Consider the following 224,986-nt stretch of genomic DNA (forward strand, 5'->3'; position numbering starts at 1 on the left):
CGTAGGTGGACGCGAGAAAACCCACTCCGCCGCTGGTGCCCTGTGGGCCATGCAGCATCTGGGCGAGCGCCATGGCGAAAACGCGCGCCTGGCCGGCCGGGTGCTGGCCTATCTGATCGCCGGCCACCATGCGGGCATGGCCGATTGGGAGGAAGGCCTGAAGCCGCGCCTGGAGGCTGACGCCAGCACCATCGAGCTGCAGGAGGCCCTGGATGCCCAGCCACCCACCGCCGTACTGGACGCCGGCGACTTCGTGCCCACGCTGCGCAACATTCCTGGCGGGCCGGAGGGCTTCGCGCTGTGGCTGCGCATGCTGTTTTCCTGCCTGGTGGACGCCGACTTCCTGGACACCGAGGCGCACTTCGATGCCGCGCGCCCGAGCCGGCGCATCGGCTTTCCCACGCTGGCGCAGCTGCACGCGGCTTTCGACGCGCACATGGCCGCGCGGCCGGTGGCGCCAACGCCTGTTAACACCCTGCGCGCCGACATCCTGCGCCAGTGCCGCGAGAAGGCAGCGCTGGCGCCCGGCTTCTTCTCGCTCACCGTGCCCACCGGCGGCGGCAAGACGCTCTCCAGTCTGGCCTTCGCGCTGGCACACGCGCAGGCACATGGCCACCGGCGCGTCATCTACGCCATCCCCTACACCAGCATCATCGAGCAGACCGCCGAGGTCTTTCGCGGCGTGTTCGCCGCGCTGGGCGACGAGGTGCTGATCGAGCACCACAGCCAGGCCGATGCCGCGCCCGAACAGGAAACCGCGCGCAGCCGCCTGGCGTGCGAGAACTGGGACGCGCCGCTGATCGTCACCACCAATGTGCAGCTGCTGGAGTCTCTTTTCGCCGCGCGCACCTCGCGCTGCCGCAAGCTGCACCGCATCGCCGGCAGCGTCATCGTGCTGGATGAGGCGCAGCAGCTGCCGCCCACTTTCTTGCAGCCCATCCTGGACGTGCTCAACTTGTTGGTGGCCCACTATGGCGTCACGGTGCTGCTGTGCACCGCCACGCAACCGGCGCTGGCCAGCAGCCAGTACTTCGACGCCAACAAGAATCTGCGCGGCCTGCACAACGTGCGCGAGATCATCGACGACCCGGATGCGCTGTATGCCGCGCTGGGCCGGGTGCGGGTGCAGTTGCCCACCGACTGGAGCCCGCCCGCCGACTGGAGCGCCATCGCCGCGCAGCTGGCGCAGGAAGACTGCGTGCTGGCCATCGTGAACACCCGCAAGGCGGCGCGCACGCTGCACGCGCTGCTGCCGCCGGGGACGCTGCACCTGTCGGCGCTGATGTGCGGCGCACACCGCCAGGCCGTGATCGCGCAGATCAAAGCACGCCTGCAGGCACGGCGCGAAGGCCGGGACCGCGCGCCCCTGCGCGTGGTGAGCACGCAGCTGGTCGAGGCCGGCGTGGACATGGACTTTCCTGTGGTCTGGCGCGCACTGGCCGGGCTGGACTCTATTGCCCAGGCCGCTGGGCGCTGCAACCGCGAGGGGCTGCTGCCGGACAAGGGCCGGGTGGTGGTGTTCGTGCCGCCCGAGCCGCCGCCGCCGGGCCACCTGCGCAAGGCCGCGCAGGCCTGCGTCAGCACGCTGCACGAACAGCAAGACGATCCGCTGGCGCGGCCGCTGTTCGAGCGCTACTTCCGATCCTTCTATTACACGCAGGAGCTGGACGCGCGCGGCATCGGGTCCATGCTGAAAGTCGATCCGCGCACGCTCGCCGTGCAGTTCGACAGCGCCGCACGTGCCTTTCGCCTGATCGACGACGAAGACAGCGCCAGCGTGGTGGTGCGCTACGCCGCCGCGCACGATGAGATCGCCCAGTGGCTGGCCACACTGCAGTCCGACGGCCCGCAGCGCTGGCTGATGCGCAAGCTGCAGCGCTACACCGTCACCATCCCGCAGCGCATGGCCGCGCGCCTGCTGCAGCAGGGCAGCCTCACGCTGCCCCTGCCTGGCCTGTATGTGCAGGTGGATGCACAGAACCTGTACGACGACGTGCTGGGCTTGGTGGACGACGAGGCCATCTACAACCCCGGTGGCTTCGTCCCCTGAACGCCCGTACCCATCCCAAGGAGTGCCATGAACCGCTTTTGCCTGGAGGTCTCCGGCCCGCTGGCCTGCTTCACCCGCCCCGAGATGAAGGTCGAGCGCGTGTCGTACGAGGTCATGACGCCCTCTGCGGCGCGCGCCGTGTTCGAGTCCATCCTGTGGAAACCCGAGATCCGCTGGCGTGTACGCTGCATTGAGGTGCTGCGCCCCATCCGCTGGATGAACCTGCGGCGCAACGAGGTCAGCGCTGTCGTGTCCACGCGCAACGTGCAGCAGGCGATGGCGGCGGGCAGCGGCAGCCTGGCGCTGTACGTCGAGGACGAGCGCCAGCAGCGCGCCAGCCTGCTGTTGCGCGATGTCGCCTACCGCATCCATGCCGAGCTGTCTTTGGCGCCGCAGGCGCGCGACCCCCTGGCCAAGTACACCGAGATGTTCGCGCGTCGCGCGCGCAAGGGCCAGTGCGTAAACCAGCCCTACCTGGGCTGCCGCGAGTTCGCCGCGCACTTCCGGCTGGTCGAGCCGCAGGAGGCACATAGCCCGCCGCTGGATGAAACCCGCGCCCTGGGCTGGATGCTGCACGACCTGGATTTCAGCCAGCCGCACGACCCACAGCCGCGTTTCTTCGACGCGCGGCTGGAGGCGGGGCGGATACAGGTGCCTGATTTCTCGGAGACCCGCGCATGATCCTGCACGCCCTCGACGAGTACTACCGTCGCAAGTGCGACGACCCCGACCCGGCGCAGCGCCTGCCGGATTTCGGCTGGGAAACCAAGGAGATTCCTTTCATCCTGGACATCGATGCAGATGGCGCGCTGGTGCAGCTGTGCGACACGCGCGAGCTGCAGGGCAAGAAGAAGGTGGCGCAGGCGTTTCGCGTGCCGATGGCGGTCAAACGGGCCTCTGGCGTCGTCGCCAATCTGCTGTGGGACACGCTGGAATACGTGCTCGGCGTCGATACCAAAGGAAAGCCCGAGCGCGTCGCCGAACAGCACGCGGCTTTTCGCGCACGCATGGCGGCGCTGCCCGCACAGGCCCAAGCCGACGTGGGCCTGCAGGCGGTACTGCGATTCTTGGAGGGCTTCGATCCGGCCGCCCTGCACCACCACCCCGCCTGGGCTGAGATGCTGGAGACCAACCCGCTGCTCAGCCTGCGCCTGCACGGTGACGAAGGGCTGGTCTGCCAGCGCCCAGCGGTGGCGCAGGCGGTGCGGACCATGGCTGCCGCAGAGGACGACGAGGGCGGCGCCAGTGCCATGTGCTTGGTCAGCGGCATGCACGGCCCGGTGCAGCGCCTGCACGCCGCCATCAAGGGCGTCTGGGGCGCGCAGACCTCGGGTGCCAATATCGTCTCGTTCAATGCGCGCGCTTTCGAGTCCTATGGCAAGACCGAGCGCCAGGGCGAGAACGCCCCGGTCGGCCGCGCCGCTGCGTTTGCCTACACCACTGCGCTGAACCACCTGCTGCGCAAAGACTCGCGCCAGCGCATGCAGGTGGGCGATGCCTCGACGGTGTTCTGGACAGAAAAGGCAGCGCCGTTCGAGACCCTGTTCGGCGACGTGTTCCAGGACGACCCGGACCAGGCCGGCGCTGTGCGCGCCCTGCTGGAGGCGCTGCACAGCGGCCGTCTGGCTGGCCCCGAGGGCGACAACCGCTTCCATGTGCTGGGCCTGGCGCCCAACGCCGCGCGCATCAGCGTGCGCTTCTATCACTGCCTGCCGCTGCGCGAGCTGGGCCGGCGCGTTGCACGGCACTTCGAGGATTTGAAGCTGGTGCATGGCCCGAACGAAGCACCCTACCCGTCGCTGTTTCGCCTGCTCACCGCCGTGGCGCTGCAGGGCAAGGCTGACAACGTGCCGCCCAGCTTGGGCGGGGGCATCGTCAATGCGGTGCTGGCCGGCGAGAACGCGCCCTACCCGCGCCTGTGGCTGAACGCTGCCGTGGGCCGCTGCCGCGCCGAGCGCCAGGTGACCTACCTGCGCGCCGCCGCCCTCAAGGCCTGCCTGAACCGCCAGATCCGTTTGCACCCCTCGTCAGAAAAGGAGTTCCTGCCCATGCTCGACCTTGCCAACCCGCACCCGGCCTACCGGCTCGGGCGGCTCTTCGCTGTGCTGGAAAAGGCCCAGGAAGAAGCCAGCCCGGGCCTGAACGCCACCATCCGCGACCGCTACTACGGCGCCGCCTCCAGCACGCCGGTGGCGGTGTTCACCACGCTGCTGCGGCTGAAGAATGCGCACCTGAAAAAGCTCAACCCGGCCCGCGCACAGTGGTTCGAAAAGCTGCTGGGGGAGGTGCTGGCGCCGGTGGCGGAATTTCCCGCGCACCTGGCGTTGCCCGACCAGGGCCGCTTCGCGCTGGGTTACTACCACCAGCGCCAGGACTTCTTCACCAAAAAGCCCGATACCGCTTCGCCCGGTACACCCGATACCCCCAACGTTCCCGAAACCGCCGATACCTCCGAAGGAGCAGCCGCATGAGCCTCACCCAACGCCACGACTTCGTCCTCGTCTTCGACGTGCGGGACGGCAACCCCAACGGCGACCCTGACGCGGGCAACATGCCGCGCCTGGACGCCGAGACCGGCCATGGCCTGGTCACCGATGTGGCCCTCAAGCGCAAGGTGCGCAACTTCGTCGCGCTGGTAAAGGACCAGAGCCAGGACGCGCCCGGGCCTGGCGAAAAGCGCTTCGAGATCTACGTGCGCGAAAAGGCCATCCTGAACCACCAGAACCAACGCGCCTATTCGGCATTAAATCTGGCCCCAGCCCTTGAGGAGCAAGCGCAAGCAGCTATCGAAAGCGAAGCGACCGACGGCAAGAAGAAAAAACCCGCCAAGGAAAAACGCAAGGGCAGCGCCGACGACGTGCAGCAGGCGCGCCAGTGGATGTGCCAGAACTTCTTCGACGTGCGTACCTTCGGCGCCGTCATGTCCATTGGCGTCAACTGCGGTCAGGTGCGCGGCCCGGTGCAGCTGACCTTCGCGCGCTCGGTCGAGCCCATCGTGGCGCTGGAGCATTCCATTACCCGCATAGCCGTGGCCACCGAGGCCGAGGCGGAAAAGCAGCAGGGTGACAACCGCACCATGGGCCGCAAGCACACTGTGCCCTATGGCCTGTATGTGGCGCATGGCTTTGTCTCCTCTTTCCTGGCCAAGCAGACCGGCTTCGGGCAGGACGACCTGGAGTTGCTGTGGCAGGCCCTGGGGCAGATGTTCGAGCACGACCGCTCTGCGGCACGCGGCGAGATGGCCACGCGCGGCCTATACGTCTTCCAGCACGACAGCGAACTGGGCAACGCTCCTGCGCATGCCTTGTTCGAACGCTTGAAAGTGACACCGCGCGAGGCAGGCCGAGTGGCGCGTAGCTTCGACGCCTATGACGTGGTCTTTGACGATCAGGACGTAGCGGTGGGCACGCAGGTGCAGGCCGCGCCGGGCGTCACGCTGCGCCGCATGTACTGATCGAGTTGCTGTGAGGGCACTGCTCACCGACTTCGAAAGCCGCTCCATCCGGCGGCTGTACCGCGACGAGAGCGCAACCTGGTGGTTCTCGGTGACCGACGTCGTGCAGGTCCTCACCTATCCACCAGATGATCTAGCGGCGCGCGAATATTGGAACCAGCTCAAGCGCCGGTTGGTGACCGAGAGCAGCCAATTGGTGTCGGCCAGTCACCGGCTGAAAATACCCGCCGCCGCCGACGAGAAGCAGCGATTTACCGACCACGCCACTGCCGAGACCTTGCTGCGTCTGATGCAAGCGGTGCTGAGCCCCAGAGCCGAGCCCAACAAGCCGTGGCTGGCCAAGGTGGGCCTCCCCAGCTCACAGGCCTGAGCCATGCCAGAGGCCCCAGACCCCATCCCCCTGTCGGCGCTGCAGCACTGGTGCTACTGCCCGCGCCAGTGCGGACTGATTCATCTGGAGCAGGCCTTCGACGACAACGTGCACACGTTGCGCGGGCAGGCTGTACATGCGCGCACCGATCAGCCGGGTGTTGAAACCGCCAGAGGCACGCGCGTGGAGCGCGCCCTGCCGCTGTGGCACGACACGCTGGGGCTGGTGGGCAAGTCCGACGTGGTGGAGTTTCTGCCTGGTGGCGCGCCTTACCCGGTGGAGTACAAGCACGGCAGCCGGCACAAGGCGGCCGACATTGCGGCCTGCGACGACCTGCAGCTGGCGGGCCAGGCTCTGTGCCTGGAGGCCATGACCGGCCTGCCCGTACATGAGGGCGCTCTCTACTACGCCAGCTCCCGCCGCCGCCGGGTCGTGGCCATCGACGAGGGTTTGCGCGCGCAAGTGGCTGAAACGGCGCGGGCTATTCGGCAGATGTTGGCAAGTGGCCGATTGCCAGCCCCTCTGGCCGGGGAGCAGGCGGCGAAGCGCTGCAGGGGCTGCTCGCTCATCGAGCGTTGCCAGCCGCAGGCCACGCATGCGGGCCTGGCGGCAGCTCGCCGCCTCTTGTTCGACCCCGATGCGTAGCGCGGCCATCAGGAAGCACTGCCATGCAACTACTCAACACCTTGTACGTCACGCAACCCGAGGCCTGGCTGAGGCTGGACAACGACACGCTGCGCGTGGAAATCGAGCGTGAAACGCGGCTGCGCGTTCCGTTGCACCACCTGTCTGCGGTCGTGTGCTTCGGACATGCAGGCCTGTCCGCGCCTTTAATGCACCGCCTGGCGGATGACGCCATCGCACTGGTGCTGCTGGACGACAACGGGCGCTTCAAGGCCCGCCTGGAGGGTGCGGTGAGCGGCAACGTGCTGCTGCGGCAGGCGCAGTTTCAGCGCCTGGCAGATGAGGGCTTCACGCTGGACATGGCGCGCGCCTGCGTGGCCGGGAAGATCAAGAACTGCCGCCAGGTGCTGCAGCGCGGAGCACGCGAGGCCAAGTCTGAGCAGGAGGCGGCCTTGCTGACGCGCTTGGCCAACGATCTGGCCGCCAGCTTGCGCGCCCTGCCCGAGGCAGGCAGCCTGGACAGTGTGCGAGGCGTCGAAGGCGAGGCGGCAAGGCAGTATTTCAGCGGTCTGAACTTGCTGGTGCGCCCTGACCAGCGTGCCGTCTTCGCGATGGATGGGCGCACGCGCCGGCCGCCGCGAGACCGCTTCAATGCACTGCTGTCTTTTCTGTATGCCATGTGGATGAACGATTGCCGCAGCGCAATCGAAGCCGCAGGGCTGGACCCACAGGCGGGCTTTCTGCATGCGCTGCGCCCCGGCCGGGCGGCGCTTGCATTGGATTTGATGGAGGAATTTCGTCCCTGGGCCGACCGCTTGGCCCTGACCCTCATCAATCGCGGGCAGTTGTCGGCCGGAGACTTCACGGTGCGGGAAGGGGGCGCTGTATCACTGGAGTCCGATGCACGCAAGGCCGTGGTCATCGCTTTTCAGGAGCGCAAAAAGGATGAGATCAACCATCCCTTGCTGGCGCAGTCGGTGCCCTTGGGCCTCGTGCCGCTGGTTCAGGCGCGGCTGATGGCTCGTGCGGTGCGTGACAGCGCAGCCCCCTATATACCTTTCGTGGCGAAGTAGGAGATCGCCATGCTGGTGCTGGTCTGTTACGACGTCAATACGGAAACCAAAGCGGGCCGGCGGCGCTTGCGCCGCGTAGCCAAGGTGTGTGAAGGCACAGGCCAGCGCGTGCAGAAATCGGTCTTCGAATGCCAGCTTGACGTGGCCCTGTTTGAAGAGCTGGAGCGCCGGCTGCTGGCGGAAATTGATCCTTTGCAGGATTGCCTGCGGCTATACCGGATTCCCGGCACCCGTGGCTTTGAAGTGCTGGAACACGGAGCCTTCAAAGCAACGGATTTCGATAGCCCGCTCGTGCTGTAAGAGAAGGCAATGCGCGGCTTTCGGCGGGAGCGTAGCTTCCCCGCTGCATGCTATGGTGACTGCCGCGAACCCTAAGTGATGCCATTTTTCATGCGAGGTTCGCGCGCTTCGCAAGCCATTGTTTTTCCGGTGTTTTATTTCTTCTCACGCTTATTTTGCTTTCGAACTTCCAGCCATCCGGACGAGGTTCGCGCGGAGCGTGGGAAAAACGCTTTGGGTGCAATGGCTTCCAGGCGAGGCGCTCGCCCGTTAGCAATGACGGGCGTGGATTGAAACTGCGGCTCCCGCTGCGTCGTGCGCGCTGCCCAGCGGCTCGCCCGTTAGCAATGACGGGCGTGGATTGAAACCACTAGTACGGGGAGCGGTGCCGGCACTACTTGTGCTCGCCCGTTAGCAATGACGGGCGTGGATTGAAACTCGACAAGAACGAGCAGGGCGCCGCGCTGTTCTACGCTCGCCCGTTAGCAATGACGGGCGTGGATTGAAACCGCTGCTCACAGACACAGCAGAGCACCACGGGTCGCTCGCCCGTTAGCAATGACGGGCGTGGATTGAAACTTTGCGTAGATCAGCGCCATGGTGGGCTCCTGAAAGCTCGCCCGTTAGCAATGACGGGCGTGGATTGAAACCACGAAACGTGGTATTCGGCGCGCTGCGCGGTGGCTCGCCCGTTAGCAATGACGGGCGTGGATTGAAACTCCTGTCTGAGTTCGCACCAACAGGCGGCGGTTTGCTCGCCCGTTAGCAATGACGGGCGTGGATTGAAACCCGCGTGATGGACCGCTGGCACTATGTCGGCGGCGGCTCGCCCGTTAGCAATGACGGGCGTGGATTGAAACAATAGCCGGTGGGATGGCATCGATCGCTATTGGGCCGCTCGCCCGTTAGCAATGACGGGCGTGGATTGAAACTTGCCCTCGCTGGTGCCGAGGAACTTGGCGATCACGCTCGCCCGTTAGCAATGACGGGCGTGGATTGAAACGTGTCGCCGTCGCGGAGGACGTAGCCCTCGTGGGTGCTCGCCCGTTAGCAATGACGGGCGTGGATTGAAACATGAGCACGGAGGCGTCGGCGATGCGGCGCGCGAGCTCGCCCGTTAGCAATGACGGGCGTGGATTGAAACCTTCGCCAAGTGCTCGATTTCCACGTCCACGGCGGCTCGCCCGTTAGCAATGACGGGCGTGGATTGAAACACGCGCCAGGTGGGCTTGTGGAGCGCCGCCCTAAGCTCGCCCGTTAGCAATGACGGGCGTGGATTGAAACAGCTTCGCCGGCCAGCAGGCCGCCACCGCCGACCGCTCGCCCGTTAGCAATGACGGGCGTGGATTGAAACTCCTGTCTGAGTTCGCACCAACAGGCGGCGGTTTGCTCGCCCGTTAGCAATGACGGGCGTGGATTGAAACCTGCAGCATGGCGGAGAAACCCCCGGAAAAAGAGGCTCGCCCGTTAGCAATGACGGGCGTGGATTGAAACAACCACAACCGAGGAGTAATCCATGAACCGTTTCGCTCGCCCGTTAGCAATGACGGGCGTGGATTGAAACCAGCGAGGCGAGCCACAAGCGCGTGTGCCATCTGGCTCGCCCGTTAGCAATGACGGGCGTGGATTGAAACGTGCAAGCGACGACGCCACGCCCATGGACGAGCTGCGCTCGCCCGTTAGCAATGACGGGCGTGGATTGAAACTCGGCAACGCGGGCCAGGTCTTCCGGCGTCCCGCGCTCGCCCGTTAGCAATGACGGGCGTGGATTGAAACCAGCTGCTGCGCGATCATGCGGCGGGCGTATTCACGCTCGCCCGTTAGCAATGACGGGCGTGGATTGAAACGCTACGGTGGCCGCCTGGGGGCCGGCGGTCACGCAGCTCGCCCGTTAGCAATGACGGGCGTGGATTGAAACCAAGAGGCCATCAACCGAGGCGACAACGTAGCCCAGCTCGCCCGTTAGCAATGACGGGCGTGGATTGAAACAACTTCGTATACATCGTATCTACTACGGCTGTACGGCTCGCCCGTTAGCAATGACGGGCGTGGATTGAAACCGATTCCAGCGCCCCCCTCGTGCGCCATGCTGATGGCTCGCCCGTTAGCAATGACGGGCGTGGATTGAAACCCCAAAGCCTGCGTGGCTTTGGCAAGGGGGAATCGCTCGCCCGTTAGCAATGACGGGCGTGGATTGAAACTCCGTTACGGAAAAGCGCATGTCCACCCTCTGGCCGCTCGCCCGTTAGCAATGACGGGCGTGGATTGAAACAAGCGTGACGGCACAGGCGCAAAGCCGTAACGGAAGCTCGCCCGTTAGCAATGACGGGCGTGGATTGAAACTCGCGCTTGGCAATGCCGCAAATTTTCAGCAACCGCTCGCCCGTTAGCAATGACGGGCGTGGATTGAAACTACCACGGCGAGATCACCGGCTTCGAGGGCTGGGGCTCGCCCGTTAGCAATGACGGGCGTGGATTGAAACTGTTGTGCGCTGCGGGGACGCGTGGATCGTCAACGCTCGCCCGTTAGCAATGACGGGCGTGGATTGAAACGAGTTCCCGGAGACAGCGTAGCCGGGCGGCCCCCCGCTCGCCCGTTAGCAATGACGGGCGTGGATTGAAACACGGCAACCAGGCAGCGTACAGGGCCCAGCTGGTGGCTCGCCCGTTAGCAATGACGGGCGTGGATTGAAACACTGAGGGTCATGGGTTGCGGGCCCCTGCCCTGCGGCTCGCCCGTTAGCAATGACGGGCGTGGATTGAAACCTGCTGGGCACGGGCCTGCTCCTGAGCCGCTTTCGCTCGCCCGTTAGCAATGACGGGCGTGGATTGAAACTTTTGCCAGGCGCCGGTGAACGGCTCGGCAATTCGCTCGCCCGTTAGCAATGACGGGCGTGGATTGAAACACGACACTCTCCGAAGAACGGGGCGGACTTTCGGGCTCGCCCGTTAGCAATGACGGGCGTGGATTGAAACCATCGACAAGGCCGCCGCCGTCTCGGGCTCGCTGGCTCGCCCGTTAGCAATGACGGGCGTGGATTGAAACTCTGCAGCGCATCTTTTTACTAGGTGCTAACCCTAGCTCGCCCGTTAGCAATGACGGGCGTGGATTGAAACCGGCAACTGGCTGACTCTACGGACGAGTTGCGAGCCGCTCGCCCGTTAGCAATGACGGGCGTGGATTGAAACCTTTCAACCGTCAGGATCGCCCCGTGAAGGCGCCGCTCGCCCGTTAGCAATGACGGGCGTGGATTGAAACCCCCGCGGTCAGGGACCGTTCATCCGCCGGGCGCGGGCTCGCCCGTTAGCAATGACGGGCGTGGATTGAAACAAAAAGACGGTCAGTGGAAACAGCGTGTTCTCTCGCTCGCCCGTTAGCAATGACGGGCGTGGATTGAAACACCGCTTTCCCGTCGCCAGCGGGGGCGCCCTGTGGCTCGCCCGTTAGCAATGACGGGCGTGGATTGAAACTGCCGGGCTGGTGAACCAGCAGGCATGGAAGAAGGCTCGCCCGTTAGCAATGACGGGCGTGGATTGAAACGACGTGGTGATCAACGTGACCACCACCCGCGCGCTGCTCGCCCGTTAGCAATGACGGGCGTGGATTGAAACCCGACCGGATCGGCCTTTCTGGCGTTCGTAGCGCGCTCGCCCGTTAGCAATGACGGGCGTGGATTGAAACCGCTCCATCGACAGCACCAATCGGCAGCGCTCTTGCTCGCCCGTTAGCAATGACGGGCGTGGATTGAAACACCAACCTGCATACGTTCGGCATCAAGATCCCTGGCTCGCCCGTTAGCAATGACGGGCGTGGATTGAAACACCCCTTGCGTGTCGCCGATAAGGCACGCGCAGGCTCGCCCGTTAGCAATGACGGGCGTGGATTGAAACACGCCGTCGGCGAGTACCACCATCCCTTCGGCGAGGCTCGCCCGTTAGCAATGACGGGCGTGGATTGAAACTGCAAAGAAAACCCCGATTTACCCATCTGCAAGCGCTCGCCCGTTAGCAATGACGGGCGTGGATTGAAACTCTATGGGTTTCACAGGTCAATTCCCCACGTGGAAGCTCGCCCGTTAGCAATGACGGGCGTGGATTGAAACTTTTGTACGGCGACATGAGCGACCGCATGCACAGCGCTCGCCCGTTAGCAATGACGGGCGTGGATTGAAACAATCCGGCGACATCGTGACCGTCGCCGCCCCCTAGCTCGCCCGTTAGCAATGACGGGCGTGGATTGAAACTACGGCGAGGCCAAGGGGCAACTGGCCCCGCCAGGCTCGCCCGTTAGCAATGACGGGCGTGGATTGAAACCGTTGCTGCGGTTGAATGACTGCTCTCGTGCGATGGCTCGCCCGTTAGCAATGACGGGCCTGGATTGAAACCAACCAGCGTTCAGCGCCATTTGCCGGAAATTTGGCTCGCCCGTTAGCAATGACGGGCGTGGATTGAAACGACGCTAGGCTCATGGAGGCGTGAAAAAGCCCGCTGCTCGCCCGTTAGCAATGACGGGCGTGGATTGAAACTGGACTGGCTCCACACCGTAGAGGGGACGATCACGGCTCGCCCGTTAGCAATGACGGGCGTGGATTGAAACGCGTGCAAGTGACTGGCCAGCAAGTGCCCACCGGGCTCGCCCGTTAGCAATGACGGGCGTGGATTGAAACTCCATGGCCGGCGGCTACGTCGATGACCCGCTGGGCTCGCCCGTTAGCAATGACGGGCGTGGATTGAAACATTGCCCCGCCGGGCAGTGGCCAACCCCCGCCGAAGCTCGCCCGTTAGCAATGACGGGCGTGGATTGAAACACGCTCACGGTGGCCGCGAATACGGCGCTGTCCTGCTCGCCCGTTAGCAATGACGGGCGTGGATTGAAACATGGAGCGCCCGCCATGGACCACCTGCACCTGCACCGCTCGCCCGTTAGCAATGACGGGCGTGGATTGAAACAAGCCGCTGGGCGCCCCCATCACGGCGGTGCAGCGCTCGCCCGTTAGCAATGACGGGCGTGGATTGAAACGACAGCTACGCCGACCATCCGCGCGTCTACGTGCGCCCGCCCGTTAGCAATGACGGGTGTGGATTGAAACAGCTTCGAGACCGCCACGCGCACCGCGCACGTGCTGCTCGCCCGTTAGCAATGACGGGCGTGGATTGAAACCAACAATGCCACTATTGCCTACGCGCCTCCTACCACTCGCCCGCTAGCAATGAAGCCCGTAGCCTGAAACTACTCGACCGCTACACCGTCCCCCAGCCTTCCAATCACTATCATGGCCGGTTCCCCTGCCGCATCCCCCGCCGCCGTGAACCTGCCCCCTCCCGATGCCTCCGAAGACGCCCGTGACGGCGCCTACCTCGCCCACGCTCTGCGCGAGCAGCGCATCAGCATCCGCGGCGCGCGCACGCACAACCTGAAGAACATCGACCTGGACATCCCGCGCAACCAGCTGGTGGTGATCACCGGGCTGTCGGGCTCGGGCAAGTCCAGCCTGGCCTTCGACACGCTGTATGCCGAAGGCCAGCGGCGCTACGTGGAGAGCCTGTCGGCCTATGCGCGGCAGTTCCTGGGGCGGCTGGACAAGCCGGACGTGGACCTGATCGAAGGCCTGTCGCCGGCCATTGCCATTGAGCAAAAGGCCACCAGCCACAACCCGCGCTCCACCGTGGGCACGGTGACCGAGGTGCACGACTACCTGCGCCTGCTGTTCGCCCGCGCCGGCACGCCGCACTGCCCCGAGCACGGCCTGCCACTCACCGCGCAGACCGTCAGCCAGATGGTCGATGCCGTGCTGGCCCTGCCCGAGGACACGCGCCTGATGCTGCTGGCGCCGGTTGCGCGGCAGAAGAAGGGCGAGTTCACCGAGCTGCTGGCGCAGATGCAGGCCATGGGCTACGTGCGCTTTCGCATCGACGGCCAGACCTACGACGCCGAGGGGCTGCCGGCGCTCAAGAAAACCGAGAAGCACGACATCGACGTGGTCATCGACCGCCTGAAGGTGCGCCCGGATGCGCGCCAGCGCCTGGCCGAGAGTATCGAGGCCGTGCTGCGCGTGGGCGGCGCCGAAGGCGCCGGCCGCGTGCTGGCGCTGGAGATGGACAGCGGCCACGAGCACCTGTGGTCCAGCCGCTTCGCCTGCCCGGTGTGCAGCTACGCGCTGGCCGAGCTGGAGCCGCGGCTGTTCTCCTTCAACTCGCCCAGCGGCGCCTGCCCGGCGTGTGACGGCATCGGCCAGCAGGAGGTGTTCGACCCCGCGCGCATCGTGGCCCACCCCGAGCTGAGCCTGGCCGGCGGCGCCGTGCGCGGCTGGGACCGGCGCAATGGCTACTACTTCGCCATGATCGAGAGCCTGGCCGCGCACTACGGCTTCGACGTGGACACGCCGTTCGAGGCGCTGCCCGAGGCCGTGCGCCAGGTCGTGCTGCACGGCTCGGGCAGCGAGGACATCGCGTTTCGCTATGTGCTGGACAGCGGTACGCGCAAGGGCCAGGAGATCGTCAAGAGCCACCCCTTCGAAGGCATCGTGCCCAACATGGAGCGGCGCTGGCGCGACACCGACTCGGCCACGGTGCGCGAGGAGCTGGCCCGCTACCGCCAGTGCCAGCCCTGCCCGGCCTGCCGCGGCGCGCGCCTGCGGCCCGAGGCGCGGCACGTCAAGCTGGGCGAGCCCGAAGGCCAGGGCCTGGCCATCCACGAGGTCAGCGAGATGACGCTGGCCGGCGCCCAGGCCTGGTTTGCGCAGCTGCAACTGTCCGGCGCCAAGGCCGAGATCGCCGCGCGCATCGTGCGCGAGATCGGCGCACGCCTGTCCTTCCTGAACGACGTGGGCCTGTCCTACCTGAGCCTGGCGCGCAGCGCCGACACGCTGTCGGGCGGCGAGGCCCAGCGCATCCGCCTGGCCAGCCAGATCGGCAGCGGCCTCACCGGCGTGATGTACGTGCTGGACGAGCCCAGCATCGGCCTGCACCAGCGCGACAACGACCGGCTGATCGCCACCCTCAAGCACCTGCAGGGCCTGGGCAACAGCGTCATCGTGGTCGAGCACGACGAGGACATGATCCGCGCCGCCGACCACGTGGTGGACATGGGCCCGGGCGCCGGCGTGCACGGCGGGCGCGTCATGGCCCAGGGCACGGCGGCGCATCTGGCGGCCAGCGCCGAGTCACTGACCGGCCAGTACCTGTCGGGCGCGAAAAAGATCGCCGTGCCCGCGCGCCGCACGCCCTGGCTGCCGGTGCTGGCCGAGCAGCAGGACGCCGCGCCGCCCAAGAAAAAATCCGCCTCGCGCTTTCCCGAGACGGCCGCCAGCATGCGCCGCAAGGAGCGCCTGGCCGAGCACCGCGCCACGCAGGGCAGCCTGCAGGCACTGCGCGTGCTGGGCGCGCGCGGCAACAACCTGGCTGACGTGAGCGTGTCCTTCCCCGTGGGCCTGCTGACCTGCGTGACGGGCGTGTCCGGCTCGGGCAAGAGCACGCTGGTCAACGACACGCTGCTCAAGGCCGTGGCGCGCCAGCTGTACCGCGCGCACGACGAGCCGGCCGAGCACGATGCCATCGAGGGCATCGAGTACTTCGACAAGGTCATCAACGTGGACCAGTCGCCCATCGGCCGCACGCCGCGCAGCAACCCGGCCACCTACACGGGGCTGTTCACACCCATCCGCGAGCTGATGGCCGAGACCACCACCGCGCGCGAGCGCGGCTACGGGCCGGGGCGGTTTTCCTTCAACGTGTCGCAGGCGGCCGGCGGCGGGCGCTGCGAAGCCTGCCAGGGCGACGGCGTGGTGAAAGTGGAGATGCACTTTCTGCCCGACGTCTACGTGCCCTGCGACGTGTGCCACGGCCAGCGCTACAACCGCGAGACGCTGCAGGTGCAGTGGAAGGGCAAGAGCATCGCCGAGATCCTGCAGCTGACGGTGGAAGACGCCTGGCTGCTGTTCAAGGACGTGCCAACCATCGCCCGCAAGCTGCAGACGCTGCTGGAGGTCGGCCTGTCGTACATCCGCCTGGGCCAGAGCGCCACCACGCTCTCGGGCGGCGAGGCGCAGCGCGTCAAGCTCGCGCAGGAGCTCTCGCGCCGCGACACCGGCCGCACGCTGTACATCCTGGACGAGCCCACCACCGGGCTGCACTTTGCCGACGTGGACCTGCTGCTGCAGGTGCTAACGCGGCTGCGCGACGCGGGCAACACGCTGGTGGTCATCGAGCACAACCTGGACGTCATCAAGACCGCCGACTGGATCATCGACATGGGCCCCGAGGGCGGCGCCGGCGGCGGGCGCGTGGTGGCCGAGGGCACGCCGGAGGACGTGGCGGCGAACCCCGCCAGCCACACGGGGCAGTACCTGCGCAGGTATTTGGGTTAAAACCGCCTTCAGCGCTGGTGAATCCAGCGCCGGATGCTATCAATTTGGGAGTTTCCGGGGCGGCTGGCCGCCACCCGGTTGGCGCGCGGACGCGTCGCGGTCCCGCCGCACGGCATGCGTCAGCGGGCATATGGCGTTAACCGTGTTCCACGGCGAGCGGAATGTGGACGATGACTTCCAGGCCCCCTTCAGAAGGGCTGGAGAGTGCGACCTTGCCGCCATGCCGTTCAGCCGCGGCACGTGCGATGGTGAGGCCCAGGCCACTGCCACTTTGCGTGGTGGTAGGCAAGCGGTAGAACCTGTCGAACACCCGTTCGTGCAGCGCCTGCGGTATTCCGGGACCAGAGTCGATGACGTGCATTTGCACCTGTGGGCCCGCCCGCGCCAGGCGGACACAGACGGTACTTCCGGTGGGGCTGTACTTGATGGCGTTCTCCACCAGGTTGTCTATCAACGAGGTGAAGGCCTCCTCGCTGCCCCGCACCTGGAATGGCGGCTCACCTTCGCAGAGCAGCTCGAGTTCAATCCGGCGTGTCCGGGCAAAAGCATCCAGTACCGTCAGCCTGTCCTGGGCCAAAGCGTACAGGCATAGGAGAGAGCACATCTCATGCCGGGGTTCGGCCTCGCTGCGCATCAGTTGCAGCAGCTGCGACACCACGCGCGTGGCCCGCTCGTTGCATCGCAGAAGGTTGCCCAGCAGCTCGCGCTCGGCCCCGGCGAAAGCCTGGGTGCTCAGTGCCTCGACGTTGACGCGCAAGGCGGCCAACGGCGTGCGCAGCTCATGGGCGGCATCGGCGACGAGGTTGCGTTCCCGCTGCAGGCTGACGCGCGCTTGCGCCAGCAGTGCATTGACGCTGTCCACCAGAGGGCGGAGTTCACGGTGTGGAGGTGCTGATTGAAGCGCGTCCAGATCTCCCGGCCTGCGCGCCGTGATCTCATCGGCCACTGCCTGCCACGGGCGAAGCGCCACACGCAGGGAGAAGAAAGCCGGCAGTGCCAGAAGGGGCAGGCTGATAGCCAGCGGCATCAAATAGAAACCACGGGAATGAAAGCCCAGGGCTGCCGCAGGTAGCCCTGGCATCACCAGAGTGACCTGGATGTTGCCAGGCAGTGGTGCGACGGTGCGCGCACGCAGGGTTCCCCCACCAGCCTGGAGGTGCCCAATATGGTCGGTCTGCACGGGGCGCAGCCCGGGAAGGAGCGCTGCGCTGTGGTAGATCGACCGCCCCTCCTGCCAGACGAACAGCTGGGGCACGAGGACGCCGTCACCATAGGAAGCGTGCAGCGCCGTGGTGAATGCGTCGAGCGTCTGCTGCCGGCGAACGGGGTCGTCGGCGAGGTTGCTGGCGATGGTGGCGACCACCGTATAGACCGCATCCATGCGCAGCAAATCTTCGTTGTCCTGGGCGTCATGCAGCATCGCGGTCGTGACGAGCCCCCACAGCACCGCCAGGCCGAGCATCTGGGAGAGCAGCAGTCGCCGGATCAGCGATGGCTGGCGCACCAGGCGCAGCCAGTGCGCAAGTTTCTGCCGGATCATGGACGAGCGGACGGCGCGGGCACGGTCTCAATGGCGTAGCCCACCCCCCGGACGGTACGGATGTAGTGGCTGCCGATCTTCTTGCGCAAGTTGGACATGTGCACGTCCAGGCTGTTGCTGCTTTGCAGGCCGCCGGGGAGAACCTGCTCCTCCAGCAGCCTGCGCGACACCACATGGTCGCGGCGCTTGATCAGGAGACTCACCAGGTCGAACTCGCATCGCGAAAGCTCGACCGTCGCTCCGTCGACCTGCACGCGCCTGGCGGCTTCATCCACAGACAGACCGCCGACGACCAGTGCGCTTCCTGCCGTTCGGTAGGTGCGGCGCACGAGGGCCTGCAGCCTGGCCACCAGCTCTGCCAGAGCAAAGGGCTTGACCAAATAATCGTCCGCGCCATTGTCCAGGCCCCTGAGCCGGTCATTCAGGCCATCGCGTGCGCTCAGGATCAGGACGGGAAGCCTGGGCTGCCCTTGGCGCAAGTCGGACAGCAAGGCAAGGCCGTCACCGTCCGGAAGGCCCAGGTCCAAAACCACGACATCGTGCAGTGCATCCTCAAGGCGGGTGCGGGCATCCTGGAGCCGGCGTACCCAGCACACCCTGAATCCCTGGCCGGACAGGGCCAGGCGGATACCGTCACCAAGCTCCAGATCGTCTTCGACGAGCAACAAATTCATGCGGTCAGTCTCCAGTGGTTGGGCCCGTGAGGGGCGGAGTATCGGCGGCAACGGCGCCCCTCCTCTTCATCCAATCTTCATGATGGATTAGGAAATCCGTCAGTTTGGCTCGCCACATTGCAGGGCACCAGCCTGAGCAATCGCAGCGCGCAGCGCTTCGCACGGATGAGGCTGGTCTTGCTGCCTGGTGCGCGACCCGCCATCGGGCGCATCCGGTCCTGATTCCCTTTCTCTTTGGCAGATTGCATATGAAACAACACGTCCTTCTGGCGGCGCTGGCCGCCGGCATGTCCCTGCTTTTGGCTGCGTGCGGTGGCGGCTCGCAGGAGCCCCTGAGCCGTGAGCAGCAGTACGCCGAACGCTGTGCCCTTGCGGATGCGCAGAAGGACGCCCGGCGTTTGCCAGTGCCGACGGGGGAACACTGTCTTGGCAGGGCGCACTACGCGCTGCGCGACATGCAGCGGCTGCAGCCCACCGGCGGCGACGGCCCGCGCCATCGCGAAGTCGGTGTCACCGTCTGGTATCCAGCGACGCAGTGGGTGGGCGGTGCGGCCGCGGAGTATCTGGCGCCTGAAATAGCCCAGATCCTTGCGGCCAACCTGGAAGGGCTGGAGGCGGCCGTGTTTGATGTCCGCACCTACTCCCGCCAGGAGGTCCCCATGGCCAGCGGGCGCCATCCAGTCATGCTGTTCTCGCCAGGGGTCGGCTCCCTGTCCGCCCTGTACACCAGCCTGGCTGAAGACATGGCGAGCCATGGGTATGTGGTGGTCGCGGTGGACCATCCCTATGTCTCGGGCCCGGTGCGCCTGCTGGATGGGTCTCTGGCGGTCAACGACGAAGTGGACCCCGAACTCTTGTTCACTTCCTCGCACGTCGTGGTGGATGACCTGCGCTTCGTCCTGGACTGGCTGGCCGTGCGGAATGCGGACACTGCCCATTTGCTGGGGGGAAAGCTCGACCTTGCGCACGTAGGCGCATATGGGCATTCGTACGGCGGCTCCGCAGCGCTTCAATGGGCGCGCTCAGACGCCCGCGTGCTCGCAGGGGTCAACCTGGACGGTTCGGTGTTCGGAGACTTGTCGGGGAGCTGGGACTTCCCCTTCCTCCTGTTGCAGGCGGAACACCCGCCGAGCGAGGGCCCCGATCCGACCATCGAAGCCGTGTGGAGCGCGCGTGGATCCGCAGCCGAGCGCATGGAGTTGGCGGGCATGGCGCACAACAGCTTCACGGACACCAAGTATTTGTTGAGCCAGCACAAAGGCATGCTGACCCAGGAACTCGCTGCAGCCCTGGATCTTGGCCAAGGCGATGCGGCAGCGGAGCTATCCCGTGTGCGTCAGCTCACGCGGGAATTTCTGGGACGCTATTTGCGCTGAGCGCGCAGCACTCTGAAACCGAGTACCGCACGGTCACACACAGTGCCGCCGGCGTCGTGGAATAAATACGCATCAAAACTGGCTTCGGCGCCCGTCCATCAAGCGCTGCAAGCTATCAAACCAGGAGCAATTCGCGGGCCCGGCGACCAAGCCGGCAGCCACGCCCCGGAACAGTTCGACTGCCACCGGAGGCCTGTGCGGGAAGGTGTGAGCCTGGACCGGGTCCCCGCGCTTATGCCACCCAGCGCCGCCTGCACGGCTGCGCCAGACAGCGCGAAACCAAGCGGGGGTGACTTGGTAGCTCACCCACGGGCCGTGTACGGCAGCTCTGCTGGCGCCGCAGTCCGCTGCCCCGCAGGGCCAGGGGCGGCACACTGGCTGCTCCTCCTTGCCCTTCAACGACCGCGCCACGCCTGGCGCGGGCTGGGGCCGGTGTGTTCCTTGGAGTTGAACAGCTGGGCCGGCAGGGCGTGGCGCGTCCCTCCAGCAGCCGCTCGCGCGGCCCGGCACCGGCCCGTGCCAAGCCCTTGCCTTGCCGCGCCTGCAGGGCCTTGGCTACAGCGGCCGGCGCGTGGCGAAGCGCACCACCGTCACGCCCGCGCGCGCCTGGCGCGTGCTGGGCATGACCAGCACGCAGTCGTCATAAGGCGTAGTCACGGGCGTGCCGTCGTTGTCGCCGATCACGGTGCCGGCGCGCGCGATCACCTCCAGCCCGGTGAAGGGCTGGGTGAAGGCAAAGCGCTCGCTCGTCGCCACCACGCCGCCCGTCACCTGCAGCGCCCACTGGCGCGGCGCGTCGGCGGCTCGCCAGCCGGGCAGGCGCTGCGCCAGCTCCTGCGCATCCACGCAGCCCGACGCCTGCAGAAAGCGCAGGCACTGGTCCTGCGCCACGGCGCGGCTGGCCGGGTCGCCGTGCCAGCCGCATTCGACCAGCAGCGAGCGGCTGTCGCCGGCTTCGTCGTCCGGCAGGCCGAAGCGGCCGTAGTCGCGCAGCCGCGTGCCGTCCTGGTGGCCCGCGTCGATCACGACATGCTCGGGCGCTGCCAGCGCGCGGGCCAGTGCCAGGTTACGCGGCTGCACGCCGGTCAGCAGCAGCGGCGCCGAGGGCTCGTGCATGGAATGCAAGTCCAGCAGCCAGTCGGCCTGCGCCACGAAGGGCTGCAGCGCGGCGGCGCGGCGGCGCTCCAGCGAGTCGCCGGCCTGCATGCGCGCGTCGATCCACTGGCGGTTCAGGTCCTGCTCGGCAAAGCGGGCCGCGTCGGGCTGCGCGATGTCGAACCGGTCGAACGCCGCCAGATTGCAGAACGCCAAGGTCAACGTGCCCTGCTGCGGGCGCACGCCGGCCTGCAGCAGGCCCAAGAGCGCCCAGGCGCCGCACAGCTCGTTGCCGTGGATCAGCGCCGTGATCAGCACGTGGCGCCCGGGCACGCCGGAGTCGAAGCGCCACACGCCCTCGGTGCCGGTGTTGCCCGCGCGCCAGGCGCCCAGGTCGGGCGCGGGCAGGGTCCAGTGCAGGGCGTCAGCGCAGTGGGTAGCGGTCATTCTTCGATCTTTGCGAACTGCACGATGCGGGTGTATTTGGCGATCTCGCCATCCCAGAACTTCTGCACATCCACGCCCGGCGCGGCCACGCCGGAGCCGGCGGCGGCCATCTTCTGGCGGAAGTCGGGCGACTGCAGCGTCTCGGCCAGCGCTTTTTTGAGCTTGGCCACCACCGGCTGCGGCAGCTTGGCCGGGCCCATCAGCGCGAACCAGCTCTCGATGTCCACATTCTTGAACTGCGGCAGCTCGGCCAGCGCGGGAATGTCAGGCGTTGCCTGCGAGCGCTTGGCCGCCGTGGTGCCCAGCGCCACCACCTTGCCCGACTTGATGTGCGGCAGGCCGCTGGAGAGCACGAACACGCCGAACTCCAGGTTGCCGCCCATCAGGTCGCTGGTCAGCGGCGCCACGCCGCGGAAGGGGATGTGCGTCATGAACAGCCCGCCCTGCTCCTTGACCATCTCGCCGGCCAGGTGCAGCGCCGTGCCCACGCCGGAGCTGCCGTAGCTGAACTTGCCGGGGTTCTTCTTCACCAGCTGCGTGAAGTCGCCGGCGTTCTTCACCCCTGCGGCCGTGGAGGCCACCAGCACCAGCGGCTGCGAGCCGATCAGCCCGATGGGTGTGAAGTTCGCCGGCCCGTACTTGACGGTGCGCGGCGTGACCAGCTTGGCGATCGCCAGCTCGTTGCTGGAGCCCACCAGCAGCGTGTAGCCGTCCGGCGCGGCGTTGGCCACCTTCTGCGCGCCGATGGTGCCCCCGGCGCCGCCCACGTTCTCGATGACCACCGGCTGGCCCAGGCGGTTGGACAGCTCGGTGCCGACCAGCCGACCCATCAGGTCGGTGCTGCCGCCGGGCGGGTAGCCGACAACGAGGGTGATGGGCTTGGTGGGGTAGTCCTGCGCGGCGGCGGGCAGGGCGGCCAGCAGGGCGCCGGTGACGGCCAGCAGCGTGGCAACCAGGACGCGGCGGCGCGTGGGCGGGGTGCGGTGATTGAAGGTGGTCATGGCTGTCTCCTCGGCAATGTCGTTGTGGTGAACGGCATTGTGGAAAGCCAGGCGGGGCAGCATGGTGCTGAAACGGCACGGGGGCGTGCTATTCGTGGTAACTGGTGTTTGACGTGCTCCTGTAGTTCAGCAATATGAACCACCGATTTCGGCGTTTTATTCGCTCAGAACCGCTTTTCGGCCCGTGCCATGCGTGCGTCTTCGGGCCATGAGCAGCCCGTCGATGACGCCAGCTGTGTGGCCCCTTCGGCTGGGTCTTGACGCTCGGCCTTGGACCGTACGTGAACGACGCCTGTCTCGATAACCGACGGCGATCAATTCGTTGACCGATGTCTGCTGTCTCCAAAAGCTACTGTTCGCCGAGCCGCGGGGCGCAACGTATTCCAACTACGGTCCGTATACGCCGCGTACTGGGGTTCTAAGTCGTTGAGCTGTTACAACAAACGTAGCAGATTGTGAGATTTGCCGTAAGATTGGTCTTCATCTATTAACGCTTTGCGGTGCATCAATGCGTCTATCGCCTATTTTGGGTGTCGTTCTTGCCGGTACAACCCTTCTGGGCCAAGCAGCACAGTTTCAAGTAGGCTCTGGCTCCCGAGTTGATTTTGGAGATGCCCGGGTAAATTTTGGGTGCACGGACTTCAGCGTTGCTGGTGCAGCTACTGCCAATGCAGCTCAGTTGAGTGGCATTGATAATTTGGCGATCGGGGGTAGCCTGGATGGGGGGGCAGGGCACCTATCTCTGGCCGGCAACTTCACTAGCTCAGGGACGTTTGCCGCAGGAACTTCTACCGTTTCCGTATCCGATGGATGCGCTCGCACGATATCCCAAGTGGGCGGGGGCCTTACGTTTCTCAGATTTAGCGCTAGTACCAGCACGGGGAAAACACTGCAGTTTGTGGGGGGGGGCACCACTACGGTGACTGGACAGCTCACACTACAAGGAGCGTCCGGCAACTTGCTCAAAATCCGAAGCACCACTCCAGGCACGACCTCGTTGCTGTCCGCCACCTCCCTCCAGTCGATCCAGTTCGTTGATGTTGCCGACAATCGAGCAGTCGGCGAAGTCATCGCCTTCGGCATTCCAGAAAACTACCAATCCAAAACCAGTGGAAATGTTTACCGCTGGTTCCAATACAACCAAGCCGGCGGCATTGATCCGACAGCCCTGCCAGGCTGGTCGTCTAGCATGAGAGGCATACCGTCACTGTCGGTGGTGGGAACTGGCGTACTGGTTGCGTTGCTAGCGCTGGTTGGCAGTTTTTATATCCGCCGCCGCGGCGTTCTGAGCGGTAATTAATCAGCATTCCGGGGATTGCACATGTTCCGCTGTTCACAGAGATCGTGCGTTTTAATTGCATTGATCCTTTCTCCAGCTATGGCCGCCTCAAACGTAGCGCCTCGTCTCGTTTCAGATCAGCCTCCCGCCGCACTTATTTCGGTCAAGAGCGCTGCGACAGGTGTAAATGAGCGTTCTGTCCTCGCCTCTGAAGAAAATGCACCAGTGCGTCAAAAAGCAACGATTCCAAGCGAGCCGAGCGTGATCAAAGCTCCCGAAGGCAGCGATCGCCCTCCATTGGCCTCCGATTTTCCAGCGAAGTAAGACGGTTTTTGCGCTGCCACATCGCTCCCATCTTTAAATATTTTGAGAGAAAGACTCCAAATGTCCAAAAAGTACTCGAAGCTGCTTATAACGGCAGTTGCTTTGGCTACGTTTTTTGCGATGTCCTATGCCGCAGATGTTGTAGTTCAACCTTCTGCAGGCAGTGCCCTTGTGGTTACGGATAATGCTGGGGGCTCACCTCGCTTCAGGGTTCAGGAGGATGGAAAAATTTCCATTCCAGGGTGGCAATCTTTGCCACCGCAGTCGGGGCAAATGTGCATCGACTTGACACTCGGTTTTATAGGCCCTTGCTCCTCCACAGTGGGGTTTTCATTGCCTTTTGCTGCTACTGTCGCGAGTAATGGAGCCCTCCTTGATCTCACCCAGGGCGGAGGAGGTAATGTCATAGATGTGACGTTGCCAAACAGCAGTGGCGCTCGCGGTGTTAGCGTGCAGCACAATGGTGTAGGTCCAGGTATTTACGCTAACACAGTGGGCGGAAACTCCATTTGGGGAGTTACTGGAAGCGTGTCTGCCGCCGCAGTCATAGGCGACAGTTCATCAGGCGAAGCGATTGTTGGGCGCCAGAACGGTGCCATCTGCAACAAAAATATCGGCAAATGTCATGGCATCGGCGCTGTGGTTGGGCGCCATGATGGCGAGGGGGGCTATGGCGTTCGCGGCTTCGTGACCAGCCCTAATGGCTCCATTGGTGTACTTGGCCAAGCGGGAATTAGCGGCGGTTCTGGCGTTGCTGGACGCTTTGAAAATGTTAATTCTGCAAGCACCAGAAATGCGCTCCAAGTGGCAACTAATGGGAGCGGCGCGGCAGCCTCTATCACAGGTGGGACAAACACGCAAGATCTTGTGGTTTTGGTTTCTGAATCGACCAACGTCGCAAGGATAGACAAATACGGGAAAGGGTTTTTCAATGGAGGTACTCAAACGGGAGGCGCCGATATTGCGGAAGTCATCGATACAACCGGACGGCTCCCTGAGCCAGGGGATGTGGTTGAAATCGATCCACATCATCCTCTGCGTTACCGCCTGACAAGCGCATCAGAAAGCATTCTGGTCGCCGGAGTAGTAACTACGAAGCCCGGGGTTCTCATGAATGCCGGCGTTGAGGACGCGGCCGGGCGACCAGCTGTCGCTCTCGCAGGTAGAGTTCCAGTCAGGGTCACAACGGAAGGCGGAACAATTCGGGCCGGAGATCTTCTTGTTTCAGCAGACACAATCGGTCACGCGATGAAGGCGCCAGTACAACTTATTCCTGGCACGGTCATTGGCAAGGCTCTCCAAAATTTTTTGGAAAATGAACCGGGCGTTATTGAAATGTTGGTCATGCTTCGGTGAAATCCATGCCGCCCATACTGCTTCCGAGGGACCTTATTTGAAGTTTCTCGCCAAACTATGTCAAGTTGCGAATTTTCGATGGACCATGCGGCAAGTGGCGGTAATTGCAAACAACGATTGACAAGATTCAATCCTAGCGAGATTTATTACCTCATGTCAGTTCTGGCGGAGATACAGCTTGGGAACCGATGCAGGGCGCACGCGTGAAGGACAACTTCGGATCCCCTAAGTAGCCGAGAGAACGCACGACCGCCCACTCTTGGCCTCGGTGGCCCACGTCGCCTTCTAGTCGAGAGCACCAGTTCGGGATCGGAGCCAGCGAACGTTCAAAATGAAATCCCGCGACGACACGTTCGCACGCGTCGGCTGTACAACAGAAACTTGCGACCAAGCCCGCGATAGGGTTGGCCCCTGATGACCTACACGGTGCAGAGACCGTGAGGTCGCTATGCAGTGTTGGCGAGTCGCAATCGCTGCCAAGCCATCCATGGCGCCGATAGGCTGAAGGACTGCAACGGGTCGCAAGCTGCCCTTTCAAAATGTCTATTAGCGAACATGCAGAAATTCACTGAGGTAGGCCTCAAGCCTGTGGGGCTGTAACGAAACCGTAGGTTTAACAAGACGGTCAGCACAAATCCCTTCCGTCCTGCACTATCGCCGCCCATAGCACCTCCGCCAGCGGCCCCAGCCGCCTTTTCGGTCGAAACAGGCGCACATCGAACGCCACATCCAGCGCCGCATCTCCAGCGCGTGCCAGCCGCCCAGCCTGGCAATCCCGCTGCACCAGCGACCACGGCAGCCACGACACCCCCAGCCCGCGCAGCACGTACTCGTGCGTCGCATCCGGCGAATCGCACTCCAGCAGCCGGCGCAGCGGCGGCGCGGCGGGGTGGCGCGTCAGGTGATCTTCCAGCAGCCGGCCGAGGGCCAGCGAGCGCGCGTAGGCGACGTGGGGCACCGGCGGCCCGCCCGCGCGCAGGTCATGCACCGGCGCGCCGCCGGCATCCGCACGGGAGATGGGCACCAGCCGGTCCTGCGCCAGCGTGCGGTGGCTGAACTGGCGCGCGTCCAGCGGTACGGTCAGCGCGGGGTGGTGGTACAGCAGGGCGAAGTCCGCCGCCCCGCCCTGCAAGCTCTGCACCGTCTCGGCCAGCGATCCCGTATGGATGCGCAGCGCCCCCGCCTCGCCCAGCAGCGGCGCCAGGCGCGGCAGCCAGTCGGCCACCAGGGTGCGTGCCAGCGTGCGGCCGGTGGCCAGCGTGACGGTGCGGGCGTGGCGGCCGGCCAGGGCGCGCAGCTCCTGGTGCGATTCGGCCAACTCGCGTGCGGTCTGCTCGGCGGTTTCCAGGAAGGCCTGGCCCGCCGCCGTCAGCCGCAGCGGGGCGCTGCCGGGCTCGATTAGCGGCGTGCCGGCCCAGGCCTCCAGCGCGCGGATGCGCCGGCCGAAGGCCGGGTGGGTCACATGGCGCCGCTCGGCGGCGCGGGTGAAGCTGCGCTCATGCGCCAGGGCGATGAAGTCTTCCAGCCATTTGAGCTGCATGGCTGGGCGTGCTCTGCGGCGGCGTCAGCGGCGCGCGGCGTTCAGCGCGCCCTGCGTGGCCTGGGCGGCGCGGCGGGCGGCGGCGGCGTAGTCGTCGCCGTCCGATGCATAGAGCACGGCGCGCGAGGAGTTGACGATGATGGCGCCGCGCTCGGTCAGCCCCGCGCGCACGGTGGCGGCGGCGTCGCCGCCCTGCGCGCCCACGCCGGGGATCAGCAGGGGCAGCGTGGGCGCCAGCGCGCGCACGCGGGCGATTTCCTCGGGGTAGGTGGCGCCCACCACCAGGCCCAGCTGGCCGTTCTTGTTCCACGGCCCCTGCGCCTGGGCGGCGATGTGCTCGTACAGCAGCGGCTGCCCGGGCACGCTGGCCAGGCGCTGGGCCTGCAGGTCGGCGCCGCCGGGGTTGGAGGTGCGGCACAGCAAAAAGGCGCCCTTGCCGTGGTACTGCAGGTAGGGCTCGATGGAGTCGAAGCCCATGAAGGGCGACAGCGTCACCGCGTCGGCGCCGTAGCGCTCGAAGGCCTCGCGCGCGTACTGCTCGGCGGTGGAGCCGATGTCGCCGCGCTTGGCGTCCAGGATGACGGGCACGTGCGGCGCGTTGCAGCGCATGTGCTGCATCAGCCGCTCCAGCTGGTCCTCGGCGCCGTGCGCGGCGAAATAGGCGATCTGCGGCTTGAAGGCGCAGACCAGGTCGGCCGTGGCGTCGACGATGGCGGCGCAAAAATCGTAGATGCGGTGTGCCTCGCCCCGCAGCGCGCCGGGGAAGCGCTGGGGCTCGGGGTCCAGCCCCACGCACAGCAGGGAGTCGTTGCGCGCGCCGGCATCGCGCAGCATGTCGAGGAAAGTCATGGCCGGGGATTTTAGGTGGCGCCCGCACGCGCGGCCGGGCGCGCCGGCACAATCGCGCGCCATGCCTGTCCTGTCCCGCCGCCAGCTCGTCCTGCTTGTTCTATTGACTCTGGTGTGGGGGCTGAACTGGCCCGTCATGAAGCTGGGCGTGGCCGACGTGCCGCCGCTCACCTTCCGCATGGCCTCGCTGTGGCTGGGCCTGCCGGTGCTGGCGCTGGTGCTGCTGCAGCAGGGGCTGCCCTTCACCATCGCCCGCGTGCACTGGCCGCGCCTGCTGCTGCTGGCCGGCACCAACATGGTGGCCTGGCACGTGCTGATGATCCTGGCCATTCCGCGCCTGTCCAGCGGGCGGGCGGCCATCCTGGGCTACACCATGCCGATCTTCTCGGCCGTCATGGGCAGCCTGTTCTTCGGCGACCGGCTGGCCGGCCGGGCCTGGGGCGGCGTGGCCGCCGCGGCCCTGGGCGTGGTGCTGCTGCTGTGGCACGAGGTGGGCATGCTGGGCGCCAGCGCGATGGGCGTGGGGCTGATGCTGACGTCGGCCGCCTTCTGGGCGCTGGGCACGCAGCTGCTGCGCCGCGTGCACGTGCCGGTGCCGCTGCTCACGCTGTCGTTCTGGATGGTGGCCATCACCTGCGCCGTGCTCACCGTGCTGGCCATCGTGTTCGAGCGCGGTCGCTGGCACGTGCCCGGCCCGGTGGCCGTGGGCTCGCTGCTCTACAACGGCGTGCTGGCGCTGGGCTTTGCGCAGACGGTGTGGTTCTTCCTGGCGCGCACGCTGCCGCCGGTGGCCTCCACGCTCAGCGTGATGCTGATCCCGGTGATCGGCGTGTTCAGCGGCGCCCTGGGGCTGGGCGAGGTGCTGCGCTGGCAGGACTGGGCGGCGGTGGCGCTGATGGCGGTGGCGATCGGCTCGGTGCTGTGGCCGACTCCGGCGAAAAATTAATTAGCCAAATCGGCCTCCAGCGCTTGCAGGGCAAGCGCTGGCAGCTCATTTTTCAATAGCAAAAGAAAAGGCCGCCTGGGCGGCGGCCTTGCGATTGCGTGCGGACTGCGGCGCTCAGCGCGGCAGGGCCAGCAGGCGGTTGACGTCGCGGTCGTTGGGCAGCGCGTAGTCGTGGCCGCGGATGATGCGGCTGTCCTCGGTGCGCACCAGCTTCAGGCTGACGTAGGTGTAGTTGGCGGCGGGCGAGAAGGTGCCCACCAGCACCATGGAGGCGTTGTGAAAGCGTGCGATGTCCTTGATCTCGCGTGACAGCAGCAGCTCGCCGGCGCCTTCCTTGACGAAGACGTCGCCGCGCAGCTTGATCTCCTTGACGTCGAAGCCTGTCATGGCCATGGCGTTGGCGTATTGCTCGGACAGCGTGCGGCCCAGTGGGGCGGACACGCTCAGGTCGTTCACGTTGACCACCGTGGCCACCAGCACCGGGCCGGCGCCGGTGACGCCGGTGTCCAGGCCGACCAGCAGGCTCTTGACCGCGTCGCGGCTGCTTTGCAGCAGCGGGGCGCGCGAGGCGTCCTGGTAGGTGGGCTCGGCGCGCATCTGGGTGGGCTGCTGCTGGGCGCAGCCGGCCAGCACCAGGGCCGACAGGGAGCAAGCAAGGGCGAATGCAGTGCGGCGCTGGATCATTGCGAGACCACCTTCATGTTGACGGCGCGGTAGTGCGAGGGGCGCAGGAACAGCGGCGTGTCCGCGTTCTCCAGGTAGTACACGTCGGTCTTGCGCGACACGTACTGGCCGCCGCGCGAGACGGTGGTGGTGAGGATCATCTCGGTGTTGGTCGGGCCGCCGGAGTTGATGCTGTTGGCGTAGTCGGCGGCGACCGTCAGGCCCAGGGCGGCCAGCAGCTGCGCGTCGATGTGCTGGTGGCGCAGGCCGTAGGCGGCCATCAGGCCGCCGGCGATCATGGTGAACTGGCCGGGGATGAAGTGCGGGCGGTCGCTGTTGTGGCGCACCAGCTGCGCGTGGTAGGTCACGTCCAGCGCGGCGCCGCCCTGGTGGTGCACGGTGGCGCCGCTTTGCACCAGCTCGGTGATCAGGAAGTCGCGGAAGGCCACGTCGAAGGCGCTGGGGTTGGGCGGGGGCAGCACGTGCAGCGGCGTGGCGGCGTCGTAGCCGGCGGCCTGCAGCGTGGCGCGGGTCTGCGCCACCACGTCGCGCGACAGCAGCTCCCAGTGGCCGGCCGAGCGCACCTTGTGCTGGCTGGTCAGTTCGAAGTTCTTGGCCAGCGGAATGGGCGCGCTGCCGCAGCCGGACAGCGCCAGCGTGGCGCCGGCCGCCGCAGCCAGGCCGAGTGCCTTGATCAATGACATGGGTTTCCCTCCGGTTTTCGATGATGGGGCGCGTCACCATTAGTCATGACGCACACGTTTGCGAACGATTCTCTGTGCTGATCAGGTCAAAAACAAGCGCGGAGCGTTGTTTTGGCCCCGCCCGCACGGGGCGGTGTTGTTTTGCCGGCAAGTGCGCCGGCGCCCCGCCGTCAGCCCGCGGCGCGCTTTTGCAGGATCTGGAAGGCCGGCAGCTCCTTGCCCTCCAGCACCTCCAGGAAGGCGCCGCCGCCGGTGGAGATGTAGCCCACGCGGTCCTCGATGCCGAACTTGGCGATCGCCGCCAGCGTGTCGCCGCCGCCGGCGATGCTGAAGGCTGGCGACTCGGCGATGGCCTGGGCGATGGCGCGCGTGCCGCCGGCGAACTGCTCGAACTCGAACACGCCCACCGGCCCGTTCCAGACGATGGTGCCGGCGGCCTTCAGCCGCGCGGCCAGGGCCTGGGCCGTCTCGGGGCCGATGTCCAGGATCAGGTCGTCATCGGCCACGTCGGCGGCCTGCTTCACCGTGGCGGGCGCGTCGGCGGCGAAGGCCTTGGCCACCACCACGTCGGTGGGGATGGGCACGGCCGCGCCGCGCGCGGCCATGGCGTCGATCACGGCGCGCGCCTGGCTCACCAGGTCGGGCTCGGCCAGGCTCTTGCCGATGGGCAGGCCGGCGGCCAGCATGAAGGTGTTGGCGATGCCGCCGCCCACGACCAGGCCGTCCACCTTCTCGGCCAGGCTTTGCAGGATGGTCAGCTTGGTGCTGACCTTGGAGCCGGCGACGATGGCCACCAGCGGGCGCTTCGGGCTGGCCAGCGCCCGCGTCAGGGCGTCGATCTCGGCGGCCAGCAGCGGGCCGGCGCAGGCGACCTGGGCGTATTCGGCGATGCCGTAGGTCGTGCCTTCGGCGCGGTGGGCGGTGCCGAAGGCGTCGTTGACGTAGATGTCGCACAGCTGCGCCATCTTCTGCGCCAGCGCCGGGTCGTTCTTCTTCTCGCCCTTGTTCACGCGGCAGTTCTCCAGCAGCACGACCTGGCCGGGCTGCACGCTCACGCCGTCCACCCAGTCGGCCAGCAGCGGCACCTCGCGGCCCAGCAGCTCGGACAAGCGCCGGGCGACGGGCGCCAGCGAGTCCTCGGGCTTGAATTCGCCCTCGGTCGGGCGGCCCAGGTGGCTCGTGACCATCACCGCCGCGCCCGCGTCCAGCGCCATGCGGATGCAGGGCACGGAGGCGCGGATGCGCGTGTCCTCGGTGATGCGGCCGGCGTCGTCCTGCGGCACGTTCAGGTCGGCGCGGATGAACACGCGCTTGCCCTGGGCCTGGCCCTGGTCGCAAAGGTCGGAGAAACGGAGGATGTGCATGGCTGGCGGCAAGGAAGAGGAAGGGAGGAAAGGAGGAGGAGACAACCTGGCGGGCGATTGTAGGAAACGCCGCCGCCCGCCCCGCCCAGGCTTCGCCGCGTGGCCTACCAGCCCAGGCCGATGTGCAGCGGCAGGTACACCACCATGCCCACCACGATGGTGCCCAGGATGCGGCGCCGCCAGAAGTAGTAGCCGCCGGCGCACAGCGCGGCGGGCAGGCGCGCGTCGGCCAGGGTGTCGATGAGCGAGCCGCCGGACATGAAGATCTCGGGCGCGATCACGCCCGACAGCGCGGCCAGCGGCGCGTACTTCAGGCCGCGGCGCAGCCAGTCGGGCAGGGGCAGCTCGCGCTCGGGGATCATGAAGAAGGCGCGCGTGATCAGCGTGATCACCGCCAGCCCCAGGATGGCCACGATGGGCACCAGCCACGAGCCGTTCATGCCGCGCTGCCTCCGGCCGGCGGGCCGCCGCGCTGCTGAGCCCGGCGCAGGGCGCGCTCGGCCGCCTCGGCGGCCAGGCCCACGGTCACGGCGGCGGCGATCGCCACCAGGATGTTGAGCTTGAGCGGCAGCGCGAAGGTGGCGATGGCCGCCGTGCAGGCCACCAGCGTGGCCAGCCAGCTGGCGCGGTCGCCCAGCATGGACAGCAGGATGCCCAAGAGCGCCAGCACGCCGGCAAAGCCCAGGCCCCAGGACAGCGGAATGCTGTTGGCCAGCACGATGCCGGCAATCGAAGGGATCTGCCAGGCCAGCCAGTTGGCCGTGGCCGCGCCCCAGAAGTAGGGCACCTGCTCGGGCGCCGGCTCGGCCCGCGTGAAGCGCTGCATGAAGCTGACGAAGATCACGTCGCCGCTGAAGTAGGCCAGCCACAGGCGATGGCGCCGCGGCAGGTGGGCGAAGTAGCTGCGCCACATGCTGCTGAAGATGACGAAGCGCAGGTTCACGCAGGCCGCCGTCAGCCACACCACCCACAGCGGCGCGCCGGCCGCCATCAGCGGCAGCACGGCCAGCTGGGCGCTGCCGGCATAGACGACCAGGGACATGAAGATGGCCAGCAGCGGCGGCATGCCGATCTTGACCATGGCCACGCCGGTCACCAGGCCCCAGGCGGCGATCCCTAAGCAGGTGCCCAGCATGTCGCGCGCGCCCAGGCGGGTCCAGGGGTCCCGCAGCCAGCGGCGCAGCGCCTCGCGCTTCATGGCATCACGCCGGCGTGCCCAGCACCATGCCCGGCGCCAGGGTGAAGCCGCGCACGAAGTCGCGCGCCGCCAGGCGCCGGCCGCCGGCGCGCTGCAGCTCGGTCAGCCGCAGTGCCGTGCCGTCGCCGCAGGCCACGCCGACGCCCTGGTCGTTCACATACAAAATCTGCCCCAAAGTCGCACTGGGAAAGCGCGGGCCGCTATCAATTTCGCAGCACCAGACCTTGATGGCCTCGCCCGCCAGCGTGGTGGCGGCGCCGGGGAACGGGTCGAAGGTGCGCACGCGCCGCTCGATGGCGACGGCCGGCTGGCGCCAGTCGATGGCGGCCTCGGTCTTGTCGATCTTGTGGGCATAGGTCACGCCCTCGGCGGGCTGGGCTTCGCTGTGCAGCGGGCCCTGCTGTGCCTGCTGCAGCGCCTGCACGATGAGCTGCCCGCCCAGCGCTGCCAGGCGGTCGTGCAGCGTGGCGGTGGTGTCGTGCGCCGCGATGGGCAGGGCGCTGCGCAGCAGCATGTCGCCGGTGTCCAGGCCGGCGTCCATCTGCATGATGGTCACGCCGGTCTCGGCGTCGCCGGCCTCGATGGCGCGGTGGATGGGCGCGGCGCCGCGCCAGCGCGGCAGCAGGCTGGCATGGATGTTCAAGCAGCCTAGCCGCGGCGCGTCCAATACCCACTGCGGCAGGATCAGCCCGTAGGCGGCCACCACCATGGCATCCGCCCCGGCGTCGGCGATGGCGGCCTGCGCGGCGGCGGCGTCCCCGGGGTACTTGCCGTCCAGGCGCAGGCTGCGGGGCTGCGCCACGGCGATGCCGCGCTCCTGCGCCAGCTGTTTCACGGGCGAGGCCTGCAGCTTCATGCCGCGCCCGGCCGGGCGGTCGGGCTGCGTCAGCACCAGCGGCACGTCAAAGCCGGCGTCCAGCAGCTGCTGCAGCGCCACGCGGGCGAATTCCGGCGTGCCGGCGAAGATCACTTTCATCGAAGAGGGCTCGGGGGAGAGGGTCAATCGGCGCGGCTGTCGGGCTCGCCCAGGCGTTCGTCGGTGAACAGCACCTGGCGCACCACGCCGCCCCGGTCGATGTGCACATGGGCCTGCCGGGGCTCGCCCAGGTCGAGGATGCGGTAGGTCCAGACGTCGCCGTCAAAGCGCGCCACGCGTTCGACCAGCGCCGGCGGGCCGAAGCGCAGGCGCACGTCCTCGCGCGTGTCCTGGCCCAGGCGCAGCGCCTGGAACTGCTCCAGCGTCAGCACCTGCTCCACGCGCACCACGCGCTGCTGCGCGTCCAGGTCCACGTGGTAGACCTGCTGGCCGGCGGGCTGGCGGCTGTACAGCAGGCGCTCGCCGGCGCCCGGCAGTGCTGCGGTCAATGTCGGGGTGCCCAGGTCGGCCAGCACCTGGGCGCGCGGCGTGCCGGGGGCGAGGCGCTCGGGCGCGGCGCAGCCGGCGGCCAGCGCTGCCAGCGCCAGCAGGGCGGGCAGCGCCAGGCGCCTCATGCGTGCGCCGCCTTTTGCTGCTTGAGCAGCTTGGTCTTGATGCGCCCGCGCTTGAGCGGCGACAGGTATTCGACGAACACCTTGCCCATGAGGTGGTCCATCTCGTGCTGCATGCACACGGCCAGCAGGTCCTCGGCCTCGATCACGCGGCTGTTGCCGTCGGCGTCCTGGGCGCGCACGTGCACGGCCAGCGAACGCTCCACGCCGTCGTAGATGCCGGGCACGGACAGGCAGCCTTCCTCGCCCACGCGCGTCTCGGGGCTGGCCCAGACGATCTCGGGGTTGATCAGCACCAGGGGCTGGTTGCGCTCCTCGGACACGTCGATCACCACGATGCGCTCGTGCACGTCCACCTGCGTGGCCGCCAGGCCGATGCCCTTGGCGTCGTACATGGTCTCGAACATGTCGGCCACCAGCGCGCGCACGCGGTCGTCCACCGCGGCGACGGGCTTGGCGACCTTGTGCAGGCGCGGATCGGGGAAACAGAGAATGGGAAGGAGGGCCATGGCAACAGGGGGAAGATGTCGCTATTTTCGCCACTTTCCCGCGGCTTTGCCGGGCGCCGCCGCAATAATCGTTGCCCTATCAAGGCCTTGAGCCCAGAATCGGCCGGGGTTTGCAACGCATCGGCCGAGGCTGTTTTTTTGCGTAGCGTAGAACAATCAATCACTGCACACGGCCGCGAGGGGGAGTCTTTTCAATGCACCACAAGCACAACCATTTGAAGGCGGCGCTCGCCCTGGCGCTGGCCGCTGCGGTCCTGGCACCGGCGGCGCAGGCACAGAACTACCCCATCACCGGCCAGCAGCGCGCCACGGCCCAACAGGTGGCCCAGCGCGGCGTGCCGCTGCACGAGCTGGCGCCCAATGCGCCCGATGAATACGTCGTCAAGCGCGGCGACACGCTGTGGGCCATCTCCGGCATGTACCTGCAGCGCCCGTGGCGCTGGCCCGAGCTGTGGGGCATGAACCTGCAGACCATCGCCAACCCGCACCTGATCTTCCCCGGCCAGACGCTGTACCTGGAGAAGGTGGATGGCTACGCCCGCCTGCGCACCAGCCGCGGCGGCGGCACCGAGACCGTGCGCGTGTCCCCGCGCACCCGCTCCGAGAGCCTGTCCGGCACGGCCCTGCCGACGCTCAAGGCACACCTGATCGAGCCCTTCCTGGCCGAGCCCCTGGTGGTGGACGAGCTGACCCTGTCGCAGGCCCCGCGCATCGTGGCCGGGCGCGACGAGCGCGTCATCCTGTCGGCCGGCGACCGCGCCTACGTGCGCGGCCCGCAGGGCAGCCCGCTGGAGCTGGAGCCCGGCGCGCCGCGCCAGTTCCGCGTGTTCCGCAACGCCGTCCCGCTCAAGGATCCGGTCACGCAGGAGGTGCTGGGCTACGAGGCCCAGTACGTCGGCCAGGCCAGCCTGGTGCGCGGCGAGACGGTGCAGGAGTCGCCCGACGGCAAGGGCGGCGTGGTGGCCGACATCGTGCCCGCCACCGTGGACCTGAGCCGCACCAAGGAAGAAGTGCGCATGGGCGACCGCCTGCTGCCCTCGCCGGCGCGCGGCTTCGCCAACTACGTGCCGCGCGCGCCGCAGTTCGCCGTGGACGCGGCCGTGGTCTCCATCTACGGCGGCACCGCCGTGCGCTACGCCGGCCAGAACAACGTGGTCGCCATCAACCGCGGCAGCAGCGACGGCATGGAGGCCGGCCACGTGCTGCAGGTGCTGACCCAGGGCCGCCGCATGGTCGACAAGACCGATGGCGAGCGCACCCAGGTGCGCCTGCCCAGCGAGGCCAACGGCTTGGCCATGGTGTTTCGCACCTTCGACCGCGTCTCCTACGCCCTGCTGCTGACCGCGCAGCAGCCGGTGCTGGTGGGCGATCGCCTGGTCAACCCCGAATAAGCGCCGCGCGGGCCATGGACCGCGATGAGCTGGCCGCCTGGCTGCGCCTGACGGCCACGCCCGGCGTGGGCGGCACCAGCGTGCGCCGCCTGCTGGCCGCCTTCGGCCTGCCGCAGCAGGTGCTGGCCCGGGGCGAGGCCGCCTGGCGCGAATGCACCGGCCCGGCCGCGGCGCGCGCCCTGGCCGCCGAGCCCGAAGGCCTGGCCGGCCTGGTGCAGCGCACCTGGGGCTGGCTGCAGGCCGATGGGGACGGCAGTGTCCGCGCCATCCTGACCCTGGCCGACGCCCATTACCCGCCCGCCCTGCTGGCCACCGAAGACCCGCCGCCCCTGCTGTACCTGATGGGCGGGGCGCGCTTCGTGCGCGGCGCAGAGCCGTTCGCGCCGGCGCGTAGCCTGGCCGTGGTGGGCAGCCGCAATCCCACGGCCCAGGGGGCCGAGCACGCGCGCCAGTTCGCGCGGGCGCTGCATGGGGCGGGGCTGTGCATCGTCTCCGGCCTGGCGCGGGGAGTGGACGCGGCGGCGCACGAGGGCGCGCTGGCCGATGTGGACGAGGACGCTGCCTGGCCCGCCACCATCGCCGTGGTTGGCACCGGGCTGGACCGGGTCTACCCGGCCGCCCACCGCGCGCTGGCGCACCGCATCGCGCAGCACGGCGTGCTGGTCAGCGAATACCCGCTAGGCACGCCGCCGCTGCCGGCCAATTTTCCCAAGCGCAACCGCATCATCTCGGGCCTGTCGCAGGGCACGCTGGTGGTGGAGGCGGCGCTGGCCTCCGGCTCGCTGATCACGGCCCGGCTGGCCGCCGAGCAGGGGCGCGAGGTGTTCGCCATCCCCGGCTCCATCCATGCGCCGCAGTCGCGCGGCTGCCACGCGCTGATTCGCCAGGGCGCCAAGCTGGTGGAGTCGGCGCAGGACGTGCTGGAGGAGCTGCAGCTGCCGGTCCCGTCGGCGCCGCAAGCGCAGGAGCCGGCCGAGGGCGGCGGTGAAGGCGACGACAACGACGACGAGGTGCTGCAGGCCCTGGGCTACGACCCCCTGGGCCTGGACGCGCTGGTGGCCCGCACCGGCCTGGACGCCGCCACGCTGCAGGCGCGGCTGCTGGAGCTGGAGCTCCAGGGTGATGTGGCACGCCTGCCCGGCGGCCTGTTCCAGCGCCTGGGCCGCGCCTGACGGCGGCGCCCGTTGCTACGCTATTGAGAGCTGCCCACGCTTGACTGGCGGGCGGTGGCGCCGTATTTCATCCTCAATAGCCGTGCTGCTGCCGGAAGGCCCGTGCCTGGCTGAAGTGCCCGCAGCCGATGAAAGGTAGGGGCGGGCGCTCGGCCGACAGGGGCGAGGGGTGGTTGGCCAACAGCACCAGGTGGCCGCGGTCCTGCGGGATGAGCGCCCGCTTGGCCTGGGCGTGGCTGCCCCAGAGCATGAACACCACCGGCCGCTCGCCTTCGGCCACGTGGCGGATGATGGCGTCGGTCAGCACCTCCCAGCTCTTGCCGGCGTGGCTGGCGGCCTGGCCTTCCTCCACGGTCAGGGTGGTGTTGAGCAGCAGCACGCCGTTCTCGGCCCACTTGACCAGGCTGCCACCGGGATTGGGGAAGGCCGGCGGGGGCTGCCCCAAGTCGCGCTGCAGCTCCTTGAAGATGTTGCGCAGCGAGGGCGGGATGCGCACGCCCGGCTGCACCGAGAACGCCAGTCCCTCGGCCTGGCCGCGGCCGTGGTAGGGGTCCTGGCCCAGGATGACCACGCGCACCTGCCCGGGCGCCGTCAGCTCCAGCGCGCGCAGCGGCTGGGGCGGGAAGATGGCAGCGCCGGCCTCCAGCCGCTGGCGCAAAAAGGCCAGCAGTGCCTGGCCGCGCGTGCTGGCGAAGAAGCCGTCGACCAGCGGCTGCCAGCCGGGCGCCACGGGCCAGGCAGCGGGGTCGGCGGCCTGCAGCTGGGTGGGAGGATGGTTGGGCATGAAATCGGCCTCCAGCGCTTTTGCAACAAGCGCAAACAGCTATGGTTGTGATAGCGACACCGTGCCGTCGTCCACGCGGTTGCGCCCGGCGGCCTTGGCACGGTACAGGTGGGCGTCGGCGCGCGCCAGCAGGGCCTCGGGCGTGCCGTCCTCGCCCGGCACCTCGCTGGCCACGCCGGCGCTGACGGTGACCACCCCGGCGACGCTGGAGCCGCCGTGGGTGATGCCCAGTGCCTGCACGGCCTCGCACAGCGCCTGCGCCTTGGCGCGGGCGCCGGCCAGGTCGCACTCGGGCAGCAGGCAGACGAATTCCTCGCCGCCGTAGCGCGCCGCCAGGTCGTGCGAGCGCGCCAGCGCCGCGCGCAGCGCCCCGGCCACGGCGCGCATGCAGGCGTCGCCCGCCTGGTGGCCGTACAGGTCGTTGAACTGCTTGAAGTGGTCGATGTCGACCATGATCAGCGCCAGCGGCTGGCGGCTGCGCCGGCAGCGGCGCCACTCGGCCTGCAGCGTTTGGTCGAAGTGGCGGCGGTTGGCCACGCCGGTCAGGCTGTCCATGTAGGCCAGCTTGTGCAGCAGCTCGCTTTGCGCCTGCTGCTCGGTGCGGTCCATGAAGGTGGCCAGGAAGTGGGCGCCGAAGACCAGGCCGCCGATGGCCATGGTGCGCTGCACGCCGCTGGCGGCGGTGGTGCGGTACTCGTGCACGGGGATGTCGCCGCCGCTGGCGTGCGCCTGCTGCAGCGCCTGGCGCCACTGCTGGCCGATCTGCGCGCGGTACTGCGGGTCGGGGTAGGCGTGCAGCGCCCATTCATGCAGCGTGGGCGCCTGCGCCTCGGTGTAGCCGAAGTATTCGAGGAAGCGCCGGTTGCGAAAGTAGATGCGGCCGTCCTCGTCCACCATGCACAGGCCGATGGGCATCTCGTTCATCAGGTGCTTGAGCAGGCGCTCCGTCTCCTGCAGCTGCAGGGCCTGCTGCTTGGCCTCGGTCACGTCGTGCAGGTAGCCGTGCCAGAGCACGGCGCCGCCGTCCAGCAGCTGCGGCTGGGCCTGGCCGCTGAGCCAGCGCTCGCCGCGCTCCGGCAGCCGCACGCGGTATTCGTCGTGCCAGGGCTGCAGCGTGCGCAGGGCCGCCTCGATGCTGCGGTTCACGCGCAGCAGGTCGTCCGGGTGAATGCGCTGGAACACGGGAGAGGCATCGGCGCGCAGCTCCTCGGGCGAGAAGCCGTAGACGCCCTGCACGCCGGCGCTGGCGTAGGGGAAGCGGCTGCTGCCGTCCGGCTCGACCTGGTACTGGTAGAGCATGCCCGGCACCTGTTCGGCCAGGCGGTCCAGGCGGATGCGGTCCTCGCCGTGCTCGGCCAGGTCGCCGAAGCTGCCCACGAAGTGCAGCGGCCGGCCCTCGGCGTCGCGCTGCAGCACGCGCCCGCGCGCCTGCACCCAGCGGTAGCTGCCGTCCTTGCAGCGTATGCGGTGCGTGGTCTCGTAGAGCGGGGTCTCTCCGCGCAGGTGGCGCGCCAGCAGGGCCAGCACCTGCTCGCGCTCGTCGGGGTGCAGGCGCTGCTGCCAGCCGTGGTCCTGGTCGTCGATCTCCTCGTCGGCATAGCCGAGCATGGCTTTCCAGGAGGGCGAGAAGTGCGTCGGCGAGCCTTCGCCGTGCCACTCCCAGATGCCCAGGCTGGTGGCCTGCAGCGCGGCGCGCCAGCGCGCCTCCAGCTGCTGCTCGCGGTGGGCCAGGGCGCGCTGGTGCTGGCGCAGCTCGCGCTGGCGCCGCTGCAGCAGGTACAGCGCGCCGCAGGCCGCCGCGCCCAGCAGCAGCTGCGCGGCCACGGCCAGCCAGACCTTGGTGCGCCAGGGCGAGAGCACGGCGCTCCATTCGCGCGCGGCGCTGGCCACCAGGGGCTTGTCCATGTGCAGCTCGGGCGGCTGGACGGTGCGCAGCGCCGCCAGGTAGGCCGGGCCGTCATCGCCATCCACCAGCGCGCCGCGCAGCAGGCTCTGGCGCGCGCCGCTGGCCAGGTGGCGCGAGAACAGCGTCTGCGGGTCCGACAGGTCGATCCCCGGCGGCATCGGGTGCTCCGAGGCCATCAGGAAGCGCACGCCGTCGCCGTGCGTCAGGCCGATGCGCATGTCCGGCGCGTAGCGCACCGACTCCAGCAGGGTGAGGAATTGCGCCGGATCCAGCGTGGCCAGCACCACGCCGCCGAAGCCGCCGCCCGGCCCCGGCCGGATGCGCCCGGCCATCAGGTACCAGCCGCCGTCGAGCACCGCGCGAAAGGGCTTGCCCAGCACCAGCGTGTCGGCGCTGGGCGCGGCGCGCGCGGCGCGGTAGTAGTCGCGGTTGGCGGCGTTGTGGCCGATCAGCTCGGCGCGGTTGGAGGCGATGATGGTGCCGTCCGCATCCAGCACGCTGAGCGTGCGCACGCCCTGCAACGCTTCGCTGAAGACGTGCAGCCTGGCATTGATGCGCTGGCGTGCCCGGGCGTCGAAGGGCTGGGCCAGGGGTTCGCCCGCCAGGCGCTCGAGCACCGCGTCGATGGAGGTGATGTGGCGCACCAGGTTGTCATGCACGATGCCCACCTGCTGCGCCAGGTGCTGGCGCTCGCGCGCCAGGGTCTCGTTGCGGTCCAGCAGCAGCAGCGCGGCCAGCAGCGCCCCCAGGGCCAGCCATACCACGGCGAGCCAGCGCCACTGAAGGGCGGGCCGGGTCATGGACTGGCGCAGGGTATGGGGCAAAACGGTCGAGGGCGGGCGGGGGCCGGCAGTGCGGCGCCGCAGGGTCCGCGGCAGTGGCGTTCAGGCCATTGTAGGAAGGCCCTGCCGAGCCGTCAGGCGAACAGCCGCGCCAGGGCCAGACCGGGGTCGCTCTCGCGCATGAAGGCCTCGCCCACCAGGAAGGCGTGCACGCCGGCCTCGCGCAGGCGCTGCACGTCGGCCGGCGTGGCGATGCCCGATTCGGCCACCAGCAGGCGGTCGCCCGGCACTTCGCGGCGCAGCTCCAGGGTGGTCTCCAGCCGCACCTCGAAGGTGCGCAAGTCGCGGTTGTTGATGCCGATGAGCGGGGTCTTCAGTTTGAGCGCACGCTCCAGCTCGGCGCCGTCGTGCACCTCCACCAGCACCGCCATGTCCAGGCTGCGGGCGATGGCCTCCATCTCGGCCATCAGGGCGTCCTCCAGGCAGGCGGCGATCAGCAGCACGCAGTCCGCCCCGACGGCGCGCGACTCGTAGATCTGGTACGGGTCGACCATGAAATCCTTGCGCAGCGCCGGCAGCAGGCAGCTGGCGCGGGCCTGCTTGAGGTGGTCCACCTGGCCCTGGAAGTACTGCCGGTCGGTCAGCACCGACAGGCAGGCGGCGCTGACGCGGCCGTCGCCCTCGGCGTAGCTCTGCGCGATGTCGGCGGGGATGAAGTCCTCGCGGATCACGCCCTTGCTGGGGCTGGCGCGCTTGACCTCGGCGATCACCGCGGCCTGGCCGGCGGCGATCTTTGCGCGTAGGGCGCCTTCGAAGTCGCGCGTGAGCACGCGGCTTTCGGCGTCGCGGCGCATGTCGGCGAAGGGCATGCGCTTTTTCGCAGCGGCCACTTCCTCGCGCTTGGTGGCGCAGATTTTTTGCAGGATGTCGGACATGGCGGCTTCCTTGTCAGTCGTTCTTGTCGGGTTCGTCGGGGGGCGGCGCGCGCAGCACGCGGCGGATGACCTGGTGCATCACCACAGCCACCACGATGGTGAGCAGCGACACGCCCAGCACGATCCACGTGCCGCTGTCGCGCCAGATGGGGGCTTCCAGCAGGCTCATGGCCCGGGCCCTCAGGCGGCGGCCGGCTGGGGCAGGGCCTGGGTGTAGGCCACCAGCTCGCGCAGCTTGGCCAGGGCGGCGCCGCTGTCCACGGCGGCCTGGGCGCGGGCCAGGCCTTCGGCGATGCCGGGCACCACGCCCGCGGCGTAGAGCGCGGCGCCGGCGTTCAGGCAGACGATGTCGCGCGCCGGTCCTTCAGCGCCTTCCAGCACCTGCAGCAGCAGCTGGCGCGACTCCTCAGGGTTGTCCACGCGCAGGGCACGCGTGCCGGCCATGCGCAGGCCGAAGTCCTCGGGGTGGATCTCGTACTCGCGCACCACGCCGTCCTTCAGCTCGCCCACCAGGGTGCCGGCGCCCAGGCTGATCTCGTCCAGCCCGTCGCGGCCGTAGACCACCAGGGCGTGCTCGGCGCCCAGGCGCTGCAGCGCCCGCACCTGGATGCCGACCAGGTCTTCGTGGAACACGCCCATCAGGATGTTGGGCGCCCCGGCCGGGTTGGTGAGCGGGCCCAGGATGTTGAAGAGGGTGCGCACGCCCAGCTCCTTGCGCACCGGGGCCACGTTCTTCATCGCCGGGTGGTGGTTGGGCGCGAACATGAAGCCGATGCCCACATCACGGATGCTGGCGGCCACCTGCTCGGGGGCCAGCATGATGTTCACGCCCAGCGCCTCCATGGCATCGGCGCTGCCCGACTTGGAGGACACGCTGCGCCCGCCGTGCTTGCTGACGCGCGCGCCCGCGGCGGCAATGACGAAGGTGGCGCAGGTGGAGATGTTGAAGGTGCCGGCGCCGTCGCCGCCGGTGCCCACGATGTCCACCAGGTGCGTGACATCCTGCACGTGGACCTTGCGCGCGAACTCGCGCATGACCTGGGCGGCGGCGGTGATCTCGCCGATGGTTTCCTTCTTCACGCGCAGGCCTGTGAGGATGGCCGCGGCCATCACGGGCGACAGCTCGCCGCCCATGATCATGCGCATCAGGTGCAGCATCTCGTCGTGGAAGATTTCGCGGTGCTCGATGGTGCGCTGCAGGGCTTCCTGCGGGGTGATGGGGGACATGCGGAATGCTCCTTGTTTGATAGCTGCTGGCGCTTTTGGTTCGCGGGTTTCATGTGCTTTTCATGCTGAAGCCCGCATGAATCAAGCGGCAGCAGCTATGGTTTTTTGCTCCAGGAAGTTCTTCAGCATGGCGTGGCCGTGCTCGGTCAGGATGCTCTCGGGGTGGAATTGCACGCCCTCGATGGCCAGCTCCTTGTGGCGTACGCCCATGATCTCGCCGTCCTCCGTCCAGGCCGTCACCTCCAGCACCTCGGGGCAGCTGGCGCGCTCGATCGCCAGCGAGTGGTAGCGGTTCACCGTGAACTGCCGAGGCAGCCCGGCGAACACGCCCTGCTGCGTGGTGGTGATGGTGCTGGTCTTGCCGTGCATCAGCTCCTGGGCCCGCACGACGGTGCCGCCGAAGGCCGCGCCGATCGCCTGGTGGCCCAGGCACACGCCCAGGATGGGCAGGCGCCCGGCGAAGTGGCGGATGGCCGGCACCGAGATGCCGGCCTCGGCCGGCGAGCACGGCCCGGGCGAGATGACCAGGCGATCAGGCGCCTGGGCCTCGATGCCGGCCAGGTCGATCTCGTCGTTGCGAAACACCTGCACCTGGGCGCCCAGCTCGGCGAAGTACTGCACGATGTTCCAGGTGAAGCTGTCGTAGTTGTCGACCATCAGCAAGCGGGTCATGGCGCGGTCTCCTCGTGCGATTGCTCGTGCAGCTGCTGCGGCTTGCGGCCCTCGGCGGCCAGGCGGGCGAACTCGCGGTGCTCGTAGGCGATGAACGCCTCCATCATGGAGCGGTAGATGGCCTCGATCACCTCGGGCTCGCCGCCCTCCGTGCGGGCGCGCTCGCGCACGCGGCGCACGATCTGCTCGATGCGGCCTTCGTCGCGCACCTGGGTGGCGCGCGCCTTCAGCGTGGCGGCCTGCGTCATGTAGCCGCCGCGCTCCACCAGCAGCGGCACCAGGATGTCGTCCAGCGCGTCGATGCGCGCGCGCACCTCGGCCATGCTGGCGCAGGTTTGGGTCTTGTCGATTGCGCGGGTCGTCATCATTCCAGTCCTTCTTCCACCAGCTCCGCCGCGCGCAGGAGCGCCCGCGCCTTGTGCTCGGTTTCCTTCCACTCCAGTTCGGGGACGGAATCGGCCACCACGCCGGCCGCGGCCTGCACGTACAAGGTGCCGTCCTTGACGATGGCCGTGCGGATGGCAATCGCCACATCCATGTCGCCGGCAAAGCTCAAGTAACCGCAGGCGCCGCCATAGATGCCGCGCTTGACGGGCTCCAGCTGGTCGATCAGCTCCATGGCGTGTACCTTGGGCGCGCCCGTCAGCGTGCCGGCGGGAAAGGTGGCGCGCAGCACGTCCATGCTGCTCATGCCATCCTTGAGGAGGCCTTCCACGTTGCTCACGATGTGCATCACGTGGCTGTAGCGCTCCACGGCGAAGGCTTCGGTCACCTTTACCGTGCCGGTCTTGGCGATGCGGCCGATGTCGTTGCGCGCCAGGTCGATCAGCATCACGTGCTCGGCGCGCTCCTTCGGGTCGGCCACCAATTCCTGCTCGATGGCCTTGTCGGCCTGCGGGCTGGCGCCGCGCGCGCGCGTGCCGGCCAGCGGACGGATGGTGACCTTCTGCCCGTCCTCGGTCGCCTCCTGGCGCACCAGGATTTCGGGGCTGGCGCCCACCACCTGGAAGTCGCCGAAGTGGTAGTAGTACATATAGGGCGAGGGGTTGAGCGAGCGCAGCGCGCGGTACAGCGACAGCGGGCTCTCGGTGTAGCGCTTGTGCATGCGCTGGCCCACCTGCACCTGCATGAAGTCGCCGGCGGCGATCAGCTCCTTGGCACGCAGCACGGCCGCCAGGTAGTCCTCCTTGGCGAAGCTTCGCTGCACCGGGTGCGATTCGCCGGGCCGCACCACGGGCGCGCTGACCGAGTACTTGAGCTGGTCCTTCAGCTCGCGCAGGCGCTTCTTGCCCTTCGCGTAGGCCTCGGCCTCGCCCGGGTTGGCGTAGACGATGAGGTACAGCTTGCCCGACAGGTTGTCGATGACGGCCAGCTCCTCGCACTGCAGCAGCAGGATGTCCGGGCAGCCCAGGGTGTCGGGCGGGCAGCCGTCCTCGAGCTTCTTCTCGATGTAGCGCACCGCGTCATAGCCGAAGTAGCCGGCCAGGCCGCCGCAAAAGCGCGGCAGTCCCGGGCGCAGCGCCACCTTGAAGCGCTTTTGGTACTCGCCGATGAAGTCCAGCGGGTTGCCGGCGTGCGTCTCGGTGACCTGGCCGTCGGTCACGACCTCGGTCCTGGCGGCGGCGCCGAAGCCGCTGGCGCGCAAGAGCGTGCGTGCCGGCAGGCCGATGAAGCTGTAGCGCCCGAAGCGCTCGCCGCCGACCACCGATTCGAGCAGGAAGCTGTTGCTGCCGTCGCCCTTGGCGTGGGCGAGCTTGAGGTACAGCGACAGCGGGGTTTCCAGGTCCGCGAACGCCTCGGCGATCAGCGGGATGCGGTTGTAGCCCTGATGGGCCAGGCTTTTGAATTCCAGTTCAGTGATCACAGGAATGGTTCCCAGCGGGTGCGGCGCGCGCCATGCGGTGCATGGCAAGGGCGGGGAATGCGGAGCGCCGCGGATTCATTCGGTCTGGCAGCCGGTCTGCCGGCGAAGGGCAGTGGTGCCTCGGGCGCACGCTGGGACGCGCCCAGGTGCATGGCTCACAGGTTCATGAATGCAGGCTTGCGCCAGGGCCAGGCTCCCCGGTCGCTGCGACCCGCAATGAACGTGCGATGAATGAACATGGCGGCAAAGTGTAGCAAAGCGGTCCATGGGGGATGGCCCGAGCCGTGTGATCCGGGCGAAAACCCTATTGTCTCGGAGGAGACTGGCTGAAACAATTAGTAATTAGAACGGTCGTTCTTTTTTGGGAGTTGTTCATGCGCACCTTGACCCGACGTCGCGCCCTTGCCGGGGGCGCGCTGGCCTTTTCCCTCCTGGCAGCCGCTCCGCTGCAGGCCGCTCAGCCGGTGGTGGTGGGCGACGTCACCTTCCCGCCCACGGTGCGGGTGCAGGATCGCACGTTGACGCTCAACGGCGCCGGCCTGCGCTACAAGACCGTGTTCAAGGTCTATGCCGCCGGCCTGTACCTGGAGAAGAAGGCCGCCACGCCCGCCGAGGTGCAGGCGCAAAAGGGCCCCAAGCATCTGACGGTGACCATGCTGCGCGACATCGACTCCTCCGAGCTGGGCAAGCTGTTCGCCCGCGGCATGGAGGACAACATGGACCGCACCGCCTTCTCCAAGCTGGTGCCCGGCGTGCTGCGCATGAGCCAGATCTTCTCCGAGCACAAGATGCTCAAGGCCGGTGACACCTTCGCCGTGGACTGGCTGCCGGGCACCGGCACCGTGGTCATCGTCAAGGGCCAGCCCCAGGGCGAGCCGTTCAAGGAGCCTGAGTTCTTCGACGCCCTGCTGGGCATCTGGCTGGGCAACCAGCCGGCGGACTGGAAGCTCAAGGACGCGCTGCTGGGCAAGGGCTGACGCGGCAACGGCGCTGCCCGCATGGTGACGCCCACTGGCAGGGGCGGTAAAGTCGCCGGCACCTGAACAGCGATGGAGGAGACGGCATGTTTTTGTCCAACATCAAGGTAGGTGCCCGCCTGGGCCTGGCCTTCGGTCTGGTGTTGCTGGTGACGCTGCTCGTGGGTGGCATTGGCGTGTGGCGTCTGCAAGGCCTGTCGGCCGTGACCGAGCAGCTGACCAACACCGACAACACGCGCCTGCGCATGACCAGCCTGTGGCGCGGCACCATTGAGCAGAACTGGCTGCGCACCCGCGCCGCCCTGGGGGCCGCCGACAACCAGGACGTGGATACCTGGCAGGCGGAGATCGCCAAGACCTCCGAGACCACGGAGTCGGCGCGCAAGACCGTCAACGAGTTGTTGCGTGGCGACGAGGGCCGGCGCATGTTGGCCGAGGTGGATGCGGCCCGTGCCGCCTACCGCGGCCCGCGCGAGGAGCTGCTGCAGCGCAAGAAGCGCGGCGAGGACGTGACCGCCGAGCTGGACAGCAAGCTCGCTCCCCTGGCCGACGCGTATATCAAGACCATCGACAACTTCGAGCAGCGCCAGCGCATGCTGTTCGAGCAAACACGCGTCCAGGCCGGCAAGACGGCGGCGCAAAGCCGCATCATCCTGATCGCCGGTACGGCACTTGCGCTGCTGATCGGCATCGCCGCGGCGGTCCTGCTCACACGCTCCATCACCCAGCCGCTGGCGCTGGCCGTGCGTCGCGCCGACCAGATGGCCCAGGGCGACCTGACCCAGACCATCGAGGTGCAGGGCCGCGACGAGGCGGCGCAGCTGCTGGCCGCCCTGCAGGGCATGCAGGCCAGCCTGGCGCGCGTGGTGGGCGGGGTGCGCAGCAACGCCGAGGGCGTAGCCACGGCCAGCGCCGAGATCGCCCAGGGCAACCAGGATCTGTCCGCGCGCACGGAAAGCCAGGCCAGTGCGCTGCAGCAGACGGCAGCGTCGATGGAAGAGCTGGGCGCCACCGTGCGCCAGAACGCCGACAACGCGCGCCAGGCCAACCAGCTGGCCGTGAACGCCAGCACCGTCGCCACCCAGGGCGGCGAGGTGGTCGGCCAGGTGGTGGACACCATGCGCGGCATCAATGAATCGAGCCGCAAGATCGCCGACATCATCCAGGTCATCGACGGCATTGCCTTTCAGACCAACATCCTGGCGCTGAACGCGGCGGTGGAGGCGGCCCGCGCCGGCGAGCAGGGCCGGGGCTTCGCCGTGGTGGCCGGCGAGGTGCGCAGCCTGGCGCAGCGCAGCGCAGAAGCTGCGCGCGAGATCAAGCAGCTCATCACCGACAGCGTGGACCGGGTGGAACAGGGCACGCAGCTGGTGGACCGCGCCGGCAGCACCATGACGGAGATAGTCGCCTCCATCCGCCGGGTGAACGACATCGTGGGCGAGATCAGCGCCGCCAGCCGCGAGCAAAGCGCCGGCGTGTCGCAGGTGGGCGAGGCCATCATGCAGATGGACCAGGCCACGCAGCAGAACGCCGCGCTGGTGGAGCAAAGCGCCGCGGCCGCCGGCAGCCTGAAGACGCAGGCGGGCCAGCTGGTGCAGGCCGTGGCGGTGTTCCGCATTCCCGGCGCCATCGCCGCCGAGCCGGCCGCGCCCCTGCCCCGCGCGACCGCCGCGCCGCGCCCTGCCGTGGCCGCGCGCCCGCCGGCCGCGGCGGTGCGCAAGAAGCCGGCGCCCAAGGCGGCGGCTCTGGCCGCTCCTCCCGTTCCCCCAGCGGCGCCGCGGGTCGCGGGCGGCGACGAGGATTGGGAGAGCTTCTGAGCCTCAGGCCGCGGGCGCCAGCTCGCTCAGCGCGTCCACATAGCCGTCGGCATCCACCTCGCGCACCGGCCGGCCGTGGTTGTAGCCATAGCTGACCAGCACCACCGGGCAGCCGGCCGCGCGCGCGGCCTGGGCGTCGTTGCTGGAGTCGCCCACCATCAGCGTGCGCGCCGGCGCGCTGCCCAGGGCCTCGCAGGCCCTGATCAGCGGCAGCGGGTCAGGCTTCTTGCGCTCGAAGGCGTCGCCCCCGAAGACCTGGTCGAAGTAGCCGGCCAGGCCCTTGGCGCGCAGCAGCGGCCGGGCGAAGGCCGTGGGCTTGTTGGTCAGGCAGGCCAGGCGCAGGCCGGCCGCGCGCAGGGCCGCCAAGCCCTCGATCGCGCCGGGATAGACGCGCGCGTACTGCCCGTTGATGGCCAGGTAGTGGTGCTGGTAGCGCTCCCAGGCGTGCGGGTAGAGTGCTTCAATATCGATAGCTGCTGGCGCTTGTCCAGCAAGGCCTAGAACGTGATTGAGCACTGAACGCAGCAGGTGCTCCGAGCCCTTGCCCACCATGCGCTCTATGGCCTGCGGATCAATGGCGGGCAGGCCCAGGTCGGCCAGCATGCGGCCCAGCGCCTCGGCGAAGTCGCCCAGGGTGTCCACCAGCGTGCCGTCCAGGTCCACCAGGGCGGCGTCCATGCCGGCCAGCAGGGCGGTGGGTGGTGTGCTTGTCATGGTCTGCATGGAAAGTTTCCTTTTCTTGTCTGTGGGGCAGGGGCTGCGTGGTGGGCGGTGTCCGACAGGCCGCGGCGCCGGGTGCGGACAGCGCCGGCGCCTGCCCGGCGCTTACGCTTGGGCGCCGCCCGTAGCGGCCGCCCGCGGGCCACGGTGCCTGCCGTGGCGGCCGTTCCATCCCTTTGTCGTTGATTCACTCCCAGGAGGAAGCACCATGGCCCTGTCCCGTCTCACCACTGTCGCCTGTTCTGCCGCGCTGCTCATGTTTGGCGCCGCTGCCCAGGCCGCCGGCAACACCGGCGAGGTGCGCAGCAACTTCCAGCAGGAGCGCGCCAGCTGCGCCCATGTGCCGGAGGCCAGCCGCGCGCCCTGCCTGCGCGAGGCCGGCGCCGCTGCCCAGGCGGCCCGCAACGGCCAGCTGACCAGCCCTGGCGACAGCACCTACCAGCAAAACGCCATGGCCCGCTGCGAGGTGTTCAAGACGCAGCAAGACAAGGCCGACTGCCAGGCGCGCATGCGCAACAGCGCGGCATCCGGCTCCGTCGAGGGCGGCGGCGTGCTGCGCGAGGCCACCACCCTGGTACCCGCCAGCCGCTGAGGCAATCAGGCCAGTTCGGCGCGCATGGCCTCGATGACGGCCTGGTAGTCGGGCTGGCCGAAGATGGCGCTGCCAGCCACGAAGGTATCGGCCCCGGCATCGGCCACGCGGCGGATGTTGGCGGCCTTGATGCCGCCATCCACCTCCAGGCGGATGTCCTTGCCGCTGGCTTCGATGCGCCGGCGTGCTTCCTCGGTCTTGCGCAGCGTGCTGTCGATGAAGCTCTGCCCGCCGAAGCCGGGGTTGACGCTCATCAGCAAAATCAGGTCGATGTCCTCGATCACCCAGTCCAGCACGTCCAGCGGCATGGCCGGGTTGAACGTCAGCCCGGCCTTGCAGCCGTGCGCGCGGATGTTCTGGATGCTGCGGTGCACGTGCGCCGACGCGTCGGGGTGGAAGCTGATGTAGTCGGCGCCCGCCTTGGCGAAGGCGCTGGCCAGTTCGTCCACCGGCTGCACCATCAGGTGCACGTCGATGGGCACGGCCACCCCGTCCGGCGTCACGGCGTGCGGCTTCAGGGCCTGGCAGACCATGGGGCCGAAGGTCAGGTTGGGCACGTAATGGTTGTCCATCACGTCGAAGTGGATCCAGTCGGCCCCGGCGGCGATCACGCCACGTACCTCCTCGCCCAGGCGGGCGAAGTCGGCCGAGAGGATGGAGGGGGCAATGCGGTAGGTGCGGCTCATGCCCGAAATTGTCGCAGCATGGCCGTGGCGCCTTCTGGGCGTGGGGCAATGGCCCCCGTTGCCTGCCGTTACCATCGCGCGATGTCCACCTACCAGTTCAAGGCCGAGGTGCAGCCCGAGTACCTGCCCGGGCAGTCGGCGCCCGAGCGCGGCGTCTACAGCTTCGCCTACACCATCACCGTGACCAACACGGGCAGTGTCGCCGCGCAGCTGATCGCGCGGCACTGGGTCATCACCGACGCCGGGGGCCACGTGGAGGAGGTTAAGGGCCTGGGAGTGGTCGGCCAGCAGCCGCTGCTGCGCCCGGGCGAATCCTTCCGCTACACCAGCGGCTGCCGCCTGCGCACGGCCAGCGGCACCATGCACGGCAGCTACCTCGTGGTGGCCGAGGACGGCGAGCGTTTCGAGTGCGCCGTGCCGCTGTTCGTGCTGGAGGCCCTGGCCCAGGGCGGCGCCGGTAGCGGCGACATTCCACCCCAGGGCCGGGTGCTGCATTGAGGCAGGCTGCGCCCACGCTGGCCGAACTGCTGGCGGCGCTGGACGCCCGCGCCGGCGTGGCCCAGCGCCATCTGCAGCTGATCGCCCTGCTGGACTGGATCCGCGGCGACGCCAAGTCCGTGCCGGCGGCCACCGGCCGCCTGGCGCTGCTGGTGGAGGCGGCCGAGCGCTCGCCCGAGGTGGCCGCCCGCCTGTCGGCCTGGTGGAGCGCCCTGGTGCAGGCGCTGGACATCACCACGCTGCTGGCCGACTTCGGTTTTGCCCAGCGCACCTCCATGGGCAGCGAGCTGATGGAGCGCCTGCGCTACAAGCTGCTGCCCGCCAGCCCCGACACGCTGGACGCCTCCGAGCTGTTCATGCTCGCCCTGCCCGGCGAGTTCGACGCGCGCTGGCTGGCGGCCATCGACGATGACCTGCTGGCGCGCCTGCGCGCCGTGATCGCCCCCGACAGCATGGACGGCAGCGGCGCCAACGCCTGGCAGCTGGCGCTGCTGGATGCCATGACCTACTGCGCCGGCCAGATCCTGTCCACCGGCTTCGCGCCCGAGCTGCGCCTGCGCATGACCGAGGAAACGCGCGAGGCCCAGCCCTTTCATGCCCTGATCCGCGACGTGGAGAGCCTGCGCGTGGAGGTGCTGCACCCGCTGCGCACCCCCGAGCGCCGCGACGCGGCCGTGCAGCGCCTGCGCGAACGGCTGGATGCCTGCCGCGCCGCCGCTTCGTCCGTCTACGCGCACTTCGAGGACAACGGCATCTCGGTGGGCCTGGTGTTTCGCCTGCGCCAGCTGCGCGAGCGCATCCTGCGCGTGCGCGACCTGCTGGAGTGCCTGCTCACGCCGCGCCCCGCGGCCTCGGCCGTACGGTTGCTGGCGCGGCTGGTGACCGTCGGGCGCGAGCGGCGCAGCGTGCGCGCGCTGCTGGCCTCCAGCTCCTCGCTGCTGGCGGCCAAGGTGGCCGAGCGCAGCGCCGAGACGGGCGAGCACTACATCACCCGCACCGCCGGCGAATACCTGGCCATGGTGCGCAAGGCGGCCGGCGGCGGCGCCGTCATGGCCTTCACCACCCTCATCAAGCTGGGCCTGTACGCGCTGGCGCTGCCGGTGTTCTGGGGCGGCTTCCTGGCCGGCATCAATTACGCGGCCAGCTTCGTGCTGATCCAGCTGCTGCACTTCACGGTGGCCACCAAGCAGCCGGCCATGACGGCGCCGGCCATGGCCGCCAAGCTCAACGACCTGGATGATGATGCCAGCGTTGAAGAGTTCGTGGACAAGGTCACGCACCTGGTGCGCTCGCAGGTGGCGGCCGTGCTGGGCAACGTGCTGTTGGTCTTTCCCGTGGCGCTGGCACTGGCGCTGGGCATCGGCTGGCTCAAGGACGAACCGGCGCTGGACGAGACCCATGCCCGGCAGGTGCTGGAGTCGCTGCACCTGCTGGGCCCGTCGCTGCTGTTCGCCGCCTTCACCGGCGTGCTGCTGTTCGCCTCCAGCATCTTCGCCGGCTGGGTGGAGAACTGGTTCGTGCTGCGCCGGCTGGACTCGGCCATCCAGTTCAACCCGCGCATCACCCGCACGCTGGGCCAGGCGCGCGCCGTGCGCTGGGCGCACTATTTGCGCGAAAACATCTCCGGCTTCGCGGCCAACGTGTCGCTGGGCTTCATGCTGGGCCTGACGCCCGCGTTCGCCGGTTTCTTCGGCCTGGGCCTGGAGGTGCGCCACGTCACGCTGTCGGCCGGCCAAGCCGGCGCGGCCGCCGCGTCGCTGGGCTGGCAGGCGGTGCACGAGCCGCTGTTCTGGTGGGCCGTGGCCATGATTCCTTTCAACGGTGCGCTGAACGTGCTGGTGAGCTTTTACCTGGCGTTCCGCGTGGCGCTGCGTGCCCACAACGTCAGCGGTGTGGACCGCTCGCGCATCTACCGCGCGCTGCGCTCGCGCCTGGTACGGGCGCCGCTCAGTTTCTTTCTGCCCTCGCGCAGCGCCGTCTGATAAGGTGCCCTGCACGCCGTCCTACACGGCAGTGGCGGGGCGCGCAGATACATTCGGTAAGCAAAAGCACCCTTTGGCCCGGCGTTCAGCAGCGCGGGCAGAGGGTGCTGCGCGTGCGGCCTTCTCTCTTGCCGTGCCCATGGGCGGGCGCGGACCGAACCAACGAATGACACATGAATGAACTGATGAGCTTCTGGGCCCAGTGGCTGCGCCCCTCGGCCGGCCTGCCGACGGTGCAGTGGTCGCTGCTGCTGGCAGCCGCCGCCGTCACGGGCTACCTGGTGCAGCGCTATAGCGGCCTGCCCAAGGTAGTGGGTTACACCCTGGTGGGCACCGTGGCCGGCTTGGCTGGTTTTTCCGGCCTGGTCTGGCCGCTGCAGGGCATCGGCCTGTTCCTGGTGGAGCTGGCTGTGGCCGTGGTGCTGTTCGAGGCGGGCGGACGCATTCCGCTGCGCTGGTTCCGCCACAACCCCATGGTGCTGGTGCAAAGCATCGCCGAATCGGCCCTCACCTACGCTGCCGTGTACTGGGTGCTGCTGTGGATGTCGGTACCTGAGCGCGCCGCCGGGCCGCTGGCGCTGGTGGCCATCGCCGCATCGCCCACGGTGCTCACGCGCGTGGTGGCCGACACCCGCGCCGCCGGCCCGGTGACCGATCGGGCCATCGTGCTGGCCACGCTGTCCTCGCTGTACGCCCTGGTGCTTGGCAGCGCCCAGGCCGAGCTGCTGCCCCGCCCGGCCACCGACTGGCAGGGCGCCATCTATCCGGTGCTGGTGGTGCTGGGCGTGTCCATCGTCATGGGGGCGCTGCTGTCACTTCTAGTGCGCCTGGCGCTGCGGGTGATGAGCCCGGGCAGCGAGAACACCTCCATCCTGCTGCTGGCCCTGATCGCCGCGGCCGCGGCCATTGCCGCCCACATGGGCGGCTCGGCGCCGCTGGCGGCCCTCTTGGGCGGCATGTTGCTCAAGCAGCTGCACCCGCGCCCCTGGGCCTGGCCGCGCCAGATGGGCACGGCCGCGTCGCTCTTGACCATGCTGATGTTCGTGCTGGTCTCCACCGTGGCCGCACAGGCCGGCTGGAGCGTGCAGGTGGCCGGCATGGTGCTGGCGCTGATCGCCGTGCGTCTGCTGGCCAAGGCCGTGGGCGTCGGCGTGGGCAACGTGGGCAGTGGCGCCAGCTGGCGCCAGGCGCTGTGGGTGAGCTGCGCGATGACGCCCATGTCGGCCATTGCGCTGCTGGTGGCCTCGCAGTTCGCGCAGGCCTCGGCCGCCACCGGCGAGCTGATCGCCGGCATCGCCCTGCCCGCCATTTTGCTGATGGAGGTATTGGGCGCCGTGATCGCCACGCTGGCCATCTACCGCGCCGGCGAGACCTCCAAGCCCTGGCTGGCCGCCAGCGCCAGCCGCAAGCTGCCGACCACCGAAAAGGACGCCTCGTGAGCCTGGAAGCCTTCCACCATTCCGAACCGCTGACCCTGGGCGTGGAGCTGGAGCTGCAGCTCGTCAACACCCACGACTACGACCTGGCGCCCTACGCCGACGACATGCTGCGCCTGATGGCCAGGACCCCGCTGCCCGGCAGCGTGGTGCCGGAGATGACCAGCAGCATGATCGAGGTCTCCACCGGCATCTGTCACAGCAGCAGCGAGGTGCTGGGGCAGCTCTCGCAGATCCGCGACGCGCTGGTGAAGAGCGCCGACAAGCTCAACATCGCCGTGGTCGGCGGCGGCACGCACCCCTTCCAGCAGTGGCATGAGCGGCGCATCTACGACAAGCCGCGCTTTCAGGAGCTGTCGCAGCTGTACGGCTACCTGTCCAAGCAGTTCACCATCTTCGGCCAGCACGTGCACGTGGGCTGCCCGAGCGCCGACGAGGCCCTGGTCATGCTGCACCGCATGAGCCGCTACATCCCGCACTTCATCGCGCTGTCGGCCTCCAGCCCCTACGTGCAGGGGCAGGACACGGCGTTCGACTCGGCGCGGCTGAACTCGGTGTTCGCCTTCCCGCTGTCGGGCCGCGCGCCCTGCGTGCTGACCTGGAGCGAGTTCGAGCAGTACTTCGACAAGATGACGCGCACCGGCGTGGTCAAGAGCATGAAGGACTTCTACTGGGACATCCGCCCCAAGCCCGAGTTCGGCACCATCGAGATCCGCGTCTTCGACACGCCGCTGACCATCGAGCGTGCCGCCGCGCTGGCCGGCTTCGTGCAGTCGCTGGCCGCATGGTTCCTGGCCGAGCAGCCCTTCACCCCGGCCGAGGACGACTACCTCGTCTACACCTACAACCGCTTCCAGGCCTGCCGCTTCGGCATGGACGCGGTCTACGTGGACCCGGCCACGGGCGGGCACATGCCGCTGCGCGAGCACATCGTGCAGACCATCGACCACATCGCGCGCCACGCCGGCAGCCACGGCGCCTCCGGCGCGCTGCACATGCTGCGCGGCGAGGCCGCGGCCGGGCAGAACGACGCGCGCTGGCTGCGCGGGCGCATGCAGGACGAGCAGCTGCTGGCAGAGGTCATCCGCCAGGCGGCACAAAGGTTCAGGGGGACTCCCCCCTGAGTCGCCTTCGGCGCCTTCCCCCCTCTTTGTCCTCTGCGCGCGGGAGGAGGACGCCGCTGGTGGACCGGCAAAGCCGGATCCACGGTGGCTGCTGGGATGGCGGGCGCCAGTGCACGGGCCTCTGCCCCGGACGCACAATCGCTTCCCATGGGTGAATTCGATCTGATCGCGCGCTACTTCACGCGGCCCGGGCCGCAGGGGCGCGGCGTGGCGCTGGGTGTGGGCGACGACTGCGCGCTGCTGCAGCCGGCGCCAGGCATGCAGCTGGCCGTCTCCAGCGACATGCTGGTGGAAGGGCGGCACTTCTTTCCCGACGTCTACCCGCCGCACCTGGGCCACAAGGCGCTGGCCGTCAACCTGTCCGACCTGGCCGCCTGCGGCGCGCGGCCGCTGGCCTTCACCCTGGCGCTGTCCCTGCCGCGCGTGGACGAGTCCTGGCTGCAGGGATTTGCCGAAGGCCTGTTCGCGCTGGCCGACGCGCACGGCTGCGCCCTGGTGGGCGGCGATACCACACAGGGGCCGCTGAACCTCTGCATCACCATCTTCGGCGAGGTGCCCGCCGGCCAGGCCCTGCTGCGCAGCGGCGCGCGGGCCGGGGACGACATCTGGGTCAGCGGCACGCCGGGCGAGGCGCGCCTGGCGCTGGATGCGCTGCGCGGTCAGCTGCAGGCCAGCCCCGAGGTGCTGACCGCCCTGCGCCAGCGCCTGGAGCGCCCCATGCCGCGCGTGCCGCTGGGCCGGCAGCTGGCGGGCCTGGCCAGCAGCGCCATCGACGTCAGCGACGGGCTGCTGGGCGACCTGTCCCACATCCTGTCCGCCTCGCGCGTTGGCGCCACCATCGAGGTCGATGAAGCTATCAATTTACTAGCTGCCAGCGCTTGCCTGACGGGCGCTGGACGCTGTTTTGACCATAACCTGCTGATGCGCTGCGCCCTGGCCGGCGGCGACGACTACGAGCTGGCCTTCACCGCCCCGCCCGACCAGCGCCCGGCCGTGCTGGAAGCAGGCCGGCGCAGTGACACGCAGGTCACGCGCATCGGCCGCATCGAGGCTGCGCCCGGCCTGCGCCTGGTGGACGGCGCGGGCCGGCCGGTGCAGGGGCGCTTTCCCTCGTTCGACCATTTCGCCGCCTAGCGGGCGGCGCCCTGGGCACCCGCCGGAAAATCATCGCCATGACGACCTTCTTGCCGTCCCGCCGCCTTCGCGGCCTCTTCGCCTTGCTGGGCGCCCTGGGCGCCGGCGCCGCCCTGGCGCAGGATGCGCCGCCCGCCGCCTCGCGCATCACCGCCGTCACCCTCTACCCCGGCAGCGCCACCGTCGAGCGCACCGCGCGCGTGGCCGCCGGCAGCCGCAGTGCCGTGTTCGACTGCCTGCCCCAGGGCCTGGACGCGCGCAGCGTGCAGGTGCATTCCGCCAGCGGCGCCGTGCGTGTGGGCGACATCGCCGTGCAGGTGCGCGAGCGCGCCCTGGCCGGCGCCTGCGTCACGCCGCAGGACGAGCGCCTGCGCGCCCTGGAGCAGCGCCTGGCCGAGGCCCGCGCCGAAACCGGCGCGCTGGAGCTGGCGCACAGCTACCTGAAGAGCATCGCCGGCAGCGCCCCCGGCACCCAGCCGGCCAGCGGCCCGGGCACGCCCGGCGCCGGCCAGATCGGCGCCACCACCGAGGCGCTGCGACGCTCGGGCCACGACACCCTGGTGCGGCTGCACCAGGCGCGCACCCGCCAGGAGGCACTGGAGCAGCAACTCAAGGCCCTGGCCGCCGAGCGCTCCGCCTCCGCCCAGGCCCGCGTGGCCAGCGTCACCGTGGCCCTGGCGGCCGGGCAGGGCACCGATCTGCGCCTGACCTACCAGGTGCGCGGCCCCAGCTGGTCGCCCAGCTACCGCGCCACGCTGGACACGGCGGCCGCCACCCCCGCCGTGCGGCTGGAGCGCCTGGCCCTGGTCGCCCAGGACACGGGCGAGGACTGGACGGACGTGGCCCTCACTCTGTCCACCGGCCAGCCGCTGCGCAGTGCCGGCGCCCCGGTGCCCCGCCCCTGGACGGTGGACGTGCGCCCGCCCGAGCCACCGCGCCCGCCGGCGGCGCCGGCGCCGGCCATGGCGGCCCGGGCCGGTGCGCCCCAGGCCGAATCCGCCGCCGTGGCCGCAGAGCCCCAGGCGCCGGACTTCACGGTAGCCGTGGCCGAGGGCGCCTACGCCACCGAATTCGCCGTGCCCCAGCGCGTCAGCGTACCCTCGGGCGGGCCGAAGGTGGCGCTGGCGCTGCAGGTGCAGCAGCTGGACGCCAGCCTCGTCACCCGCACCACGCCGGCGCTGGACGCGGCCGCCTACCTGGTGGCGCAGCTGCCGGCGCTGCCCGGCGTCTGGCCCACGGGGCCGGTGGCGCTGTACCGCGACGCGGCCTACGTCGGCCAGGGCACGCTGGACGCCAGCCGCTCCGAGCTGGAGCTGGCCTTCGGCCGCGACGAGCGCGTGGCCGTCACGGCGGAGCCCGAGCGCCGCGCCAGCGCCGCTGCCGGCCTGACCGGCGCGCGCACCGAGCGCACCACCGAGCGCGCCTACGTCGTCACCAACCGCCACGCGCGCCCCGTGCAGCTGCAGGTGCTGGACGCGGCCCCCGTGTCGCTGGACGCGCAGGTCCAGGTCGAATCCCGCTACGAGCCCGCTCCCACCGAAACCGCCTGGCGCGCCCAACCCGGTACCGTCGCCTGGAGCCAGCCGCTGGCCGCCGGTGCCAGCGCCCGCTTCGCCGCGCGCCACACGCTGCGCTACGACAAGGAGCTGCGCCTGCGCGAGCAGCGCTGAAGGGGCGCTGCCGCCGCCCGGCCGGCCCGCGGGATACTCCGGTGCCGCGCGCCGCTCCCTTCCTGAAAAAACACCGCATGCCCAGCCCCCGCCCGCCCCGCCGCTTCCTGTTCAGCCACCCGGCCCACTTCATCGCCTTAGGGGGCGGCAGCGGGCTGTCGCCCGTGGCGCCCGGCACCGTGGGCACGCTCTGGGGCTGGCTGGCCTTTCTGGTGCTGCAGCTGTGGCTGGCACCCGCCGCGCTGGGCTGGGTGGTGGCCGCCGCGCTGCCCCTGGGCTGGTGGGCCTGCACCGTGGCCGCGCGCCACATGGGCGTCGCGGATCCGGGCTCCATCGTTTGGGACGAGATCGCCGCCATCTGGCTCATTCTGTGGCTGGCCATGCCCATGGGCTTTTGGGGCCAGCTCGCCGCCTTTGCGCTGTTTCGCTACTTCGACGCCGCCAAGCCCGGCCCCGTGGCCTGGGCCGACCGGCTGTTCAAGGGCTTTGGCTGGAAGGGCGGGTTGGGCATCATGCTGGACGATCTGGTGGCCGCCTTCTGCACGCTGCTGGTCATCGCACTGTGGCGGCACTTCACAGGATAATGCCCATGTCACTATCAAAAAATGAGCTGCCAGCGCTTGATGGGAGAGGGCTGGTGGCCGATTTGTCCTATATTTCCACCACGCTGCTGGCGCGCGGCTGGATGCTGGCCACGGCCGAGAGCTGCACCGGCGGCCTGATCGCCGCCGCCTGCACCGACCTGGCCGGCTCCAGCCAGTGGTTCGAGCGCGGCTTCGTCAGCTACTCCAACGAGGCCAAGGCCGAGCTGCTGGGCGTGCCCGCGTCGCTCATCGAACAGCACGGCGCCGTCAGCGAACCCGTGGCCCGTGCCATGGCCGAAGGGGCGCTGGCGCATTCGCGCGCCCATGCCAGCGTGGCCGTCACCGGCATCGCCGGCCCCACGGGCGGCAGCGCCGACAAGCCGGTGGGCACGGTGTGGTTCGGCTGGTGCGTGGCCGGTCGCACCCACAGCGAGCGGCAGCGCTTTGCCGGCGACCGCGCCGCCGTACGCGCGGCGACGCTGGCGCATGCGCTGGGGCGGCTGGGGCAGCTGCTGCGCCAGGCCGGCTGAAAGCGCTTTTTTCAGCGCCTCACGCGCCGCAGCACTTCTTGAACTTCTTGCCGCTGCCGCACGGGCAGGGGTCGTTGCGCCCCGGCTGGGCGCCGTGGACGATGGTTTCCACGCGCGGGCCCAGGCTGTGCCAGATGCGGTACAGGTCGTAGATGGCCCAGATGGCTTCGCCGAAGACCTCCAGCCGCTCCTGGCTGGTGCTGGGCGGGCCGTTCTCGTCGTACATGCACAGCACGGGCTCGCCCTTGTCGTCCTCGGCCAGGGCCTCGACGGCCTCCAGCGAGTCGGCGATCCAGCCGGCCGTTTCCTTGTCGCGCGGAGGCTCCCAGTCGTGCGACCAGGTCTCCACGGCGAACAGAAAGCCCGCCGCCCAGATCTGGCCGAAGGCCGGCACCTCCTCGTCCTGCATCTCGGCGCGGTCGGCTTCGGGCAGGCTGGCGATCGCACCGCGCATGTCGATGACTTCGGGCTGGAAGGCCTCGTCGGCGTCCAGCGACTCGGGCTCCTCGGCCAGTTGGGCGCGCACCTGGGCCTCGCGCTGCTCCCACAGCTGCAGGAAGCGCTGCTGCTGCTCCAGATCCTTGAAGGGCGGCAGCAGGGGCAGCGGCTCGTGTGGCGGCAGATCCTGGTCGGTGTCGGACAGCACCAGCGGCAGCCACTCGTGCACCGGCACCGGGCGGCGGGTGCAGACCAGCGCCGTCAGCACGCCGTCGCAGAACTCCCAGTGGGGCGCGAGCTCGTCGCGCGTGCGCATGTCGTCCAGCAGGGCGTCGAGCTCGTCCAGTTCGTCGGGGCCCAGAGGGGAGGCGGGAGAGGGGGCGGCGGATTCGGTCATGGCGCGGGGCGCGCGGGGCGCATCGGGAAAAGGGGTCGGAGCAGTGTAGCGGCTGGCCCATACTCGGGGCGATGCCCCGCACCCCCAGCGCTACCGACTTCGCCGACGACCCCGCCGCCTTTCTGGCGCGCCAGCTGCCGCTGCAGCAGGCCGCCATCGCCCGCTATGCGCTGGGCGGGCGGCAGGTATGGCTCAAGCGCGCCGGGTCGCCCCACGGGATGGCGCGCTACCGCCTGCTGGGCGCCGCGGCGCGGCTGCTGCGCCTGGAGGTGCTGACCCCCGTGCCCCACCGCGGCGGGCGCGAGGCGATCGCCACCGAGGTGCGCCGCCTGGGCCAGCTGGGCGCCGCCGGGGTGCGCGTGCCGCAGGTGCTGGCGGCGGCGCCGGACGGCTTTCTGATGGCCGACCTGGGCGCGCCCGGGGCTGACACGCGCTCGCTCGCCTGGGAGCTGGACGCCGCGCTGCCCGCCGGTCGCGAGGCCGTGCTGGAGCGCTGGACGGACGGGCTGGACACGCTGGTCGACGTGCACGCGCGCGGCCAGTGCCTGAGCCAGGCCTTCGCCCGCAACCTGGTGCGCTGCCCGGACGGGCGCATCGCCTGCATCGACTTCGAGGACGACCCGGCCGCCGCCCTGCCGCTGGACGTGTGCCAGCTGCGCGACATGCTGTGCTATGCCCACTCCACGGCGCTGCACCTGGTGCAGGCCGGGTGTCTGGAGGAAGGGCGCGACGCCTGGCGCCAGCGACTGGCGCAGCCGCAGTACGGCCCGGCCCTGCAGGCGCTGCTGCGCCGCACCGCGGCGCGCCTGGCCTGGCTGCGCCACCTGCCGCAGGGCCGCCGCCTGGGCCGCGACGGCCAGCGCCTGCGGGCGGCCTGGCAGCTGTTGTCGCAGCTATGAAAAAAAGAGCTGCCAGCGCTTGTCTGGCGGGTGTCTGAGGCGGTTTTCGCTTAAAAGAACCGCCGGGGTGGCGGGTCAGTCCTCGCTGGCCCACTCCACCTGCGCGCCCAGGCTGCGCAGGTTCTCCACGAAGTGCGGGTGGGCGCGGCGGATCGGCAGGGCGTTGCGGATCTCCGAGCGCCCGGGGATGCTGGCCGCCACCATGAACAGGGCGATGGCCACGCGGATGATGTAGGGGCTCTCGACCACCGCCGGCGTCAGCTCGCCGCCGCCGAAGGTGACGATGCGGTGCGGGTCCGACGAGAACACGTGGCCGCCGAACTTGGACAGCTCGCCCGTCCAGCCCAGGGCGCCGTCATAGACCTTGTTCCAGAACATGGCGTTGCCCTGCGCGCGCACACCCAGGGCGATGAAGATGGGCAGCAGGTCGACGGGGAAGTAGGGCCACGGGGCGGCCTCCACCTTGGTCAGCACGTTGGCGGTGAACGGCGTCTGCACCGCCAGCGGGCCGTCCACGCGGGCGCAGGACCAGCCGTTGTCGTGCTCCACGCGCACGCCGAACTTGGCGAAGGTGCGGTCGATCAGCGGGAAGTTCTCCGGGGCGCTGTTCTTCACGCGCACGTCGCCGCCGGTGATGGCGCCCAGCGCCAGGAAGGTGGTGATCTCGTGGAAGTCCTCGTCGAAGCGGAACTCGCCCCCGCCCAGCTCGCCGCCGCCGTGCACCGTCAGGCGCGAGGTGCCCACGCCCTCGATCTTCACGCCCAGCATCTGCATGAAGCGGCAGAACTCCTGCACGTGCGGCTCGGAGGCGGCGTTGGTCAGCGTGGAGGTGCCCGGCGCGCTGGCCGCGCACAGCACGAAGTTCTCGGTGGTGGTGACGGAGGCGTAGTCCAGCCAGTGCTGCACGGGCGTCAGGGGGCCGGCGCGGCGCACCAGCAGCGAGCCCTCGGTGCGCTCGACCTCGGCGCCGAAGTGGCGCAGCACCTCCACGTGCGGGTCGATCTCGCGCACGCCCAGGGTGCAGCCCTTGACGTTGTCCTCCAGCCGCGCCACGGCAAAACGCGCCAAGAGCGGCGGAACCAGCATGATGGACGAGCGCATCTCCTCGGGCAGGCGGTGGCGGGCGGCGTCGAACGCCGTGTGCTCGTGGTGCAGGGTCAGCACGCCGCCCTCGTGGTCCATGTGCACCTGGCTGCCCAGGGTGCGGAAGATGTCCACGATCTTGCGCACGTCGGTGATGTCGGGCACGCCGATCAGGCGCAGCGGCGCGCGCGTCAGCAGCGTGGCGCACAGCACGGGCAGCACCGCGTTCTTGTTGGCCGAGGGCGTGATGCGCCCGCGAAGCGGCGTGCCGCCGTGCACGATGAGGTTGGACATGAGAAGCAGGGAGGGGGAAAACCGGAAGGACAGACAGGAGAGCGCGCGCGGGGAAAACGCAGCCCGGCACTGTAGCGCCAACCGCGCGGCCGCCCGTCACAATGGGTTTTTCCGCCATCCGCACATTGCGCAGCAGAGCTAGAGGAGACGATCCGCCATGAAAAAGATGACCGCCGCCGTGGTGCAGACCGCGCCCGTCCTGTTCGACACGTCTGCCACCCTGGCCCATGCAGAGGCGCGCATGGCCGAGGCCGCCGCGCAGGGCGCGCAGCTGGTGGTTTTTCCCGAGGCCTTCGTCGGCGGCTACCCCAAGGGGGCGGACTTCCACATCTTCGTGGGGGCGCGTACGCCCGAGGGGCGGCGCGAGTTCCAGAAATACCACGAGGCCGCCGTGGAGCTCCAGGGCTCCGAGATCGCCCAGCTGGCCAAGGCCGCCGCGCGCCACAAGCTGTACGTGTGCATGGGCATCATCGAGCGCGACGGCGGCACGCTGTACTGCACCGCCGTCTACCTGGGGCCCCAGGGTACGCTGCTGGGCCACCACCGCAAGCTCATGCCCACGGCACTGGAGCGCATCCTATGGGGCTACGGCGACGGCTCCACGCTGCAGGCGGTGGACACGCCCTGGGGCAAGCTGGGCGCCGTGATCTGCTGGGAGAACTACATGCCCGCCATGCGCATGGCCATGTACCAGCAGCGCGTGGCGCTGTACTGCGCGCCCACGGCCGACGACCGCCCCACCTGGGTGTCCAGCATGCAGCACGTGGCCATGGAGGGGCGCTGCTTCGTGCTGTCGGCCTGCCAGCACCTGCGCCGCAGCCAGCTGCCCATGGACGCGCTGCACAGCCGCCTGCCCGAGGACGAGGACACGGTGCTGATGCGCGGGGGCAGCTGCATCGTCAGCCCGCTGGGCAAGGTGCTGGCCGCGCCGGTGTACGACCAGGACGCGCTGCTCACCGCCGAGCTGGACCTGTCGGACATCCCCCAGGGCCAGTTCGACTTCGACCCCGTGGGCCACTACGCCCGGCCGGACGTGTTTCAGCTGGCCGTCAACACCGCGCCGCAGCGCGCCGTGCACGCGGCCCAGGGCGCCAGCACCGTGTTCGCCCCGCCGCCGCAGGACTGAGCTGGCGCAGTTTTATGCAAAAACCATAGCTACCAGCGCTTGACTGGCAAGGGTTTCTGGCTGTTTTATCTAAATTTTCCGGAATCAACCCACCGCCAGCACCGGGGCCGATGTCAGCGCGCTGGCCACCTGCGCGCCGTGCTGTGCCAGCAGGCGCCGGCGCAGCGCCAGCACCGCCTTGTCCTTGGACAGCAGCACGGCGGCGTGCGCGGCGGCCAGGTCGATGAACTTCTGGTCGTCCGCGTCCTTGCACACGCAGGCCGCGCGCGGGGCCACGGCCTGCTGCTCGGCCTGGGCGTCGAAGGCGGCCAGCACCTGGGCCGGCTGCAGGCCGCAGTGCGCCACCCGGGCGGCCAGGTGGGGGTAGGCCAGCACGTGCTCCAGTTCGTCGCGCATGGGGGCAGTGGCGATCCAGTGCAGCCGCCCGTCCTGCAGCGCCTGGCGCAGCGGCGCCACGCGGGCGTCGGCGAAGACCAGCAGGTCCAGCGCCACGTTGGTGTCCACCACCACGGCCCGCGCCGGCGCGCCGGCGGGCGGCAGCGGCCACTCAAACGCCATCGCCGTCCCGCGTGATGGACGGCTGCGCCGGGGCGCGGGCGCTGCCGGCCACCAGATCGAAGCGGAACAGCCGGCACTCGATGGGCCCGTTCCACAGCGGCACGCGGCGCGACTCCTTCAGGCGCATCTTGCCGGGCAGCTTCAGGTCGGGCGTGAGCATCCAGGCCTGCCAGCCGGGGTAGTGGCGCTTCCAGTGCGTGGCCAGCTGGGCGAAGAAGTCGCCGCCGTCCTCCACCTGCGCACTCTCGCGGCCGCCCATGGCCCCGGTCATGCGGGTGCGGGCGCGCTCCTCGGCATTGCGTCCGGCGCTGCCGGCGGCGGCGATGCGCTCGCCGTACGGGGGGTTGAGCAGCATCACGCCCGGCTGGTCCGTGGGCGGCATGCGCTGCAGCGCGTCGCCGCCGCGCAGCTGCACGGCACGGGCCACGCCGGCGCGCTCGGCGTTGCGCTGGGCGAAGTCCACCATGCGGTGCGAGATGTCACTGCCGAAAATGGGCGTAACGCTTGCCACGACTGCGCTGGCAGCTTCTTCTCTGATAGCAGACCAGACATGGGCCTGGAAGGGCAGGAGCTTTTCGAAGGCAAAACGCCGGCGGCTGCCCGGTGCGATGCGGCAGGCGATCTGCGCCGCCTCGATGGCCACCGTGCCGCTGCCGCAGCAGGGGTCGTACAGCGGCAGCGGCTCGCCGCCGTGCGGGTCCCAGCCAGTGGCGGCGATCATGGCGGCGGCCAGGGTTTCCTTGAGCGGCGCGTCGCCCTTGTCCTCGCGCCAGCCGCGTTTGAACAGGGGTTCGCCGCTGGTGTCGATGTAGACCGTGGCGCGGTCGCTGGTCAGGTGCAGGTGGATGCGCACGTCGGGCCACTGCGTCTGCACGTCCGGGCGCACGCCGGCCTTGGCGCGAAAGCGGTCGACCACGGCGTCCTTCACGCGCAGGGCGGCAAAGTTCAGGCTCTTCAGGGGGCTGTGCTGGGCCGTCACCTCGACCTTGAAGCTCTGGCGCGGGGTGAACCAGATCTCCCAGGCGACGCCCTCGGCCAGGGCGTAGATGTCGTCCTCGCTGCGATAGGGCCGCTCGGCCAGCTGCACCAGCACGCGCTGGGCCAGGCGGCTGTGCAGGTTGAGCTCCAGCGCCTGGCGCCAGGACGCGCGCGCCAGCACCCCGCCGCGGCCGGTGAGCAGGTCATGGCCGGCCAGGCCGGTGAGGGCGTGCACCTCGTCGGCAAGAAAGCCCTCGACGCCGGCGGCGCAGGGCAGAAAGAGTTGCAGGGAATTCATAAGGCAGGCCAAGGATACGCGCTCCAGCCTGCTTGTGCCGCTATCAAGAAAGTGAGCTGTCAGCGCAGGCCCCGCCTGCGCTGACAGCCGTTTGGCCCAGATCAGCGGCCGCGGCGGCGCCAGCCCAGCAGCCCCAGAGCGGCAGCCAGCAGCGCGAGCGCGAAGGGCGACAGCGTCGGGATGGCAGCCACGCTGCCCGGTCCCGGTGATGGCGCGGCCAGCACGGCCAGCCCGCCGGGGTCGGTGATGGTGCCGTCGGCCTGCCCATCGGCGTCACCCTGCCCGCCATCGGTGAGGGTGATCTCGATGGTGTCGGGGCTCATCTGCACCATGGGGATGCGGTGCCAGCCCAGCGTGCCCATGGTGTCGTACTTCCAGTACTCGGCCCCTGCGGGCACCGGTGCGGGGTACCGGATGCGCAGGGTCACGGTGCCGTGCGGACCCACGTTCTCGAGCACGAAGCCCACCAAGCCAAAGGGGAAGCTGCGACCCGCCAGGGGCGGCGCGCCTGCGCCGGCTTCGTTGTTGAAGACCGCGTGCGAGAAATAGGCGTTCGCGGGAGGGCTCTGCACCGTGGCGGTGACGGTGCCCTGGCCGCGGGGCGAAGGACCGCTGATGACCAGCGGACCGCCGCCTCCGCCCACCGTGCCCACGGGCGCGGCAGTGTTGCGCAGCGCGAAGCTGGCCGTGATCCCGGCGTGGCTGGCGGTGACGGCGTAGCTGCCCACCGTGCCGTTGCCCGTCACGGTGATGGCGGCCTCGCCGCTGGCATCCGTCAACACCAACGACGACGACAGCGTGCCCGAGGCGCCTGACGACGGCGCCGCAAAGCTGACGGCCGCACCCGCCAGAGGGGCGCCGTGCGTGTCCAGCACGCGCACGCGCAGCGGCTGCGCGAAGGCCATGCCTACCGGCGCGGACTGGGGTGTGCCGCCGGCGGCGGCCAGGGTCCCCGCCACGAGCGGCGCGGGGGTGTTGGTCAGCAGGAAGCTGGTGGTGTGCGCGCCTGCCGTGGCCGTCACGGTGTAGCTGCCCGGGGTGCCATTGGCGGCCGCGGAGACGAGGGCCTGGCCATTGGCATCGGTCACCACCGTGCTGCTGCTCAGCAGGGCCGATGCGCCGGACGCTGGCACGGTGAAGGACACGGTCTGCCCCGCCAGCGGCGCGCCTCCCGGGCCACGCAGCCGCACCGCGAGCGGCCAGCCGAAGGCTGTGCCCGCCATGGCGCCCTGGGGCGTGCCGTCGGTGGCGACCAGACCCGGCGCGCAGGTCTGCCTGTCTGCCACCACCTGGGGGAAAGGTGTGTTGACGATGCCAGTGAAGACGATGTCGTCCACTTCCCAGCCTTCCGTCGACACTGCAGGGTCCGTCTGCATCACCCACGCCAGGCGCACGGTCTGGCCGGCGTAGGCGGTGCCAAGGTCGACTATGGCGGTAGTCGGCGCAGGCCAGCCTGGGCTCTGGCCTACGTAGGCGCCTTGGCCCTCGGCCGGGTTGCCGCTGCCCCCGTTGATGGTGCCGTTGTAGCCTGCTGCCGCGCTGTTCACGCTGGTCCAGGTGGCTCCGCCGTTGGTCGAGATCATCAGCTGCCCGCCGTCCCAGTTCGTGCCGTCCGACTGCTCAAAGCGGTAGCGGTGCTTGAAAGTCACGATGAAGTGGCCCGTGGCGGCCACCTGTAGCGCAGGCGTGCGCATCCAGTGCGAGCCGGTAACTTCCGGCGGCGTCCCGGCGTACCGGTGGTCCATCGGCGCGTAACTCCGCACCACCCAGGCGGCGCCATGGCCCGCTTCGCTGCTGCCGAACTCCATCACGCCGGGCAGTGCCTCGGCATCGTCCGAAACCAGCCGCGCCGGCAGCACGTCGCGGTGCAGCGGCAGATCCAGCGTCTGCTGCGCCAGGAAGCCCGCAGGCTGCCCCGGCTGGGCTTGCAGCGTGCCGGTGATACGCGTGCCTCCAGGAGCCGTCATACCGATGAGTTGCACACGCGCGGTGACGGTGACAGTCGCACCTGCCGCAATCTCCGGCACGGGTACCACGGCGCCATCCGGGAACGAGATGCCCGCCACATCGGACGACAGTTCCAGCTGCGCGCTGTCCGTGCGTTCGAAACCCTGGTTGCGCACCGTGAAGGAGAGCACGCCAGTCTCGCCGCTGTCGAGCACGTCATCGGCATCGCAGGGCTGGGCCTGCGGCGCGGTCATCGACAACTGCGCGCCCTCCAGCACCAGCGCCGCGCCGGTGGAGTAGCTCTCGACCACGCCCGCATTGGTCTCGGAGTAGCGGTCGGGCACCAGCGCGAAGGCGCCCGCACCGCGCCGGGCGAATGCGGCTCCGAAGCGCGCATGGTCAGCCGGCTCTTTGGCGCCTGCGACGGCGGCCAGCAGTGCGTCGCGCGCCTCGGTCAGCGTGGGGTTGACGGGGGTGAGCTTGTAGGCCGTCACCAGGTACCGCTTCATGCGGTCCTGCGCTTCCTGGAAAGGGTATGCCCGCAGCAGGCTGACGTAGCACTCCCACAGCATGCTGGCCCAGACTTCGCCCATGTTGTGCACCTGGGCATTGAGCCCGCCCGCGTCGGGGTTGCGCGGCGCGCTGTTGGGCAATGGCTCTGTATCGACGATGTGGCGCAGACTGAGCGGGTTCTTGGCCAGGTTCACCGAATACGGATAGCGGCGCATGCCGTAATAGGCCACGTCGCGGTCATCCGGGTCGGCAAAGGTGGACAGCGAGTGCACCGCCATGGCATAGGTGCCTGCCCAGTTGCTGTTGCTGGGAACGTTGATGTCCTGCGGTGCCACCATCAGCAGCAGCGCGTGGAAGTCACCCCAGCCTTCGCCCAGGCCTCGGGCATGGTTGGTGGTCAGGCCGCTGGCGTCGCCGATCAGGCGGTTGCTGATGAAGTGGCCCCATTCGTGGGCAATGACGCTGTTGTCCAGCGCGCTGCTGCGCTCGCTGCCACTGCCCTGCATGCGCAGCGTGACGCCACCGGCAGCGAGCGCGGCGCGGTCAGCCTGCGCCACCTGAATGGCCGGGATGGTGACCGAGTCGCCGGCGGTGCCAGCACCCATCGTGGACGGTGCGGCCGGCGTGTTGTTGACCACGACCACGCCCAGCGCGCCCGCATTCTGCGCGTTCCGCGCCTTGACGGAAAATTCGCAGCTGCCGCGGTCCACCAGGGCGATCTTGCCCGACACGCTGCCCGCCATGGCCGCGCAGCCGTCGCTGGGCGCAGCCACCACCACCTCGGCCGTGAGGTCGAAGGCCAGCGGGCCGAACGCCGCACCTGCCGGCCTGACCGAGAACGTCACCCCACCCGCGCTGACCTGCACGCCGCTGCGGTTGACGAAGCGGTACATCTGCATGCGGGGCGGCGCGCCGTCCGCCGGGGTGGACATGTTGGCGTTGTTGATGCCGCTGTAGTCCAGCGCTTCGGCGCGCAGGGCGTCGCCGGCCAGCCCCGCTCCTGTGTAGTTGACGGCCTGGGCATTGCCGGCGGCTTCGTCGAAGCCGGCGTCGTAGAACCAGTCGTGCAGCCAGTTGGTGGTGTAGAACAGGTTGACCACCGAGGCGTTGATCTGGCTGTGAGAGGCCAGCGGCGACAGACCAGGGGCGTATGGGTAGTCGAAGACTCCCGGAGCCGTCACGCTGGCGATGGTGTCGCCCACATTGGGGCCATCCGGCGCCGCCAAGTCGGCATAGGCATGCACGTTGTTGCCGTGGGTCTGTGCGGCGCCATCGGGCAGCCAGGGGTCTTCCCGCGAGAACGGGGCGTTTGGCAGCGTCACCAGCTTGGCCGTCTGTGGCGGGGCCGCATAGCCAGAGGGTGTGCCGGTGGGATGGGGCGCGCCATGGCGGCCCTGCGCGCCGGGCCAGGGTGTGTAGGGAGGCGCTGTGTCGGCGGGCACGCGGTAGCTGAAGTCGGCATGCGCCGTCTGGTTGTGGCGCAGCAGCAGGCGGCCATCGGCGTTGGCCACCACGTAGGCATAAGCGTGTTCCTGCCCGTCCTGGCGCACGCGCACCTCGACGTAAGTGGCGGCCACCAGGCCCTCGGGCAGGCGGAACCACACCGGCTTGGTGCGTGCGGATGCGAGCGTGGCCCCGTCCTCTCCTTCCACACCCGCGGGAAGGCTCCACCACTGGTAGGCGCCCTTGGCGTCGGTGGGCTGAAGCTGCTGCCCCACCTCTGGCGGAAAACCGTAATCCTGCAAGGCCCGGGTCAAGGCCCCGGAGGCTTCCAGCGAGCGGACCGGAATGGCTTTGTGAAGACTGGGCGCCAGCGCGGTGCTGCCCAGGTAGCCGCCGATGGCCGTGGCCCGCGCCTGCGCGTCCAGCAGCACCGTGGCCTGCTCGCGGAAGATTTCGATGCCATCACGCTGGCCGGTCAGGCGCACCAGGTGCTCGCCGCCGGGCAGGCTCTGCACGTGGTGCACCACGGCGGCATCGGCCTCCTGCGTGGTGATGCCGTACAGGCTGGCCAGCGCCTTGAGCTCGTCCCGTGCGACGCCAGCGGGGTCCACGTTCGCGGCGCGGGACTTGGCCAATGCGGGCCGCAGCTGCACAAAAGTGGGCAAGCCCAGCCGCTCCTCGCGCGACAGGCTCCACACCTGGGCGGGCATGGCCTGCGCGGCCTTGCGCTGCACGGCGGGGGGCGACTCGCCCAGTGCGTCGATGGGCGCCAGCTCGCGTGCGTGGGCGATCGGAAGTGTCAGGGCGCCGGCGCACAGCAGGGCGACGGCCCAGTGGCCTCGGATGGGTGGGTGCATGGGTTGGTTACTATGGTTTGTGTAGCTGCCAACGCATGCCAGGAAAGGGCTAGAGCCCAAAAACCACTAAAACCAAGCCCACGCGGCCGGACTATCTTAACGGAATGTGACTTTTCGCAACATTCCTTCAATTAGGTAATTTGCGGCCCGGCCGCCTACGCCTTCAGGGTGCCGGCGCGCTGCGCTGCTGCAGCAGCAGGCGGATGGATTCCGGTATGGGCGCCGGCCTGCGCGCGGCGCGGTCAATGAAGACGATACCAATCTTGCCCCGGGCAATCTCGCGACCCTGGGTGGTTTCGGTCATTCGGAACACCAGGTCGAAGCCATAGCGGTTGAAGTCCTGCGGCACCATCTCCACGCGCAGCGTCTCGCCGTGGAAGGCCTCGGACTTGTACTGCGCCACGATGTCGCCGACCACGGTGGACAGGCCGGCCACGTCGGCCTCCGGGTAGCCCAGCGACTGGAAGAAGCGCACGCGCGCCTCCGACACCAGGCTGAGCAGCTGGGCGTTGTCCAGGTGCCCGCCCTGATTGACGTGGCTGATGTAGACCTGCAGCTCGGTGGCGAAGCCGAAGTGCGCGGGAAGCTCGAAGACGATGCGGGCCATGGGGAGGTGGTTGCTAGAGTGCCTTGCGCAGGTTGGTGGGGGCGATCTTCATCGCCTCGCGGTACTTGGCCACGGTGCGGCGTGCGCATTCGATGCCCTGCTCCTTGAGCATCTCGGCGATCTTGCTGTCCGACAGGGGCTTGGCCGGGTTCTCGGCGGCGATGAACTGCTTGATCAGCGCCCGCACGGCGGTGCTGGAGGCGTTGCCGCCGGTCTCCGTGCCCAGGCCGGAACCGAAGAAGTACTTCAGCTCGTAGGTGCCCTGGGGCGTGGCCATGTACTTGGCGGTGGTCACGCGCGAAATGGTGGATTCGTGCAGGCCCAGCTCTTCGGCGATGTCGCGCAGCACCAGCGGGCGCATGGCCAGCTCGCCGTGCACGAAGAAGCTCTTTTGCCGCTGCACGATGGCCTCGGACACGCGCAGGATGGTGTCGAAGCGCTGCTGCACGTTCTTGATGAACCAGCGCGCCTCCTGCAGCCGCGCCTGCAGCTGCGGGTGGCCCTGGCTGCCGCGGTGGGCGCGCAGCGCGCCGGCGTATTGCTCGTGCACCTGCAGGCGCGGCATGACCGCCGGGTTGAGCTGCACGCTAAAGCGCTGCTGCGTGCCGCTGCCGATGCGCCGCACGATCACGTCGGGCACCATGGCGAACTGCTGCACGTCGGCAAAGCGCCGGCCCGGGCGCGGCTCCAGCCGGCCGATGAGGGCGATGGCGGCGCGCGTCAGCGCCTCGCTGGCGCCACAGGCCTGCGACAGGCGGCGCACGTCGCGCCGGGCCAGCCAGTCCAGCGGCTGTCGGCAAATGGCCAGCGCAGCCTGCACGGTGGGTGCATCGGCCGGGCCGGCCTGCTGCAGCTGGGCCTGCAGCTGCAGCGTCAGGCATTCGGCCAGGTCGCGCGCGCCCACGCCGGTGGGCTCCAGGCTTTGCAGCAGGCCCAGGGCCAGAGTCAGCTGGTGCAGCAGCTCCTCGTACCGTTCGTGCTCCCAGTGCTCGCCCAGCAGGCTGTCGGCCAGGGCGGGCAGGGGTTCTTCCAGGTAGCCGTCGTCGTTCAGCGAGCCGATGAGCAGCGCCAGCGCCGCCGCTTCCTCCGGCGACAGGCGCAGCAGCAGCGCCTGGCGGCTCAGGTGCTCGACCAGGGTCTCGTGGCTGCGCGCCAGGTCGATGGCGTCGCCCTCGGTGTCGCTGCCGCTGCTGCCGGCGCGTGCGGGGCTGTCGCCGCTGCTGCCCCAGTCGCTGTCGGGGCCGTTGGCTTCGCCCTCCCAGTCCAGGCGCTCTGGAGCGTCGGGCAGGCCGGCGGGCTCGGGGGCGTCCAGGCCGGGGTCGGCGGCGCCTTCCGGCGCTTCGGCATCATGTTGGCCTGTAGTGCGCGCCAGTTCTGCGCTGGCAGCTACTGAATCGATAGTGTCCGGCGCGCCATCCTCGGCCTCTTCCAGGAAGGGGTTGTCGGCCAGCATCTGGCCCACCTCCTGGGCCAGCTCCAGAGTGGACAGCTGCAGCAGGCGGATGGATTGCTGCAGCTGCGGGGTGAGCGCCAGCTGCTGCGAGACGCGCAGGGCCAGCGTGGGGCGGTTCATCGGGCGGCGCCGCCGTGCGCCGCCGCCGTCATGGGCGGCGCCGGCATCGGCGGTGCGCGGCGGCAGGCCATGGCAGCTTGCGCCCTCACATGCGGAAGTGCTCGCCCAGGTACACCCGGCGCACTTCGGCGTTGTCCACGATCTCGGAGGGCGTGCCCTGGGCCAGCACGCTGCCATCGCTGATGATGAAGGCGTGGTCGCAGATGCCCAGCGTCTCGCGCACGTTGTGATCGGTGATGAGCACTCCGATGCCGCGCGCCTTCAGAAAACCGATGATGCGCTGGATCTCGATCACGGCGATGGGGTCGATGCCGGCGAACGGCTCGTCCAGCAGGATGAAGCGCGGCTGCGTGGCCAGGGCCCGGGCGATCTCCACGCGCCGGCGCTCGCCGCCGGACAGCGCCAGCGCTGGCGACTCGCGCAGATGCTCCACGCGCAGCTCCTGCAGCAGGCCCGTCAGGCGCTGCTCGATCTCGGCGCGCGGCAGCGCGCGGCCGTCCTCGCCGCGCTGCAGCTCCAGCACGGCGCGCACGTTGTCCTGCACGCTGAGCTTGCGGAAGATGGATGCCTCCTGCGGCAGGTAGGACAGACCCAGCCGCGAGCGGCGGTGAATGGGCATGCTGGTCACGTCGTGCTCGTCGATGCCGATGGCGCCGCCGTCGCAACGCACCAGGCCCACGATCATGTAGAACGAAGTGGTCTTGCCCGCGCCGTTGGGCCCAAGCAGGCCCACGACCTCGCCCTTTTGCACCGACAGCGACACGTCCTTGACGACCTGGCGCCCGCCGTAGGACTTTTGCAGGTGGCGCGCCTGCAGCCGGCTGGGGGCGGTCTCGGCCGGCGCGGCGCCCGTCGTGCCTGGCGCCATCACTGCTTGCCGCCGCCCAGCTCGCTGCTGGGGCGCAGTGCCGGGGCGGGAGCGGGGGCCGGCGTGGCGGCGGAGGGTGCCGTCTCGCGCGGCGCGATCACGGCGCGCACGCGGCCGCCGGCGCTGGTGTTCGCCGTGGGGGCGCCGCCCTCGACGGTGAACACGTCCGTGACGTTGCTGTAGACGATGCGTGCGCCGGTCAGCTCATCGCTGAGCGTGGCGCCCCGGTAGCGGCGCAGCTCGCCGCGGCGGATGAGACGCACCACGTCGGCGCGGCCGTCGTACTCGATGCGCTCGGCCTCGCCCTCGACGAACTCGTCGGGGGCGCCGGGCGCGGTATCGCGCTTTTGCCGGAAGAAAGCGCGCTTGCCAGCCTCGGCGGTGACGATGCCGCTTTGGTAGCCGTCCGGGTCCTGGTGCACCTCCAGGCGTGCGCCGCGCAGCACGATGGAGCCCTTGGTCATGACGACGTGGCCGGTGAACACCGTGGTCTGCTGCAGCTCGTCATGGCGCAGCGCATCGGCCTCGATGTTCATGGGCTTGTTGCGGTCGGCCTTTTCCGCCCGCGCGGCCGGCGCCAGCGCCAGCGCGGCGCACAGGGATAGGGAGAGCAGTCGATGGTTCATGGGGGGCACGAATCTTGCGTTCATTGTAGCCACCGTGATTTGCCTGGGCGGCCAAGAAAAAAGGCGCGCCCGTGGCGCGCCTTCGATGGCCGGGGGAAGCGGCCGGCGGATCAGCTCTTGGGCGCCTGGGCGGCCAAGTGCTCCACCACGCGCAGCACGCTTTCCATGTTGCCGGCCATGGTGCCGTCGGTGTAGTAGCGGCCGGCCACGCCCATGGAGGGCACGCCCTCCACTTGGTAGTCGTTTTGCAGCTGCGTGGCCTTGCGCACCTGGTTGGACACGGTGAAGGAGTTGTACACCTCCTTGAATTTGGCCACGTCCACGCCCTGCTTGCCGATCCAGTCGAAGATCAGCTCGTCCTTGTTCAGCGGCAGCTTTTCCACGTGCACGGCCCGGAAAACCTTGGCGTGCAGCTCGGGCAGCTTGCCCATGCCTTCCAGGGTGTAGTAGAGCTTTTGCTGCGGCGCGAAGCTGGCGTTGAAAGCGACGGGAATGCGACGGATGACCAGGTTCTTGGGCGCGGCCTTGGCCCATGCGTCGAACGTCGGCTCGAAGGCGTTGCAGTGCGAGCAGCTGTACCAGAAGAACTCGATCACCTCGACCTTGCCGGCGCCCGGGTCGCTGGGCACGGGCTTGGACAGGCGCACGTAATCCTTGCCCTCCTTGAACTGGCGCGGCGCCTGCGCCAGGGCGGGCGTGGCCAGTGGCAGGCCCAGCGCAGAGATGGCGAGCACCGAGGCGGTGGACAGGGAAAACTCACGACGGTTCATAAGACGGTTGACTCCGTTGGCTGCTTCAATGGGTGGAATGGACTGTGCCAGGCCCGCAAAGGTTCCGCAGGCGGGACTCCGGCGGGCGCGGCAGGCCTTAGAACGTGTTCACGATTTCCGCGCGAGTGTGCGGTCGCGACCTCGGGCGCCCTGCGTCGTTGCAAAGCCTCGCGATAGCGCGCGCTATCGCTGCGGTCTGCGCCTCGCAGTGCATCCCGATTCGCATCCCGCACCCCTCCGCGCAGAGATCGTGAACACATTCTTAGCGCTGCACGCGCACCAGCGCGGATTCGACGCCCGCGCCGTCGAGCTTTTGCTTCAGCGACTCGGCATCGTCGCGCTTGCTGAACGGGCCCACCCGTACGCGGAACACGGTGCGGCCGTTTTGTTCGCGCTCACTCACGCGGGCCTCCCAGCCCAGCATGGCGAGCTTGGCTCGCTGGGCGTCGGCGTCCTGCTGGGTGCGGAAGGCCCCGGCCTGCACGAAGTAGTCGAAGGGGTCGGCACCGGCGGCTGCGGCCGGCTTGGGCTCGGGGGCGCCGGCGCGCGCGCGCGCCAGGTCGCCCAGCGGGTCACCCGATGCGCCGGCCTGGGCGCGGCTGGCGGCCGGGAGCGGCGCGGAGGCGGCATTGGCCGCCGGCGTCCCGCCGACCACGGCGGGTGCCACGATGGTGGAGCCCGGGGCGCTGTCGGGCGCAGGTGTGGGGGGCTGCTGCGGGCGCGCCGGGTTCTTGCCGTACAGCGGGGCGTTGGGGTCCCAGTTCTTGTTGCGCTGGGCCTCGTCCTGGTCGGAGGCGCGCGGGCTGGCCTTGGTCAGGAAGGGCACGGGCACCTTGGTCACGTAGACGGCCACGGCCAGCGCCGCGCCCAGGCCCACGATCACCCCGAGGATGAAGCCCACGATGGTGCCGCCGCGTTGCTGTTTTTTCATATCAGTGGTCACTTACATTCTGGCTGGCGCAGACACACCCAGCACCGCCAGGCCATTGTGCAGCACCTGGGCGGTGGCCGCGACCAGGGCCAGGCGGGCCAGCTTGACGGCCTCGTCATCGACCAGGATGCGCTCGGCGTCGTAGTAGCTGTGGTAGCTGGCGGCCAGCTCGCGCAGGTAGAAGGTCACGTCGTGCGGCGCGTTGCTGGCCGCGGCGGCGGTGAGCATCTCGGGGTAGCGCGACAGCAGCAGCATCAGCGCCTGGGCTTGCGGGCCCTGCAGGGGGGACAGGTCCACGTCCCGCAGCTGGCCCACGTCGTAGTCCTCGCGCCAGCCGCGCAGCACCGAGCTGATGCGCGCATGGGCGTACTGCACGTAGTACACCGGGTTGTCGTTGTTCTGCGCCACGGCCAGGTCCACGTCGAAGGTGTACTCGGTGTCGGGCTTGCGCGACAGCAGGAAGAAGCGCACCGCGTCGCGGCTGGTCCATTCGATCAGGTCGCGCAGCGTGACGTAGCTGCCGGCGCGCTTGCTGATCTTCACCTCCTCGCCGCCCTTGACCACGCGCACCATGGTGTGCAGCACGTAGTCCGGGTAGCCCTGGGGGATACCCACGCCCACCGCCTGCAGGCCGGCGCGAACGCGGGCGATGGTGCCGTGGTGGTCCGTGCCCTGGATGTTCACGGCGCGCGTGTAGCCGCGCTGGAATTTCTGGATGTGGTAGGCGACGTCGGGCAGGAAGTAGGTGTAGGTGCCATCGGACTTGCGCATCACCCGGTCCTTGTCGTCGCCGAAGTCCGTGGTGCGCAGCCACAGCGCGCCGTCCTGCTCATAGGTGTGGCCGCTGGCGACCAGGCGGCGCACGGTGTCCTCCACGTAGCCGCGCTCGTAGAGGCTGGACTCCAGGTAGTACTCGTCGAACTTCAGGTTGAAGGCCTGCAGGTCCTTGTCCTGCTCGGCGCGCAGATAGGCCACGGCGAACTGGCGGATGCCCTCGTAATCCTGCGCGTCGCCGCTGGCAGTGAACGCGCGGTCGTCGGCGTGCACCGTGGCGCCGGCCAGGTAGGCGTCTGCGATGTCCTGGATGTAGTCGCCGTTGTATGCCGCCTCGGGCCAGCCGGCGTCGCCCGGCTTCAGCCCTTGAGCGCGCAGCTGCGTGCTCTTGGTGAGCGTGTCGATCTGCACGCCCGCGTCGTTGTAATAGAACTCGCGGTGCACCTGCCAGCCCTGGGTGGCGTACAGGTGGCTGATGGCGTCGCCGATCGCCGCCTGGCGGCCGTGGCCCACGTGCAGCGGGCCGGTGGGGTTGGCGGAGACGAACTCGACGATCACCTTCTCGCTGCGCGCCGGCTGCCAGCCGTAGCGCTCGCCCTGCTCGAGCACCTCGCGCACCACCTGCTGCTTGGCTTCGGGCTTCAGGCGGATGTTCAGAAAGCCGGGGCCGGCGATCTCGATGGCATCCGTCCAGCGCGCGAAGGCGGGCGTGGCGGCCAGCGCGTCCTTGAGCTGCTCGCCCAGCTGGCGCGGGTTGGCCTTGAGGGGCTTGGCCAGCTGCATGGCCGCGGTGCAGGCGAAGTCGCCATGGGCCGCGACCTTGGGGTTTTCAAAGGCAGCGCGCGCGCCCGCGCCGGGCTGCAGCCGCTCCAGCTCGCCGGCCAGCGCCGTGAGCAATTCCTGTTTGACACTCAGCATGATGGGGCGGGATTTTACGGGGAGCCCCCGGTGCCGCCGGGGCTATGCTGCCTGGCCGCGGCGCGCCGCCGCGGTCGACTGATCCCAACCTTCGCTGGAGCCCATTCCATCATGCTGAAGAACCTGCTTACCTGCCTGGCCCTTGCCGGCCTCGCCCTGCCCGCGTTGGCAGCCCCTGCCGCGGCCGACGCCGCAAGCGCCCCTGCCGCCAAGAAGGCCCCCACCGCCCAGCAGGCGAAGATGACGGCCTGCAACGCCGACGCCAAGGCCAAGGACCTGAAGGGCGACGAGCGCAAGGCCTTCATGAAGACTTGCCTGAGCGCCAACAAGCAGGAAAAGCAGCAGGACAAGATGACCAGCTGCAACGCCGAAGCCAAGACGAAGGATTTGAAGGGCGACGAGCGCAAGGCCTTCATGAAGGAGTGCCTGTCGAACAAGCCCGCCTGAGGGCGGTCTTCGGCACCACCCACCAGAAGCCCCGCGTCGCGGGGTTTTTCTTTTTGATGGGTGCGCTCAGCGCGTGCCCACACCGCGCGCCAGGAAGACGGCCAGCAGCGGGATCACCGCCACCAGGTGCGCCTCGATCATGACGATGCGGCGCGTGGCGCGCACCTGCTCGGGCGTGGGCAGGCTGCCATCAGCCCGCAGCGCGCGGCGCCAGGCCAGAAAGCGCAGGGTCGGCACGAGGGACATCGCGCCGATCACCACGAACAGCGTGACCTTGGCGTGCAGCAGCGGCTGCGACCAGTACCAACCCGCGCCCTTGATGCCCCACCAGGTGCGCGCCAGGCCCGAGGCCAGCACGCACAGCGCGGAGATGCCGTACAGCAGGTCCACCCGCGCCAGGCGCTCCACCACCTTGGCGTTCATCCATTCGCTGCGGCACAGCGCGGTCTCGCTGGCCAGGAAGGTCGCCATCATCAGGATGGACAGGATGTGGGCATAGGCCAGCAGGGCTTCGGTGGTCATGGCAGGTGCTCGGGGCGAGTGGAGGAAGGAGAAGGGCTCACGGCGCCGGGCCGCGCGCCCAGAAGTCGCTCTGGGCGTAATGTTGCCTCAGGTAGTCGATCCACAGGCGCACGCGCAGCGGCAGGTGCTTGCGTTGCGGAAAGACCATGTAGATGCCGTTGGGCGGCGCGGCGAAGTCTTCCAGCACGGCGCACAGGCGCCCGGCGGCGATCTCCGACTCCACCTCCCAGGTGCTGCGCCAGGCGATGCCCCAGCCGCCCAGGCACCAGTCGTGCAGCACCTGCCCGTCCGAGCAGTCCAGCGGACCGCCCGGCTTGAAGTGCACCACCTCGTCGCCGCCCCCGTCGCCCCGCGGCACGCCCGCGCCCGCAAGGGCGCCTTCCCGTTCTTGCCCGCTGGCGGTTCGCGGAACGCGAAACGCCCAGCCACGCGTTTGCGAGGCGTCGCTGGACAGCGTCAGGCAGTCGTGCTGGGCCAGTTCACCCGGATGCTGCGGCGTGCCGCGACGGCGCAGGTATTCGGGCGTGGCCACGCACAGGCGCCGGTTGTCGGCCATGCGCACGCTGACCAGCGACGAGTCCGGCAGGTCGCCCACGCGCACGGCGCAGTCATAGCCCTCGCCGGCCAGGTCCACCACGCGGTCGGACAGGTTCAGCGAGATGGTCACGTCCGGGTGCAGGTCGCGAAACAGCGGCACCAGCGGCGCCACGTGCCGGCGCCCGAAGCCGGCGGGCGCGGTGATGCGCAGGTGGCCCGTGGCCTTGAGGCCGCCGGCCGAGACGCTGGCCTCGGCATTGGCCACGTCGGCCAGCAGGCGCTGGCAGTCCTCAAGAAAGGCGCTGCCCTCGTGCGTGAGGGTGATGCGCCGCGTGGTGCGCATCAGCAGCTTGACGCCCAAGTGCTCCTCCAACGCGTCCAGGCGCCGGCCCATGATGGCCGGGGCCACGCCCTCGGCACGTGCCGCCGCCGTCAGGCTGCCGCGCGTGGCCACGGAGACGAAGGACTCGAAGGCTTTGAGTTTGTCCATGGTGTGGCGGCAGTGGGCGAAAGAGAAGGGCGGAGGTTTATGTATGAAAACAGGCTCTAGCGCACGTGGAATAAGCGCGGATAGCTATATTTTTTGAATTCTCTGCCCGTCCGCAGGCGGCTGCGGCCAGGCTGTGTTCACAGTGTGGTTGATTTTTGCAAAAAAGTCATTAGTTAAGAGATATTGCGCTTCTTTATGGATAGAAATATTTCCAATAGAGTGTGCAACAAGGCTTTTTTTGCGGGCAGGGCTTGCCTTTTGCAGGCCCTGCCCTTCTCATCGTCCAACTGTTTTGCAAGGGGGTTGATCCACATGACCGCACGTACCCAAGTCCACGGCCTGCAGGTAGCAGGTGAACTGCACGACTTCATCAACCAGGAGGTCCTGCCGGGCACCGGCGTGTCGCCCGAGGCCTTCTGGAAGGGCTTCGACGCCATCGTGGCCGACCTGGCGCCCAAGAACGCTGCCCTGCTCGCCGAGCGCGACCGCCTGCAAAAAGAGCTGGACACCTGGCACAAGGCCAACCCCGGCCCCATCAAGGACATGGCCGCCTACCGCCAGTTCCTGACGCAGATCGGCTATCTGGTCGAGGCCCCGAAGGACGCGCAGGCCACCACCACGAACGTGGACGCCGAGCTGGCGCAACAGGCCGGCCCGCAGCTGGTGGTGCCCATCCTGAACGCCCGCTACGCCCTGAATGCCGCCAACGCGCGCTGGGGTTCGCTGTACGACGCGCTGTACGGCACCGACGTGATCGACGAGGCCGATGGCGCCGAGAAGGGCCGCGGCTACAACCCCCAGCGCGGCGAGAAGGTGATTGCCTTTGCCCGCAACTTCCTGGACCAGGCCGCGCCGCTGGCGCAGGGTTCGCACAAGGATGCGGCCGGCTACCGTATAGAGGGCGGCCGGCTGGTGGTCAGCCTGAAGGACGGCGCCACTACCGGCCTGAAGGACGCGGCGCAGTTCGTCGGCTACCAGGGCGAGGCGGGCGACCCGAAGTCCGTGCTGCTGGTCAACAATGGCCTGCACATCGACATCCGCATCGATCGCGCCACGCCCATTGGCAAGGGCGACGCGGCCGGCGTGTCCGACGTGGTGGTGGAGGCCGCGCTGTCCACCATCCTCGACCTGGAGGACTCGGTGGCCGCCGTGGACGCGGAGGACAAGACCCTGGGCTACCGCAACTGGCTGGGCATCCTGAAGGGTACGCTGACCGAGACGTTCCAGAAGGACGGCAAGGCCCTGACGCGCGGCCTGAACCCGGACCGCGAGTACACCGGTGCCGACGGCCAGCCGGTCAAGCTGCATGGCCGCTCGCTCATGTTCCTGCGCAACGTCGGCCACCTGATGACCAACCCGGCCATCCTCTGGGGCGCCGAGGGCAAGGAAATCCCCGAGGGCATCCTGGACGCCATGGTCACCACGGCGATCGCCATCCACGACCTGAAGGGCCACGGCGCGAACGGCCTGCGCAACTCGCGCACCGGCAGCGTCTACATCGTCAAGCCCAAGATGCACGGCCCGGCCGAGGCGGCCTTCGCCAACGAGCTGTTCGGCCGCGTGGAGCAGGTGCTGGGCCTGCCCGAGAACACCGTCAAGCTGGGCATCATGGACGAGGAGCGCCGCACCTCGGTCAACCTGAAGGCCTGTATCGCCGCCGCACCGGCGCGCGTGGCCTTCATCAACACCGGTTTCCTGGACCGCACCGGCGACGAGATGCACACCGCCATGCAGGCCGGCCCGATGATCCGCAAGGGCGACATGAAGACCAGCGCCTGGATCCAGGCCTACGAGCGCAACAACGTGCTGGTGGGCCTGTCCATGGGCCTGTCCGGCCGTGCGCAGATCGGCAAGGGCATGTGGGCCGCGCCCGACCTCATGAAGGCCATGCTGGAGCAAAAAATCGGCCACCCCAAGGCCGGCGCCAACACCGCCTGGGTGCCCAACCCTACGGGCGCCACGCTGCACGCGCTGCACTACCACCAGGTCAACGTGAAGGACGTGCAGGCCGAACTGCTGAAGGTGGACGCCGAGGCCGAACGCGACAACCTGCTGACCGGCCTGCTCACGGTGCCCGTCAGCGCCAACCCGAACTGGTCCGACGAGGAAAAGCAGCAGGAGCTGGACAACAACATCCAGGGCATCCTGGGCTACGTGGTGCGCTGGATCGACCAGGGCGTGGGCTGCTCCAAGGTGCCCGACATCAACGACATCGGCTTGATGGAAGACCGCGCCACGCTGCGCATCTCCAGCCAGCACGTGGCCAACTGGCTGCTGCACGGCGTGGTGACCGAGGCCCAGGTGCGCGCCACGTTCGAGCGCATGGCCGCCAAGGTGGACGCGCAGAACGCCGGCGACCCGCTGTACCAGAAGATGGCCGGCCGCTTTGCCGTCTCCGCCGCCTACCAGGCCGCCTGCGATCTGGTCTTCAAGGGCGTGGAGCAGCCCAGCGGCTACACCGAGCCGCTGCTGCACGCCTGGCGCCTGAAGGTGAAGGCCGGCACGGCGCAGCGCTGATGCGCTATTGAAAAAGTAGCTGGCGGCGCTTGTCGGACGGGCGCTGCAACCACTTTTCTTCTACAACGGCACCTGCGGGTGCCGTTGTCTTTGGCGCCCTACACTTGTGGCCATGCCTGCCATCGACACCACGCTCTGCCCGCTGTGCGGCCAGGCCAATGCCTGCGCCATGGCCGCCGGCCTGCCCGCGGCAGACTGCTGGTGCATGGCTGCCCCCGTCTCGCGCGCGGCGCTGGCCCGGGTGCCCGAGCCGCAGCGCGGCAAGCGCTGCATCTGCCCGCACTGTGCACGCGAAGTGCCGGCCGCGGCCGCCGATAAGATTCCGCCTTCGTCACCACCCTTTTGAGGAGCCCACCCCATGCCCACCTACCACATCGAAATGATGGAAGGCCGCACCGTCGAGCAAAAGCGCAAGCTGGCCGAGGAGATCACCCGCGTCTCCGTCGAGGTGCTGGGCGGCTCGCCCGAGTCGGTGGACATCTTGATCACCGACGTCAAGCGTGAAAACTGGGCCACGGGCGGCAAGCTCTGGCTGGACCGTCAATAAGCAGCCTTTAGAGCAACGCCCCATGTGCCAGCTCCTGGGCATGAACGCCAACACGCCCACGGACGTGACGTTCAGCTTCACCGGCTTCGCCCAGCGCGCCGGGCGCACGGCCGACCATACAGATGGCTGGGGCATCGCCTTCTTCGAGGGCCAGGGTGTGCGCCATTTCGTGGACCACGCCCGGGCGCTAGATTCGCCCGTGGCCGAGCTGATCCGCCGCTATCCCATCAAGAGCTGCAACGTCATCTCCCACATCCGCAAGGCGACGCAAGGCGCCGTGCAGCTGGCCAACTGCCACCCCTTCGTGCGCGAGCTGTGGGGCCATTACTGGGTGTTCGCGCACAACGGCGATCTGAAGGACTTCCGCCCGCGGCTGCACGGGCACTTCCACCCGGTGGGCACCACCGACAGCGAGCACGCCTTCTGCTGGCTGATGCAGGAGCTGTCCAAGTCGCACGCCGGCATGCCGCCGGTGCAAGAGCTGACGCTGACCCTGCAGGAACTGGCCGCGCACATCGCGCCGCACGGCACCTTCAACTTCCTGCTGTCCAACGGCCAGGCGCTGTGGGCGCACGCCAGCACCCATCTGCATTACATCGAGCGCCACCACCCCTTCGCCGTGGCCCGGCTGGCCGACGAGGATCTGCAGGTGGATTTCGAGCCGCTGACCACGCCCAGCGACCGCGTGGCCGTCATCGCCACCGCGCCGCTGACCAACAACGAGCAGTGGACCGCCTTCGCACCGGGCGAACTGGGCGTGTTCGTGCAGGGCCAGCGGCTGCGCGCCGGCTGACCGCTGCGGCCCTCGGCTTGCTGGCGCCTTACTTCTTCGGCGTGCCGTCCTTGTTGTAGCGCGGCGCGTCGTGCGTGGCGTTCTTCTGGTCCTTGCCGTTCATGCTCTGGTCCAGCTGCTCGGCCAGCGTCAGGTGCTCACGCAGCGTGGGCAGGGTCTTGTCGGCGAAGGCCTTCACATCCGCGTCATGCCCCTTGCTGGCGGCCTTCTCGAACAGCTTGATGGTGTCGCGGTGGGCCTTGGGGCCCAGGCTATCGATGTAGCTCTTGTCGAACTTGGCGCCCTCGTGCGTGGAGAGCAGCTTGAGCTTGCCCTTTTGCACCATCGACGGGCCGTCGGGCAGCTTGTGGTTCTTGGCCGAAGCCAGGGCCTGCAGCTGCTGCGCGGCGGCCGTGTGGTCATCGATCATGCGCTGGGCAAAGCTCTTGACGGCGTCGCTCTGGCCCTTTTGCAGCGCCAGCTTGGCGGCCTCGACTTCGTAGTGGCCGGCGTGGGCCGCGTCATCCATGAAGGACGCATCGGCGTGCGCCGGCTTGGACGCGCTGGCCGCCGGGGCGGCCGGTGCCGCGCCTGTGGCGCCAGAGGGTGCGGGCGCGGTGCGGTTGGTGGCCGGCGTGCCGCCGCTCTGGCTGCCGCTGCTGCCGGTGGCCGGCGGCGTGTTGGGCGAGGTGACGGCCGAGGTGGGCGGCGCCACATCGGGCGGCGAGCCCTGGGCCCAGACGGCCCCGCTCAGGGCCAGACCGGCGGCGGCCAGCGTGGCCGCGGTGCGCTGAAGACGGAAAAAAGCCATGGTGCGGTCCTCCAATGTTCTGTGAAACAACGACCCTCCATGCTCGCAGGACCTATGCGCCTGGCTGTAGGCGCGCCGCGCGTCGCCACTTTGATACCGCTGTCACATCCGGTGGCCGTCCCGGCCGTGTCTCATCTGTCGCCCTCCGCCGACGCGGAGCACGCCTGCGCCCGGTACATACTTTGCCGGGCCCGAGGGGCCCGTCCACAACGAACAACCACCTACACGCCCGCTGCACCATGAAACGACTCATCGCCACCCTTGCCGCCGCTGCTGCCCTCACGGGCTGCGGCTACAACGACTTCCAGCGCCTGGACGAGCAGACCAAGTCCGCTTGGAGCGAGGTGCTCAACCAGTACCAGCGCCGCGCCGACCTGGTGCCCAACATCGTCGCCACCGTCAAGGGCGAGGCGCAGTTCGAGCAGGACACGCTCACCCGCGTGATCGAGGCGCGCGCCAAGGCCACCTCCATCCAGGTCACGCCCGAGACGCTGAACAACCCCGAGGCGTTCAACAAATTCCAGCAGGCGCAGGGCGAGCTGTCCGGCGCCCTGAGCCGCCTGATGGTGGTGGCCGAGCGCTACCCGCAGCTGCAGGCCAACCAGGGCTTTCGCGACCTGCGCGTGACGCTGGAGGGCACGGAAAACCGCATCACCGTGGCGCGCAACCGCTACATCGAGACGGTGCAGCAGTACAACGTGCTGGCGCGCAGCTTCCCCACCAACCTGACGGCCAAGGTCTTCAGCTACGAACCCAAGCCCAACTTCACGGTGCAGAACGAGGCGCAGATCAGCACGCCGCCGCAGGTCGACTTCTCGCGGCCCGCGCCCGCATCCAAGCCCTGAAAATACAAGCAAAATATGCCTCTAGCCCTTGTCCTGCAAGCGCTGGCAGCTCTCGTTTTGATAGTTGCCGGGCTGGGCGGCGCGCAGGCCCAGCAGGCGCCGCGTGCCGTGCCGGCGCTGTCCTCGCGCGTGATCGACGAGACCGCCACCCTGGGCGAGGGCCAGCGCACCAGCCTGCAGGCCCAGCTGGCCGAGATCGAACGCACGCACGGCTCCCAGGTGGTGGTGCTGATGGTGCCCAGCACCGCGCCGGAGGACATCGCTGCGTTTGCCCACCGCGTGGCCGACAATTGGAAGATCGGCCGCAAGGACGTGGGCGACGGCGTGCTGATCGTGGTCGCCAAGGACGACCGGCGCATGCGCATCGAGGTGGCGCGGGCGCTGGAGGGCGCCATCCCCGACATCGCCGCCGCGCGCATCATCGACGGCGCCATGGCCCCGCGCTTTCGCGAGGGCGACTATGCCGGCGGCCTGCAGGCGGCGGTGCAGCAGATCGGCGCGCGCATTGCCGGCGAGGCACTGCCGCTGCCCGATGCCGGCGAGCAGCGGCGCGCCGCGGGCGGCGCAGGCGCGCACGACCTGGCCATCTTTTTGTTCTTCGCCGTGATGGTGGCCGGGCCGGTGCTGCGCGCCCTGGCCGGCCCGCGCCTGGGCGGCCTGGTCATGGGCGCCGGGGCCGGGGCGCTGGCCTTCTGGTTCACGACCAGCGTGCTGCTGGCGCTGGGCGCCGGCGTGGCGGCGCTGCTGTACGTGGCGCTGTTTGCCGGCCGCGGCGTGCCCATCATCTGGAATGGCGGCGGTGGCGGCGGCCGGGGCGGTTTTGGTGGTGGTGGCTTCGGCGGGGGCGGCGGCTTTGGCGGCGGGGGCGGTTTCAGCTCGGGGGGCGGCGGCAGCTTCGGCGGCGGCGGCGCCTCGGGTGGCTGGTAAAGGGGCGGCGATGACAGACAACAGCAACACACCACCCGCGCCACCGGGCCTGTGGCGGCGGCTGGCCCGCCTGCTGCGCCACCGCTGGGCCGACGGCGGCCTGCAGCGCGCCCTGCCGGCCGACATGCTGGAACGCCTGGGCGCGCGCGTGGCCGCCAGCGAGCGGCGCCACACGGGGCAGGTCCGCATCTGCATCGAGGGCGGCCTGCCGCTGTCCTACCTGTGGCGCGCGGCCAGCGTGCGCGAGCGCGCCGTGACCCAGTTCGGCAAGCTGCGCGTGTGGGACACCGAGCACAACAACGGCGTGCTGATCTACCTGCTGCTGGCCGAGCGCGCCATCGAAATCGTGGCCGACCGCGCCCTGGCGCGGGCCGTGCCGCGCGAGGCCTGGCGCGCCATGGCCGAGCACATGGCCGAGGCCTTCCGCGCCGGCCGCTACGAGGACGGGCTGACGCAGGCCCTCGCCGAAGTGTCCGCCCTGCTGGTGGAGCACTTTCCTGCGTCCGCGGATGGCGGCGCCCCGGGCAACGAGCTGCCGGATACGCCCGTGCTGGCACGCGGCTGGCAGCGCTGAAGGCCGCAGCGCCACAGCCGGCGCCTCAGGTGTAGGCCGGCAGCTTCCACACCTTGTCTCCGCCTACGGCATAGAGCTGGCGCGACACGCCGCCGCCCAGCGTGTGCGCGCCCGTGAAATCGCCGAAGGCGGGCAGCAGCACCAGGCCCGGGTCGTGGCAGAAGGCGGGCAGGCGCAGCGCGTCGCGCCCGCGCCCCTGCAGCAGCACGGCCGGGTGCACGTGCCCGGCCAGCACCGTGTGGCCGGCCAGCTGCTGCGGATGGTGGCAGCAGGCCAGCGCGATGCCGGGGTAGGGCACATGGGGCTCGTCGACCACCGCGATGCGCAGGTGCGGCGGCGGCTCGCCGGCGTGCCGGTCGTGGTTGCCGCGCACCAGCGTCATGCCCACGGCGGCATGGTGGCCGCGCCACTGGGCCAGCTGCGCCAGCAGCGCTGGCGTCTGCGCCTCGGCGGCGTGCAGAAAGTCGCCCAGCACGATCAGCCGCTCGGCGCCCAGGCCCGTGAGCAGCGCCGACAGCCGCGCCAGGTTGGCCGCCGTGGTGCCTGCCGGCACCGGCAGGCCGCGCGCGCGGAAGGTGGCCGCCTTGCCCAGGTGCACGTCGGCCACGAACAGCGTGCGCGCCAGCGGCCACCACAGGGCGTGCTCGGGCAGCGGCACGAGGTCTGCGCCGGGGGCAGCCCGGATGTAGAGGCGGGGGTCTTGCACGAAAGAGGGTTCTTCTGCCGGTATTGCTATGGCGTTGATAGCTGTCCGCGCTTGACTGGCAAGCGCTGGAGGGCGATTTGATTGACTTTTTCGGGCGCGGGGAGGCATGGAAACAGGCGCTGCCAACAGCTGCAGATGATGGCGGGCGCCGCTGTTTCCAGAGCGGGCGGGGGCAGCATTCGGCGTGTTTTTCGGGTCAACGCGTTCAAAGCCTTGGCAGGGGCCGCGAGGGGCGCCGGCGGCGCGGGGTGCGCGCGGGCCGGGCGGTGTCGGACTCGCCCGCCGCGGACAGGCTGAAGTCCAGCGCGGCGGCGATCGAGGGCGCGGCCCCGGCCTCGTCAGCCGGCGCAGCGGTGGCAGGGGCTGCGCGCCGGGAGCGGCGCTGGGGCGGGTCGGGCGGCACCACGTCCTGCACGCGCACCGGCGGCGCCGGGCCGCGCGTGTCGGCGGCGGCCTCCAGGTCGCCCAGCATGCGGGCGATGCGGTCGGCCAGGGCCTCGTTGCTGAGCTTTTCGCGAAAGCGTTCGACCATCAGCGGAAAGGCCAGCGGCCCGGGCCGCGCCAGGGCGCAGACGGTGAGCCGCTGCGCCTGCATGCGGCGCAGGGCGGCCAGCAGCTCGGCCACGTCCAGCTCCTGGCTCAGCACCTCGTCACTGGCCTGGCGCAGCAGCAGGTTGCCGCTGTCGTACTTGCGAAAGACCTCGAAGAACAGCTGCGCCGAGGCCTGCAGCTGGCGCGCGCTGCGCTGCTCGCCCGGGTGGCTCTGGAAGATCAGCCCGGCCACGCGGGCGATCTCGCGAAAGCGCCGGCGTGCCATCTCGGTGGCGTTCAGACTGGCCAGCACCTCGTGCAGCAGGGCGCGCCGCGCCGGGTCGGCAGTGCCCTCCTCCGGCGCGTTCTGCGCGTTGGCGGTGTTGCGCACGGCGATCTCGCCCGCGTCCTGCGGTGGCGCGGCAGCCGCTTCGGCGGCCGGGTCGGGTTCGGCGCGCAGCAGGTCGGGCAGCAGCGCCGCCCAGTCGCGCGGCGTGGCGCTGAGCAGCTCCAGGCCGTAGTCGTTCACGGCGATGGAGAACGTGCCCGCCTCGTGCTGCGCCGCGCGCCAGGCCAGCAGGCTGGCCAGGCCCATGTGCGCGTGCCGGCCGGCGAAGGGGTACAAAAACAGGTGCCAGCCCTCGCGCGTGCGCAGCGTCTCGGCCAGCAGCGTGGCGGGCGTGGGCAGCTGCGACCAGCGCTGCTGCAGCTGCAGCAGGCCGCGCACGGCGCGCAGCTCGGGACTGGTGTAGCGGCCATCGGCGGCCTGCGCCAGCTGCTGCACCACGAAGTCCGCCAGCACGGTGGACAGCGGCATGCGCGAGCCGGCCCAGCGCGGCACGGTGGCGCGCGTGCGCGGCGCGCGGCGCACGTAGGCCGTCATCTGCTCGATGCGCACCAGCTCCAGCACCTGGCCGGCGAAGACGAAGCAGTCGCCCGGCGACAGGCGCGACAAGAAACTTTCCTCCATCGAGCCCAGCCGCGCGCCGTGCAGGATTTGCACGGACATGCTGGCGTCGCTGACGATGGTGCCGATGTTGGCGCGGTGGCGCCGCGCCAGGCGCGCCTCGGGCACGCGCCAGATGCCGTCGTCGTCCGGCACCACGCGGCGGTAGTCGGGGTAGGCGGCCAGCGCCCGCCCGCCGCCGCTGGCGAAGGCCAGGCACCAGTCCCACACCGCGCGCGGCAGCTGGCGGTAGGCCCAGGTGCGGCGCACCTCGGCGTACAGCGCCTCGGGCGTGAAGCCGCCGCCCAGGGCCACGGTGACCAGGTGCTGCACCAGCACGTCCACGGGCTGCACGGGCGAGGAGCGCGACTCCACCTGGGCCGCGCGCACGGCGGCGCGGGCGGCGGCGGCTTCGACGATCTCCAGGCTGTGCGTGGGCACCAGCGTGATGCGCGAGGGCCGCCCGGGCGAATGGCCCGAGCGCCCGGCGCGCTGCAGCAGGCGCGCCACGCCCTTGGCCGAGCCGATCTGCAGCACGCGCTCCACGGGCGCGAAGTCCACCCCCAGGTCCAGGCTGGAGGTGGCGACCACGGCGCGCAGGCTGCCGTTCTTGAGGCCCGCCTCGACCCACTCGCGCACGGCGCGGTCCAGCGAGCCGTGGTGGATGGCGATCTGTCCGGCCCAGTCGGGCCGCGCGTCCAGCAGCGCCTGGTACCACTGCTCGGCCTGCGAGCGCACGTTGACGAAGACCAGCGTGGTGCTGCTGGCCGCCAGTTCCGCCACCACGGCCGGCAGCATGCGCAGGCCCAGGTGGCCGGCCCAGGAAAAGCGCTCGGGCGCCTCCGGCAGCAGTGTGTCCACCACCAGCGTCTTGTCCACCCGGCCCTGCACCAGGACGCCGCCCTGCGCGAGGGCCAGCGGCGCGAGCAGCGTGTCCATGGCCTCGGGCAGGTTGCCCAGCGTGGCGGACATGCCCCAGGCCATCAGCGATGGATTCCACGTTGCCAGCCGCGCCAGTGCCAGCTGCAATTGCACGCCGCGCTTGGTGCCCAGCAGCTCGTGCCATTCGTCGGCCACCACCAGGCGCACGCGCGACAGCTGCTCGTGCGCGTCGGCACGCGCCAGCAGCAGCGACAGGCTCTCGGGCGTGGTCACCAGCACCGTGGGCAGGCGGCGTGCCTGGGCGCTGCGCTCCCCGCTGGCGGTGTCGCCGGTGCGGGCGGCCAGCGTCCAGCGCGCCAGCGGCGGGTGCTCGCGCGCCAGCTCGCCCAGCGGCTCGGCCAGGGCCTTCAGCGTGTCGGCGGCCAGGGCCCGCATGGGGGTGATCCACAGCACGGTCAGCGGCTCGGCGGCGGGTTGTTTTGCTTCTTTTTCAATAGCTGCTGGCGCTTGACTGGCGGGCGCTGCGGGCCTTTTTGGCTTGTATTGAGCGGCCAGCGCCCGGAGCGCACCCAGCCAGACGGCATAGGTCTTGCCGGCGCCCGTGGTGGCGTGCAGCAGGCCCGAGCGGCCGTCCGCCATGGCGCGCCACACCTGGCGCTGGAAGGCGAAGGGCCGCCAGCCGTGCGCGGCGAACCAGCCGGCCACGTCCGGGCGCGAGGCCTGGGGGCGGCGGGCTTCAGGCACGGGAGCCTCCCGCTGCCGCTGCCGCTGGCGGGAGAGGAGCCAGGACGCCGGCGCTGCGCGCGGTCATGGCGCTTCCTGGGGCAGCAGTGCCGCCAGCGTCTGCAGCGTGTCGGCCTCTTCGACCGGCTTGTCCTGGCGCCAGCGCAGCATGCGCGGAAAGCGCACGGCGATGCCGCTCTTGTGCCGGCCGCTGCGGGCAATGCCCTCGAAGCCCAGCTCGAACACCAGCACCGGCCGCACGCTGCGCACCGGGCCGAAGCTCTCCACCGTGTTCCTGCGGATCAGCGCGTCCACCTGGGCGATCTCGGCGTCCGTCAGGCCGGAGTAGGCCTTGGCGAAGGGCACCAGGGCGCGGCCTTCCTCGCCCTCGGGGCGGTCCCAGACGGCGAAGGTGTAGTCGGTGTAGAGGCTGGCGCGCCGGCCGTGGCCGCGCTGGGCGTAGATCAGCACGGCGTCCACGCTCAAGGGGTCGATCTTCCACTTCCACCACACGCCCACGTCCTTGGTACGGCCCACGCCGTAGTGCGCGTGGCGGCCCTTGAGCATCATGCCCTCCACCCCCAGGGCGCGGGCCTGCTCGCGCCGCTCGGCCAGGTCCTGCCAGCCGGCGCCCTGCAGCAGCGGGCTGGCCAGCAGGGCGGGGTGGGCCGCAGCGTCCACCAGCGCCTGCAGCCGAGCGCGGCGCTCGTGCTGGGGCAGGGCGCGCAGGTCCTGGCCGGCCTCTTCCAGCAGGTCGTAGGCGATCAGCACCACGGGCAGCTCGCGCAGCAGTTTGGCGCCCAGGGTGCGGCGGCCGATGCGCTTTTGCAGCTCGGCAAACGGGCGTACCCGGCCAGCGCCGGGGATGGCGCCGCCGTGGCTGTCGCTGCCCTGCGCCGTCTGCGGGTGCTGCCAGGCGACGATCTCGCCGTCGATCACCGTGCCGTCGGGCAAGGCGTCGCCCAGCTGCTGCAGCTCGGGGAAGCGCTCACTCACCAGCTCCTCGCCGCGCGACCACAGCCAGGTGGCGCCGGCGCGGCGCACCAGCTGGGCGCGGATGCCGTCCCACTTCCACTCCACCAGCCAGTCATCCGGGCTGCCCAGCACCTCGTGCATCTGCGCCGGCGGCAGCTGCAGCGGGTGCGCCAGGAAGAAGGGGTAGGGGTGGCCGCTGGCCTCCTGCAGCGCGGCGCTGCTCGGCTGCCCGGCCTCGTCGTCCGGCCGCACCAAGCGCTGGTAGTCCTGCGCCGCGGGCCGGGCGCCGATGTGGGTGTAGCCCATCAGCCGCTGGGCGATGCGCTTGGCGTCCACGCCGCTGACGGCGGCCAGCGCCTGCGTGATCTGCAGCTTGGACACGCCCACGCGGAAGGCGCCGGTGATGAGCTTGAAGTACACCAGCCGCTCCTCGGGCGCCAGCAGCGCCCACTGGGCGCGCAGGCGCTGCGCCGCCTCGTGCGGCGGCAGACCGCGCAGGGGCAGCAGCTGCGTGTCCATCCACTCGGCCAGCGTCAGCGCGTGGGCCTGGGTGGGGGCGGGCAGCAGCAGGGCGATGGTCTCGGCCAGGTCGCCCACGGCCTGGTGGCATTCGTCGAACAGCCACTCGGGCAGACCGGCGGCCTCGCGCGCCAGCTCGCGCAGCAGGCGCACGGGCACCAGCTGGCGCGGCTTGCCGCCGGCCAGGAAGTACACGGCCCAGGCGGCGTCCGGCGGCGGCGCGCTTTGCAGGTACTCGCGCAGCGCGGCCTGCTTGGCCAGCGTCGAGGTGCTGGCGTCGAGCTGCTGGTACAGGGCGGCGAAGCGCTTCATGGCGTCTCCGGGGCCGCATCTGCGGCGGCGGGCGCTGGGCCGGGCGCCTCGTCATCGTCGTCGTGGCCGTACTCGGTCTGGAAGGCCTGGGCGTCCAGACCGCGCTCCTCGCGCAGCCAGCGCACCAGCGTGGCCACGCTGCCGTGGGTGACGAAGACGCGGTCGGCGCCGGTGCCGGCGATGGCCTGCTGCAGCCCGGGCCAGTCGGCGTGGTCGGACATGACGAAGCCCCGGTCCACCCCGCGGCGCCGGCGCGCGCCGCGCAGCTGCATCCAGCCGCTGGCAAAGGCGTCGGAGGGGCGGGGGAAGCGGCGCATCCATGCCGTGCCCTGGGCCGAGGGCGGCGCCAGCACCAGCGCGCCGCGCAGCAGCTGCGCGTCCACGCCGGGGTCGGTCACGCGCAGGGTGGGTGCGAGGGACACGCCGGCCGCACGGTATACGGCGTTGAGCGGCTCCACCGCGCCGTGCACGATGATGGGGCCGATGCTGGCGTCCACCCCGTGCAGGATGCGCTGGGCCTTGCCGAAGGCATAGCACAGCAGCACCGAGGGCCGGCCCTGCGCGGCGTTGGCGCGCCACCAGGCGTTGATGTCGGCCAGCAGCTGGGCCTGCGCCGGCCAGCGGTAGATGGGCAGGCCGAAGGTGGATTCGGTGATGAAGGTGTCGCAGCGCACCGGCTCGAAGGGCGCGCAGGTGCCGTCCGGTTCGGTCTTGTAGTCGCCCGAGGCCACCCAGACCCGCCCGCCATGCTCGATGCGCACCTGGGCCGAGCCCAGCACGTGCCCGGCCGGGTGCAGCGACAGGCGCACGCCGCGGTGCTCGATGGCCTGGCCGTAAGCCAGCGTCTGCAGGGCGATGTCGGCGCCCAGACGTACGCGCAGGGCCCCGGCGCTGTCGGTGTGGGCCAGGTAGTGGCCGTGGCCGATGCGCGCGTGGTCGGAATGGGCGTGGGTGATGATGGCGCGTTCCACCGGCCGCCAGGGGTCGATGAAGAAGTCGCCCGGCGGGCAGTACAGGCCCTCAGGCCGGGCAACGATGAGATCGGAAGAGGCGGCCATGGCCGGGCCCATGCTAGACCGGGGCCCGTGCCACGCCGGGCCGGCGAGGGCGCGTCGGGCTGTCGGTTTTCAGCCTACGCGGTGGGGTGCCGCCTGCCGCGCGGGCATGAAAAAACCGCCCGAAGGCGGTTGTTTTCTTGGTGCGGGCGCCTGGGCGCTGTTCAGCGCCCTGGCTGAAAGCGGGCTCAGCGCTTCTCGCGGAACTTGCGCAGTGCGGCCAGCTGGGCGGCCATGATGGCCAGCTCGGATTGGGCGCGGGCCAGGTCCAGCTCGCTCTTGGCGTTCTGCAGGGCGTGCTCGGCGGCGCGCTTGGCTTCCTCGGCCTTCTGGTCGTCCAGGTCCTTGCCGCGGATGGCGGTGTCGGACAGCACCGTGACGCAGTCGGGCTGCACTTCCAGGATGCCGCCGGCCACGAAGACGAACTCTTCGTTGCCGTCCGGCAGCTCGATGCGCACCGAGCCCGGCTTGATGCGGGTGATCAGCGGCGTGTGGCGCGGATAGATGCCGAGCTCGCCCGCCTCGCCCGGCAGGGCGACGAAGCGCGCCTCGCCGGAGAAGATGGACTCCTCGGCACTGACCACGTCAACGTGGATGGTGTTCATCTTGGCTTATCCTCAAAAAGGGTTGAAAGCTGGGCGGAGAAAACGGGCGCCGGGCGGGGAGGCCGTCCGGCGCGGCTTTCATCAGGACGCCAGCTTCTTGGCCTTCTCGAAGGCTTCGTCGATGGTGCCGACCATGTAGAAGGCCTGCTCGGGCAGGTGGTCGCACTCGCCAGCCACGATCATCTTGAAGCCGCGAATGGTCTCGGCCAGGGTGACGTACTTGCCGGGCGAGCCGGTGAACACCTCGGCCACGTGGAAGGGCTGCGACAGGAAACGCTGGATCTTGCGGGCGCGGGCCACGGTCAGCTTGTCCTCGGGGGCCAGCTCGTCCATGCCCAGGATGGCGATGATGTCGCGCAGTTCCTTGTAGCGCTGCAGCGTGCCCTGCACGTCACGGGCCACCTTGTAGTGCTCCTCGCCCACGACCTGCGGGTCGAGCTGGCGGCTGGTGGAGTCCAGCGGGTCCACGGCGGGGTAGATGCCCAGGGCGGCGATGTCACGCGACAGCACCACGGTGGAGTCCAAGTGGGCGAAGGTCGTGGCGGGCGAGGGGTCGGTCAAGTCGTCGGCAGGCACGTACACGGCCTGGATCGAGGTGATCGAGCCGACCTTGGTCGACGTGATGCGCTCCTGCAGGCGGCCCATTTCCTCGGCCAGCGTCGGCTGGTAGCCCACGGCGGAGGGCATGCGGCCCAGCAGCGCGGACACTTCGGTACCGGCCAGGGTGTAGCGGTAGATGTTGTCCACGAAGAACAGCACGTCGCGGCCTTCGTCGCGGAACGACTCGGCAATCGTCAGGCCCGTCAGGGCCACGCGCAGACGGTTGCCCGGGGGCTCGTTCATCTGGCCGTAAACCATGGACACCTTGGACTCGCCCAGGTTCTCCAGGTTCACGACGCCGGAGTCGGCCATCTCGTGATAGAAGTCGTTGCCCTCACGGGTACGCTCACCCACACCGGCGAACACGGACAGACCGCTGTGCGCCTTGGCGATGTTGTTGATGAGCTCCATCATGTTCACGGTCTTGCCCACGCCGGCGCCGCCGAACAGACCCACCTTGCCGCCCTTGGCGAACGGGCAGACCAGGTCGATCACCTTGATGCCGGTTTCCAGCAGCTCCTGCGAGGGAGACAGCTCGTCGTAGGCGGGAGCCTTGCGGTGGATGGAGGCCGTGAGGGCCTGGTCCACGGGGCCGCGCTCGTCGATGGGGTTGCCCAGCACGTCCATGATGCGGCCCAGCGTCGCCTTGCCCACGGGCACGGTGATGGGGTTGCCGGTGTTGGTCACCATGATGCCGCGCTTGAGGCCGTCGGACGACCCCAGGGCGATGGTACGCACCACGCCATCACCCAGCTGCTGCTGCACTTCCAGCGTCAGGGCCGAGCCTTCCAGCTTGAGGGCGTCGTACACCTTGGGCATCTGGTCGCGGGGGAACTCCACGTCCACCACGGCGCCGATACATTGAACAATCTTGCCCTGGGCGCCTGCAGCGCTCATCTGGGTGTTCTCTTGAGCCATTTTTTGCTCCAAAAATTGTGTGAAACCGGAATCAGACGGCCGCCGCACCGGCGACGATCTCGGAGAGTTCCTTCGTGATCGCTGCCTGGCGAGTCTTGTTGTAGACCAGCTTGAGTTCGTTGATCACGTTGCCGGCGTTGTCGGTGGCAGCCTTCATGGCCACCATGCGCGCGGACTGCTCGCTGGCCATGTTCTCGGCAACGGCCTGGTAGATCAGCGACTCGACGTAACGCACCAGCAACTCGTCGATCACGCTCTGGGCATCAGGCTCGTAGATGTAATCCCAGCTCGCCTGGTGGTTGCCCTTGCCGGCCTGGATGTCCTCGGAGGACAGCGGCAGCAGCCGCTCGACCACCGATTCCTGCTTCATCGTGTTGATGAACTTGGTATAGGACAGGTACACCGCGTTGATCTTGCCCTCGGCATAGGCGTCCAGCAGCACCTTGACCGGCCCGATGAGCTTGTCCAGGTGCGGCGTGTCGCCCAGGCCCGTGGCGTGTGCCACGACCTGTGCGCCGATGCGGTTGAGAAAGCCCAAGCCCTTGTTGCCGATGGCCACCGCCTGCGTCTGCACGCCGGCGGCCTGCAGTTCGCGCAGGCGGGTGGTCACGGCACGCAGCACGTTGGTGTTCATGCCGCCGCACAGGCCCTTGTCGGTCGTCACCACGATGACGCCGGCCACCTTGGCGTCGTTCACCCGCATGAACGGGTGCACGTACTCCGGGTTGGCCTGGCCGAGGTGGGCGGCAATCTGACGCACCTTCTCGGCATAGGGTCGGGCGGCGCGCATGCGGTCCTGCGCCTTGCGCATCTTGGACGCGGCCACCATTTCCATGGCCTTGGTGATCTTCTTGGTGTTCTCCACCGATTTGATCTTGCCGCGTATTTCCTTGCCTGCTGCCATTGGAACTCCTCGTCCGGGTTAGACGAACGACTTCTTGAAGGCCGTGATGGCTTGCGTCAGTTCGGCCTCATCCTTGCCTTCCTTGTCGAAGGCGCGGTTTTGTTCCAGGCGCTCCAGCAGAGCGGCATGGCTGGTCTTGAGGAACTGGTGCAGGCCGGATTCGAAGGCCAGCACACGCTTCACGTCGATGTCGTCCAGGAAGCCCTTGTTCACTGCGAACAGCGTCGCACCCATCAGGCTGATGGGCAGGGGGCTGTATTGGGGCTGCTTGAGCAGCTCGGTCACGCGGGCGCCGCGGTCCAGCTGCTTGCGGGTGGCTTCGTCCAGGTCGGAGGCGAACTGCGCGAAGGCGGCCAGCTCACGGTACTGCGCCAAGTCGGTACGGATACCGCCGGACAGGCCCTTGATCAGCTTGGTCTGGGCGGCACCACCCACGCGCGACACCGAGATACCGGCGTTGATGGCGGGGCGGATGCCGGCGTTGAACAGCGCGGTTTCCAGGAAGATCTGGCCGTCGGTGATCGAGATCACGTTGGTCGGAACGAAGGCGGACACGTCGCCGGCCTGGGTTTCGATCACGGGCAAGGCCGTCAGCGAACCCGTCTTGCCCTTGACCTCACCCTTGGTGAAGGCTTCGACGTAGTCGGCGTTCACGCGGGCGGCGCGCTCCAGCAGGCGGCTGTGGAGATAGAACACGTCGCCGGGGAAGGCTTCGCGGCCCGGCGGGCGACGCAGCAGCAGCGACACCTGGCGGTAGGCCACGGCCTGCTTGGACAGATCGTCATAGACGATCAGCGCGTCCTGGCCGCGGTCACGGAAGTACTCGCCCATGGTGCAGCCGGAGTAGGCCGACACGTATTGCATGGCTGCGGACTCGGAAGCCGAGGCAGCCACGACGATGGTGTACTCCATGGCGCCGGCAGCTTCGAGGGCGCGCACCACGTTCTTGATCGACGACGCCTTCTGGCCGATGGCGACGTAGATGCAGGTCACGCCCTGGCCCTTCTGGGCGATGATGGTGTCGACGGCCACGGCGGACTTGCCGGTCTGGCGGTCGCCGATGATCAGCTCGCGCTGGCCACGGCCGATCGGCACCATCGAGTCGATGGACTTGATGCCGGTCTGCAGCGGCTGGTCCACGGACTGGCGCGCGATCACGCCGGGGGCGACCTTCTCGATCACGTCCGTCATCTTGGCGTTGACCGGGCCCTTGCCGTCGATGGGCTGGCCCAGGGCGTTGACCACGCGGCCGATCAGCTCGGGGCCGACGGGCACTTCCAGAATGCGGCCCGTGCACTTGACGGTGTCGCCCTCGGAGATGTGCTCGTACTCGCCCAGAATCACGGCGCCGACGGAGTCGCGCTCCAGGTTCAGCGCCAGGCCGAACGAGGGCTGGCCGTCGCTGCCGGCGGGGAACTCGAGCATTTCGCCCTGCATCACGTCCGACAGGCCATGCACGCGCACGATACCGTCCGTCACCGACACCACGGTGCCCTGGTTGCGGATGTCGCTGCTGGCTGCCAGCCCTTCGATGCGGCTCTTGATCAGTTCAGAAATTTCTGCGGGATTGAGTTGCATGACTCTTTCCTTCTCTTTCTTAAATAGCCGAAACCTCCGGCCGTTCAGGCCGTGAGGGCCGCTTTCATTTGTTCCAGGCGCGCACGCACGGAGGTGTCCAGCACCTCGTCGCCCACCACCACTCGCACGCCGCCGATCAGCGATTCGTCCTGCTGCACCGACAGGTTGAGCTTGCGGCCGAAGCGCTGCTCCAGCGTCGTGCCCAGCTGCGCCAGGGCAGCGGAGTCGAGCGGGAAAGCGCTGTGGACCACGGCATCCGAGGAGCCGTTTTGCTGGTTGACCAAGGCGCGAAACTGCGTTGCGATCTCGGGCAGCGCCTGCACGCGGCCGTTGTCGATGACGGTATGCAGGAAGTTCTTCGCCTGCTCGGACAGAGGCGAACGCGCCACGCCGGCAATGACATCGAAGACCTGCGCAGCCGTCACCTTGGGGTTGTCGGCCAGCTGGCGCAGGTCGGGGTTGGCGGCAATCGCCGCCAGCTCGTCCACCCATGCGGCAGCGCCGTGCAGATCCGCACCGCTCTGGGCGGTGCAGGCCTGGTACAGCGCCTCGGCGTAAGGGCGGGCAATGGTGGCGAGTTCAGCCATTGATTTGCTCCTACCTTACAGCTCGGTCTTGAGGCGGTTCAAGAGATCGGCATGCACGCTGGCGTTGACTTCCTTGCGCAGGATCTGCTCGGCACCCTTGACGGCCAGGGCCGCCACCTGCTCGCGCAGGGCCTCGCGGGCCTGAATGGCCTGCTGCTCGGCCTCGGCGCGGGCGGCGGCGACAATCTTGTTGCCTTCGTCGGTGGCGCGCGCCTTGGCCTCTTCGATGATGGCCTGGGCGCGCCGCTCGGCGTCGGCCAGGCGGGTCGCGGTTTCGTTGCTGGCGGCGGCCAATTCCTGCTTGACGCGCTGGTCGGCGGCGGCAAGCTCGGTCTTGGCACGGTCGGCAGCAGCGAGACCATCGGCGATTTTCATGGCTCGGTCATCCAGCGCCTTGGCGATCGGGGGCCACACGAACTTCATCGTGAACCACACCAGGATCAAAAAGACGATGGCCTGAACGAACAGGGTCGCGTTGATACTCACGGCAACACCTTTCTATTCTTCGGCGTTGATTGGAGTGATCAGGCCAGGACGAAGGGGTTGGCGAAGGCGAACAGCAGGGCGATGGCCACGCCGATCAGGAAGGCCGCGTCGATCAGACCGGCCAGAATGAACATCTTGGTTTGCAGCTCGTTGATCAGCTCGGGCTGACGGGCAGACGATTCCAGGAACTTGCCACCCATCAGGGCGATACCGATCGAAGCGCCGATAGCGCCCAGACCAACGATCAGACCGCAAGCCAGAGCGACGAGGCCGAGAATGTTTTCCATGATGACTCCTAGGATGAAAAGAAAGAAAGGTTGAAGGGAGAAGGGAAACGAAAAAGCTCAGTGAGCGTCATGCGCCTGGCCGAGGTAGATCAGCGCCAGCATCATGAAAATGAAGGCCTGCAGGGTGATGATCAGAATGTGAAAGATCGCCCAGATAGAGCCCGCGATGATGTGCCCCACGGGGAGCAACACACCAGAGAGCGACATGGCCGCCGCACCGCCCATCAGGGCGATCAGGCAGAACACCAACTCACCAGCGTACATGTTGCCGAACAGTCGCATGCCATGCGACACCGTCTTGGCAACGTATTCAATGATCTGCATGGCGAAGTTCACCACGCCCAGGATGGCGGCGAACAGCGGATTCTTGCTGGTGCCGAAGGGGGCCGTGAACAGCTCATGGATCCAGCCGCCCAGGCCCTTGACCTTGATGCTGTAGTAGAAGCACAGCAGCAGCACGGCGGACGACAGGCCCAGCGTGGTGGACAGGTCGGCCGTGGGCACGACGCGCAGGTAGGCGTGGGGGTCGTTGGTGGCGCCCTGCCACAGCACGGGCAGCAGGTCCACGGGCAGCAGGTCCATGGCGTTCATCAGGAAGATCCAGACGAACACGGTGAGCGCCAGCGGAGCGATGAACTTGCGGCTTTCGGCGTTGTGGATGTTGGCCTTGGCCTGGTTGTCCACCATCTCCACCATGATCTCCACGGCGGCCTGGAAGCGTCCGGGCACGCCCGAGGTCGCCTTGCGCGCGGCCGACCAGAAGACCAGCAGCATCAGCGCACCCAGCAGGATGCCGACCACGATGGAGTCGATGTTGATCACCGAAAAATCGACGATGAAACCCTGCTTGACGTTTTGCAGGTGCTGCAGGTGGTGAACGATGTATTCACTTGCAGTAGGGGCGTGCGCGTCTGCGGCCATCGGGCAACTCTTCTCTCAAAGTCAATCGGTTCGTCGGACACCGGAGCGCGCTAGCAGCGCGATCCAGTACGCTTTCATCGTCATCACCATGCCGGCCAGCAGGGCCAGCCAACTCAGGCCCGGCACCAGCCGGGGCGCCGCCGCCAGCATGGCGACGGTCAAAGCAATCTTTACCAGCTCCCACCCCATGAGCGCTGCCATCGCAGCACCCGCCGATGAACGCCGCCGCTGCATGCCTCGAGCAAACAGCGCGGCGGGCAGCACCACAGCCAGCCCGCCGTAGCCGGCGGACCAGCCTGCAGCGCTGCCGGCCCACCAGCGGGCCGCCAGGGCCACCAGCGCCGCCACCAGCACCTGCACCGCGACGATGCGCCAAGGCGAAAGGGTCGGGTGGCGCTGGCGCCATTCCGCGGCCTGCTGCGCGCTCAAAGGCTTGAAGTCGGAATCTTCGTCCTCAGTTTCGGCCTGAGAGGCTGCTGTCTTCATCATGGGCCTACCTGCAAGCCGACACAAAACTTTCGCAAAGCCTCCCATTATAAGTACAAACCCCCTGCGGTCCACAATGACCGCTCAGGGCATCGGCACGCGCCCGTGGCACGGGTGGCAAGCCCTGCAGTTTTCCTTCCTTTCCTCAGGCACGCTTCCAATGAACAACTCCACTCCCGCCTCCGGTGGCGCAACAACCCCCGACCCGCGCAAGGACTCTCTCATCGAGTACCCCTCGCGCTTTCCCATCAAGGTCATGGGCGCCAAGGAGCCAGGATTCGTGGAGGCCGTCATTGCCCTGGCGTACCGCCATGACCCGCAGTTCGACGAGGCAACGGTGGAGCTGCGCGACAGCCGCGCCGGCAACTACCAGGGCGTAACCATCACCATCACGGCCACCAGCCGCGAGCAGCTCGACGATCTGTACCGCGCGCTCACCGGCCACCCCATGGTCAAGGTCGTGCTGTAGGCCGGTCGCCATGCAGCTGCGCCACCTGGGCCAGGTGCCCTACGCGCCCACGTACGAGGCCATGCAGCGCTTCACGGCCGAGCGCTCGGGCGATACGCCCGACGAGCTGTGGATCTGCGAGCACCCGGCGGTGTTCACCCAGGGCCTGGCGGGCCGCAGCGACCACCTGCTGGCGCCGGGCGACATCCCCGTCGTCGCCACCAACCGGGGCGGGCAGGTCACGCACCACGGGCCGGGGCAGGTGGTGGCCTATCCGCTCATCGATCTGCAGCGTACGGGCTACTACGTCAAGGAATACGTCTTTCGCATCGAGGAGGCGGTGATCCGCACGCTGGCCCATTTCGGCGTGACGGGGCACCGCGTGGCCGGCGCGCCGGGCATCTACGTGCGGCTGGACGACCCTTTCAGCCACGCCATGCTGGCGCAGCGCCCACAGCGGCGCGGACCGGGCGATGGCCCGCCGCAGCCCGATTTCGCCGGCCTGGGCAAGATCGCAGCCTTGGGCATCAAGGTCTCGCGCCACTGCACCTACCACGGCGTGGCGCTGAACGTGGATATGGACCTGGAGCCCTTTGCACGCATCAACCCTTGTGGTTATGCAGGGCTGCGCACCATCGACCTTTCTACAATCGGCATCCACGCCCCCTGGGACGAGGCCGCCGCGGTGCTGGGACAGCAGCTGGCGATGCGACTGACGCCCTGACCCTTCTTCCTGCGTCCCCGCCAGATCGCCATGAGCACCACCAGCACCTTGAGCATCACCCGCACCGCCAGCACCTCCGAGGTCGTGCGCGAAGCGCAACCCCACGATGCCTACAACCCTTCGGCCAAGCAAAAGGCCGGCGCCAAGCTGGCGCGCATTCCCGTCAAGGTCGAGCCCGGCGAGGTGCTGAAAAAACCTGAATGGATCCGCGTCCGGGCCGGCAGCCCGACCACGCGCTTCTACGAGATCAAGAGCATCCTGCGCGAGCACAAGCTGCACACCGTCTGCGAAGAAGCCTCCTGCCCCAACATCGGCGAATGCTTCGGCCGCGGCACGGCCACCTTCATGATCATGGGCGACAAGTGCACGCGCCGTTGCCCGTTCTGCGACGTGGGCCACGGCCGCCCGGACCCGCTGGACCAGGACGAGCCGCTGAACCTGGCGCGCACCATCGCCGCGCTCAAGCTCAACTACGTGGTCATCACCAGCGTGGACCGCGACGACCTGCGCGACGGCGGCGCCGGCCACTTCGTGGAATGCATCCGCCAGGTGCGCGCGCTCTCGCCGGCCACCCGCATCGAGATCCTGACGCCGGACTTCCGCGGCCGCGACGACCGCGCGCTGGAGATCCTCAAGGCCGCGCCGCCGGACGTGATGAACCACAACCTGGAGACCGCGCCGCGCCTGTACAAGCAGGCCCGCCCCGGCTCGGACTACCAGTTCAGCCTGAACCTGCTGAAAAAATTCAAGGAGCTGCACCCCGGCGTGCCGACCAAGAGCGGCCTGATGGTCGGCCTGGGCGAGACGGACGAGGAGATCCTGGAAGTGATGCGCGATATGCGCGCGCACGGCATCGACATGCTGACCATCGGCCAGTACCTGGCGCCCAGCAACAGCCACCTGCCGGTGCGCCGCTACGTGCACCCGGACACCTTCAAGATGTTCGAGCGCGAGGCCTACGCCATGGGCTTCTCGCACGCCGCCGTGGGGGCCATGGTGCGCTCCAGCTACCACGCCGACCAGCAGGCCCACGCGGCCGGGCTGTAAGGCACCGGCGGCGCTTTTACTCCCAGCCGCCGGCTTCCATCCCCTCGTCATCCTCTCCGGCGCCGCGCACCACGCGGCGCACCACGTCGGCGGCGAAGCCGCGCGCGGCCAGAAAGCGCATCTGCCGCGCCCGCTCGGCCGGCGTTTCGGCCGCGGCGCCGAACCGCTGGCGCCACACGGCGCTCGCGCGTTCCAGCTCGCTGCCGGCCAGCTGCCGGCCGGCGGCGCGTACCAGTTCCTCGTCCAGCCCCTTGCGGCGCAGTTCCTGCAGCACGCGCTGCGTGCCCAGGCGGGCAGCGCGGCGGTTCATCACCGACTCGGCCACACGGCCCTCGTTGATGAAGTCCTTGGCCTGGAGCTCGTCCAGGATGGCGGCCAGATCCTCGCCCTCCTGCACGTAGCGCGCCAGCTTGGCCTGCAGTTCGCTGCGCGAGTGCTCGCGCTGGGCCAGCAGGCGCAGCGCCCGGCCCTTGAGCGACGGCTTCTGAAATCCCATGGAACTATCAAAAAAAGAGCTGCCAGCACTTGACTGGCAAGGGCTGACAGCAGTTTTGGCTATGAATGCCGATTACAGCGGAAGCTCTTCGGTCTTGTCGGCCTTGTCGATCTTCCGGCCGCGCGGCGCGGGCTTGTCCTCTTCGACGCCGGGCACCGGCTCGTCCGCGACCGGGTCCTGGCCGGCCACTGCCGCCGGCAGCAGGGCGATGCCCAGGCTGTCGCGCACCTTGTTCTCGATCTCGCGCGCCAGCTCGGGGTTCTCGCGCAGGAACTCGCGGGCGTTGTCGCGGCCCTGGCCGATCTTCTCGCCGTTGTAGGCATACCAGGCGCCGCTCTTGTCCAGGATGCGCGCGTTCACGCCCATGTCGATGATCTCGCCCTCGCGCGAGATGCCCTCGCCGAACAGGATGTCGAACTCGGCCGTCTTGAAGGGCGGGCTGACCTTGTTCTTCACCACCTTGACGCGGGTTTCATTGCCGATCGGCGTGTCGCCCTTCTTGATGGTGCCGATGCGGCGGATGTCCAGGCGTACCGAGGCGTAGAACTTCAGCGCGTTGCCGCCGGTGGTGGTCTCCGGGCTGCCGAACATCACGCCGATCTTCATGCGGATCTGGTTGATGAAGATGACGGTGCAGTTGGTCTTCTTGATGGTGGCCGTCAGCTTGCGCAGGGCCTGGCTCATCAGGCGCGCCTGCAGGCCGGGCAGCTGGTCGCCCATGTCGCCCTCGATTTCGGCCTTCGGCGTCAGCGCCGCCACCGAGTCAACGACGATCAGGTCCACCGCGCCCGAGCGCACCAGGCTGTCCACGATCTCCAGCGCCTGCTCCCCGGTGTCAGGCTGGCTGATGAGCAGGTCCTGCAGGTTCACGCCGAGCTTTTGCGCGTACTGCACGTCCAGCGCGTGCTCGGCGTCAACGAAGGCGCACTGGCCGGCCAGCTTTTGCATCTGGGCAATGACTTGCAGGGTCAGCGTGGTCTTGCCCGAGGACTCGGGGCCGTAGATCTCGATCACCCGGCCGCGCGGCAGGCCGCCCACGCCCAGGGCGATGTCCAGGCCCAGAGAGCCGGTGGAGACGACCTGGATGTCCTCGATGGCCTCGCCTTCGCCCAGGCGCATGATGGTGCCCTTGCCGAACTGCTTTTCGATCTGCGCGAGCGCGGCCTGCAGGGCCTTGGCCTTTTCGCTGGCGGCGGCGGTGTTGACGGTTGCGTTCATGGAAACGGCTCCTTGAGAGAAAAGGGGGCGATGGATGCCAGTCACTGGTTGGAATGCCAAGCTGGATACTTGAACAGTAGTGTAGGGAGCGACTGCGGTCGTTTCAATGTTTTTATGGTCAGTTTGCCTGACAATGTGCGCATGTCCGAAAGCGCCCTTGATCCAGCCGGCGACGACTGGCGCCAGACCCACCTGGGCCGCCTGCTGGGCCACGCCCTGCGACGCTTTGATGCACGCGTGCTGCAGCTGATGGCGCGCAGCGTGGAAGCACCTCTGGCCCTGTCCAACTTGGCGGCGCGCGAGCAGGTCAGTGCCGCCCACGTGCACCTGACGCGCCATCTGTCGCCCGCGGGCGACCGCATCACCGACCTGGCGGCGCGCGCCGGCATGGCCAAGCAGTCCATGGCGGCGCTGATCGACCAGTGCGAGGCCTGGGGCCTGGTCACCCGCGAGGCGGACCCGCACGACGCGCGCGCGCGCCGCGTGTGCTACACGCCGCTGGGCCTGGCCTGGCGCGAGGCCTTCCGCCAGGCCGTGGCGCAGGCGCAGGCGGAGTTTCGCGCCGAGGTGGGCGAGGAGGTGGCCACCGTCGTTGCCCTGGGCCTGGAGGCCTATGCCGGCGGTGACGGGGCCCCGGCCTAGAATTTGTCCGCGCGGCGCGCGCCGCCCACGCAGCAACAGCACCAGGAGACTCCACCCATGCGCATCCTCATTGCCGAAGACGACCAGGTGCTGGCCGATGGCCTGCTGCGCAGCCTGCGCGGCTCGGGCGCGGTGGTGGACCACGTGGCCAGCGGCACCGAGGTCGATGCCGCCTTGATGACCAACAACGAGTTCGACCTGCTGATCCTGGACTTAGGGTTGCCCAAGATGCACGGGCTGGAGGTATTGAAGCGCCTGCGCGGGCGCGGCTCGGCGCTGCCGGTGCTGATCCTCACGGCCGCCGACGGCATCGACGAGCGCGTCAAGGGCCTGGACCTGGGCGCCGACGACTACATGGCCAAGCCCTTCTCGCTGCAGGAGCTGGAGGCGCGCGTGCGTGCCCTCACGCGCCGCGGCATGGGCGCCACCAGCAGCGCCATCCGCCACGGCCCGCTGGTGTACGACCAGGCCGGGCGCGTGGCCACCATCGATGGCAAGCTGGTGGAGCTGTCGGCGCGCGAACTCGGCCTGCTGGAGGTGCTGCTGCAGCGCGCCGGCCGGCTGGTGTCCAAGGAGCAGCTGGTCGAGCGCCTGTGCGAGTGGGGCGAGGAGGTGAGCAACAACGCCATCGAGGTCTACATCCACCGCCTGCGCAAGAAGATCGAGCGCGGCCCGATCCGCATCGCCACGGTGCGCGGGCTGGGCTACTGCCTGGAAAAGATCGCCGGCTGATGCTCACGCTTTGATAGCTGCTGGCGCTTGATGGACGGGCGCTGGAGGCGGAAAAGACCTAAAACCCGCAGGGCCTGCCTTGAACATCTTCCAACGCGAGCAGCGCTCCCTGTTCGGCGAGATCCTGGACTGGATGCTCACGCCGCTGCTGCTGCTGTGGCCCGTCAGCCTGGCGTTGACCTGGCTGGTGGCCCAGGGCCTGGCCAACAAGCCGTTCGACCGCGCGCTGGAATACAACGCCCACGCCCTGGCCCAGTTCGTCACCACGCACCAGGGCAAGGTGCTGTTCAGCCTGCCCCAGCCGGCCAGCGAGCTGCTGCGCGCCGACGAGTCCGACGCCGTGTACTACCAGGTGCTGTCGCCCACGGGCGAATACCTGGCCGGCGAGCGCGACCTGCCCGCGCCGCCGCACGACGAGCGCCCCTCGTCCGCCGAGGTGCGCCTGCGGGACGCCGAGCTGCGCGGCGTGGACATCCGCGTGGCCTACATCTGGGTGCGCGTGCCGCTGCCGGACGCGCCTGCCGCGCTGGTGCAGGTGGCCGAGACGCGCTCCAAGCGCAGCGTGCTGGCCACCGAGATCATCAAGGGCGTGATGCTGCCGCAGTTCGTCATCCTGCCGCTGGCCGTGCTGCTGGTGTGGCTGGCCCTGGCCCGGGGCATCAAGCCGCTGCACCAGCTCGAAGAACGCATCCGCGCGCGCAAACCCGACGACCTGTCGCCGCTGAATGACAAGTCCGTGCCCATGGAAGTGGCGCCGCTGGTGGACTCGGTCAACGACCTGCTGCGCCGGCTGCACGAATCTATGGCCACGCAAAAACGCTTCCTGGCCGACGCCGCGCACCAGCTCAAGACGCCCCTGGCCGGCCTGCGCATGCAGGCCGACCTGGCCCAGCGCGAGGGCACCAGCACCGAGGAGCTGAAGCAGTCGCTCAAGCAGATCGGCCGCTCGTCCATCCGCGCCACGCACACCGTCAACCAGCTGCTGGCGCTGGCGCGCGCCGAGGGCAGCGCGGCCGCGCTACAGCACCAGCCGGTGGACATGGCGCAGCTCATCATCGAAGTGGTGCAGGACGCCGTGCCGCGCGCTCTGGCACGGCGTATCGACTTAGGGTACGACGGCCCCGAGCCCGGCAGCCCCGGCGTGTGGGCCGACGGCAATCCGCTGCTGCTCAAGGAGCTGGCGCGCAACCTGCTGGACAACGCCATCAACTACACGCCCTCCAGCGCCAGCCAGGCCGGCGTGGTCACGGCGCGCGTGCTGCCCGACACCTTCGGCCGCGTGGTGCTGGTGCAGATCGAAGACAGCGGCCCGGGCGTGCCCGAGAGCGAGCGCGAACTGGTCTTCCAGCCCTTCTACCGCGCCCTGGGCACGGACGCCGACGGCTCCGGCCTGGGCCTGCCCATCGTGCGCGAGATCGCGCGCCAGCACGGCGTGGAGGTGGTGCTGGAAGACGTGCGCCCCGGCGCGGTCATGCCCGGGGCGCGATTCACGCTGCGCTTTGCCGCCAGCCGCGCCGGCCCCAATCGGCCGGCGCCGGCCGGTCAGTAAGCCTGGCGCTGGCTGCCGTAGGCGGCCACGTCGCTGGCGTCGCCGCCCAGGCGCTGCACTTCGGCCAGGTAGGCCGGCCCGCTGCGCAGGCGCTGGTACTCGGCCATGCGCTGCTGCTCCTGCGGGTTGCCCAAGGGCCCAGCCTCGCCGGTACTCAGCGCTTCCAGACCGGCGCGGCGCCACAGCGACAGGTCGGCCAGCACCTCGGCGCGCGAGACGGCCGAGCCGGACTGCATCTGCATCTGCACGGCCTCGTTGCCCCAGGCCTCCTGCGACTCTGTGGCCATGGCCGGCAGGGCCAGTGCGGTGCCTGCGAGGGCGATGGCGCAAAGGGTGTTGCGAACAGTGATCTTCATGGCTGTGATTCCTTGTATTTGGGTGGGTGGGAGAAAAACGGCAGGCCCATCTGAACCCCGGGGGGCGGGGCCGCCTGTCGGAAAACCGCGCACGCCCATGCCCACTGGCGGGCTACGGGCGGCCGGCCGCTACTGCACGCGCTGGGTGCCGGCCTCGCCGGCCACGGTGCTGGCCGCCCCGCCGAAGCGGCGCACCTCGGCCAGGTACTCGGGGCCGCTGCGCAGGCGCTGGTACTCGGCCAGGCGGCGTTCATGGTCGGCGTTGCCCACGGGCAGGATCTCGCTGGAGCCCTGGGCGTCCAGGCCGGCGCGGCGGTGCAGGGCCAGGTCGGCCAGCACCTCGGCGCGCGACAGGCCCGGGGCCTGCTGTGCGGCCTCCTGGGCGAAGGCAGGGGCCGACAGGGCGGCGGCGGACACGGCGGCGACGGCCAGGGCGCTGCGCAGGGCGATGTTCTTCATGGTGTGCGTTTCTTCAGGGGTGACGGTTGAAGAGAAAGAGAGACGGCGCCCTGCGCGGCGGCGGAGGCCTTTGCGCTGGGCATGGGATGCAGTTTCTTTTCCGCCGGCGCTTTTGTCGGTGCGTTTACGCACACGTTTGGCCATGTCGCGGTGGCCGGGGGCGTTCCTGGCGCACACTGCGGCGTCCGCCATTTCCTCCGTTCCCCGCCATGCCCGACACCTCCCCGCCCCAGCGCTCCAGCCTGGCGCTGCGCCGCGTGCGCCTGCTGCAGGGGCTGGACCCGGACTGCCTGGCGGAGCTGGCCCAGCAGTGCCGCTGGCACCGCCTGGAGGCGCGCCAGACCCTGGTCACCGAAGCGGCGCGCGCCAACGACGTGTTCTTCGTCCTCAGCGGGCGCGTGCGCATCGCCAGCTACGACGCCGTGCGCGGGCGCGAGGTGACGCTGCAGGACTGCGGCATGGGAGCGCACTTCGGCACCCTGGCGGCGCTGGACGGCGCGCCGCGCGCGGCCGACGTGGTGGCGCTGGAGCCCACGCTGCTGGCCAGCCTGGAGGCGGCGCAGTTCGTGGCGCTGCTGCACCGGGAGCCGTTGGTGGCGCAGCGCATCGTGCGTTTTCTGACCGCCGCCGTGCGCCAGCTGGCCGGCCGCGTGGTGGAGCTGAGCACGCTGGCCGTGCAGTCGCGCCTGCACAGCGAACTGCTGCGCCTGGCGCAGGAGGCGGGCGTGCGGGACAACGCGGCGCACATCGCCCCCGCGCCGCTGCACGCCGAGCTGGCCAGCCGCATCGGCACCAGCCGCGAGCAGGTTACGCGCGAGCTGTCGGCCCTGGTCCGGCGCGGCCTGCTGCGCCGCGAGGGCCGGCGCGCGCTGGTGGTGGCCGACGTGGCGGGACTGCAGGCGCTGCTGCTGTAGCTGTGCTCACATAGTGATAGCTGCCGGCGCTTGACTGGCAAGCGCTGGAGGCCGATTTGGCTTGCAATGTGGGCGCGCCGGTACGGAAACCTGCGCGGGGCCGTCGGTGCGCCTCGGGTATCTTCGCCGCTCAACCTACAACACAACAAGGAGTCAACCCATGCTGCGGCGCAACCTGCTGGCGACCTTCGCCATCACCTGTGCAATCTCTGGAACGGGCTGGGCCCAGGACAACACCAAGCCCCTGCGCATCGTCGTGCCCTTCCCGCCGGGCGGCGCCACCGACATCGCCGGGCGCTCGCTGCAGGAACCCCTGCAGCGCCTGCTGGGCCAGCCGGTGGTCATCGAGAACAAGGCCGGCGCGGGCGGCTCCATTGGCATGGCCGACGTGGCGCGCGCCAGCGACGGGCTGACCTTCGGCGTGGCCACGCTGTCCACCCACGGCGTGAACCCGGCGGTGCTGACGCGCCTGCCCTACGACCCGATCAAGGACTTCTCGGGCGTGACCGAGATCGTCAAGGCCCCGGGCATCATCGTCGTCAACCCCAAGGTGCTGCCCGTCAAGGACTTCGCCGACCTGGTGCGCTACCTGAAGATGAACCCGGGCAAGGTGGAATACGCCACGCCCGGCACCGGCACCATCGGCCACATGTGGGGCGAGCTGTTCAAGACGTCCACGGGCACCAGCATGGTGCACATCCCCTACCGCGGCGCGGGCCCGGCCATCAACGACGTGCTGGGCGGGCAGGTGGCGGTGTACTTCGACCAGGTGGCCTCGTCGCTGCCGCACGTGAAGGCCGGCAAGCTCAAGGCGCTGGCCGTGTCCTGGCCGCAGCGCCTGGACGTGCTGCCCGACGTGCCCACCTACGCCGAGCTGGGCTACGCGCAGGCCAACGACGCTTCCTGGTTCGGCCTGGTGGCGCCCAAGTCCACCCCGGCCGCGCAGGTGCAGCGCGTGCAGCAGGCCGTGGCCCAGGCGGTGCAGGAGCCGGCCGTGCGCGAACGCCTGGCGGGCCAGGGGCTGTATGCCTCGGGCACCACGCCGGCCGAGTTCTCGGCGCAGATCGAGCGCGAGATCGCCAAGATGAAGGACGTGGCGGCCCATGCCAAGATCAAGCTGGACTGACCCGCAGGGAGTGCCGTGCCCATGCCTGCCGCACCGAGACTGAACCCGCGCCGGTACCTGCATCCCGAACCTGGCGCGGCCGGTGCGGCGCAGCCCGCGCCGTCCATGGTCTCCAGCGTCCCGGGGCGCACGCCGCTGGTGCTGGATTCGCCGCACAGCGGCACCGTCTACCCCGAGGACTTCCGCGCCGCGCTGCCGCTGCCCGAGCTGCGCCGCGCCGAGGACACCCACGTGGAAAAGCTCTACGCCTTCGCCCCGGCGCTGGGCGTGGGCTGGGTGGAGGCGCACTTCCCGCGCATCTACCTGGACGCTAACCGCGACGTGACCGAGCTGGACGCCTCGCTGCTGGACGGCCCCTGGCCCGACGCCCTGGCCACCGACCCGGCGGTGCTGCAGAAGGTGCGGCTGGGCAAGGGCCTGGTCTGGAAGCTGACGGACGACGGCCGGCCCATCTACGACCGGCCGCTGAGCGTGGCCGAGGTGCGCGCGCGCATCGAGCGCTGCTGGCGCCCCTACCACGCGGCGGTGGCCGCCGAGATCGACGCCGCGCACGCGCGCCACGGCTACAGCCTGCACCTGAACTGCCACTCCATGCCCGCCGTGTCCGCCAGCCACGCCACGCTGCACCCGGGCCTGGTGCACGCCGACTTCGTGGTGGGCGACCGCGACGGCAGCACCGCCAGCCCGGCGCTGTCGCAGCGCATCGTGGCGTTTTTGCGTGAGCGCGGCTACACCGTGGACTACAACCACCCGTACAAGGGGGTGGAGCTGGTGCGCCGTTACGGCCGCCCGGCCGAGCAGCGCCACAGCATCCAGCTGGAGATCAACCGCCGGCTTTACATGGACGAGCAGACCCTGGCCATCGAGCCGGCCGGCTTCGAGCGGCTGCAGGGCGATCTGCGCGCACTGGTGCAGCTGCTGCTGGTCACCGACCCGCGCGGCGCCTGAGGGGGGCGGGCGCGGCCCGCGCAGCCCCGGGCGTGGATCAGCAGCGGGTCAGGCGCAGGGCCGCAGCGCCTTGCCCGACAGCGCCGGCTGCAGCGCCTCCAGGCGCGGGCGCAGCGCGTCGTCCACCGCCGGCAGGCGCAGGGTGTAGGCGGTCGCGTCGGGCCGTTCCTGCACCACGCGGGCGGTGCGCACGCCCTGGCTGGCCAGCTGCGCCAGGCCGCGCTGGGCCGCCTCCTCACTGGAAAAGCGCCCCAGCGACAGGCCGGGCTCCAGCGCCGGACCGGGCCGGTCGTAGTCGATCTTCAGCGCGCGCAGCTCGGCGCGCTTGCGCGCGACGATCTCCTCGTCCGGGAAGCGCCCCATGTAGACCATCCAGCGGCCGGCGATGGCCGTCTCCTCCAGTTGCCAGCTGCCCGGGGCCCAGGCGGCCAGCGAGGCGCGCAGCGCATCGGCTTGGCGCGCGTCGAACGTGCCCGCCTGCAGGCAGACGGCGGGCTGGGGCGCGGCGGCAGCGGTGCTGGCGCCGATGGCAGGCGTGCCATGTGCCGGCGCCGCGGAAGCCGTGGAGGCCGGACGCGCAGGGGCGGATGCAGGGGCGGCAACGGGCGCGCTGGACGCACCGGTCTGGGGTGCCAGCAGGCGCAGCTTCTGCGGCTCGACCTGCTGCTGCAGGCGCTGCGGCTCGGCGTCGCTCACCGGGCCCAGGCCCCAGCCCTGCAGCAGGCCGGCGGACCAGGCGTAGTAGCCGGCATTGGCCAGCAGCAAGAGGATGACGGCAAGGCGCAGCATGGGTGCTGGTGTCGTTCAGGCGCCCGCGGCGGGGCGCACGCTGATCTCGGCGCTGGTGATGGCCTGCATGCCGGCGGCGGTGTGCACCAGCAGCGCGCCCTCGTCGCTGACGCCGTGGGCCGTGCCCTGCTGGCCGTTGGACAGGGTCACGCCGCGCCCGGCCAGCACGTCGCGTCGGGCAAAGCGCGGCTGAAAAGGGGCGAAGCCGTGCTCGGCAAAGCCCAGCAGCGCCTGCACTAGCGGCAGGGCCAGGCGCTTTAGCGCGCGCGCGGCGGTCAGGTTGCCGTCCACCTCGCGCAGGCAGCCGGGCGGCGTGGCCAGGCCGTCGGCCAGCACCGGCAGCACGTTCAGGCCGATGCCCACGACCACGTAGCGGCCCTGCTGCGCATCGGCAGCGGCCGGGCCGCCGGCGTAGGTGGCGGTCTCCACCAGGATGCCGCCGAGCTTGCGATCGCCGGCCAGCCACAGGTCGTTGGGCCACTTCAGGCGGATGCGCGGTTCGGCGCTGGCACCGTCCAGGCATTCGGCCACCGTCACGCCCACGGCCAGCGACAGGCCGGACCAGTCCTGCGGCGCCAGCATCAGCCCGAGCGAGAAGGTCAGCGCCGGCACCACGCCCGTGCCCTCATAGGCGCCGGCGCTCCGCCACTGGCGGCCCAGACGGCCGCGGCCGGCGGTCTGCGTCTCGGCCACGAGTAGCGTGGGTTCGGTGCGGCCGGCGCGGGCGCGGCGCATCAGTTCGCTGCTGGTCGAGTCGACGCTGGCCAGCACCTCCACGGAAAAGCCGGGCAGCAGCGGCTCGACCTGCTGCCAGATGTCCTCCGCCGGCCAGGACGGGATGAGGGCGGCGGCGCTCACGCTCGTGGCCCCGGCGGCGACCAGCCGCGCTTGGGGGCCAGCAGCGTGCCGCGGCAGTGGGCGGCGCCGCACCAGCAGGGGTACTCGGCCTTGAGCTTTTTCGTGTAGCGTTCTTCGATGATCAGGCCGTAGTCGTAGTTCAGCTCCTCGCCGGCGGCGATGTTGCGCAGCGCGGTGATGAAGATGCGGCCGTCCCGCTCGTCGGCCCAGCAGTTGGGGTCGCAGCTGTGGTTGATCCAGCGCGAGGAGTTGCCGCCGAACTTTGCGTCGATCACGCGGTCTTCATCGACGTGGAAGTAAAACGTGTGGTTGGGCTGCTTCGGGTCATGCGGATGGCGCGCCTGCGCCTCGTCCCAGCTGATCACCTCGCCCGTGTACTCGATGATGACCTCGCCCTCGGCAATGGGCTGCACGGCGAACACGCCCTTGCCGTGCACGCCCGAGCGCCGCGTCTGGATGCGCCGCCCTGCGGCAGGCTTGGGAGTGGCATGGGGCTTGGCGGGCATGGGGCGAAAAAAACTCTGTTAGCGTGGATATGCACACAGGTGTGCGCGTGCGTGCGCACGCGAAGGCGGCCATTGTAGGCATGGGCCGTGGTGCATTCGGTCGTTGGAAAAAGATATGAGCAAGACTCTGGTAATCGCAGAAAAGCCCTCGGTGGCACAAGACATCGTGCGGGCCCTCACGCCCGTGGCGGGCAAGTTCGACAAGCACGAAGACCATTTCGAGAACGAGCGCTACGTGGTCACGAGCGCCGTGGGCCACCTGGTGGAAATCCAGGCGCCCGAACAGTTCGACGTGAAGCGCGGCAAGTGGAGCTTTGCCCACCTGCCCGTCATCCCCCCGTACTTCGACCTGAAGCCGGTGGACAAGACCAAGAGCCGCCTGAACGCGGTGGTCAAGCAGGCCAAGCGCAAGGACGTGACCGAGTTGGTGAACGCCTGCGACGCGGGGCGCGAAGGCGAGCTGATCTTCCGCCTGATCGAGCAGTACGCCGGCGGCGCCAAGGGCGGTCTGGGCAAACCCGTGCGCCGCTTGTGGCTGCAGAGCATGACGCCGCAGGCCATCCGCGACGGCTTCGCCAACCTGCGCAGCGACGCGCAGATGCGCGGCCTAGCCGACGCCGCGCGCAGCCGCAGCGAGGCCGACTGGCTGGTGGGCATCAACGGCACGCGCGCCATGACGGCGTTCAACTCGCAGGGCGGCGGTTTCTTCCTGACCACCGTCGGCCGGGTGCAGACGCCCACGCTGTCGCTGGTGGTGGAGCGCGAGGAAAAGATCCGCAAGTTCGTCGTGCGCGACTACTGGGAGGTGCATGCCGGCTTTGCCGCCGAGGCCGGCCTGTACCTGGGCAAGTGGTTCGACCCGCAGTGGAGGAAGAGCGAAGACCCCGAGGCCCGCGCCGACCGCCTCTGGTCGCACGCCGACGCGCTGGCGATCGCGGACGCCGTGCGCGGCAAGCCCGCCACCGTCACCGAGGAAGCCAAGCCCACCACGCAAGCCTCGCCCCTGCTGTTCGACCTGACCAGCCTGCAGCGCGAGGCCAACGGGCGCTTCGGCTTCTCGGCCAAGACCACGCTGGCGCTGGCGCAAAGCCTGTACGAACGGCACAAGGCGCTGACCTACCCACGTACCGACTCGCGCGCCCTGCCCGAGGACTACCTGCCGGTGGCCAAAAACACGTTCGGCATGCTGGCGACCAGCGGCATGCGCCACTTGGCGCCCTTCGCCCAGCAGGCGCTGGACGAGGGCTATGTGCGGCCGTCCAAGCGCATCTTCGACAACAGCAAGGTCAGCGACCACTTCGCCATCATCCCCACCACGCAGGCGCCCAGCGGCCTGTCCGAGGCCGAGCAAAAGCTCTACGACCTGGTGGTGCGGCGCTTCCTGGCGGTGTTCTTCCCCAGCGCCGAATACCTGGTCACGACGCGCATCAGCCGCGTGGCCGAGCACGCCTTCCGCACCGACGGCAAGGTGCTGGTCCGCCCCGGCTGGCTGGCCATCTACGGCAAGGAGGCTGCCAGCGAAACCGAGGGCGGCAAGGACGGCGAGAAGGGCCAGCCCCTGGTGGCTGTGCGCCCGGGCGAGCGCCCACTGACCGAATCCGCCGAGGCCAAGGGCCTGAAGACCAAGCCGCCCGCACGCTACAGCGAAGCCACGCTGCTGGGCGCCATGGAGAGCGCCGGCAAGCAGGTCGAGGACGAGGAGCTGCGCAGCGCCATGCAGGAAAAGGGCCTGGGCACGCCCGCCACGCGCGCCGCCATCATCGAAGGCCTCTTGAGCGAGAAGTACATGCTGCGCGAGGGCCGCGAGCTGATCCCCACGGCCAAGGCCTTCCAGCTGATGACGCTGCTGCGCGGCCTGGGCGTGCATGAGCTGTCGCGCGCCGAGCTGACGGGCGAGTGGGAATACAAGCTGGCGCAGATGGAGCGCGGCGAGCTGCCCCGCGACACCTTCATGCAGCAGATCCAGGCCATGACGGAGAAGATCGTCCGCAAGGCCAAGGAGTACGACCGCGACAGCATCCCCGGCGACTACGCCACGCTCGCCTCGCCCTGCCCGAACTGCGGCGGCGTGGTCAAGGAAAACTACCGCCGCTATGCCTGCACGGGCCCGGGCGGCAACGGCGAGGGCTGCGGCTTCTCGTTCACCAAGTCGCCCGCCGGCCGCACCTTCGAGACGGCCGAGGCCGAAGAGCTGCTGCGCGAGCGCCGCATCGGCCCGCTGGAGGGCTTCCGCTCCAAGGCCGGCTGGCCCTTCACGGCCGAAGTCGCCATCGTGCGCGACGAGGAGGCAGGCAACTACAAGCTGGAGTTCGACTTCGGTGACGACGCGGCCGCCGGCGAGGGCGGCGGCGAGGCGGTGGACTTCTCCGGCCAGGAGAGCCTGGGCAACTGCCCCGTCTGCGGCGCCCCGGTGTACGAGCACGGCAGCAACTACGTCTGCAGCCGCGCCGTGCCCACGGCCCAGCAGCCCACGCCCAGCTGCACCTTCAAGAGCGGCAAGATCATCCTGCAGCAGCCTGTGGAGCGCGCGCAGATGCACAAGCTGCTGGCCACCGGCAAGACCGACCTGCTGGACAAGTTCGTCAGTCTGCGCACGCGCCGCCCGTTCAAGGCCTTCCTGGCCTGGGACGCCGCCGCCGGCAAGGTCAACTTCGAATTCGAGCAGCGCGACAGCAAGTACCCGCCGCGCAAGACAGCCGGCGGGGCTGCGGCTGCTAGCAAAACAGGAGCTGCCAGCGCAGCGAAGACGGGCGCTGCAGCCAAAAAGGCCGCAAAACCCGCCGCCAAGAAAACCGCCGCCGCCAAGGCCCCGCGCAAGCCCAGCACCGCCGCCGGCAAGACCCCCAGCGCCGCGCTGGCCGCCGTGATCGGCGCGGAGCCGATCGCCCGCACCGAGGCCATGAAGAAGACCTGGGACTACATCAAGGCCCACAACCTGCAGGACCCGCAGGACAAGCGCAGCATCAATGCCGACGACAAGCTGCGCGCCGTCTTCGGCAAGGACCGCGTGGGCATGTTCGAGCTGGCTGGCATCCTGGGCAAGCACCTAGGGGGCGAGGCATGAAGCCGGCGCTGGCGCGGCCCACCACCGCCGTGCTGGCCGCCCTGGCCATCGCCGCCGCCCTGGCCGGCTGTACGGCCACGGGCAGCGGCGCGCGCCAGTCCGGCGCGCCGGACAGCCAGCAGGGCGACGGCAGCGGCGTCACCGTGTTCGGCACGGTGGACGTGAACGTCAGCACGCAGCGCTCGCGCTGAACGCCCGCCGCCCGCCTCCATCCGCCCCATGCGCAGCCCCCGCGAACGCGCCGCCTGGTCCGCCCTGGCCGTGCTGGCCCTGGCCGGTGCCACGGCGGCCTGGCGGACGTCCGAACAGTGGCTGCCCCACGCCGGCCCCTGGGCCGAGCAGGCCTGGCGCCGCGTGACGCGGCCCGGCACCGAGACCCTGCCCGCGCACAAGCGGGGCGCGGGAGCTCCTGCCAGCGCCGCCTCGGCCCCGCAGCCGCGCAAGTGCGTGCAGGCGGATGGCCGCGTCGTCTATACCGACCAAGCCTGCCCGGCGGGCAGCCGGGAGATGGTGGTGGAAGGGGCGGTGACCTCGCTGCCCGGGCGCTGACTGCGCGTTACTCCCAGCGCTTGTGGGGAAAGCGCCAGCAGCTATGCAATGGATGGTTGCAGGCCGCGCGGGGATTCATGCCAGCTCCCATTCCGGGTGTTCCGTCCGCAGCCAGCGCAGCGTGTGCCCCAGCAGTTTTTCCGCCGCCTGCAGGCAGGCGTGCAGGGTGGCGTCGGCGATGGGATCGCCTTCGTAGTCGTTCACGTTGCGCTGGCGGCGCAGGGCGTCCAGCACGATCAGGTCTTGTTTGGACACGCCCAGGGTCTGGTCCAGCGTCTGGATGGCCGTCTGGTGGTGGCCGGGCTGGCTGGTGGAGGTGCGCCAGCCGTGGGCCCACAGGCCCAGCATGGCGCACTGCATGATGCATTTGTAGGCCGCGTCGAAGCGGTTGCCGCTGCTGACCTGCGCCAGCCGCGCATCGGCCAGGTTCTGCCGCGCCGCCTGCAGCAGCCTGGCCATTGCCGCCGGGTCAGGCGGCTGCGCCTGCAGTCGGCCGATGGCCTGCAAGTTGCTCAAGCTCATCGTCGCCTCCCTTGATCCACAGTTTGGGTTTGCGCAGCACGTCGCGCACGAAGGCGTCGCCCGCCCGCGCCTTGTCGGCCAGTTCCTGCGGCGCCCAGAGCACCGGGTTCACCTCGCGCCCCAGGGCCTCGTGCAGCGGGTACATCGCCTGCACCACGGCCACGAAGTCGGCGCTGCCCACCAGCAGCACGTCCACGTCGCTGTGCTGCGTGGCGGTGCCGCTGGCCAGGGAGCCGTAGACGAACGCCAGCGCGATCTGCCCCGCCAGCGGCTCCAGCGCCGTGCGCAGCGCGGGCACCACGCCGTGGGTCTTGCGGAACATGGCCGACAGCTCAGGAAACAGCGGATGCTGCACGTTGGCGCTGTAACGTGCCTGGTTGCCCTGATCGCTGCGCAGCAGCAGCCCGGCCTGCGCCAGCTTGCCCAGCTCGCGTCCCAGCGTGCCGGCATGGCTGCCGGTCAGCCGCGCCAGCTCGCGCAGGTGCAGGCTGTGGCCCGGCTGTAGCACAAGCGCCGCCAGCACCTGCTGGCGCTGGGCCGGGAACAGCAGGTTCATTGCATCCTGGGTGTTGCTCATAAGGCGACGATTGTTGCCTTTAAGGCTTCAGGCGGCAAGGGTGCGCAGTAGGTTTGAAATGAAATCGGCCTCAAACGCTTGTTGGACAAGCGCTGGCAGCTATCGAATAAATAGCTACGCGCTGCCCGCTCGCGCCTCAACATCGCTCACCCGCGCCGCCTCTTCAAACCGGTCCACCCGCAGCAGCGGCCCGAACACCTTCATCCAAACGCCCACCACCCCCAGCGTGCACACCCCTCCCAGCACCGCCGCCGGCACCGTGCCCAGCCAGGCCGCGCTGGTGCCGGCGCGGAACTCGCCCAGTTCGTTGGACGAGCCGATGAACAGCATGTTCACCGCGTTCACCCGACCGCGCATGGCGTCCGGCGTGGAGAACTGCACCAGCGTGCCGCGGATGTTCACGCTCACCATGTCGGCCGCGCCGGCCAGGGCCAGCATCAGGCACGACAGCCAGAACCAGTGCGACAGCGCGAACACCAGGTTGGCCGCGCCGAACACCGCCACCGCCGCGAACATGGTGCGCCCCACGTGGCGCTGGATGGGCCGCACGCTTAAAAGCAGCCCCATGCCCACCTCGCCCACGGCCATGGCGCTGCGCAGCGCGCCCAGGCCGGCGGGGCCCACGTGCAGCACCTCCTGCGCGTAGATGGGCAAGAGGGCCACCACGCCGCCCAGCAGCACGGCGAACAGGTCCAGCGAGATGGTGCCCAGGATGATGGGCCGGGTGCGGATGAAGGTGATGCCGGCGCCGAAGCGCTGCACCATGCTGCCCTGGAGTGGCCCGCGCGGCGCGGCGTGGGCCACCGTCACGCGGCGCAGCAGCAGCGCGCCCAGCACGAAGCAGCCGCAGCACACCGCATAGGTCAGCCGCCCGCCGCCCAGCGCGTACAGCAGGCCGCCCAGCAGCGGCCCGCCCACGGCCGCGCCGCGCATCAGCATGCTGTTGGCCGCCATGGCCTGCGCCAGCTGGCCGCGCGGCACGATCTGCGGCAGCAGGCTTTGCATGGTGGGCGCGGAAAACGCGCGCGAGCAGCCGTACAGCACCAGCACCGCATAGATGCCCGCCACGCCGCTGGCACCGTGGCTGGACAGCCACCACAGCAGGGCGCTGCACAGCGCACCCACCGACCAGCTCAGCGCCAGCACGCGGCGGCGGTCGAAGCGGTCGATCACGTCGCCGGCCGGCAGCAGCAGGCACAGCATGGGCAGAAACTGCGCCAGCCCTACATAGGCCAGCGCCAGCGGCTCGCGCGTCAGGTCATAGACCTGCCAGGCCACCACCACCGCCTGCACCTGGGTGGCGACCACGGCCACCACGCGGGCGGCCAGGAAGGCGGCGAAGCCGGTGTTGCGAAAGACGCTGTCGGAGGGCGGGGACGAGGGGGCAGGAGAGTGCGAAGGGGCGCGAGCGCCGGTGTCGCTGGGACGGGCCATGGACGGGGAAGAGGCTGGGCAAGCCGGAAGCGGGGCAGCCAGAAATTATCGCCAGCCCGGCATTCAGTTGCCTGCGCGACTGCCATTGCCCCCCGGGCGCACTACGATCCGCCACGGCCGGCCCGCCACGCGGGCCGATCGCACACCCGGCTTACCCATTCATTCATTCCACAGGAGAGACAACCCGCCATGTTCAGCCACGTCATGCTCGGTGCCAGCAACCTCGACAAGTCCAAGCAGTTCTACGACGCGCTGCTGGGCGCCCTGGGCGCCAAGCCCGGCTTCACCGACCCGAAGAACCGCACCTTCTGGCGCCACGCGGGCAACACCTTCGGCATCACCGCGCCCATCAACGGCGAGCCGGCCTGTTTTGCCAACGGCGGCACCATTGGCTTTGCCGCCGTCTCGCCCGAGCAGGCCGACGCCGCGCACGCCGCCGGTGTTGCCGCGGGCGGCACCACCTGCGAAGACCCCCCGGGCTGGCGCGGCGACCAAGCCGCCGGCGGCATGTACCTGGCCTACCTGCGCGACCCGGACGGCAACAAGCTGTGCCTGCTGCACCGCCCGCCCAAGGCCGCCTGACCTCGGAGCGTTCACGCATGCAACTGTCCGAACAATGGGTGCTGGTCACCGGCGGCGCCCGGGGCCTGGGCCAAGCCATCGTGCGCGCCCTGGCGCGCGAGGGCGCTGGGGTGGTCATCAACTACCACCGCAGCGAAGCAGCCGCGCAGGCGCTGGCCGAAGAACTCGGCCCACGCGCCATCGCCCTGCAGGCCAACGTAACCGACGCCGCCGCCGTGCAGCGCCTTTTCGCCACCGCGCGCGAGCGCACCGGCGCCCCCATCAGCGCCGTGGTCAACAACGCCCTGGCCCAGTTCTCCTTCGACGGCGACGCGCGCCCCAAGCTGGGCGACATCGCCTGGGAGCGCTTCAGCCAGCAGATCGACGGCGCCGTGAAGGGCGCGCTGAACACCATGCAGGCCGCGCTGCCCGGCATGCGCGCGCAGGGCTTCGGGCGCGTCGTGAACGTGGGCACCAACCTGTTCCAGAACCCGGTGGTGCCGTACCACGACTACACGGCGGCCAAGGCGGCGCTGCTGTCGCTGACCCGCACGGCCGCGCATGACCTGGGGCCCGACGGCATCACGGTGAACATGGTCTCGGGCGGGCTCTTGCGCACCACCGACGCCAGCAGCGCCACGCCCGAGGCGGTGTTCGACCTGATCGCCAGCATGACGCCGCTGCGCCGCGTGACCACGCCGGCCGAGTTTGCCGACGCGGTGCTGTTCTTCCTCTCGCCCTGGGCGCGGGCGGTGACGGGGCAGAACCTGGTGGTGGACAGCGGGCTGGTGAAGGACTGACCGCCCGGGCGGGGTGCAGCGTCAGCGCGCCTGCGCCCCCTTCGCGTGGCCGTGCGCATGCCCGTCGTGGCCGTGCGCGTGGTCGTGGCCGGCGGCGCCCTGGCCCTCGCCGCCAAAGCTGTGCCCCTCGCCCGCCAGCTCGCAGGCCTGCGCCTCCACCTGCAGCGTGGTGTGGTGCAGGCCAAAGCGCTGCGCCAGCAGGGCGCGCAGCTCCAGCAGCAATACCTGCGGGTGCGCCTGCGGCTCGTTCACGATGTGCACCGTCAGGCTGACCTGCCCGCTGGACAGGCTCCACACGTGCAGCTCGTGCACGCCGGCCACGCCCGGGTGCGTGGCCAGGGCCGCGCGCACCTTGGGCAGCGACACGCCGCGCGGCACGCCCTCCAGCAGCACGTGCACGCTCTCGCCCAGCAGCACCCAGGTGCGCGGCAGCACCCACAGGCCGATGGCCACGGCCACCAGCGTGTCCACCCACACCCAGCCTGTCAGCCAGATGACCAGGGCGCCGGCGATCACGCCGACCGAGCCCAGCAGGTCGGCCCACACCTCCAGGTAGGCGCCCTTGAGGTTCAGACTCTCGTCCTTGCCGCCCGCCAGCAGGCGCATGCTGATCAGGTTGGTCACCAGCCCGGCCGCGGCCACCGCCAGCATGGCCACGGACTGCACCTCGGGCGGCTCGGCCAGGCGCCGCCAGGCCTCGTACAGCACGTAGCCGGCCACGCCGAACAGCAGCAGCGCGTTGAAGGCGGCGGCCAGGATCTCGAGGCGCGCATAGCCGAAGGTGCGCCGGTCGTCGGCCGGCCGTCGACCTATGCGCACGGCCAGCAGGGCGATGACCAACGCCACCACGTCGGTCAGCATGTGCGCCGCGTCAGACAGCAGCGCCAGGCTGCCGCTCCACAGGCCGCCCGCCACCTCCACCACCAGGAAGGTGGCCGTCAGCGCCAACGCCTTCCTCAGTTGCGATTCGCTGGCGCCTGCGCCGTGGTTGTGGGTGTCGGACATGGGTTTTTCTGGTCGTTGCCGAGGGGGATGGGGCCGGTTCGCGCCGCTATTGCAGTGCTTGCGCACGCCAACGCTGCATGTTGCCCGCCGACTGCGCCCCTGCTTGTCGGACGCTGCCGGCGCGCCGTGCCGCCCGGCGCCGCGAAAGGGCGGCCGGCGCGTGCAGGCCGGGCCTGGCGTGTCTACAGTGAAGGGCTGGCCTTGCGGCCTTTTCGCCCCAACCCGTCTGGCAATGCACAAGGAGCCACGCCATGCCCCTGGATCACCCCATCACCGCCAAGTGGCCCGCCCGCCACCCCGACCGCCTGCAGCTGTACTCGCTCAACACGCCCAACGGCGTGAAGGTGTCGATCATGCTGGAGGAGACCGGGCTGCCCTACGAGGCTCACCTGGTGGACTTCGGCAAGGACGACCAGCATTCGCCGGCCTTCCTGTCGCTCAACCCGAACAACAAGATCCCCGCCATCATCGATCCCAATGGCCCGGGCGGGCGGCAGATCGCGCTGTTCGAGTCCGGCGCCATCCTGGTCTATCTTGCGGCCAAGACGGGCGAACTGCTGCCAAAGGACGACATCGAGCGCTACGAAACGCTGCAATGGCTGTTCTGGCAGGTCGGCGGCGTAGGGCCAATGTTTGGCCAGGTCGGCTTCTTCCACAAGTTCGCCGGCAAGGACTGGGAGGACAAGCGCCCGCGCGACCGCTATGTGCAAGAAACCCGCCGCCTGCTGGGCGTGCTGGACCAGCGCCTGCAGGACCGGACCTGGATCATGGGCGAGGACTACACCGTGGCCGACATCGCCGTGCTGCCCATGGTGCGCAACCTGATCGAGTTCTATGGCGCGGGCGAGCTGGTGGGCATCGACGACTTCGTGCAGGTGCGCCGCGTGCTGGCCAACTTCCTGGACCGGCCGGCGGTGCAGCGCGGGCTGAAAATCCCCTCGCGCGACGAATGACGAATGAAGTGAGCGAAAGCCAGGGCACGGGTCATTCGGCGCTACCTAAACAATAGCTGCCAGCGCTTGCTGCATAAGGCCTAGAGGCCAAAATGACCCTTATTTCTCCCGCCGCCCCGCACGCCGTCGCCGCCCTGCGCGACACGCGGCTGGCGCGCTCGGCCAAGCCGTTTCTCGCCCGCGGCGGCTCGCGCCGCGTGCACTGCGCCGGCTGCCGCCTGGTGATCAGCCACTGCACCTGCGCCCTGCGCCGGCGCCAAGCCACCCACGCCGGCGTGTGCCTGCTGATGCATGACATCGAGCCGCTCAAGCCCAGCAACACCGGCTGGCTGGTGGCCGACGTGGTGGCCGATACCTGGGCCTTCGGCTGGGCCCGCACCGAGGCCGACCCGGCCCTCATCGCCCTGCTGCAGGACCCGCGCTGGCAGCCCTGCGTGGTCTTCCCCGCCCAGGGGCTGGCGCCCGGCCGCCCGGTGCTGGATGGCGACGCGCCGTTCGACGCGGCGGGCGCCATGCCGCCGGGGCGCCGCCCGCTCTTCGTGCTGCTGGACGCCACCTGGGCCGAGGCGGCCAAGATGTTCCGCAAGAGCCCGTACCTCGACCGTTTCCCCGTGCTCAGCCTGCAGAGCGACGAGCCCTCGCGCTACGGCCTGCGCCATGCCGCCCAGGACGGCCACTGGTGCACCAGCGAGGTCGCCGCCCGCTGCCTGCAGCTGGCCGGCGACACGCACGCCGCCGCCGTGCTGCAGGCCTGGCTGGACGTGTTCAGCGAGCGCTACCAGCTGGCCCGCCAGCAGCGCCCCGCCCAGCCCGACAGCCCCGCGCACCAGCGGCTGGCCGCCCTGGCCCATGCGGCCCCTGCCTCCCATCTGCCTTCCACGCCATGACCACACCCATCCATTCCACGCGCCGCGCTGCCCTGGCCTGGGCCGGCAGCACCGCCGCCGCCCTGGCCGCCCTGTGCGTGCTGCCCGGCTGCGCCAGCGCCGCCACGCCGCGCTACACCATCAGCGCGCGCGAGCTGCAGCAGGCGCTGGCCACGCGCTTTCCGCGCCGCTACCCGCTGGGTGGCGTGTTCGAGGTCGAGCTGCAGGCCCCCGCCCTCAAGCTGCTGCCCGAGCGCAACCTGCTGAACGCCGTGATAGACCTGCAGGCCGTGGGCCTGCTGCTGCAGGGGAAAGCGCCCAGCGGCGTGCTGGACGTGGACTTCGGCCTGCGCTACGAGGCATCGGACCGCACCATCCGTGCCGACCGGCTGCAGATCAACGCCCTGCGTCTGCAGGGCCTGCCGCCGGCGCTGGGGCAGAACCTGACGCGCTACGGCGTGCCCCTGGCCGAGCAGGCGCTGCAGGACGTGGTGCTGCACCAGCTGCGCCCCAAGGACCTGGCCCTGGCCGACACCCTGGGCGTGCAGCCGGGCGCCATCCGCGTCACGCCCGCGGGCCTGGTGGTGGACCTGGCCAACCGCCCCAGCGGGCGCTGACGGTTTTGCTGCGCTTTTCATAGCTGCTTGCGCAGCAGGGACGGGCGTTACAGGCATTTTTGCTTGTAACTTGTGCGCGCTTGGCAGCCGTCCTACGTCAGGACAAAGCCGCTGCTGTTACAAATCCGGCATTCCCCTGTTCCGCTGCGCCGCGCAGCGCTGCACCATGAATCCCATGCCGACACCGGACACGCAACGCTCCCCCGCCTTCCCCGCCATGCTGCCGCCCGACGCCGTGGTCGTCGTCACCGGCGCCTCCAGCGGCATCGGCCACGCCACGGCCCTGGCCTTTGCCAAGCGCGGCGCGCGGCTGGTGCTGGCCTCGCGCAACCCGGACACCCTGGCCCCCGTGGCCCTGGCCTGCTGCAGCGTCGGCGGGCAGGCCATCGGCATCCCCACGGACGTGACCAACCCCGCCGCCGTGCAGGCGCTGGCGGACAAGGCCGTGCGCCACTTCGGTCGCATCGACGTGTGGGTGAACGCCGTCGGCGTGGGGGCCATCGGCCGCTTCGATGACGTACCGCTTGCGGCCCACCGCCGCGTGATCGAGGCCAACCTGCTGGGCCACCTGCACGGCGCGCACGCCGCGCTGGCGCGCTTTCGCCAGCAGCGCCACGGGCGGCTGATCAACATGGTGTCGGTCGGCGGCTGGCTGCCCACGCCGTATGCCGCGGCCTATGCGGCCAGCAAGTCCGGCGTGCGCGCGCTGTCCGAATCGCTGCGCGCCGAGGTGGCCGACCTGCCGCTGGTGCATGTGTGCGACGTGGCGCCCACCTTCGTCGACTCGCCCGGCCTGTCGCACGGCGCCAACTACACCGGCCGGCGCATCGACCCGCCCCTGCCCATGGTCGATCCGCACGCCGTGGCCCAGGCCATCGTGCAGCTGGCCGATGCCCCGCGCCCGCGCGCCGTCACCTTCATGGGCACCGGCACCCTGGCCGGGCGCATGGCGCACGCCGTGGCACCCGGCGCCGTGGGGCGGCTGATGCGCTGGGCCAGCGACTTCGGGCTGCGCCGCGCCCGGCCGGCGCCGCTGTCCGAGGGCAACCTGTTCCGCCCCTCGCTGCAGACCTCGGTGGAGGGCGGGCGCCGCCACCGCCATGCCGATGCCCTGGGCACGGCCGCCACCGTCACCGCGCTGGGCGCTCTGGGCCTGGCCGCGGGCTGGTGGCTGGGCCGGCGCCGGCGCTGATCCGGCGCTGTTCCGGCGGCCGGAGCGGGTGCTGCACTGCAGGGGCGGAGGACTTTCTCCTACAGGGCGGGGCGGGGCGGTTTCCTAGCATGGGGTGATTCCGCCCCGTGTTTTTCCTCCCCCTCTGCCTGAACGCCATGCTCACTGCACAACCTTCTGCCGCCCGCGCCGCCCGCATGCCCGAGGGCACAGACGCCGCCATTCCCACCCCCGCGAACGCCCCCAGCGCACATGCCACCCGCACGTTCACGCTGTATGCCTACCGCGGCCGGCTGTGCGCCAGCAACGTGCGCGGCAAGCTCATCGACCTGGGTTCGCTGGCCGAGCGCAGCGGCAGCGGCTGGGCCTTCGAGCTGGACGGCGAGGGCAGCCTGGGCGCCTGCGGCTACGCCAGCGCCGAGCAGGCCCTGACCGCCGCGGCCGAGAGCATGACCTTTCTGTTCCTGGACGGGCAGTTCACCGCCCAGCGCGATTTGTCGGACGTGCCCCGGCCCGATCTGCCGCACGCGCCCCAGGTGGTGGTGGCGCTGGACCCGCGCGGCATCGCCAGCCCGGTGCTGGCCCCGGCCGCCTGATGCGCCGGGGGCGCTGGGCCACAATGCCGCCTTTGCCGCCCACCCACGCATACCCGCCATGAACATCGACAAAGACACCGCCGTCACCCTGAACTACACGCTGACCGACGCCGCCACCGGCAAGACGCTGGACAGCGGCCACGTCGCCTATCTGCACGGCGGCTACGACAACATCTTCGCCAAGGTGGAGGCGGCCCTGCAGGGCCAGGCCGTGGGCCACGCGGCCACGGTCGACCTGGCCGTGGAGGACGCCTTCGGCACGCGCGACGAGTCGCTGGTGCGCACCATCCCCAAGAGCGAATTTCCGCCCGGCGTGAAGGTCGGCGGCCAGCTGCAGGGCCCCGGCCCGGACGGCCAGCCCATGGTTTTTCACGTCGCCAAGATCAAGGGCCCCGAAGTGCACCTGGACGGCAACCATCCCCTGGCCGGCAAGGCCCTGCGCTTTGCCTGCAAGGTGACCGAGGTGCGCGCCTCCACTCCCGAGGAAATCGCCCACCGCCACGTGCACGGCGGCCACGGCCACCACCACTGAGCCGCGCCGCGCGGCTCGCAGGACGAAAACGCAATGCGCACGCTACTAAAAAAGTAGCTGCTGGCGCTTGCTGGGTAAGCGTTTAAGCCATATTCGGCTCTAAGTCCTCGGCCGGGCGCGGCACGCCGCATGCCGCCCGGCTAGGGCGCGAACTGCTCCGCCAGGAAGTCCACCACCGCCCGCACGCGCGGCGCCAGCGAGCGCCCGCGCGGGTAGAGCAGATAAAAGCGGTCGTCCTCGGTGCGCTCCTGGTACTGGGTGAGCAGCGGCACCAGCGTCCCCGCTTCCAGGTCCCCCGCGATGTGAAAGCGCGCCAACCGCACCACGCCCAGGCCCTGCAGCGCGAAGCTGCGCAGCAGCTCGCCCTGGTCCGCACCGATGTAGTTGGGGATGTCGATGGTCTTGAGCCCGCCGTCCTCGTGGAAGGTCCAGCGGTTCCACTGCGTGCGGATGGTGAAGTTCAGGCAGCGGTGGCGCAGCAGATCCTCGGGCTGCTGCGGCGTGCCGGCGCGCTGCAGGTAAGCGGGCGCGGCGGCGATGACCCAGGGCCGCAGCATCAGCGGGCGGCCGATCAGCGTCTGCTCCGTGGGCCGGCCGCTATGGATGGCCACGTCCAGCCCCTGGCGGATGAAGTCGCCGCGCTGGGTGCCCAGCACGAAGTCCAGGTGCAGGCGCGGGTGCTTGTCCAGCAGCAGCGGCAGGCGCGGCGCCACCAGGTACTTGGCCGTGGTCAGCGCGGTGTGGATGCGCACCGTGCCGGAGATCTCGGCATCGGCCACGCGCACGCCGGCCTCGGCCTCCTCCATGGCCTGCACCACCTGCTCGCCCGCCGCGCGAAAGCGCTCGCCCTCCTGCGTCAGGCGGATGGCCCCGGCCACGCGCTCGAACAGCCGCACGCCCAGGCGCGCCTCCATGCGGGCGATGAGCTTGCTGACCGTGGAGGGCGACAGGTGCAGCCTGCGGCCCGCGCCGGAAAAGCTGCCTTCCTCCACCACGCGCAGGAACACCTGCAGCTCGCCAAACTTGTCCATGGCACCCCTGTGAATCTGTTTCACATGCGCTTTGCCGGCACATGCGTTGTCTGCCCGAGCGCCACTCTACAGAATGCCCCGCAGCACTATGAATGGAGACAACGCCAATGGCTGACAACAAGCTGCTGCGCATCGGCTCGGGCGCCGCCTGGTGGGGCGACCGCGTGGAGCCGGCGCAGCTCAACGCCGAGCGCGGCGACCTGGACTACCTGTGCTTCGAGACCATGGCCGAGGCCACCGTGTCGGCGGCGCAGGTGCGGGCGCGGCGCGACCCGTCTTTCCCCGGCTACGACACCTACCTGGACGACCGCATGCGCGCCGTGCTGCCCGCCTGCATGCGCCGGGGCACGCGCATCGTCTCCAACCAGGGCTGGATCAACCCGCAGGGCGCCGCCCGGCGCATCGTGGAGTTGCTGCGCGAGCTGGGCATCACCGGCGTGAAGGTGGCGGCCGTGGGCGGCAGCCTGATCACCGACCGCGTGCTGCAGCTGGCCCCCACCATCCTGGAGACCGGCGCTCCCACCGCCACCCTGCAGGACACGCTGATCTCCGCCGAGGCCTACCTGGGCGCCGAGCCCATCGTGCAAGCGCTGCGCGAGGGCGCGCAGATCGTGGTGACGGGCCGCGTGGCCGACCCGTCGCTGTTCCTCGCGCCCATGATGTACGAGTTCGGCTGGGACGCGCTGGACCACGAGAAGATCGGCGCCGGCAGCGGCATCGGCCACCTGATGGAGTGCGGTGCGCAGGTCACGGGCGGCTATTTTTCCGACCCCGGCCTGAAGGACGTGCCCGAGCCGTGGAACTTCGCCTTCCCCATCGCCGAGGTGGACGCGCAGGGCACTGTGACGCTGTCCAAGGTGGCGGGCACGGGCGGCGCCATCACCGCGCAGACCGTCAAGGAGCAGATGCTCTACGAGGTGCACGACCCGGCCAACTACCTTACGCCCGACGTGGTGGTGGACTTCACCCGCGCGCGCATCGAGCTGCTGGGCCCCGACCGCGTGCGCGTCACCGGCCTCACCGGCAAGCCGCGCACGCCGACGCTGAAGGTATCCATGGGCTGCACCGAGGGCTTCATCGGCGAGGACATGTTCTTCTACGCCGGCCCCGGGGCGCTGCGCCGCGCGCAGCTGGCCAAAAAGATACTGGAAGAGCGCTTCAAGATCGTGAAGCTCGACGCCGAGGAGGTGCGCATCGACTTCTTGGGTCTCAACGCCATCCACGGCGCGGCCACGCCGCCCGACGCACCCGAGCCCTACGAGGTGGCCGTGCGTGTGGCTGCCCGCACCCGCACCCGCGAGGAGGCCGCCAAGGTCGGCCGCGAGGTGGACGGCATGGCCGTCTCCGGCATCGGCCACACCGGCAAGCGCGTGCCGCACCAGGAGCGCACGCGCGAGGTCATCGGCGTGTGGTCCTCGCTGGTACCGCGCGAGCACGTCGCGCCGCACATCGACTACTTCACCAGCTGACCCAGGAGCAACCCATGAAGGCACGACTGGAACAGGTGGCCCACACGCGCTCGGGCGACAAGGGCAACACCTCCAACATCGCCGTGTTCGCCTACGAACCGGCGCTGTACCCGCTGCTCAGGGAGCAGCTCACCGCCGAGCGCTTCAAGGCCTTCCACCGCGAGGCCATCACCGGCGAGGTGCTGCGCTACGAGGCCGAGAACCTGCACGCGCTGAACTTCGTCGCCCACGGCGCCCTGGGCGGCGGCGTCTCGCGCAGCCTGTCGCTGGACAACTACGGCAAGGCGCTGTCGGCGGCCATCCTCGGCTTCGAGCTGGACGTGCCGCCAGAGCTGGCGCCGCTGCTGCGCGAGCGCACCCCGGCCTGACACCCATTACGACAACTAAAGGAGACAAACCCCATGACGCGACGCACCACCCTGCGCACCCTGGCCGCCCTGGCCCTGGCGGCCTGCGCCCCGCTGGCCCAGGCCCAGAACTACCCCACCAAACCGGTACGCATCGTCGTGCCCTACCCGGCGGGCGGCACCACGGACATCATCGCGCGCATCGCCGCGGCGCAGCTGGCCGACCGGCTCAAGCAGCCCTTCGTGGTGGAAAACCGCGCCGGCGCCAGCGGCGCCATCGGTTCGGTGGCGGTGTCGCAGGCCGCGCCCGACGGCTACACGCTGGTCATGGGCACGGCCAGCTCGCACGGCATCAACTCGGCGCTGCAAAAGAATCTGCCCTACGATGCGGTGAAGGACTTCGCCCCCGTCACCGTGGTCGCCAGCACGCCCAACATCGTCGTGGTGCACCCCAGCGTGCCCGCCAAGACGCTAGGCGAGCTGCTGGCGCTGGCCAAGGCCAAGCCGGGGACGATCAACTTCGGCTCCACCAGCCCAGGCGGCTCGCCGCACATGAGTGCCGAGCTGCTCAAGATGATGGCCGGCGTGGACATGACGCACGTGCCCTACAAGGGCGCCGCGCCCATGCTCACGGACCTGATCGGCGGGCAGATCCAGGTCGGCTTCGACAACCTGCCGTCGACCATCGGCTTCGTGCGCAGTGGCAAGGTGCGGGCGCTGGCCGTGACCACGCCGCAGCGCTGGCCGGGTGCGAGCGACATTCCCACGGTGGCCGAAAGCGGTGTGCCCGGCTACGAGGTCTCCGGCTGGTTCGGCCTGCTGGCACCCGCCGGCACACCCAAGGCGGTGCTGGACACGCTGCAGTCCGCCGTGGCGCAGGCCGTGCAGCAGCCCGAGGTGGCCAAGCAGCTGCGCGACCTGGGCGCCGAGCCGGTGGCCAACAAGCCCGAGGCCTTCGCCCGCGACATCGCGGCCGACGTGGACAAGTGGCGCAAGGTGGTCCAGGCCACCGGCGTGAAGCTGGAGTGAGACCGCGGGGCCCGGCGCTGGCCGGGCCCAGGGCGTGGCGCTGTGCAAACGCCCGCCCGCTGGTGCGGCCGCCGCCTGCCGCCGCCATGCATGCAGGCAGTTCACTGCAAAAAAAGTGAGCTGCTGGCGCTTGCTGGACAAGCGTTTGAGCCTGATTTGATGCATAAACGATGCCGGGCCCGCAAAGACGTGATAATTGCGAATCTTTCTCAATCGTCTTTGCATCATGAGATTCCGCACCTCTTGCCCCCCGCTGCAGCCCCTCGCGGCCGCCATGGGCCTGGCCCTTGCTGCCGCCGGCGCCCAGGCCCAGGCCCCGGAGGGCGCGCCCGCCTTGGCCGCCGTGACCGTGGAGGCCAGCGCCGACGCCTCGGCCCAGGGCCTGTCCAAGCCCTACGCCGGCGGGCAGGTGGCGCGCGGCGCGCGCGTGGGCGTACTGGGCACGCAGGACATGATGGACACGCCGTTCTCCGCCACCAGCTACACCAGCGGGCTGATCCAGGACCAGCAGGCCAGGAGCGTGGGCGACGTGCTGCTCAACGACGCCGGCGTGCGCCAGGCGCGGGGTTTTGGCAACTTCCAGCAGACGTATTTCGTGCGCGGCTTCACGCTGTATTCGGACGACGTGGCCTACAACGGCCTGTACGGCCTGGTGCCGCGCCAGTACATGGCCACCGAGTTCGTCGAGCGCGTGGAGGTGTTTCGCGGCGCGAATGCGTTCCTGAGCGGCTCGGGTGCGGGCAGCGTCAGCGGCGGCGGCCTGGGCGGCCTTATCAACGTGGTGCCCAAGCGCGCCAGCAACGAGCCGCTCAGCCGCGTGGCCGTGGGCGCGGCCAGCGGCGGTCAGCTGTATGCGGCCACCGACCTGTCGCGCCGCTTCGGGCCGGACAACGCCACGGGCGTGCGCCTGAACCTGGCGCGGCGCAGCGGCGACACGGGCGTGGACGGCGAAGACACGCGCACCACCGTGGGCGCGCTGGGCCTGGACTGGCGCAGCAGCCGCACGCGCCTGTCGGCGGATCTGGGCTGGCAGGAGCATCGGCTGAGCGCGCCCCGGCCCGCCGTCACGCCCACGGCCGGGCTGCCGATGCCGGCCGCGCCCGATGCCCGGGCCAACTACGCCCAGCCCTGGACGCACTCCGACAGCCGCGACCTGTTCGGCACCGTGCGCGGCGAGTTCGATTTCAATGACCAGTGGACGGGCTGGGCGGCCCTGGGCATGCGCCGCGGCAAGGAAGACAACGTCCTGTCGGGCCTGACGATCGCCAGCGGCACGGGCGACGCCACACTCAACCGCTTTGACAACACGCGCGAGAACCACATCAAGACCGGCGAGCTGGGCGTGCGTGGCACGTTCCAGACCGGCGCCATCCAGCACACGGCCGTGGCCTCGCTCACGGCTTTTGACTCCAGCGAGCGCAATGCCTGGGGCTACAACTACGCCACCGGCCAGACCAACAACCTCTACCACCCCGTGGCGCTGACCCCGCCGCCGCTGACCGGCTTTGGCGGTACGCTGGGCAGCCCGCGCGAGACCGAGCGCATCCAGACCCGCAGCCTGGCCCTGGCCGACACCATGGCCTTCCTGGACGAGCGCCTGCTGCTCACGCTCGGCCTGCGCCACCAGACCATCCAGGTGGACGGCTTCGATGCCACCAGCGGCGCCAGTTCCGGCAGCTACGACAAGAGCCGCGTGACGCCGGTGGCGGGCGTGGTGTTCAAGCTGCGTCCCGAGGTGTCGGTGTACGCCAACTACATCGAGGGGCTGTCCAAGGGCGGTTCCGCCCCGGCGGCCAGCGGCGGGCAGCCCGTCGCCAACGCCGGCGAGGTGTTCGCGCCCTACGTCACGCGCCAGAAGGAGGTGGGCCTGAAGTACGACGGCAGCAGCATCGGCGCCAGCGCCGCCTTCTTCACCACCGACATGCCCAGCGCCTATGTGGTGAACAACGTCTACGGCGTGTTCGGCAAGCAGCGCAACCGCGGGCTGGAGTTCAACGTCTTCGGCGAGCCCGCCAGGGGCCTGCGCGTGCTCGGCGGTCTGACGCTGCTGGACGCTGAATACCTGACCTCGGCGGGCGGCGCCTTCGACGGCCATCGCGTGGTGGGTGTGCCGCGCAGCCAGGCCAACCTGGGCGCCGAATGGGATGTGCCGGGCGTGAGCGGCCTGGCGCTGAACGCCCGCGTGCTCTACACCGGGGCCCAGTACGCCAACGCGGCCAACACCCTGCGCGCGCCCAGCTGGACGCGGCTGGACCTGGGCGCGCGCTATCTGCTGGACGTGGGCGGAAAACTGGTCACGCTGAACGCGCGCGTGGACAACGTGGCCAACCGCGGCTACTGGGCCTCGGTGGGCGGCTACAGCACCTATGGCTACCTGGTGCAGGGCGGCCCGCGCACGTTCTCGCTCACGGCCAGCGTCGACTTCTGATGCGTGCCTTCTGGACGGTCGTGCACCGCTGGGCAGGGCTCACCGTGGCCCTGTTCCTCATCGTCGCCGGGCTCACCGGCGCGGTGATCTCGTGGGACCACGAGATCGACGAGTGGCTGAACGCGGACATCATGCACACCCCGGGCCGCGGCCCGCTGCAGGACCCGCTCGTGCTCGCCGCCGCCGTGGAGGCGGACGACCCGCGCGCCGAGGTGAGCTACATGACACTGGGGCTGGAGGAGGGCCACGCCGCCTCCTTCCTGGTGCGCCCGCGCACCGACCCGGCCACCGGCGCCAAGTTCGCGCTGGGCTACAACACCGTCTACGTCGATCCCGTCACGGCCCGCATCACCGGCCACCGCGACTCGCGCAGCATCGCGCTCAGCAAGCGCAACCTCATGCCCTGGCTGCGCCACCTGCACGAAAGCCTGCACATGCCGGCCTTCTGGGGAAGCGACCGCTGGGGCTTCCGGCTCATGGGCGTCGTGGCATTGGTGTGGCTGCTGGACAGTTTCGTGGCGCTGTACCTCACCTTTCCGCCGCGCCAGGCCGTGCGTTCGGTCCGCACCTGGGCCAGCCGCTGGCGCCCGTCGTGGCTGCTGCGCTGGCGCGCGGGCGGCTACAAGCTCAATTTCGACCTGCACCGCGCGGGCGGGCTGTGGGTCTGGGGCGTGATCATCGTGGTGTCGTTCACCTCGTTCTCGCTCAACCTCTACCGCGAGGTGTTCTACCCGGTGATGAGCACGATCTCGACGACCACGCCCGGCCCCTACGAAACCCTCAAGCCGGCGCCGCTGGGCACCTTCATCCAGCCGCGCATCGGCTTTGCCGACGCCATCGCCATCGCCCGGCACGAGGGCGAGCGCCTGGGCTTCGCGCACCCGCCCGGCGGCATCTGGTACGGCGGCGACTTCCCGTTCTACAACGTCTCGTTCTTCGACCCCGGCAACGAGATGGGCGCCCTGGGCATGGGCCTGTCCAACATCTACGTCAGCTCCGACACGGGCGAGGTGCTGGGCACGCACCGGCCCTGGCACGGCACCGCCGCCGACGTGTTCGTACAGCTGCAGCTGCCGCTGCACTCCGGCCGCATACTGGGCCTGCCGGGTCGCATCCTCATGTCGCTCATGGGCCTGGCGGTGGTCATGCTCACCATCACCGGCATCGTGATCTGGGAGCGCAAGCGCCGGGCGCGCCGGCTGGAGCGGCCCGCCGCCCGCGGCCTGGCGCGCCTGCAGGCGCGGCGCTAGTGCCGGCGCAGCAGCGCCTGGCGCAGCAGGCGCGAGGCGCGGTCGCGGATGTGCAGCGGGCTGTGCCCCGGGTGGCGCGGGCGTGAGCGGTACTGCTCGCAGGCGGCCAGGAAGTCCTGCAGGATGGGCGTGTCGTCCATCACGGCACCGCTCTTGGCGCGGAATTCCGGGTGCCACTGGGTGGCAGCGATGTAGCCGCGCCCCTGGTGCGGGCTGCGCCGGATGGCCTCGGGCACGCAGTCGGGCCAGCTCCAGGCCTCGATCTCGAAACCCGGGGCCAGCTGCTTGATGCCCTGGTGGTGGATGCTGTTGACGCGCACCCGCTCCTGGCCCGGGTACAAGCGGGCCAGGCGGCTGCCGGGGACCAGGTCCACGTCGTGGAAGTGCTGGTCGTAGGTGCCGGGGTCGCGGTGGCGCATGGCGCCGGGGTGCTGGGTCTCGATGTCCTGGTACAGCGTGCCGCCGAAGGCCACGTTGATCAGCTGCAGGCCGCGGCAGACGCCGAAGATGGGCTTGCCCTGCTGCTCGAAGGCCTCGACCACGGCCAGGTCGTACAGGTCGCGGATGCGGTCGCCGGTCCAGGCCTCGCGCAGCGGCACCTCGCCGTAGCTGCCCGGCCAGACGTCGGCGCCGCCGTGCATAACCATGCCGTCCAGCCACTCGGCGTAGTGCTTGAGGGTGACGTCGCCGCGTGCCGTCTCGCCGGTGGGGCAGGGCACCATGACCACCAGCGCGCCGGCTGACATGAGCCAATGGGCGATGGACTGCTCGACGTACTGCAGCGTCTTGTTGGTAAACAGCGTCCGCTTGGGGTCCGCGTGCGAAAAGCAGGCCGAAAGGCCGATCTTCAGGCGCTGCTGAGGCGGGTTCATCATCGGAAAAAATCGTTCCTTCACCACGACGCATTGTGTCCGTTGGGGTGGGCAGGGGCTGTAGGAGCCCGCCAGCAGCCCTTGGGAGGCTTGAGCGCAATCAAGCCCGAGCGCCGCGCGGCTGGGGCATGATGGTTGCAAGCCCGGCGCCAGGAGCGCCGACATCCTCACACCCTGTTTACGAGCAAAGGAGAAACACCATGCAGGTGCAGGTTCGCACGGACGACAACATTCAGGGCGGCGAGTCGCTGATCGATTGGGCGCAGCAGGAAGCCCTGTCCAAGCTGGCCCGTTTTCGGGAATACCTCACGCGGGTCGAGGTCTACTTGTCCGACACCAATGCCGGCAAGGGCGGCAGCGCCGACAAGCGCTGCATCATCGAAGCGCGCCCGGCCAACCACCAGCCGCTGAGTGCGCAGGCCGATGCCGCCACGGTGAGCGAAGCCTTCCACGCCGCGATGGACAAGCTCGTCCGCGTGGTGGGCGACGATCAGGACCGCCACCGCGCCAAGCAGGGCCACGAGACCATCCGCACGCCGGACGGTCGACCCGCAGGCACCTGAGCCACGGCGGCGCCCGCGCCTATCCAAAAGGCCGCCCATGCTGGCGGCCTTTTTCATGGCGGGGTGGGTGCTAGAAGCTGCTGCCCGGCTGCTGCAAAAAGGCCAGCTCCTCGGCCGTGCTGTCGCGGCCCAGGGTGGCGTTGCGGTGCGGGTAGCGGCCGAAGCGCTCGATGATCTCGGCGTGCCGCCGGGCGAAGTCCAGATTCTCCGCCCGCCCCAGGGCGCCGAACAGGCGCAGCGACTCGCGCTGCACGGCCCGCGACTCGCTGTGCATGTAGGGCATGTACAGAAACGAGCGCTGCTCCGGCGTCAGCGGCCGGTCCAGCCCGGCGGCCACGGCCTCCTGCGCCAGGACCAGCGCCATGCCGTCGTGCGCGAAGGCGTTGGGGCTGCCCCGCCACAGGTTGCGCGAGAACTGGTCCAGCACGATGACCTCGGCCAGCCGGCCCTCGGGCGTGGCGCGCCACGCCCACAGCTCGCCCTGCGCGGCGCTGGCCTGCAGGGCGCCGAAGCGCTCGCGGATCTCGGCGTCGAAGGCGTCGTCGCGGGCGAAGCGGCGCGTGGGCGGGGTCTCGTCGAACCAGAAATGCAGCACGTTCTCAGGGGACATGGCGGTGGCGCGCCGGTGCGGCGCGTGAAAGAAAGAAGGTGGACAAGAAAAGGCCGGCCGCACAGGGCGGCCGGCCGTGGGGCAGGTCGGGCCGTTAGCGCCCGCGCAGCCGGCCCTGCTCGTCGGCGATCACGATCTCCACGCGGCGGTTCATGGCCCGGCCCTCGGCCGAGCCATTGTCGGCCACCGGGTAGGACTTGCCGTAGCCGCGCGCCGTGATGCGGCTGGGCTCCACGCCGCGCTGCACCAGGGCGGCCTGCACCGACTGGGCGCGGCGCTGCGACAGCTCCATGTTGTAGGCGTCGCCGCCCACGCTGTCGGTATAGCCCTCGATCAGCAGCCGCCGGTCGGGGAACTGGCGCAGAAAGCCTGCCAGCTTGTCCAGGCGCGGCCCGGCCTGGGGCGTCAGCTCGGCCTTGTTGAAGGCGAACAGCACGTCGCCCAGCGTGACCAGCAGGCCGCGCTCGGTCTGCTGACCCTCGATGTCGCGCAGCTGCGCTTCCAGCTGCTGCACGCGCTCCTGGGCACTGCGGGCGGCGGCCTGCTGCTGGGCGGCGCGCTGCTCGGCGCTCATGGCCTGCTGCTGGGCGACCTGGGCGTTGCGCGCCTGGGCGGCGGCCTGCTGGCGCGCGGCCTCGGCCTCGCGGGTGCGGGCCTGCAGGCGCAGGCGGTCGGCCTCGCTGCCCACGTCCTTGATGTTGGCTTCGGCCTTGCGGGCGCGTGCCGTGTTCACAGCCGTATCGGCCTGCTGCGTGGCCAGGTAGGCCAGGTGGTTGGCCTCGGCAGCGTCGTGGTCGTCGCGCCAGACCTTGTCGGCGCGTGCCAGCGTGTCGGCTGCGGTGCGGGCCTCCAGCTGGGCGTACTGGCCCACATCAGGGTCGGCGACGGTGCGGTTGACGGTGGTGCGGGCCTGCTCGACCGATTCGAGCGGCGCGCGCGAGGCGCAGGCGGCCAGGGTGCCGGCGGCGATCAGGGCAGCGGCCAGGCTGCCGAGGCGATGGAGCGTAGAGGGCATGGGGGCGTTCCTTCAACAAACAGGACGGTAAGACGGATCGGGGCGAGCGCTTTGCCGGTGCGGCTTAGCGTGCGGGCGCGGGCGTCGTCGTGATGGTGGTGGTCGTCGTGGTGCCAGCCGGGGCGGGCGTCGGTACAGGAACCGGCACCGGCACGGCCACCGGCGTGGCCGAGGTGCGCGCGCGGTAGTCGATCTCGCGCTGCAGCGAGCGGATGCTGCCCTGCACCTCCTGCAGCGTGCGGGCGTTGTCCACCGCCTCGGCCTTGGACTCGGCCAGGCGCGCCTCGGCCTCGGCCTCGGTGGCCAGGCGGCGGGCTTCCTTGTAGTCCTTGTTGGACATGGCGCGCTCGGCCTGCAGCCACTTGTCACGGGCGCGCTGCATCTCCACGGGGGCGTTGGCCGCCACCTCGGGCATGGCCGTCACGCGCTCGACGGCGGCGCGGCCGACGGCCATCTCCTCGGTGGGCTTGGGGGTGGACGAGCACGCGGCCAAGGCACCCAGTGCCAGTGCGGCCGAAGCCGTTCGCAAAAGGGAGGAAGTAGTGGGCATGGGGAAGACTCCAACGGGGTTGAATCACAAGCCGCACGCCACGGGGGCGGGGCACGGATGTGCCGGTGGGCGCAGAGCGTGGATGCTGCCGCGCCATGGCACCGTTGAAGAAAATTATGGAAACCCGCCCGCCGGATGCCCCGTAGGCACAGCGCAGCAGCGGGCGTGGGCCAAGTCCGACTGGGAATGCAGGCCAAAACAGCCTCCAGCGCTTTCTGGACAAGCGCCAGCAGCTATTGATTGAATAGCGAAAAGTGAAGGGGAATGCAGCCGGCAGAGGCCCGGGCCTAGGGGCCGCGCAGCACCGGGTGCGGGTTGATCGCGTCGCCCTTCCACCACGCCTTGTCAGCCGGCAGGCGGGCGATGGCGAAGTGCAGGTGCGGCGCCTGCGCGCTGGCGTTGCCGCTGCTGCCCACATAGCCGATAACCTGGCCGCGGCGCACCTGCTGGCCCTCGCGCAGGCCGTCGGCGTAGCGCTCCAGGTGCGCGTAGTAGTAGCTGTATTGCTCGCAGGGGTCGAACTGGTAGATGGTGATGCCGCCGGGCTTGCTCAGGAACAGCTTGGCGATGCGCCCGTCCTCCACGGCCAGCACCGGCGTGCCGGCGGGCGCCAGGATGTCGATGGCGTCGTGCCGACGGCCCTGGCTGCGCGCCTGGCTGAAGGTGTCGGCCAGGTCCTGGGGCTGCACGCCCTGCACCGGCAGCGTGAGCCGGCGCAGCGCCAGGGCGGCGGTGTCTTGCGGCAGGGGATGGTCTGCCGGCGTGGCCAGGGCCGGCGCCGCCGGGGCGCTGCCGGCCGGCGCGCACTGGCCCGCATGGGCGGGCAGCAGCGGCGCGGCGGCTGCCAGCAGGGTGAGGGCGAGGGCGGTGCGCCGACGGTCCCGCACCACGGTTTTCAGGCCTTCACCTCGACCTGGGCGCCCACCTTGATGACCCGGGCCAGGCGCTCGGCGTCCCAGTTGGTCAGGTGGATGCAGCCGTTGCTCTCCGAATGCCCGACCTTGGCCGGGTCCGGCGTGCCGTGGATGCCCCAGTGCGGCTTGGTCAGGCCCAGCCAGATGGTGCCCACGGGGTTGTTGGGCCCGGGCGGCAGCTCGGCCTTTTGCGCATCCTTGGGGGCCGTCTTGAGCAGTTGGGGGTCGAAGGTGAAGCTGGGGTTCTCGGCCGCGTTCTTGATGGCCATGCGGCCCAGCGGCAGCGGGTCGTTGGCCTCGTTGCCGATGCTGATGGGAAAGCCGGCCGCGGGCTGGCCGTCCTGGTCCAGCACGAACAGCACGCGCTCGCCCTTGTCGATCTCGATGCGCTGCGCCAGGCGCGTGGGCGCCTTGGCTTCGCGCACATTGGGCACCACGATCTCGCTGCCGGCGGCGATCTTCGCGTCCGGGTTCAGGCGCTTCAGGTACTGCGGGCTGACGTGGAAGCGCTCGCCCAGCATCTCCTCAACCGACTCGTAGGGCAGGGCCTTGAGCCGGGCACGCTCGGCCACGTCGGCGGGCGTGGCCTCGAAGGGGCCGGCGGCGTCCTGCTCGGTGACGGTGTAGCGCGTGAGCAGCGGCGCGTCGCTGGCCTGGCGCAGGGCCTGCCAGGTGGCCTCGTCGATGCGGCCGCTGCTCTTCAGGCCGTGGGCGCGCTGGAAGGCGGCCACCATGCGCTGCATGTTCTTGCCAAACTGGCCGTCGATCTCGCCGGGCGAGAACCACGCGCGGTCCAGCAGGATCTGCGCGCGTGCCACGGCGGCCGAGCGCGCGCCCTGCGCCAGCGCCGGCGTGTCGCTGGCGGCATTGAAGGTGTCGAAGTCCAGTGCGGCGGCGCCGTCGCGCGCCGCACGGGCCCAGGCCGGGGGCGCCACCCCGATGGCGATGGCGGAGGCAAGCAGGAAGCGGCGGGAAAGCGTCATGGCGGGGCAGGGATGGAAGGCAAAAAAGATGCCCCGCAGTGTCGCCACTCGGCCGCGCCCGGGCTGTAGGAAACGCCTGCGCCGCGCCGTCCGCTGCGGCGCCAACGAAAACGCGCCCCGAAGGGCGCGTTGCGGGCAGCGGGCTGCCGGGGTGCCGGTGGGCGCGGCTTACTTGGAAGCCATCACGCGCACCATCTCCAGGCACTTGTTGGAGTAGCCCCACTCGTTGTCGTACCAGGACACGATCTTCACGAAGGTCTTGTCCAGGGCGATGCCGGCGTCGGCGTCGAACACCGAGGTGCAGGTCTCGCCACGGAAGTCGGTGGCCACCACCTTGTCCTCGGTGTAGCCCAGGATGCCCTTCAGGGCGCCCTGCGACTGGGCCTTCATCTCGGCCTTGATCTCGTCGTACGACGCGTCCTTTTCCAGCTCCACCGTCAGGTCGACCACCGACACGTCGGAGGTCGGCACGCGGAAGGACATGCCCGTGAGCTTGCCCTTGAGCGCGGGCAGCACCACGCCCACGGCCTTGGCCGCGCCGGTGCTGCTGGGGATGATGTTCTCCAGGATGCCGCGGCCGCCGCGCCAGTCCTTGTTGCTCGGGCCGTCCACGGTCTTTTGCGTGGCGGTAGCGGCATGCACGGTGGTCATCAGGCCGCGCTTGATGCCCCACTTGTCATGCAGCACCTTGGCCACGGGGGCCAGGCAGTTGGTGGTGCAGGAGGCGTTGGAGATGACGGTCTGGCCGGCGTATTCCTTGTCGTTCACGCCGAAGACGAACATCGGCGTGTCGTCCTTGGAGGGGGCCGACAGCAGCACCTTCTTGGCGCCGGCGGCCAGGTGCTTGTCGGCGCTGGCCTTGTCCAGGAACAGGCCGGTGGACTCGATGACGATGTCGGCGCCGACCTCGTTCCACTTCAGGTTGGCCGGGTCGCGCTCCTGCGTCAGGCGGATCTTCTTGCCGTTGACGACGAGCGTGTTGCCCTCGACCGAGACCTCGCCCTTGAAGCGGCCGTGCACGCTGTCGTACTGGAGCATGTAGGCCAGGTAGTCCGGCTCCAGCAGATCGTTGATGGCAACGACCTCGATGTCGGAGAAGTTCTGCACGGCAGAGCGCAGCACGTTGCGCCCGATGCGGCCGAAGCCGTTGATACCGATCTTGATCGTCATGGCAATGAAGCTCCTGGAGTTGCGAAATGCGAAAAGTGAAAGGACTTACTTGCGGCGGCGCAGCGCGGCTTGCACCGTGTCGGCCACGTTCTCGGGCGTGAAGCCGAAGTGCTTGAACAGCACCGGCGCCGGGGCCGATTCGCCGAAGGTGTCGATGCCCACGACGGCGGCGCAGCCGTACTTCCACCAGAAGTCGGTCACGCCCATCTCCACGGCGACGCGCGGCAGGCCCTCGGGCAGCACCAGGCGCTTGTAGCGCACGTCTTCGCGGTCGAAGGTGGTGGTGCTGGGCATGGAGACCACGCGCACGGCGATCTTGCGCTCGGCCAGCAGCTTCTGCGCGGCCAGGGCCAGCTGCACCTCGGAGCCGGTGGCGATGATCACGGCCTGGGCCTTCTTGCGCAGGCCCGCGTCCTGCGGTTCGGCAAGGATGTAGGCGCCGCGCGAGATGTCGCCCAGGTCGCGCTTGGGCGCGTAGGCCAGGTTCTGGCGCGACAGGGCCAGCACGGTGGGCTTGTCGCGGTTGGACAGGGCCACGCTCCAGGCCACGGCGGTCTCGGCCGTGTCCGCTGGGCGCCAGACGTCCAGGTTCGGAATCAGGCGCAGGCTGGCGACGTGCTCGATCGACTGGTGCGTGGGGCCGTCCTCGCCCAGGCCGATGGAGTCGTGCGTGAACACGTGCACCACGCGCAGCTTCATCAGCGCGGCCATGCGGATGGCGTTGCGGCTGTAGTCGCTGAAGGTGAGGAAGGTGCCGCCGTAAGGGATGAAGCCGCCATGCAGGGCGATGCCGTTCATGATGGCGGCCATGCCGAACTCGCGCACGCCGTAGTTGATGTGGCGCCCGCCGACGTGCACGGTCTGCTCGCCCACGGCCACTTCCACCTGCATCACCTCGCCGGCATCGTCGAAGCGCAGCGCCGGCGTGCTCTTGGTGTTGGTCAGGTTGGAGCCGGTGAGGTCGGCGCTGCCGCCCAGCAGTTCGGGCAGGCTGGCGGTGAAGGCCTCCAGCGCCAGCTGGCTGGCCTTGCGGCTGGCGACGGTCTGCGCGGCGGTGTGCGCACCCACCACCAGGTCCACGGCGGCCTGGGCGAAGTGCTTGGGCAGGTCGCCGGCCATGCGGCGCGTGAACTCGGCGGCCAGCTCGGGGTGCGCGGCGGCGTAGGCGTCAAAGCGCTGCTGCCAGTCGGCCTGCGCCTGCGCGCCCGCGTCCCGGGCGCTCCAGTCGGCGTACACCTCGGCGGGGATGTCAAAGGGCTGGTGGCTCCAGCCGATGGCGTTGCGCGTGAGAGTGATCTCGTCGGCGCCCAGCGGCTCGCCGTGCGCCTTGGCGGTGTTCGCGCGGTTGGGCGAGCCGCGGCCGATGGCCGTCTTGCAGACGATGAAGCTGGGCTTGTCGGTGCTGTTCTTGGCCAGGGCGATGGCCTCCTGCACGGCCTCGGCGTCGTGCCCGTCCACCGGGCCGATCACGTTCCAGCCGCAGGCGCGCAGCCGCGCGGGCGTGTCGTCCACGAACCAGGGCGCCACCTGGCCGTCGATGCTGATGCCGTTGTCGTCGTACAGGGCGATCAGCTTGTTCAGCTTCCACGCGCCGGCCAGCGACAGCGCCTCCTGGCTGATGCCCTCCATCAGGCAGCCGTCGCCCAGGAAGACGTAGGTGTGGTGGTCCACCACCGTGTGGCCGTCGCGGTTGAATTCCTTGGCCAGCAGCTTTTCGGCCAGGGCAAAGCCCACGGCGTTGGTGATGCCCTGGCCCAGCGGGCCGGTGGTGGTCTCCACGCCGGGGGTGATGCCGTGCTCGGGGTGGCCGGCGGTCCGGCTGTGCAGCTGGCGGAAGTTCTTCAGCTCTTCGATGGGCAGGTCGTAGCCCGTCAGGTGCAGCACCGCGTACAGCAGCATCGAGGCATGGCCATTGGACAGCACGAAGCGGTCGCGGTCGGCCCACAGCGGGTTGGCCGGGTTGTGCTTGAGGTGCCGGCCCCACAGCGCGACGGCCATGTCGGCCATGCCCATGGGGGCGCCGGGGTGGCCGGAGTTGGCCTGTTGAACGGCATCCATTGCGAGTGCGCGGATCGCATTCGCCATCTGTTGAGAGTTGGCCATGTCGGCGGGCCCCTGGCGGGCGCTTGAGTTGGTGCAAACCCGTGATTTTACGGGGCAGGTGCGCACAGGCCGCTGCTGAGGTTTAGCGCGCTTGGCTCACGACGCGGACCGCCGGCACAAGATCGGCTGCGGTGCGGTCCCTTTCGCCACCGACAGCAGCGCTACCCGCGCAGCGAGCAGGAGCCTGAGCCGGGCCAGCTCTCGGACTATGTTCCCGGCGGCGCCGGGAAGACCACCACCGGGCCCTGTGGCGCCTGGCCCGGCGGCAGATAGGGCGGCGCGGCGTCCCCCTGCGGGCCCAGCCAGCGGATGAGCTGGTAGACAGCCCGCAGGTCTTGCGCGCTCATCGCCCGCAGCGCCGGCCAGGGCATGGGCGGACGCATGGGCTGGTGCTGCGCCATGGCCAGCCATTGCGGCTCGTTCATGCCCGCCACCAGCCGGCGCAGGTTGGTGGCGTAGGTCGTGCCCCAGGGGCCGCGGTAGCCGAGCGTGTCGCCGGTGAGCCATTCCTTCTCGGGCACCTTGCCGCCGGAGGCGCCGTAGCCCGGCGTATGGCAGTCGTTGCAGCCGCCGATGGTGACGAGGTAGCGGCCGCGCTCGATCTGCGCAGTTGTCGACGGTGGCGCGCACAGGCCGGCCAGCGGCGCGGCCAGGGCGCAGGCGCCCAGCAGGGTGTGCAGGAAAGAGGTGGATGGTTTCATGGTGTTTTCGGCCTCCGGTGCTTGCCAGTCAAGCGCCGGCAGCTCTCATTTCGATAGTTCAAGCGAAGCGGCGCGCGCGCAGTCCTGCCAGCAGCATCAAAGCGGCGAGCGCCAGCACGCCCCAATCCGACAGCGTGGGAATGCCCTGTACACCGCCGGGCCCGCCCCCGCCGCCGGGCGCAGGCGCGGGCGTCACGCCGCCCGTGGGCGGTGCCGAGGCGCTGCCGCCAGCGTTGTTGGCGGTGACGGTGAATGTGTAGGCGGTGCCATTGGTCAGCCCCGTCACGGTGCAACTGGTGGCCGGCGCCTGCACGGTGCAGCTGGCACCGCCGGGCTGGGCCGTGACGGTGTAGCTGGTGGGCGGCGTGCCGCCGGCAGGCGCCTGCCACGACACGGTGATCTGCGCGTTGCCGGGCGTGGCCGTCACGCCCGTGGGGGCGTTCGGTGCGCCCGCCGCCAGCACGCGGACCGGCACCGCGTCGGACGCCATGCCGCTCACGTACACCGTGGCGCGGTACGGGCCGGGGGCCGTGCCCGGCGGCAGCGGGTGGGTGGTCACCAGGGTTTGCCCGCCGCTTGGCACGGCGCGGGCGATCGGCAGCCACACCACGGCGCCATCGCCCTCGCCTTGCAGGCGCACCAGCGGCAGGCGCGTGGCCGACTGCTGGGTGGCGCCGCCGCTGGCTTCGCTGGCGCCGACGAGGCGCAGGCCCGACAGCTCCAGTGCCTCTGAGGGAGCCACCGGGGTGGACGACGACGTGATGCGGGGGCCGTGGGCATTGCCTGCGGCGCTCGCTCGGCCATACAGCAGCGCGGGGGCTGAGTGGCTGTTCAGCCCGCCCGCCACCAGCACGCGCCCGTTGGCCAGCAGCGTGGCGGTGTGGTTGCCGCGCCCTTGCGGCATGGTGCCTGCCGGCTGCCAGGTACCTGACTCGGGGTCGTACACCTCGGCGCTGCTCAGGTTGGCGCCGTTGTAGCCGCCCCCGGTGACCAGCACCCGCCCGTCAGGCAGCAAGGTGGCGGTGTGCAAGTTGCGCGCCTGTTGCAGGCTGGCGGCGCTGTGCCAGGCGTTCGTGGCCGGGTCGTAGATCTCGGCGCTGGCGAGGTAGCCCGCGCCACCGGCATGCCCGCCGGCGACCAGCACGCGCCCGTCGGCCAGCAGCGTGGCGCTGTGCTGGTTGCGCGCCTCTTGCATGGCGGGGCCGGCTGTCCAGGTGGCGGTGGCGGGGTTGTAGAACTCCACCGAGGCGGTGCCCTGGCTGGTCAGGGCGTTGCCCCCGGCCACCATCACCCGCCCGTCGGCCAGCAGCGTGGCCGTATGGCCGTAGCGCGGCATGAGCAGGGCGCCGGCCGCGCGCCAGGCGTTCGCGGCGGGGTCGTAGAGTTCGGCTTGCGCCACGTTGCCGCTGTTGGTGCCACCGGCCACGAGCACGCTGCCGCTGGGCAGCAAGGTCGCAGTGTGCGCCCAGCGCCCGTGCGCCAGGTCGGGCGCGGCGCTCCACTGCAGGGTGGCGCTGTCGTACAGCTCGGCACTGGCAGGCACCGAGGAGCCTCCGGCGACCAGCACGCGGCCATCGGCCAGCAGGGTCTGGCTGTGATAACTGCGCGCCCGCGCCATCGGCGCCGCGCCTTGCCACTGGCCCGTCCCGGCGTCGTAGCGCAGGGTGGAATTTCCAGGCGCGGCAGAGCCGCCGCTGGCGACCAGGCCGCCGGTCACGAGCACCGAGCCGTCGCGCAACAGCGTGGCGCGGTGGTCCTGGCGCAGCGCGGGCAGCGCGCCCGTGACCTCGGGCACTAGCGCATCGGCCGAGAACCGCTCGGCGCTGGCCAGTGGCCCGGGGGTGCCGTCGCCGCCCGCCACCAGCACCTCGCCCGTGTGCAGCAGCAGCGCGCCGGAGCGGGTGCGCGCCTGCGCCATGGGCGGCAGGCTGCTGGCGTTGCAGGTGCCAGGGTCGACGACTTCGCTGGCGGCCAGCGGCGTATTGCCCGCTTCGCCGCCCATGAGCAGCACTCGGCCGCCCGGCAGCAGCGCCGCCGCGTGCCGCTCGCGGGCGGCTTGCAGCACGGCGCAGGCGCTCCAGGTGTTGCTGGCGGGGTCGTACAACTGCGTCGTGCCCACCGCGACGTTGCCGCTGCCCCGGCCGCCTGCGACCAGCACGCGGCCGTCGGGCAGCAGCGTGGCGGTGTGGTCCAGGCGCGGGCCGTCGGGCAGCGGAGCGGCGACGGTCCAGGTGGCGTCTGTGGGGTTCCAGACCAGGACGGCAGCGTCGGCGCTGATGCCGTTGTCCAGCCCTCCCACGAGCAGGACGCGGCCTGTGGCCAGCAGCGTGGCGGTGTGCTGGCGCTTGCCCATGCCGGGCATGGAGCCGGCGCTTGCCCAGGTGCGCGTGGCGGGGTCGTAGATTTCCGCGGACCGCAGCGCTTCCTGTCCGGCAGTGCCCTGCCCGCCTGCCACCAGCACGCGCCCGTCGTGCAGCAGCGTGGCGGTGTGCCGGCTGCGGCGCAGGTTCATCGCTTCGGCGGGGGTGACGGTGCCGGTGCGCGGGTCGAACGTGGCGGCGGCGCTGGTCGATGCGCTGCCGGTATGGCCGCCCGCGAGCAGCACGGTGCCGTTGGCCAGCGGCGTGGCGGTGTGGTCGGCGCGCGGGCCGGGCAGGGCCGGCCCGCCGCTCCAGCGGCCCGTGGCCGGGTCGTAGAGCTGCGTGGTGGCCAGCGGGGTGCCCCCGCTTCGCCCGCCTGCGACGAGCACGCGGCCGTCGCCCAGTTGCGTGGTGGTATGGCTGGCGCGTTCGCCGCCAAAACTGCCAGCGGCGCGCCAGCCGTCAGCCTGCGCGGTGGTGGCCACGCCCAGACACAGCACGGCGGCGTGCAGTGCGTGCCGGGCCATGGCATTCCAGAGGGAGGAGGACATGAAGGATTTCCGTTTGCTATATTTTTGATAGCTGCGGGCGCTTTGCTTGAAAGCGCCGCAGCCCTTTTTCACCAAACTTTCGTCCGTGCGTCAGGGCCGGCGCAGGTGGCGTGCCGCCATCAGCCCGGTGAGCGCGGCCAGCAGGGCCAGGCTCCACTCGGCCAGCGTGGGCACCGGCTGCACGCCGCCGGCCGCGGCGGCGACACTCAGCGTGTGCGTGGCGCTGGAGGGCAGGTAACGCCGCGCCACGTCGCCGGCGTAGAGGGCGGTGAGCGTGTGCTGGCCGGCGGCGGGAAAGCGCAGGGTGCACTGGCCCGTGCCGGCGGCGTCGAGCTGCGCCGTGCACGAGGCGCCGCCGCCGCTGATGGCCACGCTGGCGCTGGCCAGCGGCGTGTCGCCGACTTCCACGGCCACGCGCGCGACCACGTCTTCGCCCACCCGCGGCGCAGCCGGCAGCACGCTCAGAAAGCGCGTGGCGGTGTCCTCGGCCAGGGCGAAGCTCAGCTCCACGGTGCAGGCAGCGGTGACGGCCGCCGTGGTCACGGCGTTGCCCGAGAACGTGGCGCCGCAGCCATTGGCGTCAATCAGCATGTAGCTGCGCTGCGGCGCGGCGGTGATGCTGGCGCGCGCGCCAGTGGCGACGGTCTGCGTGGCCGGCGCGGCGGTGCCGCCCGTGCCGTTGACCACGGCCGTCACCAGCCAGCCCTGGCCGCCCGCCTTTTGCGCCGAGCACTGCGCCGTGGCGCCCCCGCCGGTGCCGGCGCACGACCAGCTCCACGGCCCCGAGCCCGACAGCACGCCGGGCGTGCCGGCGCGGCACAGGTTGCTGGGCGGCGTGCTCAGGACCTGTCCGTCGTCGCTGCCGCACAGGCCGTCCTGCGGCCCCGCAGCGTCCTTGACGAACACGGGGTCGATCGCGCAGTTGGCCGTCAACGGGCCGGCGGTGAAGACGTTGCCGCTGAGCGTGCCCGGGCAGGTGCGGCTGAAGGTGGTGAACAGGTGGTAGCCGGGCGCGGGCGTCAGCGTGAACTGCACCGTGGCCCCGGCGGGCAGGATCTGCACGGTGCCGGGCGAAACGGTGCCGGTGCTGCCGTCGGTGATGGGGTCGCCCGTGCGCGCATCGCGCACCGTGGGCGTCACGTCCCAGCTGCCGGTGCAGCCATCGGCCCAGGGGCCGTTGCCGGTGACGGCGTTGTCCCAGGCCTGGTTGATGGCGGGGTCGGGGCTGTTGCGCAGGGGGTTCTTGCACATCACCGCCGACAGGGTGCTGTTCGGCGGCATGGGCGGCGAGCCGACCAGCTGGTTGTTCTGGATGTGCAAAAAGCGCAGCTTGGCCAGGCCGTCCAGCGACGGGATCTGTCCGGTCAGCTGGTTGTCGTGCACATAGAAATTCTCGAGATTGGCCAGGCCGGTCAGCGCCGGAAGGGGCCCCCTCAACTGGTTGTATTCGACGTGAAAGCTGCGCAGCCGGGCCAGGCCGGTGAGCGGCGGGATCGCGCCGCCCAGCTGGTTGCTGGAGACGATGAAGCTGTCCAGATTCGCCAGGCCGGCGAGTGCCGTGATCGAGGTGAGCCGGTTGTTGGTGGCGGTGAAGAGCCTGAGTGCGGCCAGAGCGCTCAGGTCGGGAATGGCGCCAGTCAGCTGGTTGGTGTTGGCATTGAACTCCTCCAGCGCCGCAGCGCCCGCCATGGGGCCGATCTGCCCGTCGAGCCGGTTGCCGCTGACGTTGAACACGCGCAGCTTGGCCAAGCCGGTCAGCGCGGGCGTTCCGCCCGTCAGCTCCCCGCCCTGGACCTCGAAGGTCTCGAGCTTGCCCAAGCCCGCCAGCGAAGGAATGGGGCCGCTGAACGTGTTGCTGCCCAGGTCGAGGCTCACGAGTTCCGTCATCGCGGCCAGCGGGGGAATGGGGCCGCTCAGCTCGTTTTGCCGCAGGTTGAGCGCCGTGAGCGCGGTCAGGTTGCCCAGCGAGGCCGGCACGCTGCCCTTGAGGCTGTTGAAGTTCAGCTTCAGCGCGGTCACGTGCGATTGCGCCGCGTCGCAGGTCACGCCCGCCCAGGTGCACTCGGTGCCGACAGCGCCCATCCAGTTGGCGTTGTTGCGCCAGTGGGCGCCGTCGGCGCTGCTGTAGAGGTCTGTCAGCGCGGCCCTCTCGGTGGGGGGAATAGCGGCCCACGCGGCGCTGCTGCCCAGCGCGGCGGCAAGCGCCAGGGCCAGCGCGCCGGCGTGCCAGCGCCGCGGGTGGGGCACCGGCGCGGCGGTTGCGGGAAAGGTCATGGATGTGTCCTCGTGGCTCTCGGTTTGCGGGTTACGGGTGCGCGCGGTGCGGCCCTGTGCTGCCTGCCAGTTGCAGGTAGGCGGCGGACGTCTCCAGGACGCGCCGGGCCGCTTCGGCCCATGCGATCGGGTTCATGCGAGCGTTTCCTTCAGCGAAAAAAACGGCCCTTGCTGGGCCTGGGCCGATTCTTGAAAAGGGCGCCGTGCCTGCCTATCGGCCACCTGACCGATGGCCGCGCGTTTTGCCGCGCGCTGCGCCCTGGTGGTATCCCGAAGGGGAATGGCAGCCGGGCGCCGCACCACCAAGAATTCGCGCCTCGCAACAGGAGGACAGGCTTGCACCAGGCATTGACGGATTTGTTGGGCGCGGTCGCCGACGAGGCGCGCTGGGCCGGGGCGCTGCACCGCTACGCCACCAGCCTGGGGGCCGACCAGGTGGGCTGGTTCGTGCTGGCCAGCGGCCCGCAGCAACTCGCGCAGCAGGGCGTGGAATTCGCCGCGCACCCGGACCCCGGCTACTGGCTGCACCTGCCGTCCGCTGCCGGCACCCCAGCGCTGGTGGGCCGCGGCGTGACGGCCGAGGCCACGCTGAGCTACGCCGCCCACTACCGCGAGCAGGACCCCCTGTGGGACGCTGCCATGGAGCGCTACGCGCAGGCGCAGCACGGCGGCGTGTGGACTGTCACGGACGGCGCCATCGCACCTGCGCGGCGGCAGCGCCACGCGGCCTTCTACAGCGACTTCCTGCGCCCGCACGGCATCGGCGCGCGCATGTTCGGCGGCAGCCGCGGCGCCGCACGCCACCCCGTGGGCAACCTGTTCGCTTCCGTGTACCGCCTGCGCGGAGGCGAAGACTTTTCAGCCGGGCAGGTGCAGCGCTTCCAGGCCGAATTCGGCGCGCTGCAGCACGCCGCCTTCCTGCACCGCGAGGCGCTGGCACTGCGCACGCGCACGCAGGGGCTGGAGGCGCTGATGGAGCGCCTGTCCATGGGCATGCTGTTCTTCGATACCGCCGGGCGGCTGCTGCACGCCAACGCACGCGCGCGGACACTGGCCGCGCAACGCGAGCACGCCGGCCTGCGCAAGCTGCTGGCGGGCCCGCGCCAGGCCGATGCGCCCCTGCGCGCGCTGTTCACGCAGTCGCTGCGCGGCAGCAGCGGCTGCGCCGAACTGCCCGGTGGCCTGGTGCTGGTCAGCCTGGCAGCGGGCGACATGGCCTCGCTGGGCCTGCACCACGGCGCACCGGGCGTCGCCTGGATGCTGCTGGAGCGCTCGCTCGATGCGGCGGCCGCCGTCGCGCTGGCGCGCCAGGCCTACCACCTGAGCCCGGCCGAGGCGGCGCTGCTCTTGGCGCTGCTGCGCGGCCAGACGCCGCAGGACTTCGCGGACGCGCGCGGCGTGCGCATCCGCACCGTGCGCACGCAGATGAGCACGCTGCTGCTCAAGACGCGCACGCAGCGCCAGCAGGAGCTGGTGGCGCTCGTGGCGCGGCTGATGCTGCTGGCGCCCGGCGAGGCGCATGAGCGCGTGGCCTGATCGTGCTCAGCGGCGCAGCCGCTGCGCCAGGTCTTCCCAGTCAGCCGCACCGGTGGCTGCGAAGACGACGCGCAGGTGCTTTTTCAGCGCCGCCTCGCTCACGCCGGCCAGCCGGTGGCAGTCGGCGCGCGCATGGCCCAGGCCGGCCAGCACGGCAATGTCGCCCTGCAGCGGTGACAGCGGCAGCGCCAGCACCCGGCGTACGACCTCCACGCCCAGCGGGCGCTGCAATTGCAGCGTGAGCAAATGCTGCGCCGGCCCGCCGGCCAGGGCGTGCAGCGCCAGCCGGCTGACCGCCAGCCAGCCGCCCGGCACCGCGCTGCGCGCCGCATCGCCGGCATGGGCCACGCCCAGGCGCTGCGGCAGGTCGGGCGGCAGCGCCAGCGCGGCTGCGGCACGCAGGCCCAGGCCCGCCAGGTTGGACTGGCGCAGCAGCTGCGTGGCCGTCTCGTCGGCGTAGAGGGGGCGCTGGCCCGCGGCGTCCAGCACCACGTGGCCCAGCGGGCCGCCGTGCCCGCCGGCCTGGCTGCAGTCGTGTCCGATGGGTTGCGCAAACGCGCGCGCCAGCCAGCCGGCCGCGCGCTCGAGCAGCGCCGCGTCGTCCGCCGTGAAGCCCGCGCCCGAGGCGCGAAACAGCATCGCGATGGCACGCGCGCGCCCGCCCGCCTCCACGCGCAGGTCCAGCGTGTGCTGGTGGCCGCTGGCGCGCACCAGCAGGTTGTAGGAGTTGGAGCGGAAGTACTGCGCGCCCGGCGCCATCAGCCGGCCGATGCGCGGGCCGTCGATGCGTGCCAGGGTGTGTACGTTGATCTCGTCCGGGCCGGCGAACAGGCGCTCGAATTCGTTCAGGAACAGGTCCTGCACCTCGGCCGGCGAATCCTCGTGGAAGAAGCCCTCGGGTCGGCCCTGCGCATCGAGCCAGAACAGCGCCGCCGCGTCGGCGCCCACCAGAGCGCGCAGGGCGGCGCAGACCTCGGGTGCGATGGGCGCCAGGCCCAGCCCCAGGCCGCACAGCAGCCCCAGGGCGCGCCACTGCCGCTGGTGCGCGGCGGCGGCGATGGAGGCGGCGGACGTGGGCATGGGCGGCGCGGCAAATGCGCGGCCATTATGAAACCGCCGCCCTACACTGCGCGCCCATGACGACGATGCCCCCGATCCCCGCCATGCTGCTGGCCGCCGGCCGCGGCGAGCGCATGCGCCCGCTGACCGACACCACGCCCAAGCCGCTGCTGGCCGTGCGCGGCCGGCCGCTGCTGGAGTGGCACCTGCGCGCCCTGGCCGCGGCCGGCGTGCGGCACGCGGCCATCAACACGGCCTGGCTGGGCGAGCAGGTCAGCCAGCGGTTCTCAAGCGTTTTCGGCCTCCAGGCCGCACCGGACAAGCGCGGGCAGCTATCCATTTCATACTCGCACGAGGGCCGCGACTTCGGCCACGCGCTGGAGACGGCCGGCGGCATCGCCCGCGCGCTGCCGCTGCTGGGCGCGCCGGTGTTCTGGCTGGCCGCGGGCGACGTGTATGCGCCGGACTTCGCCTTCGACGCCGCCAGTGCCCGGCGCTTTGCCGCCAGCGGCGCGCTGGCCCACCTGTGGCTGGTGCCCAACCCGGCGCACCACCCGCGCGGCGATTTCGGCCTGTCGCCCGAGGGCCTGGCTTTGAGCCTGCCCGAGGCCAGCGCCGCGCCGCGCCACACCTACAGCACCCTGGCCCTGCTGCGCGCCGAGCTGTTCGCGCCGCCGTGGTGCGACATCCCGCCCGGCAACCCGCAGGGCGTGGCCGCACCGCTGGCGCCGCTGCTGCGCCGCGCCATGGACGCCGGCCGCGTGACGGCCGAGCTGTACCAGGGGTTGTGGGTGGACGTCGGCACCCCCGAGCGGCTGGCGCAGCTCAACACCTGAGAGGCCGACTGCCAGCGCCGGTGGCCGAAAGCGGGCAGACTGCTGCCCTTTTTTGGCACCAGCGGCGCGGGCCGGGGCCTTCGGGGAGTGCGATCAATTGGGAGCGGTGGACTACGCGCAGATGGCGCTGCTGGCGGCGGTGGCGTCGTTCTGCCAGAACCTGACGGGCTTTGCCTTTGCCCTGATCTTCGTGGGCGCGGCCGGCGCGCTGTCGCTGATGCCCATCGCGGACGCGGCCAACATCGCCAGCATCCTGTCGGCCGTCAACGGCCTGGCCTACCTGCGTAGCCATCGCCTGGCGCCGCGCTGGGACCTGCTCAAGCCCACGCTGATCAGCGGCGTGGCGGGCGTGGGCATCGGCCTGGCGTTGCTGGCCTGGCTGAGCGGCAACACGCTGCACGGCCTGCGCGTGGTGCTGGGCGTGTCCATCATCGCCTGCGCGGTGCTGCTGCTGGCGCGCTCGCAGCCGCGCCGGACGCCGTCGGGCACGGGCGTGCTGTGGGGCGTGGGGCTGGTCTCGGGCGTGCTGGGCGGGCTGTTCTCCACCGCCGGCCCGCCCATCGTCTACCACCTGTACCGCCAGCCGCTGCCGCCCATGGTGGTGCGCCAGTGCCTGGTGATTTTGTTCACGGTGCTGGCGCTGGTACGGCTGGCCTCCGTGGGCTTGGCGGGCGCGCTGCAGTGGAGCGTCGTGGGCGCCAGCGCGCTGGCGCTGCCGGTGGTCGTCGGCGTGACCTGGCTGCAGGCGCGCCACCCGCCGCGCCTGCCGGTACCGCTGGTGCGCTGGATCGTCTGCACGCTGCTGCTGATGGCCGGCGCCAGCCTGCTGGCCGCGGCCCTTTGAGCGGCCCGCCAGGCGCTACGATGGCTGCCATGACCACCATCTACGCAAAGCGGCGTGCGCGCCTGGCGGCCCAACTGGGCGCGGGCGGCATCGCCATCGTGCCCACGGCACCCGAACGGCAGCGCAACCGGGACAGCGACTATCTGTACCGGCACGACAGCTACTTCTACTACCTCACCGGCTTCACCGAGCCCGGCGCCTGCCTGGTGCTGACGGCCGAGGGGCACAGCACGCTCTTTTGCCAGCCCAAGGACCTGGAGCGCGAGATCTGGGACGGCTACCGCCTGGGGCCCGAGGCGGCCGTCGCCACGCTGGGCGTGCAGGCGGCGCTGCCGGCCGGCCAGCTGGCCACCGAGCTGCCGCGACTGCTGGAAAACCGCCAGCGCGTGTGGTACCCCTTTGCCACGCACGAGGGCCTGGCCGCGCGCGTCGATGGCTGGCTGAGCGCGGTGCGCGCCCGCGTGCGCTACGGCGTGCTGTGCCCGGCCGAGCAGGCCGACGTGTGCCTGCTGCTGGACGAGATGCGCCTGATCAAGGACGCGCACGAGCAGGACGTGATGCGCCGCGCCGCCGCCATCAGCGCCCGCGCCCACGTGCGCGCCATGCAGCGCAGCAGCCGCATGCTGCGCGCCGGCCAGGACGTGCGCGAATACCACCTGGACGCCGAGCTGCTGGCCGCCTTCCGCGAGGAGGGTTCGCAGTACCCGGCCTACGGCTCCATCGTCGCCGCCGGGCCCAACGCCTGCGTGCTGCACTACCGCGCCGACGCCGCGCCCGTGCGGGACGGCGAGCTGGTGCTGATCGACGCCGGCTGCGAACTCGATGGCTACGCCAGCGACATCACCCGCACCTTTCCGGCCAATGGCACGTTCACTGGGCCGCAGCGCGCGCTGTACGACCTGGTGCTGGCCAGCCAGGACGCCGCCGTGGCGGCCACCCGGGCCGGCGCCCGCTTCACCGATCCGCACGACGCCACCGTGGCCGTGCTGGCGCAGGGCATGCTGGACTTGGGCCTGCTGGACAAGAACCAGGTCGGCAGCGCACAGGACGCGATCGACAGCCGCGCCTACTTCCAGTTCTACATGCACCGCACCGGCCACTGGCTGGGCATGGATGTGCACGACTGCGGCAGCTACGTGGAGCCGGGCGAGGTGGGCCAGGCCAGCCAGCGGCGAGACCCGCTGTCGGGCGAGCTGATCACCGACCGCCCCAGCCGCATCCTGCGCCCGGGCATGGTGCTGACCATCGAACCGGGCATCTACGTGCGCCCGGCGCCCGGCGTGCCCGAGCAGTTCCACCACATCGGCATCCGCATCGAGGACGACGCCATCGTCACCGAGGGCGGCTGCGAGCTGATCACGCGCGGTGTGCCGGTGCAGGCGGATGAGATCGAGGCGCTGATGCGCGCGTGAGGCGCGAATGCGCGGCGTACCCGCCATGTAACCGGGTCTGTGCAAGAATCGAAACTCGATTACATCGTCAGGAGTTCCATTCCATGCGAGTGCGCCGCGCCACCAAGATCGTCGCCACCCTCGGGCCCGCGTCCAGCGACCCGCAACTGCTCGAACGCATGATCGCCGAGGGCGTGAACGTGGTGCGCCTGAATTTCAGCCACGGCAAGGCGCAGGACCACGTGGAGCGCGCCGCCATGGTGCGCGAGGCGGCGCAGCGCGCCGGGCGCGAGGTGGCCATCATGGCCGACCTGCAGGGGCCGAAGATCCGCGTGGGCAAGTTCGCCGAGGGCCGGGTCATGCTGGAGCCGGACCAGCCCTTCGTGCTGGATGCTTCGCGCACCGAGCCCGGGGACGCCGCCGGCGTGGGCCTGGACTACAAGGAGCTGCCGCGCGACGTGCGCGCCGGCGACGTGCTGCTGCTCAACGACGGCCTGATCGTGCTCACGGTGAACGCCGTGCGCGGCGAGGCGGTGCACACCACGGTGACGGTGGGCGGCGAGCTGTCCAGCAACAAGGGCATCAACAAGCAGGGCGGGGGCCTGACGGCGCCGGCGCTGACGGCCAAGGACATGGAGGACATCAAGACCGCCATGAGCTTCCAGGCCGATTACGTGGCCGTGAGCTTCCCCAAGAACGCCACCGACATGGAGATGGCGCGCCAGCTGTGCAACGTGGCGGCCGCCGAGTACCGCCACAGGCCGGGCCTGATCGCCAAGATGGAGCGCGCCGAGGCTGTCCCGCTGCTCGAAGAAATCCTGCGCGTGTCCGACGGCATCATGGTGGCGCGCGGCGACCTGGCCGTGGAGGTGGGCAACGCTGCCGTGCCGGCGCTGCAAAAGAAGATGATCCGCATGGCGCGCGACATGGACAAGATCGTCATCACCGCCACGCAGATGATGGAGAGCATGATCACCAACCCCGTGCCCACCCGCGCGGAGGTCAGCGACGTGGCCAACGCCGTGCTGGACGGCACGGACGCGGTGATGCTCAGCGCCGAGACGGCGGCCGGCCGCTATCCGCTGGAGACGGTGCAGGAGATGGCCAAGATCTGCGCCGCCGCCGAGGCCGCTGAGGACCCGGAGCGCGACGCGGACTTCACCGGCCAGACGCTGGGTCGCATCGACCAGTCCATCGCCATGGGCGCGCTGTTCACGGCCCACCACCTGGGCGCCAAGGCCATCGTGGCCATGACCGAGAGCGGCTCCACGGCACTGTGGATGAGCCGCCACCGCATCCACATTCCCATCTACGCGCTGACGCCCAAGGTGGCTACGCAGCGCAAGATGGCGCTGTACCGCAACGTGCGCCCGCTGCTGATGGACACCAGCGCCGACCGCGACACGGCCCTGGAGCAGGCCGAGGGCCACCTGAAGACGCGCGGCATCGTGCAGCAGGGCGACCTGTACGCCATCACCTGCGGCGAGCCCATGGGTGCGCCGGGTGGCACCAACATGCTCAAGATCTGCCGGGCGCAGTGAGCGCCGCGGCCGCCGGCCAGGGGCTGCCGCGCCGGCACGGGGCAATACCAGCAGGGAGCGCCGGCACAAGGGGGCTTGGGTAGAATTCCGGGGTTACGAAGCGGTTACAACCGCGTCTCATCCATAACCTTCGAACGGATCCGACCCATGCCTCTCGTCTCGATGCGCGAACTGCTCGACCATGCCGCCGACAACGGCTACGGCATCCCCGCCTTCAACGTCAACAACCTGGAGCAGGTGCAGGCCGTGATGGCTGCCGCCGACGAGGTGGGGGCGCCCGTGATCCTGCAGGCCAGCGCCGGTGCGCGCAAGTACGCGGGCGAGAGCTTCATCAAGCACCTGATCCAGGCAGCCGTTGAGGCCTATCCGCACATTCCGCTGGTCATGCACCAGGACCACGGCACCTCGCCCGCCGTCTGCCAGGGCGCCATCGCGCTGGGCTTCGGCTCGGTGATGATGGACGGCTCCCTGCTGGAGGACGGCAAGACCCCCTCGTCCTTCGACTACAACGTCGAGGTCACGCGCAAGGTGGTGGAGATGGCGCACAAGGTGGGCGTCACGGTCGAGGGCGAGCTGGGCTGCCTGGGCAGCCTGGAGACCGGCGAGGCCGGCGAGGAAGACGGCATCGGCGCCGTGGGCAAGCTCAGCCACGACCAGCTGCTGACCGACCCCGAGGAAGCCGCGCAGTTCGTCAAGGCCACCCAGCTGGACGCCCTGGCGATCGCCATCGGCACCAGCCACGGCGCCTACAAGTTCTCGCGCCCGCCCACGGGCGACGTGCTGTCCATCCAGCGTGTCAAGGAGATCCACGCTCGCATCCCCAACACGCACCTGGTCATGCACGGCTCGTCCAGCGTGCCGCAGGAGCTGCTGGCGCTGATCAACCAGTACGGCGGCAAGATGAAGGAAACCTACGGCGTGCCCGTCAAGGAAATCCAGGAAGCCATCAAGCACGGCGTGCGCAAGATCAACATCGACACCGACATCCGCCTGGCCATGACCGGCGCGGTGCGCAAGTTCCAGGCCGAGAACCCGGACAAGTTCGACATGCGCGAGTGGATGAAGCCCGCCCGCGAGGCCGCCAAGGCAGTGTGCAAGGCGCGCTACCTGGAGTTTGGCTGCGAAGGTCAGGGCGGCAAGATCAAGGGCCACACGCTGGCGCAGATGGCCACGCGCTATGCGGGTGGCGAGCTCAAGCAGGTCGTCAACTGACGCCGGCCGTCCTGTACGGAACGATGCAACCTGCTGCCCTCGGGGAGCAGGTTTTTTTTCGCCCTCCATCTCTGCCCTGGCGCAAGTCGGGGCTGCCCGCGGCTGCTGTTTTTTGGCACGACCGTGCTAAAACCGCCAATTTCTTCATGTAAGCTTGCGGTAAGTAGAAATACGCAACAGGACGTTTCCTGTGCACTAAAGGAAGACAACCATGCTGATTGGCGTGCCTGCGGAGACTCTTACTGGCGAAACGCGCGTGGCCGCGACGCCGGAGACCGTCAAGAAACTCAAGGCCCAGGGGCACACCATCCGCGTCCAGGCCGGCGCGGGCACCGCCGCCAGCATCACCGACGAAGGCTTTGCCGCGGCGGGCGCCGAGATCGTCGACACCGCCGCGGCCTGGGGCTGCGACCTGCTGCTGAAGGTGCGTGCGCCCTCGGAGGCAGAAAGCCCGCTGCTGCGTCCCGGCAGCACCGTGGTGGGCATGCTCAACCCCTTCGATGCCGAGGGCCTGCAGCGCCTGGCGGCGGCCGGCGTCACGGCCTATGCGCTGGAGGCTGCGCCGCGCACCACCCGGGCGCAGAGCATGGACGTGCTGTCGTCCCAGGCCAACGTGGCCGGCTACAAGGCGGTGATGATTGCCGCCGACCGCTACCAGCGCTTTTTCCCCATGCTGATGACGGCCGCTGGCACGGTGAAGGCGGCGCGGGTGGTCATCCTGGGCGTGGGCGTGGCCGGTCTGCAGGCGATCGCCACGGCCAAGCGCCTGGGTGCGGTGATCGAAGCATCTGACGTGCGCCCCAGCGTCAAGGAACAGGTGGAGTCGCTGGGCGCCAAGTTCATCGACGTGCCCTACGAGACGGCCGAGGAAAAAGAGGCCGCCGAGGGCGTGGGCGGCTACGCCCGGCCCATGCCGCAAAGCTGGCTGGACCGGCAAAAGCTCGAGGTGGCCAAGCGCGTGGCGCAGGCGGACGTGGTCATCACCACGGCGCTGATCCCCGGCCGCGCCGCGCCGGTGCTGGTCACGCCCGAGATGGTCGAGGCCATGAAGCCCGGCTCGGTCATCGTCGACCTGGCCGCCGCCCAGGGCGGCAACTGCCCGCTGACCCAGGCCGGGCGCACCGTGGTGCACCACGGCGTGACGCTGGTGGGCGAGACCAACCTGCCGGCGCTGGTGGCGGCCGACGCCTCGGCCCTGTACGCACGCAACGTGCTGGACTTCCTGAAACTGGTCATCGACAAGGACGGCGCACTGCACATCGACCGCGAGGACGACATCGTCGTTGCCTGCCTGGTCGCGCATGAAGGCAAGATCGCGCGTACCTGAACATTTCACGGGAATGCCGTCTTGAACTTCTTGCCTTTCTTCTCCCGCCGCTTCTGTCGCCCCGCCCTGGCGGCGGCCGCCCTGTCGGCGCTGCTGGCCGGCTGCGCCCCGATGCAGCCCGACCTGGTGCGCGTCGGCCGCGCCCAGCTGGAGCTGCCGCCCGGTCAGTGGACGGCGCTGGCCGGCGACAGCACGGTCTTCGACGTGCTGCCCGACGACGTCTCGCACGACCTGCCCATGGATTCGCGCCTGCTGGTCCTGCGCAGCAGCAGCGGCGAGCTGCTCGCCAGCGTGCTGGTGCAGACCAACGCCACCAACCACCCGCGCGACACCACGCTGTGGACCTGGAGCTGCCCTGCGCAAAAGGGTGTGCAGGTGGAAGACGCCACCCAAGGCAGCAGCGTGCGCATCGACTGCCTGCGCTACCGTCGCCGCGCCGACCTGGACGGCTACCTGGAGGCCAGCCGCCCGCAGCTGGCCCGCACCCTGGCGGCGCATCAGGCACTGCCGGCGCAGCCGCATTCGCACATCGCCTACCGCTATTCCACGCCCGAGGGCGGCTTCATCGCGGTGGACGTGCTGGCCGACCAGCGCCTGCTGCGTCCGCCCACGCACAACAACATGGAGTTTTTGCGCGCCGGACGGCCGGTGCAGGAATGGATGCAGCAACTGCGCGAGGCCGCGCGCGTGAGCCCGGCCATGATGGACGGACGCTTCGTGCTGCCGCCCTTCCCGCAGCCGCTGCCGCAGTAGATGCAGGCGCAGGGCGTGGCCCGGCCAACCGAGTTTTTCTTTCCCAGGAGCCTCCCATGGAGTCGGTCTCGCCCACCCTGATCAACCTGATCATCTTCGTGCTCGCCATCTACGTGGGCTACCACGTGGTCTGGAACGTCACGCCCGCGCTGCACACACCGCTGATGGCCGTGACCAACGCCATCTCGGCCATCGTCATCGTCGGCGCCATGCTGGCCGCCGCGCTGACCGAGGGCGGCTTGGCCAAGACCATGGGCGTGCTGGCCGTGGCGCTGGCCGCGGTGAACGTCTTCGGCGGCTTCCTGGTGACGCGCCGCATGCTCGAGATGTTCAAGAAAAAAGAGCGTAAAACGCCCGCCAGTACTGCGCAGGCAGCTAGCAAATAAGGAGCAGACGGCATGAGCATGAACCTCGTCACGCTGCTGTACCTGGTGGCCAGCGTCTGCTTCATCCAGGCGCTCAAGGGACTGTCGCATCCCACCACGTCGATCCGCGGCAACGTCTTCGGCATGGCCGGCATGGCCATCGCCGTGCTGACCACGGCGGCGCTGGTCGTGGGCCTGGCCGGCTCGGCCCTGGGCCTGTCCTGGGTGCTGCTGGGCCTGGTGGTAGGCGGCGGCGCCGGCGCCGTCATGGCCCAGCGGGTGGAGATGACGAAGATGCCCGAGCTGGTGGCCTTCATGCACAGCATGATCGGCCTGGCCGCCGTCTTCATCGCCGTGGCAGCCGTGGCCGAGCCCTGGGCCTTCGGCATCACCGCCGCGCCGGTGGCGGCCGCTGCCGCCGTGCCCACGCCCGCGGGCACGCTGCTGGTGGGCGGCGCGCTGCGCGCGCCCATCCCTTACGGCAACCGGCTGGAGCTGTTCCTGGGTGCGGCCATCGGCGCCATCACCTTCAGCGGCTCGGTGATCGCCTTCGGCAAACTCTCGGGCAAGTACAAGTTCCGCCTGTTCCAGGGCGCGCCGGTGGTCTTCCGTGGCCAGCACCTGCTGAACCTGGTGCTGGGCCTGGCCACCGTAGGCCTGGGGCTGGCCTTCATGGCCACCGAGCGCTGGGACGCCTTCTTCGCCATGCTGGTGCTGTCCTTCGTGCTGGGTGTGCTGATCATCATCCCCATCGGTGGGGCCGACATGCCGGTGGTGGTGTCCATGCTCAACAGCTATTCGGGCTGGGCGGCGGCGGGCATCGGCTTCAGCCTGAACAACAGCATGCTGATCATCGCCGGCTCGCTGGTGGGCAGCTCGGGCGCCATCCTGTCCTACATCATGTGCAAGGCCATGAACCGCTCGTTCTTCAACGTGATTCTGGGCGGCTTTGGCGGCGACGCGGCCGCAGCCACGGCCGGCGGCGGCGTGCAGCGCACGGCCAAGAGCGGCAGCGCCGACGACGCCGCCTTCCTGCTCAGCCAGGCCGAGACCGTGATCATCGTGCCCGGCTACGGCCTGGCCGTGGCGCGCGCTCAGCACGCCGTGAAGGAGCTGGCGCAAAAACTCACCGAGCACGGCGTCACCGTCAAGTACGCCATCCACCCCGTGGCCGGACGCATGCCGGGCCACATGAACGTGCTGCTGGCCGAGGCCGAGGTGCCGTATGACCAGGTCTTCGAGATGGAAGACATCAACGGCGAGTTCGGGCAGGCCGACGTTGCCATCGTCCTGGGCGCCAACGACGTGGTGAACCCGGCGGCGCTGCAAAAGGGCTCGCCCATCTATGGCATGCCGATTCTGGAGGCCTACAAGGCCAAGACCGTGATCGTCAACAAGCGCTCCATGGCGGCCGGCTATGCCGGGCTGGACAACGAGCTGTTCTACATGGACAAGACCATGATGGTCTTCGGCGACGCGAAGAAGGTGGTCGAGGACATCGGCAAGGCCATCGAGTAGTTTCGGCAGGTACCGCCCGCTGTTTTTTTACGTATAACCCGTTTCATTTGAAAACAGAAGATTCCAGGAGAGACACATGACAGACCGCCCATGGCTGGCTGCCTATCCCGAGGGGGTGCCCGCAGACATCGACCCGACCCAGTACAAGTCGCTGGTGCAATTGATGGAGCAGGCCTTCAAGGACTATGCCGACCGCACCGCCTACAGCTTCATGGGCAAGGACACCACCTATGCCGAAACGGACCAGCTGAGCCGCCAGTTCGCCGCCTACCTGCAGAGCCTGGGGCTGGCGCGCGGCGACCGCGTGGCGCTGATGATGCCCAACGTGCCGCAGTACCCCATCGCCGTGGCGGCGGTGCTGCGCGCCGGCTTTGTGGTGGTGAACGTCAATCCGCTGTACACGCCGCGCGAGCTGGAGCACCAGCTCAAGGACTCAGGCGCGCGGGCCATCGTCATCATCGAGAATTTCGCCGCAACGCTGCAGGCCTGCATCGCCCAGACGCAGGTCAAGCACGTAGTGCTGTGCGCCATGGGTGACCGCCTGGGCCTGCTCAAGGGCGCGCTGGTCAACTACGTGGTGCGCAACGTCAAGAAGCTGGTGCCTCCGTACGAGCTGCCCGGCGCCATGCGCTTCAACGACGCGCTGGCCAAGGGCAGCGGCGCCGCCTTCAACAAGCCCGACCTGACGCCCGACGACATCGCGCTGCTGCAGTACACGGGCGGCACCACCGGCGTGTCCAAGGGCGCCGTGCTGCTGCACCGCAATGTGATCGCCAACGTGCTGCAGTCCGAAGCCTGGAACTCCCCCGCCATGGGCCGCGTGCCCGCCGGCGAGCAGCCTACGGCGGTATGCGCGCTGCCGCTGTACCACATCTTCGCCTTCACGGTGAACATGATGCTGTCCATGCGCACAGGCGGCAAAACCATCCTCATCCCCAACCCGCGCGACCTGGCCGGCACGCTCAAGGAGCTGTCCAAGCACACCTTCCATAGCTTCCCGGCGGTGAACACGCTGTTCAACGGCCTGGCCAACCACCCCGACTTCAACACCGTCAACTGGAAGAACCTGAAGGTGTCGGTGGGCGGGGGCATGGCCGTGCAGGCCGCCGTGGCAAAGCTGTGGCTGGAGAAAACCGGCTGCCCCATCTGCGAGGGCTACGGCCTGTCCGAGACCAGCCCCTCGGCCAGCTGCAACCCGGTCACGGCGCGCGAGTTCTCCGGCACCATCGGCGTGCCCATTCCCAGCACCTACATGCGCATCCTGGACGACGCGGGCCGCGACATCTCCGCCAGCGGCCAGGCCGGCGAGATCGCCATCAAGGGCCCGCAGGTCATGGCCGGCTACTGGCAGCGTCCGGACGAGACGGCCAAGGTCATGACCGAGGACGGCTACTTCCGCACCGGCGACATCGGCACCATGGACGAGCGCGGCTTCTTCAAGGTGGTCGACCGCAAGAAGGACATGGTTCTGGTCAGCGGCTTCAACGTCTATCCCAACGAGGTGGAAGACGTGGTGGCCATGATGCCCGGCGTGCTGGAGTGCGCCGTGGTCGGCGTGCCCGATGAGAAGACCGGCGAGGCCGTGAAGCTGGTCATCGTCAAGAAGAACCCGCAGCTGACCGTGGAGCAGGTCAAGGAGTTCTGCCGCGCCAACCTGACGGGCTACAAGCAGCCGCGCGTGATCGAGTTCCGCGACGAGCTGCCCAAGACGCCCGTGGGCAAGATCCTGCGGCGCGAGCTGCGCGACGCGAAGAAGGCCTGAGCCGTCGCCTGACGCATCGGGGCCGGGAGCAAACACTCCCGGCTTTTTTTCGGCTGGCTCGCCCGGCCTGCGGCCCATCGGTTTGCTGGCAGCATCGGGGGTTCGGCTTTTCACTTCCCCACGCCATGACCATCGCCATCCTGAGCGCCCTGCCCGAAGAGCAGGGCGACCTTGTCCAGGCCCTCGAGGCCCCCGAGCGCGTCGAGCACGCCAGCCGCACCTTCTGGCGTGGGCGCCTGTCCGGCCACGATGTGGTGCTGGCCCTGTGCGGCATCGGCAAGGTGGCGGCCGCCACCACGGCGACCAGTCTGGCCGAGCGCTTCGGCGCGCGGCGCATGGTCTTTACCGGCGTGGCCGGCGGCGTAGGCGAGGGCGTTCAGGTGGGCGACGTGGTGGTCGCTGCGGAGTATGTGCAGCACGACATGGACGCCTCCCCCATCTTCCCGCGCTGGGAGGTGCCGGGCTACGGCGGCCCGCGCATGGACTGCGATGCGCACCTGACTGCTATTCTTATGAGAGCTGCCAGCGCTTACCTGGAGAGGGTTGGGGGCCAATTTGACCAATATCTTCCTGCGCCCCATGCGCCACGCCTGCACCAGGGCCTGATCGCCAGCGGCGACCAGTTTGTCAGCACCGCCGGCGCCTCGCAGCGCCTGCGCGGCGACCTGCTGGCCGCCGGCCACAACGTTCTGGCCGTGGAGATGGAGGGCGCCGCCGTGCTGCAGGTCTGCCGTGACTATGGCCTGCCGTTTGCCGCCGTGCGCACCATCTCCGACCGCGCGGACGACAGCGCCCACGTGGATTTCCCGCGCTTCGTCGAGCAGGTGGCGCGGCGCTATGCGGACGGGGTGGTGCGGGAGCTGCTGGCGCTGCTGTGACAGGCCGGCTGCCGGGCCGCACCCGGCGGGCCGAAAGAAGCTTTTCTCCATCGGCCGGCCGGACGAAATAGGGATAATCTGCCGACGCCGCAATGCAAGCCCCGGCCCTGCCGCGCTTATCCCTCCTGACGCAAATTTCTCCGCCATGTCCCTGATCCGCCTGTCCCGCTCCCTGTCCTTTCTGGCCCTGACCTGCGCGGCGCTGCTGTCGGCCTGCGGCGGGGGAGGCGGAGGCGGGGACGACGAGGGCGCCCCGGTCGGCACCCAGCAATACCCGGCCGGCATCTGGGAGGGCACGGTCGGCACGGGCACGGCGCAGCGCACCATGGTGGGCTTCATCGATGGCGGCGCCGACGGCAAGGGCGGTGAGTTCTACCTGGCGCGCGGCGCGGCCGGCGCGGCCGGCTACGACGGCCTGTACGGCTTGCTGCGCGCCAACCTGACGGCCGTGCAGGCCACGGGGGTCACCTATTTCTCGGTGCAGGACGGCAAGTTCGCCAGCGGCCTCACGCTGCGCGGCACGGCCAGCGCCGACCCGGCCACGGGCAAGACCGTGGCCATCAGCGGCAACTATTCCAGCCCCGCCAACACGGCGGCGGCCACGGGCACGCCGACCCCGTTCAAGCTGAGCTACAGCAAGCTCAACAACTACCCCGCGCGCCCCGGCCTGCTCGCCGGCACGTACCGCGGCTCCGGTGTGTTCGGCGGCCAGTGGGTGCTGACGGTGACCGAGCGCGGCACGCTGTCGGGCCGGGTGGGCGGCTGCAACGTGCAGGGCACGGCCGCGCCGCGCTCGCAGGACTCGGCGGCGTACTCGGTGACCATGAATCTGAGCGGCGACGAGACCTCGTGCGGCTACCGCAGCTCGCAGCAGACCGGTGTAGCGGTGCTGCGCTTCGACGCCAACGACGTGCCCAACGGCATCTGGGTCTTCACGCGCAACTCCATCGGCTCGGACAACACCTTCGTGCTCAACGGCTTGAAGGACCCGGACCAGGGGCCGAAGCTGCCGTTCGGCGGGGCGGTCGTCGGCAACTGGGCCGGCACCCTGACGCTGCCGGCCGGTGTCACGGGCGACCGGTCGGTCTGGGGCGCGGTGCTGCCCGACGGCGGGCTGTTCCTGTACACCAACAGCAGCTTCAACCACAACGCGCTCTACGGCCAGCTGATCGCCTATGACAGCAGCCCGCAGCCCAGCCGTTTCGTCTCGGACCGCGACAGCGTCACCTTCTTCGACCGGCAGCTCAACGGCAGCGGCAGCTATGTCGGCGGGGTGCAGGTCGAGCTGGTGGCCGAGGGCGTGGCCGGCCCCGGCGGCGGGGCCAGCCGGCTCACCGGCAGCTACAGCTACCCCACGCAGCCGGGCGGCTATCCCACGCAGCTTGTCCTGGAGCCGGACGCGCTCTACACGCTGCCCGCCGGCAGCACGGCGAGCATCGGCACGATCGTGGGCAGCTACCGCATGCCCGGCGTGGGCTTTGGCGGCCACACCGTGGACATGGAGGTCGCCGCCGATGGCTCCATCACCGGGGAAACCAGCAACGGCTGCCTGATCGTGGGCAAGCTGGTGGACCTGGGGGACCGGAGCAGGAACCTGTACCGGGTGGAGGCGTTCGGCTACCTGGATGGGCCCATGGTGCCTTCCAACTCCATCGATTGCGAACTGTCGACCGGTCCCTCGCAGTCGGGCGCCGCCTCGGCCCTGTTCAGCGCCAATGGCGCCGTGGCCGGCCTGCGCATCCTCGCGGCGGGCGAAAGCAGCTCGGGCCAGCGGGCCCACACGGTGTTCGTGGGCAACAAGCGCTGAGAAGGCCCGGCGGCGTGCGCGACGCCGCGCACCACCGTTGGGCATGAAAACTGCCTTTGGCGCTTGCTGGGCAAGCGCTGGCAGCTCACTTTTTAGTAGTGCTTACAGGCCTGGCTGACCACAAAAATCCCCCGCATGCGGGGGATTTTTTGCTGGGCGGGCCTGCCGTCAGAACGCGTACGGCGACTTCAGCGGGCTCACCGGCAATGCCTGGCGCCCGGTGTAGGGCTGCAGCGCATAGCGCAGGTACAGCCCGCCCGTGAACTGGCGGTAGTTGCGCGCGTTGTCCAGCGACAGGTGGCTGCCGATGAACAGCTGCGGGTGCAGCTGGTACTCCAGGGCCAGCCCCAGGTTGTAGCCCAGGCCGGTCTTGCTCTGGCCGGGGTAGATGGCGGTGGTGTTGGCGCCGACCTCGCCGAAGGCCTCGGCGTCGCTGGCGGCCTGGGCGGCGGCGCTCTGGCGCGAGCGGCTGGTGGGAAAGTACGGCGCCGCGTCTTCCTTGAAGTACTGCACGCCCAGCGCCCCCTTGATCTGGTAGCTCAGGCGCCCACTGCGCTGCGCCCAGTCAAAGGGCACGCTCATGGCCAGGAACTGCTGCGGGCTGAAGTAGCCGCCATGGCCATAGGTGAAGTAGCGCAGGTTCTTGTCGTAGCTCAGGCCCGTGAAGTTCAGCCCGGCGGTGAACGCCGCGTCGCTGGAGCGGTGCACGCGCCAGTACATGCCACCGCCCAGCTCGGCGCGGTAGTTGGACTGCACGTTGTGGCCCTGCAGGCTGTGCAGCGCGCCGACGGCATAGGCGCCGAAGCTGCCGTCGTCCCAGGTTAGGTCCAGCCGGCCGCCGTTGGCCGACACCGTGCCCCAGCGCTCGCCCGTGCGCGCGTCGCGCGCGCCGGCAAAGGACAGGGCGCTGTCGGTCACCGGGCGGCGCGAGAGCTCGCCCGTCAGGCTGGCTTGCTCGCCCAGCCCCATGCGGTAGCGCACGCCGCCCATGATGTCGTTCTGGCCAAAGCCCAGCGGCAGCGTGCCGACGTCCACCGCAAGGTTGGCCGTTTCGTAGCCGATGCCCAGGCCCAGGCCGTTGCCGTTTTGCGAGCCCGGCGAGCGCAGCGGCATGTCCAGTGCCGTGGCCGGGCCGGCGCCGAAGCGGCTCAGCGTGCCGTAGCTGGTGTCGGGGGTGCCGGAGCTCACGCCCGTGGGCGTGGCGCGCAGGGTCATCGTGCCGTCGCCGGCGCCGAATTTCAGCTCCACCGGCGCCTGCAGATCGGTCAGGCGGCTCATGCCGGCCTCGCCCTGGCGCGCGCGGCCCACCACGCCGACCGACAGCATGGGCGTACGACCTTCCTGCAGCTCGGACAGCTCGTCGAGCGCGGTGCGTGGGCGGGCAGCCTGGGGCACCGTGCCCGGCGCCTGGGGCGCGGCGGCCCACAGCGAGGGCGCGGGCGCCGCTGGCGCGGAGGCGGCATAGGCAGCCTGGGGCGTCACATAGCCGGTAGCGGGCTGGGGCACATACAGGGCACCCGGCGCGGCCGACGGGGCCACGTAGCCGGCGGGCGCGGCAGGCATCTGCACAGCGCTGGCAGGGGCGGCCGGCAATGCGGTGTGTGTCTGCGATGAGGCCGACTTGGCCGCCGTGCGGCCGCCGCTGGGCCGGGGCGGCGTGGCGGCCGCCGGTGCTGCAGGGGCCGCCGCAGCGGCGTAATAGCTGGTAGGCGTAGCCAGAGGCACGGCGGCGGGCGCGGCCATGGGGAAGCGCGCCGCCCCGGCGGGCTGGGGAATATAGGGCTGCGGCCCGGCGGCCAGGGGCTGCGCCGCGGCGTAGCTCAGGGGCGCGCCGGCAGGGGGCACGGCAGTGGGGAAGGGCGTGCGTGCGCCCCAGTTGGCCAGCCCAGCTGTGCGGCGGAAGGGGTTGCCGCCCGGCGCTGCCGCGTTCCAGCCCGAAGTGCCTTGCTGACCCGCGGCCCCCAGCAGCACCGCACGCTGGCGGTTCTCGGCCTCGACGGCGGCCGCGAAGTACTGGCCGGCCTTGGTGGCCTGGCCCCTGGCGCGGTACAGGCGCCCGGCAGCAGTCAGCACTTCGGGGTCCTGCGGGGCCAGTTGCAGCGCGACCTGGATGGCTGATTCCGCATAGGCGTAATCCTTGGTGGCCGTCGCCGCGGCGGCCACCGGCAGCAGCAGCTGGAGGTTGCGCGGGTCCTTTTCCAGCAGGCGGTGGTAGAGCTGCATGGCCTGCGCATGGTCGCCGTGGTCACCGTACATGCGGGCCAGCGCCCCGACCACCTCGGGGTCGTTCGGGCGCTCGGCCAGCAGCGGCGCCAGAGTGTCATAGGCGCTGGCCAGGTCGCCGCTGGCGCGCAGCGCATCGGCCTGGCGCAGGATGTAGCCCACGCGGATGTCCTCGTAGCCGCGCCGCTCCTGCGCGGACATGGGCGTGTCCTGCAGCTGGCGCAAGATGCCGGCCAGCTCCACGTCCTGGTGCGTCTTGAGCAGCGCCGCGGCGTACTGCAGGCGCAGCCCGGTGTCGGGGCGCGGCGTGCGCGCCAGCATCTCGCGCACCATGGCCAGCGCGCGGTTGGGGTCGCCCGCATCGGCATAGGCCAGGGCCACGGTGCCCAGCAGCTCCGGGTCCTGCCCCACGAAGGGCTCGGCCTGGGTCAGCACGGACTGGGCCTGCTGCACGCGGCCCTCGCGGCCCAGCGCGGCGGCGGCATCGGCCTGCACGTGCACCCAGACCCGCTTTTGCAGCGCCGCAATGTCGCGCGTGCGGTTCTTCTCGGGGATGCGCTCCAGCGTGGCCAGCGCACCCTTCCAGTCACGCGCTTCGGATGCGAGTAGCGCGCTGGCGTACAGCGCTTCGGGCATGTGCGGGTTGGACACCAGCAGCCCGTCCATCACGCCGCGCGCCTCGCTGGTGGCGCCCATCTTCAGGTACAGACGCGCCAGGTCCAGCCGCACCCAGGGGTTGCCGGGGTCGTTGAGCAACGCGTCTTCCAGTGCGGTGCGCGCGGCATGGTCGTCGCCGCGTTCGGCGGCGGCTCGGGCCAGGCCCAGGGCCTGCGTAGCGCGCAGGCGGCCCAGGGCGCCCACCTTTTCCTGCTGGCTGGGCGTGAGCTGCTCGACCAGTTTCAGTGCCTCGGCCGCCTTGCCGGTCTGCGACAGCACGCCCACCAGGCCACGGATCGCGTCCGGGTTGTCGGCCTGGCGCGCCAGCACGCGGCGGTAGGCGGCCTCGGCGGCTTCGAGCTGGCCCAGCTCGGCCAGCACGTCGGCCAGGTCGTTCTCGGCGGTGACTTCGCGGGCGTCCAGGCGCACGGCTTGGTCCAGCAGCTGGCGCGCGTTGCCCAAGTCACCGGCGTCGCGCGCGGCGCGGGCCTGCTCGATCAGCGTCCAGTAGGTGGCGCTGTCCAGCGCCTGCTTCCAGCGCGCGGGTGAGCCCTGGCGCGTGGCGCGCTCCAGATAGCTGCGCGCCTGGGCGAACTCTTCCTGGCGCAGGCGCAGTACTCCCATGCCGCCGAGCGCGTCGCCGTCGTTGGGCCGGGTTTCGAGCACGCTGCGAAATTCGGCCTCGGCGGCTTCCAGGTCACCGTCTTCCAGCGCCTTGAAGCCGTCGGTGCTGCGCTGGCGCAGCGGGTCGCGTGCGGCGGCGGCACCGGCACGGGCGGTGCGCTGGCGCGCCTCAATCTCGCGCAACCGGGCCTGCATGGCTTCGTCGCCCGGATACGCGCGCAGGAAGGCCTGGTAGAGCGGAATGTCGGCCGCGCGGCTGCCCGTCCAGGCCAGGGCCTTGCGCCAGCTGTCGGTGGCGGCCTTGCCAACTTCCGGGTGGCCCGCCAGGCGGGCGAGCTGGGAGATGCCCTCGCGCCGCGTGGCTTCGCGGTAGGTGAGGTGCTGGGCCAGGGCCAGGGAGATCTTGGCATCGTCGGGCGATTGGCGTGCCAGCCGCTCCAGGCCGCGGCGGGCCTCATCCCAGCCGCCAGAGGTGCCGCCCAGCGTTTGGTAGTACTCCAGCGCCAGCGGGCCGGTGGGCGCCTGGTTGCCCAGGGCCGCCTGGTAGCTGCCTATCGCTTGCTCGGCCTGGCCGGCGCGGGCCAGGTCGCGCGCCTGCTGCACCTGGGCGCTGTTGCGCTGCACGCCGATATCCTGCTGCAGCCTTTCCACCAGGCGGTGGCCGGGGTGGGCGCGGCGCAGCTGATCCAGCGAGCGCTGGGCCTCGTCCAGGCGCTGCTCCTGCAGCTGTGCGCGGCCCATGCCGTAGAGGGCGTCAGGCTGATTGGGGTCCACGCGCAGGAGTTTTTGCCAGCTGTCGACGGCGCGCTGGGTGTCGCCGCGCGACTGCCAGTACTGGCCCTGCTCGATGAGGGTCTTGGTGGCGGCGTCTTGGGCGTAGGCCGGTGTGGCCAGGCTGCCGAGCGAGGCGATTAGCCCCAGGATCAGGGTGTGGTGGTGGGGGCGCTTTGGTGCGGACATGCCTTTTCCCAGCGTAATTGCAGCCTGCCCGAGGGCAGGAATTGGTAGCGTTGTTCCATCCAGCCCGTGCCGAAGAGGCCGAGGACTTGGTCGTAATACGGTGGCTGCCCGCCGGGCGGCGCCTCCAGCAGCAGCGTGCGCACACGCTCCTGCTGGGCCTTGAGCGCGGCCCCGGCGTCCAGCGTGCGCAGGTAGGGCAGCAGCGCGGCGGAAAAGCCCACGGGCCCCTGGCCCTCGGCTTGGCCGGTGGCGGTCTGCACCTTCTCGGGGGGCACGGCGGCGCTGCGCAGCGCACCGGCCATGCCGTCCAGGCGACGGCGCAGCAGGGGCGCGAGCGGGTCCGAGCGCGGCGTCATGCCGGCCCAGAGGTAGGTGCGGATGGCGTCGTAGCTGCCTACATCGCCCTTCTCGGCGTCGCGCACAAAGGCGCCGCGGGCCGCGCCCTCGGGCACCTCGTAGGCCACCCAGTCGGCGGCGAAGCCCTTGGGTGTGGTGCCCTCCAGGACGCGCTGGAAGCTGGCCCCGACGGCCTTCCAGGGGCCCGGGGTGTCCAGCCGCTCGAAAGCACGCAGCAGAGGTACGGGCAGGTAGCTGGGGTTGAGCCGCCAGGTGCGGCTGCCCGAGCCGCTCAGCGCAAAGCCCTTGGAGGCCGGCAGCAACGTAGGGCCCAGACCGGGCACGTCGGCCACTTCCAGGGCGGCGACCTGCGCCAGCAGCGTGCGCGCCTGGGCGGTGTAGCGCGGCTCGCGCCACACGCGGCCGGCCTCGGCCAGCGCGTAGGTAAACCAGAGGTTGGCGTCGGAGGCGGGGTTGGGGTCCAGCACGCCCCAGCTGCCGTCCGGCTGGCGACCCCATTGCCAGGCGGGCAGGCGCGCGCCGATGTCGCCGCCGGCCAGATTGGCGACGCTCCAGGCCCAGAGCTTGTCGAAGCGCGCACGGTCGCGCGCCACGAGGGCGAAAAACATGGCGTAGGACTGGCCCTCGGACGTGGAGTGCTGCTGGGCCGTGGCGTAGTCGATGACCCGCCCGTCGGCCTGCACGAAGCGCTGCACGAACTGGTCCCACAGCGGCCAGGCGGCGGCGGGGCAGGCGCTCTGCGCCAGCGCGGGCGGTAGCAGCGCGCCCCACAGACACAGCGCGAACAGCACTGCACGCGGGCTGCGGGGGCGGTCAATGGGGCGAAGGGCGGTTGGCATGCGTATTTGCTTCCAAAATAGGAGCTTTCAGCGCTTGCTGCACAAGGGTTTCAGTGGAAAAACTATCTGAAAACCTTTAACAGCAAGCGCAAGCTGCTACTTTTTTTGCATGTCCTCAGCTCTTTTGCAGGCGGGCGCGCGCGCGGGCGCGCAGCATGATGTAGAGCATGAAGGCGATGAGGGCTGCCGCCGCCACGCCTAGCACGACCAGGGCCAGCGGGTGGCGCGAGAGCCACCACTGTACGCGGGTGACGGGGTTCAGCTGGCCGACGTAGTAGGTCTGCTCGGCCACCAGGCTGTCCACCTGCTCGCCGTGCACCACCGCCGCGCTGCCCTGGATGTGCTTGAGCAGGTCGGGTGTGAGCAGCGCCGTGATGGCTTGCTGCAGGCCCTGCGCCTGGTTGCTGGCCAGCATGACCACGCTGCGCCCGCTGCGCAGGGGGGATTCGAAGCCCGCGATGACCGCGTCGGTGCTGGCGCTGGTGAAGGTGATGGCGTTGCGTCCGGGCCGGGCGCGGTCGCGCTGGTCCGGGTCCCACCAGGTGAGCAGGCGCGAGGCGTAGTCAGACAGGCGAAAGCCCTTGGCATCGGCCGTCAGGCTGAACGGCAGGTGCTCGGCCCACTGCTGCAGCAGGGGCGAATTGGCGCCGCTGGCGATGACCAGCAGGTCCTTGTCCGCCAGCGCGTCCAGCGGGCCGCTGCCCAGTGCCACGGTGACCGCGTGCGCGGGGTAGCCGGTGACGTTGCCCAGCAGGCCCATCAGCGACAGATAGGCGCTCAGGTCGCCCGGCTCGGGCTTGGGCGGCAGCACCACGGCCGATTCCGACAGATCCGCCAGGCGGCTGAACGGAAAGCCGCTGTTGCCGAAGGCCGCCAGGTCGGGCATGGCCAGGAAGTGCGAGAAGCCCGTGATGTCGATGGTGGAGTCGGGCTCCACGGTGCCGCGCACGTTGTCCAGCAGCACGTCCTTGCAGGCGCCTTCCTTCTTGATCTCGTGGTAGTAGTGGAACTGCAGCTGGCTGCGCGCGGGCAGCTTGAACAGCGGCACGCGGAAGAAGTCCTGCGCCGGCAGCAGGTCGCCCGAGGCGAGCTGGGCTGCGGGCAGCATTCGTTCGAGCCAGCTCTGCGTCCGGCTCGGCGGGGTGTAATCGGCCGCGCGCAGCGGCAGCGCGCGCAGGAACTGCTCGTTGACGTTGATGTTCAGCGTGGACTTCTCGGCCCCGTTTTGCGGCGTGTAGCGGTACTTCAGGTGCACCGGGATGTCTTGCTTGCGCCAGGCAAACAGGTCGGGCGGCACCTGGAAGTTCACGCGGATGAGGTCGGGCGAATAGCCCGACACGCCGAGCATGTCGGCCTGCGCCAGCTCGCCGAACTTGACCGGACGGTCCTTGGACAGCCAGTTCGGCGCGTCGTAGGGCTTGCGCTCCGCGATCTGCTTGAACTCGGCAATCGTGGCCGTGGGGCCCGAGAGCGCCGGCGCGCCGACGGACAGTGCCGTGGCGGCGCGCTTGAGCTCGGCCGCGTCGCGGCCGCTGATGATGAGCAGCTTGGCGGCCGGATCGCTTGGGTGGCTGGCCATGGTGACGGAGGGGCCGCTCGTGCGCGGCAGGCTCACGCCCGGCACGGCCTCGTCACCCAGCGCCAGCACCACGGCATGGCCCTTGGGCGGCAGCTGCCCTACAGACGCGGGAAAGGTCGCGCCGCGAAAGCCCGCCAGCGCACCGAACCACGAAGAGAGGGTGCCCGCGGCCTCCAGCTGCGCGGCATCGGGCGCGCGCGTGAACACGATGGGCAGGTGCAGCGGGCGCGAGTCGCGGCGGTCGAAGAAGGGCTCGGGCAGGAAGGCGAGATCGTTGGACAGCGCCAGCGGCTCCACCGACAGCTCCAGCCGGCTGTCGTTGCCCACGTTGGCCCACAGGCTGGTGTGCGCCGGGTCTTCGCAGTCCATGGTGTAGTGGCCGATCAGCTCGACGTTCAGGCGATTGAACTCGCCGATCAGCCGCGTCGGGATGTCGATCACCTTCTGCAGCGCCTGTCCGCCCTGCTCGTTGGGCACGGGCAGGGTGGCGACGACCTGCTCGTTGACCAGCACGCGCAGGTGCGAGATGTCGGGCAGCAGCGCGGGCGAATAGGCGTAATTGAGGTACAGGCGCGCACGGGTGACCACTTCGTCGCCGCGCACGCCGAATTGCACCCCGCCCGTTCCCTGCACCCCGCGCAGCTGCAGCGGAAACAGCGCGCCCAGCTGGCGGAACGTCACCTGGTAGCTGCGCCCTGCGGCGGCCGGTGCCTCGGCCGGGGCTATGGCCGCGGACGGCTGAGCCATGGCGCCGCCAGCGCCGCCCAGCGGCGCCGACAGCAGCGCCATGGCGGCAAGGACAGGCGCCATGCGCCCGGGGTTGCGGATTGTCTCGGTCATGCTGGTCTTCGATTGCGTTACTTGGACACCACTTCGCGCCGTCCGCGCAGGATGTTCAGCGTATTGGCGGCCACCTGGCCCAGGCCGCGCAGGCCGATCACCATGACGCTCTTGAGCGAGGTTAGGGGTTTGTCGTGCTGGCGGTTGCCCCAGAAGTCGATCCAGGCGTCGGCGCGCGCGAAGGTCAGGCGCGCCAGGTCGGCCTGCTGGTGCAGGGTCAAGTCTTCGAACTGCAGGCCCACGCGGCCGTCGCCGCTGAAGGTGACCTGCGCGGGGAAGGTGCCTTCCTCGTCGGAGCGGAATAGCGAAACCTCCACGCTGCTGCCCGGCTCCAGCCGCAGGCCCGGCGGCACGCGCAGGCCCACGCCGCTCTGGGAAAAGTCATCGGTCTCGCACACCAGGGTCTTGCCGTCGGCAAAGCGCAGCGCCGCCGGCAGCGCCGCGGTCACGCGCGGGGTGCTGCGCACCTGGCGGGTCTCGCTGGCCACGGCCAGACTGGCACTGGTCAGGATGATGTTGTAAGCGGTCCAGACCATGTTGATGACCAGCGTGGTGAACACCTCGGACGAGGGGCCCACCGCCACCAGGCGCCAGAGGCCCACGGCAAAGCCCAGCAGGTTGAGGATCAGCAGGATGAGGTAGGGCCGCGCGATGGACCAGTCGAAGTAGGACTGCTCGATCACCCCGCCCTTGGCCGTCACGTTGAACTTGCCCAGCTTGGGATTGACGAAGGCCACGAGCACGGGACGCATGATGTACCAGGCCAGCACCGACTCGTAGACCTCGTTCCAAAACGAGTAGCGAAAGCGCCCCTGAATACGCGAGTTGGTGATGCTGGCGTGCATCAGATGGGGCAGGGCGTAGGCCGTGATCAGGGCCGCCGTGGCCTGGAACACGTGGGCACTGAAGAACAGGTAGGCCAGCGGCGCCGTGAGGAACACCAGCCGCGGCAGTCCGTAGAAGAAGTGCAGCATGGCGTTGAAGTAGCACAGGCGCTGGCCCAGCTTGAGGCCGGGCCCGAACAGCGGGTTGTCCACGCGGCAGATCTGCGCCATGCCGCGCGCCCAGCGGATGCGCTGGCCCACGTGGGCGGAGAGGCTCTCCGTGGCCAGGCCGGCGGCCTGGGGCAACTCCAGATAGGCCGTGTTGTAGCCGCGCCGGCTCAGCTTCAACGCGGTGTGTGCGTCCTCGGTCACGGTCTCCACGGCCACGCCGCCGATCTCCAGCAGCGGCGCGCGCTTGATCACGGCGCACGAGCCGCAGAAAAAGGCGGCGTTCCACAGGTCGTTGCCGTCCTGCACGATGCCGTAGAACAGCTCGCCCTCGTTGGGCATGGCGTGGAAGGTGTCCAGGTTCTTCTCGAACGGGTCGGGTGAGAAGAAGTGGTGCGGCGTCTGCAGCATCGCCAGCTTGCTGTCGCGTACGAACCAGCCCATGCAGATCTGCAGGAAGGAGCGCGTGGGTATGTGGTCGCAGTCGAAGATGGCGACGTATTCCGAATCCGTCACGCCCAGCGCGGCGTTGATGTTGCCGGCCTTGGCGTGGGCGTTGTCGCTACGCGTGAGGTAACCCACGCCAAGCTCCTGGCAGAAGTCGCGGAATTCATCGCGGCGGCCGTCGTCGAGCACGTACACGTGCAGCCGGTCGGCGGGCCAGTCCATCTGCATGGCCGAGAACACGGTCTGCTTGACCACCTCCAGCGGCTCGTTGTAGGTGGGGATGAACACGTCCACGCTGGGCCAGGAGTCCACCTCCGGCGGCATGGGCACCGGGCGGCGTTGCAGCGGCCAGGCGGTCTGGAAGTAGCCGATCAGCAGCACCAGGAAGGCATAGAGCTCGGCCAGCAGCAGGCCAAAGCCGAAGCAGGCGTCGAGCCAGTGGGTGAAGCCCACTGTGTCGGTCACGCGCCAGTACATGTAGCGCGTGGACGCCGTGATCGACAGCACGATCATGGCCAGCGTGCTCAGGCGCCCCGGCGTGCGCGACAGCAGCAGCGCCGCGGCGAAGCTGCCGGCGGAGAAGACCAGCTGCCCCGTGAGGTCCAGCGGCACGCTCACCACAATGGCGAACAGCAGCGCCGAGCTCAGCACCACGGCCAGCCGCACCAGGCGGTGGTGCCACAGGGGCTGGTCGGCGATGCGCCGCACGCGCATGCGCCAGCGCGCCTGGAAGCTGTGCGGATTGCGGTCCGCAATGACGTCGGCAACGGTCTTGTGGTCGGTCGCCATGTCTATGCCTCCAGGCCGAGCGGCAGGGCGCCCATGCGCGCGGCCAGCGCGGCAGCGCATGCCAGGATGTCGTGGCTGGCCTGGCTGTGCGGCGCGTGGTCGAGCACGCTCAGGCCCATCGCCAGCGCTTCGGGCACGCCCTCGTCGGCATGGATGGCGCCTGCAAAGCGGGGGGCCACGGCGTCGCGCAGAACGCGCAGGATGTCCTGCGAGAGCTGGCGCGCGGAATTCACCTGGTTGAGCAGATAAAGCGTGTCCGCGAAGTCGGCGCGCGGCGCGCAGTGCGTCTGCACCAGCCGTTGCATGAGCGGCAGGGTGGCGTAGGAGGCCGCGTCCGCGAGCATCACCACCAGCACCCAGTGGGCGATGCTCAATGCCTGGCGGCCATACATCGACGGCCCAGGGGGGGTGTCCAGAAGCACCAGGGCGTTGTCCGGCAGCTGTAGCGCCTGCAGGTGCTCGATGAGCCAGCGCGGGCGGGCTGCGATCTGCGCCTCGAGCGCCGCCAGGTCGTGCTCGGTGAGGGCGCCGAAGGGCAGCACGTACACGCCTGGCTCGCGCTCAAAGCAGGCGCCGCGCCAGTCCTGGCCTGCAAGGCTTGCGCGTGACAGCCCGCGCAGCTCCTGCGGGCCCAGGCCCAGGTGCAGGGCCAGGGCGTTCTGCGGGTCCAGGTCCACGGCGAGCACGGTGCGGCCGGTCTTGCGCGCCAGGGCCACCGCCAGGTTCTCGGTCACGGTGGTCTTGCCGACGCCGCCCTTGGCCGATGCGATGGTCAAAATCTTCATGGACGGTTTCTCATGCGCAGCAGTCGGGCGAAGGTTTGCTGCAGGCCTACCGGCTCGGGCTCGGGCTCGGGCTCGGCGGGCGGGCGCGCGAGGCGCGACAGCGGCGAGGGGCTATGGAGGGTGCCGCTGGCCGGGGAGGGCGCGGCGACGGCGGCAGGCTGTGCAGGTGCCGATGAAAGCACCGGCGCCAGGGCTGCGGGCGCGGCGGACGGCATGGGAGCGGCCACAGGCACCGCGGGTGCCGCACCCCAGGCCGCTGCCGGCATGGATACAGGGCTGGCCGCGACAGGCGGCGTCGCAGGCACCACACCAGGCAAGGGGTCGGTAGGCTCCACGGGCCCGCCTTGCGGCGGGACCACGGGCTCCGGCGCTGGCATCAGGCCGGCGCGCCAAGCATGGCCCGGCTGGGTGGCGGACTCCTGCGGGTGCACCGGAGGCACGCCGGCCGACAGATCGCCCAGGGCCGCGATCAAAGGCCAGCGCTCGCGTGCCTGGTGGGCATCGCGCGCACGGGTGATTTCGCGGTAGGTCTCCGGCTGGCCGCCAAACTCCTGATATAGGTGCGCAATGTCGTCGGGCTGCTGCATGCGATGTTCTTTCCTTGCGGTCACGCAGCGGCAGCCAGGTGCAGGCGAGCCGATCCCAGCGCATCCGCCGCTGTGGTGACTTCCACCCGCAGACCGGATCCGCCCGCTGCATCGAACCATTGCTGGTACACCCCTTTCAGGAACCCCGTGGCCCAGGCCGCATGCGTGTCGCCAAACGCGGCCACCAGCGGGGAAAAATGGTGGACCACTTCCATGCCCGCGGGGTTCTGTCCCAGTTCGGCTCTGCCCCAGTCGAGCGGATCCCAGATGCCGTTCATTGCGTCCTGAAGTCCCCGCACGGTGTCGCTGTTGGGCAGCGGGTGCGCCACGGCGAAACGGGTGCCGATGCGTGCCATGAGGGTGGCCAATTCCTCGGGGGGCAGGGCCGAGACAAACTCTTGCGCCAGCGCTGCGAGGAAGCCACGCCACTGGCGGGAGCATTGAAGGCGGTGGATATGGGCAGGTTCCATGAGGCTGGCCTGCTCACCCGCGAAGGGAGACGGAGGATTCATGACGGGCGCGTGCGGCTAAAGAGATGCGTCCTATGGATGGAGCACCTGTGTTTCTAATTACTTTAAGTTAAACAACTAAGTAACAAAATAGTTTTTTTCTATTCAGACCCAAACTGTCTTGGTTTTTTGCCGCACAGACCCAAAAACACAACAGGCGCCCGAAGGCGCCTGTTGTCTGCTCAGCTTGTGGTGAAAGCCGCGTTCAGTGGACCACCATCAGCGAGAACGGCCAGACATACGCCTGCAGCGTGACGTACAGACCCACCAGGCAGGCCAGTGCGATGGAGTGGAAGAACACGTAGCGCAGGATGTCGCCCTCGTGGTTGAACCAACGCGTGGCGGTGGAGGCCACCACGATGGACTGCGCATCGATCATCTTGCCCATCACGCCGCCCGAGCTGTTGGCCGCGCCCATCAGGTTGGGCGACAGATGCAGTTGCTCGGCCGCCACCTTCTGCATGCCACCGAACAGCACGTTCGAAGCCGTGTCCGAGCCCGTCAGTGCCACGCCCAGCCAGCCCATCAGGGTACCGAAAAATGGGTAGAGCACGCCGGTATTGGCGAAGGCCAGGCCCAGTGTGGTGTCGGTGCCGGAATAGCGCGTCAGCGTGCCCAGTGCCAGCATCAGCACGATGGTCAGCAGCGAATACTTCACCAGCCACACCGTGCGGAAGAAGGTGCGCACGATGGCAACGGGGTTGTACTTCATGACCAGCGCGCTGACGATGGCCGACAGCAGGATGCCCGTGCCGGTGGCCGACAGCAGGTTCAGCGTGTAGACCGCGCCTTCCTTGGTGGGCTGGGTGACCACGGGCGGCACCTTCTCGATCATGTTGTGCAGGCCTTCCATGGGGAAGGCGGGTGCGAAGATGCCGTTCAGCCAGGCCTTGACCGAGGGCAGGCCCCAGATGAAGACGAACACCGACAGGATGACCCAGGGCGTCCAGGCGGCCACCAGGGCCTGCGTGCTGTGGTGCGTGACGGGCTTGGCCGGCTTGGCCTCGGCGGCGCTCACGTCGTGGCCGCGCAGCGAGGCCGAGGTCCAGACGGTCTTGGGCTTCCAGACGCGCAGGAAGGCCACCAGGCAGGCCATGGAGATGATGGCGGCGATGATGTCCACCAGCTCCGGGCCGATGAAGTTGGACACCAAGTACTGCGGGATGGCGAACGACACGCCCGTCACCAGGATGGCGGGCCAGATTTCCATCATGCCCTTGCGGCCGGCGAAGGCCCAGATCAGCCAGAAGGGCACCAGCAGCGAGAAAAACGGCAGCTGGCGGCCGATCATGGCCGTCACTTCCATCAGGTCGTAGCCGTGCACCTTGGCCAGCGTGATCACCGGGGTGCCCAGGGCGCCGAAGGCCACGGGCGCCGTGTTGGCGATCAGCGACAGGCCCGAGGCGGCCAGCGGCGAAAAGCCCAGGCCGATCAGGATGGCGGCCGTCACGGCTACCGGCGTGCCAAAGCCGGCCGCGCCTTCAAAGAACGCGCCGAAGCAAAACGCGATCAAGAGCAGCTGGATGCGCCGGTCCTCGGTGATGCCCGACAGCGAATCCTGCAGCACGGCGAAGCTGCCGTTTTGCTCGGTGAGCTGGTGCAAAAAGATGATGTTCAGCACGATCCAGCCGATGGGCAGCAGGCCGGTGAAGCCGCCGAACAACGCCGCTCGGCCGGCCATGTCGGCCGGCATGCCGTAGGCAAAGATGGCCACCAGGAGGGCTGCGATGAGGCCCATGCCGGCGGCGATGTGCGCCTTGATGTGGAAGAAGCCCAGCGCTGCGAGCATGACCACCACTGGCACGGCAGCCAGAGCGGTGGAGATGACCATATTGCCGAACGGGTCGTAGATTTGCTGCCAGGCCATAGACCTTGTCCCCTGTCGTTGTGCGGATGAAGCGGAACCAAAAAAAGCGCGCAACGCACCGCCGGCATGGCCGGCCGCCCGTCTGCGCGCGGGTTGAGACTCTAGGGAGCTGGCGGTGGCGCAGCGTGAAAATTGCTGCGTCCACCGCTGAAGCATTTTCATGCCCGCCGGGGCGCAGCGCACGTTGCGGTTTTTACTACCCCAGGCGCCTCTGGCCCGAGGGTGGCGGGGTTCAGCCCGGCGGATCGGTCGCGGCGATCACGCCGCCGCCCAGGCACACCGGGCCGTCATACAGCACGGCCGACTGGCCCGGCGTGACGGCCCACTGCGCCTGCGCAAAGTGCAGCGCAAAGCCCTGCGCGTCCGCCTGCTGCACGCTGCAGGCGGCGTCGGCCTGGCGGTAGCGCGTCTTGGCCGCGCAGGCGCCGGCCGGGGGCGGGTGGCCGGCAATCCAGCTGGCGTCCTGGGCCAGCAGGCGGTGCGACAGCAGCCACGGGTGGTCGTGGCCCTGCACCACGCGCAGAGTGTTGGTGTCCAGCTCCTTGCGGGCGACGAACCAGGGTGCGTGCTCGCCGCCGCCGCGCTGCGCGCCTTTTTCCTTCACCCCGCCGATCCCCAGGCCCTGGCGCTGGCCCAGGGTGTAGAAGGACAGGCCCACGTGGCGGCCCAGCTTGCGGCCCCGGTCGTCCAGGATGGGACCGGGCGCATGGCTGATGTAGCGGTTCAGGAATTCGCGGAACGGCCGCTCGCCGATGAAGCAGATGCCGGTGGAGTCCTTCTTTTTCGCGTTGGGCAGGCCGATTTCCTCGGCGATGCGGCGCACCTCGCTCTTGTGCAGCTCGCCCACGGGGAACAGCGTGCGTGCCAGCTGGGCCTGGTTCAGCCGGTGCAAAAAATAGCTCTGGTCTTTGGACGGGTCCAGCCCCTTGAGCAGCTCGTGCAGGCCGGTGGAGGGATTCAGGCGCACGCGGGCGTAGTGGCCGGTGGCGATCTTCTCGGCCCCTAGACGCATTGCGTGGTCCAGGAAGGCCTTGAACTTGATCTCGGCGTTGCACAGCACGTCCGGGTTGGGCGTGCGCCCGGCCTGGTATTCGCGCAGGAACTCCGCAAACACCCGGTCCTTGTACTCGGCGGCGAAGTTCACGTGCTCGATCTCGATGCCCAGCACGTCGGCCACGCTGGCGGCGTCCAGGAAGTCCTGACGCGACGAGCAGTATTCGCTGTCGTCGTCATCCTCCCAGTTCTTCATGAAGATGGCGACCACCTCGTGGCCCTGGGCTTTCAGCAGATGGGCCGTGACGGCCGAATCCACCCCGCCCGACAGGCCCACCACCACACGCTGCTTGCTGCTCGACATAGGGGCGGGATTATCCCGCCGCCCCTAAACCCGCGTGCGCGCCCGGTCAGGAGGCGTGCGCGGCCACGTCGCCCACCTGCAGCACGGAGGGGTCGGTGTGCACCAGCGACAGCGGGTGGCGCTGGCCGTCCAGGTAGTCCTGCAGCGTGCGCAGCACCAGCGGGCTCCTGTGGCGCTCGGGGCAGGCGCGGATCTCGTCGGCCGTCATCCACACCGTGCGCACGATGCCCTCGTCCAGCGCGCGCCAGGCATGGTGTGCACCCAGGCGGCCGGCGAAGGCGAAGCGCATGTAGGTCAGGTCGTCGCCGGTGCGCGTCTTGACGAAGCGGTTGAGGTACACGCCGATCAGCGCCTCGGGCACGAAGTCGTGCGCCGTCTCCTCCAGCACCTCGCGCGCGCAGGCCTCCTGGGGCGACTCGCCCGGGTCCAGGTGGCCGGCCGGGTTGTTCAGCTTCAGTCCGTCGGTCGTGTTCTCCTCGACCAGCAGGAAGCGGCCGCCCTGCTCGATGACGGCGGCCACGGTGACGTTGGGTTTCCAGCGGTGGGGCATGATGGGCCGATTATCGCCAGCCGGTGTGCTGCCTGCGCTGCGTCAAGCCCGGACGGGGGGACCTCTGGATAATGTCGCTCCCATGCTGGAGCGCATCCGCCACCACCGACGCCTGGGCACCGTGGTGCTCATGCTGGTGGCGCTCGCCTGGCTGGTGGCGCTGCTGGCCGGCGCGCAGGTGCGTCAGGCGCTTTCTGCGTCGCACATCGACCCCCTGCACGAGGTGTGCTCGGCCGCGCCGCAGCACGGCGGCCTGGCGGGCGCACCGCAGCCCGCCCCCGGCGCACACGACAACCACCACGCCGATCCGCAATGCCTGCTGTGCCTGGCCCTGGGCACGCCGCCGGCCCTGGTGCTGGCGGCCTTGCGCCCGCCGGCGCCGCAGACCCTCCGGGTGCCCACCGGCCGCATGGCGAAGACGCCGGCCTGGCGCGCCCAGGCGCCCCTGCCCGCGCGCGGGCCCCCGCCTGCCTTCCACGCCTGACCGACGCGGCCGCGCCGGGCCTGCCCCGGCCGCGCCGCCTGCCTTCTTTTGTGCCCGTGTCCCGCCAGCCCGCGCTTTTGGCCTGGCGGCGCGGGCGTGGTTGCCGCATCCCTTTTCCTGCCATGACTGCACACCTTATCCCCGCGCCTGCTCTGCACGGCGCTGTCCTGCCGACCCGCCCGGTCAGCGCCCCTCTTCTTTACGCCCCCACCGCCTGCGCTCTGGCCTGCGCGCTGCTGGCGGCCGGCCCCGCGCGGGCGGACGATGTCGACCCGGCCGACGCCGCGGGTGCGCTGCGCCCCGTGGTCGTTACCGCCGTGCACGAGCATTCGCCCGCGCAGATCGTGGCCGACCCCAAGCAGCCGCGCCAACCCATGCCGGCCAGCGACGCGGCCGACTACCTCAAGACCATCCCGGGCTTCAGCGCCATCCGCAGCGGCGGCTCCAACAGCGACCCGGTGCTGCGCGGCCAGTTCGGCTCGCGCCTGCCGCTGCTGACCGACGGCGCGCAGCTGTTGGGCGCGTGCCCGGCGCGCATGGACTCGCCCAGCTCCTACATCTCGCCGGAAACCTTCGATGCGCTGATCGTGACCAAGGGCCCGCAGACCGTGCTGTGGGGCCCGGGCGCGTCGGCCGGCGTAGTGCGCTTCGAGCGCGAGCGCCCCGACTTCACCGAGCCGGGCGTGCGCTTTGCCGCCAGCGCCCTGGCCGCCAGCGCCGGGCGCAACGACCAGACGGCCGACTTCACCGCCGGCAACGCCCAGGTCTACGTGCGCGCGACGGCCAACCGCTCGCACGGGCACGACTACCGGGACGGCGATGGCCGGCAGGTGCCCTCGGCCTGGGACAAGTGGAACACCGACGTGGCCCTGGGCTGGACGCCCGGTGCCGATACGCTGCTGGAGCTGAGCGCCGGCGCCGGCGACGGCGAGGCGCGCTACGGCGGGCGCGGCATGGACGGCACCCAGTTCCGCCGCGACACCTGGGGCCTGCGCCTGGAGCAGCGCAACCTGGCGCCCTGGCTGTCCAAGCTGGAGGCGCAGGTGCAGCGCAACCGGGCCGACCACGTCATGGACAACTTCACGCTGCGCCGCTTTAGCCCCGGCGGCGGCATGTACATGCCCATGGCCAGCAACGTGCTGCGCGAGACCACCAGCGCCCGCGTGGCCGCCACGCTGCAGTGGCAGCCCGACTGGCAGGTCGTCCTCGGCCTGGATGCGTTGCACAGCCCGCACGCCCAGCGCAGCGGCACGCCCACCCGGCCTTACCGCGACCAGCCTTGGCGGCGCGACGCGCGCTTCGAGAACCTGGGCGTGTTCGCCGAAGGCACCTGGCAGGCGCGCCCGGACACGCGCTGGGTCGGCGGCCTGCGCCTGGACCGCGCCCAGGCCTGGCGCTATCCCGCCCCGGAAGGCGGCATGGGCGGTGGAATGGGTGGCATGGGCGGCATGGGCAGCGCCGCCATGTCCGCGCCCGCCGATGACCACCGCCTGCACCGCGCCCTGCCCAGCGGTTTCGTGCGCTGGGAGCGCACGCTGGACGCGGGCGCCTCGGTGCACGCTGGCCTGGGCCACGTGCAGCGCTTTCCCGACTACTGGGAGCTCATTTCCCCGGGCAACAGCGCCGCCGGTAGCGGCAACGCCTTTGCCACGCTGCGCCCGGAAAAGACCACGCAGCTGGACGTGGGCGCGCGCTGGCAGGACGCGCAGTGGCAGCTCTGGAGCTCGGCCTACGCCGGCGTGGTGCGCGACTACATCCTGTTCGACTACGACGCCATGCGCTCGGCGGTGCGCAACGTCCGCGCACGCGTGGCCGGCGTGGAGCTGGGCGCCAGCCGCCGCCTGGGGCCCCAGTGGACGGCGCAGGGCACGCTGGCCTACGCCTGGGGCCGCAACGCCAGCGACGGCCGCCCGCTGCCGCAGATGCCGCCGCTGGAGGCGCGCCTGGGCCTGGAGTGGGCGCAGGGCGCCTGGAGCGCCGGCGGCCTGTGGCGCCTGGTGGCCGCGCAGCGGCGCATCGCGCCGGGCCAGGGCAACGTGGTCGGCCGCGACCTGGGCGCCAGCGGCGGCTTTGGCGTGCTGTCGCTGCACGCCGGCTGGCGGGCCAACGGCCAGCTGCAGCTGGCGGCCGGCGTGGACAACCTGCTGGACAAGACCTATGCCGAGCACCTGAACCTGGCGGGCAACGCCGGCTTCGGCTACCCCGGCGGCACGCGCCTGAACGAGCCCGGCCGCACCCTGTGGCTGCGGGCGGACGTGCGGTTCTGACACCGCCAGTGCGCCAGCGCTATCACAATGATAGCTGCTGGCGCATGTCACGCCTGGGTTGCAGGCAAAAAATAACCTGAAATCGGCTGCTGATCAGCGCTGCCAGCTATGAAATGCAGAGCGTTCGGGCCAGGTAGGACGCTCCGGCGCCATAGCTGGCCAGGTGCGCGCGCTGGGCCGCGGCGGGCACGGGGTGGGCGGCATAGCCGTGGCGCGCCCAGTAGCCCTGCGAGCCCTGCACCGACACCAGCGCCGTGTGCCGCAGCCCTTCGGCGCGCGCTTGTGCCAGCGCCTGCGCCAGCAGCCCGCCCGACAGCCCCTGCCCGGCGCACTGGGGCAGCACGGCCATGTCGTGCAGGTACAGCGTGTCCGGCGCGGCGTGCGGCTGGAAGTCGCCGTGCAGCGGCGTGACGTGCCCCAGTCGCGAGGCATAGGCCACCAGATAGGCGGCCACGCGGCCGCCGCGCTCCAGCACCAGCGAGCGGTGGGCCGGGCTGGCCAGTCGGCGCGCAAACACCTCGGCACCCTCGACGAAGGCAGCGCCGTAGCAGGCCTGCTGCACCGCCAGCAGCCCGGGCAGGTCGCGCGCCTGCAGTGGGCGCGGGGCGCCGGCCGTCACCGCGGCAGTCCGGGCCGCGGCAGGTAATCGTCCAGCGACTGGCCGCGCTCGGCCAGCAGCGCCTGCAGCACCGGCGCCAGCTGGCCGAGGCTCTCGTGCACGGCCTCGCGCACGGTGTCCACGACCACCTGGGTGCTGCGCTCGATCTCGATGTTCAGGCTGTCGCCCGCGCGCTTGCCCTCGAACACCGTGGCGCGGCGCGTCTCGGGGATCAGCCAGACCTCGAACCAGCCGGCGGCGCGGTCCACCTCGGCCACCGTCAGGCTGGCGCCGTGGATGGCGATGTAGCCCTTGGCGAAGATGTAGCGGCGGTGCGACTCGGGCACGGCCACGCGCCAGACCAGGTTGTTGTCGAACTCGCGCACGCTGTCCAGCCGCGCGGTGAAGTCGATGTGGCCCGACAGCGGATGCCCGCCGATCTCCGCGCCCTCCTTGGCCGCGCGCTCGACGTTCACCCGGTCGCCCTGAGCGTACTGGCCCAGCGTGGTGATGTTCAGGCTTTGCTGCATTACGTCGAAGCGCGCCTGCGTGGGCGAGACCAGCTCGGTCACCGTCAGGCACACGCCATCGACCGACACGCTGGCGCCTATGGCCAAATCCTGGCAGAAGCCTTCGGGGAATTCGAGGGTGAAGGTGCGCAGGCCGGCGCGGTCGTGGATGGCGGCGATGCCCGCCGTGGCCTGGACGATGCCTGTGAACATGCTGGATGCAGGGCCGTGGATGCAGGGCCGGCGATTGTGCCACCCGGGTGCCGGCGCAGGGGCCACGGGGGACAATGCCGCGCTCCGCCTGCCCCGCGCCCGCTCCGATGACCGCCCCCGATCCGTCCGAACCCTCTGCCGCCGGCGCCCTGGCGCGCCTGCAGGCCGCCCACCCCGACGCGCAGCGTTTGAACGCCGCGCAGCAAAAGTTCAACCGCCTGCTGGAGCGGGTGAACGGCCTGGAGCGTCTGTTGGAAGGCCTGCAGCAGCAGGCCGACCAGCTGCGCGCCCCGCACCTGCAGCGCATGGACGCGCTGCAGCGGCGCGTGGCACAGGCGCAGCAGGCGATGGCGTTCCTCCTGCACGAGCGCCTGCAGCAGGACCAGGACGGCCTAGCGCCGGCCCTGCAGCGCACGGCGCGCGAGTGCCTGCGCGGCCTGCTGCGCGCGGCCCCGGCGCCGGCGGACCCGGCCCGGGCCGCGCATTGGCAGCAGCTGCAGCGCCAGCACCTGCCGCCGCAGCCCGAGCCGGGGCTGGAGCGTGGCGAGATCGAGGCACTGCTGCAGCACGTCGAAGAGCTGACCGGCCAGCGGCCCGAGCTGCCCGACCTGGCCGGCATCCGCACGGCCGAGCAGCTGCTGGCCGCCCTGTTGCGCCAGGACCAGCAGCGGCGCCAGGCCGCCGCCGAGCGCCGGGCCGAGCGCCGCGCGCGGCGCAAGCTCACGCCGCGCCAGGCGCAGGAGCAGGCCCAGGCGCAGGACGCGCGCGCCGCGCAGCGCACCATCTACCGGCAGCTTGCCAGCGCCCTGCACCCCGACCGCGAGGGCGACCCGGCCCAGCGCGAGCGCAAGCAGGCGCTGATGAGCCAGGCCAACACTGCCCACGAGCGCGGCGACCTGCTGGCCCTGCTGCGCCTGCAGCTGGCCGCCGAGCAGGTGGATGGCGCCGCCATCGCCCGCCTGGGCGACGAGCGCCTGGCCTCCTTGTCGCTGCTGCTGCAGCGCCAGGTGGGCATGCTGGACAAGGCGCTGGCCCAGGCCGAGGCGCGCCTGGCGCACGAGCTGGGCGTGCAAGTGTCCGCGCGCCAGGCGCCCGAGGTGTTGGCCGCGCAGCTGCAGACGCGCCAGCAGCAGCTGCAGGATGCGGCCGAGACGCTGGAGCGCGACCTGCAGCGCGTGCAGGACGAGGCCGGGCTCAGGCGTTGGCTGCGCGGGCAGGCGCAGGCGCACAAGGGGCCGCCGGGCGTCGTGGGAAGGCCCGCCGGGCTGTTCGAATGATTGTGGGTCAAACCGGGCGTCGGACCTTGCTGGACAAGCGCGGACCGCTATCAAATTAGATGAATCGGGTGGCTTGCTGCGCGGCTCAGGCTGACGGCAGGCACAGCCGCAGCCGCGCCCCGCCCAGCGGCGAGGCCTGCGCCTGCACGCTGCCGCCATAGGTCTGCGCCAGCGCGCGCACGATGTCCAGCCCCAGGCCCGAGCCGGGGCGCTGCTCGTCCAGCTGCACGCCGCGCTCGAACATGCGGTCGCGCAGCGCTTCGGGAATACCGGGGCCGTCGTCGTCCACGGTGAAGCACAGCAGATCGCCCTCGCGCCGCACATCCACCACCACGCGCGTGCGCGCCCACTTGCCGGCGTTGTCGATCAGGTTGCCCAGCAGTTCGTACAGATCCTGCTCCTCGCCGCGAAAGGCGCCGTCCTGCGCCTGCGGTGCCAGCTCGAAGGCGAGCTGCCGGTCGGCATGCAGGCGCTGCATGGTGCGCAGCAGGGCCTGCAGCGGCGCCAGCACCGGCGTGCGCAGCCCGGTGGCGCGCACGGCGGCGGCGGCACGGGCGCGGGCGAGGTGGTAGTCCACCTGGCGGCGCGCGCTGGCCACCTGCTCGGTCACCAGCTGCGCCAGCGGCGTGCTCTCTTGTGCCGCGGCATTCGCCAGGATGGACAGCGGCGTGTGCACCGCATGCGCCAGGTTGCCCGCCTGGGTGCGCGCGCGCTGCACCATGTCGGCGTTCTCGGCCAGCACATGGTTGAACTCATTGACCAGCGGCTGCAGCTCCTGCGGGAAGCACCCCTCCAGCCGCGCGGCGCGCCCGCCGCGCACGGTGGCCAGCTGCTCGCGCAGCAGTTGCAGCGGGCGCAGTGCCAGCTGCAACTGCACCGCCACGGCGATGGCCAGGCCCAGCGCCAGCAGGCCCAGTGCGATCAGCAGCAGGTGGGTGAAACGCTGCAGCGGCTCGGCCAGCAGGGCCGTGTCGCCCGCCACGACCAGGCGCAGCGGCGGGGCGTCGTCCTCGGGCAGTTGCAGAGTGCGCGCCACGGACAGCAGCGCATGGCCCTGCGCATCGTGCAGCTGCAGCACGCGGTAGCCGCGCGCGGGGTAGTCGCCCGGCACGGGCGGCAGCGCCAGCACCTGGTCCCACAGCGAGCGCGAGCGCGCCACCGCGGCCTGCGGCGCCGCGCCCACCTGGTCCACCTGCCAATACAGGCCCGACAGCGGCTGCGCCAGGCGTGGGTCGGTGGCCATGGGCGCCACGCTGGCGCCGCCCTGGGGCGACCAGTCCACGGCGGCGCTGAGCTGGTCCAGCTGCACCACCAGCTGCGCCTGCAGCTGCTGGGTGATGTGGTCCTGGAACAGCGCCCGCAGCGCCCAGCCGGCCAGCGCGATGCTGAGCAGCATCCAGGCCAGCGTGCCGGCCAGCAGGCGCAGGCGCAGCGAGGGCGCGCGCGCCGCGCTCATGGGGCGGCCTCCGTGCTGCGCACTGCGGCGCGAGCTGGCTGGAGGCGGCCCGGCGCGGCGCTCATGCCGGTGGGGTGCCGGGCTCGGCCAGCCGGTAGCCCAGGCCGCGCACGGTTTCGATGCAGCCGCCCGGCAGCTTCTTGCGCAGGCGGCCCACGAAGACCTCGATGGTGTTGGAGTCGCGCTCGCTGTCGTGCGGGTACAGACGCTCGGCCAGCTCGGTGCGCGACAGCACTTCGCCCTTGCGCTGCATCAGCAGCGACAGCAGCTTGAACTCGTGGCTGGTCAGCGCCAGCGCCTGGCCGTCGACCAGCACCCGCGCCTGGCGCGAGTCCAGCCAGATCGGGCCGCACTGCCACTGCGCGCTGGCGTGCCCGCCCACGCGGCGCAGCAGGGCGCGCAGGCGCGCCAGCAGTTCCTCCATGTGAAACGGCTTGGCCAGGTAGTCGTCGGCGCCCGCATCCATGCCGGCCACCTTGTCCTGCCAACCGCCGCGCGCCGTGAGGATGAGCACCGGCATGTCGCGTCCAGCGGCGCGCCAGCGGCGTAGCACCGACAGGCCGTCCAGCTGGGGCAGGCCCAGGTCCAGCACCACGGCGTCGAAGCTCTCCACGTCGCCCAGATAGTGGCCCTGCACTCCGTCGCCGGCGGATTCCACCGTATGGCCGGCGCCGGCGATGGCCTGCACCAGCTGGGCGCACAGGGTGGGCTCGTCCTCCACGACCAGGATGCGCATCAATGCTCTCCCTTGCGCTTGATCTTGAGCACGCGGCCGTCGACCGCGTCCACCTTCAGCTTGGCCATGCGTCCGTCGTTCTGCAGCAGGCGGATTTCGTAGAGGTAGCGGCCGTCCTCGCGCTCGAACTCGATCTTGAGCACCTGGCCCTGGTATTCGCGCTCCACCTTGTCCAGCACCTGGCGCAGCGGCAGCACCTGGCCCTGCTGCAGGGCCTGGCGGGCCAGCTCGTGGTCGCTCTCGCTGGCCGGCGCAGGGCCCGTGCCCAGCACGCCCAGGGCCAGGGCGAGTGGAGCGAGAAGAAGGCGGCGGACGGTCATAGGTCGGGTTTTATACGCGCTGCCCTATGAACCGGCGATGAACGCCGCCTTCAGCAAGGGTTCACGGCGGGTTTTTGAGAATTTCCCGCAGGCAGGGCGCCGTGCCAGGCCATTCAACCAGGAGTCACCACCATGCAATCCACCCTTCACCGCTTTCTCGTCGCCACTGTCGCCAGCACCGTCCTGGCTGGGGGCGCCGTCCAGGCCCAGGTCCCCGCCACCGCTCCCGCCGCGGTGCAGGCGCCGGCCGCCGCTCCCCTGACCGTGCGCGACATCTACGACCGCATGGAGGCCGCCGGCTACCGCGACATCCGCGAGATCGAGTGGGACCACGGCCGCTACGAGGTCAAGGCCGGCAACGCCCAGGGCGAGCGCGTGAAGCTGTACGTGAACGCCACCACCGGCGCCGTGGAAAGCAGCCGCGTGCGCGGCCGCCGCAACTGACCGCCTGATCACCCACAAAAAAGAAGGAGGACACCATGCGCATCAAGGCCGTTCTCGGCATCTGGCTGCTGGCCATCACCCTGGCCTGGCTGGCCGTGGCAGCGGTCGGTCCAGGCCTGCAGCCGCTGGTCGACGCCGAGGGTGCAGCCCCGGGCTGGTGGCAGCTGCGCCGCCACGCCCTGTACCTCAGCGGGCTGTGGAGCATCGGCCTGATGTCGCTGGCCCTGCTGCTGGCGCTGCGCCTGCCCTGGCTGGAACGCCCGCTGGGCGGCATGGACCAGGTCTACCGTCTGCACAAGTGGGCGGGCGTGGGCGCCGCCCTCACGGCCGTGGCGCACTGGGGCGCCAAGGAGTCCAGCGGCTGGATCAGCGCCCTGTGGGGCCGCGCCGGCCGCCCGGCGCGCGACGCCGTACTGCCCTGGTTCGCCGAGCTGCGCGGTCCTGCCAAGGACGTGGGCGAATGGGCGTTCTACCTGCTGCTGGCCCTGGTGGCCCTCACGCTGCTGACCCGGCTGCTGGCCTACCAGCCCTGGCGCCTGCTGCACCGGGTCATGCCGCTGCTGTTCCTGGCGCTGGCGCTGCACACGGTGGCGCTGATGCCGCTGGCGTTCTGGGCGCTGCCGCTGGGCCTTCTCACGGGCGCGCTGTTGGCGTTGGGCAGCCTGGCGGCGCTGTGGTCGCTGGCGGGCCGGGTCGGCCGGGCGCGCAGCCACGCGGGGCGCATCCATGCGGTGCGCGTGCTGGGCGACGGTGGCCCGCTGGCCCCCGTCGAGGTGGTTTGTGCGCTACCGGCCAGCTGGCCCGGACACCGCGCGGGGCAGTTCGCCTTCGTGCGCTTTGACCGCGCCGAGGGGCAACACCCCTTCACCATCGCCAGCGCCCCCGGCAGCCTGGGCATGAGCGATGCCGGCGAGCCGCTGCTGCGCCTGATCATCAAACCGCTGGGCGACTACACCCGCACCCTGGGCCGTCGGCTGCGCCCAGGCCAGCCCGTGGACATCGAAGGCCCCTACGGCCGCTTCGATGGCCGTGGCCGCCAGCGGCGCCAGCAGGTGTGGGTGGCCGGCGGCGTGGGCATCACGCCCTTCCTGGCGCTGCTGGAGGCGCGCCAGGGCGGCTCCGCGCCCACCCGGGCTGCTTTGCAGCCGGTGCACATGCACTACTGCACCCGCGACGCGGCGGCCGACCCGCTGCTGCCGCGCCTGCGCGAGCTGTGCGCCGAGGCCCGGCCGACTGTCACCCTCACAGTGCACGGCGAGGCCCAGGGCCAGCGCCTGCGACCGCAGGACCTGGAGGCCATCCCCGGCCCGCTGGACATCTGGTTCTGCGGCCCCCAAGGCCTGGGCGACGCGCTGCGCGCCCATGCCGACGGCCCACACCCCTGGCGCCTGCACCGCGAGTCCTTCGCCATGCGCTGACGCCAGGCCCGCCCCCGGCCCGGCTCACGGCGCCGGGGCCACCAGTCAATCCGCGAGTTCCATAGCATGGCCGCGCCTCAACCGTGGTCGATCCAAAGTAATGTCGGCGCCATCTGAGTCTTCGAGCGCAGAAAGGAAAATTCCTGAGCAACCCATAGCTGTGTAGGGCGTAAGACTGATGTAATATTTTGTTTCTAAATTGATATTTTTGAAAATTAAGGAAACAAAATGCGCTTGGTCATCGGCTTGATTGCTTCCGCCGCCCTGCTTGCTGCTTGCGGAGGCGGCAGCGGTTCTGACAACAATACCGATGGGAACGGCTCCGGCCCCGGTACGGGCACGGAACAAACCCCGAATCCGAATCCGAATCCGAATCCGAACCCGGGCCAGGGTACACAGGCCAGCTTGACCCAGGCCAACTATGTGGCGGTCGCGCAGGAAGCCTTGAGCGCCAATGCGTATCTGCTGAACTCGGTCGATTTCGTTATGGGTGCCCAGGTCAGCGACTCCCAGGCGTTGCTGCGCGTGGGCGAAGACCAACTGGCCAAAGCGCGCGGCTGGTTTGCCAGGGCGCCTGTGGCGACTGCAGCCGTGCATACCGAGTCCGAGCGTTGCGAGAATGGCGGCACGCTCACCCTGTCCATCAACGATCGCAACAATAATCTGGAACTCGACGGCGGTGATTCGGTGTCGATCATGGCCAACAACTGCCGTGAAGGCGGCGATCTGCTCAACGGCAGGCTCAGCATCACCTTCCATCAAGTCACGGGCGATCCTGACGGTTTCCCGTTCACGTTGTCGGCCACGCTCGAGTACGGCAACCTGTCGGTGCAGTCCGCAGCGTCGCAGATCACCGGCAATGGCTCCGTCAGCCTGACATATGACGCGAAGTCGCGCAGCCAGCAGGCGCGTTCGCTGACTACGCCGCAGTTCTCTGCTTCCGCGACCCACGGTGGGCAGTCGACCTCGCAGACGTTGAAAAACTACGAAGCTGCCCTGAAGGTTACCCCCAATGGCACGCTGAGTGACTGGGCTTCGTCCGCCAACGGCGTACTGTTCAGCTCCTCGCTGCAGTCGAAATCGATTGCCATCGAGACGCGCCAGCCATTCGTCACCCTCAGCTCGCAGCGCTACCCAGGCAAGGGCGAGGCCACCATAACCGGTGCGGCTGGCGCCAAGGTGCGCGTCACGGCAGTGGATGCGGCCTCTGTGCGCATTGAACTGGATGCCGACGGTAATGGCATCTATGAGACGAGCGTTACCAAGCCCTGGGGCGAGCTGCTTTGATAGCCGGGCGGCTATGCCTTGCCGCACTTGCGGCAATGGCCTGTGCCGCCGCGTTTGCCACCCCCTGTGACACGCCGACGCTCGGTGCTGTCGCAGGTGTGCAGCGCAGCCACTGGCAGGAGTTCGCCGATGGCCGCTCGCTGCTGCGTGAGCGCGGCACGTTGCGCACGGTCGGGCTGACCCTCACCGCGCGCTGTGCGGGCATTGACTGGCGGGCCGAGTGGAGTGCAGGCCAGGGCAGTCGGGCCTACGACGGCATCACTAACACCCAGGCGCCTCTGCAGACCACCAGCCACCTGCACACGCAGCAAGCTACCTTGCAAGGGTGGCTACCGGTGCACGAGGGCTGGGCGCTGGGGGCGCAGTTGGCGCATCGCACCATTGCCCGAGACATTGACAGTGTCGGCGTGGTGCGCGGCTACTCTGAACGTTACCGTTACGCGCAAATGGCGGCAGGGGTGCGCTACAGCGTCGCACTGGCCGCGCGTTGGCAACTATCGGCCACGGCCTGGCTGGGAGGCGGCCCGCAGGGCCGGGTGCGGGTGCAACTGCCGGGGTTCGACACGGCCCGGCTGCCGCTCGGCAATCACCGCATGGCGGCGTTGTCACTGGAACTGGTCGGCGGGGCAGCGCCCGACGAGCGCGGCTGGTCTGCGAAGGCTGCGTTGTCGGTGCAGCACGAGCGCACCGCAGCAGGATCGGTTCGAACGCTCACACGCAGCGGTGTGCCTGCCGGCGCCGCGATGCAGCCGCGTTTTGAACAGAATCACTGGGGCGCTCAGCTGCAGGCTGTCAAGCGGTTTTAGAAGAATAAGGAGCGGCCCCCATGCCGACGTGTCGGGGCTGCGGCGGCGCGGCGCGCTCCGTCAGGCCACCTTTGAGCCGCCCAACGCCGGCGAAGGCGCTATAAAACGCCGTGACACTGTGCAGCCGGACCGGTTGGTATGGACGAACAACAGGCGCCGCAGGCCCCTGGGCGGAGCAGCGCTATTAAGCGCTGCACCAAGTGCGCGGTCGCGGTCCCCCGGCCCGGCTCACGGCGCCGGGGGCCGCTGGCGGGCCGACGCGTGAGCCACCAGGCAGTCCACGAAGTCCATCAGCGTGGCCGAGGCGTGTTCGCGTTTCCATACCACCGTGATCGGCCCGAAGCGGATGCCGGCGTCGATGCTGATCTTTTGCAGCAGGCCCAGCGATGCCATGTAGTCGGCCATGGACTCGGAGCACACGCCCACGTAGTCGCCCTTGTGCAGCAGCGCCTGCATCATGGCCAGCGACGCCGTCTCGGCCTTCGGCACCAGCCACGACGCCTCCTGCGCGATCAGGAAGGCGTCCATCTGGATGCGCGTGAGCGTGCCGCCGGGCGGCATGACCCAGTTCTCGTGCAGCAGGTCGGCAAAGCCCAAGCCGGCGCTGCGGCCCCAGTGGCGGCTGCCCTGGCCGATGACGATGGCCACGCGGTCCTCGAACAGCACGCGGTGCTCCAGCCCGGGGCGGTGGGCGCGTGCGTCCAGTACGCCGATGACGGCGTCCAGCGCGCGTGTCTCCAGGCCGCCCAGCAGGTTGTCGAAGGGCCCGTCGTGGATGGACACGAGCACATCCGCGTGGTCCTGCTGGAAGGCGCTCACCGCCTCGGGCAGGCCGCCGGCGATGCCGGCCCAGACGCTGCCCACGTTCAGCCGCGGCACGCGGCCCTCGGCCACGGCGTGCATCTCGCGGCCGGTGCGGGCGATGTCGCCCAGCACGCCGACGGCCAGGCGCTTGAGCAGGTGCCCGGCCGGCGTCAGCTGCACCCGGCGCCCGCGCACCACCAGCGGCGTGCCCACCACGGCCTCCATCTCGGCCAGCCAGTGCGACATGGCCGACTGCGTCATGTGCAGCCGCGCCGCGGCCTCCGTCAGCGTGCCGGCTTCCTCCAGCACCAGGAAGGATTCCAGGTGCCGCACCTTCAAGCGGCGCGCCCAGGAGGTGGCCTGCGAGCGGTCGATCATGAGTAAACCTTCATGCATCCATTGTGCCTTTTCACTAGGCGGACGGCGCGGGTCGTCATGACAATGTGCTCATCCTTTAATTTCCACCATCCGTAGAGGGAACGCCCGTGACCCAAGCCCCGAACCTCGTCTCCAAGCTCCTGCTGGGCGCCGCCGCCGCGGCCACCCTGGCGAGCGCCGCGCACGCGCAGGGCGCCTACCCCAGCCGGCCCGTCAAGCTCGTCGTCTCGCAGGCGCCGGGCGGCAGCTCCGACACCATCGCCCGCCTGTGGGCCGAGCATGCCGGCAAGGCCATCGGCGGCACCATCGTGGTGGAAAACAAGCCCGGCGGCGGCGGCATCATCGCCGCGCAGAACGCGCTGAACCAGCCGGCCGACGGCTACACCCTGCTGTACGGCAGCGTGTCGTTGATGGTGCTCAACCAGTTCACCTACAAGCCCCTGCCCTACAACCCGGAGAAGGACTTCACCGGCGTGGCCATGCTGACCACCGTGCCCTTCGTGCTGACGGCCAACCCGGCCACGGGCATCACGTCGCTCAAAGAGCTGATGGCCAAGGCCAAGGCCGAACCGGGCAAGCTGAACTTCGCCTCCGCCGGCCTGGGCAACTCCACCCACCTGGCGGTGGAGCTGGTGTCCGAGGCCCTGGGCGTCCGCATGACGCACATCCCCTACAAGGGCGAGGCCGACGGCATCCTGGCCACCATCGGCGGGCAGACCGAGGTCATGGCCCCGGTGTACGGCACGGCCCTGCCGCACATCAAGAACGGCAAGCTCAACCCGCTGGCCGTGCTCTCGCCCCAGCGCGTGCCCGAGCTGCCCGAGGTGCCCACCGCCAGCGAGCTGGGCGTGAAAGACTTCGACAACATGGGCTGGAGCGGCATCGTGGCGCGCGCCGGCACGCCCGCCGACATCATCGAAAAGCTCAACAAGGCCACAGAGGCCTTCCACAGCAGCCCCGACGTGCAGGCCAAGCTCAAGACCATGGGCGTGATGCCCGTCTCCGGCCCGGCCTCGCTGGTCATGGAGACCGCCGCGCGCGACACCAAGGCCTGGGGCCCGGCGCTGCAAAAGCTGGACCTGAGCAGCAAGTAAGGACCCGCCCATGACGCAACAAGCCATGGTGGTCTGCCCGCAGCCGGAAGCGGCCGAGTCGGGCATCGACATCCTGCGCGCGGGCGGCAACGCGGTGGACGCCGCCGTGGCCACGGCGCTGGCCCAGACGGTGGTCGATCCGCTGATGTGCGGGATCGCCGGCTTCGGCACGGCCGCGGTGTACAAGCCGGGCGAGCGGGTGCACGAGTACTTCGACTTCCACTCGCCCGCGCCGCTGGCCGCGCGCGAGGACATGTGGCAGGACCTGCTGGAGGGCGAGACCCCCGACGGCTTCGGCTTCATCCTCAAGGGCCGGGTCAACGACATCGGCCCGCAGTCCATCGGCACGCCCGCCACGCTCAAGGGCCTGGAGGCCCTGCACCGCGCGCACGGCCGCCTGCCGTGGAAGCAGGTGGTCGAGCCCGCCATCCGCTGGGCCGAGGACGGCTTCTTCGTGCGCCCCGGCATGCACGCCTTCTGGATCGACGAGCCCACCATGGGCCGCGTGGGCAACCTGGAGCGCCTGCAGTACTGCGAGGACAGCCGCCAGCTGTACTGCCGCCCCGACGGTCGGCCCAAGCCCATCGGCGCGCCGCTGCGCAACGACGGCATGGCCCGCGTGCTGCGCCAGATCGCCGAGGAAGGCTCCGAGCCCTTCTACCGGGGCGACCTGGCACGGCAAATGGTGGCGCACCTGCAGTCGCTGGGCGCCCTGATCACGCTGGAGGACCTGGCGCAGTACGAAGTCACGCGCAACGCGCCGCTGGTGGGCAGCTACCGGGGCCGCACCGTGGCCACCAACCAGCCCCCCGGCGGTGGCGCCATGCTGCTGCAGATGCTGAACATCCTGGAGCCGTTCGACCTGGGTGCCCTGGAGCACAACGGCCCCGAGTACATCCGCCTGGTCTGCGAGGCCATGAAGAAGGCCACCGCGGACAAGGACCGCTTCATTGGCGACCCCAAGTTCTTCGACGTGCCGCTGCAGCAGCTGCTGAGCAAGGACCTGGCGCGCGAGGCGGCGGCGCAGATCCGCGCCGGCCAGCGTTTCAGCGTGGAGCGGGTGAACCCGGGCGCCCCCGTGCCGCGCGACACCACCCACCTGAGCGTGGTGGATGGCGACGGCAACGCCGTCTCCATGACCCACTCGCTGGCCATGCCGTCGGGCATCGTCACGCCGGGCATGGGCTTCTTCTACAACGGCTGCATGGGCGTGTTCGACCCGCGTCCGGGCCGCGCCGGCAGCATCCGGCCGGGCAAGAGCCGCTTCACCTCGTCCTGCCCGACCATGACGTTCACACAAGACGGCCAGCTGGACGTGGTGCTGGGCGCGCCCGGCGGCACGCAGATCGCCATGGGCGTGCTACAGGTGCTGCTGAACGTGATCGACCACGGCATGGAGATGCAGGCCGCCGTCAGCGCGCCGCGCTTTTCCTCCACCAGCAACGCCATCGACGTGTGCAATCGCATCCCGCGCCACACCACGCGGCAGCTGGAGGCGGATGGCTATACGGTGCGCCGCAACCCCTACAACTACACCATCGGCTGGGTGCACGCCGTGCAGGTGTGCGCGGACGGGCTGCACGGCGGCGCCGACCCGGGGCGCGACGGCGTGGCCTACCAGTTGCGCCTGCCGTAACAGGGAAGGGGGCGGTGCGCCGCGTCAGGCCGCCGCCGCCAGGCCTGCGTGGTGCCCGCGCGTGAAGGCCTCCTCGAACACCGAGTAGCCCGACCAGTCGGCATGGGCGAACAGCAGGCGCTGCGTGCCGGGCGTGGGCAGCACGCCGATGCGCTCTCCATTTGATAGCTGCCGGCGCTTGGTGGACGGGCGCTGCAGGCCGATTTGGCTTAAAAACGCCTGCGTGCCCGGCAGGGGGACAGCCATGGCATGGCCGTAGCGCGTCAGCTCCATGCGCGTGGCGCGCTCGGCCAGGTCGGGGTGGGCCGCGCCCAGCGACGCGGCGATGGCGCCGGCCCAGTGCGTCCAGGGCGCGCTCTCCAACTGCCGGCGCGCATCCGGCACGTCGCCCAGGGCCTGGTAGTAGGTCAGCACCGTGGGGCGGGCCAGCAGCGCGGCGCCGGCCAGGCGCTGGTGGCCGGCGTCCACGTAGCCCAGGCCGCCGGGCACGGGGTCGGCGTACAGCACGTTGTCCCAGGCCGGGGCGGCGCCGGGCGCGTCGGCCAGGGGACGGTCCAGGTGCACGTTGGCCACCAGCCAGGGCGCCCAGCGCAGGCGCCGCGCGGCCTCGGGCAGGAAGGCGGGCGCGCCCTCGGCCACCACGCGCGCGGCCATGAAGGCGGGCAGGGCGACGATGCAGCGCCCGGCCTGCCAGCGCTCGACGCGGCCGCTGGCGTGGTCCAGCGCGTCCACCTCCACGCCGTGGCGGCGCTCGGCAATGCGCAGCACGCCCCGGCCGGTGAAGAGCTGGCCGCCTTCGATCAGCGGCGCGGCCAGGCGGGCGGTGAGCCAGCCGTTGCCCTCGGGCCAGGTCAGCACGCCGGCGTCGTCTTCGCTGTGCGCGGCCTCTCCCGGCGCGGCAAAGCCGTGCCGGCTGGCGAAATAGTGGATGCCGGCCCAGGCCGACACGCGGGCCGTGCCGGCGCCGTAGTCGTCGCGGCAGCAGTAGTCCAGGTACCAGCGCAGGTAGGCGTCATGGAGGCCCTCGCGCGCCAGCCATTCATCAAAAACCATAGCGTCCAGCGCTTGGTGGACGGGCGCTAGGGGCTGATTTGGCTTCCAGTTTTTCAGCGCCGGCATGGCGAAGGGCGCGGTGCGCGACAGCTCGGCCACGCGCTGGCCGAAGCGCCGGTACTGCGCCAGCGTGGCGCCCCCCACGCCCTGCACGGGCAGCAGCCCTTCCTGCCAGTGGCCGTGCAGGTACAGCCGTTCCTGCGGGCTGTGCACCAGGTGGCGGCCCTGCTCGCCGCCGTAGTGCCAGCGCCCGGCGATGCGCTGGCGCAGGCCCAGCTCCTGCAGCAGGTCCTGCACCTCGGCGGCCGCGTCGCCGGGCACGGGCAGGTAGTGCGCGCCCAGGGGGCAGGGCAGGCCCTGCAGGCTGCCGGCGCGGCTGTTGCCGCCGGGCGTGTCCTGCAGCTCCAGCACTGCCACGTCGTGCCTGCCGGCCAGCCGCAGGGCGCGCGCCGCCGCCAGCCCGGCCACGCCGGCACCGGCAATCAGCACACCGGTGCGCCGCTGCACATCGGGTGTCAGGGCCAGGCCCTGGGCCAGGCGCTCGCGCAGCGCGTGGCCGCGCGCCAGGTCCGCGCCCTGCCAGCCGCCGGCCAAGGACGGGCGCGCGTCCTGGCAGCCGGCCAGGGCCAGCAGCGGGGCGGCGGCCAGGAGGTCGCGCCGGCGCATGCCGATGGCTTTTTCAGTCGGCCCAGCGCTGGCGGATCTCCAGCAGCTGGGGCAGCAGGGCCTGGAAGCGCTCGGCCAGCGCCGGGTCGAAGTGCCGGCCGGCCTGCTCCTGGATGTGGGCCATGGCGGCCTCGGGCGTCCAGGCGCGCTTGTAGGGCCGCTCGGAGGTCAGCGCGTCGAACACGTCGGCCAGGGCGACGATGCGTGCCTCCAGCGCGATGGCCTCGCCGGCCAGCCCCTGCGGGTAGCCGCTGCCGTCCCACTTCTCGTGGTGCTGCAAGGCGATGGTGCGGGCCATGGCCAGCAGGCCGCCCGGGTGCTCGCCGATGATCTGCGCACCGATTTCGGGATGGGTGCGCATCACGTCCCACTCCTGCGCGTCCAGCGGCCCGGGCTTGCGCAGCACGGCGTCGGGGATGCCGATCTTGCCCACGTCGTGCATGGGCGCGGCGTTCAGCAGGTCCTCCGCCCAGGCCGCGCTGCAGCCCAGCGCCAGCGCCAGCAGGCGGGCAAAGTGGCTCATGCGGATGACGTGCATGCCGGTCTCGTTGTCCTTGTACTCGGCGGCGCGGCCCAGCCGCTGCACCAGCTGCAGGCGCGTGTCGCGCAGCTCCTGCAGGCGCACGAGAGACAGGTGGTTGCGCACCCGCGCGCGTACCGTGGCGGCGCTGATGGGCTTGGTGATGTAGTCCACGCCGCCGGTGTCAAAGCCCCGCGCCTCGTCCTGCGGGTCGGCCAGTGCGGTCACGAAGATGACGGGGATGGCGGCGGTGGCCGGGTCGGCCTTGAGCGCGGCGCACACGGCGTAGCCATCCATGCCCGGCATCATCACGTCCAGCACGACGAGCTGGGGCTGCTGGCTGCGTGCGATCTCCAGGGCGCGGGCGCCGTCGGTGGCGAACAGCAGGCGGTAGTCGGCCTCCAGTACATGGCGCAGCACGTGCAGGTTGGTGGGCTCGTCGTCGACGAGCAGCAGCCGCGGGCGGAGGTCTTCGGCGGGCGTCATGGGCTTTCTGGGGCAGTCCGGTACGGTTCAGGAGCATTGCGGCCAGATGTGGCCGCGCAGGGTGTCCAGGTGCTGGCGCGCCTGGTCGAAGTCGAAGCGCTCCAGCGCATCGCGCAGCGCCCCCATTTGTGTGGCGCTCAGGTGCTGCTCCAGCAGGGCCACGGGGCCGGCGGGCAGTTCCCCCATGGCCAGGGCGGGGGCCAGGGCGTCGATGGCGGCGCGCACCTCGGCGCAGGCCTGGGCGCCGAGCCGGCCCGCCGGCGCGGGTGTGGGCGCGGGTGCTGCGTCGGGCGCGGCCACGCTGGCCAGGGCCGCGCGCACACCGCCCAGGGCGCCCTCCAGCGCGTCCAGCAGGGCGGGCCAGGCGGTGTGCCCGCCGTCTGCGGCGGTCGCGGCAGCCTCCAGCTGCTCGGCGCTGCGGTGCACGGCGGCCAGGGCCAGGTTGGCCGCGGCGCCGCGCAGGCGGTGCGCGCCGGCGGCCAGGGCCGGCGCGTCGCCCGCACCGGCGGCGGCGCGCAGCGCGGCCAGCTGCGCCGGACCGTCCTCCAGGAAGCGCTCGATGGCGGTGCGCAGAAAGCCCGCCTGCGTCCACAGGCGCACCCCGCGGTCCCAGTCGATGGCGGGCAGGGCGTGCTCGTCAGCCGCATCCGCATCCGGCGTGTGCGCCGGCTCGGCCGTGCCAGGCAGCGGCGCCACGCCCAGCACGCGCACGATCTCGGCCATCAGCTGCTGGGGCTGCAGCGGCTTGCCGGCGAAGCCGTCCATGCCGGCGGCACGGGCGTTGCGCCGGTCCTGCTCCAGCACGCTGGCCGACAGGGCGACGATGGGCGTGGGCCGCTGGCCCTGGGCGCGCTCGTGCTCGCGCATCAGGCGCGTGGCCTGCAGGCCGTCCATGTCGGGCATCTGCAGATCCATCAGCACCAGGTCGAAGCGCTCCTGCGCGAAGCGCTGCACGGCCTGGGCGCCGCTGTCCGCCTGCGCCACGTGGTGGCCGCCGCGCGACAGCAGAAGCTCCAGCAGCTCCAGGTTGGCCGGAACGTCGTCCACCGCCAGCACGCGCAGCGGGGTCAGCGCCGGGGCGGGCGCAGCGGCGTCGGCCGGGTGCGCGGCGGCGGCAGGCGGCGGCGCCTCGGGCAGCGGCAGGTGCACGCTGAAGGTGCTGCCCTGGCCGGGGCTGCTCTGCACTTCGATGCGCCCGTGCATCAGCTCGGCCAGCTGGCGCGCGATGGTGGTGCCCAGGCCGGTGCCGCCGTAGCGGCGCGTGGTGGAGGCGTCGGCCTGCGAGAAGGGCTCGAAGATGCGCTTGAGGCCCTGCTCGTCCATGCCGATGCCCGTGTCCTGCACGGCCAGCGCCAGCGCGCCGCCCGTGCCGCGCACGCGCAGCGTCACACCACCCTGGTGGGTGAACTTGAGCGCGTTGCCCATCAGGTTGAGCATGATCTGCTGCAGCCGGAAGGCGTCGCCCAGCCAGAATTCGGGTACTTGTGCTGGGTAGTCCAGCTCCAGCGCCAGGCCCTTTCTGGCCGCGGTGATGCGCAGCGAGGCCAGCATCTGCTCGCACAGCTCGCGCAGGCTGAAGGGGGCGGTCTCCAGCTCCACGGCGCCCTTTTCCAGCTTGGCCGTGTCCAGGATGTCGTTGAGCAGGCGCAGCATGGAGCGCGCCGAGTGCTGCACTATCCCCAGGTGGCGGCGCTGGCCGGCTTCCAGGGGCGAGTCCAGCAGCGCCTCGGTAAAGCCGATGATGGCGTTCATGGGCGTGCGGATCTCGTGGCTCATGTTGGCCAGGAAGGTGCTGCGCGCGGCGGCGGCCGCCTCGGCGCGCTCCTTGGCGGCGCGCAGGTCCTGCACCATGGCGCGGCGCTGCGACAGGTCGGTGGCGAACTTGATGACCTTGGCGACCTTGCCCTCGGCGTCGAAGACCGGGTTGTAGTTGGCGTGCAGCCAGACCTCGCGCCCGCCCTTGGCGAAGCGCTGGAACTCCCCGCTCCTGAACTCGCCGCGCGCCAGGGCCTGCCAGAACGCCTGGTAGTCTGGGCTGTGGCCGTACTGCGGCGCGCAGAACAGGGCGTGCGGCTGGCCCCGCACTTCGTCCAGCGTGTAGCCCATCAGGGCCAGGTAGTGGGTGTTGGCGCCGGTCAGGCGGCCTTCCAGGTCGAACTCCGCCGCCGCCTGCGAGCGGCCGATGGCCGCCACGATGCCGGCGAACTCGGCGTTGCGCGCCTTGTTCTCGGTGATGTCCAGGATCACGCCGTCCAGCAGGCGCGCGGTGCCGTCCTCGTCCGGCACGCCGCGCCCGTGCTCGGCCACCCAGCGCGTTTGCCCGTCGCGCGTGGTGATGCGGTATTCCAGCCGGTAGGGCCGGCCGGCCTGCAGCGCCTGCTGCAGCGGCCCGGCGGTGGCCTGCGCATCGGCCGGGTGGATGAGCTGGCCGAAATGCACGCGCCCGTCCAGGAAGTCCTGGGCGCTCCAGCCCGTCAGCGCCTGCACGGCCTCGCTGATCACCAGCATGGGCCACTGGCCTTCGATGCGGCAGCGAAAGGCCACGCCCGGCAGGTTGGCCATGAGTGAGCGCAGCTGCTCCTGGCCGTGCTCGCGCTCGCGCTGCAGCGCCTTGTACGCGCTCAGGTCGGTCAGGAAGCCGACGAACAGCGGCTCGCCGCCGTGCTCCACCCGCCCCACGGCCAGGCGCATGGGCATGCGCGTGCCGTTCTTGCGCAGCGCCTCGACCTCGCGGCCGGAGCCGATGATGCGCCGCACCCCGGTGCTCAGGTGGGCATGCAGGTAGCCGTCGTGCGCCGAGCGGTAGGGCTCGGGCATGAGCATGTTGACGTTGCGCCCCACCACCTCGTCGGCGCGCCAGCCGAACAGCCGCTCGGCCGCCGGGTTGAACGACTGCACGATGCCGTGGCCGTCGATCATGACGATGCCGTCCACGGCGGTTTCCAGCACGGCGCGCTGGCGTGATTCGCTGGCCTGCGTCTGGCGCAGCATCTGGCGGTAGCGCAGGTTCACGTTGATGGCTAGCGCCAGCAGGAACAGCGCCAGCGTGACCACCACGATGGCCACCGGCAGCCCGAACTGCACGGCCGCGGCGTCATCGGGCGGGCGCAGGCTGTCCACCGGCTGCACGAAGCGGATCGCGGCCATGCCGGTGTAATGCATGCCGCTGATGGCCACGCCCATCACCGTCCCGGCCAGCACGGTGGCCAGCGCGCGGTGTTTCAGCCAGCGGCCGCGCAGGCCGAAGCGCACCCACAGCGCCACCACCGCCAGCAGCACTGCCACGCCGATGGACATGGCAAACCCCAGCGGGTCGTAGCGCAGGATGGGCGCGATGTCGGAGGCCTGCATGCCGATGTAGTGCATGGCTCCGATGCCTGCGCCCACCAGCACCCCGCTGCCGATGAGTACCCGCAGACGGATGCGCGGCTGTGCCAGCATGCGCAGCGCCACCCAGGACGCGCCCAGGCTGGGCAGGATGGACCAGGCGGTGGTCCAGCGGTCAAAGCGCCCTTGGGCGCACACCTGAAAGGCCAGCATGGCCACGAAGTGCATGGCCCAAATGCCCGCGCCCAGCGCCAGCGTGCCCGAGGCCAGCGCCGTGTGCCGCGTGCCGGCGCCGGCCGCGCGCCGTGCCAGCGCTGCCATGTGCAGCGCCACCACGGACGCCGAGATGGACAGCAGCACCGACAGCAGCACCAGCAGCGGGCTGTGCTGGCGCCACAGCAGCGGATAAGGCTCCAGGCCGCTGGCGAAAAAGGAGTCAAGCATGAAAAGTTACCAAGGCAGCCCGGTATATCGGTTGCATTGTGAAGGGCCTGAAACGAAATTACATATTCGTGCTCAATGCCCCAGCACGCGGCCCCACTCCTGCTCGTAGGTGTGCACCAGCACCTGGTTGGACAGGCGGTTGACCTCGGCGGGCACGCGCGCCATGTCGCGCGGAAAATCGAGCAGCGGCGCCAGCGACGGCAGGTCCAGAAAGCGCAGCCCCGCGGGCAGCGCCGGCGGCTGGCGCCAGGGCCGGTGGCCGGCGATGACGAAGCCCCATTCGCCGAAGCTGGGCACGTGCGCGTGGTAGGGCGTTGCGCCCAGGCCCACCGACTCGATGGTGGCCACCACCGTCCAGAAGCTCTTGCGCGCGATCAGCGGCGAAGTGGTCTGCACCACGGCATAGCCGCTGGCGGCCAGGCGCTGGTCCAGCAGGGCATAGAAGCTGTTGGTGTAGAGCTTGCCGATGGCGAAGTTGGTCGGGTCGGGAAAGTCCACCACGATCACGTCGAACGGCTCCAGCCCCGGCTGCTGCAGCCACTGGAAGGCGTCCTGGTTGACCACCCGCACGCGCGCGTCGTGCAGCGCGTCGCCGTTCAGGCGGCGCAGCAGCGGATGCTCGGCGAACAGCCGCGTCATGGCCGGGTCCAGCTCGACCAGCGTGACCGACTCGACGCCGGGGTACTTGAGGATCTCGCGCACCGCCATGCCGTCGCCCCCGCCCAGTACCGCCACGCGCCGGGGTGCGCCGTGCGCGGCCATGGCCGGGTGCACCAGCGCCTCGTGGTAGCGATACTCGTCGCTCTCGGCGAACTGCAGGTTGCCGTTCAGGTACAGGCGCAGGCCCTGGCGCCCCTGCGTCAGCACGATGCGCTGGTAGGGCGAGCTGTGGCTGGCCACGATGTGGTCCTGGTAGAAGCGGTCTTCGGCGAAGCGCGTGATGTGCTCGGCGCCCGCGAGGCCCGCCCCCAGCGCGGCCAGCACTGCCGCGCAGGCCAGCGCGTGCGCGCGCAGGCGCCGCAGCTCATGGCGGAACAGCCACAGCGCCCACACCGCCACCGCCGCGTTCATGAAGCCGAACAGCAGCCCTGTGCGCACCAGCCCCAGTTGCGGCACCAAGAGCAGCGGAAACGCCAGCGACACCGCCAGCGCGCCGAGGTAGTCGAAGGTCAGCACCTGGCTGACCAGGTCTTTCAGCTGCACGTTGCGCTTCAGGATGCGCATGACCAGCGGGATCTCCAGGCCGACGAGCGTGCCCACCAGCAGCACCATGCCGTACAGCAGCACCCGAAAGGCCCCGGGCACGTAGGCGTGCGCGATGAAAAGCGTCGCAGGCAGCGCCCCGCCCACCAACGCCACGAGCAATTCGATGCGCAGGAAGTGCGCCGGCAGCTGCCGCTCGAAATAGCGCGACAGCCACGAGCCCACACCCATGGCGAACAGATAGGTGCCGATGATGGTGGAGAACTGCAGCACCGAGTCGCCCAGCAGGTACGACGCCAGGGCGCCGGCCGCCAGCTCGTACAGCAGCCCGCAGGCGGCGATGACGAAGACGCTGGCGAGCAGGGCGACGTCCAGCGGCCGGGGGGTGGCAGGCAGGGCCGGAACGTTCATGCCAGGGCAGCATCCAGTTGCTGCGCCAGGCCGTCCCTCGTCAGCCAGCCGAACACCGCGCGGCCACCGCTGGCGCGCGCCCACAGTTCACCAACCTGGCGCTTTTCCAGCTCGTAGGGCTCATGCTGCAGCAGGCCCTTGTACTCCAGCAGTGCCACGCGGCCATCCTGCAATTCAGCGACGAAATCGGCGAAAAAGCGTCCACGCGAGGTCGGCAGCGCAAAGCCGCACGGAGCAGTGTCCAGGTTGCGTACCCAGTGGCGCACGCGCGGGTGCCGGTCGATGAGCTGGGCGCAAGCAAACTCCTCGCCGCTTGCCTTGAGGTCGGCGAGCACCGGAAAGTAATGCCTGGCGAAACGGTAGCGCCCCGCATAGCGCGTGGCCGCGGGCGCCGGATAGCGGCCGGGCTTGAACACGTGCGGCTGCGTCCAGTCGGTCTCCACCAGCCACGCTCCGTTCGCATCGCCCTCGCCCAGCACCTTCTGCCGGAACGCACGCTGCGCCGCGTTCTGGCGCAGCTCGGCGGCGTGCTGCTCGATGGCCCGCGCCAGGCGGAAGCGCCCCTGCGCCAGCGCCACCAGCGGTACGTTGCAGGCGTGTAGCTGGTGGTGGACCACAGCCGTGAGATAGGCCCGCCGCTGGACCTGCGTCAGGTCGGCAAGGGGTTTGAACAGCGACTGGTCCAGCCAGCCGACCAGGGTCTGGGCATCGATACTGCTGCCGTGCCAATCCATGGGCATCTGCGTGCCATCGGCCAGGCGCAGGGTCACGCGCTGGCGCTCCAGGCCGATCTCGAACAGGTCGGGCTCCTGTACCTCCTGAAACCCGCTCAGCTGCACGGCGTGGGGTGAGAGCCAATCGACCTCGACCGCCTCCAGCACCGCTTCGCGCTCCAGCGGCCACAGCGGGGCCTGCGCATCGGCCCGATAGGCCAGGCGCGGCAGGGGCGCGAAAGCCGCGCCGCGCGTGGCGGGCGCGGCCTGCGCGGCTGCCAGGGCGTTGTGCTGCGCCACCTGCTGGCGCAGCTGTTCCTGCTTCTTCGCGCCGCGCACCTGGGCCAGCAGCAGGGTTTCGGTGTCCTGGCCGATATGCGCCAGCACACGCAAGCCCGTGCCTTGCGGCAACGCCTGTACGCCGGGCTGAGCCAGCAGCTCCGGCGTCGGTGTGATCGTTTCAAAAATGGTACCTATCGGCGCTTGCTGTACGGGCACTGCAGGGTAATTTGGCTCCAGTCCCTCCCACAGCGGCAGGCTGGCGGGCGCGGCCAGCATGCTGGCCACATCCAGCGCCTCGAAGCCCATGTGCCCGATGAGCCGGTCCGCCAGCGCGTGCGCCGCCTGCGAGAACGAGGCCGCGCAGACATGGGCGTAGGCGCGGTTGAGCGCCTCGCGGCCGCGCCGCTGCGCATACGGCATGCGCAGCACGCGCCCCAGAAGCTGCTCGACCGCCGTAGCGCTGCTGAGCTTTTGCAGGCTGCACAGCACATAGGCGAAGGGGCAGTCCCAGCCCTCGCGCAGGGCCTGCACGGTGATCACGTAGCGCACCGGGCAGTCGCGCGCGGCCAGGCGGATGTCGTCCAGGCCGCGCTCCTTGCCCGTCGCCACTACGATGTGCTGCGCGGGCAGGTTCAATTCCTGCACTAGGTAGTCGCGCAGCTTGTCGGGCGGCATCTCCTCGCCTGCATTGTGCGCCTGGAACAGCACGATGGGACGCACATAGCCCGCGCCGGCAGCTTCGTCCTTCAGCGCCTCGGCCTCCAGCTGGCGCTGTGTCTGCACGGCGGCGAATACAGCGGCGGGCCAGCCCTCGGCATGCTCGGCCAGCACGATGGGCAGCTTGATCATGTCCTCGGCCGCGAGTTCTTGTGCGCTGACGTGGTAGAGCACATTGGTCTGCGCGGGCAGGGGCGTGGCCGTCAGCTCCAGGATGAAGCTCGGGTTCAGGCGCTGCAGGGCGGTGAAGCTCTTGTCGGTTTTGGCGTTGTGCGCCTCGTCCACGATCACCAGCGGCTGCTGCAACGCCAGCCAGTTCGCCAGGCTCCAGCGCGGCTGGTCGACAAAGCCTGCCAGCACGCCGGTCGCGTCGCGCGCCGCGTCCTCAGGCGTGACCAAGGCGTCGGGCAGGGCGCGCAGCGGCGCCAGCGCGCGCTCCGGCACGCCCTTGAAGTGGCGCTCGAAGCTTTCGGAGAAGCTGTAGACATTGCGCTGCCCCGCGTCCTCGACGCGAAAACTCTGGATGGTGGCCACTACGACCACGGCGGTGTGCCCCCAGTCCGGCGGGGCGATGTGCGCCACATCCTCCAGCGCACACACCCGCAGCCCCTCGCCATAGGCCGCCACCAGCGCCGCCCGATACGGATGGCCGGGCGTCTGCAGGCTATGCATCGTCTGCGTGCGGATCGCGTCGCTGGGTACCAGCCACAGTGCCACGGGAGCGTCCTGCCCTATCCAGTCGCGCGCCAGCAGCGGCACGGCGTGCGCCGCCAGCACCGTCTTGCCGCCGCCGGTGGGGATGCGCAGGCACACGCAGGGCACCGGGCCGAAGGCGCCGGCCTGGTAGGTACGCCCGGCCTGAGCGGCAAACGCCTGCGCCGCGCCCTGCACCCGGGCGGCCAGGGCGTAGTCGGACAGCGCCTTGAGCGCTTGCTCCTGGTAGGACTTGAGTGTGAGAAGGGTCATGACGGGTTGTCCTGACTGCTGCGGTACGCCTGCTGCGGCGAGCTGGGCGTGTCCGGCAAGGTCATGGCGATGCGTCGTTGCGCCAACAGCGGGCGCAAATAGTCTTGCCGGATAGTTTCAGGCTTACGGCTGAGCAACAAAGCCAGTTCTTCGGCCCGCCAATCCCGCACGCTACAAAGTGCCACTACCAGTTCGCGCACCAGCTCCGGAGGATGGCGGCGGCCAATTGCCCCAATGCGAGCCGCCAATGGACCTGGAATGTCATCCAGCAATGCATTGCGCTCCTCTTCAAACTTGCTGGATAAGCACTCAGGCTTACTGGATAAGCCGTCCGGCATACTGGATAAGCACCCCGGCTTACTGGATAGTGCGTCCAACTTGTCAATCGAAGCACCTGGCGCACTGCCTAACAGCTTCTCCGTGGGCTGGTACCAGGTCGCCGAGCCCCGGCCCTGCTGGCTGAGCAGGCCGGCATCGCGCAACCGGCCCAACGCGCTGCTGGCAGTCAGGGTGTCCACCTTGTTCAGGGCGCGGTAGGTGGCGTTGTCGATGGCCCCTGCCTCGCGGGCCACGACCAGGGCACGGGCTTCTTCGTCGCTCAGCTGCAGCTCCTTGAACTGCGCCAGCCAGCGAATGTCGCCCTCACCCAGAAAGTGGTGAAAGAAAAACAGCGTGCTGAACTGGTCCTGCCCCCTATCGGACTCGAACAGGGGCGGCACCAGCCCGGCCTTTTCCATGGCCTCGCGCATGGCCCGAATGCCGCTGCCCTTGGTTTCGGCAAAGCGGGTTTCGTGCAATACGGCGGCGATGTGGGGATTGCGCGGCATGGAGCCAGGCTCGCCCAGATGGTCGGGCGACTTCAGCGAGAAGCCCGGGTTGCGGATTTCCAGCCGGTTGGCGTAGCGAATCACCTGCACCGGCGCCTGCGCGCGGTAGCTGCGGTGTATCAGGGCGTTGACCAACGCTTCGCGCAGCGCGCGCAACGGAATCACGGGCGTGTCGCTGCGTTGCAGTTGGCCTTCCGCCAGACCGAAGCCCTTGGGCAGATCATCCAGCACGGCCGCCTGGGTGCGGCGCAGCAGCGTGAACAGCGGCGCGCGCAGCTCCACCGTGTCAAATCGGCGGTCAGGGTGCGGCACCCATTCACGCCCCGGCACGCGGATGTAGTCCACCCGCGTCATGGGAAAGCAGCGACGCAGGGCAGCCGCCTTGCCAAACAGCAGCAACCCGGCCACCGTGGGCTGCCATGCGCCGGTCGCGTCGCGCCGCACCGCATGCAAGGCCTGCAACAGCTCCGTATCGCTCCAGCGCAGCTCCTCGGCATCGGGGTTGGCCTCAGCCCGCGCCTGGCGGTAGTCGGCCATGGCGCTTTCGTCAAAATCCTCCAGTGCGGCGCCGGGCACCAGCCCCGCGTCGAAGCTCTCGCGCTGGCGCGACTGGTACAGCAGTTCCAGGTCGTCCTCGGTGCAGCGCTGATCGGTGCTGCCAATGCGCCGATACGCCCCCTTGGGCAGCCCGGTGGCCTTGAAATAGAGGGGCTTGTCCTGCGGCGCGGCCTCGGGCACGAAGACCACCACGACAGGCTCGCCCGCCAGCACCTCGGTGCGAATCTCCACGCGCAGCGGCAGGTTGAACACCGTGGCGCACTGGCTGGCCAGGTCGGCACTCAGCTTGTCGGGGTGTGGCGCACCTTCCACCGCATAGCCGGGAAACAGCGCCTGCTCGTCGGGCGCCACTCCCAGCAGCAGCCAGCCACCGCCCAAATGGGGTTCATTGGCAAAGGCGCAAACGGTCTCCAGCAGCGAACGCCCAGCCTCCTGCGCGCGCTTGGCCTCGATGCGCTCGTTTTCATCGAGCAGATTCAGGCTCTCCAGCAGCTCCTGTGCGGTCATCGCCTCACCTCGCCTTCACGTCATACGGAATGTGCTTGAACGTGACCCGTGCGCGCGCCAGCGTCTCGGGGCCCAGGCGGTTGGCCTCGCCATAGACCACCAGCGGAGCGTCGGGGTGCGACGTGCCGGCGTGCAGCGCCAGCAATGCTTCGAGCACGGCGCGGGTCAGCACGTTGCCGCCGGCGGGGCGCTTGTCGCCCAGGATGCCGTTGAACAGCAGGTAGTACGCGGTGCGGCTGCGCAAGACGGGCTCCGACATCGGCTCGGACGCGGTTTCAAGCGAAATCGGCCCCTCGCCCTCAGCGGTCAAGCGTGAGCAGCTATCAAAAACAGAGTGTGTGCCCAGCCAGGGCGTGCCGGCGCGACCCTGGGCGGGGTCGAAGGCGGTGCCCGTCTCCTGCTGCCAGACGAAGGCCGCCAGCGTGGCGAAGCGCACGTCCGGGTGGATGCAGCCGTCGGCGTCGAAGATGGGCGCACCCAGCCGCGCGAAGCGAAAGCCCCCGCCGCCCTGCCAGCCCATCGCCTGGCTGATGCCGCCCTGCTCGCCGGCGATCACTTTCTCCAGGCGCGGCAGGCAGTGCGTGGCGGCGTGCTCGCCCATCTCGATGCCGATCCAGCGCCGGCCCATCTTGTGCGCGACGGCGGCCGTGGTGCCGGAGCCGAGGAAGCTGTCGAGGACGAGGTCGCCGGGATTGGTAGCGATGTGGAGGATGTTCTGTAAAAGCTTTTCTGGCTTGGGGGTTCCGAAAGGCGTTTCGCCAGGGAAAAGCGCCATCACTTCACGCTTTGCGTCCTGCGTGTGCCCTGCTTCCGAGTGCGGCCAAATACTGCGAGGAACAACGCCAGCCTGAACCTCGTTAAGGAAAAGTTTCACGGCAGGATTGTTGGTGCCGTTTGCACCAAAACTGATGCGCCCTTCTTCAACCATCCGCCAAAAATCAGATTCAACCATTCGCCAGTGGCTACCCTTTGGTGGCGACACCTGTCGTCCAGAAGGCGTCGTAATGGTGTACATCAATCCTTCGTGGCGTTCTTCCGGGGCAAAAATCGGCCCGAGACGCCAAGGCCCGCGCGGATCGTTGTCAGGGTTCTTGTATTTGCCAGCGCTTTCTTCTGATCGAGGCAACAGCCCTCGTATGTGCTTCCAGGCGTCCCCTGACGGCGAGTAGCAATGGATGTAGTTGTGGGCAGGAGAAATAGCAGCCGTTCCGCTGCGGCCATAGAAGTTCTCCCAAATCACAGTGGAAATGAAATTTCCCCGCCCAAACACCTCATCCATCAGCACCTTGAGGTAATGCCCCTCGTGGTCGTCGATGGTCACCCAGATCGATCCGTCCTCACTCAGCAACTCGCGCAGCAATTGCAGGCGCGGCAGCATCATCGACAGCCACTGGCTGTGCTCCAGATGGTCGTCGTAATGCTCGAAGGCGCTTTTCGTGTTGTAGGGCGGGTCGATGAAAATGCACTTCACTTGGCCGCGGTAGAAGGGCAGCAGGGCTTTCAGGGCTTCGAGGTTGTCGCCCTGGATCAGCAGGTTGTCCGGCGCGGTGGCTGCGTCGCCGTGGGTGGAGACGGTGTCCAGCAGGCGGTAGGGCACCTGGGCGACAGTGGTGAAGGCGGTGGCGCGGTTGAGCCAGTCGAGCGTGGGCATGAAGCGGGAGAAAGATAGTCGGAACAGTCGGGTGCGGCCAAGGGGCGGCACAGGCGCCGTAGTCAGTCAGGGGATTGTTCCCGTATTCGCATGCGCCTTCTGCCATCCGGCCCCTGGGGCCTAGGCATCAGGCCGCGCCCGGCTGCGCCGCAGGTCCCGCTGCATGAACAGGTACAGCCCCTCCACCTTCTCGCGCGCCCAGGGCGTCTTGCGCAGGAACTTCAGGCTGGACGACACGCTGGGCTCGCTGGTGAAGCAGCGCAGCGGAATGCGCTGGCCCAGCTCCTGCCAGCCGTAGTGCGCCACCAGTGCGGTGATGATGGCCTCCAAGGTCAGGCCATGCAGGGGGTTGCGCGGCTGGGCGGGCGGGGCGGGTGGGGTGGTAGGAGTCATGGCAACGGAAAGACAGGCGGGCCGCACGGTGCAACCGGGCAGCCCGTTGCGGGTTGGATCAAAAGCCCGGCCTAGTGGATCGCCGCCGCCACGATGATGCTGATCCCCAGGCACATCGCCGCCACGACCAGCGCCAGGGCGCGGTTTTGCTTCTCGACGATCTCGGCCCACAGGTCGGTGGGGGTGATCTTGTCGATCAGCCAGAAGCACAGCCAGAAGATGAGCACGCCGATCAGCGCGTACAGGATGGACCCGAGGAAGGCCGCGGGCCGGAGCCATTCGATTCCCATCATGGCGATTTCTCCTTGAAAAATTGCGTGTGCGTCATTTGTGCCCGCCGCCCGAGGTATAGCCGCCCCACGAGCCGCCAGAGCTGCGGTAGCCGGTGCCGGACGAGCCCGAGCAGTTGCTCATCAGCACCAGCAGGACGACCAGCACGATGAGGATCAGCACCACGGTGCCGCAGCCGATGCCGGCGCCAGCGCCCACGGGGCCGGCATCCTGGCGGCGGAACAGCCCGGCCTTCTCGCCCAGCTGGAAGGCCCGGGCCACCACGGCGCTGTCCATGCGCTGGCCATGCGACCAGGTGACTTCGCCCGGCGCCTGTTCGCGCGACAGGATGCCCTTGCCGTCCACGGCTGCGAAGTCGCTGTTGCTGGTTTGTTGTCCGCGCTGCACGGGCCAGTAGAACTCGCCGGCGACGTAGTGGGTCTCGGCGCGGTAGGTGGAGGTCAGGCGGTACTGGCGGCCCAGGTAGCTCGCGCTGTGTGCGCCGGGCTTGTAGGCGGGGGCACCGGTGGTCGGGCGCACCAGGCTCCAGCCGTCGCTAGCGTCCACCAGGAAGATGAAGCCGCGCTGGCGGTTGTAGAGCAGGTATTCCTCCCAGCCGAAGGATTCCTCGTCGTCGTCCCCCGCCTCCACGCCGGTGCGGTGCTGAAAGCCTACGACCTGCCAGGCCGCGCCCTCGAACTGCCCGGTGCTGCCCAGCGGGATCAGCGGCTCGACGGGCTCGTACTGCGCGGCGTGGCGCAGCTCGCCGCCGATGCCGGCGCTCAGGTCGATCAGGCTGTGGCAGGACGGGCAGGTGCAGCTCTTGCTGGCGGACAGCTGCACGCGCACCGGCGCGCCGCAGCTGGGGCAGGCGAACTGGCGCGCTGCCTCCTCGCGCACCGATGCGTCATCGCGCAGCCCCTGCAGCTGCAAATCCTCCAGCCGCACGGCGCGGCCGCGCTGCACCTGGGGCGGCTGGGTGCCGTAGTCGATGGACAGCACCTCGCCGCCGCTGCTGCGCAGCTCCACCACCTGGAAGGGCGTGCCCAGCGGCGGCAGGGTGGGCAGCTCGCCCTCGGCCGCGACCAACTGCGCCTGCAGGTTGGCGGCCACGCTGAAGGGCTCGCCGTCCACCGCGGTGGTCATGCCCACGCGCAGGTGGGCAGCGTCCGGCAGGGCGCGGCCCGGCGCCGCCGGGCGGGTGAAGACGTAGGCGCCGTTGTCCTCGCCCAGCGTGGCGCTGCTGCCGTCCTGCAGCAGGGCGATCCACTCCGCCCAGCGGCCCTGCGGGCCCTGGTACTGCAGCCGGCCGATGAGGGTGAAGGCCTGGCCCTGGAAGCGGCCGCTGGCCATCAGCTGCAGCGGGCTGTGGTCGTCGAAGACCTCGGCCATGGTGCCCAGGCGCTGCAGCACGTCGCCGCTGCGCACCACCGTGCTCTGGCAGTAGGGGCAGACGGCGTGGGTGGACTGGGCGCTCTTGAATTCCACCGGCGCCCCGCAGCCGGGGCAGGGCGCGCGGTAGTGGCGCTGGGGGGCGCTGCTCGCCATGGGCAGGAAAGTTGTGGGTGCTTTTGGCCTCCAGCGCTTATGGGTCAAGCGCTGGTAGCTCTTGTTTTTATAGCGTCAGACGAGCTTTTTCAGCAGCTCGGCCTTCTTCGCGTCGAACTCGTCCTGCGTCAGGATGCCCTTGGCCTTGAGCTCGCCCAGCTTCTCCAGCGTGGCCATGACCTCCTCGGGCCGCACGCCCACGGGCGCGGGCTGCGGTGCTGCCGGTGCGCCGCCCTGGGGCTGCGGCTGCTGCAGGCCCTGCTGCAGGTTCTGCGCCAGCACCTGCCCCAAGGCCACGCCGGCGCCCAGGCCCATGGCGTCGCCCGCCACGCCGCCGCCCTGGCCGCCGCCTTCGGCGAACTTCGGGATGGCCTGGGCCGTCTGGTACTGCATGAAGCGGCCCATGTCGTTGCCGACCATGCCCATGCCGATCTTCTGGTCCATGACCTTTTGCAGCTCCTCGGGCAGGGACAGGCTTTGCACCGTCATGCCCTCGAGCTTCAGGCCGATGCGCTCGAACGCCGGCTGCAGGGTCTGCGCCAGGGCGTCGGCAAACATCACCTGGTTGGCCGCCAGGTCCAGGAAGGGCACGCCGCTGGCGGCGATGGCGCTGCTGATGTTCTGCAGCACCAGGCCGCGCAGCTGGCCGTCCAGGTCGGCCACGGTGTATTCGCCGCGCGTGCCCGAGATCTCGGTGTGGAACAGCTTCGGGTCGGCCACGCGGTAGGCGTAGTTGCCGAAGGCCCGCAGCCGCACGGCGCCGAAGTCCTTGTCGCGGATGGTGATGGGTTGGGGCGTACCCCACTTCTGGTCCACCTGCTGGCGCGTGCTGAAAAAATACACGTCGCTCTTGAAGGGCGACTGGAACAGCTTGTCCCAGTTGCGCAGGTAGGTCAGCACCGGCAGCGTCTGCGTGGTCAGCTTGTAGGTGCCGGGGCCGAAGACGTCGGCCACCTGGCCCTCGTTGACGAAGACGGCCATCTGCGACGCGCGCACCACCAGCGTGGCGCCGTTCTGGATCTCCATGCCCTCCATGGGGAAGCGCCAGGCCAGCGTGCCGTCACTGTCCTCGGTCCATTGCAGGATGTCGATGAACTGCTTCTTGATGAAGTCCATGAGGGCCATGTGCGCTCCCGAGCGGGTGGAGGAAGAGGAAAAAAGGCAGTCAAAACGAGCCGGCCATGATAGCCACGGCGCGCACTGCCCAGGCTGGGGCTATGCCCGGAGTAGGCAAAACTGATTGGCGCACACAAATGAGAATAAATATCATTTGACCAATCGTTTCCAGGAGCCCGCCATGAGCCGCATTCGCACCACCTTGCACCACAACCGCCTGACCCTGATGAAGACGGCCAGCTATTACGTGATCCACATCTGTGTGGCGGCCGGCGTGGCCTACCTGGTCACCGGCAACGTGATCGCCTCGCTGACCCTGAGCCTGCTGGAGCCCACGGTGCAGGCTTTTGCCTTCTTCTTCCACGAAAAGACCTGGGAGCGGGCCCTGCGCCGGCGGCGGGCGCAGCCGCAGCCTTTCATGGAGGCCGCCCATGCGCACGCCGCCTGACACCCGCCCCGCTGCGTTCACCGAATGGCTGGCGCGGAACCTGGCCTGCCTGGCCCGCACGTGGTGATTGGATGCGCTCCTGTTTAAATAGCTATCCGCGCTTGCTGGGTAAGCGCTAAAGCCCTATTTCAATGAAAAAGCCGCAGGCTGTGCGAGCCTGCGGCTTTTGTTGCGCGGGTGCATCGAGAACCGCGCGGTGCGCATGAAGCAGTGGGTTTGAACCGGCCCGGAGGGCCGATTCAGCCGCCATTGCTCAGAAGGGCAGCCGCACAGAGCTATCGGCAGCTGAAGCTGTCCGCATCGTCAGTGCTGCCCGTGCCCGAATACACGGCTTGCTTCGGATACGGGCACAGAGGCCGCGTGCGTACGGCTCGACCGGATTCCATGCGCGTCGCAACGAGACGGTCAGGAGCCGTGCCTTCTTCCACCCAGCGATCCAGGGCAGTCAGGAGGTCGCGCTCGGCATTCACGACAGGCGAGGGGCCTCCTTGGTTGCCGAAATTCGCCGTGCCGGTGCCGCCCGAGCAGTGGCCCATGCCAGGCACCAGGAAAAGACGGAAAAACGCATCCGTGGCGGCTTGCGACCCTTGGTGGCTGCGCACCTGCTCGTAATAGGCGATGGTGTCTACGGCATTGACCACGGGATCGGCCCAGCCCTGATAAACGATGGCCTTGCCGCCGCGCGCCTTGAAGGCGGCAATGTCCGGGTTGACCTGATCGACGAGCGGACTGATGACGGTATCTGCGAATTGGACATCCCGGTCGTAGTCGAAGGTCCACCAATCCCACTGCGGATCATTAAATGTCCACAGACGCCAGTAGTCGGCGCGCACCGGCTCCGTGCTGCCCCAGTAGGCGGACCAGCCTGACTCGGTACCCACCGGAAGGCCGGGATAGAGCTGAGCTTGGGTGCGTGGATTGCGCGGACCGGCATAGATTTTCTGGGCCACGGCAATTTCGGCGGGGGTCAGGCAGTCCGCCGCGTCGCCGCCCTGGCATTGCAGGGACTGGACATTGAAGACGTCCGCCGTACAGGCGCGCGGGTCTTCCATGACGCCATCGGTCACGCCGTCCAGCGCATCGCAAGCCTTCACGGCGGCGGTGGTGATCAGACCCGCCTTGGCCGCGGAAAGAATCACCGGCGAGTTCGTGCCAGGGGCTCTGTTGGACAGGAAGCGATGGAGGAATTCAACGTTCAGCCGGGTCCGGTTGTTGCCCGGCGCCCCGGCGATGACGCCGTCGAAATCCTCCGGATAGCGCTGGATTTCGGCGTAGCCCTGGTGTCCGCCCGTGGAGCAGCCGTAGTAGTAGGCGCGCTTGGCCTCGCTGCCCTGCAATTGGGCGATCAGCTGCTTGGATGGCTGGGTGATGGCATGGATAGAGCGCGTACCCCAATCCTTGATTTTTTCGGGATGGCCAACGCCCCAGAGCATGTCTTCGGTGGTATGCCCGGAATCTCCGCCAATCGCTGCATAGCCTTGGCGCATGGCGTAGGCCATGTCGCCATAGTTCAGCCGTGGGCTGTAGCCGCCATTGCCGGTGGCGACCAGCTTGCCGTTCCATGCGGCCGCCTGCGGCACCCAGACTTCGAAGTGGATGGAGGAGTCGCTGGTCGGCGTGGCATGGGCTTCGATGCGGCAAAACGCCGGCAAATCCGTCAAGGCCGAGGCGCTGCCGTTGGGTTGGTAGCTGCCGGCAGGGACAGCCTCTACCAGCTTGATGGAGGCGCCGCGCAGATCCAGACTGCCAAAGCTGGCGATGTCGCACGCTTTTGGCAACGCGGCCTCAGGAGCGTTCGTGCTACCGGTGCCGCCGCCACAGGCAGCAAGAACGGCTGCGGCGACTATCGAGACCGCAGGAAGGGTTTTCTTGAGCATGGCTTTGTCTCCTATTGACTCGTTGGTTTGTTCAACCAGGTAAGGCTCCCCCCCAGCCACGCTTGCCCATGAGCGGCAGGCCGGGGGAAGAAAAGAAGCGATGGGGCGGCCCGGCGCGCCGGGGCCGCGGCTTGTTCGGCCCCGATGCCCGGTCTTGCCCCCGTTGGCCCTGGTCGCTCAATCAGGGCAGCACGGCCGTGGCCTTGGCCCGCGCGATCTGCAGCTCTGCGTCACGCGGCAGCAGGAAGCGCTGTTGCACCAGCGCATTGGCCGCTTGCGTCACCGCTGCCACGTAGCCCGCCTGGTCACCGTACAGCTCTTCCAGCGAAGGTCGCGTGTCACCGGCCGCCAGCCGTGCGTTGCGCGTCTTGTGGAACGGGATGTAGCTGCCCGCGAGGTTGGCCAGGTCGGTGATGCCGGGCGTCGCAACGTAGTTGAACTCGATGCTGGTACCCAGCGGCGCACGGGCCTCCACGCTGCGGATGCCGGCGCGGGTCAGGCCGGTGGAGCCATCCACTTGCGGCACCATGATGGCGTAGTCACGCCCCAGGTCGCGCGGAGGCAGGATGGTGGCGATACCCGATTCGTCCTGCGGGATGTACTGCGGCCCGAAATCGAAGAGCGGGAAGTTGTTGTACAGGCCCCGGTAATTGAATTCGGGAATGGGGGTCTGCACACCGTTGACTGCCCAGGTCAGGCCCTTCATGGCAGGGAACGTCAGCGCTTCGGGGCGCACCAGCGTGCCATCGTCAATCCTGGGGACCTGGCTGGCAGGAGGGAGCGTGCCGCGCACCACCCAGTCCTCCAGATTCAGAAACAGCGCCCGGAAGGTGTCGTTGAAGTGCACCACCGTGCCCGACGGGTAGGTGGCTCGCGCGGGTGCATAGCTGATGCTGGCCGTGCCGCCGGCGCCGCCGTGCTGGGTGCTGGCGTAGTAGTAGATGCGGGAGTTTTCCGGCTGCTCCAGATCCTTCGTGCCATGCGCATCGGTGAGCACAGGGGAGCCCTGCAGCTGCCAGAACTCCGTGCCCGACAGGCCCAGGAAGAACTTGGGGCAGGTGTCGGTGGCGGCGCAGCGCTTCATCACGCCCCCTTGCCGGCCGCTGACGTCGTCCCTGTAGTCCTTGTCCAGTCCGCGCGGCGCGGTCTGGCCGAAGGCAGTGTGGTCGGTGCGCAGGCCGCCGCCCCCGCCGGGCACGGCAAAGCGCGTATTGATGTGCGTCTGGCGCGCGGCCACGTGGGCAAAGAGGCCATCGAACACCTTGCCGCCATCGAGCGCCTGGTTGAAGCCCAGGTGCAGGAAGGTCTTCATCGCATTACCCGACTGCGATGTGCCCTGCCCCAGCGTGTGCGTGATGTGGCCCGCCAGCGGGTTGGGCGTGCCGCCGGAATCCGCCGCCTTGCTGCGAAAGAAGCTCACCGTGTCGCGCAGTGCCGCCAAGCCCACGCCCATGACCTTCGGGTCCTTGGCCATATAGACCAGCTCATACAGATAGGCCGGATCGAAGCCGCCCTTCAGGCACACGCTGGTGGGGCTGGGCTTGCCGGGAAAGGAGTTGTCGCCGGTGTCGCAGGTGGCGAACTTCCAGTCCGAGGCAGGCACGGGAATGCGCGCATCGGTTTCGTTGGCCCGACGGGTGAGCGAGTAGCCGGGCTGCGTGTTGTCCAGGCTGGCGGGCTCGTAGGGAATCATGGATCCGTTGAACACCCCGCCGGGCAGCGCCATCGAGGGGCTCGCAACGGTCGGCACCAGCTCCGCGCGGTAAGGGCCGGTGATGCTGCTGCCGTCCGGATTGCGCGCCACGGGCACTGTCACCGTGAGGCGCGCAGGGTTGCTCTTGGGCACGTCGCCCTGCCAGGCAGAGTACAGCATCACGTAGCCGCGCTCCAGGTACACCGCATCGCTGGGTGTGGCCGTGGGGTTGAGCATGGTCAGAATATTGCCGCGGTTGGGCGCGTCATAGCGCAGCACACCGCTGGCCTTGGCCATGTTGCGTGGCTTCAACATGACGAACTCGGCTTTGTAGTCGACCATGCCATTGGCATTGGTGGGCGCCAACGCCAAGTCCTGGATAGTGGCGTTGCGGGGATCCTTGGGATCCACCTCTCCGCTGAGCGTGCCGGTCAGCCGCTCGTATTCGCCCACCTCCCCATAGCTGCCGGGAAACGCCTCGGTGGAGGTGATTTCCAGCTTGAAAGTGGGGCCTTGCGGGGCGTCATCGTTGCTGCTGCCTCCACAGGCGGCGAGGGCTGCCGCGGCCGTGGCAGCCAGCGCGAGCTTTCCGAGTTGCATGTCGTCTCCTTGGATGGAAGAGGGTGGCCGCTGACTGCGGCTCTGAGAAAGGCGCGGCGCCAGCTCTTCGCCGCGCCGGCAAGGCTCCGCCCACGCCTGCCCATGAGTGGCAGGCCGGGGGAAGAAAAGAAGCGATGGAGGCGGCCCGGCGCGCCGGGACCGCGGCTTACTCGGGCTCGATGCCCGCAGCCTTGATCACCTGGCCCCACTTCTGGGTCTCGGCGGTCTGGAACTGGGCCAGCTCGGCGGGCGTGCTGGTCCAGGCCTCCGAGCCCGCGTTGTCGAAGAAGCTCTTGGCGGCGGCGCTCTTGGTGGCGGCGCCCAGCAGCTCATTGAGGCGGGCCACCACCGGCGCCGGCGTGCCGGCGGGCACGTAGGCGGCGAACCAGTAGCCCATGTCGTAGCCCTTCACGCCGGCCTCGTCCAGCGTGGGCACGTCGGGCAGCTGGGCGCTGCGCTTTTGCGTGGAGTAACCCAGGGCGCGCAGCTTGCCCGCCTTGACCTGGGGCACGCCGGTGGAGGTGTCGGTGATCATCAGGTCGATCTGCCCGCCCAGCAGGTCGGTGATGGCCTGCGGGTTGCTCTTGTAGGGCACGTGCAGGATGTCCACGTCCGCCAGCTGCTTGAGCATCTCGCCGGCCATGCGGCTGGACGAGCTGCCGCTGCCGAAGCTGAGCTTGCCGGGGTTCTTCTTGGCGAAGGCCAGCAGCTCGCCCACGCTCTTGTACGGCGCGCCGGCGTTCACCACCAGCACCTGCCCGCCCTTGCCCAGGCCGGTGACGGGGGCGAAGTCCTTCACCGGGTCGTAGGACAGTTTCTTGTACAGGTGCTCGTTGGCCGCGTGCGTGGTGTTGGTGGTGATGAGCACGGTGTAGCCGTCGGCCGGCGCCTTGGCCACCGCGGCGGCGGCCAGCATGCCGCTGGCGCCGGCCTTGTTGTCGATGACCACGGGCCGCTGCGTGTCGGTGGTGACGGACTGGCCCAGGGCGCGCGCCAGCTGGTCGGTGGCGCTGCCCGCGGCGAACGGCACGACGAAGGTGATGGGCTTGGCGGGATAGGTCTGTGCCAGCGCGGCCGGGGCGTGCAGGGCGCCCAGGGCCAGCACGGCGCAGGCGGCGGCCAGCGCCTGGCGGCGCTTGGAGGAAGGGGAATGGGTCATGTCGTCTCCTGGTGTAGGTATGGATGGGGTGAGGAAAGCCGGAGCGGTCACTCCGCGGGCCCGCCGGAGTGCGGCGCGAGGTACGGAGCGAAGTGGGCGGGAACGGTGATGGGCAGGTCCAGCAGCAGGTAGCTGAGCGCCTTGCCATGGCTGTCGAGGTTGAGGGCGTCGTTCACGCCGCCGTCCAGCACGTCGTCCAGCACGAGGTTCATGGCGTGCAGCTGCGGCAGCAGGTAGCGCGTGACCTGGCGCGGGTGGCGCTGCGCGAAGTGGCGTGCGACGGCGGCCTCGGTGACCTGCTCGACCAGCACCGGCCACAGCGCGGGGTGCCAGGCGATGACGCTGATGTTGGAGCGGTTGCCCTTGTCGCCCGTGCGGCTGTGGGCCAGGCGGTACAGCGAGACAGTGAGCCCCCCCCTGAGGCGCTGCGCGCCTTCCCCCCTGGGGGGGACGCCGCCGGTGCTGCGGGGCGGCCCTTGCACGGCGGCCGCTGGCGCCGGTTGCGCCATGTTTTGGAGTTGCTGGCTGGGCGAAGCGTTGGGGGTGCTGGTCATTGCGGTGCCTCGCAGGGTTGCGTGCCGGGCTCGACCATCTCGTAGCGCACGGGCACGGCCTCGCGCGGCACCAGGCAGGAGACGGTGCCCAGGCGTGGGCGCAGCGCGGTGCGCACGCCGCCGCCGCCGGCCGGGCCGCAGGTGTAGAGCGCGGTCACCTCGCGCAGCAGGCGCTGGGCGCTGGCCTGGTCGCGGTGCTGCAGGGCCACGCGCAGGCGCACGTCGCGGGCGTCGCCGGCGGGTTGTTCGTCCAGCCAGCGGCTGGCGTCGTCGCCCAGGATGCTGGTCACGCCGATCAGGTCGATGCGCAGCGGGCCCAGGCCCTGCAGGCGCTCGCGCAGCACCTCGCCGGCCAGGCGGGCGCGGGCTTCGGCCCTGGCGCCGGCGTAGGAGATCTCGCCCTCGGCCAGCCAGCCCGACTCGAAGCACACGTTGACCTTGAGCGTGGCCGGCCGCGCATGGCCGCGCACGCCCTCCAGCCGCACGGCGTCGGCGCCCACGGCGGTCACTTGAGCCTGGGTGATGTCGGCCACCACGTCGGGCGTGAGGTAGGCGGCGGGGTCGTGCAGCTCGTACAGCAGCTGCTCCTTGACGGTGCGCTCGTCGATGCGCCCGCCCGTGGCCGGCGGCTTGGTGATCGTGCAGTGGCCGTCGGCGTCGATCTCGGCGATGGGGTAGCCCAGGCGGGCCATGCCGGGCACGTCCTTGTAGCCCGGGTCGGCAAAGTAGCCGCCCGTGACCTGGGCGCCGCATTCCAGCAGGTGCCCGGCCATGGTGGCGCGCGCCAGCCGGTCCCAATCATGAAGCGCCCAGCCGTAGTGCGCCAGTGCCGGGCCCAGGGCCAGGGAAGGGTCGGCCACGCGGCCGCAGACCACGATGTCGGCGCCGGCGCGCAGCGCCTCGGCAATGGCCTGCGCGCCGATGTAGGCGTTGGCGCTGACGAGGGGCTCGGTGGGCATGGCCTCGCCCAGCGCCTCCTGCAGCAGCGCCCGGTGCGCGGGCCCGCTCAGGTCGTCGCCTTGCAGCACGGCGATGCGCGGCGGGCGCATGCCCAGTTCGGCCGCCAGGGCCTGGATGCGGCGCGCCGCGCCCGGCGGGTTGGCCGCGCCGAAGTTGCTGACGATGCGCACCCCGTGCGCCAGGCACAGCGCCAGCACGGGGCGCAGCAGGTCGGCCAGCAGCGGCTCGTAGCCGGCGTCAGGGTCGGTGCGACGGGCCAGCTGGGCCAGGGCCAGGGTGCGCTCGGCCAGCGTCTCGAAGATGAGCACCGACGGCTGGCCGCTGGCGATGAGCGCCTGCACCACCGGCAGCGCGGCATCGGTGCGGTCGCCCGAGAAGCCGGCGGCGCAGCCAACCAGCAGGTTTGTGTTGTCGTTCGCCATGGCGTTCGCTGTCTCCTGGGCCCACTGTAGGAAGGCTGCGGTATTCTGTGAAATCGATTGTTCCGATCAATCCTTCCAAATAACAGATCAATCGGCCCGCAGCTGGCGGGCATATCGCACGACCCATGAACGCCGCCCACCTCTCCAGCCGCCAGCTCGACGCCTTCATCGCCCTGGCCGAGCAGCGCAGCTTCACGCGCGCGGCGGCGCTGAGCCACCTGTCGCAGCCGGCCTTCAGCGCGCTGATCCGCGCGCTGGAGGACGACCTGGGCCTGCGCCTGTTCGACCGCAGCACGCGCCACGTGCACCTCACGCCCGAGGGGCAGAACTTCCTGGAGTCCGCCCGGCGCATCCGCGCGGAGATCTCGGGCGCGCTGGCGGCCCTGCGTGACGCCGCCACGCTGCAGCGCGGGCGCGTGGCGCTGGCGCTGCTGCCGTCGCTGGCCGCCGGGTGGCTGCCGGGCGTGCTGGCGCAGTACCGGGCGGCGCACCCGGGCATCGAGATCGACATCGCCGACGTGCTGTCCGAGCCCTGCATCGACCGCGTGGCCAGCAGCCACGCCGACTTCGCCCTGGCCGCCATCCGCGCCGACACCCCGTCCCTGCAGGCCGAGCCGTTTTGCAGCGACGACTTCTACCTGGTCTGCCCGCAGGGCCACCCGCTGGCGCGCCGCCGCAAGCCCATCACGGCGCAGGACCTGGCGGCCTGGCCCTTCATCCACCTGGCCCGCACCAGCAGCGTGCGGCAGTACCTGGAGGTCGCCCTGCATCCGCAGGCCATGCACACGCTGATGGAGGTGGAGCAGCTGGCCACCGTGATGGGCATGGTGCGTGCGGGGCTGGGCATCAGCGTGGTGCCGGCACTGTCGCTGTTCCACTTCGAGCAGCCGGGGCTGGTGACGCGCCGGCTGCAGCTGCCCGGGTTGACGCGGCAGATCTACCTGGTGCGCCGGCGCGACGAGAGCCTGTCGGTGGCGGCGCAGGCGCTGTATGCGCTGGTGCTGGCGCAGCGCCCGCAGTGACGGGCGCAGAGTGGGTGCAGCTCAGGCGCGCTCGTCCAGCAGCGCGCCGGCCATCTCATCGGCGGTGCGCAGCACCAGCGCACTGGCCTTGAAGGCATAGGTGGCGGCGATCTGTTCCACGGCCTCGGCCTCCAGCGCCACGCCGGGCTGCTCGGCCTGGGCCAGCTGGGTGCGCACGCCGCCCGGGCGGGGCTCGGCCTGCTGCTGCACCTCCTGGCGGTGAAAGCCGGGCGTGTTCAGGTTGGCCACGTTGTGGGCGCTGCTGGCCAGCCGCAGCTGGGCCGCCTGCAGGCCGCTGGCGGCGGCGGGGAGGATGGAGGGCATGGTCCCCTTGTTATCGGCCGCTGGCGGGGCAACTGAAACGCTCTTGTTTCAATAGCTGCCATCGCTTGCTGGGAAAGGGCTGGAGGCATATTTCATGCAGATCCTGCCGGCGGGGCATGGGCTTGCAGCAGGCAGTCCTGGAACAGCTGCGCCGCGCGCGGCGCCTGGGGCGGGCGCCGCATCACGCTGACGAACTGGCACTGGTAGCGAAAGCGCTGGGGCTGCACCGCCTGCAGCCGGCCGCACCGCTCGAAGCCTTCGGCGTAGTGGTCCGGCAGAAAGCCCAGGAAGCGCCCGGACAGCACCAGCGTGGCGATGGCCTCCTGGTCGAAGCCGGTGGCGCTGCGCTGCAGGCGCGCCTGGTGGCTCAGCTCCATGTTGGGCGAGTGGTAGCCCAGGCCGGCGAAGGGATAGGCGCGCAGCGCGTCCCAGTCCAGCGCATCGTGCGCCGCGCCGAACAGCGGGTGGCCGGCGCCGCAGTACAGCAGCATGGTCTCGCCGAACAGGTCGGCGTAGGCCAGGCTCTGCGAGCTGCGGTGCGCGGGAATGATGCCCACCTGGTAGCTGCCGTCGATCACGCCGCGCTCGATGGCGTTGATGGAGCCCACGTGCAGCTGCAGCTGCACGTGCGGCGCCTGCGTGCAAAAGGCCGCGATGGCCGCGTCGATGCGCGCGGCCGGGTTGCTGGCCGTCTTGTCGAACACGGCCACCGCCAGCTGCCCGCCCATGCGCGCGTGGATGTCGTCCACGCCGGCCAGAAAGCCGCGCACCGAGGCCAGCAGGCGCAGCGTTTCCTCGTACACGCGCTGGCCCTCGGGCGTCAGGGCGAAGCCGGCGCGCCCGCGCCGGCACAGGGTCAGGCCCAGGCGCGTTTCCAGGTCCTTCACGTGACGGCTGACGGTGCTGGTGCCGATGTTCAGCTCCAGCTCGGCCGCGGCCATGCCGCCGCACTCGACCACGGCCTTGAAGACCTGCAGCAGGCGCAGGTCCATGTCGGAGAGCTGTCCCAGCACGGCGCGTGGGCGAGGGGTGGTCTTTACTTGCATGAACGAGCAAGTGAATGTGGATATTTGTTGCTTCAACGGATTATGGCGCCGGCCAACAATGCGGCCACCCGCCTTGCCTGTTCCCCTTTTTTTCTTCCTTTCTGGAGAGCGCCATGTCCTTTGCCGTGATCGACGAAACCACCAACGCCCCGCGCATGGACGCCGCCTGGCTCGACGCGCACTGGATGCCCTTCACCGGCAACCGCAACTTCAAGGCCAAGCCGCGCATGGTGGTCAGCGGCCAGGGCGCCTACTACACCGATGCGGAAGGCCGCAAGATCTTCGACGGCCTGTCGGGCCTGTGGTGCTCGGGCCTGGGCCATGGCCGCACCGAGGTGGCCCAGGCCATCGGCCGCGCCGCCGCCACGCTGGACTATGCGCCGGCGTTTCAGTTCGGCCACCCGGCTTCCTTCGAGCTGGCCAACCGCATCAAGGAGCTGACGCCCGCCGGGCTGGACTACGTGTT

197 protein-coding genes and 1 CRISPR repeat array (2 of these 198 cut by a window edge) are annotated in these 224,986 nt (G+C 69.8%); of the genes, 87 read left to right on the forward strand and 110 right to left on the reverse strand.

Features of this window, described 5'->3' with window-relative positions:
• The 9 genes from RT282_RS00815 to uvrA form a co-directional block, all read left to right on the forward strand.
• Positions 1-2,050 carry the 3' portion of a CRISPR-associated endonuclease Cas3'' gene (locus RT282_RS00815; RefSeq protein ID WP_313311178.1) on the forward strand. Its footprint begins 215 nt before the window's first position, so only the last 2,050 of its 2,265 coding nucleotides appear in the window; its start codon lies beyond the left edge, outside the window; the stop codon is at positions 2,048-2,050.
• Between the two features lie 27 nt (positions 2,051-2,077).
• On the forward strand, positions 2,078-2,731 hold the full coding sequence (cas5c, locus tag RT282_RS00820) for a type I-C CRISPR-associated protein Cas5c (RefSeq protein ID WP_313311180.1): 654 nt from the start codon (positions 2,078-2,080) through the stop codon (positions 2,729-2,731).
• Positions 2,728-4,521, forward strand: a complete 1,794-nt coding sequence (gene cas8c / locus RT282_RS00825; protein WP_313311182.1) for a type I-C CRISPR-associated protein Cas8c/Csd1 — start codon at positions 2,728-2,730, stop codon at positions 4,519-4,521. The genes cas5c and cas8c overlap by 4 nt, the downstream gene beginning before the upstream one ends.
• Entirely contained in the window at positions 4,518-5,504 is a 987-nt protein-coding gene (gene cas7c, locus RT282_RS00830) for a type I-C CRISPR-associated protein Cas7/Csd2 (protein WP_313311183.1), read from the forward strand. Before cas8c ends, cas7c begins: the two co-directional genes overlap by 4 nt.
• A gap of 10 nt (positions 5,505-5,514) precedes the next feature.
• Positions 5,515-5,874, forward strand: coding sequence for a BRO family protein (locus RT282_RS00835; RefSeq protein ID WP_313311184.1), 360 nt, complete (start codon positions 5,515-5,517; stop codon positions 5,872-5,874).
• A gap of 3 nt (positions 5,875-5,877) precedes the next feature.
• Positions 5,878-6,519: a CRISPR-associated protein Cas4 gene (cas4, locus tag RT282_RS00840; protein WP_313311185.1), complete on the forward strand. Its 642-nt coding sequence runs from the start codon at positions 5,878-5,880 to the stop codon at positions 6,517-6,519.
• Between the two features lie 23 nt (positions 6,520-6,542).
• Complete coding sequence (gene cas1c, locus RT282_RS00845) at positions 6,543-7,571, forward strand: type I-C CRISPR-associated endonuclease Cas1c (protein ID WP_313311188.1); 1,029 nt, start codon at positions 6,543-6,545, stop codon at positions 7,569-7,571.
• Positions 7,572-7,580: 9 nt separating this feature from the next.
• Positions 7,581-7,871 carry a CRISPR-associated endonuclease Cas2 gene (gene cas2 / locus RT282_RS00850; RefSeq protein WP_313311190.1) on the forward strand — a complete coding sequence of 97 codons (291 nt, stop codon included), beginning with the start codon at positions 7,581-7,583 and terminating at the stop codon, positions 7,869-7,871.
• Between the two features lie 240 nt (positions 7,872-8,111).
• A CRISPR array of direct repeats spans positions 8,112-13,011; the repeat unit is 36 nt; unit sequence GCTCGCCCGTTAGCAATGACGGGCGTGGATTGAAAC.
• Between the two features lie 112 nt (positions 13,012-13,123).
• On the forward strand, positions 13,124-16,216 hold the full coding sequence (gene uvrA, locus RT282_RS00855) for an excinuclease ABC subunit UvrA (protein ID WP_313311191.1): 3,093 nt from the start codon (positions 13,124-13,126) through the stop codon (positions 16,214-16,216).
• A gap of 136 nt (positions 16,217-16,352) precedes the next feature.
• Here the strand turns inward: uvrA and RT282_RS00860 are convergent, their stop codons facing one another.
• A complete protein-coding gene (locus RT282_RS00860) occupies positions 16,353-17,756 on the reverse strand; it encodes an ATP-binding protein (RefSeq protein WP_313311193.1) in 1,404 nt (467 codons plus the stop codon).
• The gene (locus RT282_RS00865; protein WP_312307200.1) at positions 17,753-18,430 is read right to left on the reverse strand and encodes a response regulator; all 678 of its coding nucleotides are present in this window, start codon (positions 18,428-18,430) and stop codon (positions 17,753-17,755) included. The genes RT282_RS00860 and RT282_RS00865 overlap by 4 nt, the downstream gene beginning before the upstream one ends.
• A 248-nt stretch (positions 18,431-18,678) precedes the next feature.
• Between RT282_RS00865 and RT282_RS00870 the strand changes: the two genes are divergently transcribed.
• The gene (locus RT282_RS00870; RefSeq protein ID WP_313311194.1) at positions 18,679-19,806 is read left to right on the forward strand and encodes a hypothetical protein; all 1,128 of its coding nucleotides are present in this window, start codon (positions 18,679-18,681) and stop codon (positions 19,804-19,806) included.
• A gap of 555 nt (positions 19,807-20,361) precedes the next feature.
• On the opposite strand, the gene RT282_RS00875 is transcribed toward RT282_RS00870, so the two are convergent.
• Both RT282_RS00875 and RT282_RS00880 read right to left on the reverse strand, forming a co-directional pair.
• Positions 20,362-21,348, reverse strand: a complete 987-nt coding sequence (locus tag RT282_RS00875; protein WP_313311195.1) for a succinylglutamate desuccinylase/aspartoacylase family protein — start codon at positions 21,346-21,348, stop codon at positions 20,362-20,364.
• A complete protein-coding gene (locus RT282_RS00880; protein WP_313311196.1) occupies positions 21,345-22,349 on the reverse strand; it encodes a tripartite tricarboxylate transporter substrate binding protein in 1,005 nt (334 codons plus the stop codon). Before RT282_RS00880 ends, RT282_RS00875 begins: the two co-directional genes overlap by 4 nt.
• A 997-nt stretch (positions 22,350-23,346) precedes the next feature.
• Here RT282_RS00880 and RT282_RS00885 point away from each other — a divergent pair.
• Positions 23,347-23,649, forward strand: coding sequence for a hypothetical protein (locus tag RT282_RS00885; protein WP_312758398.1), 303 nt, complete (start codon positions 23,347-23,349; stop codon positions 23,647-23,649).
• Positions 23,650-24,012: 363 nt separating this feature from the next.
• Positions 24,013-25,308, forward strand: a complete 1,296-nt coding sequence (locus tag RT282_RS00890) for a hypothetical protein (RefSeq protein WP_312306146.1) — start codon at positions 24,013-24,015, stop codon at positions 25,306-25,308.
• A 625-nt stretch (positions 25,309-25,933) separates the two neighbouring features.
• On the opposite strand, the gene RT282_RS00895 is transcribed toward RT282_RS00890, so the two are convergent.
• Both RT282_RS00895 and pyrF read right to left on the reverse strand, forming a co-directional pair.
• Positions 25,934-26,848, reverse strand: coding sequence for a LysR substrate-binding domain-containing protein (locus RT282_RS00895; RefSeq protein WP_313311197.1), 915 nt, complete (start codon positions 26,846-26,848; stop codon positions 25,934-25,936).
• 24 nt (positions 26,849-26,872) lie between these two features.
• Positions 26,873-27,697: an orotidine-5'-phosphate decarboxylase gene (gene pyrF / locus RT282_RS00900; RefSeq protein WP_313311198.1), complete on the reverse strand. Its 825-nt coding sequence runs from the start codon at positions 27,695-27,697 to the stop codon at positions 26,873-26,875.
• 61 nt (positions 27,698-27,758) lie between these two features.
• On the opposite strand from pyrF, the gene RT282_RS00905 reads away from it, so the two are divergent.
• Positions 27,759-28,643, forward strand: coding sequence for a DMT family transporter (locus RT282_RS00905; protein ID WP_312306152.1), 885 nt, complete (start codon positions 27,759-27,761; stop codon positions 28,641-28,643).
• Positions 28,644-28,757: 114 nt separating this feature from the next.
• On the opposite strand, the gene RT282_RS00910 is transcribed toward RT282_RS00905, so the two are convergent.
• From RT282_RS00910 to def, 8 genes are all read right to left on the reverse strand, one after another.
• Positions 28,758-29,327, reverse strand: coding sequence for a FlgO family outer membrane protein (locus tag RT282_RS00910; protein ID WP_312306153.1), 570 nt, complete (start codon positions 29,325-29,327; stop codon positions 28,758-28,760).
• Positions 29,324-30,010: a hypothetical protein gene (locus tag RT282_RS00915; protein ID WP_313083442.1), complete on the reverse strand. Its 687-nt coding sequence runs from the start codon at positions 30,008-30,010 to the stop codon at positions 29,324-29,326. The genes RT282_RS00910 and RT282_RS00915 overlap by 4 nt, the downstream gene beginning before the upstream one ends.
• Positions 30,011-30,180: 170 nt before the next feature.
• Positions 30,181-31,374: a phosphoglycerate kinase gene (locus RT282_RS00920; RefSeq protein ID WP_313311201.1), complete on the reverse strand. Its 1,194-nt coding sequence runs from the start codon at positions 31,372-31,374 to the stop codon at positions 30,181-30,183.
• Positions 31,375-31,478: 104 nt separating this feature from the next.
• Positions 31,479-31,814 (reverse strand): AzlD domain-containing protein, encoded by a 336-nt coding sequence (locus tag RT282_RS00925; RefSeq protein ID WP_313311203.1) that lies wholly within the window; start codon positions 31,812-31,814, stop codon positions 31,479-31,481.
• On the reverse strand, positions 31,811-32,572 hold the full coding sequence (locus tag RT282_RS00930) for an AzlC family ABC transporter permease (RefSeq protein WP_312306159.1): 762 nt from the start codon (positions 32,570-32,572) through the stop codon (positions 31,811-31,813). The genes RT282_RS00925 and RT282_RS00930 overlap by 4 nt, the downstream gene beginning before the upstream one ends.
• A gap of 4 nt (positions 32,573-32,576) precedes the next feature.
• Entirely contained in the window at positions 32,577-33,548 is a 972-nt protein-coding gene (fmt, locus tag RT282_RS00935; protein ID WP_313311205.1) for a methionyl-tRNA formyltransferase, read from the reverse strand.
• A 23-nt stretch (positions 33,549-33,571) separates the two neighbouring features.
• Positions 33,572-34,063: a hypothetical protein gene (locus RT282_RS00940; RefSeq protein WP_312306163.1), complete on the reverse strand. Its 492-nt coding sequence runs from the start codon at positions 34,061-34,063 to the stop codon at positions 33,572-33,574.
• On the reverse strand, positions 34,060-34,569 hold the full coding sequence (gene def, locus RT282_RS00945; RefSeq protein ID WP_313311206.1) for a peptide deformylase: 510 nt from the start codon (positions 34,567-34,569) through the stop codon (positions 34,060-34,062). Before def ends, RT282_RS00940 begins: the two co-directional genes overlap by 4 nt.
• A 194-nt stretch (positions 34,570-34,763) precedes the next feature.
• Here def and RT282_RS00950 point away from each other — a divergent pair, with 194 nt between their 5' ends.
• Together RT282_RS00950 and dprA are read left to right on the forward strand one after the other, a co-directional pair.
• On the forward strand, positions 34,764-35,960 hold the full coding sequence (locus RT282_RS00950; RefSeq protein WP_313083451.1) for a LysM domain-containing protein: 1,197 nt from the start codon (positions 34,764-34,766) through the stop codon (positions 35,958-35,960).
• Between the two features lie 14 nt (positions 35,961-35,974).
• Positions 35,975-37,132: a DNA-processing protein DprA gene (gene dprA, locus RT282_RS00955; protein WP_313311208.1), complete on the forward strand. Its 1,158-nt coding sequence runs from the start codon at positions 35,975-35,977 to the stop codon at positions 37,130-37,132.
• Between the two features lie 73 nt (positions 37,133-37,205).
• Here dprA and RT282_RS00960 read toward each other — a convergent pair whose 3' ends face one another.
• The 8 genes from RT282_RS00960 to trpE form a co-directional block, all read right to left on the reverse strand.
• Complete coding sequence (locus tag RT282_RS00960) at positions 37,206-37,916, reverse strand: uracil-DNA glycosylase (RefSeq protein ID WP_313311210.1); 711 nt, start codon at positions 37,914-37,916, stop codon at positions 37,206-37,208.
• A 39-nt stretch (positions 37,917-37,955) separates the two neighbouring features.
• Positions 37,956-40,622 carry a diguanylate cyclase gene (locus RT282_RS00965; RefSeq protein WP_313311211.1) on the reverse strand — a complete coding sequence of 889 codons (2,667 nt, stop codon included), beginning with the start codon at positions 40,620-40,622 and terminating at the stop codon, positions 37,956-37,958.
• A 116-nt stretch (positions 40,623-40,738) separates the two neighbouring features.
• On the reverse strand, positions 40,739-41,539 hold the full coding sequence (gene trpC, locus RT282_RS00970) for an indole-3-glycerol phosphate synthase TrpC (RefSeq protein ID WP_312758423.1): 801 nt from the start codon (positions 41,537-41,539) through the stop codon (positions 40,739-40,741).
• Between the two features lie 13 nt (positions 41,540-41,552).
• A complete protein-coding gene (locus tag RT282_RS00975; protein ID WP_313311212.1) occupies positions 41,553-41,708 on the reverse strand; it encodes a hypothetical protein in 156 nt (51 codons plus the stop codon).
• Between the two features lie 11 nt (positions 41,709-41,719).
• Positions 41,720-42,766 carry an anthranilate phosphoribosyltransferase gene (gene trpD / locus RT282_RS00980; RefSeq protein WP_313311213.1) on the reverse strand — a complete coding sequence of 349 codons (1,047 nt, stop codon included), beginning with the start codon at positions 42,764-42,766 and terminating at the stop codon, positions 41,720-41,722.
• 81 nt (positions 42,767-42,847) lie between these two features.
• Positions 42,848-43,438, reverse strand: a complete 591-nt coding sequence (locus tag RT282_RS00985; RefSeq protein WP_313311214.1) for an aminodeoxychorismate/anthranilate synthase component II — start codon at positions 43,436-43,438, stop codon at positions 42,848-42,850.
• On the reverse strand, positions 43,435-43,803 hold the full coding sequence (locus RT282_RS00990; protein ID WP_409519427.1) for a chorismate mutase: 369 nt from the start codon (positions 43,801-43,803) through the stop codon (positions 43,435-43,437). Before RT282_RS00990 ends, RT282_RS00985 begins: the two co-directional genes overlap by 4 nt.
• Complete coding sequence (trpE, locus tag RT282_RS00995) at positions 43,803-45,302, reverse strand: anthranilate synthase component I (protein ID WP_313311217.1); 1,500 nt, start codon at positions 45,300-45,302, stop codon at positions 43,803-43,805. The genes RT282_RS00990 and trpE overlap by 1 nt, the downstream gene beginning before the upstream one ends.
• A 374-nt stretch (positions 45,303-45,676) precedes the next feature.
• Here trpE and RT282_RS01000 point away from each other — a divergent pair, with 374 nt between their 5' ends.
• Both RT282_RS01000 and RT282_RS01005 read left to right on the forward strand, forming a co-directional pair.
• Positions 45,677-46,279 (forward strand): chalcone isomerase family protein, encoded by a 603-nt coding sequence (locus RT282_RS01000; protein ID WP_313311219.1) that lies wholly within the window; start codon positions 45,677-45,679, stop codon positions 46,277-46,279.
• 86 nt (positions 46,280-46,365) lie between these two features.
• Entirely contained in the window at positions 46,366-48,096 is a 1,731-nt protein-coding gene (locus tag RT282_RS01005) for a methyl-accepting chemotaxis protein (protein WP_313311221.1), read from the forward strand.
• A gap of 3 nt (positions 48,097-48,099) precedes the next feature.
• On the opposite strand, the gene gph is transcribed toward RT282_RS01005, so the two are convergent.
• A complete protein-coding gene (gene gph, locus RT282_RS01010; protein WP_313312565.1) occupies positions 48,100-48,810 on the reverse strand; it encodes a phosphoglycolate phosphatase in 711 nt (236 codons plus the stop codon).
• Positions 48,811-49,024: 214 nt separating this feature from the next.
• Between gph and RT282_RS01015 the strand changes: the two genes are divergently transcribed.
• Positions 49,025-49,408 carry a hypothetical protein gene (locus tag RT282_RS01015; protein WP_312306925.1) on the forward strand — a complete coding sequence of 128 codons (384 nt, stop codon included), beginning with the start codon at positions 49,025-49,027 and terminating at the stop codon, positions 49,406-49,408.
• 5 nt (positions 49,409-49,413) lie between these two features.
• Here RT282_RS01015 and rpe read toward each other — a convergent pair whose 3' ends face one another.
• Positions 49,414-50,094, reverse strand: a complete 681-nt coding sequence (gene rpe, locus RT282_RS01020) for a ribulose-phosphate 3-epimerase (protein ID WP_313083479.1) — start codon at positions 50,092-50,094, stop codon at positions 49,414-49,416.
• A gap of 81 nt (positions 50,095-50,175) precedes the next feature.
• On the opposite strand from rpe, the gene apaG reads away from it, so the two are divergent.
• The 8 genes from apaG (at position 50,176) to RT282_RS01060 (ending at position 59,052) form a co-directional block, all read left to right on the forward strand.
• The gene (gene apaG, locus RT282_RS01025; protein WP_312306923.1) at positions 50,176-50,592 is read left to right on the forward strand and encodes a Co2+/Mg2+ efflux protein ApaG; all 417 of its coding nucleotides are present in this window, start codon (positions 50,176-50,178) and stop codon (positions 50,590-50,592) included.
• Positions 50,589-52,574, forward strand: a complete 1,986-nt coding sequence (locus tag RT282_RS01030) for a site-specific recombinase (RefSeq protein WP_313311224.1) — start codon at positions 50,589-50,591, stop codon at positions 52,572-52,574. Before apaG ends, RT282_RS01030 begins: the two co-directional genes overlap by 4 nt.
• A 173-nt stretch (positions 52,575-52,747) precedes the next feature.
• Complete coding sequence (locus RT282_RS01035) at positions 52,748-54,013, forward strand: cation:proton antiporter (RefSeq protein WP_312306921.1); 1,266 nt, start codon at positions 52,748-52,750, stop codon at positions 54,011-54,013.
• Positions 54,010-55,134: a YbdK family carboxylate-amine ligase gene (locus tag RT282_RS01040; protein WP_312306920.1), complete on the forward strand. Its 1,125-nt coding sequence runs from the start codon at positions 54,010-54,012 to the stop codon at positions 55,132-55,134. The genes RT282_RS01035 and RT282_RS01040 overlap by 4 nt, the downstream gene beginning before the upstream one ends.
• Positions 55,135-55,281: 147 nt before the next feature.
• On the forward strand, positions 55,282-56,268 hold the full coding sequence (gene thiL / locus RT282_RS01045) for a thiamine-phosphate kinase (RefSeq protein ID WP_313311226.1): 987 nt from the start codon (positions 55,282-55,284) through the stop codon (positions 56,266-56,268).
• Between the two features lie 38 nt (positions 56,269-56,306).
• Complete coding sequence (locus tag RT282_RS01050; RefSeq protein ID WP_313311228.1) at positions 56,307-57,938, forward strand: DUF4139 domain-containing protein; 1,632 nt, start codon at positions 56,307-56,309, stop codon at positions 57,936-57,938.
• Between the two features lie 77 nt (positions 57,939-58,015).
• A complete protein-coding gene (locus RT282_RS01055) occupies positions 58,016-58,522 on the forward strand; it encodes a phosphatidylglycerophosphatase A (RefSeq protein ID WP_313311229.1) in 507 nt (168 codons plus the stop codon).
• A 5-nt stretch (positions 58,523-58,527) separates the two neighbouring features.
• Positions 58,528-59,052 (forward strand): CinA family protein, encoded by a 525-nt coding sequence (locus RT282_RS01060; RefSeq protein WP_313311231.1) that lies wholly within the window; start codon positions 58,528-58,530, stop codon positions 59,050-59,052.
• Positions 59,053-59,071: 19 nt separating this feature from the next.
• Here the strand turns inward: RT282_RS01060 and RT282_RS01065 are convergent, their stop codons facing one another.
• The gene (locus tag RT282_RS01065; protein ID WP_313311232.1) at positions 59,072-59,887 is read right to left on the reverse strand and encodes a UPF0149 family protein; all 816 of its coding nucleotides are present in this window, start codon (positions 59,885-59,887) and stop codon (positions 59,072-59,074) included.
• A gap of 71 nt (positions 59,888-59,958) precedes the next feature.
• Between RT282_RS01065 and RT282_RS01070 the strand changes: the two genes are divergently transcribed.
• The gene (locus RT282_RS01070) at positions 59,959-60,786 is read left to right on the forward strand and encodes a hypothetical protein (protein ID WP_313311233.1); all 828 of its coding nucleotides are present in this window, start codon (positions 59,959-59,961) and stop codon (positions 60,784-60,786) included.
• Positions 60,787-60,861: 75 nt separating this feature from the next.
• Here RT282_RS01070 and RT282_RS01075 read toward each other — a convergent pair whose 3' ends face one another.
• On the reverse strand, positions 60,862-62,163 hold the full coding sequence (locus tag RT282_RS01075) for a UDP-N-acetylglucosamine 1-carboxyvinyltransferase (protein WP_313311235.1): 1,302 nt from the start codon (positions 62,161-62,163) through the stop codon (positions 60,862-60,864).
• A gap of 157 nt (positions 62,164-62,320) precedes the next feature.
• Here RT282_RS01075 and RT282_RS01080 point away from each other — a divergent pair, with 157 nt between their 5' ends.
• A complete protein-coding gene (locus RT282_RS01080; RefSeq protein ID WP_313311236.1) occupies positions 62,321-63,289 on the forward strand; it encodes a carbon-nitrogen hydrolase family protein in 969 nt (322 codons plus the stop codon).
• 84 nt (positions 63,290-63,373) lie between these two features.
• Here the strand turns inward: RT282_RS01080 and RT282_RS01085 are convergent, their stop codons facing one another.
• The 10 genes from RT282_RS01085 to argS all read right to left on the reverse strand — a co-directional run bounded on the left by RT282_RS01085 (position 63,374) and on the right by argS (position 76,950).
• Entirely contained in the window at positions 63,374-63,847 is a 474-nt protein-coding gene (locus RT282_RS01085; protein WP_313311239.1) for a putative toxin-antitoxin system toxin component, PIN family, read from the reverse strand.
• On the reverse strand, positions 63,837-65,123 hold the full coding sequence (locus RT282_RS01090; RefSeq protein WP_313311240.1) for a THUMP domain-containing protein: 1,287 nt from the start codon (positions 65,121-65,123) through the stop codon (positions 63,837-63,839). Before RT282_RS01090 ends, RT282_RS01085 begins: the two co-directional genes overlap by 11 nt.
• A 101-nt stretch (positions 65,124-65,224) precedes the next feature.
• A complete protein-coding gene (locus tag RT282_RS01095; RefSeq protein ID WP_313311241.1) occupies positions 65,225-69,883 on the reverse strand; it encodes an IPTL-CTERM sorting domain-containing protein in 4,659 nt (1,552 codons plus the stop codon).
• Between the two features lie 163 nt (positions 69,884-70,046).
• On the reverse strand, positions 70,047-70,490 hold the full coding sequence (locus RT282_RS01100) for a thioesterase family protein (protein WP_313311242.1): 444 nt from the start codon (positions 70,488-70,490) through the stop codon (positions 70,047-70,049).
• 13 nt (positions 70,491-70,503) lie between these two features.
• Entirely contained in the window at positions 70,504-72,063 is a 1,560-nt protein-coding gene (locus RT282_RS01105; protein ID WP_313311243.1) for an RNA polymerase factor sigma-54, read from the reverse strand.
• Between the two features lie 85 nt (positions 72,064-72,148).
• The gene (gene lptB / locus RT282_RS01110; RefSeq protein ID WP_312758163.1) at positions 72,149-72,931 is read right to left on the reverse strand and encodes an LPS export ABC transporter ATP-binding protein; all 783 of its coding nucleotides are present in this window, start codon (positions 72,929-72,931) and stop codon (positions 72,149-72,151) included.
• The gene (lptA, locus tag RT282_RS01115; protein WP_313311244.1) at positions 72,931-73,557 is read right to left on the reverse strand and encodes a lipopolysaccharide transport periplasmic protein LptA; all 627 of its coding nucleotides are present in this window, start codon (positions 73,555-73,557) and stop codon (positions 72,931-72,933) included. The genes lptB and lptA overlap by 1 nt, the downstream gene beginning before the upstream one ends.
• A 110-nt stretch (positions 73,558-73,667) precedes the next feature.
• Complete coding sequence (locus RT282_RS01120) at positions 73,668-74,327, reverse strand: thiol:disulfide interchange protein DsbA/DsbL (RefSeq protein WP_312306208.1); 660 nt, start codon at positions 74,325-74,327, stop codon at positions 73,668-73,670.
• A gap of 262 nt (positions 74,328-74,589) precedes the next feature.
• Positions 74,590-75,258, reverse strand: a complete 669-nt coding sequence (locus RT282_RS01125; RefSeq protein ID WP_313311245.1) for an SPOR domain-containing protein — start codon at positions 75,256-75,258, stop codon at positions 74,590-74,592.
• 12 nt (positions 75,259-75,270) lie between these two features.
• Positions 75,271-76,950: an arginine--tRNA ligase gene (gene argS / locus RT282_RS01130; protein ID WP_313311246.1), complete on the reverse strand. Its 1,680-nt coding sequence runs from the start codon at positions 76,948-76,950 to the stop codon at positions 75,271-75,273.
• A gap of 114 nt (positions 76,951-77,064) precedes the next feature.
• Between argS and RT282_RS01135 the strand changes: the two genes are divergently transcribed.
• Entirely contained in the window at positions 77,065-77,397 is a 333-nt protein-coding gene (locus RT282_RS01135; protein WP_313312568.1) for a PsiF family protein, read from the forward strand.
• A 66-nt stretch (positions 77,398-77,463) separates the two neighbouring features.
• On the opposite strand, the gene RT282_RS01140 is transcribed toward RT282_RS01135, so the two are convergent.
• Complete coding sequence (locus RT282_RS01140; protein ID WP_313311248.1) at positions 77,464-77,919, reverse strand: DUF2214 family protein; 456 nt, start codon at positions 77,917-77,919, stop codon at positions 77,464-77,466.
• 37 nt (positions 77,920-77,956) lie between these two features.
• Positions 77,957-78,946: a LysR family transcriptional regulator gene (locus RT282_RS01145; RefSeq protein ID WP_313311249.1), complete on the reverse strand. Its 990-nt coding sequence runs from the start codon at positions 78,944-78,946 to the stop codon at positions 77,957-77,959.
• A 312-nt stretch (positions 78,947-79,258) separates the two neighbouring features.
• Here RT282_RS01145 and RT282_RS01150 point away from each other — a divergent pair, with 312 nt between their 5' ends.
• From RT282_RS01150 to RT282_RS01165, 4 genes are all read left to right on the forward strand, one after another.
• Positions 79,259-81,463 carry a malate synthase G gene (locus RT282_RS01150; RefSeq protein WP_313311251.1) on the forward strand — a complete coding sequence of 735 codons (2,205 nt, stop codon included), beginning with the start codon at positions 79,259-79,261 and terminating at the stop codon, positions 81,461-81,463.
• Positions 81,464-81,575: 112 nt separating this feature from the next.
• Entirely contained in the window at positions 81,576-81,809 is a 234-nt protein-coding gene (locus RT282_RS01155; RefSeq protein ID WP_313311253.1) for a cysteine-rich CWC family protein, read from the forward strand.
• Between the two features lie 12 nt (positions 81,810-81,821).
• Positions 81,822-82,010 carry a 4-oxalocrotonate tautomerase gene (locus RT282_RS01160; protein WP_106845018.1) on the forward strand — a complete coding sequence of 63 codons (189 nt, stop codon included), beginning with the start codon at positions 81,822-81,824 and terminating at the stop codon, positions 82,008-82,010.
• A 22-nt stretch (positions 82,011-82,032) separates the two neighbouring features.
• Complete coding sequence (locus RT282_RS01165) at positions 82,033-82,803, forward strand: class II glutamine amidotransferase (protein WP_313311255.1); 771 nt, start codon at positions 82,033-82,035, stop codon at positions 82,801-82,803.
• A 28-nt stretch (positions 82,804-82,831) separates the two neighbouring features.
• Here RT282_RS01165 and RT282_RS01170 read toward each other — a convergent pair whose 3' ends face one another.
• Positions 82,832-83,593, reverse strand: coding sequence for a DUF4142 domain-containing protein (locus RT282_RS01170; RefSeq protein WP_313311257.1), 762 nt, complete (start codon positions 83,591-83,593; stop codon positions 82,832-82,834).
• A 239-nt stretch (positions 83,594-83,832) separates the two neighbouring features.
• Between RT282_RS01170 and RT282_RS01175 the strand changes: the two genes are divergently transcribed.
• The 3 genes from RT282_RS01175 to RT282_RS01185 are packed head-to-tail and all read left to right on the forward strand — an operon-like array spanning position 83,833 to position 85,939.
• Positions 83,833-84,438 carry a LemA family protein gene (locus tag RT282_RS01175; protein ID WP_312306182.1) on the forward strand — a complete coding sequence of 202 codons (606 nt, stop codon included), beginning with the start codon at positions 83,833-83,835 and terminating at the stop codon, positions 84,436-84,438.
• Between the two features lie 15 nt (positions 84,439-84,453).
• Positions 84,454-85,365, forward strand: coding sequence for a TPM domain-containing protein (locus RT282_RS01180; protein ID WP_313311259.1), 912 nt, complete (start codon positions 84,454-84,456; stop codon positions 85,363-85,365).
• 10 nt (positions 85,366-85,375) lie between these two features.
• A complete protein-coding gene (locus RT282_RS01185) occupies positions 85,376-85,939 on the forward strand; it encodes a TPM domain-containing protein (RefSeq protein ID WP_313311260.1) in 564 nt (187 codons plus the stop codon).
• A gap of 25 nt (positions 85,940-85,964) precedes the next feature.
• On the opposite strand, the gene pdeM is transcribed toward RT282_RS01185, so the two are convergent.
• From pdeM to RT282_RS01250, 13 genes are all read right to left on the reverse strand, one after another.
• A complete protein-coding gene (gene pdeM / locus RT282_RS01190) occupies positions 85,965-86,645 on the reverse strand; it encodes a ligase-associated DNA damage response endonuclease PdeM (RefSeq protein ID WP_313311262.1) in 681 nt (226 codons plus the stop codon).
• Positions 86,646-86,850: 205 nt separating this feature from the next.
• The gene (locus tag RT282_RS01195) at positions 86,851-89,748 is read right to left on the reverse strand and encodes a ligase-associated DNA damage response DEXH box helicase (RefSeq protein ID WP_313311263.1); all 2,898 of its coding nucleotides are present in this window, start codon (positions 89,746-89,748) and stop codon (positions 86,851-86,853) included.
• A 63-nt stretch (positions 89,749-89,811) separates the two neighbouring features.
• On the reverse strand, positions 89,812-91,533 hold the full coding sequence (locus RT282_RS01200) for an ATP-dependent DNA ligase (RefSeq protein WP_313311265.1): 1,722 nt from the start codon (positions 91,531-91,533) through the stop codon (positions 89,812-89,814).
• Positions 91,530-92,591 carry a ligase-associated DNA damage response exonuclease gene (locus RT282_RS01205; protein ID WP_313311267.1) on the reverse strand — a complete coding sequence of 354 codons (1,062 nt, stop codon included), beginning with the start codon at positions 92,589-92,591 and terminating at the stop codon, positions 91,530-91,532. Before RT282_RS01205 ends, RT282_RS01200 begins: the two co-directional genes overlap by 4 nt.
• A 185-nt stretch (positions 92,592-92,776) precedes the next feature.
• Entirely contained in the window at positions 92,777-93,193 is a 417-nt protein-coding gene (locus tag RT282_RS01210) for a F0F1 ATP synthase subunit epsilon (protein ID WP_312758186.1), read from the reverse strand.
• Positions 93,194-93,274: 81 nt separating this feature from the next.
• Positions 93,275-94,711, reverse strand: coding sequence for a F0F1 ATP synthase subunit beta (gene atpD / locus RT282_RS01215; RefSeq protein WP_312758188.1), 1,437 nt, complete (start codon positions 94,709-94,711; stop codon positions 93,275-93,277).
• A gap of 31 nt (positions 94,712-94,742) precedes the next feature.
• Positions 94,743-95,615 (reverse strand): F0F1 ATP synthase subunit gamma, encoded by an 873-nt coding sequence (atpG, locus tag RT282_RS01220; RefSeq protein WP_312758190.1) that lies wholly within the window; start codon positions 95,613-95,615, stop codon positions 94,743-94,745.
• Positions 95,616-95,633: 18 nt separating this feature from the next.
• The gene (atpA, locus tag RT282_RS01225) at positions 95,634-97,193 is read right to left on the reverse strand and encodes a F0F1 ATP synthase subunit alpha (protein WP_313084872.1); all 1,560 of its coding nucleotides are present in this window, start codon (positions 97,191-97,193) and stop codon (positions 95,634-95,636) included.
• Positions 97,194-97,237: 44 nt separating this feature from the next.
• The gene (locus RT282_RS01230) at positions 97,238-97,780 is read right to left on the reverse strand and encodes a F0F1 ATP synthase subunit delta (protein WP_313311272.1); all 543 of its coding nucleotides are present in this window, start codon (positions 97,778-97,780) and stop codon (positions 97,238-97,240) included.
• 15 nt (positions 97,781-97,795) lie between these two features.
• Positions 97,796-98,266: a F0F1 ATP synthase subunit B gene (locus RT282_RS01235; RefSeq protein ID WP_312756476.1), complete on the reverse strand. Its 471-nt coding sequence runs from the start codon at positions 98,264-98,266 to the stop codon at positions 97,796-97,798.
• Between the two features lie 38 nt (positions 98,267-98,304).
• Complete coding sequence (gene atpE / locus RT282_RS01240) at positions 98,305-98,553, reverse strand: F0F1 ATP synthase subunit C (RefSeq protein WP_011803767.1); 249 nt, start codon at positions 98,551-98,553, stop codon at positions 98,305-98,307.
• Between the two features lie 57 nt (positions 98,554-98,610).
• Complete coding sequence (atpB, locus tag RT282_RS01245) at positions 98,611-99,474, reverse strand: F0F1 ATP synthase subunit A (protein WP_312756478.1); 864 nt, start codon at positions 99,472-99,474, stop codon at positions 98,611-98,613.
• 21 nt (positions 99,475-99,495) lie between these two features.
• Positions 99,496-99,960, reverse strand: a complete 465-nt coding sequence (locus RT282_RS01250) for an ATP synthase subunit I (RefSeq protein ID WP_313084876.1) — start codon at positions 99,958-99,960, stop codon at positions 99,496-99,498.
• 160 nt (positions 99,961-100,120) lie between these two features.
• Between RT282_RS01250 and RT282_RS01255 the strand changes: the two genes are divergently transcribed.
• The 3 genes from RT282_RS01255 to lipA are packed head-to-tail and all read left to right on the forward strand — an operon-like array spanning position 100,121 to position 102,179.
• Positions 100,121-100,429, forward strand: coding sequence for a DUF493 family protein (locus RT282_RS01255; RefSeq protein ID WP_313311275.1), 309 nt, complete (start codon positions 100,121-100,123; stop codon positions 100,427-100,429).
• 10 nt (positions 100,430-100,439) lie between these two features.
• A complete protein-coding gene (lipB, locus tag RT282_RS01260; RefSeq protein ID WP_312756483.1) occupies positions 100,440-101,132 on the forward strand; it encodes a lipoyl(octanoyl) transferase LipB in 693 nt (230 codons plus the stop codon).
• Between the two features lie 30 nt (positions 101,133-101,162).
• Entirely contained in the window at positions 101,163-102,179 is a 1,017-nt protein-coding gene (gene lipA / locus RT282_RS01265) for a lipoyl synthase (protein ID WP_312307374.1), read from the forward strand.
• Positions 102,180-102,195: 16 nt separating this feature from the next.
• On the opposite strand, the gene recX is transcribed toward lipA, so the two are convergent.
• Positions 102,196-102,675, reverse strand: a complete 480-nt coding sequence (gene recX, locus RT282_RS01270; RefSeq protein WP_313311278.1) for a recombination regulator RecX — start codon at positions 102,673-102,675, stop codon at positions 102,196-102,198.
• 72 nt (positions 102,676-102,747) lie between these two features.
• Positions 102,748-103,893 carry a recombinase RecA gene (gene recA / locus RT282_RS01275; RefSeq protein WP_313311280.1) on the reverse strand — a complete coding sequence of 382 codons (1,146 nt, stop codon included), beginning with the start codon at positions 103,891-103,893 and terminating at the stop codon, positions 102,748-102,750.
• A gap of 141 nt (positions 103,894-104,034) precedes the next feature.
• Between recA and RT282_RS01280 the strand changes: the two genes are divergently transcribed.
• The 3 genes from RT282_RS01280 (at position 104,035) to RT282_RS01290 (ending at position 106,816) form a co-directional block, all read left to right on the forward strand.
• A complete protein-coding gene (locus RT282_RS01280) occupies positions 104,035-104,535 on the forward strand; it encodes a MarR family winged helix-turn-helix transcriptional regulator (RefSeq protein WP_313311282.1) in 501 nt (166 codons plus the stop codon).
• A gap of 57 nt (positions 104,536-104,592) precedes the next feature.
• A complete protein-coding gene (locus RT282_RS01285) occupies positions 104,593-105,267 on the forward strand; it encodes a response regulator transcription factor (protein ID WP_312756491.1) in 675 nt (224 codons plus the stop codon).
• A 79-nt stretch (positions 105,268-105,346) separates the two neighbouring features.
• On the forward strand, positions 105,347-106,816 hold the full coding sequence (locus RT282_RS01290) for a sensor histidine kinase N-terminal domain-containing protein (RefSeq protein WP_313311284.1): 1,470 nt from the start codon (positions 105,347-105,349) through the stop codon (positions 106,814-106,816).
• Here the strand turns inward: RT282_RS01290 and RT282_RS01295 are convergent.
• Both RT282_RS01295 and RT282_RS01300 read right to left on the reverse strand, forming a co-directional pair.
• Positions 106,810-107,172, reverse strand: coding sequence for a DUF4148 domain-containing protein (locus RT282_RS01295; protein WP_313311286.1), 363 nt, complete (start codon positions 107,170-107,172; stop codon positions 106,810-106,812). The two genes, RT282_RS01290 and RT282_RS01295, sit on opposite strands and share 7 nt — an antisense overlap.
• Positions 107,173-107,301: 129 nt before the next feature.
• Positions 107,302-107,631: a DUF4148 domain-containing protein gene (locus tag RT282_RS01300; RefSeq protein WP_313311288.1), complete on the reverse strand. Its 330-nt coding sequence runs from the start codon at positions 107,629-107,631 to the stop codon at positions 107,302-107,304.
• 209 nt (positions 107,632-107,840) lie between these two features.
• Between RT282_RS01300 and RT282_RS01305 the strand changes: the two genes are divergently transcribed.
• From RT282_RS01305 to RT282_RS01315, 3 genes are all read left to right on the forward strand, one after another.
• Positions 107,841-108,545 (forward strand): Crp/Fnr family transcriptional regulator, encoded by a 705-nt coding sequence (locus RT282_RS01305; protein WP_312756495.1) that lies wholly within the window; start codon positions 107,841-107,843, stop codon positions 108,543-108,545.
• Between the two features lie 160 nt (positions 108,546-108,705).
• On the forward strand, positions 108,706-109,671 hold the full coding sequence (locus tag RT282_RS01310; RefSeq protein ID WP_313311295.1) for a tripartite tricarboxylate transporter substrate binding protein BugE: 966 nt from the start codon (positions 108,706-108,708) through the stop codon (positions 109,669-109,671).
• Between the two features lie 21 nt (positions 109,672-109,692).
• Positions 109,693-110,619, forward strand: coding sequence for an N-formylglutamate amidohydrolase (locus RT282_RS01315; RefSeq protein WP_313312569.1), 927 nt, complete (start codon positions 109,693-109,695; stop codon positions 110,617-110,619).
• A gap of 48 nt (positions 110,620-110,667) precedes the next feature.
• Here RT282_RS01315 and RT282_RS01320 read toward each other — a convergent pair whose 3' ends face one another.
• The 3 genes from RT282_RS01320 to RT282_RS01330 are packed head-to-tail and all read right to left on the reverse strand — an operon-like array spanning position 110,668 to position 112,772.
• The gene (locus RT282_RS01320) at positions 110,668-111,408 is read right to left on the reverse strand and encodes an SPOR domain-containing protein (protein WP_313311297.1); all 741 of its coding nucleotides are present in this window, start codon (positions 111,406-111,408) and stop codon (positions 110,668-110,670) included.
• A gap of 15 nt (positions 111,409-111,423) precedes the next feature.
• On the reverse strand, positions 111,424-112,266 hold the full coding sequence (locus RT282_RS01325; RefSeq protein ID WP_313311299.1) for a biotin--[acetyl-CoA-carboxylase] ligase: 843 nt from the start codon (positions 112,264-112,266) through the stop codon (positions 111,424-111,426).
• Positions 112,263-112,772 (reverse strand): SET domain-containing protein, encoded by a 510-nt coding sequence (locus RT282_RS01330; protein ID WP_312307322.1) that lies wholly within the window; start codon positions 112,770-112,772, stop codon positions 112,263-112,265. The genes RT282_RS01325 and RT282_RS01330 overlap by 4 nt, the downstream gene beginning before the upstream one ends.
• 115 nt (positions 112,773-112,887) lie before the next feature.
• Here RT282_RS01330 and RT282_RS01335 point away from each other — a divergent pair, with 115 nt between their 5' ends.
• From RT282_RS01335 to RT282_RS01345, 3 genes are read left to right on the forward strand one after another with little or no spacing between them, the layout of a single operon-like run.
• Positions 112,888-115,836, forward strand: a complete 2,949-nt coding sequence (locus RT282_RS01335) for a DNA topoisomerase III (RefSeq protein ID WP_313311302.1) — start codon at positions 112,888-112,890, stop codon at positions 115,834-115,836.
• Positions 115,833-116,027, forward strand: a complete 195-nt coding sequence (locus RT282_RS01340) for a hypothetical protein (RefSeq protein ID WP_313311304.1) — start codon at positions 115,833-115,835, stop codon at positions 116,025-116,027. Before RT282_RS01335 ends, RT282_RS01340 begins: the two co-directional genes overlap by 4 nt.
• 28 nt (positions 116,028-116,055) lie before the next feature.
• Positions 116,056-116,385, forward strand: a complete 330-nt coding sequence (locus RT282_RS01345) for a DUF4124 domain-containing protein (RefSeq protein WP_313311306.1) — start codon at positions 116,056-116,058, stop codon at positions 116,383-116,385.
• Between the two features lie 75 nt (positions 116,386-116,460).
• Here RT282_RS01345 and RT282_RS01350 read toward each other — a convergent pair whose 3' ends face one another.
• The 3 genes from RT282_RS01350 to RT282_RS01360 form a co-directional block, all read right to left on the reverse strand.
• Positions 116,461-116,907, reverse strand: a complete 447-nt coding sequence (locus tag RT282_RS01350) for a DNA-binding protein (protein WP_313311308.1) — start codon at positions 116,905-116,907, stop codon at positions 116,461-116,463.
• Entirely contained in the window at positions 116,855-117,484 is a 630-nt protein-coding gene (locus RT282_RS01355) for a nucleotidyltransferase domain-containing protein (protein WP_313311310.1), read from the reverse strand. The genes RT282_RS01350 and RT282_RS01355 overlap by 53 nt, the downstream gene beginning before the upstream one ends.
• Before the next feature lie 114 nt (positions 117,485-117,598).
• On the reverse strand, positions 117,599-118,918 hold the full coding sequence (locus RT282_RS01360) for an MFS transporter (protein ID WP_313311312.1): 1,320 nt from the start codon (positions 118,916-118,918) through the stop codon (positions 117,599-117,601).
• A gap of 189 nt (positions 118,919-119,107) precedes the next feature.
• Between RT282_RS01360 and RT282_RS01365 the strand changes: the two genes are divergently transcribed.
• Together RT282_RS01365 and RT282_RS01370 are read left to right on the forward strand one after the other, a co-directional pair.
• Complete coding sequence (locus tag RT282_RS01365) at positions 119,108-119,500, forward strand: VOC family protein (RefSeq protein ID WP_313085015.1); 393 nt, start codon at positions 119,108-119,110, stop codon at positions 119,498-119,500.
• Between the two features lie 17 nt (positions 119,501-119,517).
• Entirely contained in the window at positions 119,518-120,279 is a 762-nt protein-coding gene (locus tag RT282_RS01370; RefSeq protein WP_313311315.1) for a 3-oxoacyl-ACP reductase, read from the forward strand.
• A 21-nt stretch (positions 120,280-120,300) separates the two neighbouring features.
• On the opposite strand, the gene RT282_RS01375 is transcribed toward RT282_RS01370, so the two are convergent.
• Positions 120,301-121,284: a cation diffusion facilitator family transporter gene (locus tag RT282_RS01375; RefSeq protein WP_313311317.1), complete on the reverse strand. Its 984-nt coding sequence runs from the start codon at positions 121,282-121,284 to the stop codon at positions 120,301-120,303.
• Positions 121,285-121,535: 251 nt separating this feature from the next.
• On the opposite strand from RT282_RS01375, the gene RT282_RS01380 reads away from it, so the two are divergent.
• The 6 genes from RT282_RS01380 to RT282_RS01405 all read left to right on the forward strand — a co-directional run bounded on the left by RT282_RS01380 (position 121,536) and on the right by RT282_RS01405 (position 126,019).
• On the forward strand, positions 121,536-122,237 hold the full coding sequence (locus tag RT282_RS01380; protein ID WP_313311319.1) for a glutathione S-transferase N-terminal domain-containing protein: 702 nt from the start codon (positions 121,536-121,538) through the stop codon (positions 122,235-122,237).
• 92 nt (positions 122,238-122,329) lie between these two features.
• Entirely contained in the window at positions 122,330-123,124 is a 795-nt protein-coding gene (locus RT282_RS01385) for a DTW domain-containing protein (RefSeq protein ID WP_313311321.1), read from the forward strand.
• Entirely contained in the window at positions 123,121-123,720 is a 600-nt protein-coding gene (locus RT282_RS01390) for a DUF1439 domain-containing protein (protein ID WP_313311323.1), read from the forward strand. Before RT282_RS01385 ends, RT282_RS01390 begins: the two co-directional genes overlap by 4 nt.
• 175 nt (positions 123,721-123,895) lie before the next feature.
• On the forward strand, positions 123,896-124,912 hold the full coding sequence (locus RT282_RS01395; RefSeq protein WP_313311325.1) for an SDR family oxidoreductase: 1,017 nt from the start codon (positions 123,896-123,898) through the stop codon (positions 124,910-124,912).
• Between the two features lie 137 nt (positions 124,913-125,049).
• A complete protein-coding gene (locus RT282_RS01400; RefSeq protein ID WP_313311329.1) occupies positions 125,050-125,487 on the forward strand; it encodes a hypothetical protein in 438 nt (145 codons plus the stop codon).
• 58 nt (positions 125,488-125,545) lie between these two features.
• Positions 125,546-126,019: a peptidylprolyl isomerase gene (locus RT282_RS01405; RefSeq protein ID WP_313311331.1), complete on the forward strand. Its 474-nt coding sequence runs from the start codon at positions 125,546-125,548 to the stop codon at positions 126,017-126,019.
• 140 nt (positions 126,020-126,159) lie between these two features.
• On the opposite strand, the gene RT282_RS01410 is transcribed toward RT282_RS01405, so the two are convergent.
• On the reverse strand, positions 126,160-127,050 hold the full coding sequence (locus RT282_RS01410) for a LysR family transcriptional regulator (protein WP_313311334.1): 891 nt from the start codon (positions 127,048-127,050) through the stop codon (positions 126,160-126,162).
• 107 nt (positions 127,051-127,157) lie between these two features.
• Between RT282_RS01410 and RT282_RS01415 the strand changes: the two genes are divergently transcribed.
• From RT282_RS01415 to RT282_RS01435, 5 genes are all read left to right on the forward strand, one after another.
• Entirely contained in the window at positions 127,158-128,519 is a 1,362-nt protein-coding gene (locus tag RT282_RS01415; RefSeq protein WP_313311337.1) for an acyclic terpene utilization AtuA family protein, read from the forward strand.
• Positions 128,520-128,533: 14 nt separating this feature from the next.
• A complete protein-coding gene (locus tag RT282_RS01420) occupies positions 128,534-128,887 on the forward strand; it encodes a hypothetical protein (RefSeq protein ID WP_312756538.1) in 354 nt (117 codons plus the stop codon).
• Positions 128,888-128,920: 33 nt separating this feature from the next.
• Positions 128,921-129,895 (forward strand): tripartite tricarboxylate transporter substrate binding protein, encoded by a 975-nt coding sequence (locus RT282_RS01425; RefSeq protein ID WP_313311338.1) that lies wholly within the window; start codon positions 128,921-128,923, stop codon positions 129,893-129,895.
• Between the two features lie 226 nt (positions 129,896-130,121).
• Positions 130,122-132,323 carry a TonB-dependent siderophore receptor gene (locus RT282_RS01430; RefSeq protein ID WP_313311339.1) on the forward strand — a complete coding sequence of 734 codons (2,202 nt, stop codon included), beginning with the start codon at positions 130,122-130,124 and terminating at the stop codon, positions 132,321-132,323.
• Positions 132,323-133,573: a PepSY-associated TM helix domain-containing protein gene (locus RT282_RS01435; RefSeq protein ID WP_313311341.1), complete on the forward strand. Its 1,251-nt coding sequence runs from the start codon at positions 132,323-132,325 to the stop codon at positions 133,571-133,573. The genes RT282_RS01430 and RT282_RS01435 overlap by 1 nt, the downstream gene beginning before the upstream one ends.
• Here the strand turns inward: RT282_RS01435 and RT282_RS01440 are convergent.
• Positions 133,570-134,448 (reverse strand): type 1 glutamine amidotransferase, encoded by an 879-nt coding sequence (locus RT282_RS01440; RefSeq protein ID WP_313311342.1) that lies wholly within the window; start codon positions 134,446-134,448, stop codon positions 133,570-133,572. The genes RT282_RS01435 and RT282_RS01440 overlap by 4 nt on opposite strands.
• A 197-nt stretch (positions 134,449-134,645) precedes the next feature.
• On the opposite strand from RT282_RS01440, the gene RT282_RS01445 reads away from it, so the two are divergent.
• On the forward strand, positions 134,646-135,008 hold the full coding sequence (locus RT282_RS01445; RefSeq protein WP_313311343.1) for an HPF/RaiA family ribosome-associated protein: 363 nt from the start codon (positions 134,646-134,648) through the stop codon (positions 135,006-135,008).
• 70 nt (positions 135,009-135,078) lie between these two features.
• On the opposite strand, the gene RT282_RS01450 is transcribed toward RT282_RS01445, so the two are convergent.
• From RT282_RS01450 to RT282_RS01495, 10 genes are all read right to left on the reverse strand, one after another.
• A complete protein-coding gene (locus tag RT282_RS01450; protein ID WP_313311345.1) occupies positions 135,079-135,618 on the reverse strand; it encodes a DUF924 family protein in 540 nt (179 codons plus the stop codon).
• 94 nt (positions 135,619-135,712) lie between these two features.
• Positions 135,713-136,633 carry an OmpA family protein gene (locus RT282_RS01455; protein ID WP_313079017.1) on the reverse strand — a complete coding sequence of 307 codons (921 nt, stop codon included), beginning with the start codon at positions 136,631-136,633 and terminating at the stop codon, positions 135,713-135,715.
• Positions 136,634-136,697: 64 nt separating this feature from the next.
• Positions 136,698-137,183, reverse strand: coding sequence for a DUF4398 domain-containing protein (locus RT282_RS01460; protein WP_312756551.1), 486 nt, complete (start codon positions 137,181-137,183; stop codon positions 136,698-136,700).
• A gap of 287 nt (positions 137,184-137,470) precedes the next feature.
• On the reverse strand, positions 137,471-138,073 hold the full coding sequence (locus RT282_RS01465; protein WP_313311346.1) for a M23 family metallopeptidase: 603 nt from the start codon (positions 138,071-138,073) through the stop codon (positions 137,471-137,473).
• A 5-nt stretch (positions 138,074-138,078) separates the two neighbouring features.
• Positions 138,079-139,080: a L,D-transpeptidase gene (locus tag RT282_RS01470; protein ID WP_313311348.1), complete on the reverse strand. Its 1,002-nt coding sequence runs from the start codon at positions 139,078-139,080 to the stop codon at positions 138,079-138,081.
• A gap of 168 nt (positions 139,081-139,248) precedes the next feature.
• A complete protein-coding gene (gap, locus tag RT282_RS01475; protein ID WP_313311349.1) occupies positions 139,249-140,250 on the reverse strand; it encodes a type I glyceraldehyde-3-phosphate dehydrogenase in 1,002 nt (333 codons plus the stop codon).
• 45 nt (positions 140,251-140,295) lie between these two features.
• Positions 140,296-142,353 carry a transketolase gene (gene tkt / locus RT282_RS01480; RefSeq protein WP_313311351.1) on the reverse strand — a complete coding sequence of 686 codons (2,058 nt, stop codon included), beginning with the start codon at positions 142,351-142,353 and terminating at the stop codon, positions 140,296-140,298.
• A 206-nt stretch (positions 142,354-142,559) separates the two neighbouring features.
• Complete coding sequence (locus RT282_RS01485; RefSeq protein WP_313311353.1) at positions 142,560-143,054, reverse strand: cytochrome C; 495 nt, start codon at positions 143,052-143,054, stop codon at positions 142,560-142,562.
• Positions 143,055-143,112: 58 nt separating this feature from the next.
• Entirely contained in the window at positions 143,113-145,965 is a 2,853-nt protein-coding gene (locus tag RT282_RS01490; protein WP_313311355.1) for an IPTL-CTERM sorting domain-containing protein, read from the reverse strand.
• Between the two features lie 90 nt (positions 145,966-146,055).
• Complete coding sequence (locus tag RT282_RS01495) at positions 146,056-148,239, reverse strand: IPTL-CTERM sorting domain-containing protein (protein ID WP_313311357.1); 2,184 nt, start codon at positions 148,237-148,239, stop codon at positions 146,056-146,058.
• Between the two features lie 336 nt (positions 148,240-148,575).
• Here RT282_RS01495 and RT282_RS01500 point away from each other — a divergent pair, with 336 nt between their 5' ends.
• Positions 148,576-149,775 (forward strand): helix-turn-helix transcriptional regulator, encoded by a 1,200-nt coding sequence (locus tag RT282_RS01500; RefSeq protein WP_313311358.1) that lies wholly within the window; start codon positions 148,576-148,578, stop codon positions 149,773-149,775.
• Positions 149,776-149,781: 6 nt separating this feature from the next.
• Here RT282_RS01500 and RT282_RS01505 read toward each other — a convergent pair whose 3' ends face one another.
• A complete protein-coding gene (locus tag RT282_RS01505) occupies positions 149,782-150,855 on the reverse strand; it encodes a hypothetical protein (RefSeq protein WP_313311360.1) in 1,074 nt (357 codons plus the stop codon).
• Positions 150,856-150,911: 56 nt separating this feature from the next.
• Here RT282_RS01505 and RT282_RS01510 point away from each other — a divergent pair, with 56 nt between their 5' ends.
• From RT282_RS01510 to RT282_RS01565, 12 genes are all read left to right on the forward strand, one after another.
• Entirely contained in the window at positions 150,912-151,670 is a 759-nt protein-coding gene (locus RT282_RS01510; RefSeq protein WP_313311362.1) for a nucleotidyltransferase family protein, read from the forward strand.
• Positions 151,671-151,776: 106 nt separating this feature from the next.
• The gene (locus tag RT282_RS01515; RefSeq protein WP_313311364.1) at positions 151,777-152,514 is read left to right on the forward strand and encodes a sulfite exporter TauE/SafE family protein; all 738 of its coding nucleotides are present in this window, start codon (positions 151,777-151,779) and stop codon (positions 152,512-152,514) included.
• Between the two features lie 29 nt (positions 152,515-152,543).
• Positions 152,544-153,926, forward strand: a complete 1,383-nt coding sequence (locus tag RT282_RS01520) for an aminopeptidase P N-terminal domain-containing protein (RefSeq protein WP_313311365.1) — start codon at positions 152,544-152,546, stop codon at positions 153,924-153,926.
• A gap of 83 nt (positions 153,927-154,009) precedes the next feature.
• Complete coding sequence (gene pyk, locus RT282_RS01525; RefSeq protein WP_313311367.1) at positions 154,010-155,446, forward strand: pyruvate kinase; 1,437 nt, start codon at positions 154,010-154,012, stop codon at positions 155,444-155,446.
• Positions 155,447-155,593: 147 nt separating this feature from the next.
• The gene (gene fba / locus RT282_RS01530) at positions 155,594-156,658 is read left to right on the forward strand and encodes a class II fructose-bisphosphate aldolase (RefSeq protein WP_312756566.1); all 1,065 of its coding nucleotides are present in this window, start codon (positions 155,594-155,596) and stop codon (positions 156,656-156,658) included.
• Between the two features lie 211 nt (positions 156,659-156,869).
• On the forward strand, positions 156,870-157,985 hold the full coding sequence (locus tag RT282_RS01535) for a Re/Si-specific NAD(P)(+) transhydrogenase subunit alpha (protein ID WP_313311368.1): 1,116 nt from the start codon (positions 156,870-156,872) through the stop codon (positions 157,983-157,985).
• 21 nt (positions 157,986-158,006) lie between these two features.
• Positions 158,007-158,738, forward strand: a complete 732-nt coding sequence (locus RT282_RS01540) for a hypothetical protein (protein WP_313311369.1) — start codon at positions 158,007-158,009, stop codon at positions 158,736-158,738.
• 56 nt (positions 158,739-158,794) lie between these two features.
• The gene (locus tag RT282_RS01545; RefSeq protein ID WP_312307228.1) at positions 158,795-159,124 is read left to right on the forward strand and encodes an NAD(P) transhydrogenase subunit alpha; all 330 of its coding nucleotides are present in this window, start codon (positions 158,795-158,797) and stop codon (positions 159,122-159,124) included.
• A gap of 12 nt (positions 159,125-159,136) precedes the next feature.
• The gene (locus tag RT282_RS01550) at positions 159,137-160,621 is read left to right on the forward strand and encodes an NAD(P)(+) transhydrogenase (Re/Si-specific) subunit beta (protein ID WP_313311371.1); all 1,485 of its coding nucleotides are present in this window, start codon (positions 159,137-159,139) and stop codon (positions 160,619-160,621) included.
• Between the two features lie 76 nt (positions 160,622-160,697).
• Positions 160,698-162,383 (forward strand): long-chain-fatty-acid--CoA ligase, encoded by a 1,686-nt coding sequence (locus RT282_RS01555; protein ID WP_313311372.1) that lies wholly within the window; start codon positions 160,698-160,700, stop codon positions 162,381-162,383.
• Between the two features lie 125 nt (positions 162,384-162,508).
• On the forward strand, positions 162,509-163,261 hold the full coding sequence (locus RT282_RS01560; RefSeq protein WP_313311374.1) for a 5'-methylthioadenosine/adenosylhomocysteine nucleosidase: 753 nt from the start codon (positions 162,509-162,511) through the stop codon (positions 163,259-163,261).
• A gap of 145 nt (positions 163,262-163,406) precedes the next feature.
• Positions 163,407-165,068 (forward strand): hypothetical protein, encoded by a 1,662-nt coding sequence (locus RT282_RS01565; protein WP_313311375.1) that lies wholly within the window; start codon positions 163,407-163,409, stop codon positions 165,066-165,068.
• Positions 165,069-165,236: 168 nt separating this feature from the next.
• On the opposite strand, the gene RT282_RS01570 is transcribed toward RT282_RS01565, so the two are convergent.
• The 10 genes from RT282_RS01570 to RT282_RS01615 all read right to left on the reverse strand — a co-directional run bounded on the left by RT282_RS01570 (position 165,237) and on the right by RT282_RS01615 (position 181,030).
• Entirely contained in the window at positions 165,237-169,532 is a 4,296-nt protein-coding gene (locus RT282_RS01570; RefSeq protein ID WP_313311377.1) for a cellulose synthase subunit BcsC-related outer membrane protein, read from the reverse strand.
• Complete coding sequence (bcsZ, locus tag RT282_RS01575; protein ID WP_313311378.1) at positions 169,496-170,728, reverse strand: cellulose synthase complex periplasmic endoglucanase BcsZ; 1,233 nt, start codon at positions 170,726-170,728, stop codon at positions 169,496-169,498. Before bcsZ ends, RT282_RS01570 begins: the two co-directional genes overlap by 37 nt.
• Before the next feature lie 115 nt (positions 170,729-170,843).
• Positions 170,844-173,147 (reverse strand): cellulose biosynthesis cyclic di-GMP-binding regulatory protein BcsB, encoded by a 2,304-nt coding sequence (gene bcsB / locus RT282_RS01580; protein ID WP_313311379.1) that lies wholly within the window; start codon positions 173,145-173,147, stop codon positions 170,844-170,846.
• 17 nt (positions 173,148-173,164) lie between these two features.
• On the reverse strand, positions 173,165-175,375 hold the full coding sequence (bcsA, locus tag RT282_RS01585; RefSeq protein ID WP_313079054.1) for a UDP-forming cellulose synthase catalytic subunit: 2,211 nt from the start codon (positions 175,373-175,375) through the stop codon (positions 173,165-173,167).
• 2 nt (positions 175,376-175,377) lie between these two features.
• Entirely contained in the window at positions 175,378-176,160 is a 783-nt protein-coding gene (gene bcsQ, locus RT282_RS01590; RefSeq protein ID WP_313311382.1) for a cellulose biosynthesis protein BcsQ, read from the reverse strand.
• The gene (gene bcsP, locus RT282_RS01595) at positions 176,157-176,747 is read right to left on the reverse strand and encodes a cellulose biosynthesis protein BcsP (RefSeq protein ID WP_313311383.1); all 591 of its coding nucleotides are present in this window, start codon (positions 176,745-176,747) and stop codon (positions 176,157-176,159) included. The genes bcsQ and bcsP overlap by 4 nt, the downstream gene beginning before the upstream one ends.
• 20 nt (positions 176,748-176,767) lie before the next feature.
• The gene (gene bcsD, locus RT282_RS01600; protein ID WP_313311384.1) at positions 176,768-177,217 is read right to left on the reverse strand and encodes a cellulose biosynthesis protein BcsD; all 450 of its coding nucleotides are present in this window, start codon (positions 177,215-177,217) and stop codon (positions 176,768-176,770) included.
• Positions 177,218-177,461: 244 nt separating this feature from the next.
• Positions 177,462-179,123 carry an L-lactate permease gene (locus RT282_RS01605; protein WP_312758647.1) on the reverse strand — a complete coding sequence of 554 codons (1,662 nt, stop codon included), beginning with the start codon at positions 179,121-179,123 and terminating at the stop codon, positions 177,462-177,464.
• A gap of 232 nt (positions 179,124-179,355) precedes the next feature.
• Positions 179,356-180,480, reverse strand: a complete 1,125-nt coding sequence (gene mnmA / locus RT282_RS01610; RefSeq protein WP_313311386.1) for a tRNA 2-thiouridine(34) synthase MnmA — start codon at positions 180,478-180,480, stop codon at positions 179,356-179,358.
• Positions 180,481-180,526: 46 nt separating this feature from the next.
• Positions 180,527-181,030 carry an NUDIX hydrolase gene (locus RT282_RS01615; protein WP_313311387.1) on the reverse strand — a complete coding sequence of 168 codons (504 nt, stop codon included), beginning with the start codon at positions 181,028-181,030 and terminating at the stop codon, positions 180,527-180,529.
• Positions 181,031-181,112: 82 nt separating this feature from the next.
• Between RT282_RS01615 and RT282_RS01620 the strand changes: the two genes are divergently transcribed.
• Together RT282_RS01620 and RT282_RS01625 are read left to right on the forward strand one after the other, a co-directional pair.
• A complete protein-coding gene (locus RT282_RS01620; RefSeq protein WP_313311389.1) occupies positions 181,113-181,514 on the forward strand; it encodes a DUF2946 family protein in 402 nt (133 codons plus the stop codon).
• A 122-nt stretch (positions 181,515-181,636) separates the two neighbouring features.
• Positions 181,637-183,781 (forward strand): TonB-dependent copper receptor, encoded by a 2,145-nt coding sequence (locus RT282_RS01625; RefSeq protein ID WP_313311391.1) that lies wholly within the window; start codon positions 181,637-181,639, stop codon positions 183,779-183,781.
• 106 nt (positions 183,782-183,887) lie between these two features.
• On the opposite strand, the gene RT282_RS01630 is transcribed toward RT282_RS01625, so the two are convergent.
• The gene (locus RT282_RS01630) at positions 183,888-184,400 is read right to left on the reverse strand and encodes a GNAT family N-acetyltransferase (RefSeq protein ID WP_313311393.1); all 513 of its coding nucleotides are present in this window, start codon (positions 184,398-184,400) and stop codon (positions 183,888-183,890) included.
• On the reverse strand, positions 184,397-185,101 hold the full coding sequence (locus RT282_RS01635) for a riboflavin synthase subunit alpha (RefSeq protein WP_313311394.1): 705 nt from the start codon (positions 185,099-185,101) through the stop codon (positions 184,397-184,399). Before RT282_RS01635 ends, RT282_RS01630 begins: the two co-directional genes overlap by 4 nt.
• Before the next feature lie 107 nt (positions 185,102-185,208).
• On the opposite strand from RT282_RS01635, the gene RT282_RS01640 reads away from it, so the two are divergent.
• Complete coding sequence (locus tag RT282_RS01640; protein ID WP_313311396.1) at positions 185,209-186,378, forward strand: hypothetical protein; 1,170 nt, start codon at positions 185,209-185,211, stop codon at positions 186,376-186,378.
• A gap of 85 nt (positions 186,379-186,463) precedes the next feature.
• Here RT282_RS01640 and RT282_RS01645 read toward each other — a convergent pair whose 3' ends face one another.
• The 3 genes from RT282_RS01645 to RT282_RS01655 all read right to left on the reverse strand — a co-directional run bounded on the left by RT282_RS01645 (position 186,464) and on the right by RT282_RS01655 (position 188,890).
• A complete protein-coding gene (locus tag RT282_RS01645; RefSeq protein ID WP_313311398.1) occupies positions 186,464-187,834 on the reverse strand; it encodes a sensor histidine kinase in 1,371 nt (456 codons plus the stop codon).
• Positions 187,835-187,895: 61 nt separating this feature from the next.
• Positions 187,896-188,570, reverse strand: coding sequence for a response regulator transcription factor (locus tag RT282_RS01650; RefSeq protein WP_313311399.1), 675 nt, complete (start codon positions 188,568-188,570; stop codon positions 187,896-187,898).
• Positions 188,570-188,890, reverse strand: a complete 321-nt coding sequence (locus RT282_RS01655; RefSeq protein ID WP_313311401.1) for a PepSY domain-containing protein — start codon at positions 188,888-188,890, stop codon at positions 188,570-188,572. The genes RT282_RS01650 and RT282_RS01655 overlap by 1 nt, the downstream gene beginning before the upstream one ends.
• A 132-nt stretch (positions 188,891-189,022) precedes the next feature.
• Here RT282_RS01655 and RT282_RS01660 point away from each other — a divergent pair, with 132 nt between their 5' ends.
• The 4 genes from RT282_RS01660 to RT282_RS01675 all read left to right on the forward strand — a co-directional run bounded on the left by RT282_RS01660 (position 189,023) and on the right by RT282_RS01675 (position 192,845).
• Complete coding sequence (locus RT282_RS01660; protein WP_313311403.1) at positions 189,023-189,334, forward strand: PepSY domain-containing protein; 312 nt, start codon at positions 189,023-189,025, stop codon at positions 189,332-189,334.
• Between the two features lie 35 nt (positions 189,335-189,369).
• Positions 189,370-190,752, forward strand: a complete 1,383-nt coding sequence (locus tag RT282_RS01665) for a ferric reductase-like transmembrane domain-containing protein (RefSeq protein ID WP_313311405.1) — start codon at positions 189,370-189,372, stop codon at positions 190,750-190,752.
• A gap of 228 nt (positions 190,753-190,980) precedes the next feature.
• Complete coding sequence (locus RT282_RS01670) at positions 190,981-192,039, forward strand: hypothetical protein (protein WP_313311407.1); 1,059 nt, start codon at positions 190,981-190,983, stop codon at positions 192,037-192,039.
• Positions 192,040-192,074: 35 nt separating this feature from the next.
• A complete protein-coding gene (locus tag RT282_RS01675; protein WP_313311410.1) occupies positions 192,075-192,845 on the forward strand; it encodes a hypothetical protein in 771 nt (256 codons plus the stop codon).
• Between the two features lie 228 nt (positions 192,846-193,073).
• Here RT282_RS01675 and RT282_RS01680 read toward each other — a convergent pair whose 3' ends face one another.
• Positions 193,074-194,027 (reverse strand): LysR family transcriptional regulator, encoded by a 954-nt coding sequence (locus RT282_RS01680; protein ID WP_313311411.1) that lies wholly within the window; start codon positions 194,025-194,027, stop codon positions 193,074-193,076.
• Between the two features lie 107 nt (positions 194,028-194,134).
• On the opposite strand from RT282_RS01680, the gene RT282_RS01685 reads away from it, so the two are divergent.
• Together RT282_RS01685 and ggt are read left to right on the forward strand one after the other, a co-directional pair.
• Positions 194,135-195,121: a tripartite tricarboxylate transporter substrate binding protein gene (locus RT282_RS01685; protein ID WP_313311412.1), complete on the forward strand. Its 987-nt coding sequence runs from the start codon at positions 194,135-194,137 to the stop codon at positions 195,119-195,121.
• A 10-nt stretch (positions 195,122-195,131) separates the two neighbouring features.
• Complete coding sequence (gene ggt, locus RT282_RS01690) at positions 195,132-196,757, forward strand: gamma-glutamyltransferase (RefSeq protein WP_313311414.1); 1,626 nt, start codon at positions 195,132-195,134, stop codon at positions 196,755-196,757.
• A 24-nt stretch (positions 196,758-196,781) separates the two neighbouring features.
• Here the strand turns inward: ggt and RT282_RS01695 are convergent, their stop codons facing one another.
• From RT282_RS01695 to RT282_RS01745, 11 genes are all read right to left on the reverse strand, one after another.
• A complete protein-coding gene (locus tag RT282_RS01695; protein WP_313311415.1) occupies positions 196,782-198,476 on the reverse strand; it encodes an FAD-dependent oxidoreductase in 1,695 nt (564 codons plus the stop codon).
• A 13-nt stretch (positions 198,477-198,489) separates the two neighbouring features.
• A complete protein-coding gene (locus RT282_RS01700; protein WP_313311416.1) occupies positions 198,490-199,482 on the reverse strand; it encodes a two-component system response regulator in 993 nt (330 codons plus the stop codon).
• Between the two features lie 27 nt (positions 199,483-199,509).
• The gene (locus RT282_RS01705) at positions 199,510-203,253 is read right to left on the reverse strand and encodes a PAS domain S-box protein (RefSeq protein WP_313311418.1); all 3,744 of its coding nucleotides are present in this window, start codon (positions 203,251-203,253) and stop codon (positions 199,510-199,512) included.
• A 72-nt stretch (positions 203,254-203,325) separates the two neighbouring features.
• Positions 203,326-204,867 carry a polyamine aminopropyltransferase gene (locus RT282_RS01710; protein ID WP_313311421.1) on the reverse strand — a complete coding sequence of 514 codons (1,542 nt, stop codon included), beginning with the start codon at positions 204,865-204,867 and terminating at the stop codon, positions 203,326-203,328.
• Positions 204,864-207,545, reverse strand: a complete 2,682-nt coding sequence (locus RT282_RS01715) for a DEAD/DEAH box helicase family protein (protein ID WP_313311423.1) — start codon at positions 207,543-207,545, stop codon at positions 204,864-204,866. Before RT282_RS01715 ends, RT282_RS01710 begins: the two co-directional genes overlap by 4 nt.
• Positions 207,542-209,437, reverse strand: coding sequence for an ATP-binding protein (locus tag RT282_RS01720; RefSeq protein ID WP_313311425.1), 1,896 nt, complete (start codon positions 209,435-209,437; stop codon positions 207,542-207,544). The genes RT282_RS01715 and RT282_RS01720 overlap by 4 nt, the downstream gene beginning before the upstream one ends.
• A 4-nt stretch (positions 209,438-209,441) precedes the next feature.
• Positions 209,442-211,088 carry a site-specific DNA-methyltransferase gene (locus RT282_RS01725; protein WP_313311426.1) on the reverse strand — a complete coding sequence of 549 codons (1,647 nt, stop codon included), beginning with the start codon at positions 211,086-211,088 and terminating at the stop codon, positions 209,442-209,444.
• Between the two features lie 120 nt (positions 211,089-211,208).
• Positions 211,209-211,481, reverse strand: a complete 273-nt coding sequence (locus RT282_RS01730; protein ID WP_313311428.1) for a VF530 family protein — start codon at positions 211,479-211,481, stop codon at positions 211,209-211,211.
• A 71-nt stretch (positions 211,482-211,552) separates the two neighbouring features.
• Positions 211,553-211,774, reverse strand: a complete 222-nt coding sequence (locus tag RT282_RS01735) for a DUF350 domain-containing protein (protein ID WP_313311429.1) — start codon at positions 211,772-211,774, stop codon at positions 211,553-211,555.
• A 31-nt stretch (positions 211,775-211,805) separates the two neighbouring features.
• Positions 211,806-213,299 carry a DUF4178 domain-containing protein gene (locus RT282_RS01740; protein WP_313311430.1) on the reverse strand — a complete coding sequence of 498 codons (1,494 nt, stop codon included), beginning with the start codon at positions 213,297-213,299 and terminating at the stop codon, positions 211,806-211,808.
• A 75-nt stretch (positions 213,300-213,374) separates the two neighbouring features.
• The gene (locus tag RT282_RS01745) at positions 213,375-214,424 is read right to left on the reverse strand and encodes an SPFH domain-containing protein (RefSeq protein WP_313311431.1); all 1,050 of its coding nucleotides are present in this window, start codon (positions 214,422-214,424) and stop codon (positions 213,375-213,377) included.
• A gap of 172 nt (positions 214,425-214,596) precedes the next feature.
• Here RT282_RS01745 and RT282_RS01750 point away from each other — a divergent pair, with 172 nt between their 5' ends.
• Positions 214,597-214,863 (forward strand): DUF2061 domain-containing protein, encoded by a 267-nt coding sequence (locus RT282_RS01750; RefSeq protein WP_313311432.1) that lies wholly within the window; start codon positions 214,597-214,599, stop codon positions 214,861-214,863.
• A 275-nt stretch (positions 214,864-215,138) separates the two neighbouring features.
• Here RT282_RS01750 and RT282_RS01755 read toward each other — a convergent pair whose 3' ends face one another.
• The 5 genes from RT282_RS01755 to RT282_RS01775 form a co-directional block, all read right to left on the reverse strand.
• Positions 215,139-216,740 carry a tannase/feruloyl esterase family alpha/beta hydrolase gene (locus tag RT282_RS01755; RefSeq protein WP_313311433.1) on the reverse strand — a complete coding sequence of 534 codons (1,602 nt, stop codon included), beginning with the start codon at positions 216,738-216,740 and terminating at the stop codon, positions 215,139-215,141.
• Positions 216,741-216,921: 181 nt separating this feature from the next.
• The gene (locus RT282_RS01760; RefSeq protein WP_313311434.1) at positions 216,922-219,033 is read right to left on the reverse strand and encodes an alpha/beta hydrolase domain-containing protein; all 2,112 of its coding nucleotides are present in this window, start codon (positions 219,031-219,033) and stop codon (positions 216,922-216,924) included.
• 166 nt (positions 219,034-219,199) lie between these two features.
• Positions 219,200-220,192: a tripartite tricarboxylate transporter substrate binding protein gene (locus RT282_RS01765; RefSeq protein ID WP_313311435.1), complete on the reverse strand. Its 993-nt coding sequence runs from the start codon at positions 220,190-220,192 to the stop codon at positions 219,200-219,202.
• Positions 220,193-220,239: 47 nt separating this feature from the next.
• Complete coding sequence (locus tag RT282_RS01770; RefSeq protein WP_313312572.1) at positions 220,240-220,590, reverse strand: hypothetical protein; 351 nt, start codon at positions 220,588-220,590, stop codon at positions 220,240-220,242.
• A gap of 152 nt (positions 220,591-220,742) precedes the next feature.
• Positions 220,743-222,128, reverse strand: coding sequence for an acyclic terpene utilization AtuA family protein (locus tag RT282_RS01775; RefSeq protein ID WP_313311437.1), 1,386 nt, complete (start codon positions 222,126-222,128; stop codon positions 220,743-220,745).
• A 125-nt stretch (positions 222,129-222,253) separates the two neighbouring features.
• On the opposite strand from RT282_RS01775, the gene RT282_RS01780 reads away from it, so the two are divergent.
• Positions 222,254-223,150 carry a LysR family transcriptional regulator gene (locus RT282_RS01780; protein WP_313311439.1) on the forward strand — a complete coding sequence of 299 codons (897 nt, stop codon included), beginning with the start codon at positions 222,254-222,256 and terminating at the stop codon, positions 223,148-223,150.
• Positions 223,151-223,171: 21 nt separating this feature from the next.
• On the opposite strand, the gene RT282_RS01785 is transcribed toward RT282_RS01780, so the two are convergent.
• Positions 223,172-223,474: a flagellar basal body protein gene (locus tag RT282_RS01785; protein WP_313311440.1), complete on the reverse strand. Its 303-nt coding sequence runs from the start codon at positions 223,472-223,474 to the stop codon at positions 223,172-223,174.
• Between the two features lie 92 nt (positions 223,475-223,566).
• Positions 223,567-224,520, reverse strand: coding sequence for a LysR family transcriptional regulator (locus RT282_RS01790; RefSeq protein WP_313311442.1), 954 nt, complete (start codon positions 224,518-224,520; stop codon positions 223,567-223,569).
• Between the two features lie 113 nt (positions 224,521-224,633).
• Between RT282_RS01790 and RT282_RS01795 the strand changes: the two genes are divergently transcribed.
• Positions 224,634-224,986, forward strand: the beginning of a protein-coding gene (locus tag RT282_RS01795) for an aspartate aminotransferase family protein (protein WP_313311444.1). It continues 1,003 nt past the right edge of the window; 353 of the gene's 1,356 nt are visible here — the first part of the coding sequence; it begins with the start codon at positions 224,634-224,636; the stop codon falls past the right edge of the window.

It is taken from the genome of Pulveribacter sp. (genome assembly GCF_032079985.1).
Taxonomy (GTDB): domain Bacteria; phylum Pseudomonadota; class Gammaproteobacteria; order Burkholderiales; family Burkholderiaceae_C; genus Melaminivora.

What these genes read in the sequence shown, in the direction of transcription:
- cas5c (WP_313311180.1), top strand. Translation starts at nt 2,078, where the DNA reads ATGAACCGCTTTTGCCTGGAGGTCTCCGGCCCGCTGGCCTGCTTCACC.
- cas8c (WP_313311182.1), top strand. Translation starts at nt 2,728, where the DNA reads ATGATCCTGCACGCCCTCGACGAGTACTACCGTCGCAAGTGCGACGAC.
- cas7c (WP_313311183.1), top strand. Translation starts at nt 4,518, where the DNA reads ATGAGCCTCACCCAACGCCACGACTTCGTCCTCGTCTTCGACGTGCGG.
- cas4 (WP_313311185.1), top strand. Translation starts at nt 5,878, where the DNA reads ATGCCAGAGGCCCCAGACCCCATCCCCCTGTCGGCGCTGCAGCACTGG.
- cas1c (WP_313311188.1), top strand. Translation starts at nt 6,543, where the DNA reads ATGCAACTACTCAACACCTTGTACGTCACGCAACCCGAGGCCTGGCTG.
- cas2 (WP_313311190.1), top strand. Translation starts at nt 7,581, where the DNA reads ATGCTGGTGCTGGTCTGTTACGACGTCAATACGGAAACCAAAGCGGGC.
- uvrA (WP_313311191.1), top strand. Translation starts at nt 13,124, where the DNA reads ATGGCCGGTTCCCCTGCCGCATCCCCCGCCGCCGTGAACCTGCCCCCT.
- RT282_RS00860 (WP_313311193.1), bottom strand. Translation starts at nt 17,756, where the DNA reads ATGATCCGGCAGAAACTTGCGCACTGGCTGCGCCTGGTGCGCCAGCCA.
- RT282_RS00865 (WP_312307200.1), bottom strand. Translation starts at nt 18,430, where the DNA reads ATGAATTTGTTGCTCGTCGAAGACGATCTGGAGCTTGGTGACGGTATC.
- RT282_RS00870 (WP_313311194.1), top strand. Translation starts at nt 18,679, where the DNA reads ATGAAACAACACGTCCTTCTGGCGGCGCTGGCCGCCGGCATGTCCCTG.
- RT282_RS00875 (WP_313311195.1), bottom strand. Translation starts at nt 21,348, where the DNA reads ATGACCGCTACCCACTGCGCTGACGCCCTGCACTGGACCCTGCCCGCG.
- RT282_RS00880 (WP_313311196.1), bottom strand. Translation starts at nt 22,349, where the DNA reads ATGACCACCTTCAATCACCGCACCCCGCCCACGCGCCGCCGCGTCCTG.
- RT282_RS00890 (WP_312306146.1), top strand. Translation starts at nt 24,013, where the DNA reads ATGTCCAAAAAGTACTCGAAGCTGCTTATAACGGCAGTTGCTTTGGCT.
- RT282_RS00895 (WP_313311197.1), bottom strand. Translation starts at nt 26,848, where the DNA reads ATGCAGCTCAAATGGCTGGAAGACTTCATCGCCCTGGCGCATGAGCGC.
- pyrF (WP_313311198.1), bottom strand. Translation starts at nt 27,697, where the DNA reads ATGACTTTCCTCGACATGCTGCGCGATGCCGGCGCGCGCAACGACTCC.
- RT282_RS00905 (WP_312306152.1), top strand. Translation starts at nt 27,759, where the DNA reads ATGCCTGTCCTGTCCCGCCGCCAGCTCGTCCTGCTTGTTCTATTGACT.
- RT282_RS00910 (WP_312306153.1), bottom strand. Translation starts at nt 29,327, where the DNA reads ATGATCCAGCGCCGCACTGCATTCGCCCTTGCTTGCTCCCTGTCGGCC.
- RT282_RS00915 (WP_313083442.1), bottom strand. Translation starts at nt 30,010, where the DNA reads ATGTCATTGATCAAGGCACTCGGCCTGGCTGCGGCGGCCGGCGCCACG.
- RT282_RS00920 (WP_313311201.1), bottom strand. Translation starts at nt 31,374, where the DNA reads ATGCACATCCTCCGTTTCTCCGACCTTTGCGACCAGGGCCAGGCCCAG.
- RT282_RS00925 (WP_313311203.1), bottom strand. Translation starts at nt 31,814, where the DNA reads ATGAACGGCTCGTGGCTGGTGCCCATCGTGGCCATCCTGGGGCTGGCG.
- RT282_RS00930 (WP_312306159.1), bottom strand. Translation starts at nt 32,572, where the DNA reads ATGAAGCGCGAGGCGCTGCGCCGCTGGCTGCGGGACCCCTGGACCCGC.
- fmt (WP_313311205.1), bottom strand. Translation starts at nt 33,548, where the DNA reads ATGAAAGTGATCTTCGCCGGCACGCCGGAATTCGCCCGCGTGGCGCTG.
- RT282_RS00940 (WP_312306163.1), bottom strand. Translation starts at nt 34,063, where the DNA reads ATGAGGCGCCTGGCGCTGCCCGCCCTGCTGGCGCTGGCAGCGCTGGCC.
- def (WP_313311206.1), bottom strand. Translation starts at nt 34,569, where the DNA reads ATGGCCCTCCTTCCCATTCTCTGTTTCCCCGATCCGCGCCTGCACAAG.
- RT282_RS00950 (WP_313083451.1), top strand. Translation starts at nt 34,764, where the DNA reads ATGCACCACAAGCACAACCATTTGAAGGCGGCGCTCGCCCTGGCGCTG.
- dprA (WP_313311208.1), top strand. Translation starts at nt 35,975, where the DNA reads ATGGACCGCGATGAGCTGGCCGCCTGGCTGCGCCTGACGGCCACGCCC.
- RT282_RS00960 (WP_313311210.1), bottom strand. Translation starts at nt 37,916, where the DNA reads ATGCCCAACCATCCTCCCACCCAGCTGCAGGCCGCCGACCCCGCTGCC.
- RT282_RS00965 (WP_313311211.1), bottom strand. Translation starts at nt 40,622, where the DNA reads ATGACCCGGCCCGCCCTTCAGTGGCGCTGGCTCGCCGTGGTATGGCTG.
- trpC (WP_312758423.1), bottom strand. Translation starts at nt 41,539, where the DNA reads ATGTCCGACATCCTGCAAAAAATCTGCGCCACCAAGCGCGAGGAAGTG.
- RT282_RS00975 (WP_313311212.1), bottom strand. Translation starts at nt 41,708, where the DNA reads ATGAGCCTGCTGGAAGCCCCCATCTGGCGCGACAGCGGCACGTGGATC.
- trpD (WP_313311213.1), bottom strand. Translation starts at nt 42,766, where the DNA reads ATGTCCCCCATCACCCCGCAGGAAGCCCTGCAGCGCACCATCGAGCAC.
- RT282_RS00985 (WP_313311214.1), bottom strand. Translation starts at nt 43,438, where the DNA reads ATGACCCGCTTGCTGATGGTCGACAACTACGACAGCTTCACCTGGAAC.
- RT282_RS00990 (WP_409519427.1), bottom strand. Translation starts at nt 43,803, where the DNA reads ATGACGACCCGCGCAATCGACAAGACCCAAACCTGCGCCAGCATGGCC.
- RT282_RS01000 (WP_313311219.1), top strand. Translation starts at nt 45,677, where the DNA reads ATGCGCACCTTGACCCGACGTCGCGCCCTTGCCGGGGGCGCGCTGGCC.
- RT282_RS01005 (WP_313311221.1), top strand. Translation starts at nt 46,366, where the DNA reads ATGTTTTTGTCCAACATCAAGGTAGGTGCCCGCCTGGGCCTGGCCTTC.
- gph (WP_313312565.1), bottom strand. Translation starts at nt 48,810, where the DNA reads ATGACAAGCACACCACCCACCGCCCTGCTGGCCGGCATGGACGCCGCC.
- RT282_RS01015 (WP_312306925.1), top strand. Translation starts at nt 49,025, where the DNA reads ATGGCCCTGTCCCGTCTCACCACTGTCGCCTGTTCTGCCGCGCTGCTC.
- rpe (WP_313083479.1), bottom strand. Translation starts at nt 50,094, where the DNA reads ATGAGCCGCACCTACCGCATTGCCCCCTCCATCCTCTCGGCCGACTTC.
- apaG (WP_312306923.1), top strand. Translation starts at nt 50,176, where the DNA reads ATGTCCACCTACCAGTTCAAGGCCGAGGTGCAGCCCGAGTACCTGCCC.
- RT282_RS01035 (WP_312306921.1), top strand. Translation starts at nt 52,748, where the DNA reads ATGAATGAACTGATGAGCTTCTGGGCCCAGTGGCTGCGCCCCTCGGCC.
- thiL (WP_313311226.1), top strand. Translation starts at nt 55,282, where the DNA reads ATGGGTGAATTCGATCTGATCGCGCGCTACTTCACGCGGCCCGGGCCG.
- RT282_RS01050 (WP_313311228.1), top strand. Translation starts at nt 56,307, where the DNA reads ATGACGACCTTCTTGCCGTCCCGCCGCCTTCGCGGCCTCTTCGCCTTG.
- RT282_RS01055 (WP_313311229.1), top strand. Translation starts at nt 58,016, where the DNA reads ATGCCCAGCCCCCGCCCGCCCCGCCGCTTCCTGTTCAGCCACCCGGCC.
- RT282_RS01060 (WP_313311231.1), top strand. Translation starts at nt 58,528, where the DNA reads ATGTCACTATCAAAAAATGAGCTGCCAGCGCTTGATGGGAGAGGGCTG.
- RT282_RS01065 (WP_313311232.1), bottom strand. Translation starts at nt 59,887, where the DNA reads ATGACCGAATCCGCCGCCCCCTCTCCCGCCTCCCCTCTGGGCCCCGAC.
- RT282_RS01070 (WP_313311233.1), top strand. Translation starts at nt 59,959, where the DNA reads ATGCCCCGCACCCCCAGCGCTACCGACTTCGCCGACGACCCCGCCGCC.
- RT282_RS01075 (WP_313311235.1), bottom strand. Translation starts at nt 62,163, where the DNA reads ATGTCCAACCTCATCGTGCACGGCGGCACGCCGCTTCGCGGGCGCATC.
- RT282_RS01080 (WP_313311236.1), top strand. Translation starts at nt 62,321, where the DNA reads ATGAAAAAGATGACCGCCGCCGTGGTGCAGACCGCGCCCGTCCTGTTC.
- RT282_RS01085 (WP_313311239.1), bottom strand. Translation starts at nt 63,847, where the DNA reads ATGGCGTTTGAGTGGCCGCTGCCGCCCGCCGGCGCGCCGGCGCGGGCC.
- RT282_RS01090 (WP_313311240.1), bottom strand. Translation starts at nt 65,123, where the DNA reads ATGAATTCCCTGCAACTCTTTCTGCCCTGCGCCGCCGGCGTCGAGGGC.
- RT282_RS01095 (WP_313311241.1), bottom strand. Translation starts at nt 69,883, where the DNA reads ATGCACCCACCCATCCGAGGCCACTGGGCCGTCGCCCTGCTGTGCGCC.
- RT282_RS01100 (WP_313311242.1), bottom strand. Translation starts at nt 70,490, where the DNA reads ATGGCCCGCATCGTCTTCGAGCTTCCCGCGCACTTCGGCTTCGCCACC.
- RT282_RS01105 (WP_313311243.1), bottom strand. Translation starts at nt 72,063, where the DNA reads ATGAACCGCCCCACGCTGGCCCTGCGCGTCTCGCAGCAGCTGGCGCTC.
- lptB (WP_312758163.1), bottom strand. Translation starts at nt 72,931, where the DNA reads ATGGCGCCAGGCACGACGGGCGCCGCGCCGGCCGAGACCGCCCCCAGC.
- lptA (WP_313311244.1), bottom strand. Translation starts at nt 73,557, where the DNA reads ATGAACCATCGACTGCTCTCCCTATCCCTGTGCGCCGCGCTGGCGCTG.
- RT282_RS01120 (WP_312306208.1), bottom strand. Translation starts at nt 74,327, where the DNA reads ATGAACCGTCGTGAGTTTTCCCTGTCCACCGCCTCGGTGCTCGCCATC.
- RT282_RS01125 (WP_313311245.1), bottom strand. Translation starts at nt 75,258, where the DNA reads ATGAAAAAACAGCAACGCGGCGGCACCATCGTGGGCTTCATCCTCGGG.
- argS (WP_313311246.1), bottom strand. Translation starts at nt 76,950, where the DNA reads ATGCTGAGTGTCAAACAGGAATTGCTCACGGCGCTGGCCGGCGAGCTG.
- RT282_RS01140 (WP_313311248.1), bottom strand. Translation starts at nt 77,919, where the DNA reads ATGACCACCGAAGCCCTGCTGGCCTATGCCCACATCCTGTCCATCCTG.
- RT282_RS01145 (WP_313311249.1), bottom strand. Translation starts at nt 78,946, where the DNA reads ATGGACAAACTCAAAGCCTTCGAGTCCTTCGTCTCCGTGGCCACGCGC.
- RT282_RS01150 (WP_313311251.1), top strand. Translation starts at nt 79,259, where the DNA reads ATGACCGCACGTACCCAAGTCCACGGCCTGCAGGTAGCAGGTGAACTG.
- RT282_RS01155 (WP_313311253.1), top strand. Translation starts at nt 81,576, where the DNA reads ATGCCTGCCATCGACACCACGCTCTGCCCGCTGTGCGGCCAGGCCAAT.
- RT282_RS01160 (WP_106845018.1), top strand. Translation starts at nt 81,822, where the DNA reads ATGCCCACCTACCACATCGAAATGATGGAAGGCCGCACCGTCGAGCAA.
- RT282_RS01165 (WP_313311255.1), top strand. Translation starts at nt 82,033, where the DNA reads ATGTGCCAGCTCCTGGGCATGAACGCCAACACGCCCACGGACGTGACG.
- RT282_RS01170 (WP_313311257.1), bottom strand. Translation starts at nt 83,593, where the DNA reads ATGGCTTTTTTCCGTCTTCAGCGCACCGCGGCCACGCTGGCCGCCGCC.
- RT282_RS01175 (WP_312306182.1), top strand. Translation starts at nt 83,833, where the DNA reads ATGAAACGACTCATCGCCACCCTTGCCGCCGCTGCTGCCCTCACGGGC.
- RT282_RS01180 (WP_313311259.1), top strand. Translation starts at nt 84,454, where the DNA reads ATGCCTCTAGCCCTTGTCCTGCAAGCGCTGGCAGCTCTCGTTTTGATA.
- RT282_RS01185 (WP_313311260.1), top strand. Translation starts at nt 85,376, where the DNA reads ATGACAGACAACAGCAACACACCACCCGCGCCACCGGGCCTGTGGCGG.
- RT282_RS01200 (WP_313311265.1), bottom strand. Translation starts at nt 91,533, where the DNA reads ATGAAGCGCTTCGCCGCCCTGTACCAGCAGCTCGACGCCAGCACCTCG.
- RT282_RS01205 (WP_313311267.1), bottom strand. Translation starts at nt 92,591, where the DNA reads ATGGCCGCCTCTTCCGATCTCATCGTTGCCCGGCCTGAGGGCCTGTAC.
- RT282_RS01210 (WP_312758186.1), bottom strand. Translation starts at nt 93,193, where the DNA reads ATGAACACCATCCACGTTGACGTGGTCAGTGCCGAGGAGTCCATCTTC.
- atpD (WP_312758188.1), bottom strand. Translation starts at nt 94,711, where the DNA reads ATGGCTCAAGAGAACACCCAGATGAGCGCTGCAGGCGCCCAGGGCAAG.
- atpG (WP_312758190.1), bottom strand. Translation starts at nt 95,615, where the DNA reads ATGGCAGCAGGCAAGGAAATACGCGGCAAGATCAAATCGGTGGAGAAC.
- atpA (WP_313084872.1), bottom strand. Translation starts at nt 97,193, where the DNA reads ATGCAACTCAATCCCGCAGAAATTTCTGAACTGATCAAGAGCCGCATC.
- RT282_RS01230 (WP_313311272.1), bottom strand. Translation starts at nt 97,780, where the DNA reads ATGGCTGAACTCGCCACCATTGCCCGCCCTTACGCCGAGGCGCTGTAC.
- atpE (WP_011803767.1), bottom strand. Translation starts at nt 98,553, where the DNA reads ATGGAAAACATTCTCGGCCTCGTCGCTCTGGCTTGCGGTCTGATCGTT.
- atpB (WP_312756478.1), bottom strand. Translation starts at nt 99,474, where the DNA reads ATGGCCGCAGACGCGCACGCCCCTACTGCAAGTGAATACATCGTTCAC.
- RT282_RS01250 (WP_313084876.1), bottom strand. Translation starts at nt 99,960, where the DNA reads ATGAAGACAGCAGCCTCTCAGGCCGAAACTGAGGACGAAGATTCCGAC.
- RT282_RS01255 (WP_313311275.1), top strand. Translation starts at nt 100,121, where the DNA reads ATGAACAACTCCACTCCCGCCTCCGGTGGCGCAACAACCCCCGACCCG.
- lipB (WP_312756483.1), top strand. Translation starts at nt 100,440, where the DNA reads ATGCAGCTGCGCCACCTGGGCCAGGTGCCCTACGCGCCCACGTACGAG.
- lipA (WP_312307374.1), top strand. Translation starts at nt 101,163, where the DNA reads ATGAGCACCACCAGCACCTTGAGCATCACCCGCACCGCCAGCACCTCC.
- recX (WP_313311278.1), bottom strand. Translation starts at nt 102,675, where the DNA reads ATGGGATTTCAGAAGCCGTCGCTCAAGGGCCGGGCGCTGCGCCTGCTG.
- recA (WP_313311280.1), bottom strand. Translation starts at nt 103,893, where the DNA reads ATGAACGCAACCGTCAACACCGCCGCCGCCAGCGAAAAGGCCAAGGCC.
- RT282_RS01280 (WP_313311282.1), top strand. Translation starts at nt 104,035, where the DNA reads ATGTCCGAAAGCGCCCTTGATCCAGCCGGCGACGACTGGCGCCAGACC.
- RT282_RS01285 (WP_312756491.1), top strand. Translation starts at nt 104,593, where the DNA reads ATGCGCATCCTCATTGCCGAAGACGACCAGGTGCTGGCCGATGGCCTG.
- RT282_RS01295 (WP_313311286.1), bottom strand. Translation starts at nt 107,172, where the DNA reads ATGAAGATCACTGTTCGCAACACCCTTTGCGCCATCGCCCTCGCAGGC.
- RT282_RS01300 (WP_313311288.1), bottom strand. Translation starts at nt 107,631, where the DNA reads ATGAAGAACATCGCCCTGCGCAGCGCCCTGGCCGTCGCCGCCGTGTCC.
- RT282_RS01305 (WP_312756495.1), top strand. Translation starts at nt 107,841, where the DNA reads ATGCCCGACACCTCCCCGCCCCAGCGCTCCAGCCTGGCGCTGCGCCGC.
- RT282_RS01310 (WP_313311295.1), top strand. Translation starts at nt 108,706, where the DNA reads ATGCTGCGGCGCAACCTGCTGGCGACCTTCGCCATCACCTGTGCAATC.
- RT282_RS01315 (WP_313312569.1), top strand. Translation starts at nt 109,693, where the DNA reads ATGCCTGCCGCACCGAGACTGAACCCGCGCCGGTACCTGCATCCCGAA.
- RT282_RS01320 (WP_313311297.1), bottom strand. Translation starts at nt 111,408, where the DNA reads ATGCTGCGCCTTGCCGTCATCCTCTTGCTGCTGGCCAATGCCGGCTAC.
- RT282_RS01330 (WP_312307322.1), bottom strand. Translation starts at nt 112,772, where the DNA reads ATGCCCGCCAAGCCCCATGCCACTCCCAAGCCTGCCGCAGGGCGGCGC.
- RT282_RS01335 (WP_313311302.1), top strand. Translation starts at nt 112,888, where the DNA reads ATGAGCAAGACTCTGGTAATCGCAGAAAAGCCCTCGGTGGCACAAGAC.
- RT282_RS01340 (WP_313311304.1), top strand. Translation starts at nt 115,833, where the DNA reads ATGAAGCCGGCGCTGGCGCGGCCCACCACCGCCGTGCTGGCCGCCCTG.
- RT282_RS01345 (WP_313311306.1), top strand. Translation starts at nt 116,056, where the DNA reads ATGCGCAGCCCCCGCGAACGCGCCGCCTGGTCCGCCCTGGCCGTGCTG.
- RT282_RS01350 (WP_313311308.1), bottom strand. Translation starts at nt 116,907, where the DNA reads ATGAGCTTGAGCAACTTGCAGGCCATCGGCCGACTGCAGGCGCAGCCG.
- RT282_RS01355 (WP_313311310.1), bottom strand. Translation starts at nt 117,484, where the DNA reads ATGAGCAACACCCAGGATGCAATGAACCTGCTGTTCCCGGCCCAGCGC.
- RT282_RS01360 (WP_313311312.1), bottom strand. Translation starts at nt 118,918, where the DNA reads ATGGCCCGTCCCAGCGACACCGGCGCTCGCGCCCCTTCGCACTCTCCT.
- RT282_RS01365 (WP_313085015.1), top strand. Translation starts at nt 119,108, where the DNA reads ATGTTCAGCCACGTCATGCTCGGTGCCAGCAACCTCGACAAGTCCAAG.
- RT282_RS01370 (WP_313311315.1), top strand. Translation starts at nt 119,518, where the DNA reads ATGCAACTGTCCGAACAATGGGTGCTGGTCACCGGCGGCGCCCGGGGC.
- RT282_RS01375 (WP_313311317.1), bottom strand. Translation starts at nt 121,284, where the DNA reads ATGTCCGACACCCACAACCACGGCGCAGGCGCCAGCGAATCGCAACTG.
- RT282_RS01380 (WP_313311319.1), top strand. Translation starts at nt 121,536, where the DNA reads ATGCCCCTGGATCACCCCATCACCGCCAAGTGGCCCGCCCGCCACCCC.
- RT282_RS01385 (WP_313311321.1), top strand. Translation starts at nt 122,330, where the DNA reads ATGACCCTTATTTCTCCCGCCGCCCCGCACGCCGTCGCCGCCCTGCGC.
- RT282_RS01390 (WP_313311323.1), top strand. Translation starts at nt 123,121, where the DNA reads ATGACCACACCCATCCATTCCACGCGCCGCGCTGCCCTGGCCTGGGCC.
- RT282_RS01395 (WP_313311325.1), top strand. Translation starts at nt 123,896, where the DNA reads ATGCCGACACCGGACACGCAACGCTCCCCCGCCTTCCCCGCCATGCTG.
- RT282_RS01400 (WP_313311329.1), top strand. Translation starts at nt 125,050, where the DNA reads ATGCTCACTGCACAACCTTCTGCCGCCCGCGCCGCCCGCATGCCCGAG.
- RT282_RS01405 (WP_313311331.1), top strand. Translation starts at nt 125,546, where the DNA reads ATGAACATCGACAAAGACACCGCCGTCACCCTGAACTACACGCTGACC.
- RT282_RS01410 (WP_313311334.1), bottom strand. Translation starts at nt 127,050, where the DNA reads ATGGACAAGTTTGGCGAGCTGCAGGTGTTCCTGCGCGTGGTGGAGGAA.
- RT282_RS01415 (WP_313311337.1), top strand. Translation starts at nt 127,158, where the DNA reads ATGGCTGACAACAAGCTGCTGCGCATCGGCTCGGGCGCCGCCTGGTGG.
- RT282_RS01420 (WP_312756538.1), top strand. Translation starts at nt 128,534, where the DNA reads ATGAAGGCACGACTGGAACAGGTGGCCCACACGCGCTCGGGCGACAAG.
- RT282_RS01425 (WP_313311338.1), top strand. Translation starts at nt 128,921, where the DNA reads ATGACGCGACGCACCACCCTGCGCACCCTGGCCGCCCTGGCCCTGGCG.
- RT282_RS01430 (WP_313311339.1), top strand. Translation starts at nt 130,122, where the DNA reads ATGAGATTCCGCACCTCTTGCCCCCCGCTGCAGCCCCTCGCGGCCGCC.
- RT282_RS01435 (WP_313311341.1), top strand. Translation starts at nt 132,323, where the DNA reads ATGCGTGCCTTCTGGACGGTCGTGCACCGCTGGGCAGGGCTCACCGTG.
- RT282_RS01440 (WP_313311342.1), bottom strand. Translation starts at nt 134,448, where the DNA reads ATGATGAACCCGCCTCAGCAGCGCCTGAAGATCGGCCTTTCGGCCTGC.
- RT282_RS01445 (WP_313311343.1), top strand. Translation starts at nt 134,646, where the DNA reads ATGCAGGTGCAGGTTCGCACGGACGACAACATTCAGGGCGGCGAGTCG.
- RT282_RS01450 (WP_313311345.1), bottom strand. Translation starts at nt 135,618, where the DNA reads ATGTCCCCTGAGAACGTGCTGCATTTCTGGTTCGACGAGACCCCGCCC.
- RT282_RS01455 (WP_313079017.1), bottom strand. Translation starts at nt 136,633, where the DNA reads ATGCCCTCTACGCTCCATCGCCTCGGCAGCCTGGCCGCTGCCCTGATC.
- RT282_RS01460 (WP_312756551.1), bottom strand. Translation starts at nt 137,183, where the DNA reads ATGCCCACTACTTCCTCCCTTTTGCGAACGGCTTCGGCCGCACTGGCA.
- RT282_RS01470 (WP_313311348.1), bottom strand. Translation starts at nt 139,080, where the DNA reads ATGACGCTTTCCCGCCGCTTCCTGCTTGCCTCCGCCATCGCCATCGGG.
- gap (WP_313311349.1), bottom strand. Translation starts at nt 140,250, where the DNA reads ATGACGATCAAGATCGGTATCAACGGCTTCGGCCGCATCGGGCGCAAC.
- tkt (WP_313311351.1), bottom strand. Translation starts at nt 142,353, where the DNA reads ATGGCCAACTCTCAACAGATGGCGAATGCGATCCGCGCACTCGCAATG.
- RT282_RS01485 (WP_313311353.1), bottom strand. Translation starts at nt 143,054, where the DNA reads ATGAAACCATCCACCTCTTTCCTGCACACCCTGCTGGGCGCCTGCGCC.
- RT282_RS01490 (WP_313311355.1), bottom strand. Translation starts at nt 145,965, where the DNA reads ATGTCCTCCTCCCTCTGGAATGCCATGGCCCGGCACGCACTGCACGCC.
- RT282_RS01495 (WP_313311357.1), bottom strand. Translation starts at nt 148,239, where the DNA reads ATGACCTTTCCCGCAACCGCCGCGCCGGTGCCCCACCCGCGGCGCTGG.
- RT282_RS01505 (WP_313311360.1), bottom strand. Translation starts at nt 150,855, where the DNA reads ATGCCCACGTCCGCCGCCTCCATCGCCGCCGCCGCGCACCAGCGGCAG.
- RT282_RS01510 (WP_313311362.1), top strand. Translation starts at nt 150,912, where the DNA reads ATGACGACGATGCCCCCGATCCCCGCCATGCTGCTGGCCGCCGGCCGC.
- RT282_RS01520 (WP_313311365.1), top strand. Translation starts at nt 152,544, where the DNA reads ATGACCACCATCTACGCAAAGCGGCGTGCGCGCCTGGCGGCCCAACTG.
- pyk (WP_313311367.1), top strand. Translation starts at nt 154,010, where the DNA reads ATGCGAGTGCGCCGCGCCACCAAGATCGTCGCCACCCTCGGGCCCGCG.
- fba (WP_312756566.1), top strand. Translation starts at nt 155,594, where the DNA reads ATGCCTCTCGTCTCGATGCGCGAACTGCTCGACCATGCCGCCGACAAC.
- RT282_RS01535 (WP_313311368.1), top strand. Translation starts at nt 156,870, where the DNA reads ATGCTGATTGGCGTGCCTGCGGAGACTCTTACTGGCGAAACGCGCGTG.
- RT282_RS01545 (WP_312307228.1), top strand. Translation starts at nt 158,795, where the DNA reads ATGGAGTCGGTCTCGCCCACCCTGATCAACCTGATCATCTTCGTGCTC.
- RT282_RS01550 (WP_313311371.1), top strand. Translation starts at nt 159,137, where the DNA reads ATGAGCATGAACCTCGTCACGCTGCTGTACCTGGTGGCCAGCGTCTGC.
- RT282_RS01555 (WP_313311372.1), top strand. Translation starts at nt 160,698, where the DNA reads ATGACAGACCGCCCATGGCTGGCTGCCTATCCCGAGGGGGTGCCCGCA.
- RT282_RS01560 (WP_313311374.1), top strand. Translation starts at nt 162,509, where the DNA reads ATGACCATCGCCATCCTGAGCGCCCTGCCCGAAGAGCAGGGCGACCTT.
- RT282_RS01565 (WP_313311375.1), top strand. Translation starts at nt 163,407, where the DNA reads ATGTCCCTGATCCGCCTGTCCCGCTCCCTGTCCTTTCTGGCCCTGACC.
- RT282_RS01570 (WP_313311377.1), bottom strand. Translation starts at nt 169,532, where the DNA reads ATGTCCGCACCAAAGCGCCCCCACCACCACACCCTGATCCTGGGGCTA.
- bcsZ (WP_313311378.1), bottom strand. Translation starts at nt 170,728, where the DNA reads ATGCCAACCGCCCTTCGCCCCATTGACCGCCCCCGCAGCCCGCGTGCA.
- bcsB (WP_313311379.1), bottom strand. Translation starts at nt 173,147, where the DNA reads ATGACCGAGACAATCCGCAACCCCGGGCGCATGGCGCCTGTCCTTGCC.
- bcsA (WP_313079054.1), bottom strand. Translation starts at nt 175,375, where the DNA reads ATGGCGACCGACCACAAGACCGTTGCCGACGTCATTGCGGACCGCAAT.
- bcsQ (WP_313311382.1), bottom strand. Translation starts at nt 176,160, where the DNA reads ATGAAGATTTTGACCATCGCATCGGCCAAGGGCGGCGTCGGCAAGACC.
- bcsP (WP_313311383.1), bottom strand. Translation starts at nt 176,747, where the DNA reads ATGCAGCAGCCCGACGACATTGCGCACCTATATCAGGAGTTTGGCGGC.
- bcsD (WP_313311384.1), bottom strand. Translation starts at nt 177,217, where the DNA reads ATGGAACCTGCCCATATCCACCGCCTTCAATGCTCCCGCCAGTGGCGT.
- RT282_RS01605 (WP_312758647.1), bottom strand. Translation starts at nt 179,123, where the DNA reads ATGGCCTGGCAGCAAATCTACGACCCGTTCGGCAATATGGTCATCTCC.
- mnmA (WP_313311386.1), bottom strand. Translation starts at nt 180,480, where the DNA reads ATGTCGAGCAGCAAGCAGCGTGTGGTGGTGGGCCTGTCGGGCGGGGTG.
- RT282_RS01615 (WP_313311387.1), bottom strand. Translation starts at nt 181,030, where the DNA reads ATGCCCCACCGCTGGAAACCCAACGTCACCGTGGCCGCCGTCATCGAG.
- RT282_RS01620 (WP_313311389.1), top strand. Translation starts at nt 181,113, where the DNA reads ATGCTGGAGCGCATCCGCCACCACCGACGCCTGGGCACCGTGGTGCTC.
- RT282_RS01625 (WP_313311391.1), top strand. Translation starts at nt 181,637, where the DNA reads ATGACTGCACACCTTATCCCCGCGCCTGCTCTGCACGGCGCTGTCCTG.
- RT282_RS01635 (WP_313311394.1), bottom strand. Translation starts at nt 185,101, where the DNA reads ATGTTCACAGGCATCGTCCAGGCCACGGCGGGCATCGCCGCCATCCAC.
- RT282_RS01640 (WP_313311396.1), top strand. Translation starts at nt 185,209, where the DNA reads ATGACCGCCCCCGATCCGTCCGAACCCTCTGCCGCCGGCGCCCTGGCG.
- RT282_RS01645 (WP_313311398.1), bottom strand. Translation starts at nt 187,834, where the DNA reads ATGAGCGCGGCGCGCGCGCCCTCGCTGCGCCTGCGCCTGCTGGCCGGC.
- RT282_RS01650 (WP_313311399.1), bottom strand. Translation starts at nt 188,570, where the DNA reads ATGCGCATCCTGGTCGTGGAGGACGAGCCCACCCTGTGCGCCCAGCTG.
- RT282_RS01655 (WP_313311401.1), bottom strand. Translation starts at nt 188,890, where the DNA reads ATGACCGTCCGCCGCCTTCTTCTCGCTCCACTCGCCCTGGCCCTGGGC.
- RT282_RS01660 (WP_313311403.1), top strand. Translation starts at nt 189,023, where the DNA reads ATGCAATCCACCCTTCACCGCTTTCTCGTCGCCACTGTCGCCAGCACC.
- RT282_RS01665 (WP_313311405.1), top strand. Translation starts at nt 189,370, where the DNA reads ATGCGCATCAAGGCCGTTCTCGGCATCTGGCTGCTGGCCATCACCCTG.
- RT282_RS01670 (WP_313311407.1), top strand. Translation starts at nt 190,981, where the DNA reads ATGCGCTTGGTCATCGGCTTGATTGCTTCCGCCGCCCTGCTTGCTGCT.
- RT282_RS01675 (WP_313311410.1), top strand. Translation starts at nt 192,075, where the DNA reads ATGGCCTGTGCCGCCGCGTTTGCCACCCCCTGTGACACGCCGACGCTC.
- RT282_RS01680 (WP_313311411.1), bottom strand. Translation starts at nt 194,027, where the DNA reads ATGATCGACCGCTCGCAGGCCACCTCCTGGGCGCGCCGCTTGAAGGTG.
- ggt (WP_313311414.1), top strand. Translation starts at nt 195,132, where the DNA reads ATGACGCAACAAGCCATGGTGGTCTGCCCGCAGCCGGAAGCGGCCGAG.
- RT282_RS01695 (WP_313311415.1), bottom strand. Translation starts at nt 198,476, where the DNA reads ATGCGCCGGCGCGACCTCCTGGCCGCCGCCCCGCTGCTGGCCCTGGCC.
- RT282_RS01700 (WP_313311416.1), bottom strand. Translation starts at nt 199,482, where the DNA reads ATGACGCCCGCCGAAGACCTCCGCCCGCGGCTGCTGCTCGTCGACGAC.
- RT282_RS01705 (WP_313311418.1), bottom strand. Translation starts at nt 203,253, where the DNA reads ATGCTTGACTCCTTTTTCGCCAGCGGCCTGGAGCCTTATCCGCTGCTG.
- RT282_RS01710 (WP_313311421.1), bottom strand. Translation starts at nt 204,867, where the DNA reads ATGAACGTTCCGGCCCTGCCTGCCACCCCCCGGCCGCTGGACGTCGCC.
- RT282_RS01715 (WP_313311423.1), bottom strand. Translation starts at nt 207,545, where the DNA reads ATGACCCTTCTCACACTCAAGTCCTACCAGGAGCAAGCGCTCAAGGCG.
- RT282_RS01720 (WP_313311425.1), bottom strand. Translation starts at nt 209,437, where the DNA reads ATGACCGCACAGGAGCTGCTGGAGAGCCTGAATCTGCTCGATGAAAAC.
- RT282_RS01725 (WP_313311426.1), bottom strand. Translation starts at nt 211,088, where the DNA reads ATGCCCACGCTCGACTGGCTCAACCGCGCCACCGCCTTCACCACTGTC.
- RT282_RS01730 (WP_313311428.1), bottom strand. Translation starts at nt 211,481, where the DNA reads ATGACTCCTACCACCCCACCCGCCCCGCCCGCCCAGCCGCGCAACCCC.
- RT282_RS01735 (WP_313311429.1), bottom strand. Translation starts at nt 211,774, where the DNA reads ATGATGGGAATCGAATGGCTCCGGCCCGCGGCCTTCCTCGGGTCCATC.
- RT282_RS01740 (WP_313311430.1), bottom strand. Translation starts at nt 213,299, where the DNA reads ATGGCGAGCAGCGCCCCCCAGCGCCACTACCGCGCGCCCTGCCCCGGC.
- RT282_RS01745 (WP_313311431.1), bottom strand. Translation starts at nt 214,424, where the DNA reads ATGGCCCTCATGGACTTCATCAAGAAGCAGTTCATCGACATCCTGCAA.
- RT282_RS01750 (WP_313311432.1), top strand. Translation starts at nt 214,597, where the DNA reads ATGAGCCGCATTCGCACCACCTTGCACCACAACCGCCTGACCCTGATG.
- RT282_RS01755 (WP_313311433.1), bottom strand. Translation starts at nt 216,740, where the DNA reads ATGCTCAAGAAAACCCTTCCTGCGGTCTCGATAGTCGCCGCAGCCGTT.
- RT282_RS01760 (WP_313311434.1), bottom strand. Translation starts at nt 219,033, where the DNA reads ATGCAACTCGGAAAGCTCGCGCTGGCTGCCACGGCCGCGGCAGCCCTC.
- RT282_RS01765 (WP_313311435.1), bottom strand. Translation starts at nt 220,192, where the DNA reads ATGACCCATTCCCCTTCCTCCAAGCGCCGCCAGGCGCTGGCCGCCGCC.
- RT282_RS01775 (WP_313311437.1), bottom strand. Translation starts at nt 222,128, where the DNA reads ATGGCGAACGACAACACAAACCTGCTGGTTGGCTGCGCCGCCGGCTTC.
- RT282_RS01780 (WP_313311439.1), top strand. Translation starts at nt 222,254, where the DNA reads ATGAACGCCGCCCACCTCTCCAGCCGCCAGCTCGACGCCTTCATCGCC.
- RT282_RS01785 (WP_313311440.1), bottom strand. Translation starts at nt 223,474, where the DNA reads ATGCCCTCCATCCTCCCCGCCGCCGCCAGCGGCCTGCAGGCGGCCCAG.
- RT282_RS01790 (WP_313311442.1), bottom strand. Translation starts at nt 224,520, where the DNA reads ATGCAAGTAAAGACCACCCCTCGCCCACGCGCCGTGCTGGGACAGCTC.